At 69.8% G+C, this 228,545-nt stretch carries 197 protein-coding genes, 1 other RNA gene, 2 pseudogenes and 1 riboswitch (1 of these 201 running past the window's edge); of the genes and pseudogenes, 103 read left to right on the top strand and 97 right to left on the bottom strand.

Translation table 11 applies throughout. From position 1 onward, the window contains the following. Positions 1-105: 105 nt before the first annotated feature. The 10 genes from RAB70_RS08445 (at position 106) to RAB70_RS08400 (ending at position 10,555) form a co-directional block, all read left to right on the top strand. The gene (locus RAB70_RS08445; protein WP_265531430.1) at positions 106-702 is read left to right on the top strand and encodes an RNA polymerase sigma factor; all 597 of its coding nucleotides are present in this window, start codon (positions 106-108) and stop codon (positions 700-702) included. Positions 703-805: 103 nt separating this feature from the next. After that, the gene (locus tag RAB70_RS08440; protein WP_148827747.1) at positions 806-1,876 is read left to right on the top strand and encodes a FecR family protein; all 1,071 of its coding nucleotides are present in this window, start codon (positions 806-808) and stop codon (positions 1,874-1,876) included. A gap of 126 nt (positions 1,877-2,002) precedes the next feature. Next, positions 2,003-5,116 carry a TonB-dependent receptor gene (locus tag RAB70_RS08435; protein ID WP_265531429.1) on the top strand — a complete coding sequence of 1,038 codons (3,114 nt, stop codon included), beginning with the start codon at positions 2,003-2,005 and terminating at the stop codon, positions 5,114-5,116. An 85-nt stretch (positions 5,117-5,201) separates the two neighbouring features. Next, the gene (locus tag RAB70_RS08430; RefSeq protein WP_148827748.1) at positions 5,202-5,963 is read left to right on the top strand and encodes a Slam-dependent surface lipoprotein; all 762 of its coding nucleotides are present in this window, start codon (positions 5,202-5,204) and stop codon (positions 5,961-5,963) included. Between the two features lie 189 nt (positions 5,964-6,152). Further along, positions 6,153-7,565: a surface lipoprotein assembly modifier gene (locus RAB70_RS08425; RefSeq protein WP_148827749.1), complete on the top strand. Its 1,413-nt coding sequence runs from the start codon at positions 6,153-6,155 to the stop codon at positions 7,563-7,565. Beyond that, positions 7,562-8,188, top strand: a complete 627-nt coding sequence (locus RAB70_RS08420) for a biliverdin-producing heme oxygenase (RefSeq protein ID WP_148827750.1) — start codon at positions 7,562-7,564, stop codon at positions 8,186-8,188. The genes RAB70_RS08425 and RAB70_RS08420 overlap by 4 nt, the downstream gene beginning before the upstream one ends. A 25-nt stretch (positions 8,189-8,213) precedes the next feature. Then, on the top strand, positions 8,214-8,600 hold the full coding sequence (locus RAB70_RS08415; RefSeq protein WP_226977916.1) for a YbaN family protein: 387 nt from the start codon (positions 8,214-8,216) through the stop codon (positions 8,598-8,600). 109 nt (positions 8,601-8,709) lie between these two features. Continuing rightward, entirely contained in the window at positions 8,710-9,387 is a 678-nt protein-coding gene (gene exbB, locus RAB70_RS08410; RefSeq protein ID WP_148829638.1) for a tonB-system energizer ExbB, read from the top strand. An 8-nt stretch (positions 9,388-9,395) separates the two neighbouring features. Next, entirely contained in the window at positions 9,396-9,821 is a 426-nt protein-coding gene (locus RAB70_RS08405; RefSeq protein ID WP_148829637.1) for a biopolymer transporter ExbD, read from the top strand. Continuing rightward, positions 9,818-10,555: an energy transducer TonB gene (locus RAB70_RS08400; protein WP_148829636.1), complete on the top strand. Its 738-nt coding sequence runs from the start codon at positions 9,818-9,820 to the stop codon at positions 10,553-10,555. Before RAB70_RS08405 ends, RAB70_RS08400 begins: the two co-directional genes overlap by 4 nt. Before the next feature lie 39 nt (positions 10,556-10,594). Here RAB70_RS08400 and RAB70_RS08395 read toward each other — a convergent pair whose 3' ends face one another. Next, complete coding sequence (locus RAB70_RS08395; protein ID WP_043094881.1) at positions 10,595-11,455, bottom strand: YicC/YloC family endoribonuclease; 861 nt, start codon at positions 11,453-11,455, stop codon at positions 10,595-10,597. A gap of 107 nt (positions 11,456-11,562) precedes the next feature. Between RAB70_RS08395 and rph the strand changes: the two genes are divergently transcribed. From rph to pepQ, 7 genes are all read left to right on the top strand, one after another. After that, positions 11,563-12,288, top strand: coding sequence for a ribonuclease PH (rph, locus tag RAB70_RS08390; protein WP_017907632.1), 726 nt, complete (start codon positions 11,563-11,565; stop codon positions 12,286-12,288). Beyond that, positions 12,285-12,674: a VOC family protein gene (locus RAB70_RS08385; RefSeq protein ID WP_148829635.1), complete on the top strand. Its 390-nt coding sequence runs from the start codon at positions 12,285-12,287 to the stop codon at positions 12,672-12,674. Before rph ends, RAB70_RS08385 begins: the two co-directional genes overlap by 4 nt. After that, positions 12,671-13,282: an RdgB/HAM1 family non-canonical purine NTP pyrophosphatase gene (gene rdgB, locus RAB70_RS08380; protein WP_148829634.1), complete on the top strand. Its 612-nt coding sequence runs from the start codon at positions 12,671-12,673 to the stop codon at positions 13,280-13,282. The genes RAB70_RS08385 and rdgB overlap by 4 nt, the downstream gene beginning before the upstream one ends. A 132-nt stretch (positions 13,283-13,414) precedes the next feature. After that, complete coding sequence (gene hemW / locus RAB70_RS08375) at positions 13,415-14,644, top strand: radical SAM family heme chaperone HemW (RefSeq protein ID WP_148829633.1); 1,230 nt, start codon at positions 13,415-13,417, stop codon at positions 14,642-14,644. A gap of 75 nt (positions 14,645-14,719) precedes the next feature. Then, positions 14,720-17,101 carry a DUF1631 domain-containing protein gene (locus RAB70_RS08370; RefSeq protein ID WP_148829632.1) on the top strand — a complete coding sequence of 794 codons (2,382 nt, stop codon included), beginning with the start codon at positions 14,720-14,722 and terminating at the stop codon, positions 17,099-17,101. Beyond that, positions 17,098-17,439 carry a PilZ domain-containing protein gene (locus RAB70_RS08365; RefSeq protein WP_026143711.1) on the top strand — a complete coding sequence of 114 codons (342 nt, stop codon included), beginning with the start codon at positions 17,098-17,100 and terminating at the stop codon, positions 17,437-17,439. The genes RAB70_RS08370 and RAB70_RS08365 overlap by 4 nt, the downstream gene beginning before the upstream one ends. Before the next feature lie 288 nt (positions 17,440-17,727). Next, positions 17,728-19,053, top strand: a complete 1,326-nt coding sequence (pepQ, locus tag RAB70_RS08360; RefSeq protein WP_148829631.1) for a Xaa-Pro dipeptidase — start codon at positions 17,728-17,730, stop codon at positions 19,051-19,053. Positions 19,054-19,066: 13 nt separating this feature from the next. Here pepQ and RAB70_RS08355 read toward each other — a convergent pair whose 3' ends face one another. The 3 genes from RAB70_RS08355 to RAB70_RS08345 form a co-directional block, all read right to left on the bottom strand. After that, a complete protein-coding gene (locus RAB70_RS08355; RefSeq protein ID WP_152239999.1) occupies positions 19,067-20,068 on the bottom strand; it encodes a hypothetical protein in 1,002 nt (333 codons plus the stop codon). Between the two features lie 208 nt (positions 20,069-20,276). Further along, positions 20,277-21,608 carry an aminopeptidase P N-terminal domain-containing protein gene (locus RAB70_RS08350; RefSeq protein ID WP_148829629.1) on the bottom strand — a complete coding sequence of 444 codons (1,332 nt, stop codon included), beginning with the start codon at positions 21,606-21,608 and terminating at the stop codon, positions 20,277-20,279. Beyond that, a complete protein-coding gene (locus tag RAB70_RS08345; protein ID WP_043094872.1) occupies positions 21,608-22,153 on the bottom strand; it encodes a YecA family protein in 546 nt (181 codons plus the stop codon). Before RAB70_RS08345 ends, RAB70_RS08350 begins: the two co-directional genes overlap by 1 nt. A 209-nt stretch (positions 22,154-22,362) precedes the next feature. Between RAB70_RS08345 and RAB70_RS08340 the strand changes: the two genes are divergently transcribed. From RAB70_RS08340 to RAB70_RS08295, 10 genes are all read left to right on the top strand, one after another. Further along, positions 22,363-24,546 carry a bifunctional diguanylate cyclase/phosphodiesterase gene (locus RAB70_RS08340; RefSeq protein WP_192578973.1) on the top strand — a complete coding sequence of 728 codons (2,184 nt, stop codon included), beginning with the start codon at positions 22,363-22,365 and terminating at the stop codon, positions 24,544-24,546. Positions 24,547-24,613: 67 nt separating this feature from the next. Then, the gene (locus tag RAB70_RS08335; protein WP_017910437.1) at positions 24,614-24,835 is read left to right on the top strand and encodes a TIGR02449 family protein; all 222 of its coding nucleotides are present in this window, start codon (positions 24,614-24,616) and stop codon (positions 24,833-24,835) included. Continuing rightward, positions 24,832-25,125, top strand: a complete 294-nt coding sequence (locus tag RAB70_RS08330) for a cell division protein ZapA (RefSeq protein WP_148829627.1) — start codon at positions 24,832-24,834, stop codon at positions 25,123-25,125. The genes RAB70_RS08335 and RAB70_RS08330 overlap by 4 nt, the downstream gene beginning before the upstream one ends. Positions 25,126-25,223: 98 nt before the next feature. Next, positions 25,224-25,408: non-coding RNA, 6S RNA (ssrS, locus tag RAB70_RS08325), on the top strand. Positions 25,409-25,567: 159 nt separating this feature from the next. Beyond that, positions 25,568-26,347, top strand: a complete 780-nt coding sequence (locus RAB70_RS08320) for an acyl-CoA thioesterase II (RefSeq protein ID WP_148829626.1) — start codon at positions 25,568-25,570, stop codon at positions 26,345-26,347. 79 nt (positions 26,348-26,426) lie between these two features. Further along, positions 26,427-27,020 (top strand): 5-formyltetrahydrofolate cyclo-ligase, encoded by a 594-nt coding sequence (locus RAB70_RS08315; RefSeq protein WP_148829625.1) that lies wholly within the window; start codon positions 26,427-26,429, stop codon positions 27,018-27,020. After that, a complete protein-coding gene (locus RAB70_RS08310) occupies positions 27,017-27,487 on the top strand; it encodes an EVE domain-containing protein (RefSeq protein WP_017910441.1) in 471 nt (156 codons plus the stop codon). Before RAB70_RS08315 ends, RAB70_RS08310 begins: the two co-directional genes overlap by 4 nt. 100 nt (positions 27,488-27,587) lie before the next feature. Beyond that, the gene (gene rpiA / locus RAB70_RS08305; RefSeq protein ID WP_148829624.1) at positions 27,588-28,235 is read left to right on the top strand and encodes a ribose-5-phosphate isomerase RpiA; all 648 of its coding nucleotides are present in this window, start codon (positions 27,588-27,590) and stop codon (positions 28,233-28,235) included. Between the two features lie 156 nt (positions 28,236-28,391). Next, positions 28,392-28,844, top strand: a complete 453-nt coding sequence (locus RAB70_RS08300) for a DUF192 domain-containing protein (protein WP_017915858.1) — start codon at positions 28,392-28,394, stop codon at positions 28,842-28,844. A gap of 49 nt (positions 28,845-28,893) precedes the next feature. Continuing rightward, the gene (locus tag RAB70_RS08295; protein WP_408068872.1) at positions 28,894-29,808 is read left to right on the top strand and encodes a SirB1 family protein; all 915 of its coding nucleotides are present in this window, start codon (positions 28,894-28,896) and stop codon (positions 29,806-29,808) included. Positions 29,809-30,078: 270 nt separating this feature from the next. Here the strand turns inward: RAB70_RS08295 and RAB70_RS08290 are convergent, their stop codons facing one another. Beyond that, entirely contained in the window at positions 30,079-30,324 is a 246-nt protein-coding gene (locus RAB70_RS08290) for a rubredoxin (RefSeq protein ID WP_223875626.1), read from the bottom strand. Between the two features lie 14 nt (positions 30,325-30,338). On the opposite strand from RAB70_RS08290, the gene thiE reads away from it, so the two are divergent. Then, positions 30,339-30,962: a thiamine phosphate synthase gene (gene thiE / locus RAB70_RS08285; protein ID WP_148829623.1), complete on the top strand. Its 624-nt coding sequence runs from the start codon at positions 30,339-30,341 to the stop codon at positions 30,960-30,962. An 859-nt stretch (positions 30,963-31,821) separates the two neighbouring features. Further along, on the top strand, positions 31,822-33,114 hold the full coding sequence (gene hemL / locus RAB70_RS08280; RefSeq protein ID WP_148829816.1) for a glutamate-1-semialdehyde 2,1-aminomutase: 1,293 nt from the start codon (positions 31,822-31,824) through the stop codon (positions 33,112-33,114). A 73-nt stretch (positions 33,115-33,187) separates the two neighbouring features. On the opposite strand, the gene azu is transcribed toward hemL, so the two are convergent. Continuing rightward, entirely contained in the window at positions 33,188-33,538 is a 351-nt protein-coding gene (gene azu, locus RAB70_RS08275) for an azurin (RefSeq protein WP_230979342.1), read from the bottom strand. A 320-nt stretch (positions 33,539-33,858) separates the two neighbouring features. On the opposite strand from azu, the gene RAB70_RS08270 reads away from it, so the two are divergent. Continuing rightward, positions 33,859-34,476 (top strand): HAD-IA family hydrolase, encoded by a 618-nt coding sequence (locus RAB70_RS08270; RefSeq protein WP_148829815.1) that lies wholly within the window; start codon positions 33,859-33,861, stop codon positions 34,474-34,476. A gap of 8 nt (positions 34,477-34,484) precedes the next feature. Here the strand turns inward: RAB70_RS08270 and RAB70_RS08265 are convergent, their stop codons facing one another. Further along, a complete protein-coding gene (locus tag RAB70_RS08265) occupies positions 34,485-35,717 on the bottom strand; it encodes an acetylornithine transaminase (RefSeq protein WP_148829814.1) in 1,233 nt (410 codons plus the stop codon). Positions 35,718-36,038: 321 nt separating this feature from the next. Here RAB70_RS08265 and RAB70_RS08260 point away from each other — a divergent pair, with 321 nt between their 5' ends. After that, on the top strand, positions 36,039-36,908 hold the full coding sequence (locus RAB70_RS08260; protein WP_017913432.1) for an ion transporter: 870 nt from the start codon (positions 36,039-36,041) through the stop codon (positions 36,906-36,908). Between the two features lie 4 nt (positions 36,909-36,912). On the opposite strand, the gene RAB70_RS08255 is transcribed toward RAB70_RS08260, so the two are convergent. The 4 genes from RAB70_RS08255 to RAB70_RS08240 all read right to left on the bottom strand — a co-directional run bounded on the left by RAB70_RS08255 (position 36,913) and on the right by RAB70_RS08240 (position 40,418). After that, positions 36,913-37,335, bottom strand: a complete 423-nt coding sequence (locus tag RAB70_RS08255; RefSeq protein ID WP_017910492.1) for a VOC family protein — start codon at positions 37,333-37,335, stop codon at positions 36,913-36,915. 117 nt (positions 37,336-37,452) lie between these two features. Next, on the bottom strand, positions 37,453-38,613 hold the full coding sequence (locus RAB70_RS08250; protein WP_192578983.1) for an ROK family transcriptional regulator: 1,161 nt from the start codon (positions 38,611-38,613) through the stop codon (positions 37,453-37,455). 193 nt (positions 38,614-38,806) lie between these two features. Continuing rightward, a complete protein-coding gene (locus RAB70_RS08245; RefSeq protein WP_148829813.1) occupies positions 38,807-39,622 on the bottom strand; it encodes an NAD(P)-dependent oxidoreductase in 816 nt (271 codons plus the stop codon). Between the two features lie 133 nt (positions 39,623-39,755). Beyond that, the gene (locus RAB70_RS08240) at positions 39,756-40,418 is read right to left on the bottom strand and encodes a serine/threonine-protein kinase (RefSeq protein WP_017915663.1); all 663 of its coding nucleotides are present in this window, start codon (positions 40,416-40,418) and stop codon (positions 39,756-39,758) included. Positions 40,419-40,748: 330 nt separating this feature from the next. Between RAB70_RS08240 and RAB70_RS08235 the strand changes: the two genes are divergently transcribed. Then, positions 40,749-42,761 (top strand): bifunctional DedA family/phosphatase PAP2 family protein, encoded by a 2,013-nt coding sequence (locus RAB70_RS08235; protein WP_148829812.1) that lies wholly within the window; start codon positions 40,749-40,751, stop codon positions 42,759-42,761. A gap of 94 nt (positions 42,762-42,855) precedes the next feature. Here the strand turns inward: RAB70_RS08235 and RAB70_RS08230 are convergent, their stop codons facing one another. From RAB70_RS08230 to mpl, 3 genes are all read right to left on the bottom strand, one after another. Then, on the bottom strand, positions 42,856-43,332 hold the full coding sequence (locus tag RAB70_RS08230) for a protease inhibitor I42 family protein (protein ID WP_148829811.1): 477 nt from the start codon (positions 43,330-43,332) through the stop codon (positions 42,856-42,858). 277 nt (positions 43,333-43,609) lie between these two features. Then, positions 43,610-44,191, bottom strand: coding sequence for an LON peptidase substrate-binding domain-containing protein (locus tag RAB70_RS08225; protein WP_148829810.1), 582 nt, complete (start codon positions 44,189-44,191; stop codon positions 43,610-43,612). Positions 44,192-44,219: 28 nt separating this feature from the next. Next, positions 44,220-45,659: a UDP-N-acetylmuramate:L-alanyl-gamma-D-glutamyl-meso-diaminopimelate ligase gene (gene mpl / locus RAB70_RS08220; RefSeq protein WP_017917491.1), complete on the bottom strand. Its 1,440-nt coding sequence runs from the start codon at positions 45,657-45,659 to the stop codon at positions 44,220-44,222. 651 nt (positions 45,660-46,310) lie between these two features. On the opposite strand from mpl, the gene RAB70_RS08215 reads away from it, so the two are divergent. Next, positions 46,311-47,234: an IS110 family transposase gene (locus RAB70_RS08215; protein ID WP_026143295.1), complete on the top strand. Its 924-nt coding sequence runs from the start codon at positions 46,311-46,313 to the stop codon at positions 47,232-47,234. A gap of 112 nt (positions 47,235-47,346) precedes the next feature. Here the strand turns inward: RAB70_RS08215 and RAB70_RS08210 are convergent, their stop codons facing one another. Next, entirely contained in the window at positions 47,347-47,910 is a 564-nt protein-coding gene (locus RAB70_RS08210) for an adenylate kinase (RefSeq protein WP_026143979.1), read from the bottom strand. A gap of 145 nt (positions 47,911-48,055) precedes the next feature. Between RAB70_RS08210 and RAB70_RS08205 the strand changes: the two genes are divergently transcribed. After that, positions 48,056-49,312 carry a 6-phosphofructokinase gene (locus RAB70_RS08205; RefSeq protein ID WP_148829578.1) on the top strand — a complete coding sequence of 419 codons (1,257 nt, stop codon included), beginning with the start codon at positions 48,056-48,058 and terminating at the stop codon, positions 49,310-49,312. A 37-nt stretch (positions 49,313-49,349) separates the two neighbouring features. Then, entirely contained in the window at positions 49,350-49,766 is a 417-nt protein-coding gene (locus RAB70_RS08200) for a DUF6434 domain-containing protein (RefSeq protein WP_225851690.1), read from the top strand. A gap of 245 nt (positions 49,767-50,011) precedes the next feature. On the opposite strand, the gene RAB70_RS08195 is transcribed toward RAB70_RS08200, so the two are convergent. Continuing rightward, positions 50,012-50,551: a hypothetical protein gene (locus RAB70_RS08195; protein WP_148829579.1), complete on the bottom strand. Its 540-nt coding sequence runs from the start codon at positions 50,549-50,551 to the stop codon at positions 50,012-50,014. Positions 50,552-50,808: 257 nt separating this feature from the next. Here RAB70_RS08195 and RAB70_RS08190 point away from each other — a divergent pair, with 257 nt between their 5' ends. Beyond that, positions 50,809-52,836: a sodium-translocating pyrophosphatase gene (locus RAB70_RS08190; protein ID WP_017910504.1), complete on the top strand. Its 2,028-nt coding sequence runs from the start codon at positions 50,809-50,811 to the stop codon at positions 52,834-52,836. Between the two features lie 56 nt (positions 52,837-52,892). Here the strand turns inward: RAB70_RS08190 and RAB70_RS08185 are convergent, their stop codons facing one another. Continuing rightward, on the bottom strand, positions 52,893-53,381 hold the full coding sequence (locus RAB70_RS08185; RefSeq protein ID WP_148829580.1) for a hypothetical protein: 489 nt from the start codon (positions 53,379-53,381) through the stop codon (positions 52,893-52,895). A gap of 198 nt (positions 53,382-53,579) precedes the next feature. Between RAB70_RS08185 and ppa the strand changes: the two genes are divergently transcribed. The 3 genes from ppa (at position 53,580) to RAB70_RS08170 (ending at position 56,676) form a co-directional block, all read left to right on the top strand. Further along, entirely contained in the window at positions 53,580-54,113 is a 534-nt protein-coding gene (gene ppa / locus RAB70_RS08180) for an inorganic diphosphatase (protein WP_017917485.1), read from the top strand. A gap of 158 nt (positions 54,114-54,271) precedes the next feature. Next, positions 54,272-55,387: an HDOD domain-containing protein gene (locus RAB70_RS08175; RefSeq protein ID WP_148829581.1), complete on the top strand. Its 1,116-nt coding sequence runs from the start codon at positions 54,272-54,274 to the stop codon at positions 55,385-55,387. A gap of 494 nt (positions 55,388-55,881) precedes the next feature. Next, on the top strand, positions 55,882-56,676 hold the full coding sequence (locus tag RAB70_RS08170) for an isocitrate lyase/phosphoenolpyruvate mutase family protein (protein ID WP_148829582.1): 795 nt from the start codon (positions 55,882-55,884) through the stop codon (positions 56,674-56,676). A gap of 247 nt (positions 56,677-56,923) precedes the next feature. Here the strand turns inward: RAB70_RS08170 and RAB70_RS08165 are convergent, their stop codons facing one another. The 6 genes from RAB70_RS08165 to RAB70_RS08140 form a co-directional block, all read right to left on the bottom strand. After that, on the bottom strand, positions 56,924-59,779 hold the full coding sequence (locus RAB70_RS08165; RefSeq protein WP_148829583.1) for a TonB-dependent receptor: 2,856 nt from the start codon (positions 59,777-59,779) through the stop codon (positions 56,924-56,926). A gap of 49 nt (positions 59,780-59,828) precedes the next feature. Next, positions 59,829-60,725 (bottom strand): helix-turn-helix transcriptional regulator, encoded by an 897-nt coding sequence (locus RAB70_RS08160; protein WP_026144680.1) that lies wholly within the window; start codon positions 60,723-60,725, stop codon positions 59,829-59,831. Positions 60,726-60,845: 120 nt separating this feature from the next. After that, the gene (locus RAB70_RS08155; protein ID WP_148829584.1) at positions 60,846-63,161 is read right to left on the bottom strand and encodes a winged helix-turn-helix domain-containing protein; all 2,316 of its coding nucleotides are present in this window, start codon (positions 63,159-63,161) and stop codon (positions 60,846-60,848) included. A 262-nt stretch (positions 63,162-63,423) separates the two neighbouring features. Further along, the gene (locus RAB70_RS08150) at positions 63,424-64,089 is read right to left on the bottom strand and encodes an ion channel (protein ID WP_017910513.1); all 666 of its coding nucleotides are present in this window, start codon (positions 64,087-64,089) and stop codon (positions 63,424-63,426) included. A gap of 153 nt (positions 64,090-64,242) precedes the next feature. Continuing rightward, the gene (thiC, locus tag RAB70_RS08145; protein ID WP_148829585.1) at positions 64,243-66,120 is read right to left on the bottom strand and encodes a phosphomethylpyrimidine synthase ThiC; all 1,878 of its coding nucleotides are present in this window, start codon (positions 66,118-66,120) and stop codon (positions 64,243-64,245) included. A gap of 111 nt (positions 66,121-66,231) precedes the next feature. Next, positions 66,232-66,332: riboswitch (TPP riboswitch) on the bottom strand. Positions 66,333-66,544: 212 nt separating this feature from the next. Then, complete coding sequence (locus tag RAB70_RS08140) at positions 66,545-68,401, bottom strand: methyl-accepting chemotaxis protein (RefSeq protein ID WP_148829588.1); 1,857 nt, start codon at positions 68,399-68,401, stop codon at positions 66,545-66,547. Between the two features lie 367 nt (positions 68,402-68,768). Here RAB70_RS08140 and RAB70_RS08135 point away from each other — a divergent pair, with 367 nt between their 5' ends. Continuing rightward, on the top strand, positions 68,769-70,340 hold the full coding sequence (locus RAB70_RS08135) for a BCCT family transporter (protein WP_148829586.1): 1,572 nt from the start codon (positions 68,769-68,771) through the stop codon (positions 70,338-70,340). A 22-nt stretch (positions 70,341-70,362) separates the two neighbouring features. Here RAB70_RS08135 and ggt read toward each other — a convergent pair whose 3' ends face one another. Next, positions 70,363-72,084, bottom strand: a complete 1,722-nt coding sequence (ggt, locus tag RAB70_RS08130; protein WP_170268113.1) for a gamma-glutamyltransferase — start codon at positions 72,082-72,084, stop codon at positions 70,363-70,365. Positions 72,085-72,574: 490 nt separating this feature from the next. On the opposite strand from ggt, the gene ilvC reads away from it, so the two are divergent. The 9 genes from ilvC (at position 72,575) to leuB (ending at position 81,717) form a co-directional block, all read left to right on the top strand. Beyond that, positions 72,575-73,582, top strand: a complete 1,008-nt coding sequence (gene ilvC / locus RAB70_RS08125; RefSeq protein WP_010343386.1) for a ketol-acid reductoisomerase — start codon at positions 72,575-72,577, stop codon at positions 73,580-73,582. Between the two features lie 42 nt (positions 73,583-73,624). Next, positions 73,625-75,346 (top strand): acetolactate synthase 2 catalytic subunit, encoded by a 1,722-nt coding sequence (gene ilvG / locus RAB70_RS08120; RefSeq protein ID WP_148829587.1) that lies wholly within the window; start codon positions 73,625-73,627, stop codon positions 75,344-75,346. Further along, entirely contained in the window at positions 75,330-75,578 is a 249-nt protein-coding gene (locus tag RAB70_RS08115) for an ACT domain-containing protein (RefSeq protein ID WP_017910519.1), read from the top strand. The genes ilvG and RAB70_RS08115 overlap by 17 nt, the downstream gene beginning before the upstream one ends. Positions 75,579-75,755: 177 nt before the next feature. Continuing rightward, entirely contained in the window at positions 75,756-76,856 is a 1,101-nt protein-coding gene (locus RAB70_RS08110; protein WP_017910520.1) for a threonine dehydratase, read from the top strand. Then, positions 76,853-78,409, top strand: coding sequence for a 2-isopropylmalate synthase (locus RAB70_RS08105; protein WP_026144683.1), 1,557 nt, complete (start codon positions 76,853-76,855; stop codon positions 78,407-78,409). Before RAB70_RS08110 ends, RAB70_RS08105 begins: the two co-directional genes overlap by 4 nt. Before the next feature lie 84 nt (positions 78,410-78,493). Next, positions 78,494-79,909, top strand: a complete 1,416-nt coding sequence (gene leuC / locus RAB70_RS08100) for a 3-isopropylmalate dehydratase large subunit (RefSeq protein WP_017910522.1) — start codon at positions 78,494-78,496, stop codon at positions 79,907-79,909. Beyond that, entirely contained in the window at positions 79,909-80,088 is a 180-nt protein-coding gene (locus RAB70_RS08095) for a hypothetical protein (RefSeq protein ID WP_048492492.1), read from the top strand. Before leuC ends, RAB70_RS08095 begins: the two co-directional genes overlap by 1 nt. Then, complete coding sequence (leuD, locus tag RAB70_RS08090; RefSeq protein WP_148828555.1) at positions 80,088-80,666, top strand: 3-isopropylmalate dehydratase small subunit; 579 nt, start codon at positions 80,088-80,090, stop codon at positions 80,664-80,666. The genes RAB70_RS08095 and leuD overlap by 1 nt, the downstream gene beginning before the upstream one ends. Continuing rightward, positions 80,656-81,717 carry a 3-isopropylmalate dehydrogenase gene (gene leuB, locus RAB70_RS08085; RefSeq protein WP_148828554.1) on the top strand — a complete coding sequence of 354 codons (1,062 nt, stop codon included), beginning with the start codon at positions 80,656-80,658 and terminating at the stop codon, positions 81,715-81,717. The genes leuD and leuB overlap by 11 nt, the downstream gene beginning before the upstream one ends. 178 nt (positions 81,718-81,895) lie before the next feature. Here the strand turns inward: leuB and RAB70_RS08080 are convergent, their stop codons facing one another. The 8 genes from RAB70_RS08080 to RAB70_RS08045 all read right to left on the bottom strand — a co-directional run bounded on the left by RAB70_RS08080 (position 81,896) and on the right by RAB70_RS08045 (position 91,400). Then, complete coding sequence (locus RAB70_RS08080; RefSeq protein ID WP_148828553.1) at positions 81,896-84,901, bottom strand: ligand-binding sensor domain-containing diguanylate cyclase; 3,006 nt, start codon at positions 84,899-84,901, stop codon at positions 81,896-81,898. A 114-nt stretch (positions 84,902-85,015) separates the two neighbouring features. Then, entirely contained in the window at positions 85,016-86,392 is a 1,377-nt protein-coding gene (locus RAB70_RS08075) for an ATP-binding protein (RefSeq protein ID WP_148828557.1), read from the bottom strand. Between the two features lie 17 nt (positions 86,393-86,409). Beyond that, positions 86,410-87,087, bottom strand: a complete 678-nt coding sequence (locus RAB70_RS08070) for a response regulator transcription factor (RefSeq protein WP_010344484.1) — start codon at positions 87,085-87,087, stop codon at positions 86,410-86,412. Positions 87,088-87,108: 21 nt separating this feature from the next. Beyond that, the gene (locus tag RAB70_RS08065) at positions 87,109-87,765 is read right to left on the bottom strand and encodes a tetratricopeptide repeat protein (protein ID WP_148828552.1); all 657 of its coding nucleotides are present in this window, start codon (positions 87,763-87,765) and stop codon (positions 87,109-87,111) included. Next, positions 87,762-88,580, bottom strand: coding sequence for an SDR family oxidoreductase (locus tag RAB70_RS08060; protein WP_017917188.1), 819 nt, complete (start codon positions 88,578-88,580; stop codon positions 87,762-87,764). The genes RAB70_RS08065 and RAB70_RS08060 overlap by 4 nt, the downstream gene beginning before the upstream one ends. Continuing rightward, positions 88,580-89,257 carry a TenA family transcriptional regulator gene (locus tag RAB70_RS08055; protein ID WP_043094824.1) on the bottom strand — a complete coding sequence of 226 codons (678 nt, stop codon included), beginning with the start codon at positions 89,255-89,257 and terminating at the stop codon, positions 88,580-88,582. The genes RAB70_RS08060 and RAB70_RS08055 overlap by 1 nt, the downstream gene beginning before the upstream one ends. After that, the gene (locus tag RAB70_RS08050) at positions 89,254-90,747 is read right to left on the bottom strand and encodes an AMP-binding protein (RefSeq protein WP_148828551.1); all 1,494 of its coding nucleotides are present in this window, start codon (positions 90,745-90,747) and stop codon (positions 89,254-89,256) included. The genes RAB70_RS08055 and RAB70_RS08050 overlap by 4 nt, the downstream gene beginning before the upstream one ends. Next, positions 90,744-91,400: a thermostable hemolysin gene (locus RAB70_RS08045; RefSeq protein WP_043094822.1), complete on the bottom strand. Its 657-nt coding sequence runs from the start codon at positions 91,398-91,400 to the stop codon at positions 90,744-90,746. The genes RAB70_RS08050 and RAB70_RS08045 overlap by 4 nt, the downstream gene beginning before the upstream one ends. A gap of 217 nt (positions 91,401-91,617) precedes the next feature. On the opposite strand from RAB70_RS08045, the gene RAB70_RS08040 reads away from it, so the two are divergent. From RAB70_RS08040 to RAB70_RS08030, 3 genes are all read left to right on the top strand, one after another. Continuing rightward, positions 91,618-92,280, top strand: coding sequence for a TetR/AcrR family transcriptional regulator (locus RAB70_RS08040; protein WP_026143842.1), 663 nt, complete (start codon positions 91,618-91,620; stop codon positions 92,278-92,280). 134 nt (positions 92,281-92,414) lie between these two features. Beyond that, a complete protein-coding gene (locus tag RAB70_RS08035; RefSeq protein WP_010344493.1) occupies positions 92,415-93,074 on the top strand; it encodes a protein-L-isoaspartate O-methyltransferase in 660 nt (219 codons plus the stop codon). 18 nt (positions 93,075-93,092) lie between these two features. Beyond that, the gene (locus RAB70_RS08030) at positions 93,093-94,460 is read left to right on the top strand and encodes a TolC family outer membrane protein (protein WP_017911135.1); all 1,368 of its coding nucleotides are present in this window, start codon (positions 93,093-93,095) and stop codon (positions 94,458-94,460) included. 303 nt (positions 94,461-94,763) lie between these two features. Here the strand turns inward: RAB70_RS08030 and waaA are convergent, their stop codons facing one another. After that, positions 94,764-96,083: a lipid IV(A) 3-deoxy-D-manno-octulosonic acid transferase gene (waaA, locus tag RAB70_RS08025; RefSeq protein WP_148830334.1), complete on the bottom strand. Its 1,320-nt coding sequence runs from the start codon at positions 96,081-96,083 to the stop codon at positions 94,764-94,766. Positions 96,084-96,186: 103 nt separating this feature from the next. Here waaA and RAB70_RS08020 point away from each other — a divergent pair, with 103 nt between their 5' ends. Then, a complete protein-coding gene (locus RAB70_RS08020) occupies positions 96,187-97,128 on the top strand; it encodes an LpxL/LpxP family Kdo(2)-lipid IV(A) lauroyl/palmitoleoyl acyltransferase (protein WP_148828163.1) in 942 nt (313 codons plus the stop codon). A gap of 4 nt (positions 97,129-97,132) precedes the next feature. On the opposite strand, the gene RAB70_RS08015 is transcribed toward RAB70_RS08020, so the two are convergent. Genes RAB70_RS08015 through RAB70_RS08005 form a run of 3 tightly spaced genes read right to left on the bottom strand, consistent with a single transcriptional unit; the run spans position 97,133 to position 99,789 of the window. After that, positions 97,133-98,488 (bottom strand): O-antigen ligase, encoded by a 1,356-nt coding sequence (locus RAB70_RS08015; RefSeq protein ID WP_148828164.1) that lies wholly within the window; start codon positions 98,486-98,488, stop codon positions 97,133-97,135. Continuing rightward, a complete protein-coding gene (locus RAB70_RS08010; protein ID WP_043094811.1) occupies positions 98,469-99,581 on the bottom strand; it encodes a glycosyltransferase in 1,113 nt (370 codons plus the stop codon). Before RAB70_RS08010 ends, RAB70_RS08015 begins: the two co-directional genes overlap by 20 nt. Before the next feature lie 10 nt (positions 99,582-99,591). Then, positions 99,592-99,789 carry a zinc-finger domain-containing protein gene (locus tag RAB70_RS08005; RefSeq protein ID WP_010344507.1) on the bottom strand — a complete coding sequence of 66 codons (198 nt, stop codon included), beginning with the start codon at positions 99,787-99,789 and terminating at the stop codon, positions 99,592-99,594. Between the two features lie 213 nt (positions 99,790-100,002). On the opposite strand from RAB70_RS08005, the gene RAB70_RS08000 reads away from it, so the two are divergent. Beyond that, positions 100,003-100,242 (top strand): helix-turn-helix domain-containing protein, encoded by a 240-nt coding sequence (locus RAB70_RS08000; RefSeq protein WP_039728970.1) that lies wholly within the window; start codon positions 100,003-100,005, stop codon positions 100,240-100,242. Positions 100,243-100,707: 465 nt separating this feature from the next. On the opposite strand, the gene RAB70_RS07995 is transcribed toward RAB70_RS08000, so the two are convergent. Together RAB70_RS07995 and RAB70_RS07990 are read right to left on the bottom strand one after the other, a co-directional pair. Further along, positions 100,708-102,993 carry an NADP-dependent malic enzyme gene (locus RAB70_RS07995; protein WP_017910606.1) on the bottom strand — a complete coding sequence of 762 codons (2,286 nt, stop codon included), beginning with the start codon at positions 102,991-102,993 and terminating at the stop codon, positions 100,708-100,710. Positions 102,994-103,141: 148 nt separating this feature from the next. Next, entirely contained in the window at positions 103,142-104,506 is a 1,365-nt protein-coding gene (locus RAB70_RS07990; RefSeq protein WP_026143958.1) for a dicarboxylate/amino acid:cation symporter, read from the bottom strand. 449 nt (positions 104,507-104,955) lie between these two features. On the opposite strand from RAB70_RS07990, the gene RAB70_RS07985 reads away from it, so the two are divergent. Next, complete coding sequence (locus tag RAB70_RS07985) at positions 104,956-106,128, top strand: OprO/OprP family phosphate-selective porin (protein WP_148828165.1); 1,173 nt, start codon at positions 104,956-104,958, stop codon at positions 106,126-106,128. A 316-nt stretch (positions 106,129-106,444) separates the two neighbouring features. Further along, the gene (locus RAB70_RS07980; protein WP_148828166.1) at positions 106,445-109,090 is read left to right on the top strand and encodes a PAS-domain containing protein; all 2,646 of its coding nucleotides are present in this window, start codon (positions 106,445-106,447) and stop codon (positions 109,088-109,090) included. A gap of 353 nt (positions 109,091-109,443) precedes the next feature. Here the strand turns inward: RAB70_RS07980 and RAB70_RS07975 are convergent, their stop codons facing one another. Both RAB70_RS07975 and RAB70_RS07970 read right to left on the bottom strand, forming a co-directional pair. Beyond that, on the bottom strand, positions 109,444-109,794 hold the full coding sequence (locus tag RAB70_RS07975) for a DUF5713 family protein (protein WP_010344517.1): 351 nt from the start codon (positions 109,792-109,794) through the stop codon (positions 109,444-109,446). A 94-nt stretch (positions 109,795-109,888) separates the two neighbouring features. Continuing rightward, positions 109,889-110,527 (bottom strand): response regulator transcription factor, encoded by a 639-nt coding sequence (locus RAB70_RS07970; RefSeq protein WP_017910914.1) that lies wholly within the window; start codon positions 110,525-110,527, stop codon positions 109,889-109,891. A 280-nt stretch (positions 110,528-110,807) separates the two neighbouring features. Here RAB70_RS07970 and RAB70_RS07965 point away from each other — a divergent pair, with 280 nt between their 5' ends. Further along, positions 110,808-113,942 (top strand): ligand-binding sensor domain-containing diguanylate cyclase, encoded by a 3,135-nt coding sequence (locus RAB70_RS07965; protein ID WP_148828829.1) that lies wholly within the window; start codon positions 110,808-110,810, stop codon positions 113,940-113,942. A 19-nt stretch (positions 113,943-113,961) separates the two neighbouring features. Here RAB70_RS07965 and RAB70_RS07960 read toward each other — a convergent pair whose 3' ends face one another. The 3 genes from RAB70_RS07960 to RAB70_RS07950 are packed head-to-tail and all read right to left on the bottom strand — an operon-like array spanning position 113,962 to position 117,126. After that, positions 113,962-115,044, bottom strand: a complete 1,083-nt coding sequence (locus tag RAB70_RS07960) for an ABC transporter substrate-binding protein (RefSeq protein ID WP_170268109.1) — start codon at positions 115,042-115,044, stop codon at positions 113,962-113,964. Then, a complete protein-coding gene (locus RAB70_RS07955) occupies positions 115,041-116,429 on the bottom strand; it encodes a sensor histidine kinase (protein WP_148828830.1) in 1,389 nt (462 codons plus the stop codon). The genes RAB70_RS07960 and RAB70_RS07955 overlap by 4 nt, the downstream gene beginning before the upstream one ends. After that, on the bottom strand, positions 116,422-117,126 hold the full coding sequence (locus RAB70_RS07950; RefSeq protein WP_017910910.1) for a response regulator transcription factor: 705 nt from the start codon (positions 117,124-117,126) through the stop codon (positions 116,422-116,424). The genes RAB70_RS07955 and RAB70_RS07950 overlap by 8 nt, the downstream gene beginning before the upstream one ends. A 237-nt stretch (positions 117,127-117,363) precedes the next feature. Between RAB70_RS07950 and RAB70_RS07945 the strand changes: the two genes are divergently transcribed. The 5 genes from RAB70_RS07945 to RAB70_RS07925 all read left to right on the top strand — a co-directional run bounded on the left by RAB70_RS07945 (position 117,364) and on the right by RAB70_RS07925 (position 123,667). Next, the gene (locus RAB70_RS07945) at positions 117,364-118,539 is read left to right on the top strand and encodes a porin (RefSeq protein WP_192578935.1); all 1,176 of its coding nucleotides are present in this window, start codon (positions 117,364-117,366) and stop codon (positions 118,537-118,539) included. Positions 118,540-118,670: 131 nt separating this feature from the next. Then, positions 118,671-119,996 carry a CitMHS family transporter gene (locus tag RAB70_RS07940; RefSeq protein WP_148828832.1) on the top strand — a complete coding sequence of 442 codons (1,326 nt, stop codon included), beginning with the start codon at positions 118,671-118,673 and terminating at the stop codon, positions 119,994-119,996. Positions 119,997-120,101: 105 nt separating this feature from the next. Next, positions 120,102-120,842, top strand: a complete 741-nt coding sequence (phbB, locus tag RAB70_RS07935; protein WP_010344527.1) for an acetoacetyl-CoA reductase — start codon at positions 120,102-120,104, stop codon at positions 120,840-120,842. A 252-nt stretch (positions 120,843-121,094) separates the two neighbouring features. Continuing rightward, on the top strand, positions 121,095-122,126 hold the full coding sequence (locus tag RAB70_RS07930) for a LacI family DNA-binding transcriptional regulator (protein ID WP_148828833.1): 1,032 nt from the start codon (positions 121,095-121,097) through the stop codon (positions 122,124-122,126). Positions 122,127-122,308: 182 nt separating this feature from the next. Next, a complete protein-coding gene (locus RAB70_RS07925; RefSeq protein ID WP_148828834.1) occupies positions 122,309-123,667 on the top strand; it encodes a diguanylate cyclase domain-containing protein in 1,359 nt (452 codons plus the stop codon). Positions 123,668-123,751: 84 nt separating this feature from the next. On the opposite strand, the gene RAB70_RS07920 is transcribed toward RAB70_RS07925, so the two are convergent. Beyond that, complete coding sequence (locus tag RAB70_RS07920; RefSeq protein ID WP_148828837.1) at positions 123,752-125,098, bottom strand: MFS transporter; 1,347 nt, start codon at positions 125,096-125,098, stop codon at positions 123,752-123,754. A gap of 299 nt (positions 125,099-125,397) precedes the next feature. Between RAB70_RS07920 and RAB70_RS07915 the strand changes: the two genes are divergently transcribed. The 4 genes from RAB70_RS07915 (at position 125,398) to RAB70_RS07900 (ending at position 131,623) form a co-directional block, all read left to right on the top strand. Beyond that, positions 125,398-127,857: a TonB-dependent receptor domain-containing protein gene (locus RAB70_RS07915; RefSeq protein WP_148828835.1), complete on the top strand. Its 2,460-nt coding sequence runs from the start codon at positions 125,398-125,400 to the stop codon at positions 127,855-127,857. Between the two features lie 47 nt (positions 127,858-127,904). Next, the gene (locus RAB70_RS07910) at positions 127,905-129,824 is read left to right on the top strand and encodes an alpha-amylase family glycosyl hydrolase (protein WP_192578934.1); all 1,920 of its coding nucleotides are present in this window, start codon (positions 127,905-127,907) and stop codon (positions 129,822-129,824) included. 449 nt (positions 129,825-130,273) lie between these two features. Further along, complete coding sequence (locus RAB70_RS07905; protein ID WP_148828836.1) at positions 130,274-131,167, top strand: hypothetical protein; 894 nt, start codon at positions 130,274-130,276, stop codon at positions 131,165-131,167. A gap of 12 nt (positions 131,168-131,179) precedes the next feature. Further along, positions 131,180-131,623, top strand: coding sequence for a hypothetical protein (locus RAB70_RS07900; RefSeq protein ID WP_157836448.1), 444 nt, complete (start codon positions 131,180-131,182; stop codon positions 131,621-131,623). A 51-nt stretch (positions 131,624-131,674) separates the two neighbouring features. Here RAB70_RS07900 and RAB70_RS07895 read toward each other — a convergent pair whose 3' ends face one another. From RAB70_RS07895 to rsgA, 3 genes are all read right to left on the bottom strand, one after another. Then, complete coding sequence (locus RAB70_RS07895) at positions 131,675-132,355, bottom strand: type 1 glutamine amidotransferase domain-containing protein (RefSeq protein ID WP_265531402.1); 681 nt, start codon at positions 132,353-132,355, stop codon at positions 131,675-131,677. Between the two features lie 101 nt (positions 132,356-132,456). Next, positions 132,457-133,701 carry a flavohemoglobin expression-modulating QEGLA motif protein gene (locus RAB70_RS07890; protein ID WP_148830108.1) on the bottom strand — a complete coding sequence of 415 codons (1,245 nt, stop codon included), beginning with the start codon at positions 133,699-133,701 and terminating at the stop codon, positions 132,457-132,459. Between the two features lie 8 nt (positions 133,702-133,709). Next, a complete protein-coding gene (gene rsgA / locus RAB70_RS07885; protein WP_148830109.1) occupies positions 133,710-134,837 on the bottom strand; it encodes a ribosome small subunit-dependent GTPase A in 1,128 nt (375 codons plus the stop codon). A 307-nt stretch (positions 134,838-135,144) separates the two neighbouring features. Between rsgA and RAB70_RS07880 the strand changes: the two genes are divergently transcribed. The 3 genes from RAB70_RS07880 (at position 135,145) to RAB70_RS07870 (ending at position 137,896) form a co-directional block, all read left to right on the top strand. Continuing rightward, positions 135,145-136,422 (top strand): pyridoxal phosphate-dependent aminotransferase, encoded by a 1,278-nt coding sequence (locus RAB70_RS07880; RefSeq protein WP_148830455.1) that lies wholly within the window; start codon positions 135,145-135,147, stop codon positions 136,420-136,422. Positions 136,423-136,525: 103 nt separating this feature from the next. Beyond that, a complete protein-coding gene (locus tag RAB70_RS07875) occupies positions 136,526-137,167 on the top strand; it encodes an SGNH/GDSL hydrolase family protein (protein WP_265531401.1) in 642 nt (213 codons plus the stop codon). A gap of 57 nt (positions 137,168-137,224) precedes the next feature. Further along, positions 137,225-137,896, top strand: coding sequence for a methyltransferase domain-containing protein (locus RAB70_RS07870; RefSeq protein WP_017910897.1), 672 nt, complete (start codon positions 137,225-137,227; stop codon positions 137,894-137,896). Positions 137,897-138,575: 679 nt separating this feature from the next. Here the strand turns inward: RAB70_RS07870 and RAB70_RS07865 are convergent. Next, the gene (locus RAB70_RS07865) at positions 138,576-139,367 is read right to left on the bottom strand and encodes a polysaccharide deacetylase family protein (protein WP_192578996.1); all 792 of its coding nucleotides are present in this window, start codon (positions 139,365-139,367) and stop codon (positions 138,576-138,578) included. Positions 139,368-139,410: 43 nt separating this feature from the next. Here RAB70_RS07865 and grxD point away from each other — a divergent pair, with 43 nt between their 5' ends. Further along, a complete protein-coding gene (grxD, locus tag RAB70_RS07860; protein ID WP_043094779.1) occupies positions 139,411-140,337 on the top strand; it encodes a Grx4 family monothiol glutaredoxin in 927 nt (308 codons plus the stop codon). Positions 140,338-140,569: 232 nt separating this feature from the next. After that, positions 140,570-141,592 carry an IS5 family transposase gene (locus RAB70_RS07855; protein ID WP_267113250.1) on the top strand — a complete coding sequence of 341 codons (1,023 nt, stop codon included), beginning with the start codon at positions 140,570-140,572 and terminating at the stop codon, positions 141,590-141,592. A 357-nt stretch (positions 141,593-141,949) separates the two neighbouring features. Here the strand turns inward: RAB70_RS07855 and RAB70_RS07850 are convergent, their stop codons facing one another. Then, positions 141,950-142,495 (bottom strand): DUF924 family protein, encoded by a 546-nt coding sequence (locus RAB70_RS07850; protein WP_148828307.1) that lies wholly within the window; start codon positions 142,493-142,495, stop codon positions 141,950-141,952. Positions 142,496-142,658: 163 nt separating this feature from the next. Between RAB70_RS07850 and RAB70_RS07845 the strand changes: the two genes are divergently transcribed. From RAB70_RS07845 to RAB70_RS07830, 4 genes are all read left to right on the top strand, one after another. Further along, complete coding sequence (locus RAB70_RS07845; RefSeq protein WP_148828308.1) at positions 142,659-144,059, top strand: amidohydrolase; 1,401 nt, start codon at positions 142,659-142,661, stop codon at positions 144,057-144,059. Continuing rightward, on the top strand, positions 144,056-145,345 hold the full coding sequence (locus RAB70_RS07840) for an amidohydrolase family protein (RefSeq protein WP_148828309.1): 1,290 nt from the start codon (positions 144,056-144,058) through the stop codon (positions 145,343-145,345). The genes RAB70_RS07845 and RAB70_RS07840 overlap by 4 nt, the downstream gene beginning before the upstream one ends. 173 nt (positions 145,346-145,518) lie before the next feature. Then, positions 145,519-147,123, top strand: a complete 1,605-nt coding sequence (locus RAB70_RS07835) for a rhamnogalacturonan lyase B N-terminal domain-containing protein (RefSeq protein WP_148828310.1) — start codon at positions 145,519-145,521, stop codon at positions 147,121-147,123. Between the two features lie 86 nt (positions 147,124-147,209). After that, positions 147,210-147,938: a hypothetical protein gene (locus RAB70_RS07830; protein WP_148828311.1), complete on the top strand. Its 729-nt coding sequence runs from the start codon at positions 147,210-147,212 to the stop codon at positions 147,936-147,938. 34 nt (positions 147,939-147,972) lie between these two features. On the opposite strand, the gene RAB70_RS07825 is transcribed toward RAB70_RS07830, so the two are convergent. Next, entirely contained in the window at positions 147,973-148,806 is an 834-nt protein-coding gene (locus RAB70_RS07825; protein ID WP_026144748.1) for a GH12 family glycosyl hydrolase domain-containing protein, read from the bottom strand. Between the two features lie 317 nt (positions 148,807-149,123). Between RAB70_RS07825 and RAB70_RS07820 the strand changes: the two genes are divergently transcribed. The 3 genes from RAB70_RS07820 to RAB70_RS07810 all read left to right on the top strand — a co-directional run bounded on the left by RAB70_RS07820 (position 149,124) and on the right by RAB70_RS07810 (position 151,162). After that, a complete protein-coding gene (locus RAB70_RS07820; protein ID WP_148828312.1) occupies positions 149,124-149,753 on the top strand; it encodes a 2-hydroxychromene-2-carboxylate isomerase in 630 nt (209 codons plus the stop codon). 47 nt (positions 149,754-149,800) lie between these two features. Beyond that, positions 149,801-150,742 carry a DegV family protein gene (locus tag RAB70_RS07815; RefSeq protein ID WP_148828313.1) on the top strand — a complete coding sequence of 314 codons (942 nt, stop codon included), beginning with the start codon at positions 149,801-149,803 and terminating at the stop codon, positions 150,740-150,742. A gap of 81 nt (positions 150,743-150,823) precedes the next feature. Next, positions 150,824-151,162 carry a hypothetical protein gene (locus RAB70_RS07810; RefSeq protein WP_017913202.1) on the top strand — a complete coding sequence of 113 codons (339 nt, stop codon included), beginning with the start codon at positions 150,824-150,826 and terminating at the stop codon, positions 151,160-151,162. Positions 151,163-151,216: 54 nt separating this feature from the next. Here RAB70_RS07810 and RAB70_RS07805 read toward each other — a convergent pair whose 3' ends face one another. After that, the gene (locus RAB70_RS07805) at positions 151,217-152,128 is read right to left on the bottom strand and encodes a DMT family transporter (RefSeq protein ID WP_148828314.1); all 912 of its coding nucleotides are present in this window, start codon (positions 152,126-152,128) and stop codon (positions 151,217-151,219) included. Further along, the gene (locus RAB70_RS07800) at positions 152,125-152,916 is read right to left on the bottom strand and encodes a PhzF family phenazine biosynthesis protein (RefSeq protein ID WP_148828315.1); all 792 of its coding nucleotides are present in this window, start codon (positions 152,914-152,916) and stop codon (positions 152,125-152,127) included. Before RAB70_RS07800 ends, RAB70_RS07805 begins: the two co-directional genes overlap by 4 nt. Positions 152,917-153,022: 106 nt before the next feature. On the opposite strand from RAB70_RS07800, the gene RAB70_RS07795 reads away from it, so the two are divergent. Beyond that, positions 153,023-154,435 (top strand): PLP-dependent aminotransferase family protein, encoded by a 1,413-nt coding sequence (locus tag RAB70_RS07795; protein ID WP_148828316.1) that lies wholly within the window; start codon positions 153,023-153,025, stop codon positions 154,433-154,435. Positions 154,436-154,664: 229 nt separating this feature from the next. Here RAB70_RS07795 and RAB70_RS07790 read toward each other — a convergent pair whose 3' ends face one another. The 5 genes from RAB70_RS07790 to RAB70_RS07770 all read right to left on the bottom strand — a co-directional run bounded on the left by RAB70_RS07790 (position 154,665) and on the right by RAB70_RS07770 (position 158,120). Continuing rightward, complete coding sequence (locus RAB70_RS07790) at positions 154,665-154,793, bottom strand: hypothetical protein (RefSeq protein WP_017908007.1); 129 nt, start codon at positions 154,791-154,793, stop codon at positions 154,665-154,667. A gap of 337 nt (positions 154,794-155,130) precedes the next feature. Then, positions 155,131-155,961: an S-formylglutathione hydrolase gene (fghA, locus tag RAB70_RS07785; RefSeq protein ID WP_148828317.1), complete on the bottom strand. Its 831-nt coding sequence runs from the start codon at positions 155,959-155,961 to the stop codon at positions 155,131-155,133. A 90-nt stretch (positions 155,962-156,051) separates the two neighbouring features. Beyond that, entirely contained in the window at positions 156,052-156,624 is a 573-nt protein-coding gene (gene gfa / locus RAB70_RS07780; RefSeq protein ID WP_148828318.1) for an S-(hydroxymethyl)glutathione synthase, read from the bottom strand. Between the two features lie 70 nt (positions 156,625-156,694). After that, positions 156,695-157,804, bottom strand: a complete 1,110-nt coding sequence (locus RAB70_RS07775) for an S-(hydroxymethyl)glutathione dehydrogenase/class III alcohol dehydrogenase (RefSeq protein ID WP_017912530.1) — start codon at positions 157,802-157,804, stop codon at positions 156,695-156,697. A 40-nt stretch (positions 157,805-157,844) separates the two neighbouring features. Further along, on the bottom strand, positions 157,845-158,120 hold the full coding sequence (locus tag RAB70_RS07770; protein ID WP_017908003.1) for a metal/formaldehyde-sensitive transcriptional repressor: 276 nt from the start codon (positions 158,118-158,120) through the stop codon (positions 157,845-157,847). A gap of 324 nt (positions 158,121-158,444) precedes the next feature. On the opposite strand from RAB70_RS07770, the gene RAB70_RS07765 reads away from it, so the two are divergent. From RAB70_RS07765 to RAB70_RS21330, 3 genes and pseudogenes are all read left to right on the top strand, one after another. Then, positions 158,445-159,155: a response regulator gene (locus tag RAB70_RS07765; protein ID WP_153750682.1), complete on the top strand. Its 711-nt coding sequence runs from the start codon at positions 158,445-158,447 to the stop codon at positions 159,153-159,155. Next, a pseudogene (locus RAB70_RS21335) lies at positions 159,152-159,479 on the top strand (two-component sensor histidine kinase); the annotation flags it as partial. The gene RAB70_RS07765 and the pseudogene RAB70_RS21335, both read left to right, overlap by 4 nt. Positions 159,480-159,703: 224 nt before the next feature. Further along, positions 159,704-160,663: pseudogene (locus tag RAB70_RS21330) on the top strand (ATP-binding protein); the annotation flags it as partial. Between the two features lie 36 nt (positions 160,664-160,699). Here RAB70_RS21330 and RAB70_RS07755 read toward each other — a convergent pair. The 7 genes from RAB70_RS07755 to RAB70_RS07725 all read right to left on the bottom strand — a co-directional run bounded on the left by RAB70_RS07755 (position 160,700) and on the right by RAB70_RS07725 (position 165,593). Beyond that, positions 160,700-161,083 (bottom strand): YbjQ family protein, encoded by a 384-nt coding sequence (locus tag RAB70_RS07755; RefSeq protein ID WP_017912004.1) that lies wholly within the window; start codon positions 161,081-161,083, stop codon positions 160,700-160,702. Between the two features lie 74 nt (positions 161,084-161,157). After that, positions 161,158-161,430, bottom strand: coding sequence for a hypothetical protein (locus RAB70_RS07750; RefSeq protein ID WP_225851582.1), 273 nt, complete (start codon positions 161,428-161,430; stop codon positions 161,158-161,160). Between the two features lie 199 nt (positions 161,431-161,629). Beyond that, positions 161,630-161,884: a hypothetical protein gene (locus tag RAB70_RS07745; RefSeq protein WP_148828320.1), complete on the bottom strand. Its 255-nt coding sequence runs from the start codon at positions 161,882-161,884 to the stop codon at positions 161,630-161,632. A 131-nt stretch (positions 161,885-162,015) separates the two neighbouring features. After that, positions 162,016-162,711 (bottom strand): hypothetical protein, encoded by a 696-nt coding sequence (locus RAB70_RS07740; RefSeq protein WP_148828321.1) that lies wholly within the window; start codon positions 162,709-162,711, stop codon positions 162,016-162,018. A 4-nt stretch (positions 162,712-162,715) separates the two neighbouring features. Further along, positions 162,716-163,498: a DUF2199 domain-containing protein gene (locus tag RAB70_RS07735; RefSeq protein ID WP_170268206.1), complete on the bottom strand. Its 783-nt coding sequence runs from the start codon at positions 163,496-163,498 to the stop codon at positions 162,716-162,718. A 308-nt stretch (positions 163,499-163,806) separates the two neighbouring features. Then, positions 163,807-164,178 (bottom strand): hypothetical protein, encoded by a 372-nt coding sequence (locus RAB70_RS07730; RefSeq protein ID WP_265531399.1) that lies wholly within the window; start codon positions 164,176-164,178, stop codon positions 163,807-163,809. 50 nt (positions 164,179-164,228) lie between these two features. Beyond that, positions 164,229-165,593, bottom strand: coding sequence for a glutamate--cysteine ligase (locus tag RAB70_RS07725; RefSeq protein ID WP_148828324.1), 1,365 nt, complete (start codon positions 165,591-165,593; stop codon positions 164,229-164,231). Positions 165,594-165,815: 222 nt separating this feature from the next. Between RAB70_RS07725 and RAB70_RS07720 the strand changes: the two genes are divergently transcribed. The 3 genes from RAB70_RS07720 to RAB70_RS07710 all read left to right on the top strand — a co-directional run bounded on the left by RAB70_RS07720 (position 165,816) and on the right by RAB70_RS07710 (position 168,477). Then, positions 165,816-166,511: a VIT family protein gene (locus RAB70_RS07720; protein ID WP_148828325.1), complete on the top strand. Its 696-nt coding sequence runs from the start codon at positions 165,816-165,818 to the stop codon at positions 166,509-166,511. A gap of 36 nt (positions 166,512-166,547) precedes the next feature. Next, the gene (locus RAB70_RS07715; RefSeq protein ID WP_148828326.1) at positions 166,548-167,378 is read left to right on the top strand and encodes a helix-turn-helix transcriptional regulator; all 831 of its coding nucleotides are present in this window, start codon (positions 166,548-166,550) and stop codon (positions 167,376-167,378) included. Positions 167,379-167,484: 106 nt separating this feature from the next. Then, entirely contained in the window at positions 167,485-168,477 is a 993-nt protein-coding gene (locus tag RAB70_RS07710; RefSeq protein ID WP_148828327.1) for an MBL fold metallo-hydrolase, read from the top strand. A gap of 309 nt (positions 168,478-168,786) precedes the next feature. Here the strand turns inward: RAB70_RS07710 and yihA are convergent, their stop codons facing one another. Beyond that, positions 168,787-169,410 carry a ribosome biogenesis GTP-binding protein YihA/YsxC gene (gene yihA, locus RAB70_RS07705; protein ID WP_148828328.1) on the bottom strand — a complete coding sequence of 208 codons (624 nt, stop codon included), beginning with the start codon at positions 169,408-169,410 and terminating at the stop codon, positions 168,787-168,789. 128 nt (positions 169,411-169,538) lie between these two features. On the opposite strand from yihA, the gene RAB70_RS07700 reads away from it, so the two are divergent. The 4 genes from RAB70_RS07700 to RAB70_RS07685 all read left to right on the top strand — a co-directional run bounded on the left by RAB70_RS07700 (position 169,539) and on the right by RAB70_RS07685 (position 172,838). Further along, positions 169,539-170,360 (top strand): c-type cytochrome, encoded by an 822-nt coding sequence (locus RAB70_RS07700; RefSeq protein ID WP_026143360.1) that lies wholly within the window; start codon positions 169,539-169,541, stop codon positions 170,358-170,360. Positions 170,361-170,446: 86 nt separating this feature from the next. Next, positions 170,447-171,088, top strand: a complete 642-nt coding sequence (locus RAB70_RS07695) for a thiol:disulfide interchange protein DsbA/DsbL (protein WP_017910536.1) — start codon at positions 170,447-170,449, stop codon at positions 171,086-171,088. A 105-nt stretch (positions 171,089-171,193) separates the two neighbouring features. Then, complete coding sequence (locus RAB70_RS07690) at positions 171,194-172,045, top strand: thiol:disulfide interchange protein DsbA/DsbL (RefSeq protein ID WP_043094758.1); 852 nt, start codon at positions 171,194-171,196, stop codon at positions 172,043-172,045. A gap of 25 nt (positions 172,046-172,070) precedes the next feature. Beyond that, positions 172,071-172,838 carry an endonuclease/exonuclease/phosphatase family protein gene (locus tag RAB70_RS07685; RefSeq protein ID WP_017908277.1) on the top strand — a complete coding sequence of 256 codons (768 nt, stop codon included), beginning with the start codon at positions 172,071-172,073 and terminating at the stop codon, positions 172,836-172,838. A 110-nt stretch (positions 172,839-172,948) separates the two neighbouring features. On the opposite strand, the gene RAB70_RS07680 is transcribed toward RAB70_RS07685, so the two are convergent. Then, on the bottom strand, positions 172,949-174,106 hold the full coding sequence (locus RAB70_RS07680) for an ROK family transcriptional regulator (protein ID WP_148828332.1): 1,158 nt from the start codon (positions 174,104-174,106) through the stop codon (positions 172,949-172,951). A gap of 103 nt (positions 174,107-174,209) precedes the next feature. Here RAB70_RS07680 and RAB70_RS07675 point away from each other — a divergent pair, with 103 nt between their 5' ends. Then, positions 174,210-176,870 carry a TonB-dependent receptor gene (locus RAB70_RS07675; RefSeq protein WP_408068865.1) on the top strand — a complete coding sequence of 887 codons (2,661 nt, stop codon included), beginning with the start codon at positions 174,210-174,212 and terminating at the stop codon, positions 176,868-176,870. A gap of 10 nt (positions 176,871-176,880) precedes the next feature. Further along, a complete protein-coding gene (locus tag RAB70_RS07670) occupies positions 176,881-177,666 on the top strand; it encodes a DUF1868 domain-containing protein (RefSeq protein ID WP_148828330.1) in 786 nt (261 codons plus the stop codon). Between the two features lie 75 nt (positions 177,667-177,741). Here the strand turns inward: RAB70_RS07670 and RAB70_RS07665 are convergent, their stop codons facing one another. Then, positions 177,742-180,630, bottom strand: coding sequence for a TonB-dependent receptor (locus RAB70_RS07665; RefSeq protein ID WP_017908273.1), 2,889 nt, complete (start codon positions 180,628-180,630; stop codon positions 177,742-177,744). An 855-nt stretch (positions 180,631-181,485) separates the two neighbouring features. On the opposite strand from RAB70_RS07665, the gene RAB70_RS07660 reads away from it, so the two are divergent. Both RAB70_RS07660 and RAB70_RS07655 read left to right on the top strand, forming a co-directional pair. Next, the gene (locus RAB70_RS07660) at positions 181,486-183,453 is read left to right on the top strand and encodes a transglycosylase SLT domain-containing protein (protein WP_148827602.1); all 1,968 of its coding nucleotides are present in this window, start codon (positions 181,486-181,488) and stop codon (positions 183,451-183,453) included. 131 nt (positions 183,454-183,584) lie between these two features. After that, positions 183,585-184,838: a multifunctional CCA addition/repair protein gene (locus RAB70_RS07655; RefSeq protein WP_148827601.1), complete on the top strand. Its 1,254-nt coding sequence runs from the start codon at positions 183,585-183,587 to the stop codon at positions 184,836-184,838. A 16-nt stretch (positions 184,839-184,854) separates the two neighbouring features. On the opposite strand, the gene RAB70_RS07650 is transcribed toward RAB70_RS07655, so the two are convergent. The 6 genes from RAB70_RS07650 to RAB70_RS07625 form a co-directional block, all read right to left on the bottom strand. Continuing rightward, a complete protein-coding gene (locus RAB70_RS07650; RefSeq protein ID WP_148827600.1) occupies positions 184,855-185,727 on the bottom strand; it encodes a hypothetical protein in 873 nt (290 codons plus the stop codon). Positions 185,728-185,806: 79 nt separating this feature from the next. Then, positions 185,807-186,952: an N-acetylglucosamine-6-phosphate deacetylase gene (gene nagA / locus RAB70_RS07645; protein ID WP_148827599.1), complete on the bottom strand. Its 1,146-nt coding sequence runs from the start codon at positions 186,950-186,952 to the stop codon at positions 185,807-185,809. Next, entirely contained in the window at positions 186,952-187,980 is a 1,029-nt protein-coding gene (locus tag RAB70_RS07640; protein WP_043090369.1) for an SIS domain-containing protein, read from the bottom strand. The genes nagA and RAB70_RS07640 overlap by 1 nt, the downstream gene beginning before the upstream one ends. An 8-nt stretch (positions 187,981-187,988) precedes the next feature. Next, positions 187,989-189,056: a LacI family DNA-binding transcriptional regulator gene (locus RAB70_RS07635; protein ID WP_010343153.1), complete on the bottom strand. Its 1,068-nt coding sequence runs from the start codon at positions 189,054-189,056 to the stop codon at positions 187,989-187,991. Positions 189,057-189,093: 37 nt separating this feature from the next. Then, positions 189,094-190,359, bottom strand: a complete 1,266-nt coding sequence (locus RAB70_RS07630; RefSeq protein WP_017908362.1) for a sugar MFS transporter — start codon at positions 190,357-190,359, stop codon at positions 189,094-189,096. 36 nt (positions 190,360-190,395) lie between these two features. Further along, positions 190,396-191,151 (bottom strand): GntR family transcriptional regulator, encoded by a 756-nt coding sequence (locus RAB70_RS07625; protein ID WP_010343151.1) that lies wholly within the window; start codon positions 191,149-191,151, stop codon positions 190,396-190,398. Between the two features lie 742 nt (positions 191,152-191,893). Here RAB70_RS07625 and RAB70_RS07620 point away from each other — a divergent pair. Next, positions 191,894-194,527: a TonB-dependent receptor gene (locus RAB70_RS07620; protein ID WP_148827598.1), complete on the top strand. Its 2,634-nt coding sequence runs from the start codon at positions 191,894-191,896 to the stop codon at positions 194,525-194,527. A 102-nt stretch (positions 194,528-194,629) separates the two neighbouring features. Here RAB70_RS07620 and RAB70_RS07615 read toward each other — a convergent pair whose 3' ends face one another. From RAB70_RS07615 to RAB70_RS07605, 3 genes are all read right to left on the bottom strand, one after another. Continuing rightward, entirely contained in the window at positions 194,630-195,346 is a 717-nt protein-coding gene (locus tag RAB70_RS07615; RefSeq protein WP_148827597.1) for an expansin EXLX1 family cellulose-binding protein, read from the bottom strand. Between the two features lie 154 nt (positions 195,347-195,500). Next, the gene (locus RAB70_RS07610) at positions 195,501-195,896 is read right to left on the bottom strand and encodes a VanZ family protein (protein WP_148827596.1); all 396 of its coding nucleotides are present in this window, start codon (positions 195,894-195,896) and stop codon (positions 195,501-195,503) included. Continuing rightward, positions 195,896-197,080, bottom strand: a complete 1,185-nt coding sequence (locus RAB70_RS07605; RefSeq protein ID WP_148827595.1) for a class I SAM-dependent methyltransferase — start codon at positions 197,078-197,080, stop codon at positions 195,896-195,898. The genes RAB70_RS07610 and RAB70_RS07605 overlap by 1 nt, the downstream gene beginning before the upstream one ends. Positions 197,081-197,134: 54 nt before the next feature. Between RAB70_RS07605 and RAB70_RS07600 the strand changes: the two genes are divergently transcribed. Next, complete coding sequence (locus RAB70_RS07600; protein ID WP_148827594.1) at positions 197,135-197,869, top strand: pteridine reductase; 735 nt, start codon at positions 197,135-197,137, stop codon at positions 197,867-197,869. Between the two features lie 118 nt (positions 197,870-197,987). On the opposite strand, the gene folK is transcribed toward RAB70_RS07600, so the two are convergent. Next, entirely contained in the window at positions 197,988-198,512 is a 525-nt protein-coding gene (folK, locus tag RAB70_RS07595; protein ID WP_148827593.1) for a 2-amino-4-hydroxy-6-hydroxymethyldihydropteridine diphosphokinase, read from the bottom strand. A gap of 96 nt (positions 198,513-198,608) precedes the next feature. On the opposite strand from folK, the gene RAB70_RS07590 reads away from it, so the two are divergent. Then, positions 198,609-199,448 (top strand): proteasome-type protease, encoded by an 840-nt coding sequence (locus tag RAB70_RS07590; RefSeq protein WP_017911734.1) that lies wholly within the window; start codon positions 198,609-198,611, stop codon positions 199,446-199,448. Between the two features lie 290 nt (positions 199,449-199,738). On the opposite strand, the gene RAB70_RS07585 is transcribed toward RAB70_RS07590, so the two are convergent. From RAB70_RS07585 to RAB70_RS07565, 5 genes are all read right to left on the bottom strand, one after another. Beyond that, positions 199,739-201,253, bottom strand: coding sequence for a hybrid sensor histidine kinase/response regulator (locus tag RAB70_RS07585; protein WP_043094740.1), 1,515 nt, complete (start codon positions 201,251-201,253; stop codon positions 199,739-199,741). A gap of 6 nt (positions 201,254-201,259) precedes the next feature. Beyond that, on the bottom strand, positions 201,260-201,700 hold the full coding sequence (locus tag RAB70_RS07580; protein ID WP_010343137.1) for a response regulator: 441 nt from the start codon (positions 201,698-201,700) through the stop codon (positions 201,260-201,262). Further along, a complete protein-coding gene (locus RAB70_RS07575) occupies positions 201,697-203,508 on the bottom strand; it encodes an ATP-binding protein (protein WP_017911733.1) in 1,812 nt (603 codons plus the stop codon). Before RAB70_RS07575 ends, RAB70_RS07580 begins: the two co-directional genes overlap by 4 nt. Before the next feature lie 199 nt (positions 203,509-203,707). After that, positions 203,708-204,052, bottom strand: a complete 345-nt coding sequence (locus RAB70_RS07570; RefSeq protein WP_225851717.1) for a hypothetical protein — start codon at positions 204,050-204,052, stop codon at positions 203,708-203,710. 193 nt (positions 204,053-204,245) lie between these two features. Next, complete coding sequence (locus tag RAB70_RS07565; protein WP_148829916.1) at positions 204,246-204,662, bottom strand: BON domain-containing protein; 417 nt, start codon at positions 204,660-204,662, stop codon at positions 204,246-204,248. A gap of 144 nt (positions 204,663-204,806) precedes the next feature. Between RAB70_RS07565 and RAB70_RS07560 the strand changes: the two genes are divergently transcribed. Continuing rightward, a complete protein-coding gene (locus RAB70_RS07560; RefSeq protein ID WP_148829915.1) occupies positions 204,807-205,847 on the top strand; it encodes an oxidoreductase in 1,041 nt (346 codons plus the stop codon). A gap of 10 nt (positions 205,848-205,857) precedes the next feature. On the opposite strand, the gene gnd is transcribed toward RAB70_RS07560, so the two are convergent. Continuing rightward, a complete protein-coding gene (gene gnd / locus RAB70_RS07555; RefSeq protein ID WP_148829914.1) occupies positions 205,858-206,802 on the bottom strand; it encodes a phosphogluconate dehydrogenase (NAD(+)-dependent, decarboxylating) in 945 nt (314 codons plus the stop codon). A 69-nt stretch (positions 206,803-206,871) separates the two neighbouring features. Further along, positions 206,872-208,182, bottom strand: coding sequence for a hypothetical protein (locus RAB70_RS07550; RefSeq protein WP_148829913.1), 1,311 nt, complete (start codon positions 208,180-208,182; stop codon positions 206,872-206,874). A 184-nt stretch (positions 208,183-208,366) separates the two neighbouring features. Between RAB70_RS07550 and RAB70_RS07545 the strand changes: the two genes are divergently transcribed. After that, on the top strand, positions 208,367-209,257 hold the full coding sequence (locus RAB70_RS07545; RefSeq protein WP_148829912.1) for a TIGR01777 family oxidoreductase: 891 nt from the start codon (positions 208,367-208,369) through the stop codon (positions 209,255-209,257). Between the two features lie 138 nt (positions 209,258-209,395). Here the strand turns inward: RAB70_RS07545 and RAB70_RS07540 are convergent, their stop codons facing one another. From RAB70_RS07540 to RAB70_RS07515, 6 genes are all read right to left on the bottom strand, one after another. Further along, complete coding sequence (locus RAB70_RS07540) at positions 209,396-209,764, bottom strand: glycine zipper 2TM domain-containing protein (protein ID WP_026143726.1); 369 nt, start codon at positions 209,762-209,764, stop codon at positions 209,396-209,398. Positions 209,765-209,895: 131 nt separating this feature from the next. Continuing rightward, the gene (locus tag RAB70_RS07535; RefSeq protein WP_148829911.1) at positions 209,896-210,636 is read right to left on the bottom strand and encodes a DUF2242 domain-containing protein; all 741 of its coding nucleotides are present in this window, start codon (positions 210,634-210,636) and stop codon (positions 209,896-209,898) included. Positions 210,637-210,760: 124 nt separating this feature from the next. Next, positions 210,761-211,810: a DNA methyltransferase gene (locus RAB70_RS07530; protein WP_148829910.1), complete on the bottom strand. Its 1,050-nt coding sequence runs from the start codon at positions 211,808-211,810 to the stop codon at positions 210,761-210,763. Further along, complete coding sequence (locus tag RAB70_RS07525; RefSeq protein WP_148829909.1) at positions 211,803-212,909, bottom strand: hypothetical protein; 1,107 nt, start codon at positions 212,907-212,909, stop codon at positions 211,803-211,805. Before RAB70_RS07525 ends, RAB70_RS07530 begins: the two co-directional genes overlap by 8 nt. A 9-nt stretch (positions 212,910-212,918) precedes the next feature. After that, positions 212,919-214,343 (bottom strand): nicotinate phosphoribosyltransferase, encoded by a 1,425-nt coding sequence (locus RAB70_RS07520; RefSeq protein WP_148830604.1) that lies wholly within the window; start codon positions 214,341-214,343, stop codon positions 212,919-212,921. Positions 214,344-214,404: 61 nt separating this feature from the next. Beyond that, positions 214,405-215,460, bottom strand: a complete 1,056-nt coding sequence (locus RAB70_RS07515) for a bifunctional nicotinamide-nucleotide adenylyltransferase/Nudix hydroxylase (protein ID WP_017909091.1) — start codon at positions 215,458-215,460, stop codon at positions 214,405-214,407. A 286-nt stretch (positions 215,461-215,746) separates the two neighbouring features. Between RAB70_RS07515 and RAB70_RS07510 the strand changes: the two genes are divergently transcribed. Further along, on the top strand, positions 215,747-216,745 hold the full coding sequence (locus RAB70_RS07510; RefSeq protein WP_148829907.1) for a glycosyl hydrolase 53 family protein: 999 nt from the start codon (positions 215,747-215,749) through the stop codon (positions 216,743-216,745). 86 nt (positions 216,746-216,831) lie between these two features. After that, positions 216,832-217,713, top strand: coding sequence for an endonuclease/exonuclease/phosphatase family protein (locus RAB70_RS07505; RefSeq protein ID WP_148829906.1), 882 nt, complete (start codon positions 216,832-216,834; stop codon positions 217,711-217,713). Positions 217,714-218,162: 449 nt separating this feature from the next. Here the strand turns inward: RAB70_RS07505 and RAB70_RS07500 are convergent, their stop codons facing one another. After that, positions 218,163-219,062 carry a LysR substrate-binding domain-containing protein gene (locus tag RAB70_RS07500; RefSeq protein WP_148829905.1) on the bottom strand — a complete coding sequence of 300 codons (900 nt, stop codon included), beginning with the start codon at positions 219,060-219,062 and terminating at the stop codon, positions 218,163-218,165. An 86-nt stretch (positions 219,063-219,148) separates the two neighbouring features. On the opposite strand from RAB70_RS07500, the gene RAB70_RS07495 reads away from it, so the two are divergent. Then, a complete protein-coding gene (locus tag RAB70_RS07495; protein WP_170268210.1) occupies positions 219,149-219,892 on the top strand; it encodes a sulfite exporter TauE/SafE family protein in 744 nt (247 codons plus the stop codon). Between the two features lie 299 nt (positions 219,893-220,191). After that, positions 220,192-220,964, top strand: a protein-coding gene (locus RAB70_RS07490) for an IS5 family transposase (protein WP_148830478.1) whose coding sequence is annotated in 2 segments (ribosomal slippage) — positions 220,192-220,534 and positions 220,534-220,964 — 774 coding nt in all. Because the reading frame shifts where the segments join, the coding sequence is not laid out codon by codon here. Positions 220,965-221,171: 207 nt separating this feature from the next. On the opposite strand, the gene RAB70_RS07485 is transcribed toward RAB70_RS07490, so the two are convergent. The 4 genes from RAB70_RS07485 to RAB70_RS07470 all read right to left on the bottom strand — a co-directional run bounded on the left by RAB70_RS07485 (position 221,172) and on the right by RAB70_RS07470 (position 225,576). Further along, entirely contained in the window at positions 221,172-223,349 is a 2,178-nt protein-coding gene (locus RAB70_RS07485) for a carboxy terminal-processing peptidase (protein WP_148829347.1), read from the bottom strand. Between the two features lie 220 nt (positions 223,350-223,569). Then, on the bottom strand, positions 223,570-224,580 hold the full coding sequence (gene lipA, locus RAB70_RS07480; RefSeq protein ID WP_148829348.1) for a lipoyl synthase: 1,011 nt from the start codon (positions 224,578-224,580) through the stop codon (positions 223,570-223,572). Between the two features lie 22 nt (positions 224,581-224,602). Further along, positions 224,603-225,310: a lipoyl(octanoyl) transferase LipB gene (gene lipB, locus RAB70_RS07475; RefSeq protein ID WP_148829349.1), complete on the bottom strand. Its 708-nt coding sequence runs from the start codon at positions 225,308-225,310 to the stop codon at positions 224,603-224,605. Further along, entirely contained in the window at positions 225,298-225,576 is a 279-nt protein-coding gene (locus RAB70_RS07470) for a YbeD family protein (RefSeq protein WP_017908125.1), read from the bottom strand. Before RAB70_RS07470 ends, lipB begins: the two co-directional genes overlap by 13 nt. 333 nt (positions 225,577-225,909) lie before the next feature. On the opposite strand from RAB70_RS07470, the gene RAB70_RS07465 reads away from it, so the two are divergent. Beyond that, positions 225,910-226,965, top strand: coding sequence for a lipid A deacylase LpxR family protein (locus tag RAB70_RS07465; protein ID WP_148829350.1), 1,056 nt, complete (start codon positions 225,910-225,912; stop codon positions 226,963-226,965). A gap of 168 nt (positions 226,966-227,133) precedes the next feature. Here the strand turns inward: RAB70_RS07465 and RAB70_RS07460 are convergent, their stop codons facing one another. Both RAB70_RS07460 and RAB70_RS07455 read right to left on the bottom strand, forming a co-directional pair. Further along, entirely contained in the window at positions 227,134-228,345 is a 1,212-nt protein-coding gene (locus RAB70_RS07460) for a D-alanyl-D-alanine carboxypeptidase family protein (protein ID WP_148829351.1), read from the bottom strand. 149 nt (positions 228,346-228,494) lie between these two features. Then, positions 228,495-228,545: the 3' portion of a septal ring lytic transglycosylase RlpA family protein gene (locus tag RAB70_RS07455; RefSeq protein ID WP_148829352.1), read on the bottom strand. Its footprint extends 1,437 nt past the window's final position; 51 of the gene's 1,488 nt are visible here — the last part of the coding sequence; its start codon lies off the right edge, out of view; the stop codon is at positions 228,495-228,497.

Genomic DNA, 228,545 nt, shown 5'->3' with positions numbered 1-228,545 from the left:
GCGGCAAGCGCATGATGCACAAGCGATTTCCAAGGGCGACCGGTCTCGGCCGGCGCGCTGCGCGCGCCGGCGCCGACAGGCGGCACAATATCGCTGCAATTGAGAATGACTATCACCCGCACTAGACTGCCGGTCTTCCACACGGTTTCCGGGATGGATGCCATGCCCCTTTCCTCTCCCCCGCCCGGCCCTGCACCGCTGGTGGAGGCGCTGGAACGCCAGTACGAGGAGCTGCAGCGCTACGCCGCGCGCAAGTACGCGGGGGCGGCCGGCGATCTGGTGCACGATGCCTGGATCCGCCTGGCCACGCGCGGCGCCGGCACCGGGGGCGCCGAGGCTGTGCGCGACCCGGGACGCTACCTGCGCACGGTGATCGATAACGTCGCCAACGACCAGGGCCGCGTGACCGCATCGCGCAGCCGCTTCCTTGCCGCCAACGACACCAGCCACGAGGTGCCCAGTCCGGCGCCCTCGCCCTACCAGAGCGCGCTGAGCCGGCAGGAGTACGCCGTGCTGCTGCAGGCGATCCGCGACCTGCCGCCGCAGGCACGGCGCGTCTTCGTGCTGTTCCGCGGCCGCAACATGAGCACCGCGCAGATCGCAGCGCATCTGGACATCTCCCCGCGCACGGTCGAAAAACACATCGCAGTGGCCGTAACCCATTGCCGACGCCGCTTGCGCGAGGCCGGCCGCGAGATTTGACGGCACCGCCGGGGGAACCGGCGCTGTCGACCCGTCGTCCCGTACATAGCCCGGCATCCGTCTGCGCTGATGCCCGACCCATTCCTTGACGGATAGGCAACCGATGACCGCCCATCACTCACCCGATGACAGCCTGCTCGATGACAGCGTGTTCGAACAGGCGGTGCACTGGACCTTGCGCCTGGACCCGGATGCCGATGACGCCACCTGGCGCGCCCATGCCGCGTGGCTGGCGCTGGCGCCGGCGCTGCATGCGCAGGCGATGGCCGAGGCACGCGCGCTGCTCGGCGTGCTGCACGCCCCAGCCGCGGCCATCGGCGACGAACTGGGCATCGACCTCGCCCCGCCCGTCTCTGCCGCTGCCGTCGCGCCGCGCGCGCCGGCATCCCCCCTGCGGCGGCGGCGAACCCGGCGGCCAGTCTACGCCGCGGCCGCCACGCTGGCGCTGGCGATCGGCGGCAGCGCCTGGGTTGGCGGGGGCGGCCTGGACCGACTGCGCAGCGATGCCTTCACCCGGGTCGGCGAGGTGCGCATCGTGCATCTGCGCGACGGCAGCGTGGTCACGCTCAACACCGATAGCGCCATCGCCGTGGGCATGCAGGCGCACCTGCGCTCGGTCCAGCTGTTGCGCGGCGAAGCGTTGCTGCAGGTGACGCACGATCCACGGCGTCCGTTCGTGGTCGACAGCGCCGGCGGCAGCGCCCGGGTGCTCGGCACGCGTTTCGATGTGCGCCTGCAGGGTCGCACCGCCGAGGTCGCCGTGATCGACGGCCGTGTCGCCGTGCGCGCGCCGGACGGCGGCAGCACTGCCGTGCTGCGCGCCGGCCAGCGCGCGCGCCTGAGCGGCGACCGGGTGCATCGGCTCGCGCCGCTCGACCCGCTGGCGGTCGGCGCCTGGCAACGCAGGCAACTGCTGTTCGACGCCACGCCGCTGGCGCAGGTGCTGGAAGAGCTCTCGCGCTACCGACACGACCGCGTCCTGGTGCGCGATGCGCGCCTGCGCGCATTGCCGGTCTCCGGCTCGCTGGACGTCGCCGACCCCGAGCGCGCGCTGCGTACCTTGCTCGACAGCCTCAACCTGGAGGCGCTCGACCTGGGAGTGGTCACCCTCGTGCACCGACGTACGCCGGAGGCGGCCACTGCCGCCGGCGCACAGAGCATGAACTCGAGATAAACAAGACCGGGCAGAGGACAAGACCAGGCCGTCGCGGCTGGGGGATCGGCCGGGACGAGCCCGTCTAAGCAGGAAAGAACGGAATGCGTTTCGTTCTCATCAAATATCTTCCTGCCCAGCGACCGTATGCCCATCCACCGCTCCACCGCCCGCCCCCGTCCCGCGCCGCGTCTCGCCCTGCTCAGCAGTACCCTCACCCTGATGTTGCTCAGCGCCGGAGCCCTGGCCCAAGTGCCGCGCGCGCCCGGCAGCACGGCGGCGTCGGTCCGCCATGCGATCGATCTGGAGGCGCAGCCGCTGCCGCAGGCGTTGCTGAAACTCTCCGCGCAGACCGGCCTGCAGGTGCTGTACGCCGGCCAGATCGCAGATGGAGCGAACGCCCCCGCGGTGAAAGGCGACTACAGCGCCGAACAGGCGCTGCAACGCCTGCTGCAGGGCAGCGGCCTGGTCGCACGGCGCACCGGCACTCGGGCGATGACGCTGGAGCGCGCCGCGGCACCCGCCGGGGCGATCGTCACCGACACGCTGCGCGTGGCCGGCGACGACCGCAGCGCCGGCGGCGACGTCCGCGACCAGCGCGGCCGCGACGCGGTGTACGACCTGGACCTGTCCAGCGCGTACATCGGTCGCACCGAGGTGGAACGCTACAAGGGCGCCACGCCGTCGGATCTGGTCAACGGCGTCGCCGGCGTGTTCAGCGGCGATGCGCGCAACAGCGGCGCGCTGGATCTCAACATCCGCGGCATCCAGGGGCCGGGCCGGGTGCCGGTGAGCATCGACGGTACCGAGCAGGCGCTGACCGTGTGGCGCGGATACAACGGCGCCAGCAATCGCAACTACATCGATCCGCTGCTGATCGGCGGCATCCAGATCCTCAAGGGACCGTCGCTGACCCGCAACGTCGCCACCGGTATCGGTGGCGCGATGGTGATCGACACCCTGGACGTGGACGACGTGCTCGAGACCGGTCAGCGCATCGGCGGCGAAGTGCGTGTGGAAGGCAGCAGCAACGCGGTGGCGCCGCGGCTGCCGCGGCTGCACACCGGCCAGGACTACCGCACGGTGACCGGCTTCCCGCAGAACGCGCCGAACGCACCCTACGAGGATCGCACCCTGCAGGTGCAGCCGCGCCATGGCGGTGGCGGCGACAACGTGTTCTCCGGAGAGGACCTCGCCTACCGTCTGGCGCTGGGCTGGCGCCCCGCCGACTCCGTGGACCTGTTCGCCGCCTACGCCTATCGCGACCGCGGCAACTACTATGCCGGCAGGCACGGCGCCGGCTACTACAGCCGCTCGCGCGGCTCCTCCGCCGACGACTACATCCTGTCAATGGCCAACTACTGGCGGCCCGGCGACGAGGTCGCCAATACCTCCAGCCAGATGGAATCGTGGCTGTTCAAGCTCGGCTGGCGGCCAAGCGAGGCGCAGGCGCTGCAACTGGGCTATCGCGACAGCCTCTCGCACTACGGCGAGGTGATGCCTTCGCGGATCATCGAATCGGCGAACCGCGCTGCGATCCAGTGGCCGCTGAGCCGGGTCGATGCGCAGGCCTGGAACCTGCGCTACACCTGGCACCCGGCCGACAGCCGCTGGCTCGACCTCGACGCCACGCTGTGGCGCACCGACACCGCCAGCGCCACCTACACCGCCGGCGGCTTCCCCAACTATGCGCAAGGGCCTGACAACCCGCTGCTCAGGAACACGGCCCTGGCCAATGCGCGCAACGACCGCACCGGGCTCACCGCGAGCAACCGCGTCCGCCTGGCCGATGGCCTCGATCTGAGCGTCGGCGGCAGCGTGCAGCACGAGCGCCTGCGCTCGGACGACGCCTATTTCGGCGTCAGCGATGGCTGGCGCATGTATCCGCGCGCGGGCCGGCGCCAGGAAAGGCAGGCCTACTTCAACGTGGAATGGCGGCCGCTCGAGCGGCTGGCGCTGAGCGCCGGCGCGCGCTACGCCACGTACTGGGCGTTCGACGACTTCCTGGCCGCGCACGCCGGGCAACTGCGACAGTCGCTGGTCGACGGCTACGAGATCAGCTATCGCACCACCCAGACCTACACCCAGGCCGAGCGCGAGGCGTTGATCGCCGACCAGCTTGCCGGCAATCGCGAACTGCTGGACCTGGAGATCATCACCCAGGAGGAGTACGACGCCATCGCCGCCGACCTGCTGCAGAACGTGCCGACCCAGTACGACGTGCAGCACAAGGCGCCATGGCAGGCCGATGCGCATGGCCGCTACACCAAGGCCGGCAATGCCTGCCTAAACGGATCGCTGGATGCGCTGCCCGGCGCACTCGGGCAGACGTGCCTGGCCAGCCCTGTCGTCAGCACCGGCGACGCCAGGGCGCGCCGCCGCAAGGACCACGGCTGGATGCCGTTCTTCTCGGCGACGCTGGATTTCAGCGATGTCAGCAGGGCGTATCTGCGCTACAGCGAGACCTTGCGCTTCCCCAGCATGTTCGAGAGCACGGTTGCGTTCTCCGCCTCGCTCAATCCCTGGGACCTGAAACCCGAACACGCCCACACCTGGGAACTGGCCTACGTCCAAGACCTGGGCGCGCTGCTCGGCGCGGACACCACCGCCGACGTCAAGCTGGCCTACTACGCCAGCAAGACCCGCGACGTGATCGAACGCGACGCGCAGTTCAAGTTCGACAACATCGACAAGCAGACCATCCGCGGCCTGGAGCTGCAGGGCCGCTACGACGACGGCCGCCTGTTCACCGATCTGGGGGTGAACTACACGCTGAAGAACGAAGTCTGCGACGAGAGCACGGCAGCGCTGCTGTCCAGCAACAACGGCTATGTCATCGGCAGCGGCCGGATCGCGCCGACCTGCGTGGACTACGGCTTCGTCGGCGGCTACCTGCTCACCCAGAGCACGCCGAAGCTGTCGGCGAGTTGGTCGCTGGGCACGCGCCTGTTGCAGCGGCGCCTGGAGCTGGGCAGCCGCCTGACCTACTACCGGCAGTATCGCAATCCGGATCTGGAATGGTTCCGCGAGAACTCAGTGCAAGGCGGCGACGGCCGCCTGGTCTACACCTTCAACGTGCCGTTCTCCTGGGGCACCACGCTGCTGCTGGACGCCTACGCCCGCTATGCGCTGCGCAAGAACCTGAGCATCGAACTGGGCGCGACCAACCTCACCGATCGCTACTACGTCGACCCGGCCACCCGCTCCACGGTGGCCGCCCCCGGACGCACGCTGAAACTCAGCATGACCGGGAGATTCTGATCTCCCGCACGCCGTTCAAGGAGTGTGATTCGAACCGGACACGGACGTCCTTCCTCGTTCCAAACCAACCAGAAGGATCCATCGCATGAACATGAAACGTCCTCACGCCGCACTGCTGGGCCTGGCCATCGCCAGCGTACTGGGCAGCGCGCACGCAGCCCCGTTCCTGGGCAAGTCGAGCAACGAAAGCTACGTCAAGGTCGGCGAATCCACCGTCAACGGCGGCCCGCACCGTGCCGGCCAGGCCGGCATCGCGGTGAACTCGACCGGCCTGGACAAGCCGGTGGACTTCAAGGGGCTCTCGATGTACGGCGGCGTCGGCTCGGTCAAGGTGCTGAACTTCCCGTACAGCGGCGCACCGAGCAGCCACGACAACCTCGGCGTGTTCGCCTTCTCCCAGGTCGGCAGCCAGGACGTGTGGTTCGGCGAGTGGTACTCGCGCAAGGACAACGCCGATGGCCTGAACACGCACACGGTGTACTTCGTCGGCGACAAGCCGGACAGCAGCGTGCCCAGCGCCGGCACCGCCACCTACAGCATGGTCGGCATCAACGACTACAGCGCCGGCAACCAGTTGACCGGCACCTTCACCGCCAACTTCGGCACCGGCCGCCTGACCGGCTCGATCCAGAACAACGCCGGCTTCGCGGTCAACATCGGCACGGCCAGCATCAACAGCAACGCCAGCATCTCCGGCAGCAACGCCGTCGCCCGCCAGTCCGGCAGCGTGGTCGCGGCCAACGGCGCGGTGTCCGGCCAGTTCTACGCCAACCAGGCCGCGCTGGCCGGCATCGCCGACTTTGCCGGGGTGAAGTACGACACCGCCTTCGGCGGCGCCAAGCAGTAATCCGTCTGCGCGGCACGTCCGCGCCTTTCGATCCGTACCCGGGCAGGACCAGCCACGACCATGCCAGTCCTGCTCCGCTTTCGCACCGGTTGCTCGATGCCTTGCATTTCTTCCGCGCGCCGACGGCGCGCACGCACGCTTGTCGCACTGACGGCCTGCCTCGCGTGGCTGGCGGCCGCGCCGTGCGCGATGGCGCAGGCGCAGGACGATACCCGACGCCTGCTCGAACAGCGCGACCAGGGCCAGGCGCTCGAACGCGAACGCGCGCTGGTGCAGGAGCCGGCCACCGACGAGCGACCGAGCATCGTCGTCGACGGCATGTCCTACGTCGTCGCGCCGACCGCCAACGACGTCGGCCGCGCGCTGTACCTGTCGCTTCAGAACAAACAATGGCCGGCCGTGCAGCGGTTCCTCGCCGAATACCTGACCCTGCCCGAGCGCGACCCGCTGCTGGTGCATTACGCGCAGGGCGCGGTGGCGCGCAACCGCGGCCGCTACGGCGACGCCGAGCGGGAGTACCGCGCGCTGCTGACGTTGCAGCCGGACTTCCTGCCCGGGCGTCTGGAACTGGCGCGGGTGCTGTTCGAGGACCAGCAGGACCGCGAGGCCGAACAGGCGTTCGCAGCCATTGCCGCCTCGATCGACGCTGGCGATCCCAGGACCGAGGGTGTGCGCAACACCATCGCCGGCTTCCGCCAGGCCTTGGCCAACCGGCGCGACTGGAACGGCACCTTCGCGCTGGGACCGGCCTGGAGCGACAACGTCAATCGCACCTCGGCCAGTTCCATCTGCCTGCTGCCGCTGGAAGGGCGCTGCTACTTCAGCCGCAGCACGCCCACGGCGATCGTCGCCTTCGGCGCCGACTACGATGCCAGCGCCGAACGGCGCCTGCCGCTGCGCGGTCACCATGGGCTGTACCTGCGCACGCTGCTGTTCGGCCAGAGCTATCGCGACAACGGCGCCTACAACGAACTCACCGCGCTGACCCAGGCCGGTTACAGCTATCGCAGCGGCCGCCACAGCCTGGCGCTGGCGCCCTCGTTCGATTACTACGCGCTGGGCAACCAGGCGCTGTATGGCGCCTGGGGCGTGCATGCGGAATGGAGTTGGAGCCTGTCGCCGCGGTCGCTGGTCAAGCTGGAAGGCGACTGGAAGGACATGCGCTACCGCCGCCGCGCTTACGCCGCCAACTACGACGCGATCGTGCGCGGCGCCTCGGCCACCTATTTCCGCAGCCTGGATGCGCGCTGGACCGTGTTCGCCGGGGTCGACGCCAGCGACACTGCCGCCGTGCAGGACACAGAGGCGTACCTGCAGCGCGGCGTCCGCCTGGGCGGTTCGCGGCAATGGCCGCGAGGCATCGACGCCACCGTGTTCGCCTCCTACCGGCTGCGCGACTACGGCGCCTACAGCGCGGTCCTGCGCGCACGCCGCCACGATGCCGAGCGCACCTACACCCTGGTGCTGCGCGCGCCGCGCCTGGCGGTCGGCGGCTTCGTGCCGCTGCTGACGCTGCGCCACAACCGCGTGCGCAGCAACGTCGACTGGCTGTACGGCTACGAGCGCAACACCATCAACCTGAAACTGGAGCACGCCCTGTGACGCACACGCCGTCGCCACCCGTTATCGCCCCCTCCCCCGCGCCGAGCCGCGCGCAGCGCCTGAAGGCCGCCACCGCGCAGGCGCATACCCGGCTGGACCGGCACATCATGGCCGCGCAACCGTTCGCCTCGCGCGACAACTACGCGCGCTTCCTGCAGGTGCAATACCGGTTCCATTGCGACATGGAGCGCATCTACGCCAACCCGGTGCTGGCCAGCGTGGTGCCGGACCTGGCGCAGCGCCGGCGTCTGCCAGCGCTCGTGGCCGACCTGCACGACCTGGGCGTTGCGCTTCCCGCCGACCACGCCACCGCGCCCGGCGGCGCCGGCCACCCCACCCAGGTCGCTGCGCTGGGCTGGCTGTACGTGGCCGAAGGCTCCAACCTGGGTGCGGCGATCCTGGCCAGGCTGGCGGCGAAACTGGGCCTGCACGCGCAGTTCGGCGCGCGCCATCTGGCCGGGCACGAGGACGGGCGCGCGCAGCACTGGCGCCAGTTCGTCGCCGCGCTCGACCGCCTGGCGCTCGATGCCGGGCAGGAACAGGCGGTGATCGCCGCCGCGCGCAGCGCGTTCGCGCAGGTGCAGGCGTACGTGGACCTGCACCTGCCGGCGACGCCGCGATGAGGCCGATGCCGCCGTGGAGGCGACCGTGCACCTGAGCCGCGCGCTGTGGTGCGGCCTGGGCCTGCTGATGCTGGCATTGGGCCTGATCGGCGCCGTGCTGCCGGTGATGCCCACCACCATTTTCCTGATCCTGGCAGCGTACTGTTTTTCGCGCTCCTCGCCGCGGCTGGACGCCTGGCTGCTGGCGCATCCGCGCTACGGCGCGACGCTGCGCCTGTGGCGCGAGCAGGGCGCCATCACCCGCCGCGGCAAGTGGCTCGCCGCCAGCGGCATGGCGCTGGGCTATCTGCTGTTCTGCTGCGGCGCGCATCCCGGCGCGACGCTGGCGCTCGGCGTCGGCGCGCTGATCGCCGCCAGCGCCGCGTTCGTGCTGACCCGCCCTGCGCCGCGCGATGCACCACCACCGCGCTGAATTCCGTCCCGCCGCGCCGCCCTCCTACCACGCCGCCTCCCAGCCCATGACCGCTATCGCCCCCATCTCCCCCATCGCACCGCGTCCAGCCGACCTCAGCGCCTGGCAGATGTTCCTGCATGCCGACCTGGTGGTGCAGGCGGTGATGATCGGCCTGGTCGTCGCTTCGGTCGCGACGTGGACGGTGCTCCTGGCCAAGCACCGGGAACTGGCGCGCGCCGGCGCGGCGCTGCAGGCCGCGCGCGCGGCGCTGCAGGGTTCGCAGCGGCTGCGCGAGACCGAGGCGCAGCCGGCGTTGGACACGCCTGCCGCCCGCGCGCTGCTGCAGGAAGCGCGCGCTGAACTGCAGCAGTCCAGCGGCCTGCGCGACGCGGCCGGGATCAAGGAACGGCTGGCTTCGCGCCTGGAGCGGGTGGAACTGGACCACGCGCGACAGTGGCGCCAGGGCATCGGGCTGCTTGCCAGCATCGGCGCCACCGCACCGTTCGTCGGCCTGTTCGGCACGGTGTGGGGCATCATGCGCAGCTTCGTCGGCATCGCCCGCGCCAATACCACTACCCTGGCGGTGGTGGCGCCAGGCATCGCCGAAGCGCTGCTGGCGACGGCGCTGGGCCTGGTCGCGGCGATTCCGGCAGTGATGTTCTACAACCAACTCGCGCGGCGCCTGGGCGGGCTGCGCCAGCGCCTGGGCGATCTGTCGGCCGGTGTGCAGCAACTGGTGTCGCGCGACCTGGACCGCCTCCACGCCGACGCGCCGGCAGCGGCCGACGCCGCCGCCACGCGATGAGGCCGGCCATGGCGATCCGCACCGCACGCGACGACGACGACACCCTCGAAGAACAGCACGCGATCAACGTGACGCCGTTGATCGACGTGATGCTGGTGCTGCTGATCGTGTTCATGATCGCCGCACCACTGGCGACGGTGGAGGTACCGGTCGAGCTGCCGGCCAGCGGCGCCGCGGCCGGCGCGCCCGACCGCGACCCGATTCTTCTGACCCTGGGCGCGGACCTGAGCCTGCGCCTGGACGAGCAGCCGATCGCCGCGCAGGCGCTGCGGCCGGCGCTGGACCGACGCAGCGGCGGCGACCGCGACCGCCGCATCTTGCTGCGCGCTGACCGCCGCGTGGCCTACGCCGACCTGATGGGCACGCTGGACGCGCTGCGCGCGGCGGGCTATCTGAAGATCGCCCTGGTCGCGGTGGAGTCGCCGGCGCGATGAACGTGCACCCGCCGGCGCTGCGCCGCTGGCTGCTCAGCCTGGGCCTGGTGCTGGCGGCGCATGCGCTGGTGCTGGCCGTGTTGCTGGCCTGGCCCTCGCGCATGCCGGTGCCGCCGCCCTCCGCGTCGGCACCGGCGCTGCTGCTGGACCTGGCACCGGCGCCGGTCGCGCCGCCGGCCGTGCCCACCGACCTGGCGCCCGGCCCGCCGCAACGCGCGCGCCGCGACGTGGTGCGCACGCAGGTGGCGCGCGCAACGCCGCCCCCCGTGCCGACCGCCCCGGTGCCGGCGCAGGCGCAAGCGAAATCGCCGCCAACGCCGCTGCTCGCGCAACAGGACACGCCGCAGGAGTCGGCCGCCGCGCAGGCCAGCGCGCCACCCGGCATCGTCGCGCCACCTGCGGAGCGTTACGCCGCGCCGCAGTCGCTGGCCGGGACCACGCCACAGGCGCGCGTGACCTGGCAGGCGCAACTGCTGGGCCACCTGCAACGCTACAAACGCTATCCGCGAGCGGCGCAGCGACGCAGGCAGGAAGGCGTGGCGCACGTGGGTTTCGCAGTGGACCACGGCGGCCATGCCGACGACCTGCGCCTGGTCCGCAGCAGCGGCCACGACACGCTGGACGCCGAAGCGCTGGCCACGGTCCGGCGCGCCGAGCCGCTGCCACCACCGCCGGCAGAGATGTCCGGCGATGCGGTGCAGGTGGTGGTGCCGGTGGAGTTCTTCCTGCGCTGAGCGCGATGGTCGTACCCGCGCCGACCGAACCCGCGCTGGTTACTCCAGGTTCTGCACCTGCTCGCGGATCTGGTCGATCAGCACCTTCAGTTCCACCGCGGCGTTGGAGGTGCGGCTGTCCACCGACTTCGAGCCCAGGGTGTTGGCCTCGCGGTTGAACTCCTGCAGCAGGAAGTCCAGGCGCCGGCCGGCCGGTTCGGGCTGGCGCAGGACGCGGCGCAGTTCCTTGATATGGCTGCCGAGCCGGTCCAGTTCCTCGTCCACATCGAGCTTCTGCAGCCACAGCACCAGTTCCTGCTCGGCGCGGCCGGGATCGACCGGATGCGGCAGATCGGCCAGGCGCGCCGCCAGCTTGGCGCGCTGGCCGTCGCGGATGGCGGGGATCAGCGTGCGCACCTCGCCGGCGATGCGTTCCACCGCATCGACGCGCTCGACGATGGCCGCGGCCAGCTTGCCGCCCTCGCGCTCGCGCGCGGCGACGAACTCGGCCAGCACCTCGTCCAGCAGTTCCAGCGCCTGCGCCTGCAGCGCCGCCGGATCGGCCGTCTGCCCCTGCAGCACGCCGGGCAGCTGCAGCAGGTCGACGAACTGCACCTGCATCTGCGGGAAACGCACTCCCAGCCGTTGCGCAAGCACACCCAACTGCTCGACCAGGGCCTCGTTCACCGCCAGGGTCTGCGCTGCCTCCGGCGCGCGCAGGCGCAGCATCAGGTCGAGCTTGCCGCGGCTGATCCGCGCGGCCACGCGTTCGCGCAGTTGCGGCTCCAGCGCGCGCAGTTCCTCCGGCAGGCGCACGCCGACTTCCAGGAAACGGTGGTTGACCGAGCGCAGCTCGCATCCCAGCGTGCCCCAGGGAGTGATGCGCTCGGCGCCGGCATAGGCGGTCATGCTGCGGATCATGCGGTGTTCCGGTGCGGACAGGGGGCGAATGTTAACCTAGCGCCCTTTCCTGCCTCACCGACGCGGTCACAGGCCGCGCACGGCCCCGCCCTTCCCGGAACCCCTGCATGTCCTTCTCCCGTCCCAGCGGCCGCACGGCCGATCAGTTGCGCCCGGTCCGCATCGAACGCGCCTTCACCCGCCATGCCGAAGGCTCGGTCCTGGTCAGCTTCGGCGACACCCGCGTGCTGTGCAACGCCAGCGTCGAGAACCGCGTGCCGGGCTTCCTGCGCGGCAAGGGCGAAGGCTGGGTCACCGCCGAATACGGCATGCTGCCGCGCGCCACCCACTCGCGTTCCGATCGCGAGGCCGCGCGCGGCAAGCAGGGCGGACGCACGCTGGAGATCCAGCGTCTGATCGGCCGCGCGCTGCGCGCCTGCGTCGACCGTACCGCGCTGGGCGAGCGCACCATCACCCTGGACTGCGACGTGCTGCAGGCCGACGGCGGCACCCGCACCGCCGCCATCACCGGCGCCTACGTGGCGCTGGTGGATGCGGTGAACTGGCTGCAGAAGCGCGGCGACCTGAAGAAGCCGGTGGTGCTGGGCGCGGTCGCCGCGGTCTCGGTCGGCGTGTACCGCGGCATGCCGGTGCTGGACCTGGACTACGCCGAGGACAGCGACTGCGACACCGACATGAACGTGGTGATGAACGATGGCGGCGGCTTCATCGAGCTGCAGGGCACCGCCGAGGGCCACGCCTTCCGCCGCGACGAACTGGACGCGCTGCTCGGCCTGGCCGAGCGCGGCATCGGCGAACTGCTGGCGGCACAGCGCGCCGCCCTGGCGCAATGAACCGGCGCCTGACCCTGGTCACCCTGGTGGTGGCCGACTACGACGAGGCCATCGCCTGGTACACCGGCAAGCTGGGCTTCCAGGTGCTGGAGGACGTGGACCAGGGCCACAAGCGCTGGGTCGTGGTCGGGCCCGGCGATGCGCGCGGCGCGGCGCTGCTGCTGGCGCGCGCCAGCGACGACGCGCAGCGCAGCCGCATCGGCGACCAGACCGGCGGCCGCGTCGGCTTCTTCCTGCACACCGACGACTTCCAGCGCGACCATGCGGCGATGCTGGCCGCCGGTGTGGAATTCCTGGAAGTCCCTCGCCACGAACCCTACGCCACGGTCGCGGTGTTCCGCGATCTGTACGGCAACACCTGGGATCTGCTGGAGCCCATCGCATGAAACTGGTCCTGGCCAGCAGCAACGCCGGCAAGCTCGAAGAACTGAAGGCCTTGCTCGACGACGTGGGGGTCGAGTTGATCGCGCAATCCACGCTCGGCGTCAGCGATGCCGACGAGACCGGCCTGACCTTCGTCGAGAACGCGCTGCTCAAGGCGCGCCACGCCGCCCGCGTCACCGGCCTGCCGGCGCTGGCCGACGACTCCGGCATCTGCGTGGACGCGCTGCATGGCGCACCGGGGCTGTACTCGGCGCGTTACGCCGGCGAGCACGGCAATGCGCAGGCCAACATCGACAAGCTGCTGGACGCGCTGCGCGATGTCCCCGATGCGCAGCGCGGCGCGCATTTCTACTGCGTGCTGGTGCTGCTGCGGCATGCCGAGGATCCGCAGCCGCTGCTGGTGGAAGGCCGCTGGCGCGGCCGCATCGCGCATGCGCGTGCCGGCACCGGCGGGCATGGTTACGACCCGGTGTTCCTGGACCCGGACCACGGCCAGACCGCCGCCGAGATGCCGCTGGCGCTGAAGAACCGCATCAGCCACCGCGCCCTCGCCCTGCAGCAGCTTAAGCAGCGCCTGGCGGACCATCTTGCGGCGCATCCCGCCGAGTGACCGCACCGCGCGCAGGCACCGGGCCAGTCAGGACACCGCGGCGCGCGCAGACTGCCCTGCGCCGCTGCGCCAAGCCCTGAACCCTCCGGCGCCCGCACCGCCCGCATCTCCGTTTCCAGATTCCCGCCCGCCATGCCGCACGCCCACGACCATTGCCAGCATCCGCCCGGCACCGCCTGCCCGGATCCGTCCGCGCACGCCGACACCCCGGCGCTGGTGCCGCCACCGCTGTCGCTCTACGTGCACCTGCCCTGGTGCGTGCGCAAATGCCCGTACTGCGATTTCAATTCGCACGCGGCCAAGGGCGCGCTGCCGTTCGACGACTACGTGGACGCGCTGATCCGCGACCTGGATCAGGACCTGCCGCTGGTCTGGGGCCGGGTGGTCAACAGCGTGTTCTTCGGCGGCGGCACGCCCAGCCTGTTCCCGCCCGAGGCGATCGATCGCTTCCTGCAGGCGGCCAGCGCCCGGCTGCGCTTCGCGCCGGGCCTGGAGATCACCCTGGAGACCAACCCCGGTACCGCCGAGCACGGCCGCTTCGACCGCTACCTGGCGGCCGGGGTGAATCGCCTGAGCTTCGGCATCCAGAGCTTCGACGACGCGGCCCTGCAGCGGCTGGGCCGCATCCACGACGGCGCCGAGGCCGAGCGTGCGGTGAAGCTGGCGCAGGACGCCGGCTATGCCAATGTCAACCTGGACCTGATGTACGCGCTGCCGCAGCAGACCCTGGCCGAGGCCGAGCGCGACATCGCGCAGGCGCTGGCGCTGCAGCCGACCCACCTGAGCCACTACCAGCTCACCCTGGAACCGAACACCGTGTTCGCCGCGCGGCCGCCGCAGGGCATCCCCGAGGACGACGACGCCTGGGACATGCAGGAGCGCTGCCAGGCGCTGCTGGCCGAGGCCGGCTTCGCACAGTACGAAGTCAGCGCCTACGCCCGCGCCGGTTACCGCTGCGCGCACAACCTCAACTACTGGACCTTCGGCGACTATCTCGGCATCGGTGCCGGCGCGCACGGCAAGATCAGTTCCGGCGCCGAACAGAACATCCTGCGGCGCTGGAAGCACAAGCATCCACAGGCGTTCCTGGACGCGGCGGGGACGCCGGCGGCGATCGGCGGCGACGAGTGGATCGCGCCGGAGCGGCGCCCGTTCGAGTACATGCTCAACGCCCTGCGCCTCAACGACGGCTTCGCGCTGCGCGACTTCAGCGCCCGCACCGGCCTGCCGCTGCAGGCGATCGCCCCGGCCCTGGCCACCGCGCAGGCCCGCGACTGGCTGCGGGTGGACGCCGGCCACGCCGTGCCGACCGAGCTGGGACGGCGGTTCACCAACGACGTGATCGCCCTGTTCCTGCCCTGAGCCGCGCCGCCCGCCTTGGTTGCAGCGGCGGATCGTGCTACATACCGCGCAGAAAAGTATAACGGCGATCACAGGATGCCCCTGTCTGCGACCATGTCGGCCCCGCCAGCGACGCTTGCCAGCGCCGCCCTGCCGGCGCGCGTGCGCGACATCCTGCTGGCCTTGAACAGCCTGCTGTGGCAGGCCCTGGAACTGCCGCTGCAGGCGACCCTGGACGAGCTGGAGCAGGACCTGCTCGAGCAGGCCGGACGCGCCCGCAATGGCCAGGTGCAACAGGACCTGTTCCAGGAGGCGCAACGCGTGCGCGCGCAGCGCGGGCGCCTGGCGCCGTTCTACCAGGCGCAGCTGGAAGCCGGGCTGGCCGGAATCCGCAGCCCCTTGGCAACGGCCGCTGCGCCGCGAGTAGCCAAGGCAGGTGCCGGGCAGATGCTGACCCTGGTCGCCGATGTGGATATCGACCGCGACATCGTGCTGCACGAGATCGCCCGCCGCGAGGCGATCCGCTGCAATATCCCGCTGCAGTTGCTCGGCCAGCGCTTCGGCGTGCTGGCGGCGCGGCCCGCCTTCGAGATCGAGCAACTGCCGCTGGGACCGCACGCGCTGTGCCGGCTGCTGCGCACCGCCGGCGAAGCGTTGGGCCTTGGCCTGGACACGCAATTGGCGCTGTATCGCGCCTTCGAACGGCAGGTGCTGGCGCGCTACGGCGAGATGGTGGAACGGGCCAATGTCCTGCTGACCCACGCCGGGGTGCTGCCCGGCCTGATCTATCTGCCCTACGTGGCGCGCAGCACCAATGTCGACCCGGGCACGCGGCGCGCGGCGCGCATGCCCGGCGCCGCGGTGCCGCCCGCTGCCGGCAGCGGCCCCCGCGGGAACGCCAGCGCTCCTGGTCAAGCCGCACCCGCCATGGGCGTGCCGCCGGGGCCTGCCGCGACGGCACCGCTGCCGCCAGCGGGCGCGGCAGCCGGCGCCGCGGAATCGGCCGCCAGCGGCCCGGACCTGGCCACCCTGCGCCAGTTGCTGACCGCGGCGCGCGCCAAGGCCGTGCCCGCCGCGGCGGCGCCCACGACTGAGACCGCCGGTGCCGCCGCGCTTCCGGCGCGGCCGGCGAGCGCCGCCGGTGCGGCCCCGGTGCCGACCGCCAGCCTGTTGGAGGCCCTCGGCGAACTGCAGGCGCAGCCGCCGGCCCACAGCACCCTGGGCGGGCTGCGCGGACGCCGCCACCTGCGCGACGTGCAGACCGCCTTGTTGCAGGCGCTGCGCGCCACCCACGGCGCGCAGGCGACCCTGGCAGCACAGCAGGCCGACACCTTCGACCTGCTCGGCCTGCTGTACGGCGAGATCGAGCGCGAGGTACGCCCCGACGCGCCGGCCGCGGCGCTGCTGGAACGCCTGCAGGTGCCGCTGGTGCGCGCCGCGCTGCAGGATCCGGCGTTCTTCGCGCGCAGCCGGCACCCGGCGCGGGAACTGCTCAATGCCGTCGCCGAATCCGGCGCCACCTGGCTGGGCGAAGAGGACAGCGATCCGACGCTGCTGCTCAAGCTCAACCAGGCCGTGGACCGCGTGATCGAGGAGTACGAAGGCGACGAGACCGTCTTCGAGCAGGCCCACCAGGAGATCCAGGCGCAGCAGCGCAGCCTGGCGCACAAGGCCGAGATCGCCGAGCGCCGGCACGTCGAGGCCGCGCGCGGCAAGGAACGGCTGGAGCTGGCCAAGCAGACCGCGACCGCCACCCTGGAGGCGCTGTGCAGCGCCCAGCAACCGCCGGGTTTCGTGCAGACCCTGCTGCAGCAGGCCTGGTCCGACGTGCTGGTGCTGACCCTGCTGCGTCAGGGCGAGGACTCGGAGACCTGGCGCGAGCGCATCGGCCTGGCCGAGCGCATCGCCGAGGTCACCTGCCGCAGCGAGGGCGCCTCCGATGCCGCCCTGGCCGAGCGCGTGGGCCAGGCGCTGCTGCAGGTGGGCTACCACCAGCAGGAAGCCGAGGCCATCGCCCGCCGCCTGTCCACGCCCGGCGGCACCGACGCCACCACCTCGCGCACCGAACTCAGCGTGCGGCTGAAGGCGCGCACCCGCCTCGGCGAGCAGGGCGAGGACGGCGAGCGCCCCTCGCTGCCGCCGCGCAACGAGGCCGAACAAGCCGCGTATGCGCGGTTGCGCACGCTGCCGTTCGGCACCTGGTTCGAATTCGTCGTCAACCAGCAAGGCGACCTGAAGCGGCAACGCCTGTCCTGGTACAGCCCGATCACCGAGCGCGCGTTGTTCGTCAACCAGCGCGGGCAGAAGGCCGCCGAACACACGCTCGACGGATTGGCGCGGCTGCTGGCGCAGGGACAGGCGCGCATCGTCAGCGAGGACCGCGCCCGCCTGATCGACCGCGCCTGGCAGGCCGCGGTGCGCGCGCTGCGCACCCTGGCCGGCGTTCCCGCCGCCGACGACGCCATGGAGGGCGCATGAGCGCAGACGCTCGCCGATCGCCGCGCCTCCAGGTTCCGGACATGGTGCCGGTGCTGGACCTGATGGAAGACGCCGTGGTCGGCCGCCTCGGCAACGTCTCCGAACACGGCATGCTGCTGCTCGCCTCGGCACCGCTGCACGAGGACGCGCTGTACCAGTTGCGCTTCGCGATACCGCACGCCGACCGCGACGTGCAGATCGATATCGGCGCGCACCTGTTGTGGAGCGAACCCTCGCACGCACCGGGCCAGGCCTGGGCCGGCTTCCGCTTCCTGACCATTTCCCCCGCGCATCGTGACCTGTTGCGGCAGTGGATCAACGCTGCGACCGGCGGCTAGCGGCATCAACCTCGCAGGTGTGGCTACTGGTCCCTGTGACGGGATCAGCCGCGACCGGCATTCCCGGGAACGCCTCGGTCGCGGCCGAAGCCGCTCCTGCGGCGGCCATCCGCGACCGTTGCGCGATCGGCCGCAAAGAGTCTCCGGCGGATCGACAAAGCCCCGCGTCGCCGGCGTAGCTTCGGCATCGCACGCCATGCATAGGCCGTCCGTGCACGTCCACACGCCTGCACCGTTTCCGGCACACTTGGCGCCCCCGTTTCCGCATCGCCGAACGAGTCCGCCGCCATGCCCCAGCACGATCCAAGCGCCCTGTATCCCGACCACCTGCGCACCCTGACCCGACGCGCCGACGAAGCGCTGGCGCGCGGTGGCTTCGACCACCTGGTGGTCCCGAGCGGCACCCTGCACTACCAGGTGTTCGACGATCGCGACTATCCGTTCGCGGTGAACCCGCAGTTCAAGGCCTGGCTGCCGCTGACGCGGGTGCCGCACAGTTGGCTGGTGTACACGCCGGGGCGCCGTCCGCAGGTGATCTTCCACCAGCCGCGCGACTACTGGCACGTGGTGCCGGATGCGCCCAGCGGCTGGTGGGTGGACCACTGCGACATCCATCTGATCCGCGCCCCGGACGAGGCGCTGGCGCTGCTGCCGGATGCCGCGCGCAGCGCGATCCTCGGCGAGCCGCAGAGCGCGCTGGGCGCCTACGTGCCGAACAACCCGCCGGCGGTGCTGGACTACCTGGAATACCACCGCGCCTACAAGACGCCGTACGAGCTGGCACTGATGCGCCAGGCGCAGCACTCGGCGGTGCGCGGCCATCGCGCCGCCGAGGCCGCGTTCCGCGACGGCCGCAGCGAGTTCGAGATCCACATGGCCTACTGCGCCGCGGTCGGCCAGGACGCGAACGAACTGCCGTACGGCAACATCGTGGCGTTGAACGAACACGGCGCCGTGCTGCACTACACCGAACTGCAGCGGCAGGCGCCGACGCCGCTACGCAGCTTCCTGATCGACGCCGGCGCCTCGGCACACGGCTACGCCAGCGACATCACCCGCACCTACGCATCCGATCGCGACAGCGAGTTCCAGGCGCTGATCGACGCGGTGGACGCCGCGCAGCAGCGCATGGGCCAGCACGTGCGCGCCGGCGTCGACTACCGGCAACTGCACCTGGACGCGCACCTGGCGCTGATGGGCGTGCTGAAGGACGTCGGCGTGCTCACCGTGTCGCCGGAAACCGCGGTGGCCACCGGCGTCAGCGCCGCATTCTTCCCGCACGGCCTGGGCCACCCGATCGGCCTGCAGGTGCACGACGTCGCCGGTTTCGCCGCCAGCGACCGCGGCGGCCGCATCGAACGCCCCGACGGCCATCCCTACCTGCGCATGACCCGCACCCTGGAACCGGGCATGGTGGTGACGATCGAGCCGGGCCTGTACTTCATCGACATGCTGCTCGACGACCTCAAGCAGGCCGGCCATGGCGGCAGCGTCGACTGGTCGCGCGTGGAGCAATTCAAGCCCTACGGCGGCATCCGCATCGAGGACGAAGTGGTGTGCACCGAGGACGCACCCGAGAACCTGACGCGGCCGGTGTTTGCGGCGGCGGCCTGAGCCGCCACCTCGATCACTTGCCGGTCAACGCGTACGGGCCGCGATTGAAGCTCATCGGGATCAGGTCGTAGCGGCGCTGCCCGGCGGCGGCCGGATACGGCGCGGTCTTGAAATCGCGTGCCAGCGCTTCGAGTCCACGTGCCGCGTTCGGCGAAGGCAGCGCCTCCAGCACCAGGGCGGACTCGGGACGTCCGCCCTGCGGATCGCCGCGCATCAGGAACAGGCTCAACGCCGGCGTGACCGGCAGGTCCATCGGGCTGTCCAGCACGGTCTTGCGTCGTTGATTCTCGGCACGCGCAGTCAGCCCGCCAGCCTCCTCGCCATCCTGCGCCTGCAGCGCATCGAGCTGCGCGAACAGCATCCGGTCCAGGACCCGGCCCCACTGCACGCGGAACGCGTTGAACCAGGCCAGGCCGATCGCGTCGCGGTCGCCGCTCGGCATCGCCGCATAGCAGCGCTCCAGGAGGTAGGCATGGTAGGCGGTATCGCGATTGCGCTGGCTGGGCCGCACACGGCGGCCTTCGATCTCGCGCGCCCGCGTGGTGAACTCGCGGTCCAGCGCCACCCAGCCCTGCGCCCATTGCAGCGCCGGCTTGGCATTGCCGGCGGACAACTCCAGCTCGGCCAGCGACGCCAACGCGAGCAGCGGGCAGCGCGGCATGCCCAGGCAGCGCTCCAGCCAGTAGCGGGCCGTGTCCAGGTCGCGCGGCACCAGATGCGCCGGATGCGCCTCGCCATTGCGGTAGAGCACGCCCAACACGTACGCCGAGGCGCCATCGCCCTTACCCGCCAGCGCGACGACCTGCGCCAGCATCTGCGCGCGGGCCTCCGGCGCAGCGCGCAGCGACAGCAACGTCTCTAGATCGTCCAGCGCCAGCGTGGGCACCGCAGCAGGCACAGGTGCCTGCGTCGCCGCGGGCGCAGCATCGGCTGGCGCCGCCGGCGCGGCCACTTGCTGCGCGTGCGCCTGCGCTGCGACGGCCACGCACAGTCCTGCCGCCAGCAGGCATCGCATCCACATCTTCATGAATCCCCCTTGTTCAGCCGGTCACTGTGCGCAACCGGCCGCCTGTACGCAAGGGCGCGGCGTCAGGCTGTCGCGGCGGCCTGACGGCCGCCGCCGGGATTGGGGAATCGGGATTGGGGATTCGCAACGGCAAACGCGCCAGGTCTGCTAGCCGACCTTTCCGCGCGCGGCGACCGCTTTTCCCATTCCCGTTTCCCTAGTCCCCATTCCCAGCCATCCACGCCTCGATCTCCTCGGCGCTGCGCGCCAGGGCATCGGTAAGCACGCGATGGCCGTCGTCGGTGATCAGCACGTCGTCCTCGGTGCGGATGCCGATGCCCCGCCACTTCGGGTCCACGTCCTTGTCGTCCGGCGACACGTACAGGCCGGGTTCGATGGTGAACACCATGCCCGGCTCGAGCAGGCGCGATTCGCCGGCCAGCCGGTAGTCGCCGACGTCGTGCACGTCCAGGCCCAGCCAGTGCCCGGTCTTGTGCCGGTAGAAGCGCCGGTAGTCGCCGCTGGCCAGGTTCTGCTCGACGCTGCCCTTGAGCAGGCCCAGCCGCAGCAGGCCTTCGGTCAGGGTCTGCACCGCGGCCAGGTGTCCGGCCTCGTAGGCCACGCCCGGGCGCGCCTGCGCCAGCGCGGCGGCATGCGCGGCACCGACCAGATCGTGCAGCGCGCGTTGTTCGGCGCTGAAGCGGCCGTTGGCCGGGAAGGTGCGGGTGATATCGGCGGCATAACCGCGGTATTCGGCGCCCGCATCGACCAGCACCAGGTCGCCGTCGCGCAGGCGCGCGGCGTTGGCGCGGTAATGCAGCACGCAGGCGTTGTGGCCGCTGCCGACGATGCTGCCGTAGGCCGGCCAGGCGTCGCCGGCGCGGAATTCGCGCTCGATCTCGGCCTGCAGTTGGTATTCGTGCACGCCCGGCCGCGCCAGCCGCATCGCCGCGCGGTGCCCGGCCACGCTCAGGTCCGCAGCGACCTGCATCAGCGCGATCTCGTCGCGCGATTTGAACAGGCGCTGCTCGTGCAGCAGATGGCCGAGCTCCAGGAACTCGTGCGGCGGCTGCGCGCCGTGCCGCACCTGCTCGCGCACGCGCTTGACCCAGCCGATCAGCTTCAGGTCGAAATCGACGTCGCGGCCGAAGTGGTAGTAAACCCGCGAGCGGCCTTCCAGCAGCCCGGGCAGGATCTCGTCGAGGTCGTCGATCGGATAGGCATCGTCCATGCCGTAGCGCTCGACCGCGCCTTCCTGGCCCGCCCGCGGGCCGTCCCAGGCTTCGCGCTCGGGGTCGCGTTCGCGACAGAACAGCAGCGCCTCGCCATGGCGGCGACCGGGCACCAGCACCAGCACCGCGTCCGGCTCGGCGAACCCGCACAGATACCAGAAGTCCGAATCCTGCCGGTACGGGTAGTGCGTGTCGTGGCTGCGCACCCGCTCCGGTGCGCTGGGCAGTACCAGGATGGCCTGCTCGCCGGCCATGTCCATCAAATGACGGCGCCGGCGCACGTACTCGCCGGAGGAAATCCCGGTGAGCCGCTTCATCAGTTCAGGCGCTGCCGGTGGCGCGGGCCGAGCACGCAGTCGCTGTGCAGCAGCAGCACCGCCACGCGCACGAACTCCTCGATCTCGGCCAGCGCGTCCTCGTCCTCGTCGCCGCTGTCGAAATCGTCGGCGCTGGCCTGGGCCAGACGCGCCACGTCCTGCAGCGCTTCCTGCCCTTCCTCGGACAGCGGCGGCGCAGCCCCTGCGGCCAGGCCGAAGCCGCCGAGGAAGCCGCGGCACCAGTCGAACAGCGCGTCGGCGCGCTCGGGCAGCGGCGCGCCGGCATCGGCCAGCACCAGGTCGAAGCCGAAATCGCGGTCGTTCAGTTGCGCAGTCGTGGCCTCGCGCAGGCGGTCCAGCGCATCGCCGGGGCGCGGCGCGGCGAGGCTGGCGTCGGCGAGCACGGCCGCCGGCCATGCCGGCAATTCGGCGCCGCCGCCGGCCAGCCAGCCGCACAGGCCGCCGTGCAGTTCGGCTGCCGACGCAGCCAGGCCAAGCGTCCGGCTGGCATCGGCGATCTGGTCGGCAGTGGGAAGTTCGGTCATGGAGCAAGCCTGTCGGGCGCTGGCCGCGGGCCTGTCGAGGCCTGCGGCGGAATCGGGACTGCGCAGTGTAGCAACCGCGTATGCGCCGCCGCTTGTGGTGGCTTCCGGCACGCGCCTACACTCCACCACCCGTTCTTTGACAGAAGTCACTTTCCGCCATGCCATTGGAGCACGTTGCTGCAGGAGCTGCGGAAAGAACCGGCCTCGCCTTGTTCGGCGAGACCTTGCTGGCCGCATGGCCGCTGATCGCGCTCGCCGCGCTGGCGGCCGGCGGGGTGGCGGCGCTGTTCGCGCTGCGTTCGCGTCGGCGCCTGCGCGAGCAACTGCAACGGCACGCGCAACTGCAGCAGCGCGACCAGCACCTGAAGCTGGCGCTGTGGGCCTCGGGCGAGCACTTCTGGGATTACGACCTGCAACAGCGCAGGTTGCGGCTGATGCGCGCCGACGAGGCCACGCCGCACGCGCAGGACATCGGCCTGGTGATCCGCGAGAACGAGCCGCTGCGGATCCATCCCGACGACGTCCAGCAGGCGCGGCAGGTGCTGCAGGAACACCTGCAGGGCCTGACCGCGATCTACACCGCCGAGTACCGGGTGGACCTGGCCGGCGACGGGGTCTGGCACTGGGCGCGGGTGCGCGGCCGCGTGGTCGACTACGACGCCAGCGGCGCGCCGCGCCGGCTCGCCGGCACCGCACGCGACATCACCTCGCACCGCCAGGCCGACCTGGAACGGCGCATCGCCGCCGAAGTGCTGCGCAGCATGGGCGAGGCGGTCGCCGTGCTCGACGAGGACCGCCGCTTCATCTCGGTCAACCCGGCCTTCACCCGCATCACCGGCTACAGCGAGCGCGAGGTACTGGGCCAGCCGATGGCGCTGATCGACCACGCGCCGGAAACGCCGGCGGCCCCGGTGGCCGACCACGGCCGGCATTGGCGCGGCGAGGCCTGGAAGCGGCGCAAGGACGGCCAGGAAATCCTCTGCCACCTGCGCCGCAATACCGTGGTCGACGCCGATGGCCGCCAGAGCTTCCAGGTGGTGGTGCTGGAAGACATCACCGAGCAGAAGCGCGCCGAACAGGAACTGCGCTATCTGGCCAACTACGACACGCTGACCAGCCTGCCCAACCGCGCGCTGCTGTCCGAACGCCTGGCGCGGGCGATCGTGCGGGCGCGACGCCAGGCCGGCTCGGTCGCGGTGCTGTTCCTGGACCTGGACCGCTTCAAGGACATCAACGATTCGCTCGGCCACGCGGTCGGCGATCGCGTGCTGCGCGCGGTGGCCGAACGCCTGCAGCAGGCGGTGGGACCGCAGCACACGGTGGCGCGCCTGGCCGGCGACGAATTCACCGTGGTGGTCGAGGACATCGTCAGCCAGGGCGAGGCCGAGGCGGTGGCCGCCCGCGTGCTGGCCGCGTTCGAGGCGCCGCTGCGGCTGGACGAACGCCGCGAGGTCGCGGTCTCCACCTCCATCGGCATCTCCCTGTTCCCGCAGCACGCGCTGCTGCCGAGCGAGCTGCTCAAGCACGCCGATACCGCGATGTACCAGGCCAAGGCCGCCGGGCGCCGCAACGCGCAGGTGTACTCGGCGCGCATGGACGAGGCCACCCGTCACCGCGCCACCCTGGCCAGCACGCTGCGCAAGATCCCGCTGGATCAGGAACTGAAGCTGGTCTACCAGCCGCGCTACTCGCTGCGCACGCAGCGGGTGGTCGGCGTGGAAGCGCTGCTGCGCTGGCACAGCGCCGATTTCGGGCCGGTCTCGCCGAGCCAGTTCATCCCGCTGGCCGAGGAGACCGGGCTGATCCTGGAGATCGGCGAATGGGTGCTGCGCCAGGCCTGCGGCGCGCTGCGCGACTGGCGGCGGATGGGGCTGACCGACCTGTGCATGTCGGTGAACGTCTCGGCGATCCAGCTCGAGCGCGGCAACCTGCCGGAACTGATGGCCGGGATCCTCGCCGACACCGGCGTGCCGGCCGCCAACATCGAACTGGAACTGACCGAGAGCGTGGTGATGTCGCAGGTCGGCAAGAACGCCGAACTGCTGCGCGCATGCCGCAAGTTGGGGCTGACCCTGGCCATCGACGACTTCGGCACCGGCTATTCGTCGCTGGCCTACCTGAAGCGGCTGCCGATCAATACCCTGAAGATCGACCAGGAATTCATCGGCGACCTCACCCGCGACCCGGACGACGAGGCGATCACCAGCACCATCATCGCGATGGGCCACTCGCTGGCGCTGAAGGTGGTGGCCGAGGGCGTCGAGGACGCCGGGCAATTGGCGTTCCTGCGCGCGCACGGCTGCGACGAGATCCAGGGCCACCTGGTGGCGCCGGCGCTGGAGCCGGACGCCTGCCTGCGCCTGCTGCAGCAACCGCTGCGGCTGCCTGCCTGAGCGCCGGCCATGGCGCCGCCGCGCGGCGTCTTGACCGCCCCTCGGGCGCATGCCTATCGTGAGCGCCATGGACAGCCCTGACGCCCTCGCCGAGCTTCGCGCCCTTGCCGCACGCGTGGAAACGCTGGTCGAGCGCTGCCAGCGCCTGTCCGACGAGAACCGCAGCCTGCGCCAGCAGCAGGAACACCTGATCGGCGAGCGCTCGCAGTTGCTGACCAAGAACGAACAGGCGCGTTCGCGCGTGGAAGCGATGATCGCCCGGCTGAAGTCCCTGGAGCAGCACACGTGAGCGAGCCGGTCAGCGTCCGCATCCTCGACCGCGAATACACCGTCGGCGTCGAGGCCGAAGAACGCGATGGCCTGCTCGCCGCCGCGCGCCTGCTCGATGCGAAGATGCGCGAGGTGCGCGGCAGCAACCGCATGGCCGCGGTGGACCGCGTCGCCGTGCTCGCGGCGTTGAACCTGGCGCACGAGTTGCAGCAACTGCGCGACGAACAGGAGCAGCGCGAACGCGAGATGGCGCGCACACTGGCCGATCTCAATCGCCGCCTGGACAGCGTGGCCGATACGACGCGCTGATCCGCACGTGGCGCTGCGATCATCAACGTGAATTGCAACGTACCGAAGGACCGACGAACGGACTAGCCAAGCGCGATCGCGGCGCTATACTCCACTTGCGTTCTCTGCTGTGAACGACAGCGTGTGCAAACATTCGCCTTGTCCCTTAATGACGACCACGGGGTGGCGACGGAATCGGGAGTGCAGGTCCGCCTCGTAGCGGGAAGCCCGATGATTCTCCAGCCATCCCACTTGAACCCCGGGTTCAAGGTCGTTTCGCACGCATCGTCACGGCGGAGAATGCAATTTTTCCAGGAAGCGGCGCCGCAAGGCGCCGTTTCCTTTTGTGCGTCCGCAACTTGCGCCTTCACCACGCCGTCGCCGCCGGCGCATTGCAGGTGCCACGCGTTCTCGCGCCGACCGAAACCCGGGATACTGGTCTCCCCATCACGGAGATCCCGGTTTGCCGACGCTCGCCCAGATCCTCGACCGCTTCGACCCCGCCGTGGGATTCGACGTCCCCGCCAGCTGGCGGCAAGGCCGCACCGCCTTCGGCGGCCTGTCCGCGGCGCTGGCGCTGCAGGCCGCGCTGCGCACGGCACCGTCCGCGTTGCCGCCGCTGAAGTCGGCGCACATCGGCTTCATCGGCCCCGCCGACGGCAGCCTGCGCTTCGATGCGCAGGTGCTGCGCCAGGGCAAGTCCGCCACTTCGGTGGGCGTCGATTGCATCGCCGGCGGGCAGGTCGCCCTGCGCGCAGCCTTGCTGTTCGCGCAGCCGCGGCCCAGCCGCATCGCCCATGACTTCCTGCCGGCACGGCCGGCGGTGGTCGGCCCCGATGACGCGACGCCGATCGCCGACAGCGCGGCGACCCCGGCCTTCGTCGCCAACTTCGACATGCGCCTGGCCGGCGGCGCGCTGCCGCTGTCCGCCGCGGCCGATCCGGAGTTGCTGGTCTGGGCGCGCCATCGCGACGCCGGCGGCGTGGACCCAAGCGTGGCCTTGGTCGCGCTGGGCGACTGCCTGCCGCCGGCCGCGATGACCTGCTTCAGCGCACCGGCGCCGGTCAGCTCGATGACCTGGACCCTGGACTTCCCACAGCCGGCCAGCGCCGGGGACTGGTTCCTGCTGCGCTCAGCCAGCCTGCATGCCGAGGACGGCTACTCGCTGCAGGACATGCAGATCTGGGATACGGCCGGGCGGCTGGTGCTGTGGGGCCGGCAGACGGTGGCGCTCTACGCGTGATCGCCGCAGCGGCGCGCGCCTGCTGGTCAGTGCGCGCGCCGGCGCCGACAATAGCGCCCTCTATCGCCACCCCTGCCAGATGACTGCCGACGACCGCGACTCCCTGCGCCAGGACCTGCGCGCGCGCCGCCGCGCGCTCACCGCGCCCGTGCGCCTGGCCGCCGCCGACGCCTTGGCGCAGCGACTGCTGGACCTGCCTTTCGCGCCGCAGCACGGCCATGTCGGCGGCTACTGGGCGATGGACGGGGAGATCGCCCTGCACCGCTGGCAACTGTCGTTGCCGGAGACGGTGCAGTACTGCCTGCCGGTGCTCAGCGGCGACACTCTGCGCTTCGCGCCGTGGCGCCCCGGGCAGCCGCTGCGCGCCAACCGCTATGGCATCCCCGAACCGGACGTCGACCCGGCCACGACCCTGGCGCCGGCGCAGATGGCGCTGGTGGTGACGCCGCTGGTCGGCTTCGACACCGCCGGCGGCCGCCTGGGCATGGGGGGCGGCTGGTATGATCGCAGCTTCGCTTTCCGCCAGCGGCAGGCTCCGCCGCCCTGGCTGGTCGGGGCCGCCTTTAACGCGCAACAGGTCGCGGCCTTGCCGCTGGCGGCCTGGGACGTGGCGCTGGACGCGGTCTGCACCGAATCCCTCACCCTGTCGACCGCGCACGATTCCCCCGCATGACCGCACGCACCCGCTATTGGCTGATGAAGTCCGAACCGGACGCCTTCTCGATCGACGACCTGCAGCGGGTCGGCACCGAACCCTGGAACGGCGTGCGCAACTACCAGGCGCGCAACTTCATGCGCGACGGCATGAAGGTCGGCGACGGCATCCTGTTCTACCACTCCAACTGCAAGGTGCCGGGCATCGTCGGCGTGGCGCGCGTGGCCAGCCAGGCCTATCCCGACGCCACCCAGTTCGACCCGTCCTCCGACTACCACGACCCCAAGGCCACCCAGGAGCAGCCGCGCTGGTACCTGGTGGACGTGGCGTTCGAACGCAAGCTGGCGCGCACCATCGCCCTGGACGAGATCAAGCAGCACGCCGATGCGCTGGGCGAGGGCTTCCCGCTGGTCGCCCGCGGCAACCGTCTGTCGGTGTTCCCGGTCAGCGCCGCGCAGTGGAAGCTGCTGCTTTCGCTCGAATAGCCGGGATTCGGGAGTGGGGATTGGGGATTTACCTCCGTTCCCACCCGTCTGCCGCTTCAACGAATCCCCAATCCCGAATCCCCACTCCCGAGCTCCTCCAATGTCAGAAGCCAAACGTCTTGCCGCCGAGAAAGCCATCGACTACGTCCAGGACGGGATGATCGTCGGCGTCGGCACCGGTTCCACCGTCGCCTATTTCATCGACGCGCTCGGCCGCATCGCCCACCGCATCAAGGGTGCGGTGTCCAGTTCCGAGCAGAGCACCGCGCGCCTGCGCCAGCACGGCATCGAGGTGCTGGAGCTGAACCACACCGGCAACCTGTCGCTGTACGTGGACGGTGCCGACGAGTGCGATCCGAACAAGTGCCTGATCAAGGGCGGCGGCGCCGCGCTGACCCGCGAGAAGATCATCGCCGAGGCCAGCGAGCGCTTCATCTGCATCATCGACCCGAGCAAGCAGGTGCAGACCCTGGGCGCGTTCCCGCTGCCGATCGAGGTGATCCCGATGGCGCGCAGCCTGGTCGCCCGCGAGATCCTGGCGCGCACTGGCGGCCAGCCGGTGTGGCGCGACGGCGTGATCACCGACAACGGCAACGTGGTGCTGGACGTGCACCACCTGTCGATCACCGACCCGGTGGCGCTCGAGCGCGAACTGAACCAGATCCCCGGCGTGGTCTGCGTCGGCCTGTTCGCACGCCGCCCGGCCGACGTGGTGATCGTCGGTGGCGAGCCGCCGCGCGTCTTTTGACGCGCGCTGGCGCGCGCGGGATTGGGGATTAGGGATTCGCAAAGGCAAGGATCTCGGCTTTTACGAATCCCCAATCCCGAATCCCCAATCCCCACTCTTGACGCCACGCGCACCTTGCAACAAGGTGCGCGCTGTCCTCCCTGCCCTGGTCCGCCCATGTCCCTCTTCCGCGCGCTCTGCGTCCTTCTCCTGCTCGCCCTCAGCGGCTGCGCCAGTGCCGGCGGCGACCATTGGGTGGAATTGGGCGGACATCGCTACGACGTGGAACTGGCCCAGAACGATGCGACCCGCGCGCGCGGGCTGATGTTCCGCGACCAGATGGAAACCGACCACGGCATGCTGTTCATCCACGACCGCGAGGAACCGCAGGCGTACTGGATGAAGAACACCAAGATCCCGCTGGACATCCTGTACTTCGACAACCAGCGCAAGCTGGTGGCGCAGCAGCGCGACGTGCCGCCGTGCTCGGCCGGCGACGCCTGCCCGCCCTACCCGAGCAACGCGCCGGCGCGCTACGTGCTCGAACTCAACGCCGGCCAGGCTGAGCAGTTGAAGCTGCAGGACGGCACCGAACTGCGTTTCGGCCCGGGAATTCCGCAGGGCCACTGACCCGTCAACGGTACCGGCGGCGTCGGGAAAAGGCCCCGCGACCACGGCGCTGAACCCGACACCGCTGTCGGGAACGGCCGGACTTGATCGGGCCCGGCTTTGCCGCCAGTCTTGGGCCATGGCCGCCCCATTGACATTGCCGAGCTGGAATACCCTGGCCGCGCTGGATGACGATGCCCTGCCGCTGCTGGCGACCGCACTGCTGATCGCCCGCGACGAGTATCCGGAGCTGGACGCCGCCCATTACGACACCCTGGCGCAGAGTCATGCCGACCACCTGCGGCACGAGGTGGCGATGATCGAGCAGTGGCCGCTGAAGATGGCGGCGATCAATCGCCACCTGTTCGAAGAACTGGGCTATAGCGGCAACCACGACGAGTATTACGACCCGCGCAACAGCTACATGAACCAGGTGTTCGAGCGGCGCCTGGGCAACCCGATCTCGCTGGCGCTGGTGCAGATGGACGTGGCGCGGCGCCTGGACATCCCGCTCGACGGCGTGTCCTTCCCGGGGCATTTCCTGGTGCGCCTGCCGGTGGACGACGGCCTGCTGGTGATGGACCCGTTCAACGGCGGGCGTCCGCTGGCGGTGGAGGAACTGCGCGAGCGCGCGCGACCGCACATGGGCGGCGAAAGCCCGGACGACCGCGCACTGCTGCAGATCCTGGACCCGGCACCGCACCGCGCGATCCTCGCCCGGGTCCTGCGCAACCTGCACGGCCTGTATGCCGAACGCGACGAGTGGGACCGCGCCGCACGCAGCGCCGACCGCGTGCTCAAGCTGATGCCGGACCAGCCCGAAGCCCTGCGCGACCGCGGCATGGCCTACCTGCAGATGGACTACGTCCCCGGCGCACGCCGCGACTTGGGCCGCTATCTGCAATTGAACCCCGAAGCCTCCGACGCCTTGCCGATCCGCGAGCGCCTGGTGGAACTGAGCGCGCGCGCGCAGCGGATGCATTGACGCTGGGAATGGGGAGAGGGGAATCGGGAATGGGAAAAGCGCATGCCCTGAGGCTGAGGTTGCTGACCTGATCAAGCCGTCATGGATAACCGACCGAATCGATCATCGAACGTCGGCGGACATGCGGCTCTCCCGAGTATCGGCCTTGCGATCCGACCACCCGGCCTCGCGATGTCTGCCTGCCAGCCCTGAAACTGGCCGCCGCGTGAAGCCTGCAAGGCACGAGAGTCGCTGTCCCACTCCCGATTCCCCATTCTCCAATCCCAGCCGTCAATCCATCTCCACCATCTCGAAATCGTCCTTGGTCACGCCGCAGTCCGGGCAGGTCCAGGTGTCGGGCACGTCGTCCCAGCGGGTGCCGGGGGCGATGCCTTCTTCCGGCAGGCCGTCGGCCTCGTTGTAGATGAACCCGCAGACGACGCACATCCAGGTGCGATAGGTGGTGGCGCTGGCGTCGCTCATTGGATAATCGCAGGTCACAGTCGGAACGGCATTGTCCCATCGCCGCCGACGCATCGGAAGGCTTGGCCATGAACGCATCCCCGGCGCCGCGCGGCGTGTACCTGATCACCCCCGACGAGGCCGACGGCGCGCGTCTGCTGGCACGGGTGGCGCCGCTGCTGGACCAGGGCGTGACCTGGCTGCAATACCGCAACAAGCGCGCCGACGCGGCGCAACGGCGAGAGCAGGCCGCGGCGCTGCAGGCGCTGTGCGTGCGAGCCGGGGTACCGCTGATCGTCAACGACGACGTCGCCCTGGCACAGGCGGTGGGCGCTGCCGGCGTGCACCTGGGCGAGGACGACGGCGATCTGGCCGCCGCGCGCGCCGCGCTCGGGCCGCAGGCATTGATCGGCGCCTCCTGTTACGACGACCCGGCACTGGCCCGCAACGCCGCGGCGGCTGGCGCCAGCTACGTCGCCTTCGGCGCCTTCTTCCCCACCCGCAGCAAGGTCACCACGCGCCGCGCCACGCCCGACCTGCTGCGCGATGCGGCAGCGCTGGGCCTGCCGCGCGTGGCGATCGGCGGCCTCACGCCGGACAACGCGCGTCCGCTGGTCGCGGCCGGCGCCGATCTGCTGGCGGTGATCAGCGGTGTGTTCGATGCGCCCGATCCGCGCGCGGCGCTGGCCGCGTACCGCGCCTGTTTCGACTGAGGCGCGAGCGCTTCCCTTCTCCCCTCGGGACCATGGCCCCCTTTTCGGGGGAAGGTGCCCCGAAGGGGCGGATGAGGGTGCGAGCGCAGCCTCATGCACCCAAACACCGCGCGTCGCTCCGCGCCGGACCCTCACCCCAACCCCTCTCCCGGTGGGAGAGGGGCTTAACGCTGTTCCTTCTCCCTGCGGGAGAAGGTGCCCCGAAGGGGCGGATGAGGGTACGGGCGCAGCCTCGTGCACCCAAACAGCGCGCGTCGCTCCGCGCCGGACCCTCACCCCAACCCCTCTCCCGACGGGAGAGGGGCTAGCCGCTCCCTTCTCCCATCGGGAGAAGGTGCCCCGAAGGGGTGGATGAGGGTACGGGCGCAGCCTCATGCACCCAAACACCGCGCGTCGCTCCGCGCCGGACCCTCACCCCAACCCCTCTCCCGGGGGGAGAGGGGCTAGCCGCTCCCTTCTCCCGCCGGGAGAAGGTGGCCCGAAGGGCCGGATGAGGGTACGGGCGAAGCCTCATGCACCCAAACATCGCGCGTTGCTGCGCGCCGGACCCTCACCCCAACCCCTCTCCCGGAGGGAGAGGGGCCAGCCGCTCCCTTCTCTCGCCGGGGGAAGGTGCCCCGCAGGGCCGGATGAGGGTACGAGCGCAGCCTCATGCACCCAAACACCGCGCGTCGCTCCGCGCCGGACCCTCACCCCAACCCCTCTCCCGACGGGAGAGGGGCTTGAAGCAAATCCACGGCGCGGCGCCGACCGCGGCGAATCGACGACATGGCGCACACCGGCGGCAGCCGCGACAATAGACGGCCTCGCTCCGCGCCTGGCCGGTCGGCCCGGCCAGCATCGCCAAGGATTTACGCTCATGTCCCATTCCCGCTCGCACGCCCTGTTCGCCCAAGCGCAATCGCTGATTCCAGGCGGCGTCAATTCGCCGGTGCGCGCCTTCAAGTCGGTCGGCGGCGAGCCGTTCTTCGTGCAGCGCGCCGATGGGCCGTACCTGTACGACGTCGACGGCAACCGCTACATCGACTACGTCGGTTCCTGGGGGCCGATGATCGCCGGGCACAATCATCCGGCGGTGCGCGAAGCGGTGCAGCGCGCGATCGGCGACGGGCTGTCGTTCGGCGCGCCGTGCCCGGCCGAGGTGACGATGGCGCAGACCATCACCCGGCTGGTGCCGTCCTGCGAGATGGTGCGCATGGTCAACTCCGGCACCGAAGCCACGCTGTCGGCGGTGCGGCTGGCGCGCGGCGCCACCGGGCGCAACCGCATCGTCAAGTTCGAAGGCTGCTACCACGGCCACGGCGATTCGTTCCTGGTCAAGGCCGGCAGCGGCATGCTGACCCTGGGCGTGCCGACCTCGCCGGGCGTGCCGGCCGGCCTGAGCGAACTTACCGCCACCCTGGCCTACAACGATGCCGAGGATGCCACCGCGCTGTTCGAGGAGATCGGCCACGAGATCGCCGCGGTCATCATCGAGCCCGTGGTCGGCAACGCCAACTGCATCCCGCCGCGTCCGGGCTATCTGCAGCACCTGCGCGACCTGTGCACGCAGCACGGCGCGCTGCTGATCTTCGACGAGGTGATGACCGGGTTCCGCGTCGCCCTGGGCGGCGCGCAGGCGCACTACGGGGTCACGCCGGACCTGACCACCTTCGGCAAGATCATCGGTGGCGGCATGCCGGTGGGCGCCTATGGCGGGCGCGCCGACCTGATGCGGCAGGTGGCGCCGTCCGGGCCGATCTACCAGGCCGGCACGCTCAGCGGCAATCCGGTGGCGATGGCCGCCGGGTTGGCGATGCTGGAACTGATCCAGGAACCGGGCTTCCACCAGCGCCTGGACGCGGCCACCGCGCAGCTATGCGCCGGCCTGGAAGCCGCTGCGGCGGCGGCCGGCGTGGCGGTCACCACCAACCAGGTCGGGGCGATGTTCGGGCTGTTCTTCACCACCGACAAGGTGGAGACCTATGCGCAGGCCACCGCCTGCGACACCGCCGCGTTCAACCGCTTCTTCCACGCGATGCTGGAGCGCGGTGTGTTCCTGGCACCGTCGGCCTACGAGGCCGGCTTCGTCTCCAGTGCGCACGACCAGGACGTGCTGGAGGCCACCCTGGCCGCGGCGCGTGAAGCGTTCGCGGTGGTCGCCGCCGGCTGAGATGCCGGCGCCACGACCCTGGCATGACGACAACGCGCGGCGCCGATGGCCGGCGCCGCGCCGCTGCGCTGGATCAGCCGAATACGAACTTGCCCTTCATCACCGCCCAGTGTCCCGGGAACGAGCAGAAGAAGGTGTAGTCCCCACCCTTGCTCAGCTTGGCGGTGGAGAACTTGACCGTGTCCGACTGCCCGGCGCCGATCACCTTGGTGTGGGCGATGATCCGCGGATCGTTCTTGGGCAGGTAGTTGTCGGCCAGGCTGGAACTGGTGCCGGCATTGGCCACCGCCTGGAAATCCGGGGTCTTGGTCAGCACCCAGTTGTGGCCCATCACCGCGGCGGCGAGCTTGCCGCTGTGCTTGAGCGTCACCGCCACCTCGGTGCAATCGGCCGCGACCTTGATCTGTGTCTGGTCGTAGGACATCTGGTCGGTCCCGGTGATGGTCACCGCGCAGGTCTTGGCCCAGGCGGCAGGTGCGAACGCGAGGCCGGCAAGGACGAGCAGCAGGGATGGAAACTTGGTGTTCAAGGCGGGTTCCTCGGCAAGAAAGACAACACTGCGCCACGGCAGGTCGCGCGCGTGGCGGCGTGCCCCGACTGTCCGCCGGCCCGCGATGGCTTGTCAACGACAAGCGATGGCGCATTGCATCATCGGCACGCGGCGGCGACCCCGCAGAGCGGCGTGAGCTTCGCTGCTCCCGCGCCACGCCAGCCGCCACTCACCCAGTCCTCCTCATGTGCGCAATGACCCGCGCGCGGCCGGCGCTGCTGCTGCTCGATTTCGACGGCGTGCTGGCGCGCTACACGCGTGCCGACCGCATCGCCGCGCTGGCCGCGCACTGCCGCTGCGAGGCCGCACAGGTGCGCGAGGTCCTGTTCGGTTCCGGACTGGAGACCGCCTACGACGGCGGCGAACTCGACACCGCCGCCTACCTGCAGCGATTGAGCGCGGGCCTGGGCGCCGCCGTGGACGCGGATGCGTGGATCGCCGCGCGGGTGGCGGCCAGCCGCGCCGACGCCGGCGTGGTCGCGCAGGTGCTGGCACTGGCCGAGCACGTGGCCATCGGCGTGCTGACCAACAACGGTGCGCTGATGGCGCAGGCGATGCCGCAGATCGTGCCCGCGCTGTTTCCGCTGCTGCACGGGCGCGTGCTGTGCAGCGGCCGCCTGGGCGTGCGCAAGCCGGAGGCGACGGTGTATCGGCACGCGCTGGCGCACTTCGATGTCGCCCCGCGGCAGGCGCTGTTCATCGACGACCTGTTCGTCAACGTGCGCGGCGCCCGCGCGATCGGCATGGCCGCGGAAACCGCCAGCGGCGCGCGCGCCCTGCGCCGCGCGCTGGCGCGGCACGGCCTGGGCTGAGCGCCGGCTCAGCGCGCGGCGAGGTAGGCGCGCAGCGCGCTGCGCAAGCGCGCCAGGCCTTCGCCCAGTTCGGCATCGGTGAGGTTGAGCGCGGGCACGAAGCGCAGCACGTCCGGGCCCGCCTGCAGGGTCAGCAAACCATGCGCGGCGGCGTGGTCGAGGATGGCGCCGGCCTGTCCGGCATGCGCCGGCGCCAGCACCGCACCCAGCATCAGCCCGCGGCCGCGAACCTGCGAGAACAACGCGAACTCGTCGTTGAGCGCCGCCAGGCCGGCGCGCAGCGCCGCCGATTGCCGCGACACGTTGGCGGCGATCGCCGTCGAGGCCAGCTTGCGCAGCGCCACCCGCGCCACCGCCGCGGCCAGCGGGTTGCCGCCGAAGGTGGTGCCGTGCGCACCGAACTGCATGGTCTCGGCCACCTTCGGCCCGGCCAGCAGCGCGCCGATCGGGAAGCCGCCGCCCAGCGCCTTGGCCAGGGTCACGATGTCGGGGACGACCTGGTCCTGCCAGTGCGCGAACAGGGTGCCGGTGCGGCCCATGCCGCACTGGATCTCGTCCAGCACCAGCAGCGCGCCGTGGTGGTCGCACAGCGCCCGCACCTGCGCCAGGAAGCCCGGCGCCGCCGGCATCACCCCGCCCTCGCCCTGCACCGGCTCCAGCATCACCGCGGCCACGTCGCCAGCGGCCATCGCCGTTTCCAGCTGCACGATGTCGTTGAAGTCGACGTAGCGGAAACCGCCGGGCAGCGGCTCGTAGCCCTCCTGGTACTTGGGCTGCGCGGTGGCGGTCACCGCGGCCAGGGTGCGGCCGTGGAAACTGCCGCGGAAGGTGACGATCACCCGCCGCTGCGGCGGACGGCCCTGGGCGCTGGCCCACTTGCGCACCAGCTTGATCGCCGCCTCGTTGGCCTCGGCGCCGGAATTGCACAGGTACGCCTTCTCCGCGAAGCGCGAGGCCACCACCAGTTCCTCGACCAGGCGCAGCGGCGGCTCGCTGTAGAACACGTTGCTGGTGTGCCACAACTTGCCGGCCTGTTCGAGCAGCGCCGCCTGCAGGTCAGGATCGTTGTGGCCGAGCCCGCACACGGCGATGCCGGCGGACAGGTCGATGTAGTCGCGCCCCTCGCTGTCCCACACCCGCGCGCCCTGGCCGCGCTCCAGCACCAGTTGGCGCGGACGGTAGATCGGCAGCGCGTAGCGTTGGCCGAGGGCGATCAGCTCCGCGGCGGAAGAAGCGGTCATCGAGGCAGTCCTGCGGGGAAAGCGCCGATTATAAGACCGCCGGCAGCGCTCGGCCGGGGACTGCCGGCCGCCGCCTGGACCGACGGGGCGGCAGGCTGCTGTGCCACACCGCCGCCGCCCGCGCGCGTGCCGCAGCAACCCCACCACGCCGTTGCTCGACATGCGGGAGGGACTTCAGTCCCGACGCGTCAGCGCGACGGCGTCGGGGCGGAAGCCCCTCCCACAGGGGGCTCTCCAGCAGCCGCGTCGCATCCGATCAGGACGCCGCCTGCCGCGGCGCGCGCGCCCGCGACCGCAAGGCGGCTCGGGTAGCATGGGCGCATGCGATTTTTCCTCGATTCCCCGCTCGCCCCGGCGACCGAGCACGGCTGGCGGCGCCGCTGGTTCGACATCATCTATCGGCACGACACCACGCCTTCGCGCAACTTCGACCTGTTGCTGGTCGCGGCGATCCTGGCCAGCGTCGCGGTGATCCTGGTCGACAGCGTGCCGGCGCTGCACAGCCGTTACGCCGGCGCGCTGTACGTGCTGGAGTGGGGCTTCACCGTGCTGTTCACCGCCGAGTACGCCTTGCGCCTGGCCACGGTACAGCGGCCGCTGCGCTATGCGCTGAGCTTCTGGGGCGTGATCGACCTGTTGTCGATCCTGCCCACCTACATCTCGTTTCTGCTGCCCGGTGCGCAGACCCTGCTGGTGGTGCGCGTGCTGCGGGTGCTGCGGCTGTTCCGCATCCTCAAGCTGACCCGCTATGTCGAGGAAAGCAGCCTGCTGGTCGATGCGTTGTGGCGCAGCCGGCGCAAGGTGTTCGTGTTCCTGTTCACGGTGATCACCCTGGTGGTGATCTTCGGCGCGCTGATGTACGTGGTCGAAGGCCCGGCCAACGGCTTCACCAGCATCCCCACCGCGATGTACTGGGCGGTGGTGACGATGGCCACGGTCGGCTTCGGCGACATCGCCCCGCTCACCCCGCTGGGCCGCGCCATCACCTCGGTGCTGATCCTGATCGGCTACAGCATCATCGCCGTGCCCACCGGCATCTACACCGCCGAACTGGCCAACAGCCTGCGCGATGCCGACCGCAGCCGCGCGCCGGATCGACGCACCTGCGCGCACTGCGGCCTGCACGGCCACGACCGCAACGCCGGCTATTGCCGGGGCTGCGGCCAGGCGTTGCCCGAGACGGTGCCCTGAGCCCTTACCAGACGCCCGTGTTCGGCATCGACGCCCACGGCTCGGCCGGCGCCAGCGCCTCGCCCTTCTGCAGCAGCTCGATCGAGATCAGGTCCGGGCTGCGCACGAAGGCCATGCGCCCGTCGCGCGGCGGACGGTTGATGGTCACGCCGAGCGACTGCAGGTGCGCGCAGAGGGCGTAGATGTCGTCGACCTCGAAGGCCAGGTGGCCGAAGTTGCGGGCGCTGCCGTAGTCCTCGTCCGAGCCCCAGTTGTAGGTCAGTTCGACCTCGGCTTCCGGGTTCTCCGGCGCGCCGAAATACACCAGGGTGAACTTGCCGGCTTCGTTCTCGATGCGGCGGGTTTCGTGCAAGCCCAGGCCTTCGGTGAAGAACGTGCTGGTCTTCTCCAGGTCGTGGACGCGGATCATGGCGTGCAGGTATTTCATCGTGACAACTCCGAGGGTGGGGGATGGGACGCGTGCCGTACCGCGATGGCGCGCGGAAAGGGCGCATAGGGTAGCGCCGGCGGCGTGCAGGCATGGCGACGCCGCGGCGGGACCGGTTCAGCGGAAATAGCAGGCCTTCAACGGCAGCGCCGCCGCGCCCACCGCGCTGGCATCGGCGGTGGCGGCGGCCGGCAGCAGCCGCGGCAACGGCCGCGCCTGGCCGCGGCGCGGCTGGTTGTCGATGCGCACGTGCGGAATCAGCCGCGTCGCCAGCTCGCGCGGCATGCGCCCGCCGAACACCACCGCCTGCGGATCGAAGATCGCCACGATCGCCGACACGATCAGCGACAGGCCCGGCGCCACCCGCGCGATCCAGCGCTCGATCGCCGGCCACGCCGGATCGTAGGCGGCCAGCAGCGCGCGGATGTCGGGCAGCGCGATGCCGTCTTCGGCCAGCAGTTGCCGCAACAGCTCCAGCGTGCCGCGCTCCAGCCCCTGCTGCGGCAGCATGCCGGCGAACTCGCCGGCGTTGCCGTGCGCGCCGCGCAGGCAGGTGCCGTCGATCACCACGCCACCGCCCAGGCCGTAATTGAAGTGCAGATAGGCGAAGTCGCGGTATTGGCGGCCGATGCCGAGCAGGCTCTCGCCCGCCGCCGCCACCGTGCCGTCGTTGTCCACCCACACCGGCAGGCCCAGCGCCTCGGCCAGCCAGTCGCCGATCGACAGCTCGCCCAGCGCGCGCAGCGGCTCGGGCGGATTCATGTGCACGCCGTCCTCGACGAAGAAGCCGGTCATCGCCACCCCCGCGCCCAGGCGCGGGCCGAGCCCGGTGCCAGCGGCCGCGGTCAGCGCCGCGTCGGCCTCGCGCAGTTGCGCCAGCAGCGCGGCCGGCTCGGTCGAGCGCAGCGCATGTTCGGCGGTGCCGCGGATCTGTCCGCTGAAATCCAGCAGTGCCAGCGACAGCGCATCGGTGGCGATCGCGTAGCCGACGGTATGGCCGTAGCCGGGATTGAGCGCGATGCCCGCGCCCGGCTTGCCGCGGCCGGCATGCGCCAGCGAGGCGCCGATCGCGACCAGGCCGCGCTCGGCCAGCGCATCGACCAGGCGCACCGCCGACTGCACGGTCAGCCCGGTGCTGCGGCTGAGATCGGCGCGGGTGGCGGTGCCGGCCAGGCGCAGGCGGTCGAGCATGTGCCGCTCGTTGTCGCTGAGATCGGCATGGATGGCGTGGCGGGACTCGGGAAGGCGCGGCAGGGCGACGGCGACTGGAGCGGGCATGGGCGGCGGTGGCGTGAAGACCCCGGCAGCATAGCCGCGCCACGCGTGGTCATCGCGGCAGCGAACGCGATCGGATGGAACAGAGCGTTTGTGCAACGCGTCGCCGCGCGTAGCCGGCGCGTTGCGATCGCGGCCTCGCAACGCCCGCAACGCGCGGCCGCGGCACACCCGGCACGCACGGCCACGCCGGGTCTCAGTCCAGGAACAGGTCCGGCAGCAGCGGCTGCGACGGATCCAGCGCGTAACCGGACAGGTCGTGCACGCCGGCCTCGGCCAGCACCGCGTCGTCGATCAGGAACTGGCCGTAGAAGCCGGCCGCCGGCCGGGTCAGCACGGCGTGCGCGGCGTCGGCCATGATCTCCGGGCGACGGCCGTTGCCGGCGTCGACGCCGGGAATCATGTTCAGCGCCTCGGTGGCGATCAACGTGCGCGGCCACAGCGCATTGACGGCAACGCCCTGCGGGCCGAACTCGCCGGCCAGGCCGAGGGTGACAAAGCTCATGCCCATCTTCGCCAGCGTGTAGCCGGTATGCGGCGCCCACCACTTCGGGTCCAGCGACGGCGGCGGCGCCAGGGTCAGGATGTGCGGGTTGGCGCTGCGCAGCAGGTGCGGCAGGCAGGCCTGCGCGCACAGGAAGCTGCCGCGCGCATTGACCTGCTGCATCAGGTCGAAGCGCTTCATCGGCGTGTCCAGCGCACCGCGCAGCCAGATCGCGCTGGCGTTGTTGACCAGGATGTCGATGCCGCCGAACGCCTCCACCGTCGCCGCCACCGCCGCACGCACCTGCTCCTCCTCGCGGATGTCGCACTTCAGCGCCAGCGCGCGCCCACCGGCCGCCTCCACCGCCTCCGCGGCGGTGTGGATGGTGCCGGGCAGCTTGGGATTGGGCACCGCCGACTTCGCTGCGATCGCCACATTGGCGCCATCGCGCGCCGCCCGCAGCGCGATCGCCAGCCCGATGCCGCGCGAGGCGCCGGTGATTAGAAGCGTTTTACCTTTGAGGGTCATTGGAGTGGGAATGGAGAATGGGGAACCGGGAATGGGAAAAGCTTAGCGCCTTCTCGCTGCGTGCCCATGAGACCAGACGCGCGCGCGGTCCGCTTTTTCCATTTCCCATTCTCCATTCCCCACTCCCGGCCTTTCAGGGCTTCGGCCCCTGTCCCTCGTTGTCTTCCCACTTGAGCAGGCGCCGGGTGACGAAGCGGTACACCGGCTTGCCGCTGGCGAACCACAGTTCGCGCACCCAGGAATGGCGCTTGAGCAGGCGCCGCTCGACCGGGGTCAGCGCGTGCGCGCAGTACATGCGCTTGTGCTTGAGCAGATGGCGCAGGTCTTCGCGCGCCAGCAGGCGCATCCAGCGCGAACGCGGCGCGCCGCGCACGGCCAGCTGGAAATCGATCAGCGCCGGGCTGCCGTCTTCCAGTACCAGCCAGTTCGCTTCCTTGGCCAGGTCGTTGTGCGCCACCCCGCGCCGGTGCACTTGCTGCAGCAGGCGCCGCGCAGCGCGGAAATAGGCCAGGTCGCCGCGCGGCGGCCGCTGGTACATCGCCGCGCCGTCCAGATAACTGCGATCCAGGAAGGTGCCGTCCCAGCCGCGCAGCTGCGGCGTCGCCGCCATGCCGTTCAGCTGTCGCAAGGCGAGCGCCTCGCGCCGCGCCAGCCACCACGCGGGCAGCCGCAGCCACCACGGCGAGGCGGTGAGGTCGCGGCGGACGAAGCGCGCCTCGCCCTCGCCCAGCAGCAGGATGCGGCCGAAGCTGTCGGCCTTGAGGATCTGGACGGTGCGGGAAGCGGGGGCAGGCATCCGGCCAGTGTAGAGCGTGCGACGCGGTTTAACGGGTCTGCGCGGTCGCCCGCCAGCTCCAGGCAGGCACCTGGTCCGGTGCTGGTCACCTGGGCGTCGTGCCAGGCGCCACCGCACGCCGCGCGTGCGTGACGCCGCCGCCCTGCGAAGCGACGACGTCACGCACCGGCTTCGGCGCGGCGGCGCTGCCATCCCCGGCACGGGACGGCGACAACGACGCGCCCGACGGCAGACCAGGTCTGCCGGGCGGCCCGGTTGCGCAAGGCCGGTCGCCCGACACGGCACCCCGGCGCTAACGGACCGTCATCGTGCTCCCTCTATACTTGCCCGATGAATGCCTCATGGACCGATGCCACGCTGGAGTGGATCGCAGCACACCCCATCCTGGCCGGCGCGGTCATCTTCGCCATCGCGTTCTGCGATGCGGTCATCATCCTCGGCACCCTGGTGCCGGCGCTGCCGCTGCTGTTCGCGATCGGCGTGCTGATCGGCCTGGGCCAGATCTCCGGCCCGTACGCGGTGGTCAGCGCCGCGCTCGGCGCGCTGATCGGCGATGCGCTCAGCTACTGGGTCGGCTATCGCTGGGGCCATCAGCTGCGCAACTACTGGCCGTTCAAGCGCTATCCGCAGTTGCTCGACCGCGGCGAGGCGATGTTCCGCCGCAACGCCTTCAAGAGCATCCTGGTGGCGCGCTACGTCGGCGCCATCCGTCCGTTCGTGCCGGCGGTGGCGGGCATGATGAAGATGCCGCTGCGGCGCTATCTGCTGCCCAGCAGCGTGGCCGCGGTGACCTGGTCGCTGCTGTTCCTGGGACCGGGCTGGCTGCTGGGCCAGGCCTACGACGCGGTGGCCGCGGTCGCCGGGCGCCTGTTCCTGGTGCTGGGCCTGCTGGCGCTGGCGCTGGGCCTGGTGTGGGCCATCGTGCTGTACGGCTACCGCTGGTCGGCCGGGCACATGGACGCACTGCTGGCGCGCGGCCTGGACTGGTCGCGCCGGCACCCGGTGCTGGGCCGCTACTCGATCGCGGTGTTCGACCCGCAGCGCCGCGAATCGGTGCCGCTGGCGATGCTGGCGGTGATGCTGCTGGCGCTGGGCTGGGGCTGGTTCGCGCTGCTGATGGTGGTGGTGGCGCACGGCGAGCCGCTGCGCCTGGACCTGGCCGTGCACGACCTGATGCTGGCCCTGCGCAACCCGCTGGCCGACTATCCGATGACCGCACTGGCCTCGCTCGGCGACTGGCAGGTGCTGCTGCCGCCGACCGCGCTGGGCCTGCTCTACCTGGCCTGGCGCCGACGCTGGATGGCCGCGGCGCACTGGCTGGCGGCGCTGGCGTTCGGCCTGGCCCTGACCAAGCTGCTCGGCACCACCGTGCACGTGGTACGCCCGCCGGCGGCCAGCAGCGGTTTCGGCTTCCCCTCGGTGGCGGTGACCATGGCCACCATCAGCTTCGGCTTCTTCGCGGTGCTGATCGCACGCGAGTTGCCCGGGCGCTCGCGGGTGTGGCCGTACCTGCTGTCCGGCGCGGTGGTGACCCTGATCGGCTTCGCCCGCCTGTACCTGGGCGCGCACTGGCTCAGCGACGTGGTCGGCGGCATGCTGTTCGGCATCTTCTGGCTGCTGGTGCTGGGCATCGCCTACCGCCGCCGCTTCAACCGCGGGTTCTGGATGAAGCCGCTGGCCTGGCTGTTCTACGGCGGCTTCGCGATCGCCGCGCTGTGGTACGCGCCGCGCCAGCTGGAACGCAAGCTGGCCAAGTTCGAACCGCCGCCGCCGCAGGTCACGCAACTGGCGGACGCGGCCTGGTGGCAGCACGACTGGCGCACCCTGCCGTCGCGGCGCAACGAGTTCGACGACGACCAGCGCTGGCCGCTGGATATCCAGGTGGCCGGGCCGCTGGCGCCGCTGCAGCGCCAGCTCGAAGCGGCCGGCTGGCGCGTGCAGCCGCAGGCCGGCTGGCAGCAGGCGCTGCAGTTGCTCGACTACAAGGCCACGCCGGCGCAGGTGCCGGTGCTGCCGGCGACGCTGGACACGCGGGTGGAATCGCTGCTGATGCTGCGCCCCGGCCCCAATCCGGACGAGCTGTACGCGCTGCGCCTGTGGCCGGCGCCGGCGCGCCTGCAGCCGGGTAACGTGCCGCTGTGGCTGGGCAGCGCGCAGAGCCTGCGCTACGAGCGTCACTTCAACCTGATCGGGTTGTGGCGGCCGCTGCGCGGCGCCGATCCGGCGCTCAATGCGGTGACCGAGGCGCTGCACGCGCTGCCCATGCGCAAGGACATGCATCGCCGCAGCGAAATCCCGGTGCTGCTGGTGCGCAGCGAAGGCGAAGCGCCGCCGTCGCCCTGAGCGGCGGCGGCGGTACGCCTCACCCCCTCTCGAACCGATCGGTGCCACACCGGCGCTGCGCCGCTCTGCAGGCGCCGGCGGCGGGCGATGGCGGCTACTTCACCTCGACCCGGATCGAACGCGAGTCGGTGGCGCGATCTTCCCAGTGACGGGAGTAGATGAGATCGATCGTGCCGGCACCGTGATCGGTGGCCTTGAAGGTGTAGGTGACAGTGCTGGGGCAACCCATGCGACCGGTGGCGCAGGCCGTGCCGGGTGCATGCTCGATGTCGAGCAGCGCCAGCGGCGCGGGCAAGCTGCGCAAGGCCCAGGCGCTGCCGGTCGAACCGTTCTCGGACAGGGTGATGGCGAAGAGTTGGCCACGCTGCAGCGCGAACGGCTTCATCGACGGCGCCAGGCAGGTCTTGGGCGACACCTGATCGGCATTGCCGTTGACCAGAGCGATGGAACCGCGCGGGCAGTCGGCCTGGCCCGCTGCGGCAGCGGGCGCGGGGGACGTCTCGGCGGCGATGGCGGGCAGGCTCAGGCCGCCGCCGGCGGACAGCAACAACAGCAGGAAGGAACGCCTCATACGAAGTCCTCGATCGTGCGTGGATAGGACGTCAGGCCGCCAGGGCGGGATGCCGTTGCCGGCGGCCGGGCGCGGCCGCCGATCGCTGCCAAGCGTGGCCCGCGCCTGCTAGCGGCGCGCTGAATGCCGGCTGCGGCGCGCACGTGGCCCGCCTGTGGCATGACCCATCGAGAACAACGCGCGGCGATCGTGGCGATGATGGCGCAGCGCCGCACGGATATTGGCCGCCGCGCTCCACGTCAGGCCAGGACGGCGACACCGCCCTCGCCTGCCTCGCTCAGGGAATCCAGGCCAGCAACTGGTCCAGCCGCGCGTGCGGGTCGTCTTCCTGCAGCAGCGACAGGCGCTGGCGCTCGTCCAGCGGCAGCAGTTCGGCCATGCGCCAGCCGACCCAGGCGGCCTGGTCGAGCTGGCGCGGACCGGCCAGCGGATACACCGCGGCGGCCTGGTCGAGGATGCTGTCGAGTACCGTCGCCAACAGCGCGTGCTGCGGACGCAGTTCGTCGTCGCCATCGGCCTCGCGCCATTCCACGTCGCCGACCACCAGGCCGTTGTCGCGGACCCGGCTGCGCAGCACATGGAAGCGACGCGCGCCGCGCAGGCTCAGCACCAGCACGCCATCGGCGCCGACATCGAAATCGACGATGCGCGCCTCGGTGCCGAACGCCGCCGGCACCGCCGGGGCGCCGGTCTCGCTGCCGTCCAGGATCAGGCAGACGCCGAAGCCGCTGTCGGTTCGCCCGCATTCGCGGACCAGGTCCAGGTAGCGGCGCTCGAACACCCGCAGCTTGATCGAGGCGCTGGGCAGCAACACCGCGTGCAGCGGGAACAGCGGCAGCGTGCTCCGCTGCGCGCTCACGCGCCGGCTCCGCCGTGCACGGCGAACCTCATTGCAGCGCGGCCAGGAAGCGGCGCGGTGCGCCGTCGAAGCCGCCGTTGGACATGAACACCACATGGTCGCCGGCGCGCGCCTGCGCCTGCAGCGCGGCCAGCAGGGCGTCCACGTCGGGCACCGCGCAGGCCTCGCCGCGCACCGCGGCGATCACCTTGCCCGCATCCCAGGCCAACTCCGGCCGCTGCAGGAACACCACCGCGTCGGCGGCTTCCAGCGACGGCGCCAGCGCTTCGGCATGCGCGCCCAGCCGCATCGAATTGCTGCGCGGCTCCATCGCCACCACGATGCGCGCCGCGCCGACCTTCGCGCGCAGGCCTTCGAGCGTGGTGCGGATGGCGGTGGGATGATGGGCGAAGTCGTCGTACACGGTGATGCCCTGCGCCTGGCCGAGCACTTCCAGACGCCGCTTGACGCTGCGGAAGCGCGCCAGCGCCGGCATCACCTGCGCCGGCACCACGCCCACCGCATGGGCGGCGGCCAGCGCGGCCAGCGCGTTCATCACGTTGTGGCGACCGAGCAGCGGCCAGTCCACCTCGCCCAGTTCGCGACCCTGGTGCAGCACCGCGAAGCGGCTGCCATCGGCGGCGATCAGGCGCGCGCTCCAGTCGAAGCCGGGATCGAAGCCGAAGCGCTCCACCGGGGTCCAGCAGCCCATCGCCAGCACCTCGCGCAGGTGCGCGTCCTCGCCATTGACGATCAGCCGCCCGCGGCGCGGCACGGTCCGCACCAGATGGTGGAACTGGCGCTGGATCGCGGCGACGTCGGGGAAGATGTCGGCGTGGTCGTATTCGAGGTTGTTGAGGATCGCCACCAGCGGCCGGTAGTGCACGAACTTGCTGCGCTTGTCGAAGAACGCGGTGTCGTACTCGTCGGCCTCGACCACAAACAGCGGGCGGCCCGCCAGGGCCGGCCCCTGATGTCCTTCTCCCTCCGGGAGAAGGTGGCGCGCAGCGCCGGATGCGGGTTCGGCAGCCGCACGCCCCAGCCGCGCGGACACGCCGAAGTCCTCGGCCACTCCGCCGATCAGAAAGCCCGGCTCGCGCCCGGCGGCCTGCAGCAGCCAGGTCAGGATGCTGGTGGTGGTGGTCTTGCCGTGGGTGCCGGCCACGGCCAGGGTGTCGCGCCCCGGCAGCACCTGTTCGCTCAACCATTGCGCACCCGAGGTGTAGGCGCGCCCGGCGTCGAGCACCGCCTCCACCGCCGCGTTGCCGCGCGACAGCGCGTTGCCGACGATCACCTGGTCGCAGTCCGCGGCGATGTGCTCGGGCAGGTAGCCCTGCTTCAGCGCGATGCCCAGGTGTTCCAGCTGTGTGGACATCGGCGGGTAGATCGCCTGGTCGCTGCCCTCGACCGCATGGCCGAGTTCGCGCGCCAGCGCGGCGACACCGCCCATGAACGTACCGGCGATGCCGAGAATATGGATCTTGCTCATGGCCGGATTGTCGCCGATCCCCCGGCGCACGCAAACCTGCGCAGGTGCGGCCGTTGGCCGTGGCAGGCAGGCCGTGGGACCGATCCGGGGCAATCGTGGCGCGGCGCCGTCAAGTAGGGAATCCCCCACATCCGCTGAGGAAAGTCCCCGATAGGCAAGTCGGGAGCCGACGCCGAGAATGAACGGGCCAGCCTCGACACCCTGTGGTTCTACTCCCCAAGAGACCATCCCCAAGGGAGCTCATGTCGTGGGGCTCTGAGCAAGCCCGTTCGCTGGCACCTTCTTTTACCAAGCCCGGCCTGATGGCAAGCGGCATGCGCGCCCACGGCCGATCACTCGCTGCGCCGCGGCACCGCGGGACATGTCCTTACCGTCGTGGGAGCGGCTTCAGCCGCGATGCGCATTTCCGGTAAAGCCCGTCGCGGCTGAAGCCGCTTGTGTCAAATAAGGGTCTATCGTTGTAGGTGAGAGCGGAGTGCGGCAGGCCGTTTAGCCGCAGTGCCAGCAAGCACGAGTAGGAGTCAGCGCCGCCGCACTCCGGTTCTCCTGCCTGACAAGCCCGAACAGTTGCCCGAGTGACGAGCTCGAACTCCACAAGCATGGGCATCGGCAGGAGCGCTCTCGTCCATGAGTCTACTGCGGAGAACGTCTATGCGGCGCCATGTCGGGATCGATGTATCCAAGGCTGAGCTGGTCATTCATGTCCTGCCGGACGAGCAGGCCTGGACCCAGCCCAATACGCCACAGGGGCAGCGTGCGCTGGCCCAACGTCTGGCTGGGATGGACTGCGAGCGGATCGTGCTGGAAGCCAGTGGCGGCTACGAACATGCCGTGCTGCAGGTGCTCCGAGAGGCGGACCTGCCGGCAGTGCGGATGGCCGCCGATCGTCCGCGCAAGCTCGCCCAGGCCTTGGGCCTGCATGCCAAGACCGATGCCCTGGACGCGCGCCTGCTGGCCATCGCCGCCCAGCACATCCCGACCACCCCCACGCCCGTGGTGCCCGGGCACCAGCAGTCTCTTCGCGAACTGCTGGACCTGCGTGCCACCCTGGTGGGCCAGCGCGATGCCCATCGGCGGCGCTTGGAACACATTACCAGCGCCAAGGCGCAACACCGCTGCCGAGAGGTGATCGCCCTGCTGAACCAGCAGATCCAGACGTTGACGCAGGAGATCGAGCAGCAGGGCAAGACCTGCTCGAGCCTACCCAAGGTGCCTGGGCTCGGGACGATCCTGCGCGCGGTTCTGGCCGCGCGGCTGCCAGAGCTGGGCACGCTGCCGCCACGCAAGCTCGCTGCCTTGGTCGGGCTGGCCCCGTTCAATCACGACAGCGGTTGCTGGAAAGGCCAGCGCCGCATCAAAGGTGGACGTGCCGACGTGCGGCGCGTGCTGTACATGGCCACCTGGGCCAGCATCCGCGCCAAATCCCCCTTGGCCAACACCTACGCACGTCTGCGCGCAGCGGGCAAGCCGGCCAAGGTCGCCATCGTCGCCTGCATGCACAAGTTCCTGCGCTGGCTCAATGCCATCGCGCGCGATCAGGCCCCGTACGCTCCTCCTGTCATCGCAGGTGCATGACAGTTGACTCCTACGGGTGCTGCGCGTCGTGACTGGGAGACGCGCAAGCGTCGGGATGCCGCGCCATCTGCACGTCCGGCGCCCGGTTGCGGGCGCCGGCGTGCGTGCCGCCTCAGCGGCCGATCGCCGCCAGGATGCGGGCGAGTACCTCGTCCAGCGAGCCGACGCCATCCACTCGCGCCAGCGTGCCGCGCTTGTCGTAGAAGCCGATCACCGGCGCGGTCGAATCGGTGTAGACCTGCAGGCGCTTGCGCACCGACTCGGGATTGTCGTCCTCGCGGCCTTCGGCCTTGGCGCGGCCGGCGATGCGCTCGACCAGCAGTTCGTTGGCCACGTCCAGCTGCACCACCGCGTCCAGCGGCTGACCGATCTTGGCCAGCAGTTCGTCCAGCGCGCCGGCCTGGGCCAGGTTGCGCGGGTAGCCGTCGAGGATGAAGCCGTTGCGCACGTCGTCGCGGCCGAGGCGCGATTCGAGCATGCCGAGCAGGATGTCGTCGGAGACCAGGTCACCGCGCGCCATCACTTCCTTGGCCTGCACGCCCAGCGGGGTGCCGGCGGCGACTTCGGCGCGCAGCAGATCGCCGGTGGAGATGTGCGGGATCTGCAGCTTGTCCTTCAGGCGGGCCGCCTGCGTGCCCTTGCCCGATCCGGGCGGTCCCAACAGAACCAATCGCATCAACCTGACTCCTCGAGGAAAGTACCGTGCGCGGCCGGCGGCGTTAGACTCGGGGGCCACGCCTGCGCTGCACCGCAAGAGCCCCAGCTTACCGCATCCAGGCAATGTCCCGGCAATGTCCCCACCCCAGGAGCGAACCCCGACCATGGCCCAAGGCACCCTGCTGTACGCCCAGTCCGGCGGCGTCACCGCCGTCATCAACGCCAGCGCCGCCGCCGTCATCGGCGAAGCGCGGGCGCGCAAGGTCAAGGTGCTGGCCGCGCGCAACGGCATCCTCGGCGCGCTGCGCGAGGATCTGATCGACACCTCCAAGGAGTCGGCGGCGGCGATCGCCGCGCTGGCCCATACGCCCGGCGGCGCGTTCGGCTCGTGCCGCTACAAGCTCAAGTCGCTGGAGGCCGACCGCGCCAAGTACGAGCGCCTGCTGCAGGTGCTGCAGGCGCACGACGTGCGCTACTTCCTCTACAACGGCGGCAACGATTCGGCCGACACCGCGTGGAAGGTGTCGCAGCTGGCGCAGGCGTTCGGCTACCCGCTGCACTGCATCGGCGTGCCCAAGACCATCGACAACGACCTGGCGGTCACCGACACCTGCCCGGGCTTCGGCTCGGCGGCCAAGTACACCGCGGTGTCGGTGCGCGAGGCGGCGCTGGACGTGGCGGCGATGGCCGAAACCTCGACCAAGGTATTTGTCTACGAGGCCATGGGCCGTCATGCCGGCTGGCTGGCCGCCGCCGCCGGACTGGCCGCGCAATCGCCGGACGACGCGCCGCAGATCATCCTGTTCCCCGAACGCGCCTACGACGAGGCCGCCTTCCTGGTGCAGGTGCGCAAGGTTGTGGACAAGGTCGGCTGGTGCGTGGTGGTGGCCAGCGAGGGCATCCAGACCGCCGACGGCCGCTTCGTCGCCGATGCCGGCGGCGGCACCGATGCGTTCGGACACAGCCAGCTCGGCGGCGTGGCGTCCTACCTGGCCGGCAAGGTCAAGGCCGAACTTGGCTACAAGGTGCACTGGACCCTGCCCGACTACCTGCAGCGTTCGGCCCGCCACCTCGCCTCGCGCACCGACTGGGAGCAGGCGCAGGCGGTCGGCAAGGCCGCGGTGCAGTTCGCGCTGAAGGGCATGAACGCGGTGATGCCGGCGATCGTGCGCAGCAGCGATGCGCCGTACCGCTGGAAGATCGAGGCGGCGCCACTGCACAAGGTCGCCAACCACGAGAAGAAGATGCCGGCCGGTTTCCTGCGCAAGGACGGCTTCGGCATCACCGACAAGGCGCGCCGCTATCTGCAGCCGCTGATCCGCGGCGAGGCGCCGCTGCCCTACGGCACGGACGGCCTGCCCAAGTACGTGGCGCTGAAGAACGTGGCGGTGAAGAAGAAGCTGCCGGCCTGGGAGGGCTGACAGCGCGGGCGCACGATCGGCATGACGTCATCGGCGCATGCCGTCGCGCGCGGGATGTCGCCGTTGGCGCCAGCGTCTGCAGGCGCTGCGCCAGACGATCGGGGGACGCGACAGGACGCTGCAGGGATCCTGGCGCATCCACCACGGATGTCGGATTGCCTGCAGCTTCAGAGAAGACGAGGCCACCAGGATGCGCGACACGCACGAAGACCCAAGCAGCGCGTCCGGCCACGTGCGCTTCGATTGGCACAGCGACCCCATCACCCGTGCGACGCCGGTGGACGAGCACTATCGCAACACACAGAACGTGCGCCGCTTCCTCGTGACCATGTGCGGCGACGGCTTCGCGTTCGATCGCGCGTTCATGGCCTGGATCAGGAATGGCGTCGCCAAGACCATGGGCGACGTCGCCGACGAATGGCGGCGACGGCATACCGGCAACGTGCCGACCTGAGGCTCCGCGCGCGCCGCATGCAACGGATCGGCGACGGTCAAGAACTGCGACAGCAACGCAAAGCGCAAAGCCGCCAAGCCTGTCCTGGATCCTGCTTTACGCAGGCATCCAGGGATCGCATGCGCCCCGTGCCTGTGCGGCCTGACGACAGCCACATCACCGTCGCGCATACGTACCGCCGATCGCAGCCGCCCTGCCTGCGCGATGCAGGCGTGACGGCCGAGGCGGCTCGACAATCCTCCCGCTCAGCGGCAGGCCTTGCCTTCCACCGTCATCTGCGCGGTGAACTGCGGCACCTGCGGGACCTTGCCGGCGGCCGCCTGCTGCTTGGCCTCTTCCAGATAGATCCGCGACTGGCCCTGGCCATCGCGCTCGGTGTTCAGCGCCACCGGCTTGCGCCACACCCGCACCACCGCCTGCTGCGACGGACAGGCGGCGCTGGGCACGCGGATCAGATCGTTGAACTTCCAACCGGTGGCCTCGCTGGGCTTGGCCTGGTCGAACTCGACCAGCCTGGCGCGCGGCTGGCAGGTCGGGCTGCTGCGCACCGCGGAGAAGCGGTAGGGCTGCGCCGCATCGCCGGTGTACTCGCCCTCGAAGCGCACGCAGGCCTCGGGGATCTGACGGATGGTATGCACCACGCCCACCGCCTGCGGCGCGCTGGCCGGGCGCTGCAGTTCCGGGGTCGGGTCGGCGGCTGCAGCGGCCAGCGGCGCCAGCGCACACAGGCCGAGGGCCAGGATCGAGGCGCGTGCGCGCAGCCTTGGGGAAATCGTCGATTGCATCGGAGGGCTCCTGGGAGGCGATGCGCCACGCTGCCACGCACAGACTGAACCGCACGCCAAAAGTGAGACGCCCTGCCTGGTCGCTGGCGGCATCACGGAGGCAGGCGCATACTCGCCCACGTTCAGGCCAGATGACATTGCGATACGCACCAGCGGCGCGCGTTGTGGCCGCGGAGTCGTTGCATGCTTCAGCTCCTACGGTGTGATCCCCCGGTATGTCCAGCGCTTGGGCGCCATCCACATCCTTGGGAGGGGTCATGCTGGAACGATATGCGGTCACCGTGGCACTGGCGTGCGCGGCTCTGGCGGTGCTCTACGGCATCGTCTCCACGCGCTGGATCCTGGCGCAGCCCGCCGGCAACGAACGCATGCGGCAGATCGCCGATGCGATCCAGGAAGGCGCCCGCGCCTACCTCAACCGCCAGTACCTGACCATCGCCATCGCCGGCGCGGTCCTGCTGGTGCTGGTCGGGGTGTTCCTGAGCTGGTACACCGCCGGCGGCTTCGCGATCGGCGCGGTGCTGTCCGGGGTCGCCGGCTACATCGGCATGAACCTGTCGGTGCGCGCCAACGTGCGTACCGCCGAAGCGGCGCGGCGCGGGCTGGCGCCGGCGATGGCGGTCGCGTTCCGCGGCGGCGCGATCACCGGGATGTTGGTGGTCGGGCTGGGCCTGATCGGCGTTGCCGGCTACTACGGCCTGCTGCAGTGGCTGGGACACAGCGTGGGCGACAGCCTGCATGCGCTGGTCGGCCTGGCCTTCGGCAGTTCGCTGATCTCGATCTTCGCGCGCCTGGGCGGCGGCATCTTCACCAAGGGCGCCGACGTCGGCGCGGACCTGGTCGGCAAGGTCGAGGCCGGCATTCCCGAGGACGACCCGCGCAACCCGGCGGTGATCGCCGACAACGTCGGCGACAACGTCGGCGACTGCGCCGGCATGGCCGCCGACCTGTTCGAGACCTACGCGGTCACGGTGATCGCGACGATGCTGCTGGGCGGGCTGATGGCCGCCGAGGCCGGGCGCAACGCGGTGCTGTATCCGCTGGTGCTGGGCGGGGTGTCGATCGTCGCCTCGATCGTCGGCACCTTCTTCGTGCGCGTGCGCCCGGGCGGTTCGATCATGGGCGCGCTGTACAAGGGCGTGGTGGTCTCGGCGGTGCTGGCGGCGCTGGCGTTCTGGCCGGTGACCCAGCAACTGATGGGCGACACCGCCGCCGGTGCCGGCAAGCTCTACGGCTGCGCGCTGATCGGGCTGGCGCTGACCGGGCTGATCGTGTGGATCACCGAGTACTACACCGGTACCCAGTACAAGCCGGTGCAGCACGTGGCGCAGGCCTCGACCACCGGCCATGGCACCAACATCATCGCCGGCCTGGGCATCTCGATGAAGTCCACTGCGCTGCCGGTGATCGCGGTGTGCGCCGCCATCTGGGGCGCGTTCGCGCTGTCGGGCCTGTACGGCATCGCCATCGCCGCCACCGCGATGCTGTCGATGGCCGGCATGATCGTGGCGCTGGATGCGTACGGCCCGATCACCGACAACGCCGGCGGCATCGCCGAAATGGCGGAACTGCCGCCGGAGGTGCGTGCGGTCACCGATCCGCTGGATGCAGTCGGCAACACCACCAAGGCCGTGACCAAGGGTTATGCGATCGGCTCGGCGGCCCTGGCGGCGCTGGTGCTGTTCGCCGACTACACCCACAACCTGCGCGCCGCGCACCCCACCGAAACCTTCGCCTTCGATCTATCGGACCACACGGTGATCATCGGCCTGCTGATCGGCGGCCTGATCCCCTACCTGTTCGGCGCGATGGCAATGGAAGCGGTGGGCCGCGCCGCCGGCGCGGTGGTGGAGGAAGTGCGGCGGCAGTTCCGCGAGATCGCCGGCATCATGCAGGGCACCGGCAAGCCGCAGTACGACCGCGCGGTGGACATGCTGACCCGCTCGGCGATCCGCGAGATGATCGTGCCCTCGTTGCTGCCGGTGGCGGTGCCGATCGTGGTCGGCCTGTTGCTGGGCCCGCGCGCGCTCGGCGGCCTGCTGATCGGCACCATCGTCACCGGGCTGTTCGTGGCCATCTCCATGACCACCGGCGGCGGCGCCTGGGACAACGCCAAGAAGTACATCGAGGACGGCCATTTCGGCGGCAAGGGCAGCGAGGCGCACAAGGCCGCGGTCACCGGCGACACCGTCGGCGACCCGTACAAGGACACCGCCGGCCCGGCGATCAATCCGCTGATCAAGATCATCAACATCGTGGCGTTGCTGCTGGTGCCGCTGCTGTAGCCACACGCGCAGCGGGCATCGGCGACATGCCGGCGCCTGCTGCGCGTCCTTTGCCGCTACAGGCAGTCGATCAGGCCGTCGTTGATGCTGTGCTCGCTGTGCGGCAGCGGCGCGAACAGCGGCCGCTCGCCCGACAGCGCCGCATACAGCGCGTGCAGCCGGGTCTGCGGCTGCAGCGGGGTCCGGCAGTGCCATAGCCGCGCATCGACCACGACCCGGCCGGTGTCCGCATCGATACTGGCCTCGCTGGCGCCGAAGCTCCAGATGCACTCCCCGATCACCCCGTCGCGCTGGCGCACCGAGCAGCGATAGCGCAGCGGCCGGTAGTCGCTGTAGTCGCCTTCGCAGAAGGTGTCGCCGCAGAGCTGGTCGAAGTCGTGCGCCAATCGTCGCTCCAGGTCGGCGAACGCCTCCCAGCCCTCGCCCGGGGCGGGATAGTCCATCGCATCCACGTAGGCCGGTTGCGCCTGCTGCGCCTGCGCAGCGCCGCAAGCCAGGACCAGCACCGCCAGCAGCGGCAGCATCGATTGCCGGATTCCGTTCATCGTCTTGCTCCTTGGGTGGGGACAGTGGCCACAGGATCGCCGCCGCCCGATTCCGGCACCATCGGAATGCGCCCCATGCGGGCCGGTATGGAGTCTGAAACCGCTGTAGGAATCCTCCGAACCGCCGTGCGCTGCATTGCAACAGCCAACCGACTAGAATGCCTGCCTCTTTAGAAGCCACTCCACTGGAGCTAGCGCATGGGTCTGGAACTGGTCACCTCCGGCAAGAACCTGCCGGAAGAAATCAACGTCGTCATCGAAATCCCGAAGGATTCCGAGCCGGTCAAGTACGAAGTGGACAAGGCCAGCGGCGCCATCTTCGTCGACCGCATCCTCTCCACCCCCATGCGCTACCCGTGCAACTACGGCTACGTGCCCAATACCCTGTGCGGCGACGGCGACCCGGCCGACGTGCTGGTGGTGCTGCCGCTGCCGCTGGTGCCCGGCTGCGTGGTGCGCTGCCGCCCGGTCGGCGTGCTGAAGATGAGCGACGAGGCCGGCAGCGACGAGAAGATCCTGGCGGTGCCGGTGGCCAAGGTGTTCCAGGGCTATGCGCACATCGAGGACATCACCCAGGTGTCCGGCCACTGGATGGAGCGCATCGGCCACTTCTTCGAGCACTACAAGGACCTGGAGAAGGGCAAGTGGGTCAAGCTCGACGGCTGGGGCAACGCCGAGGAAGCCAAGCGCATCCTGCGCGAGTCCGTGACCCGCTTCGAAGCCGGCGCCTGAGCCGCCGCCACGGCGGGGCGCCGCCGCCCCGCCGTGGCTGATCCGTTTCACGTTTTGCCGTTGCCGGGGCGCCGCCCTTCGGGGTTTGCGGTACATTGCGCCATGGCATCACCGAGCCCGGTCCGTCCGCGATCCGGCTCTTCTTGGGGGACAGTCTCTTGCGCATCCTGTTCGTCGGCGACGAAGCCAGCCTTCCGTCCGAAGTCACTGAATACATTCGCGATCTTGGCGACGACTGGCAGGTCCAGAGTGTTGCCGACGGCAATGCCGCGATCGCCGCGGCGGCCACGGTGCGCCTGGATGCGGTGATCGCCGCGCCGACGCTGCCGGACCTGACCACCGCCACCCTGCTCGGCCAGATCCGCACGCTGAGCCCGGAAACCATCCGCATCGCGCTGATCGAGGCCGAACAGAGCAATCGCGCGCCGCCGGCGCGGATCATCGGCGTGGCCCACCGGTTCCTGCCGCTGCCGCTGTCCCCCGAAATGCTGCTGGAGGCGGTCACCAGCCTGGAGGAACTGCAGGAACTGCTGGGCAACCCGCGCCTGCGTTCCAGCATCGGCCGCATCGAGAAGCTGCCCTCGCCGCCGCATCTGTACCTGAGCCTGATGCACGCGCTGGAGCAGGACGAAGGCAGCAACGCCGCCGACCTGGCCAAGCTAGTCTCGGCCGACCCGGCGATCGCGGCCAAGGTGCTGCAGCTGTGCAATTCGGCGTTCTTCTCCAACGGCCGCACCATTTCCGACCTGCGCACCGCCGTGACCCGGCTGGGCACCGCCACCCTGCGCGACTTGGTCCTGGCCAGCGAAGTGTTCTCGGTGCAGGCGCTGTCCAACACCGAGCGCAACGCGCTGCAGCAGCGCTCGCTGCTGGCGTCCAAGCTGGCCGCGAAGATGCTGCCGGCTTCCAGCGTCGAACTCGGTTCGACCGCGGCGCTGCTGGCCGACATCGGCCTGCTGCTGCCGGGCGTGCGCGACGAGCGCGAGCCGCCCACCGATGCCAACGACACCCGGCCGGGCCACGCCGAAGCCGGTGCCTACCTGCTGGGCCTGTGGGGCCTGCCGATGCCGATCATCGAGGCGGTGGCCTTCCATCGCCAGCCGCAGCGTTCCAGCACCCGCAGCTTCTGGGTCACCGGCGCGGTGCACGTGGCGATGGCGCTGGCCAGCGGCTCGGAGGTCGACGAGGAGTACCTCTCCAAGACCGGCATGCTCAACAAGCTGCCGAGCTGGCGCGAGCATGCCGAGAACCTGATGGGACTGACCTCGGCCTGAGCCCGACCGTGGCGCGCGTCGCCCGCTCGCGAGCGCAGCTCCAGGAGAAGTCGGCGAAGCGGGCGCCCTCGCGCACCGCTTGCTGCACCAGAGCCGGCCAGTCACTGCCCAGCCCGGTGAAGCTTGCGTTGCTCGTACACCTCGGCGATACGCTCGTGCTGCAGGCCCATCGCGCCATGTCCAGCAAGGCCTCGTACACCGAGAGCGGATGCTGCAGGCGTTGCAGCGGCAGCACGACACGCTGGTGCACTCGCGCCAACACGTGTCCGCGGTCTGCCCGGTGGTGGCATGCCCCGTCAATCGCATAGGACAGCTACAAGTGCAGTTGCCTGATGATGCATTCAAGCCGAGCTTGTCCGCTGGCGCGGCCAAGTTGACCTAGTTCAAGCCTTAGGTAAGGTTTCGGTTTGTCGAGGTTGATGTCCGAAAATGGCAAGACACTTAGCGCGGCCGATGCCACATTTCGGCCACTCGCCCGCCTAAGGCAACACGTCATGAGCGCACCCGTTTTTTTCAGGTTTTTAGACCTTCATCGCACCAACACCCCCCTGTTAATCGCCAACGCTTGGGATGCCGTCAGCGCAGCACTCTGGCAACGGGCAGGCGCTCCAGCTATCGGTACCAGCAGTGCGGCTCTGGCCTGGGCTTGCGGCTATGCCGATGGCGGTGCACTACCGCTCGATGCACTATTGCATCAGGTACGCGCCATTGCCCGTGTCTCGTCAGTTCCGGTCAGTATCGATCTGGAGGACGGTTATAGCGACGACCCGCACGCCGTGGCGGAGCTGGCGAAGGAAATCGCGGCCATCGGTGCGGTTGGGATCAATCTGGAAGATGGTGCAGGTACGCCCGAGCTGTTGATGGAGAAGATCCGCATGGCCCGTCAGGCTCTCGGCGACACGCCGCTGTTCATCAACGCACGCACCGACGTTTACTTGCGCGGCCTCGCTTCCGGGCGTGATGCGGTGGACATGGCGATCCATCGCTTGTCTTGCTACCGGGACGCAGGTGCAGACGGCGGCTTCGTGCCAGGCATCACCGATATCAAGGAAATTGCCGAGATCGCGGCAAAGGTCGCGATGCCGCTCAACGTAATGACGGTTCCCGGGCTACCGTCGCTGCTGGCATTGCGCGAGGCCGGTGTGCGTCGGATCAGCGCAGGCCCGGCGCTGTTCCAGCACGCTTTCGGTGCCGGCGTGAACAGTGTCGAAGACTTCCTAGCCGGCAACTTTTCCAGCGTGCCCCGCGCTGGCATCGAGTACGCCAGCCTCAACCGATTGCTTTGGTAGAACGGTAGCCGCCATGGGCACGGCGACACATTGCCCAGGCGGGCCGCCGCGCTCATACCAGAAATCAAAGATGTTCCCCTCAACATCAGGCAAGACGGCGCGGATCTTGAGGAAAACGTAGGCGCCGTCGCGGCTGTCTCGACAACCCCAACCTTATCGGGTTGGCCGTGTGCCTGTCTCCCCTCAGTTGGGTGAACAAAAAAAGACGGGCCTTGCGGCCCGTCTTCGTGTCACGCAAACAGCTCGATCAGAAGCGCTGGGTGTACTTCATGTACACGTAGCGACCGATGTCGAAGCCGCCGTAGTAGGCGAAGCTGCTGTTCGGCGCCGAGTACATCAGCGGGCCGCGGTGGTCGAACACGTTGTTCGCACCGATGGCGATCGTCGCGTCCCACGGCGCCTTCCAGTTGACCTGCAGGTCGTGGAAGGTGTTGGAACCGGTGTGACGCAGCGGATCGGATTCGCCGTTGGCGAAGTGGTCCGGCGCATCGCAGTAGTCCGTGGCCAGCGAGATGCAGCTTTCCTTCATGCCGGAGTAGTAGCGCAGGGTGTAGTTCACACCGAAGTCGCCCATCGTCCAGTTCACGCCCAGGTTGGAGCGCACGCGGAAGATGCCCGGCTCGCCCACGCGACCGATCGTGATGTTGTCGCCCGCGGCGTTCTGGCCGGCTTCGTCGTACTTGCTGACGTAGCTGGTCTGCCAGTCGATCATGATCTTGCCGAACGCCATTTCCGGCAGACGGTAGCGGATGCCCAGATCGTAGCCTTCGGTCTCCATCTGGCCGAGGTTGGCCACGCCGTAGGTCATCGCCGAGATGTGGCCGTCGGCGGCGCGGGTCACGCCGGCGCAGCGCTCGGCATTGCCCAGCACGTAGCAGTCGCGCAGGATGCGGTCGACGCTATCGGCGATGATCATGTCCTTGATCTCGTAGCGGTACCAATCCAGCGAGATGTCCAGACCCTGAACCCAACGCGGGCTCCACACCAGACCGGCGGTCTTGCTGGTGGAGGTTTCCGGACGCAGGTTCGGGTTGGAGCCGCTGATGAACTCGTCCGGGGTCTGGCACGGATAGGTGGTGCACGGCACGTAGCCCTGGCCCAGCTGGGTGTAGCCGACCGGCACGCCGGCCGCGGTGCACGCCGCATTGCCGTTGACGCTGTTCGGCGCGCCCACGCCGCACGGATCGACGTACGACTCGAAGCTGCTGCTCAGGCCACCGTACAGATCGCTGATCGTCGGGGCGCGGAAGCCCTCGGCGTAGGTGCCGCGGACCAGCAGCTCGTCGATCGGCTTCCAGGTGAAGCCGAACTTGGAGTTCACCGTGTCGCCGAAGTTGCTGTAGTCCGAATAGCGGCTGGCCAGGTTCAGGGTCAGCTGCTTGGCGAACGCCATGTCGGCCAGGATCGGCACGTTCAACTCGAGGTAGAACTCGTCCAGATCGTAGTTGCCGGCGGTGGTCTTGGCGCCCAGGCCGGTGCTCTCACCCGACTGCGCGAAGGCGTCCGGCGAGAAGCGGCCTTCTTCCTTGCGGTGCTCGTAGCCGACCGCGATGCCGAGGTCGCCCGCCGGCAGCGTCGCCAGCGTGCCGCTCAGGTTGGCGGTGTAGCTGGTGGTCTTGGTCAGGCCGGTATCGGTGAAGTACGGGAACAGGAACGCCTGGGTGTCCGCATCGGCCAGCGAGCCCGGGCCGGCCACGCCGAACGGCAGCAGCGGGTTCCACGGGCGGCAGGCGCTCAGCGACACCGGCGCGGCGGCGGTGCCGCACTGGGCGACGCCGTTGGCGTTGATGAAGGACGAACCCAGCGCCTGGCGCGCCGCGATCAGGCTCATGTCGCCGTGACCGGTCTTGGTGCTCTCGTTGCGGTTCCACAGCGCACCGACGTCCCAGTCCCAGCTCTTGTCGGCGAACTCGAAGGAGCCGCTGATGGTCGGCGCGAAGCGCGTGGTCTTCAGCTTGCTCTCGGTGGTACGCGGCACTTCCCAGAGGCGGCGGCGGAAGTCGATGTCCTGGCCGATCGGGTTGAACGCGCTGTCGCCGGCCAGCGGGGTGCCGAACGCGGCCGACTGGTACGGATAGCCGGCGATCTGCTGATCGGTGGTGCGCTCGTTGTAGAGCACGTCGGCGTTGAAGACGATCGAGTCGGTCAGGTCGTAGTTGGCATTGGCGAACACCGACTTACGCTCGATGCCGGTCTGCACCATCATCTGCTGGTTGGAGTTGGCGCGCTCGGCCGCCGTCAGCGGGTGGTAGTCGGCCGGATTGTTCGGGTTGCCGCCCTGGTTCAGGGTCTGCCACACCGCCACGTTCGGATCGGAACAGTCCACGGTCAGCGGGTTGCACCAGCTGCCGTTCTGGCTGATCGGGCTCCAGCTGCTCGGGGTGGAGTTCGGACCACGGCTGCCGTCGCGGCTGAACCAACGGTTCTTGGCGAACACCGGATCCTGCTTGGAGTACTCGGCGGTCAGCGCCACGCCACCGCGCTCGCCCTGGGTGCCGATGGTGAAGGAGTACTGCGAGGTCTTGCCGTCGCCTTCGCCGAACTGGCCGAACTCGGCCGAGACTTCGGCGCCGTCGAAGCGCTTGCGGGTGATGATGTTGACCACGCCGGCAATGGCATCGGAACCGTAGATCGACGAGGCGCCGTCCTTCAGCACTTCGATGCGCTCGATCGCCGCCATCGGGACCTGGCTCAGGTCCTGCAGGCCGGAGGTGGTCGCGCCCAGGCGCTTGCCGTTCAGCAGCACCAGGGTGCGCGCGGCACCGAGGTTGCGCAGGTCGACGTAGTAGCCGCCGACGTTTTCGCCGGACGCTAGCGCATCGGCGCGCGAGATCGCCGGGGAACCGGCCGAGGTCAGGTTCTGCAGCACGTCGGCGACCGAGGTGTAGCCCTGGCGCTCCAGCGCCTGGCGGTCCAGGGTCAGGATCGGCTGCTGGGTTTCGACGTCGGCGCTACGGATGCGCGAACCGGTGATTTCGATCCGGTCCAGCGTGGTGGTGGACGAGGCGGCGGCTTCTTGCGCGCCGGCAATCGCCGGCGTCAACGCGATCGCGATGCTGGCGGGCAGCAAGCCCAGCCGCACTGCGGGAGTGCGAAGGTTCATCAATCTCTCCAGGGTAACGTTAGGGGCGTGTTAAGACGCCCTCGGCACGTTACGTTCCGGTGAGCGCGGCTGCTTTGCCGCTGTCGCCTGCAGACTTTGCCGATTCTGGCGGCACGGTGCTGCCATGGCGATATTGCGAGGCGGAGACGCCGAAGCGAGCGCGGAACGCCCGCGCGAAGCTGCAGCAGTTGTCGAATCCGCTGGCGGCAGCCACCTCGCCGATCATCATCGTGGTGTCGCGCAACAGGTCCGCCGCGCGCTCCAGGCGCAGCCGCGCCGACAACGCCTGCGGGCTTTCCTCGTACAGGCTCTGGAACGTCTTGGACAGGTACCAGCCGGAGAAGTTGGTCAGCTCGGCCAGTTCGCTGATCCGCACCACGCGGTCGCGATGGCCGTCCAGATACAGCCGCGCACGCTGCATGCGCCCGAACACCTGGCGCTTGCGCATCCGCGAGCGCCCGGGACAGCGCTGCACGCGGCGCGACAACTCGCCCTGCATGGAGGCCAGGTGCAGCAGCACCGGCCGCATCGCCAACGCATCGCCGGGCCGCGCCGCCGCCTGCCGCCACAGGCGCAAGGCGGTCCGCGTCTCGCGCAGCGACAACTCGCCGCGCCCCGCATACAAGGTCTCGTCGGCCATCCGCCCCAAGGCCTTCAGCGCCTCGCCATCCAGGCTCAGCCCGATGCACAGGCCGTCGCGGTCGGTCTGCAGCATCGGCCGCGAGTCGCGTTCGAAAGCCAGCCACTGGCCGCGGCGCAGGGCGAAACGCCCCTCCTTGGCCTCGATCCAGGCGCTGCCACGCAACTGCAGCCAGACCGTGAAGGCATTCGCCGAGGCCTGCACGCTGGCCAGGCGCGCCGCGCCCAGGCAGGCCGGACCCGCCGGCGCGTCGTCGGCGTCCAGCACCAGTTGTTGTCCATGATCGACCAGGAAAGATTGCCGCATCCGAGCACCTGCTTGACGTAAACCGGCGCGCAGTCTTTGCCGAATGTGGCGGCAGGTCAGGACGTCTTGGCGATAGTTGTCCGAAATCGCCACGACGCCCTTACGAACAACTTACGAAGCCTATTTTTCCTTCCGGATCAGCCAGTTGTGCGAGATGGTCGAGAACCATTCCGGCTGCTCGTGCACGCGCATGAAGCCGATCTCGCTGCCATCCTCGACCGCCAGTGCCACATAGGCGTCGCCACTGCGCGGATCGATGCTGAAGCCGTTGACCGCACTGAAGTGGTCGCGGTCCAGGCACACGCTTGCAGCGAGGCGACCGTCGATCCGCGCCATGCGGCTGGCGCATTCGCCGGTCTGGAACAGGTAATGCACCGCACCCTCGGGGCCCAGCGCCCAGCTGCGGTAGCGCCACAGCGATGGCAGACTGTCGTCCACGACACGCACGCTGGCCAGATCCAGGCTGGCATCAACACGCCACAGGCCGCTGCGCGCGAGCCGGGTGAACAGGATCTCCCCAGTGGCAGGATCGGCACGGACCTGGGAAACATCCGGCAAGGTCGCCAAGGGCCGCCAGGGCACCGCGCGCCGGTCGTACAACTGCAGGCGGGTGCGGCCGTTCTCGCCCAGCAGGACCAGCAGTTGACCGGGTTCGGTGGTGTACAACGCCTGCAGCGGCTCGCCGGCCGGCACTGGCAAGGCCGCCACACTGCCGGATTGCGGCCGGACCTCATAGATCGCCGAATGCCCCTGCGCATCGCGGCCGCTGACCAGCAACGCCTGGCTGTCGGCCGACCACGCCAGCGGCTGCCGGGTCTCCGGCCGCACGCCCTCGATCAGCCGCAACGAGGTCGGCTGGCGCACATCGCCCCACCACAGCGCGTAGCTGCCGTCGCGATCGGAGGTGAAGGCGAGTTGGCGCCCGTCGGGCGCGATGCTCGGCTGGCCGTCGCGGCCGGTGGACGCGAACAGCCGCTGGCGCTCGCGCGGCACATCCGCCGCTCCCGCCCGGATGCGGTACACGGCGAACTGCGGACGCCGGTGCACGAACGCCAGGCTACCGCCGTCGCGCGCCAGCCGCGGCGCCTGCGCATCGCTCAACCCCAGGTCGCGCAGGCGCCGGGTCTGCGTGTCCAGCCGGTACAGCCGGGTCTCGCCATCGACGCGGCGCCCGAACACGATGCCCTGCCCGTCGCGCGCCCAGTCCCAGCCGCGGATTTCGGCGAATTCATGGGTCAACGGCTCGGCGGTGCCGCCGGCCGCCGGCATCCGCCACAGCCCGCCCATCTGCGGATTGCGCACGAAGGCGATCCATTTGCCGTCCGGCGAGTAGCGCGGCGCGTAATCGAAATCGCCGGCGGCGACCGGATAATCCAGCGCCGTCCAGCGCCCGCTGCCCAGATCCAGCACGCGGATGCCGCGCGCCGGCTGACGCCCGTTCATGCTGCCGAACACCAGGCCGCGGCCATCCGGCGTCCAGTCGAAGCTGAGCAATTCGCTGTCGTCGCAGCGCGCGACCTCGCGCGCGGGCGTGCGCCCGTCGGCCTGCACCAGCATCACCCGGCACTGGCGGTCGGCACCGAGTCGGGCGAAGGCGATGTGCGTGCCGTCGGGCGACCAGGCGGGCAGGCGGTCGGAGGCGCCGCGGGCCGGGACGCCCAGCGAGCGCGGGGGCGTACTGCCGGCGGCGCCGCTGGTCGGCTGGATGAGCAGCTGGGTGCCATCGCTGCCGGTGGCGCGTGCGGCATAGGCCACCTGCGCGCCATCCGGAGACAGCGCCGGCTCCAGCTTGAACCCGGACATGGCGGTGATCAGCCGGTACGGCCGCTTGGGGCTGCCCAGCACGCGTTCCTGCTCGGCACTGTCGGCGGGCACGGCCTCGGGGCGTGCGAACCACCACCAGCAAGCCAGCGCCAGCACCAGCATCGCCGCCGCACCGGCGGCGGCGGCGAGCCATGACGGCGCGCGCCGCCGCGCCGCAGGGGCGATGGCCGGAACACGCGCCGCAGCCGTCTCCGTGGCGGCGTCCGTGTCCAGCGATGGAGCCGCCGCCGCGCCCGCCTCGGCCTCGACATCCGGCAAGGCCTGTACCGGTGCCACCAGGCGGTAGCCGGTCTTGGCCAGGGTCTCGATGTACACCGGAGCCTCGCCGCGCACGCCGGCCGCGAACGCCTTGCGCAACTGGGTGATGGCCTGCGTCACCACATCGTTGGTCGGCTGCGTGTCCGGCCAGACCTGCGCCAACAGCGCCTCGCGCTCCACCACCTGACCCGGCTGCCCCAGCAACACCCGCAGCACGCCCATCGCCTTGGGCGTGAGCCGTTGCGGCCGGCGCGCGCGCGGGGCGTGCACCTCGCGCAAGGACAGCAGCACCAGGCAATCGCCCACCTGCATCCGTTGCGGAAGCGTCGGTGTGGCGAACGATGAGGAAACCATGTTGGACAACGAAGAACGCCGTGAGGGAGGTGCCGCGAATGCGGCGGCTGCGCGACCACGCGTGGCCCCGTGACAGAGGCCAACGAGCAAACTCGGCAAAACGAGGCAGCGGATGCCGCCAAGCGCGGCTTGTCACTCAATTCTACTCTAGTCATCGCCGCCGCCAACCGCGACGACGCATTCAGGCTCTCTCTCCGCCGACGAAATTCACATAATCGCTCCATGACTGCGCGCCCCTGGGCGCGCTTTTTTTACGCCACGTTCACGTCTTCATGTGGCGTGTGACGCTGAGCCCAATCAGTCGCGACACCACCAAGGCGATGTACATCACGCCGGCGAACTGTTCGATCATCACCAGCGCGCGGGCGAACGGCTGCACCGGCACGACATCGCTCAGGCCCACGCCCGAGAGCACGCTGAAGCTCAGATACAGCAATTCCATCCAGGTCCGCGGCGAGGCCGCGTCCACGGCCGCGGTGAAGCTGCCCGGCAGCCATTGCTGGCACACCGCGAAGACGAACGCGAAGGCCCAGGCCAGCAGCGTGAAGGTGGCGCCGGCCGCATAGAGCTCGTCGCGAGTGACCACGTGGTCCTGCAGCATGTAGGCGATCAGGCTGCCGGCGGTATAGAAGTACAGCAGGCTTTCCAGCAATTGCGCCCAGGCGGTCATCGCCGGATTGCCGAGCAGCGCCGCGGCGATCGACAGCGCCACCGACGGCAGCGCCAGGCAACAGGCGATCCACAGCGCCGAGGGTCCGCGGTTGACCACCCACAACGCCAGCGCCAGCACCACGATGCCGAAGGCGCCGAACAGCGCGCGCCCGGCCGCGGTGTCCTCCATCCAGGGATACAGCAGCACGCCCAGCAGTTGCACCGCGAGCAACAGCGCGGACGGATGGCGACGCAGCGCGAACGCATAGCGCAGCATGGGACATTCCCTGTGGCGACCAGCGCGCATGATAGACGGGCGTGTGCATGGCGCTGTCGTCACGACCGAAGATGTCGGCCGCACCTGCCGTGCGAGCGCACGGCAGGCTTGGCGTTGGACCGGCGCGTGCGCACACGTGCAGACCTCGACAGCTCACTCGGCGCGGTACACCTGCGCGCCAGCCGCCAGGAACTGCGCCGACTTCTCGGCCATGCCGGCCTGCAGCGCCGCTTCCGCGTCGACCCCGTGCTCGGCGGCGTAGTCGCGCACGTCCTGGGTGATCTTCATCGAGCAGAAGTGCGGTCCGCACATCGAACAGAAATGCGCCAGCTTGTGCGCGCCCTTGGGCAGGGTCTCGTCGTGGAACTCGCGCGCCTTCTCCGGATCCAGGCCGAGATGGAACTGGTCGTCCCAGCGGAACTCGAAGCGCGCCTTGGACAAGGCGTTGTCGCGCACCTGCGCGCCGGGATGGCCCTTGGCCAGGTCCGCGGCGTGCGCGGCGATCTTGTAGGCCATGATGCCGTCGCGCACGTCGGCACGGTTGGGCAGGCCCAGATGCTCCTTGGGTGTGACGTAGCACAGCATCGCGGTGCCGAACCAGCCGATCATCGCCGCGCCGATCGCCGAGGTGATGTGGTCGTAGCCGGGCGCGATGTCGGTGGTCAGCGGCCCCAGCGTGTAGAACGGCGCCTCGCCGCACTCGCGCAGCTGCTTGTCCATGTTCTCCTTGATCAATTGCATCGGCACGTGGCCGGGGCCCTCGATCATGGTCTGCACGTCGTGCTTCCAGGCGAGCCTGGTCAGTTCGCCCAGCGTTTCCAGTTCGCCGAACTGGGCGGCGTCGTTGGCGTCGGCGATGCAACCCGGGCGCAAGCCGTCGCCCAGCGAAAAGGCCACGTCGTAGGCCTTCATGATCTCGCAAATGTCCTCGAAGTGGGTGTAGAGGAAGTTCTCGCGATGATGCGCCAGGCACCACTTGGCCAGGATCGAGCCGCCGCGCGAGACGATGCCGGTGACGCGCTTGGCGGTCAGCGGGACGTAGCGCAGCAGCACGCCGGCATGGATGGTGAAGTAGTCCACGCCCTGTTCGGCCTGCTCGATCAGGGTGTCGCGGAAGATTTCCCAGGTCAGTTCCTCGGCGCGGCCATCCACCTTCTCCAGCGCCTGGTAGATCGGCACGGTGCCGATCGGCACCGGCGAGTTGCGTACGATCCATTCGCGGGTCTCGTGGATGTGCTTGCCGGTGGACAGGTCCATCACCGTGTCCCCGCCCCAGCGGATCGCCCACACCAGTTTCTCCACTTCCTCGGCGATGCCGGAGCTGACCGCGCTGTTGCCGATGTTGGCGTTGATCTTGGTCAGGAAGTTGCGGCCGATGATCATCGGCTCGCTTTCCGGATGGTTGATGTTGCACGGCAGGATGGCGCGGCCGCGGGCGATCTCGTCGCGCACGAACTCGGGCGTGATCTGCCGCGGGATGGCGGCGCCGAACGCTTCGCCGGGATGCTGCACGCGCAATTGCGCATCGCGCAGGTCCTGCAGGCGCTGGTTCTCGCGGATCGCCACGAACTCCATTTCCGGGGTGACGATGCCGCGCCGTGCGTAATGCATCTGGGTGACGTTGGCGCCGTCGCGGGCGCGTCGCGGCAGACGCCGTGCCGGGAAGCGCACCGCCTGCAGGCGCGCATCGTCCTCGCGCGCGCGCCCGAACTGCGAACTGAGCCCGGCCAGCGCCACGCTGTCGCCGCGCTCGGCGATCCAGGCGGCGCGCAGCGGCGCCAAGCCGGCGCCGAGATCGATCCGCGCCTGCGGGTCGGTGTACGGCCCGGACGTGTCGTAGACGGTGACCGGGGCATTTTCCTCGCCGCCGAACACGGTGGGCGTGCGGGTCAGCGCGATCTCGCGCATCGGCACCTGCAGATCGGCGCGTGAGCCCGGCACGAAGATCTTGCGCGAACCGGGGATCGGGCGGGTCACCGCCGCGGACAAGGTGTCGGTCTGCTGCTGCAGCGGATTGGGTACGGCGTTCATCGGCGTTCGTCCTGGTTCAAGTGACCCGCAGGGGAAGCGGGACGGGTGCGAGCGGACTCGCATCTCGGACGAAGCGGCGGCGCGGGCCCGCCCCGGACGCGCACGCGCCCGCAGCGGACTTGCGAAGCTTCCCTACGCCGGTATCAACCGGATCAGGTTCGAAGGGACTGTCTCAACCGCGGCCTGCGCCGACGGTACCCCCGCTTCTGCGGCTATTAGACCCGTTTCCGCCGCTCGCCGCCAACCGATGCGACTGAACGCCGGCACAGCCGCCGCGCGCATGTGTCAGCGCCGCCACACGCGGCGGCGCCGGCGACAAACCGCGGCCACGTGGCCGACCTAGCCTGCGCGCACAAGAATCAGAGCTCTCTCTCATCGCCGCCGGCACTGCCGGCGGCATTTTTTTGCCAACGCGCGCGCCGGCTCATTCCAGCATGTAGGCCACGCGCAAGCCGCCCCAGTGGCGCCCGCGGACATGCACCGGCACCGACAGGTCGAACAGGATCTGCCCGGTATCGCGCCGATACACCTGCAGCAGATAGGGCTCGGTGTGGCGGCCGACATTGCGGCCGACCCGGTCGGCGAAGATGCGCTTGCTGCGGTTGCCGACCAGGTCGCGCGCGCGGTCGCCACTGAGCGGCTGGCTGAAGCGCAGATTGTGGGTCGGCACGTAACCGTCGACGTTCGCGCAGATCGCGAACACGATCCACGGATGCGCGGCCAGCAGCGGCTCCTGCAGCGGCGGCAACAGCTCGTCGCACAACGCATCGAATGCGGTGCGGTACTTGGGCGGGTCGATGCCGGGGATCGGCACGTACTCGGTGGAGAACAGCGCCTCCTCGCCGATGCGCCCGCGTATCAGCGCTGCCTCGAAGGCCTGGCCAACGCTGACCACAGCGGCCTGGGCCAGATCGCGCACGCGCGCATGCCGTGGCTGGCGCATCGGATCGGCGGGCAGCCGGAACAGGTTCACGCAGTCGTGCAGGGTGTCGCTGCCCGCGGCCAGGTCGGCGCTGCGCTGCACCACCTGCGCGGCGTGCTGCAGATTGCTGCGGCTGAGCCCGACCACGTGCTCGATGGCACGGTCGATGCCGCCGATCTCTCCGCTCTGCGTGGCGATGCGGCCGGCCACCGCCTCCATCGCCGCACTGGCGCGGCCGAGCAACGCGCCGATGCCGCCCAGCACCTGCTCGGTGCGCTGCGCCGAGGCCGCACTGTCCTGCAGGGCGGCGCCGGTCTCGCCGATGATGCTGCGCACGTCGCGTGCCGCGGTGGCAGCGCGCTCGGCGAGTTGCCGGATTTCGGTGGCGACCACCGCGAAACCGCGCCCGGCCGGGCCGGCATGCACCGCTTCGATGCTGGCGTTGATCGAGAGGATGTTGGTCTGGAATGCGACCGCATCGATCACCTCGATGACCTGGTTGGCGCGTGCCGAACGCCGCGCCACCTCCTGCATCGCCTGGCCGAGGATGCGCGCCGCCTCCACGCCCTGGCGGGCGCTGTCGTCTGCGCTGGCCGCCACCGCGATCACCGCGCGCAGGTCGCGGTCCGTCTCCTGCAGGCTCTGCAACAACTGCCGGGTGGTGCCCAGCACGGTCTGCAGCGCCTCCAGTTGGGTCTGGGACTGCCGCGCCAGTTCGTCGTTCTCGGCGACCACGTGCGGCACGTCGGCGGCGATCTGCAGCGACAGCGCCACCGCCTGGCGGATCGCCTCGGCCAGGTTGCCGAAACCGGCCGACAGGCGCCGCCCCGGCATCGCCTCGGCCTCCTGCGCCGACAGCGGCGTGTGCAGCCCCAGATCCAGATCGCAGCCGGTCAGCCGCTCGCCGACCCGATCGAGCAGCGCCTGCGCCGTCACGCCCTCCTGGATCCGCTGCGCCACCGCCTGTAGCGCCGGGCTGATCGCGCCCTGGGCCTGGCCGGCACCGAGCAGGGCGACGTCGCGCAACAGCGCCGCGGTTTCCGGATGCGGCAGCGACAGCAGCCAGCCCTGGCCACCGCGGTCGCGGTCGCGCTGGTAGCGCACGCGGCGCGTGGGATCGGCTCCTGGCGCCTGCCAACTGCCTTCGCTGTCGACCAGGGCGGACAGCGGCAAGCCCCAGACCGCCTCGCTGGCGGCGCCGAGCAGCGTTTCGGCCGGGACGCCCAGCAGGTCCAGGGCGGCACGGTTGGCGGCACTCACGCGACCGTCGGGCTCCAGCCGCAACAGCGCGATCGGGGCATCCGGCAAACCGGCAATGGGCGCGGCGTCGGCATCGGGACTGCGTGAGAACAAGGCCATCGGCGTCTTCCTCAGTGCTGCGGCCATGGTATCGGCTCCTGCCGCGCCCTCGCAGCGACACACGCTCCAACCGGGATCACCATCATGCAAGGGATGCGCATCGGCAGACCTGCCGACGACACGACCATGACGTCGTCTTCGCGAACATGGGGCCATCGCAACGCCCGACCGCTTCTGGATTTGGCGCCAAACGTTCGATGTGGCGCGACCGTGCAGTGCACCGGCACTGCGATGCGGCAGGCCACACGCCATGGGCGCGACGCGACGCCGGTGCAGACCCGCTGCGTCGTCTCCCCGCCCGTTTGCCGTGGGTCGGTCTGACGGCCGTAGCGCCTCTCATCCGTTCCACGACTGGAGACACGCCCCCATGGTGTTCCGCATTTCCATCGCCTTGGTGGCGCTGCTGGTCCTGATCGCCGGCGTTGCCCCCGGCCCCTTCAATGACGTGGTGCAGACCGCGCTGACCGACGTGATCCGCAGCGCCGGCTGGCTGTACCTGCTGATCGTGTTCCTGACCCTGAGCTTCCTGCTGTACCTGGCGTTCGGTCGCTTCGGCAACCTGCGCATCGGCGGCGAAGACGCCGAGCCGGATTTCTCGCGCGGGAGCTGGCTGTCGATGTTGTTCGCCGCCGGCATGGGCATCGGCCTGGTGTTCTGGGGTGCGGCCGAGCCGATCTCGCATTTCCTCAAACCGCCGGAGGGGCTGGCGCCGGAGAGCATGCAGGCGGCACGCGCGTCGATGCGCTACGCCTTCTTCCACTGGGGCCTGCATCCCTGGGCGATGTATGCGCTGATCGGCCTGGCGATGGCCTGGTTCCAGTACAACCGCAACGGCCGCGGGCTGATCAGCGACATCCTGCAGCCGGTCATCGGCCGTCATCACCGCGGCTGGATCGGGCAGTGCGTGAACATCGCCGCGGTGGTCGCCACCGCGGTCGGCGTGGCGACCACGCTGGGTTTCGGCACCATCCAGATCGCCGCCGGCGTGCAGCGCGTGTTCGGGGTGCACGCCGGGGTGCCGTTGCAGTTGACGGTGATCGGCGTGGCCTTCGTGCTGTACATGCTGTCCACCAGCACCGGTGTGGAACGCGGCATCAAGTGGCTGTCCAACATCAACCTGGCGCTGGCGGCACTGCTGCTGGCCGCGGTGCTGGTGCTCGGCCCCACCGGCTTCATCTTCGACACCTTCACCACCACGCTGGGCGCCTACCTCAATCAGCTGGTGACGATGAGCCTGCGCATGTCGCCGTTCTCCGGCGACCGCTGGGTCGCCGACTGGACCATCTTCTACTGGGCCTGGTGGATCGCCTGGGCGCCGTTCGTCGGCGCGTTCATCGCCCGCGTCTCGCGCGGCCGCAGCGTGCGCGAATTCGTCGTCGGCGTGGTGCTGGCGCCGACCCTGCTCGGCTTCCTGTGGTTCTCGGTGTTCGGTGGCACCGCGCTGTGGTCGCAGCTGTTCGGCCACGTGGACATGCTGCAGGCGCTGCACAACGGCTACGAGACGGTGCTGTTCACCCTGTTCGACAGCCTGCCGGGGTCGCTGCTGCTGTCGAGCGTGGCGTTGTTGCTGCTGATGATCTTCTTCGTCAGTTCCGCCGATTCGGCGGTGCTGGTGCTGGCCAGCATGTCCACCGACGAGGCCGGCGACCCGCCGCTGGCGCGCAAGCTGGTGTGGGGCGTGGCGGTGGCGCTGATCGCCGCGGTGCTGTTGCTGGCCGGCGGCCTGGATGCGCTGCAGGGCGTGATCACCATCGCGGCGCTGCCGTTCGCCTTGCTGATGGTGCTGGTGATCGTGTCGCTGTACCGCGTGCTCGATGCCGAGTCCAACCGCCAACGCCGCCAGGCGCAACGCGCCCGGCACATGATCGAGGCCTGGATCGCGCGCGAACAGGCGGCGCGGGACGACGCAGACGCGGCGGCGCCCCGCGCACAGGAATGAACGCCCCCGCGCGCGGCCGGCCTCAGTAACCGGCGGCCTGCCCGTCCTTGCGGCTTTCCGAAGCGCCGTAGTACACGCCGCTGTCCGGATCGCGCGCGATCGCCTGGTAACCGCCGTACGGCCCGTCGGCGAAGATCACCCGATGACCCTTGCGCATCAGTTCGCGGATGGTGTCGTAGGCGAAGCCGGTTTCCAGGTTCAGCTCGCCGCCGTCGCGCATCGCCGTGGCCTGCCCGGTCGGCTCGGTGGAGCCGTCGTGCTGGATCCGCGGCGCGTCGCCGGCCTCCTGCAGGTTCATGTGGAAATCGATCAGGTTCATCAGGATCTGCACGTGGCCCTGCGGCTGCATCGCCCCGCCCATCACCCCGAAGCTCAGCCACGGCTTGCCGTCCTTGGTCACGAACGCGGGGATGATGGTCTGGAACGGACGCTTGCCCGGCGCGTAGCCGTTGGGATGGTCCTTCTGCAGCACGAACATCTCGCCGCGGTCCTGCAGGATGAAGCCCAGCCCCGGCGGCGCCATGCCGCTGCCCATGCCGCGGTAGTTGGACTGGATCAGCGACACCATCATGCCATCGGCATCGGCGACGGTCAGGTAGATGGTGTCGCCCTCTTCCAGCTGCTTCGGCGTGCCCGGCTGCACTTCCTTCAGCGCGCGGTCCATCGAGATCAGCGCGCGCCGCTGCGCGGCGTAGTCCTTGGAGATCAGCCGCGCCAGCGGCGCCGGCTGGAACGCCGGGTCGGCGTAGAAGCGCGCACGATCGGCGAAGGCCAGCTTCTTCGCTTCGGTGAACAGGTGCACGTGCTCGGCCGAGCCGAACGGGATCCTGGAGAAGTCGTAACCCTCCAGGATGTTGAGCATCTGCAGCGCGGCGATGCCCTGGCTGTTGGGCGGCAGTTCCCACACGTCGTAGCCGCGGTAGTTGGTGGACACCGGCTCGACCCATTCGCCGTGGTGGCTGGCCAGATCCTCGTAGCGCAGGAAGCCGCCGTTGGCCTTGAAGTAGGCATCGATGGTGCGCGCGATCGGGCCCTTGTAGAACGCGTCGCGGCCGCCGTCGGCGATCTGCTGCAGGGTGTTGGCCAGGTTCGGGTTCTTCCACAGCTCGCCCTTGCGCGGGGCGTGGCCGTCGATGGTGAACTGCTCCTTGAAGCCTGGGTACTGCGACAGCCGCGGCACCGAGCGATCCCAGTAGTAGGCGATGGTCTCGGCCACCGGATGGCCGTCGCGGGCGTAGCGGATCGCCGGCGCCAGGTTCTGCGCCATCGTCCTGCGCCCGAAACGTTCGTGCAGCGCGAACCAACCGTCGACCGCACCGGGCACCGAGACCGGCAGCGGACCGGTGGCCGGGATCTCCTTCAACCCGCGGCGCTGGAACTCGGCCAGGGTCAGCGCCTTCGGCGAACGGCCGGAGCCGTTGTAGCCGTACAGCTTCTGCGTCTTCGGATCCCAGACGATGGCGAACAGGTCGCCACCGACGCCGTTGCCGGTCGGCTCCATCAGCCCCAGCGCGGCATTGGCGGCGATCGCCGCATCCACCGCCGAGCCGCCCTCACGCATGGTCTCCAGTGCGATCTGCGTGGCCAGCGGTTGCGAGGTGGCGGCCATGGCGTGCGGGGCGATCACTTCCGAGCGGGTCGCGAACGGCTGGCCGGTGATGCGGTCGGCGGCCTGCGCCGGCACCGACGTCGCCAGTGCCAGCGCGAGCGCCAGGCGCGCCAGGGAAGGAAGCGAAACGGACATGCGCGGCTCTCCGGAGAACAGGGGACGCCCACCGTACCCGAGTGCGGCGGGTGCCGCCGCGCAGGCGCTCACATCGCGCCATCGCAAAGGCCGGATTTCCGCGCAATTGGCGCCATTCGCCGCCTGCGCCACCTCCGTTTCATGCGTAACCATGCAGTGCTGGCGCGGCTTTCGGCACATTCGCCCGCGGAGGCCCGCAACACAGTTGACAGTCGCGCAAAGCCCATGGTTATCTCGCTGCATGTTGCAACGCCACACCCGCCCGAAGTCGACCCGCCAGCCCGCCGCGTTGCGCGCGGACGCTGCTGCGTCGCTCCTCGTACTCGTGCTTATTACCTCGCCCACAAGTGCGGGACGAACCGGCGTGTAAGCGACAAGCAGCCAGGATTCGATCAGACCCCGCACCGGCAACGGCGCGGGGTTTTTCGTTTCAGTGACCACGAATGCAAGACCCCTCTCCACTCCAACACCGTTCAAGGACATCCGCACAATGACCAGTTCCGCCCAGCCCACCACCAAGATCGCCATCGTCGGTTACGGCAGCCAGGGCCGCGCGCACGCGCTGAACCTGCGCGAGTCCGGCTTCGACGTCACCATCGGCCTGCGTGCCGGCGGCCCGACCGAAGCCAAGGCGCAGGCCGACGGCTTCGTGGTGAAGAGCCCCGCCGAGGCGGTCAAGGACGCCGACCTGGTCGCGGTGCTGACCCCGGACATGGTGCAGAAGAAGCTTTACGAAGAAGTGCTGGCGCCGAACATGAAGCAGGGCGCGTGCCTGCTGTTCGCGCACGGCCTGAACGTGCACTTCGACATGATCAAGCCGCGCGCCGACCTGGACGTGGTGCTGGTCGCGCCGAAGGGCCCGGGCGCGCTGGTGCGGCGCGAGTACGAGATCGGCCGCGGCGTGCCGTGCATCTGGGCGGTGTACCAGGACAAGAGCGGCAAGGCCGAGCAGTTCGCGCTGGAGTACGCCGCCGGCCTGGGCGGCGCGCGCGCCAACCTGATCAAGACCACCTTCAAGGAAGAGACCGAGACCGATCTGTTCGGCGAGCAGGCGGTGCTGTGCGGCGGCGCCTCGTCGCTGGTGCAGGCCGGCTTCGAAGTGCTGGTGGAAGCCGGCTACCAGCCGGAAATCGCCTACTACGAAGTGCTGCACGAACTGAAGCTGATCGTCGACCTGTTCTACGAAGGCGGCATCACCCGCATGCTCGAGTTCGTCTCCGAGACCGCGCAGTACGGCGACTACGTCAGCGGCCCGCGGGTGATCGACGCGGCGACCAAGGAGCGCATGCGCGACGTGCTGACCGACATCCAGAACGGCACCTTCACCAAGAACTGGGTGGCCGAATACGACGCCGGCCTGCCGAACTACAAGAAGTTCAAGCAGGCCGATCTGGACCACCCCATCGAAACGGTCGGCAAGCAGCTGCGCGCCAAGATGGTGTGGCTCAACGGCGACGCCGCTGCCGCACCGGCCGCCGGCGGCACCAAGGCCGCGTAATCCGCGGCTCCCCACCCGCTTCCACCGAAAGGTCGCCACCGTATGAACTCCTCCGCTCACGGCACGCCCCGCAACGGCGCGCGCTGGCTGACGCAGGCCCTGGAAGCCGAAGGCGTGGACACGCTGTTCGGCTATCCGGGCGGCACCATCATGCCGTTCTACGACGCGCTGGTAGACAGCCAGCTCAAGCACATCCTGGTCCGCCACGAACAGGGCGCGGCGCTGGCCGCCAACGGCTACGCCCGCGCCAGCGGACGGGTCGGCGTGTGCGTCGCCACGTCCGGCCCGGGCGCGTCCAACCTGGTCACCGGCATCGCCGATGCGATGCTCGACTCGGTGCCGATGATCTGCCTGACCGGGCAGGTCGCCACGCCGCTGCTGGGCACCGACGCGTTCCAGGAACTGGACGTGTTCGGGCTGACCCTGCCGATCGTCAAGCACAGCTTCCTGGTGCGGCACGTGGACGACCTGCCGCAGGTGCTGCGCGACGCGTTCCGCATCGCCCGCGAAGGGCGGCCGGGGCCGGTGCTGATCGACCTGCCCAAGGACGTGCAGCTGGCCGATGCCGCGCATCTGCCGGCGCACGTGCCGGCGGCGGTGCCGACCCCGCCGGCGCCGCAGGACGCGGTGCTGGCCGAGGCGCTGGCGGCGATCGCCGGCGCCGAGAAGCCGGTGATCTACGGCGGCGGCGGCATCGCCCTGGGCGATGCGGTGGACGCGTTCCGCGCGTTCGTCGACGCCACCCGCATCCCCACCGTGCTGACCCTGCGCGGGCTGGGCGCATTGCCGCACGCGCACCCGCATTACCTGGGCATGCTCGGCATGCACGGCACCCGCGCCGCCAACATGGCGGTGCAGGAGTCGGACCTGCTGATCGTGGTCGGCGCGCGCTTCGACGACCGTGCCACCGGCAAGCTGGCCGAGTTCGCGCCGTTCGCACGGGTCATCCACCTGGACGCCGACGCCTGCGAGATCTCCAAGCTGCGCCAAGCCGACATCGCCGTGCCCGGCGACGTGGCGCAGGCGCTGCGTGCGCTGTCCGCGGCGACCAGCACCTGCGAGGCCTGGCACGCCCGCTGCGTCGGCCATCGCGAGAAGTTCGGCGCGCGCTACGACGCGCCCGGGCAGGACATCTATGCGCCCGGCCTGCTGAAGCGGCTGAGCGAACTGGCCCCGGCCGACACCGTGATCGCCTGCGACGTCGGCCAGCACCAGATGTGGGTCGCCCAGCACTGCCGCTTCAACCACCCGCGCAACCACCTGACCAGCGGCGCGCTGGGCACCATGGGCTTCGGCCTGCCGGCGGCGATGGGCGCGCAGTTCGCCTGCCCGGACCGCACCGTGGTGCTGGTCAGCGGCGACGGCAGCTTCATGATGAACGTGCAGGAGCTGGTCACCATCGCCCGCTGCAAGCTGCCGGTGAAGATCGTGCTGCTGGACAACAGCTCGCTGGGCATGGTGCGGCAGTGGCAGGAACTGTTCTTCGCCGAGCGCTACAGCGAGATCGACCTCTCGGACAACCCGGATTTCGCCGCGCTGGCGCAGGTGTTCGGCATCCCGGCCAAGCGCATCACCGCGCGCGGCCAGGTCGACGACGCACTGGCCGAGCTGCTGGCGCAGCCGGGCCCGGCGCTGCTGCACGTGGCCATCGACGCGCGCGCCAACGTGTGGCCGCTGGTGCCGCCGAATACCGCCAACAGCACCATGCTGGAAAGCAATCCCGCTGCCCAGCGCCAGGAGACGACACATGCGTTACCAGCTTGACCTGGTGCTGAAACCGATCGACGGCGCCCTGCTGCGCGCGATCGGCATGGCCGAACGCCGCGGCTTCGCGCCGATCTCGATCAGCGGCGCACCGGTGGCCGAGGACGCCGGCCGCTGGCACCTGCAACTGGTGGTGGACGGCAACCGCCCCGGCGAGACCCTGCGCCTGCAGATGGAGAAGGTCTACGACTGCGAATCGGTGCGCGTGACCGCGCTGGATGGGGTGGTATGAGGCGGTCGGGACCCGGGGCGCGGGACTCGGGACCGGTGGCGGTCGCCGCGGGCGTCGGGCGCAGCGCGAGACGCGCGAAAGCCAGGACTGCGCGGAGGTGTCTTCTTCCATGGAGGTCGCTTCTCCGGGAACCCGCTGTTCCCGGGTCCCGGGTCCCGGGCCGCGGGTCCCGAGCGCATGTCTAACATCCCCGCCCCGCAGGAGCCGGACGTAGGCCACGTCGCCGTCAGCGTGGCCGACGTGCTGGCCGCGCAGGCGCGGCTGCGCCGCTATCTGCCGCCGACGCCGGTGCATTACGCCGAGCGCTTCGGCGTCTGGCTGAAACTGGAAAACCTGCAGCGCACCGGTTCCTACAAGGTCCGCGGCGCGCTCAATGCGTTGCTGGCCGGGCTGGAACGCGGCGACGAGCGCGCGGTGATCTGCGCCTCCGCCGGCAACCACGCGCAAGGCGTGGCCTGGGCCGCGCACCGCCTGGGCGTGCAGGCGATCACGGTGATGCCGCATGGCGCGCCGCAGACCAAGATCGCCGGCGTCGCGCACTGGGGCGCCACGGTGCGCCAGCACGGCAACAGCTACGACGAGGCCTTCGCCTTCGCCCGCGAGCTGGCCGAACAGAACGGCTACCGCTTCCTGTCCGCCTTCGACGACCCGGACGTGATCGCCGGCCAGGGCACCGTCGGCATCGAACTGGCCGCGCACGCCCCGGACGTGGTGATCGTGCCGATCGGCGGCGGCGGCCTGGCCTCCGGCGTGGCCCTGGCGCTGCGCTCGCAGGGCGTGCGCGTGGTCGGCGCCCAGGTCGAAGGCGTGGACTCGATGGCGCGGGCGATCCGCGGCGACGTCCGCGCCGTGGATCCGGTGCCCACCCTGGCCGACGGCGTCAAGGTTAAAATCCCCGGGTTCATCACCCGCCGGCTGTGCGCCAGCCTGCTCGACGACGTGGTGATCGTGCGCGAGGCGGAACTGCGCGAAACGCTGGTCCGCCTGGCGCTGGAGGAGCACGTCATCGCCGAGGGCGCCGGCGCGCTGGCCCTGGCGGCCGGGCGCCGCGTCGCCGGCAAGCGCAAATGCGCGGTGGTGTCCGGCGGCAACATCGACGCCGGCGTGCTGGCGACGCTGCTGTCGGAGGTGCGCCCGCGCCCGCCGCGCAAGCCGCGCCGCCGCAGCGCCGAGCGACTTCGTAGCCAACGTCCCGCCCCGCCCGCTCCTGCCCGCATCGCCGCGTCCCCGCATCCCCATCCGCAAGCCACCGCCGCCGTAGAGGAACCCATCTGGTGAACACTTCCGTTTCTTCCCAGACCCCCCGCATCCGCATTTTCGACACCACCCTGCGCGACGGCGAGCAATCCCCCGGCTGCAGCATGACCCCGCCGCAGAAGCTGGTGATGGCGCGCGCCCTGGCCGAGCTGGGCGTGGACATCATCGAGACCGGCTTCCCGGCCAGCTCGCAGTCCGACCGCGAGGCGATGGCGCTGATCGGCCGCGAAGTGCGCGGCCCGACCCTGGCGGTGCTGTCGCGCTGCCTGGCCGCCGACATCGAGACCTCGGCGCGGGCGCTGGAAGCGGCGGCCAATCCGCGCCTGCACGTCTTCCTGTCGACCAGCCCGCTGCACCGCGAGCACAAGCTGCGCATGACCCGCGAGCAGGTGCTGGAGTCTGTGCGCAAGCACGTGGCGCTGGCGCGCCAGTACGTGGACGACGTGGAGTTCTCGGCCGAGGACGCCACCCGCACCGAAGAGGATTTCCTGGCCGAGGTCGCCAGCGTGGCGATCGCCGCCGGCGCCACCACCATCAACCTGCCCGACACGGTCGGCTTCACCACCCCCGAAGAGATCCGCGGCATGTTCGCGCGGATCATCGCCAGCGTCCCCGGCGCCGACCGCGTGGTGTTCAGCGCGCACTGCCACAACGACCTGGGCCTGGCCGTGGCCAACTCGCTGGCCGCGGTGGAAGGCGGCGCGCGGCAGGTGGAATGCGCCATCAACGGCATCGGCGAGCGCGCCGGCAACTGCGCGCTGGAAGAGATCGCGATGGCGCTGAAGGTGCGCAACGCGTTCTACGAACTGGACACCGCGATCCACACCCCGCGCATCGTCGCCACCTCGCAGTTGCTGCAGCGCCTGGTCGGCATGCCGGTGCAGCGCAACAAGGCGATCGTCGGCGGCAACGCCTTCGCCCACGAGTCGGGCATCCACCAGCACGGCATGCTGCGCCACCGCGGCACCTACGAGATCATGCGCCCGGAAGACGTGGGCTGGGAGTCCTCGCAGATGGTGCTGGGCCGCCACAGCGGCCGCGCCGCGGTCGAGCAGCGCCTGCGTGCGCTCGGCTACGTGCTCGACGAGGCCGAACTGAACATCGCCTTCGACGCGTTCAAGGCGCTGTGCGAGCAGCAGCGCGTGGTCAACGACGCCGACCTGCAGGCGATGATGCAGGACGCGCCGGAGAGCCAGGGCTACCGCCTGTCGTCGATGACCGTCAGCGACCGTGGCCAGCGCGCCAGCGCGCAGGTCGAGCTGTCCGATCCGGACGGCCAGCGGGTCAGCGAGCGCGCCGAGGGCGACGGCCCGGTGGACGCCCTGTTCGCCGCGCTGTCGGCCGCCACCGGCGTGCAACTGGTGCTGGACAGCTACCAGGTACACAGCGTCGGCATCGGTGCCGACGCGCGCGGCGAGGCCAATCTCAGCGTGCGCCACGGCGAGGTCGAGTACGACGGCACCGGCACCAGCCGCGACATCATCGAGGCCAGCGCGCTGGCCTGGCTGGACGTGGCCAACCGTGTGCTGCGCCAGCGCCAGGGCGCGCCGGCCGCGGCCGACGCGCTGGCCTGAGCGGCCACAGCGCGGTCATCGTCCTCGTGCACGCTCGCCTTCGCTTCCTTTCCCCGCCCAGCTTTCCTGCCAGGTAGTTCCGCAATGTCCGCCACTCCCCGCACCCTGTACGACAAGCTGTGGGACGCGCACGTCGTCGTCCCCGAAAGCGCCGCCGCCCCGGCGGTGCTGTACATCGACCTGCACCTGATCCACGAAGTGACCTCGCCGCAGGCCTTCACCGAACTCAAGACGCGCGGCCTGGCGCCGCGCCGGCCCGACCGCACCAAGGCGACGATGGACCATTCCACGCCGACCCTGCCGCGCGGCGCCGACGGCAAGCTGCCGTACTACACGCCTGCCTCCGAGGCGCAGGTGGACATGCTCGCGCGCAACTGCGCCGACTACGGCATCGAACTGTTCGACATGGGCTCGGACAATCGCGGCATCGTCCACGTGATCGCACCGGAACAGGGCTTCACCCAGCCCGGCATGACCATCGTCTGCGGCGACAGCCACACCTCCACGCATGGCGCGTTCGGCGCGCTGGCGTTCGGCATCGGCACCAGCGAGGTCGGCCACGTGCTGGCCACCCAGTGCCTGCTGCAACGCAAGGCCAGGACCATGGCGATCACCGTCGACGGGCCGCTGGCGCCGGGCGTCGGCGCCAAGGACGTGATCCTGCACATCATCGGCGTGATCGGGGTCAACGGCGGCACCGGCCACGTACTGGAATACCGCGGCTCCACCATCGAAGCGATGGACATGGAGCAGCGCATGACCCTGTGCAACATGTCGATCGAGGCCGGCGCGCGCGCCGGCATGGTCGCGCCGGACCAGGTCACCTTCGACTGGGTCGCCAACACCCCGCGCGGCCCCAAGGGCGCCGACTTCGACGCCGCCGTGCAGCGCTGGTCGCAGCTGCGCAGCGATCCCGGCGCGCGCTTCGACGCCGAGGTGCGCATCGACGCGCGCGACATCCGCCCGACCCTGACCTGGGGCACCCACCCCGGCACCGCGATCGCGGTGGACGTGCCGATCCCGGCCGCGCAGGATCCGGCGGCGCAGAAGGGCCTGCACTACATGCACCTGGAAGCCGGGCACGCGCTGATCGGCACGCCGGTGGACGTGGTGTTCGTCGGCTCCTGCACCAACGGCCGGCTCAGCGACATGCGCGAAGTGGCGCAGGTGCTGCGCGGCCGCAAGGTGGCGCCGCACGTGCGCATGCTGGTGGTGCCGGGCTCGGAAATCGTCAAGCGCCAGGCCGAGGCCGAGGGCATCCACGAGGTGGTGCGCGCGGCCGGTGCGGAATGGCGCGAATCCGGCTGCTCGATGTGCATCGCCATGAACGGCGACCTGGTGGCGCCGGGGCAGTTGGCGGTGAGCACCAGCAACCGCAATTTCGAGGGCCGCCAGGGCCCGGGTTCGCGCACCCTGCTGGCCTCGCCGCTGACCGCGGCCTGGGCCGCGGTGAACGGCCAGGTCAGCGATCCGCGTGCGCTGTTCGCGGAGGTCGCGTGATGGCGCCGCACATCGCCGCGTTCGCGGCCACGCTGACCTTCGTCGCCACCACCACCCGCGCCTTCGCGCACCGCCACCAGCCGCTGCTGCCGCCGCACGTGCCGCCCGCGGCGCTGCCGCCGGTGGCCGACGCCGCGGCGCCCGCCCCCGACTCCGTCGCTTCCCAGGAGACCCCGTGATGGCCGGCTTCGCCACCCTCACCTCGCGCAGCGTGGTGCTGCGCCAGACCAACATCGACACCGACCAGATCATCCCGGCGCGGTTCCTGTCCACCACCGAGCGCGCCGGCCTCGGCCGCCACGCCTTCAACGACTGGCGCTGGCAGGCCGACGGCACGCCGAACCCGGAGTTCGCCTTCAACCAGGCGCACAATGCCGGCCGCCAGATCCTGCTGGCCGGGCGCAACTTCGGCTGCGGCTCCTCGCGCGAGCATGCGCCGTGGGCGCTGACCGACCTGGGCCTGCGCGCCATCGTCAGCAGCGAGATCGCCGACATCTTCCGCAACAACAGCCTCAAGAACGGCCTGCTGCCGATCGTGCTGGCCGAGGACGACGTGCAGACGCTGATGCAACGCCCGGACGACGCACTGACCGTGGACGTGGCCGCGCGCGAGCTGCGCACGCCCGACGGCCGCGTCTACGCCTTCCCGCTCGATGCGTTCTCGCAGACCTGCCTGCTCGAAGGCGTGGACGAGATGGGTTACCTGTTGCTGCGCCAACCCGACATCGAACGCTACGAGGCCACCCATGCACGCTGACATCGTCGTCCTGCCCGGCGACGGCATCGGTCCGGAAGTCGCCGCCGCCGCGGTCGCGGTGCTGCGCGCCGTCGCCGCGCGCCACGGCCACGACTTCCAGTTCCACGAACACGACATCGGCGGCATCGCCATCGACCGCCACGGCGAGCCGCTGCCGGCGGCGACGCTGACCGCCTGCCAGGGCGCCGACGCGGTGCTGCTGGGCGCGGTCGGCGGGCCGAAGTGGTCCGACCCCAACGCCAAGGTGCGCCCCGAACAGGGCCTGCTGGCGATCCGCCGCGGCCTGGGCCTGTTCGCCAACCTGCGCCCGGTCAAGCCGCACAAGGCGGCGCTGGACGCCTCGCCGATCAAGCCGCACCTGCTGCAGGGCGTGGACATCGTGGTGGTGCGCGAACTGACCGGCGGCATCTACTTCGGCGACAAGACCCGCAGCGCCAGCGGCGCCAGCGACCTGTGCCGCTACACCGTCGCGGAAATCGAACGGGTGCTGCGCAGCGCGTTCCGTCTGGCCCGGCAGCGCCGCCACCACGTGGTCTCGGTGGACAAGGCCAACGTGCTGGAAACCTCGCGACTGTGGCGCGACGTCGCCGCCCGCATCGGCCGCGAGGAATTCCCGGACGTGCGCCTGGAACACCAGTTGGTCGATTCGATGGCCATGCACCTGCTGGCCAAGCCGCGCGAGTACGACGTGATCGTTACCGAGAACATGTTCGGCGACATCCTCACCGACGAAGCCTCGATGCTGGCCGGCTCGCTGGGCCTGCTGCCGTCGGCCTCGCTGGGCGACGGCCGCATCGGCCTGTACGAGCCGATCCACGGGTCGGCGCCGGACATCGCCGGCAAGGGCATCGCCAACCCCTACGCGACCATCCTCAGCGCGGCGCTGCTGCTGCGCCACTCGCTGGGCCTGGAAGCCGAGGCGGCGGCGATCGAGCAGGCGGTGGATGCCGCGCTCGACGCGCAGGCGTTCACCGCCGATCTCGCCGCGCCCGGCCAGGGCATCTCCACCGACGCCGCCACGCAGGCGGTGCTGCAGCGCCTGCAGGCCTGATCCGCGGCGGCGCACCCGCGCCGGCCGTCTCCCGCCCGCCGCAGCGATGCGGCGGTGCGCAACGCCCCACTGCAACGCCCCACGCGCTTCGCGGCGCCTGCCTGGCGCCTGCGCGCGCTTCCCAGGCAAGCTGCGTCGCCGCGCCACCGACGCGCTGCGTCCGGGTTGCGGCAGCGGCCTAGCCGACCACCCGATCGCGGCCTTCGCGCTTGGCCTGGTACAGGTGCTTGTCGGCCTTCACCAGCAGGTCGCGGCGGGTGCGCAGGGCCGGCGACAGGCAGGCGAAACCGATGCTGGCGGTGAAGCGCACCGCGCGACCGTCGTCGGCGTACAGCACCAGGTCGGCCACGCGCAGGCGCAGCGCGTCCAGGCGCGCGCGCGCCGCCTCCTGGTCCAGGCCGGGCAGCACCAGCAGGAATTCCTCGCCGCCATGGCGCGCAGCGAACGCCTGCTCGCCGAGGCTGTCGCGCAGCGCCTCGCCGACCCGGCGCAGCACCTCGTCGCCGATCTCGTGGCCGTAGGCGTCGTTGATCTTCTTGAAGTGGTCGATGTCCAGCAGCGCCACGCACAACGGCGTGCGCGCGCTCAGCGCCCGCTCCAGCGCCGTGTTGAGATAGGGATCGCCGGTGCGCCGGTTGGGCAGGCCGGTCAGCGCATCGTGCCCGGCCTGGTAGGCGAGCTTGCGCACCAGGTCCTCGCGTTCGAGGTTGGCCAGCTTCAACGCCAGGTTCTTGGCCTTCAGCTCGTGGGTGCGCTCGGCGATGATGGTGTTGAGCCGGCGCTGGCGGCGCCGGTAGCGATAGCTGCGGCCGCGGTACCACCACAGGATCAGACCGGTCGCGCACAGCGCCGCCAGCACCACGAACGGCCAGCGCTCCCAGAACGGCGGCACCAGCTGCAGTTGCAGCGAGGCGCTGCCGATGCGTTCGCTGCGCGACCAGTCCAGCGGGCTGGTCATCGCCTGCACGTCCAGGCGATAGCTGCCCGACGGCAGGTTGGTATAGACGGCTTCCTCGTTGCTGCCGGCATCGACCCACTGCCGGTCGAATCCCTGCAGGCGGTAGCGGTAGCGCACCTTGTCCGGCGAGCGGAAGCTCAGCCCGGCATAGCCGACCGCGAGCCGGGCGACACCGCCGTGCAGGCGGTACTCGCCACGCAGCGGCTGCGCCACGCCATCCACCTGCACATGCGAGATCACCAGCGGCGGCGCACGCACGTTGCGCCGGCTCGGCAGGGCCGGATCGATCAGCGCCAGCCCGGCCGAGGTCGGGATCAGCAGCACACCGTTGCGGCTGCGCCAGCCGGCCGGTGCGCTGCTGCCGTTGCCCTGCCCGCCGGGCATGCCGTCGCTGCGGTCGACCACGTCCACCGCCAGGGTGCTGCGCTGGCCCGCGTCCAGCTCCGCCAGCCGCGCACGCGCGATGCGCAGCACGCCGCGGTTGCTGTTCGCCCACAGATTGCCGTTGCCGTCGTCGAGCAGCCGGAACAGCTTGTCGCGCGGCAGACCGACGCTATGGTCGTAGATGCGCCACTGCCCGCCGCGCAGCCGCAGCAGGCCGCGGTCGCTGGCGACCCACAGGGTGCCGTCGGCATCTTCGAGGAAGTCGAAGGCGTTCTGCGCCGGGAAGCCCTGCCCGCTTGGCCGCGCCTGCAGCGTGCCGTTGCCCGCGAGCGTGGCGACGCCCTGATTGGTGCCGATCCACAGCACGCCGGCGCGGTCGCGGTACAGCGCCTGCACCTGTCGCCCGGGCAGGCCGTCGGCGCTGCCGTAGGCCCGCGTGCGATCGCCCTTGCGGTACAGCAGCCCCTCGTTGCCGCCGATCCACAGGCCGCCGTCGGCATCGGCCAGCAGCGCGCGCACCATGGTCCGCGGCACGCCCGCGGCCACGCCCAGGCGTTGCCGGATCGTGCCGTCGGCCGACAGCAGCAGCACGCCCTGGTCGTAAGTGCCCACCCACATGCCGCCGTCGCGGGCGGCGGCCAGCGCCAGCACCGATGGATCGCGGCCCGGCCGCTCGCTCAGCCGTACCGCGCGGATGCGGCCGCCCTCCCAGCGGTCCACGCCGGCGGCATGGCCGATCCAGATCGTGCCATCGGCGTTCTGCTCGACCACGCGTACGTAGTCGCTGCCGAGCCCGTCCTGGCGGGTCAGGCCGCCGGCGTCGCCCTTGGCGACACGGAACAGCCCGTCGGTGCTGCCGGCCCACACCAGGCCCTCGTGGTCCTCGATCAACGCGGGGCTGACCACGCCGGAGATCGACAGGACTTCGTCGCTGGCGCCGTTGGCGGTGCGCCGCAACAGTTGCCCACTGGACAGGCTCATCCATAGCTGGCCGTCCTGGTCCTGCAGCGCGGCATCGACGCGCTGGCCGCGCCGCAGCCATTGCAGCTCGTCGTTGCCGCCGAGCCAGAACACGCCCTCGTCGCTGGCCACCAGCAGGCCGCCGTGACGGTCGGGGGTCAGCCGCCGGATCGAGGCGGTGCGCATCGCCGCCGTGCCCCAGCGTTGCGCCTGCGTGCCGTGCGCGGTCAGGCGGAACAGCCCCTGCGAGGTGCCCACCAGCACCGCATCGCGGTAGCGCAGCAGCGCAGCGATGCGGGTCCGGCGCAGCCCCGCGGCGGTGCCGACATCGACCAGGCGGCCGTCGGCCTCGATCCGGAACAGGCCGTCCTCGCTGCCCACCCACAGCGCGCCGTCGGCATCGCGCAGCATCGCGGTGACCCGCAGGCGCTGCGCGCGCGCATCGCCCAGATGCTCCCAGCGCCCGGCGGCGTAGCGGAACACGCCGTCGTAGGCGGTGCCGACCAGCATGCCGCCATCGGTTTCGGCGAGCAGTGCGAACACGCCCGACAACTCCATGCCCGGGGTGTTCTGGCGATCGAAGACGGTGAAGGCGCGGCCGTCGAAGCGGGCCACGCCTTCCCAGGTTCCCACCCAGATCATGCCGTCGCGGTCCTGGGCCAGCGCGTGCACCAGGTTGTGCGGCAGCCCCTCTTCCATGGTCCAGCGCGCGATCACCGGGCGATCGAGCACCGCGCGCTCGGTCAGCGGCGCGGCCGGTTCGGCGCGCGCGGCGGCACTGGCGCAGCACAGCGCCAGCAGCAGGCATATCACCACGCCCAGGCGGCGACACAGCGCTAGCGCGCCGTCGCGACTATCGTGACGCCGATCCCCCTGTTCCATCCCTTTCCGAATCACACCTGCAACGGCGCGCGGGTACCCCCTGTGGGCAGATGGCTAATCTATCACTGCCTGTTCGGCGCCGATGTCAGGGTGTTCCTGACGCCCAGGCCTGGCTCACGGGGGGAGCGGCAGGGTCACGCAGACGCGCAGGCCGCCCAGGGTCGGCGAGGCGTCCAGGGTCACCTCGCCGCCGTGCGCGGTCACCACCTCACGCACGATCGCCAGGCCCAGGCCGCTGCCTTCCACGCCACTGCCCAGCTCGCGGTGGAAGCGCGCGAACACCCGCTCGCGCGCCTCGGCCGGGATGCCGGGGCCGGAATCCTCGACGCTGAAGCAGACGCCGTCACGGCCAGCGCACAGCGCCACCTCGACCTGGCCCTGCGGCGGCGCATAGCGCAGCGCGTTGTCGATCAGGTTGCGCACCAGCGCCGACAGCGCCGCCTCGTTGGCCGGCAGCCGTGCCGGGTCGTTGCGGCGCAGGTGCAGGTGCTGGCCGCGGCGCGCGGCCTGGTCGCGCGCCTCCTCCACCTGCAACGCCACCAGCGCGTCCAGCGCCAGCGGCGACAGCGCCGCGGCGGCAGCGCCCGGCTCGACCCGGCTCAGGGTCAGCAACTGTGCGACCAGCCGCTCCACCCGGCGCACGCTGGCGTCCAGGTGCCGCTGCGATTCGCTGCGCTCGTCGGCGTCGCGGGCCTGGCGCAGGTTGTCGGCGTGCACCTTCAGCGCGGCGATGGGGGTGCGCAGTTCGTGCGCGGCATCGGCGATGAAGCGGCGTTCGCGCTCCAGCGCGGTCTGCAGGCGCCGCATCAGCCCGTTGACCGCGGCGACCAGGCCGAGGATCTCGCGCGGCACGCCCTGCAGCGGCAGCGGTTCCAGCCGCTGCGGGTCGCGCTCGCCGATCGCCTGCGAGACCCGGCTCAGGGCGCCGCTGGCCCAGCTCACCAGCAGCCACACCAGCACCACCAGCACCGGCAGGGCCAGCAGCAACGGCAGGGCCGTGCCCAGCGCGATGTCCTCGGCCAGTTCCTCGCGGATATCGGCCTGTTCGCCGGTCTGGAACCAGCGCCCGCCCGGCGAGCGCAGGCTGAAGGTGCGCCAGCGGTCGCCGTCCAGGGTGACGTCGGCGAAGCCGGCGCGCAGCGGCGCCAGCTGCCGGGTCGGCCCGCTGTCCGAGCGCAGCAGCAGATGGCCATTGCGGTCGCGCACCTGGAACGCGAGTTTGCTTTCGTAGGCGTGCCCGGTGCGGAACGCCAGCGCCTCGCCCACGCCCTGCGCCTGGCCATGCCAGCCGCGGATCACGATGGCGTCGCCGGCCGGACCCAGCCGCGACAGATCGTCCAGCGGCTCGTCGACCAGGCTCAGCAACACGCGCGAGGACTGCACCAGCTTGGCATCGAACATCTCGCCGGCCTCCTGCAGGCCGGCGCGGTAGCTCAACAGCGCGGTCAGCGCGAACACCGGCACCACCACGCCGAGCAGGCCGCCCAGCAAGCGTCGCCGCATCGAACTCATGGCGCCGCCGTCGCGGCCTGGGTGTCGAGCGCGTAGCCGACCCCGCGCACGGTGCGGATCAGCGCCGGATCGAGCTTGCGCCGCAACTGGTGCACGTGCACGTCCACTGCGTTGCTGGCCACATCCTCGTCCCAGCCGTACAGCCGCTGCTGGATCGAATCGCGGGCGATGGCGCGGCCGTGGCGCTCGGCCAGCAGCCACAGCAGGGCGAACTCGCGCCGGGTCAGGTCCAGGGCACGGCCGCGCCAGCGCACCGCCAGGCGCTCCGGGTCCAGGTGCAGCGCGCCGATCTCCAACTGCGGCGTGGCGCGGCCGGCGCTGCGCCGCAGCAGCGCACGCGTGCGCGCCAGCAGTTCGGTGGTGTCGAAGGGCTTGCCCAGGTAATCGTCGGCGCCCACGTCCAGGCCCAGCGCACGGTCGGCCGGCCGCTCACGCGCGCTGAGCACCAGGATCGGCACGTCGGCACCGAGCTGGCGGGTGCGCCGGATCACCTCCAGCCCGTCCATCCGCGGCAGCCCCAGGTCCAGCAGCACCAGGTCGATCTCGCCATCGCCGATCGCGGCCAGCGCGGCGGCACCGTCCTGCACCCAGTCCACCGAATAGGCGGCGCGGCGCAGGGCGGTGCGGATGCCCTCTCCCAGCGACAGATCGTCTTCCACCAGCAGGATGCGCATGACCGCAGTGTGGGCGGCCGCTCAGCGGCTGGCAAGACGCGTTTCGACCTCGTGCAGCGCCGCCTGGATCTGCTGGCGGCGGCCGTGGTCGGCCACCTCGCGGCCGGGCCGCGGCGGCGCCGCCAGGGCCTTGCGCAGCGCCGCCGCGGCGCCGCTCCAGTCCTTCTGCGCGCGCAGGAAATCGCCGTAGAAGTAATTGGCGTCGATGCCGTCCGGGTCGTACTGCAGGCCCTGCTGCAGCAGCGCGCGCGCCTTGGCGTCGTCGCCGAAGCCCACCGGCCAGCCCGGCACCTGGTAGTACAGCGCGCCCAGGCTGGTGCAGCCGGCGCCGTTCAGGGCGGCCGGGTCCAGCGCCAGCGCCTGCTCGAAATCGCTGCGGGCGCGCTTGACCAGGCCCAGCGCACCGAGGCCGCCGCGCTCGCCGGCTTCGCTGGACAGCACGATGCCCTCCCAGATCAGCGCCGCCGGATCGCGCGGCGCCGCCTGGCGGGCGGCGGCCGCCTGCGCGGCCAGGCTGGCATAGGCCTGCAGGCGCTGCGGCTTCGGCGTCTGGTAGGCGACCTGGGCCCACTGGTCGCGCACCGCGACCACTGCCGGCGTCAGCGGCGCGGCGGCGACGGCCGCCCCCAGCGGCGACAGCGCAAGCAACAACGACAGCGCACGCAGACGGACGTTCATCGGGCATCTCCAAATCGGGAAGGAGCGCGCGCGGCATGCCGGCGCACCACGGGCAACTGCGCTTTCAAACTGCGGTCCACCAGCCCCGGCAAGGCGCCGTTGAGGCGGGCGAAGAGCTTTTCCGGCCAGCCGATCTGCAGGCGCCGATCGCCGCGTTCGATCGCCTGGCGCAGCGCGCGCGCCACCCGCTCGGGCGTATCCGCGCCGACCTTCAACTCCTGGTTCATCGCATCCACCTGCGCGGTGTTGAACGCGGTGCGGGTGGCGCGCGGCGCCAGGTACTGGAAACGCACATGGCTGTCGGCGTACTCGCGCGCCAGCGCCTCGAACAGCCCGCGCAGGCCGAACTTGCTGGCGCTGTAGCCGGCGAAACCGGGAAAGCCCAGGCTGCCGAAGGTGGAGCCCACCGCCACCACCGTGGCCTGCGGCTGCGCCTGCAGCAACGGCAGCAGCGCGCGCACCAGCAACATCGGCGCCATCAGGTTGGTGTCGAGCAATTGCCGCAGATCCTGCTCGGACTGCTCGGCGAACAGGCCGAAGCCGCTCTGCGCATGCGCGATCAGCAGCAGCGAGGGACGGATCGGCAAGGCCCCAGCGGCGGCGAGCAACTGCGCGCGCCCGGCCGGCGTGGACAGGTCCAGCGGCAGCGGCAGCACCCGTCCCTGCGGATGCCGGCCGGCGACCTGCGCCAGGCGCACCGGGTCGCGGCCGACCGCCAGCACGCACGCGCCGGCGGCCACCAGTTCGTCGCACAGGGCGGCGCCGATGCCGCCGCTGGCGCCGGTGAGAATCACACTGCGTCCGTTGAGATCCATCATGCGGCCTCCGCCATGGGCAGCGCCGGCTGTGCGCGCAGGCTGCGGAAAATGTCGCCGTACAGGCCGTAGAAGCGCTTGGCCGCATGCACCACGGCGCGCTGGTCGTCGGCATCGTCGAGCCGGTCCATCAGGCCTTCGAAGAAGCCGGCATGCTCGATGTCCAGGTCGCCGTGCGAGCGCAGGTAGCTGAAGGCGTTGCGCGGCAGACCCAGCGAGGTCTCGATGCTCTCGGCCGCGCGCGTGGCCAGCGCCACGCTGGTGCCTTCCAGCACCAGCACCATGCCGAAGAAGCCGACCGGATTGCCGCGGGCGATGGTGTCGTAGGCGTAGGCCACCATCAGTTCGGTCGCCGCCGATGGCATCGAGGCGGCGGCGGCGGCGCGGTCGGCGCCGCAGGCGGCCAGGTCGTCGAGGATCCACTCCTGGTGGCCCAGTTCTTCCTCGATGTACTCGGCCACCGCGCTGCGCAGCCATTCCAGCCGTGCCGGCAGGCGCGCGCCGCAGGCCATCAGCAGGGGCACGGTATGGCGCACGTGGTGATAGGCCTGGCCGAGGAAGGCGACGTAGTCGGCGCCGGCGATCTGCCCGGCCAGGGCAGTCTGGATGATCGGGATGGCGATCAGGTCGGCGCGTTCGGCCTGGGTCTCGGCGAGCAGCCGGGCATGGAAACTCATTGGAAGGCTCCTGGGGCGGGATCGGGTTCGAGTTCGGCATAGCGCTGCGCCACGGCGTCGGCGTAGCGCTGCAGGATGGCGTCGCGGCGCGGGCGGCCGTTGCCGGTGAGCAGACCGTCGGCGGCGCTGAACGGCGCGGCGGCGCGCACGAAGCCGGCGACGCGGGCGTAATCGGGCAGGCCGGCATTGACCTCGGCCAGCGCGCCGTGCAGCGCGGCGTCGTCTTCGCCGGCGCGGCGCGGCCACAGCACCGCCAGGTTGTGCGCACGCGCCTCGCCGCACACCACCGCTTGGGCGATCAGCGGATGCTGCAGCAGTTCGCTTTCCACCCACTCCGGCGAGACGTTGCGGCCGAACGCGGTGATGAACACATGCTTGCGGCGGCCGGTGATGTGCACGAAGCCGTCGGCATCGACATGGCCCAGGTCGCCGGTGGCGATCGGCCCCGGTGCCGGGCCGGGCGCGCCCAGGTAGCCCAGGCAGCGCACGCCCTCGACCTGCAGTTCGCCATCGACCACCTGCACCCGCGCATGCGGCAGCGGCCGTCCGACGCTGCCCAGGCGCTGCGCCTCGGGCCGGTTCAAGGCCACGACCGAGGCGCACTCGGTCAGGCCGTAGCCTTCGAACACCGGCAACTGCAGCGCCGCCGCACGGCGCAGCAGCCCCGGGCCGACGCGGCCACCGCCGACCGCCAGGTAGCGCAACGAGGCGGGCAGCGGCACGCCGCGCTCGGCGGCCATGACCAGCCCCAGTAGCAACTGCGGCACCAGGATCACGCTGTGCGGCTGGTAGCGGTGCAGGCAGGCGATCAGGGTCGGGATGTCCAGGCCGGCAGCGCCGCTGTAGCCGATCTCGGCCAGCGACGGCAGCGCGATCTGCGCGCCGGACAGCAGCGGCGCGTACAGGCCGCCGACGTTCTCCAGCAGCGTCGACAGCGGCATCAGGCACAGGTGCCGGCGCGGCGCCAGCGCCGAGGCGGCGTCGGCCAGCGAGCCGGCGACCTGCAGCAACGCGTCGGCGCTCAGGCACACGCCCTTCGGCTGGCCGGTGGTGCCGGAGGTGTAGGTGATGCAGCCGGTGTCCGCAGGCAGCGCCACCGGCGCCTGCACCAGGCGCCGGCCTGCCAGTCCCGGCTCCGGCAGGCGCAGCGCCTCGCCGTCGAGGTCGGCCAGCGCCGGACCCGGCGCCGCGATCAGCCCCTGCGCGCCGCTGCTGGCCAGGGCGTACTGCACCTGCGCCGGGCTGAAGAAAGTCGGCAGCGGCACGTGCACGCCGCCACCCAGGCGGATCGCCAGGTCCAGCAGCAGCCACTCGGGGCCGTTGTCCAGGCGGCTGGCGACGCAATGCACCCCATGTCCCTGCAGCGCATCGGCCAGGCGCTGTGCGCGCTCGAGCAGATCGCGCTCGCGCAGCGCCCCATCGGCGTAAAGCACGCGCGCGTCGTCGCCGCGCAAGCCGGCCAGCAGGTCGGCGACGCCGGGCGTGCTCACGGCGCCCCCGCCAGGCAGGCGCGGAACGTGGGCAGCACGCCGTGGCGGGGTTCCGCCTCGCGCTGCAGGAAGGCGTGCCCGGCGGCGATGTCGCCGAACATCAGCCGCGGCTGCGCCGCGTAGTAGTCGCCCCAGTCGCTGGGATCGTCGCGCAGGTCCTGGCCGCGCGCCTCGCCCAGCTCCACAGTGGCCAGGTGCAGGCGGTCGAAGGCGTTGCGTAGTTGCCGGGTCGCCACGAACAACACCCAGCGCAGGCCCGCACCATGCAGGGTGCAGGTCAACGCGCGGATCATCGCCCGCGCGTCGCCGGCGTGCTCGGCGGCGAAATTGCCCACCTCCACCAACTCCGTGCGCACCACCCGCCGCGGCATCCGCTCGGCGATCGCCAGCTCGGCCGGCTGCGCCAGGTACTGCTCGACGAACAGCGGACCCTCGCTGGCGCAGCGCAGCCCCAGCGCGGCCTGCAGGCGACCGTCGGCGCCGTGGTAGGCGAGCAGGTGCGGAAGAAAGCCGCGCAGGACCGCGCCGTAGCGCTCGCGGTAGACCCGGGCGATGAAGGCTTCCACCTGCGCGCGATCGGGATGCAGGGCATCGACCAGCACAGGATCGGCGAAGCGGAAACCGGAAGCAGCGGAGAGGGGGACGATGGCCATGGCGGCATCGTCGGGGCAGTCGATTAGGCGACCATGAGCCCGATGTTAGGCAAATGTAAGCCGCGCATAAGCAAAGCATTGGACGCCGCGGCCCTGCCGCCCGTGCCCGCCGGCGCACTGCGCAGCCCGGCTGCCCCGCCCGCCGAACGCAGCGTCACAATAATGAACCAGCGGGTCTAGTATAAATATCGAACCGACTGGTCTAGTATTGCCACCCATGGTCAGCAAATCGTCCGCCGCCTCCGCCAAATCCTCCTCGCGTCCCGCCGGGCCCGGTCGCCCCAAGGACATGGGCAAACGCGCCGCGATCCTGGAAGCGGCACGGGAAATGTTCACCGAACTGGGCTTCGGCGGGGTCAGCATGGACGGCATCGCCGCCCGCGCCGGCGTCTCCAAGCTCACCGTCTACAGCCACTACGGCGACAAGGAAACCCTGTTCGCCGAGGCGGTGCGCGCGCAATGCCAGGCGCTGCTGCCCGACGACCTGTTCGGGCACGCCCTGAAAGGACCGCTGCGCACCCAGTTGCTGGACATCGGCCAGGCCTTCTTCGCCATGATCAGCAGCGAGGCGGCGATGGCCACCCACCGCATGATGCTGACCCCGGGCACCGGCGACGACCACGTCCGCGAGATGTTCTGGAATGCCGGTCCCAAGCGCACCCAGCAGCACCTGGCGCAACTGCTGCAGGCCCACGTCGCCGCCGGCGCGCTGGACATCGCCGACCTCGACCTGGCCGCCTCGCAGTTCTTCTGCCTGGTCAAGGGCGAGCTGTACTCGCTGATGATGTGCGGGCTGTGCCGCGACGCCAGCCAGGAGCGGATCCGCGCCCATGTCGAGGCCAGCATCGACTTCTTCCTGCGTGCCTATGCGGCGCGCTAGCCCGGCCGTGGGGCTGTCCGCGACGGCCGATGACTTCCGGCACTGCGCGCCGGACCGTCCGGCGGCGATGCTGCGGCATACGCCCGGCCTCCGTGCCGGCTAAAATGCCCGGCCCTCCGCGTTGGATGCCCGAAATGACGATCGACTACTCCCAAGCCCGCGAAAAGATGGTGGAACAGCAGGTCCGTCCCTGGGACGTGCTGGACCTGCGCGTGCTCGACGTGCTGTCGCGGCTGCCGCGCGAGACCTTCGTGCCGCCGGCCCACCGCGCCGTGGCCTACGCCGACCTGGAGATTCCGCTGGGCCACGGCCAGTTCATGATGAAGCCGGTCATCGAAGGCCGCATGCTGCAGGCCCTGGACCTGCAGCCGGGCGAGGACGTGCTGGAGATCGGCACCGGCAGCGGCTTCGTCAGCGCCTGCCTGGGCGAGCTCGGCCGCGAAGTGGTCAGCCTGGAGATCGAGCCGGCCCTGGCCGCCGCTGCGCGCGCCAACCTGGACGCCGCCGGCCTGGGCAGCAACGTCCGCATCGAGACCGCCGACGCCTTCGCTTGGAACAGCGAGCGCCGCTTCGACGTGGTCTGCGTCACCGCCGCGGTCACCGAGATCCCGGCGCAGTTCCTGGCCTGGCTGCGCCCCGGCGGCCGCCTGTTCGCGATCCGCGGCCGCGCGCCGGTCATGGAAGCGGTGCTGGTGCATGCCGAAGCGGGCGCGCCGCGCACGGAATCGCTGTTCGAAACCGACCTGGCGTACTACCTGCGAGGCGCAGCGCCAGTCCCCCAGTTCACATTCTGATCCATCAAGGAAGCCGCAATGATCCGCCGATCCCTCGTCCTGGCGCTGGCCGCCGCGCTGTTTCCGTTGGCCGCCAACGCCACGGACCTGCTGCAAGTCTACGAAATGGCCCGCAACAGCGACCCGCAGTTGGCCTCCGCGGAATCGACCCGGCTGTACGACAAGGAAGGCGAAGTGCAGGCGCGCGCCGCCCTGCTGCCGCAGATCAACGGCAGCGCGTCGCTGCAGCGCAACCATAGCGAAGTCGAGCGCGGCGGCGGCGAACTGGCCGGCACCGGCAAGAGCCGCAGCTACGCCGTGCAGGGCCAGCAGACCCTGGTCAACTTCGCCCAGTTCTCCAACCTGCGCGCGCAGAAGGCGCGCAGCCTGGCTGCCGACTACACTCTGGATTCGGCCAACGACGACCTGATCGTGCGCACCTCGGCGGCCTACTTCAACGTGCTGGTGGCGATCGAATCGCTGGTCGCCGCCGAGACCAACGAAGCCGCCGCCAAGAAGCAGTTCGACTATGCCGACAAGCGCCTGGAAGTGGGCCTGGCGCCGATCACCGACGTGCACGAAGCCCGCGCCGAGTACGACCAGGCCCGCGCCGACACGATCAATGCGCGCAACTCGCTGCAGGACCTGTACCAGGCGCTGACCCAGATCACCGGCCAGCCGGTGCGCGACCTGCGCGGCCTGCCGGAGGATTTCCGTCCGCAGCTGCCGGCCACCGGCGGCGACATCGACAGCCTGATCGCCTCGGCGCTGGACAAGAACCCGTCGCTGCGGTCCTACCAGTACCAGGTGCAGGCGGCCGAGGCCAGCGTCTCGGCGGCACGCGCCGGGCACCTGCCGACGCTGAGCCTGTCGGCCAGCGCCGGCCGCGACGCGAACTGGGGCAACAGCGTCTCCGGCAGCGGCAGCACCCCGCGCGCCGACAGCAACACCATCGGCCTGACCTTGAACATCCCGATCTTCGCCGGCGGCGCCACCCAGTCCGGCGTGCGCCAGGCGCTGGCGCAGCGCGACATCGCCCAGGACACCTACGAACTGCAGAAGCGCGCGCTCGACCGCAACACCCGCAACGCCTACCAGACGGTGGTGGCCGGGATCAGCGAGATCGAGGCGCGGCGCCTGGCGGTGGTCTCGGCGCAGGCCGCGTTCGATGCCTCGCAGGTCGGCCTGGAAGTGGGCACCCGCACCGTGCTGGACGTGGTGCAGAACCAGCGCACCCTGTACCAGGCGCAGCTGGCCTACGCGCAGGCGCGCTACAACTTCCTGCAGAACCGTCTGCTGCTGAGCCAGGCGCTCGGCTCGCTGGACGTGGCCGAGGTGCAGTCGATCAACGCGCTGCTGACCCAGAGCGCCGAGTCCAAGCTCAACTCCGCCAACAGCACGCAGTAAGCGCACGCACACGCGCTTGCCGCCGAAACGGCGGGCCTTCGGGTCCGCCGTTTTTGTTTATGGAGGCGTTGGGCGAATGGCGGCAGCCTCCTGTGGGAGGGACTTCAAGTCCCGACGCGCTGCGCGATGGGAGGAGAGGGATGGCGAGTGCCATGCGTCGCGACTTGCAGGGCATCTCGAGTAACGACGCATGTCATTCGCAGGAGCCGCAGGAGCGGCTTCAGCCGCGACGGGACTTCCCATGAACAGCCCGTCATGGCGATACCCGCTGCGACGGATATGCCCGCGCGCCTCTACGACGCGTCAGTCCTCCACGCCCGCATCGCCCGCCAACGGCGGCAGGTGCGGCGCGATCAACTGCAGGGTCCGCTGCAGCGCGCCGCGGCCGTTGGCGACCAGCGCGCAGCCGGCCTCGGCCATGCGCGTGCGCGCCTCGGCATCGCCCAGCAGGGACTGCAGCGCCGCGCACACGGCGCCGGCATCCTCGCAGATGGCCACTGCACCGGCCTCGCGCATGCGCCGCGAGATTTCGGAGAAGTTGTGCAGGTGCGGGCCGGTCACCGACGGCGTGCCGACCGCCGCCGGCTCCAGCAGGTTGTGCCCGCCGATCGGCTGCAGGCTGCCGCCGACGAAGGCCACCTGGGCACACGCATAGAACCCCATCAGCTCGCCCAGCGTATCGATCACGAACACCGCATCCTCGGCGCTCGGCCACTGCTGCTGGCGGCGCGTGGCCACGCGCCAGCCCTGGTCGCGCACCAGCGCCTCGACCTTGGCGAAGCGCTCCGGATGCCGCGGCGCCCACAGCAGCAGCAGGTCCGGCCACTGCCGGCGCAACTGCCGGTGCATCTCGATCACCGCCGCTTCCTCGCCGTCGTGGGTGCTGGCGGCGATCCACACCGGACGCGTCGCCGGCACGCGCTCGCGGAACGCGGCGACGACCTCCGGCAAGTGCGCAGGCGCGGCGATGTCGAACTTCAGGTTGCCCAACGCGCGCACCTGCTCGGCACGCGCGCCCAGCGCGACGAAGCGCTCGGCATCCTCCTGCGACTGCGCCGCCACGCAGGTGACGGTGCGCAGCGCGCGCCCGATCAACGGCCGCAGCAGCCGGTAGCCGCGCAACGAACGCGCCGACAGCCGCGCATTGAGCACGTACACGGGAATGCCGCGGTCGCGGCAGCCGAACAGCATGTTCGGCCACAGCTCGGTTTCCAGGATCAGCGCCAGGCTGGGGCGGAAGTGCTGCAGGAACCGGCCAACGCTGCCGGGCACGTCGTAGGGCAGATACACATGATCGAGCGCGTCTCCCCACAGCGCGCGCACCCGCTCCGAACCGGTCGGGGTGATGGTGGTGATCACCCAGCGGATGTCCGGGCGCTGCGCGCGCAGCGCATTGACCACCGGCGCGGCGACGTTGACCTCGCCCACCGAGACCGCATGCAGCCACACCCGCGGCCGCCCGCGCGCCTGCGAATACGAGGCGTAGCGCTCGTCCCAGCGCTGGAAGTACTGGCGCACGCGAAAACCGCGCCAGACCAGGTGATAGACGGTGACCGGCAGCAGCAGATAGAGCACGGCCGAGTACAGGCCGCGCAGCAGCCGCTCGATGAAATCGTTGCGCATCCGGACAGCATAGCCGGTTGCAAGCAGGCGGCGGCAGACGATCGCCACGCGCGCCGCAGCGCACGCCGACGCGGTCGTGCGCGCGCCCGGCTAAACTTGGCGCATGTCTGCCGCCCCCACTCCGCCCGCGTCCGCTACCCAGGCCGCACCGCCGCCACGCTCGCCCCGCCACTGGCCCACCTGGCTGCTGCTCGGCCTGGCGGTGATCGCCGCGCGCCTGCCTTGGCTGTTGCAGCGCGCCCTGGGTCGCGGCATCGGCTGGCTGGCGCTGCACCTGGCCGGCACCCGCCGCCACGCCGCCGAGGTGAACCTGAAGCTGTGCTTCCCGGAGCAGAGCGATGCCTGGCGCGAACGCCTGCTGCGCGACAGCTTCGATGCGCTGGGCGTGGGCGTGTTCGAGTTCGCCCGCGCCTGGTGGGGCGGCATCGGCGCGATCCGCCGGCGCACCCGCATCGAGGGGCTGGAGCACCTGCAGGCCTTGCAGGCGCAGGGCCGCGGCGTGCTGCTGGTGTCGGGCCACTTCATGACCCTGGAGATCTGCGGCCGGCTGCTGTGCCAGTACGTGCCGCTGGCCGGCATGTACCGGCGCCACCGCAATCCGGTGTTCGAATGGGCGGTCAAGCGCGGCCGCCTGCGCTACGCCACCGCGATGTTCGCCAACGAGGACCTGCGCGGCAGCGTGCGCCATCTCAAGCGCGGCGGTTTCCTGTGGTACGCGCCGGACCAGGACATGCGCGGCAAGGACACGGTGTTCGTGCCGTTCTTCGGCATGCCCGCGGCCACCATCACCGCCACCCACCAGCTGGCGCGGCTGACCGGCTGCGCGGTGGTGCCGTACTTCCACCGCCGCGAAGGCGCCGACTACGTGCTGCGCATCGCGCCGCCGCTGCAGGACTTCCCGTCGGAGGACATGGTCGCCGACACCGCGCGGGTCAACGCCGCCATCGAGGCGATGGTGCGCGAAGCGCCGGCGCAGTATCTGTGGATCCACCGCCGCTTCAAGCGCCAGCCCGGCGGCCGCAGCGACTTCTACGAGCGCGGCTGAGCGCTCACCCAGGCGTCGCGGCGTCGGCGCGCTCGCCCGGTTCGGGGTCGTTCGCCAGCAGGGCGCCGGCGTACAGGCCGATCAGCAGCATGGTCAGCCCGCCCCAGAACGACGAATAGAACGCCAGGTGGGTATTGAACGGGAACACCGTGATCAGCAGTGCCTGCATCGCCGGCCGTGCGCGTTCGCGCGCCTGCACCGACGCGTAGCGCCACGCGCGCCACGCCTGCGCGGCACCGGCCAGCCACAGCAGCAGGCCGATCACGCCGGTCTCGGCGAGCACCTCGAGCACGATCTGGTGGGCATGGAAGGCCGGCTCGCGCCCCCATTCCCCGGCATGGCCCGGATCCGGATCGCACCCGACGTAGGCCTCGCGGAAGCCGCGCACGCCGACGCCGTTGATCGGGTGCTGGCGGATCATGCACCAAGCCGCGCTCCAGATCTGCGCACGCCCGGTCAGCGCCGCGTTGAGGTCGGCCGGATGCCCGCTGAGCGCGCGCGCGGTGCGCTCGAAGCGGTCGTGGACCTGCGGCGACACCACGCCCAGCACCCCCGCCACCAGCAGCGCGGCCACGCCCAGTGCCAGCAGCTTGCGCGCACCGAGCAGGCGCCAGCCCGACAGCACCAGCAGCACCGCGAAGGTGATCCACGACGCGCGCGATCCCGCCAGCACCAGCACCACGCCGACCGCCCCTGCCGCGATCAGCCAGCCCCAGGCACCGCCGCGGCGCGCAGCCAGCCACAGCAGGAACGGCGAGACACTGGCCAGCACCTGGCCGAACTTCAGGTTGCACGGGCCGAACACGCCGCTGAGGCGATCGGCCAGGGCGATCTCCTGCGGCGTGCACAGGCCGTGGTGGCTGATCGCCCACTTCAGCTGGTCCAGCGACCAGAACAGCGGGCTGGTGCCGCACAACGCCTGCGCCAGCGCATCCACGGTCCAGATCGCGGCGATCACCGCCAGGCCGTTGAAGGTGGTGCGGCGACCGCGCGGCGTCGCCACCGCCATCGCCACCAGCCACAGGAACGGCAGGAAGCGCAGGTCCACCGCCGATTCGCGCAGCGCCAGCGGCACGTCCACCGCGCCCAGCGCCGACAGCGGCTGCGGCAGCCAGTAGGTGAGGAACAGCAGCGTGGTCAGCGCCCAGGCCGGGCCGCTGAGCAGGCGCGCGCCGCCGCGGAAGCGGCTGTGCAGCAGACGCGCCAGGGTGACCAGGGCGCCCAGCGCCAGCACCCCGGCGGCCAGGCCGGGCGCCGGCCACAGCGCGACGAACACCAGCACCCAGACCGGCGCCCAGCGTTCGCGGACTTCGGGCAAGGCAGAAGCGGACAGGGAACCGTCAGGGCCGGAGTTCGTCATAGATCGCCAGAGTGCTGCGCTGCATCGCCTGCAGCGTATAGGGAAGCGTCGCCGGCGGCGCCGGCGGTTGTGCCAGCAGTGCGCGCGCGGCCGCCAGCAGGGCCACGGCGTCGAAGGTCGCCACTGCGCCGGCGGGCTGCAGCTGCGCCAGCAATTCGCCGACCCCGCCATGCGCCCAGCCCAGCACCGGCCGCCCGACCGCCAGCGCCTCGACCACGGTGCGACCGAAGGCCTCGGGCTTGCGCGACAGCTGCAGCACCAGGTCGCTGGCGGCGTAGGCGTCGGCGATGCGTGCGGTCGGCGGCGTGAACGCCACCGCGTCGGCCACGCCGAGGGTCGCCGCCTCGGCTTCCAGTTCGCGGATGTAGGCCTCGCGCCCGGCCTCGCGCGCGCCCGGCAGCCACAGCCGCGCGTCGCGTCCCTCGCCGCGCAGCGCCGCCAGCAGGCGCAGCGCGTCGGCGTGGCCCTTCAGGCGGGTGCCGCGCCCCGGCAGCAACAGCAGCGGCCCATCCCCGGCCAACGCCGGCGCCTGGCTGACGGCCCACGCCCGCGCCTGCGCATCGGGCCAGGGACGGCGCGGGAACTGCGCCGGATCGATACCGCGCGGCACCACCCGCAGGCGCGCCGGGTCGGTCTGCGGATAGTGCTGCAGCACGTAGTCGCGCACGGTCTCGGACACGCAGATGACCCGCTCGCCGCGGGTCATCACCGCGCTGTAGCGGCTCGGCGAGTTGAGCCCGTGCACGGTGGTGACCAGGCGCGGACGCTGTGCCGCCGGCATGCCCTGCAGCGCGCGCCAGCCCAGCCAGGCCGGCAGCCGCGAGCGCGCGTGCACGATGTCGGCGCGCTCGCGCGCGAACAGGCGCCGCAGCGCCGGCACGTGGCGCAGGGTCAGCAAGGATTTGCGGCCGATGTCCAGGGCGATGTGTTCGGCACCGGTGGCGGCCAGCGCCGGCAGCAGCCGGCCGCCGGCCGACACGACCACGGCGCGATGCCCGGCCTCGACCAGGGCCTGGGCGATTTCCAGGGTGGACCGCTCGACGCCGCCGGACTCCAGCGCCGGCAGCAGCTGCACCACGGTCAGGCGGTGCATCGAATCCGGATCAGTCGACCAGCACGAAGACCGCGCCGCAGTAAGGGCACTTGGCTTCCAGGCCCGGCTCGTCCTCGATCGGCAGATAAACCCGCGGATGCGAGTTCCACAGCGCCATTTCCGGGGTCGGGCAGCTCAGCGGCAGGTCGGCGCGGCGCACCTCGTAGCGCGTCTGGGCATTGGCGGGCGCGGTGGCGGTATGGCTCATGGCGGTGGGGACACGGCAAAAAGGGACAGGCGATTCTAGCAGTCCATCCCGGGCCAGGCGCGGGTCTCGGAGGCCGCGGCGGCAGCGATCGCCGGCCGTCCTTTCACGCGCCTTTCCGCTTCGCTTGATACGGAACCAACGCACCACTATGCTGACATCACGCGGCGCCGACATGCCGCTATGAGGTGTCTCGTGGATATAGGTGTGCGTTTGATGCAGGCGCGGCGAAATGCCGGTTTCACACTGCGCGAGCTTGCCGCCTTGCTGGGCGTGGCGCATAGCACCCTGGGTCATTGGGAGAACAACCGTTCGGTCCCCAATGCCCGGCATTTGCTGAAGATCGCCGAACTTACCGGCGTCGATGCGTATGTGCTGCTGACCGGCAAGCCGTCCAAGCTGAACCAGACCGACAGCGACAGCCTGCCGTTGCCGGTGGGCAAGCGCATGGCCTGAGCGCGGCGCGGCGCCACTGGCGCCGTCCCCGTGCCCGGCTCGACCCCGCGCAGCCCAGGTGCCGGCTGCGCGTGAAGACGCGACTCGCACCGCGACACTTGCTGTCGCTCCGATATGAAACCGCTTCCAGCCCCGCCCTTTCGCTGATCTCGCCGCAATCCGGCGCAGCGGTTGCGGCACTCTTGCCGCTGCAGCGCCACTCCCTCACTGCCCCTGGCGCAACCGCGGCCGCCTTCCCTGCCACTCATTCCATCTGCGGCGACATCGCGCGCTCAGGCACGGCCTCGCGCACGACTCGCACCTGAGGCGAGCGCAGCGCGCGAGCGGATCTCCTGAAGACATGAGGGTGGCAGCCGTGCTGCCAGCTGTGCCGTGTACGCACGCCCGAAGCGCCGGTGCAGCACGTGCAGCCGCACCGGCACCGCAGTCATGCGGGCCGATGCGGGCTGGAAGCCGCGTGGCGGCTTACTTTTCCGCTTCGAGCTGCTTGCGGATCTGCGCGTCGACCGCGGCGATCGCGGTCATGTTCATCACCCGGCGCGAAGTGGCGCTGGTGGTGAGGATGTGCACCGCCTTGGAAATACCCATCAGGATCGGGCCGATCGCCACGCCGTCGGTGAACACGCGCACCAGGTTGTAGGCGATGTTGGCCGCTTCCAGGTTCGGCAGCACGAACAGGTTGGCGCGGCCCTTCAGCGTGCTGTTGGGCATGATCTGCTTGCGCAGCGCCTCGTCCCACGCGGTATCGCCCTGCATCTCGCCGTCGATGTTGAGCTCGGGCTTGCGCTTGAGCAGCGCCTCGCGCACCTGGCGCATCTTCAGCGCGTCGCGCGAATCGTGGCTGCCGAAGTTGGAATGCGACAGCAGCGCGATGTTCGGCTCGATGCCGAACAGCTTCAGGCGATAGGCGGCCTGCAGCGTGGCTTCGACGATCTGCTCCACGCTGGGATCTTCCTGCACGTGGGTGTCGACGAAGAAGAACGCGCCCTGCTGGTTGATCACACCGGTCATCGCCGAGGTCGAACTGACCCGCGGCTCCAGCGGAATCACGCTGCGCGCGTAGCCGAGCTTCTTGTGGAAGCGGCCGACCACGCCGGTGAGCAGCGCATCGGCTTCGCCGCGCGCGACCATCACCGCGGCGATCAGCGTCGGCCGCGAGCGCATCAGTTCCTTGGCCGCGGTGACGGTGACGCCGCGGCGCTCGGTGAGCGCGTGGTAGTACTGCCAGTAGTCGTTGAAGCGCGGATCGTCGTGGATGTTGGTGATCTCGAAATCCACGCCGGCGGTGATGCGCAGGCCCAGGCGCTGGATGCGCGCCTCGATCACGTCGGGACGGCCGATCAGGATCGGGAACGCCAGGCCCTCGTCGATCACGCTCTGCACCGCGCGCAGCACCACTTCCTCTTCGCCCTCGGCATAGACCACGCGCTGCTTGTCGGCGCGGGCGCGGTCGTACACCGGCTTCATCATCAGGCTGGTGCGGTAGACGAACTGGCTGAGCTTGTCGCGGTAGGCGGCCATGTCGGCGATCGGCCGCGTGGCCACGCCCGAATCCATCGCCGCCTGCGCCACCGCCGAAGACAGCTCGACCAGCAGGCGCGGATCCAGCGGCCGCGGGATCAGGTAGTCGGGACCGAAGCTCGGCGTCTCGCCGCCGTAGGCCGCGCCGAGGTCGGAGGCCTCGCGCCGCGCCATCGCCGCGATCGCCTTGACGCAGGCGATCTTCATTTCCTCGTTGATGCCGGTGGCGCCGACGTCGATGGCGCCACGGAACAGGTAGGGGAAGCACAGCACGTTGTTGATCTGGTTCGGATAGTCCGAACGGCCGGTGCCGATGATCGCGTCCGGACGCACCGCCTTGGCGGCCTCCGGCGTGATCTCCGGATTCGGATTGGCCAGGGCGAAGATCACCGGCTGCGGCGCCATCGTCGCCACCATCTCCGGCTTGAGGATGCCGGCGGCCGACAGGCCGAGGAAGATGTCCGCGCCCTCGACGATCTCGGCCAGGGTGCGCTTGTCGGTATCGCGGGCGTAGCGCGCCTTGTCCGGATCCAGGTCGGTGCGGCCGGTGTGGATCACGCCGTCGCGGTCCAGGGCCAGGATGTTCTCCGGCTTCAGGCCCAGCGAGACCAGCATGTTGACGCAGGAGATGCCGGCCGCGCCCATGCCGGTGGTGGCCAGCTTGACCTCTTCGATCTTCTTGCCGGTGACCACCAGCGCATTGAGCACGGCCGCGCCGACGATGATCGCGGTGCCGTGCTGGTCGTCGTGGAACACCGGGATGTTCATGCGCTCGCGCAGCTTGCGCTCGACGATGAAGCACTCCGGCGCCTTGATGTCTTCCAGGTTGATGCCACCGAAGGTCGGCTCGAGGCTGGCGATGATGTCGACCAGCTTGTCCGGGTCGTTCTCGTTGATCTCGATGTCGAACACGTCGATGCCGGCGAACTTCTGGAACAGCACGCCCTTGCCTTCCATCACCGGCTTGGATGCCAGCGGGCCGATGTTGCCCAGGCCCAGCACCGCGGTGCCGTTGCTGATCACCGCCACCAGGTTGCCACGCGCGGTCAGTTCGCTGGCCTGTTTCGGATCGGCGACGATGGCCTCGCAGGCGAAGGCGACGCCCGGCGAATAGGCCAGCGAGAGATCGCGCTGGGTCAGCATGGGCTTGGTCGCGGAGACCTTGATCTTGCCCGGCGGCTGCTGGCGGTGATAGTCGAGGGCGGCCTGTTTGAAATCGTCGTTTGACATCGAGGGCTTCTTTTGTCGAAAGGCGCGGAGGGCCGGAATTCTACCCCCAGCCGCAGGAGCGGTCCTGTCTGGCGGCTGTCGCCACGGCGTTGGGGGCAGGAAAAAAGCAACGCACCGGCAAGGCCGGCGCGTCGTGTGGTGCAAGGGATCAGCGCGTGGCGAGCGGTTCGGCCGCCACCGCCGGCAGCGGCACGGCCTCGCCATCCAGCGCCAGGCGCAGACGGTCGCGATCCAGCGCATTCTCCCAGCGCGAGACCACCACGGTGGCTACCGCATTGCCCATGAAGTTGGTCAGCGAGCGGCACTCGCTCATGAAGCGGTCCACGCCCAGGATCAACGCCATGCCGGCCACCGGCACTTCCGGCACCACCGCCAGCGTCGCCGCCAGGGTGATGAAGCCGGCACCGGTCACGCCGGCCGCGCCCTTGGAGCTGAGCATCGCCACCAGCAGCAGCGTGATCTGATGGCCCAGAGTGAGTTCGGTGTTGGTGGCCTGCGCGATGAACAGCGCCGCGAGCGTCATGTAGATGTTGGTGCCGTCGAGGTTGAACGAGTAACCGGTGGGCACCACCAGGCCGACCACCGACTTCTCGCACCCGGCGCGCTCCATCTTCTCCATCAGCGACGGCAGCGCCGATTCGGACGAGGACGTGCCCAGCACCAGCAACAGTTCCGTCTTGAGGTAGCGGATCAGCTTGAAGATCGAGAAGCCGCACAGATAGGCGACGGCGCCGAGGATCACCACCACGAACAGCAGCGAGGTGACGTAAAACGAACCGACCAGCCAGGCCAACTGCACCAGCGAGTGCAGGCCGTGCTCGCCGATGGTGTAGGCGATCGCGCCCAGCGCGCCGATCGGCGCGGCCTTCATCAGGATGTGCACCAGCTTGAACACCGGCGCGATCAACGCCTCCAGGAAGTTCAGGACCGGCTTGCCGCGCTCGCCGACCATGGCCAGCGACACGCCGAACAGCACGGCGACGAACAGCACCTGCAGCACGTTGGTCCCGACCAGCTTGCCGTTGACCACCTGGTCGCCGGTGAACGCGCCGAGCAGCGAGTTGGGGATGATGTCCATCAGGAAGCCGACCAGGGTCAGGTCGTGCGACTTCTGCACGTAGCTGGCGACCTTGCTCTGGTCCAGCGTGGCCAGGTTGACGTCCATGCCCGCGCCGGGCTGCACCACGTGCGCGACGATCATGCCCACCACCAGCGCCAGGGTGGAGAAGAACAGGAAGTACACCATCGCCTTGCCGAACACCCGTCCCACCGTCTTCAGGTGCGTCATGCCGGCGATGCCGGTGACGATGGTCAGGAAGATCACCGGCGCGATGATCATCTTCACCAGCTTGATGAAGGCATCGGCCAGCGGCTTGAGCTGCGTGGCGAACTGCGGCTCCAGATGGCCGAGTACAGCACCGATGACGATGGCCACCAGCACCTGGACGTAGGTATGCCGGTAGAACGGCACCGGCCGCGGCGCAGGGCTGGCCGGGGAAGTTGAGATATGCATCGAAGGCGCTCCGGGACGGTCCGCCCACCCGACGCGGGTCGCGGAATGCTGCCTTTGTACGCGTCGCCAGCGTCTAAGCAGATAACCTATTGGTACTAGGCCCGGCACCGCGCCGTGTCGACGCGGTTACAGTGGCGCGGCAGGCTCACGGAAGGGCTGACGCAACGCCGCACGCAGACGCCGCCCCTCGCGGCCGATGGCGGCGTGGCCGCCATCGCAGCGCACGTCTTCAGGGGGAGACGGCGTCGCAGGACTGCAACATCGCCGTAAAGAACGGCCGGGCGCGTCCGCTATTGCATGCAGGGGGCATCGCGTCCGGCACCGTGTCCGCATCGCAGCGGCCTCGCCGTTCGCGTGCGGTCCACCGCCGCACTGCCCGCGCCATGCATGGCACCACCAGCCCGGCCGGGGACTGCCGCGCCTTCATTCCTTACCGAGACGACTCCATCATGCGCCACACTCTCCTCTTCGCTGCGCTGGGCCTGACCGCCGCCGCTCCCGCCGTCGCCGCCAACGGTTTCGACGACTGGCCGACCAAGGTCGCCTTCAACGACGGCACCGAACTGGCCGTGACCGGCAACTACGCCTACGACTGGAACAACTTCTCCAACGACGACGGTCGCCTGGAGGACGACAACGCGTTCCGGCGCAAGGAGTTCGGCGCCACGTTGAAGAAGAAGGGCGTGTACGACGCGATGGTGTACTTCGACTTCCAGTCCAAGCTGTGGCTGGACGTGTTCTTCCGCTTCGAGACCAAGGCCCTGTTCGGCGCCGACTACGGCAAGGTGCGCCTGGGCTACATCAAGGTGCCGGTGGGCCTGGAAGGCGTGACCAGCTCGCGCGCGGACAGCTTCATGGAAGTGGCGCTGCCGGTGCAGGCCATCTACCAGGGCCGCCGTACCGGCGTGGAGTGGACCTTCGAGCGTCCGCAATACCTGCTGCAGGCCGGCGCCTACGGCGGCAAGGACCTGCAGGGCGACAACCCCGGCACCACCCAGGCGGTGCGCGGCGTGTGGACCCCGTTCAAGGCCGACGGCGACGTGCTGCACCTGGGCCTGGCGTATTCGCAGGAGAATCCGCGCGGCTACCACAACGGCCTGGACGTGAGCTTCAGCCCACGCGCGCGCTTCCGTGCGCGTCCGGAAGCCGGCCTGACCGACGTGCGCCTGATCGATTCGGGCACGCTGGTCGACGTCGACCAGGTGCGCCGCACCGGCCTGGAGGCGATCTGGATCAAGGGACCGTTCTCGATGCAGGGCGAGGCGCTGCGCGCCGACGTGACCCGCGACAACGGCCGCCCCGACTACACCGCCGACGGCCAGTACGTGTTCGCCAGCTACGTGCTGACCGGCGAATCGCGGCCGTACAGCGCCGGCAACGTCGGCAACATCAAGCCGGCCAACGCCTACGGCGCGGTCGAGCTGCTGGCGCGCTACAGCCGCCTGGACCTGGACGACGGCACGGTGCTCGGCGGCCACCAGCACGACTGGACCTTCGGCGCCAACTGGTACCTGACCAGCCACTTCAAGTTCCAGGTCAACTACGTGCGCGCCGATGCCGAACGCGCCGGCGTGCACGTCAAGCCGAACTCGCTGGACGTCCGCGCCCAGGTCCAGTTCTGAGCCAGTGCACGCCGGCCGATCCGAGGCGATCGGCCGGCGTGCACCCCGCTGCGCCAGCCGCAAAGGCTGCGCAGCGAACCGCAGGAGGGGCCTCGGCGATGCCAAGGCCCCTTGAGTGATGCGGCCTCGGCGCCCACAGCGTGTTCGCGGCACATCCGCAAGACGACACCGGCGACGTTCCCTGATGCGATCGCCGTTGCACCTGCCGGCGGTTTCGGCTCGTTGGCGCTCCGCGACGCCAGCCATCTGCGCCGCATGCCGCAAACGGCAACGCACCCTCTAAGCTGATGCGGTCCCGGTCGCCGCGTTCTTCCGCATGCCCTCGCTCCTGCGCCATCGTCGCCTGATCCTGCTGCTGGTCGTCATCGTCGGCGGCATGGTGCTGGCGATGCTGTCGGCGCAACACGTCGCCGAACAGCGCGCGCTGCGCGCCGAGAGCGTGCAACTGCGGCAACAGCTGGAGCTGTATGCGCAGACCCTGCAGCAGCGCATCGACCGCTACCGTACCCTGCCGCAGGTGCTGGCGCTGGATCCGGAACTGCGCGACGCCCTGACCCATCCGCTGGACGCGGCCACCCAGCAGCAGTTGAACCTGAAGCTGGAGCGCGCCAACGACGTCACCCGCTCCTCAACCCTGACCCTGATCGATGCCAACGGCGTGGCCCTGGCCGCCAGCAACTGGCGCCTGGCCAGCAGCAACGTCGGCGCCGACTACAGCTTCCGTCCGTACGTGAAGCAGGCATTGGCGCAGGGCAAGGGCCGCTTCTACGGCATCGGCATGACCACCGGCGTGCCCGGCTACTTCCTCTCGCAGGCGATCCTCGACGCACGCGGGCGCCCGCTCGGGGTGATCGTGATCAAGATCGAACTGGCTGCACTGGAGCACGAATGGCTGCGCGTGCCCGACGTAGTGCTGGTCAGCGACAGCCATGGCGTGGTGTTCCTGTCCAGCCGCGACGTCTGGCGCTATCGCCAGTTGCAACCGCTCAGCGCGCACGAGCGCGACGAATTGCTGGCCACCCGCCAGTACGCGCAGCAGACGCTGCTGCCGGCGCGACGGCGGGTCTTGGAGACGCTGGACGACGGCGGCCAGGTGATGCGCATCGACATGCCGGCGCAGCCGGCGCCGCTGCTGTGGCAGAGCATGGCGCTGCCGGAGGGCGGCTGGCGCCTGCACCTGCTGCACGACGTCGGCGGCAGCCGCGCGGCCGGCCGCGCCGCCGCGCTGGCCGCGGCCGGGATCTGGCTGGCGCTGTCGTTCCTGGGCCTGCTGTTCCAGCAGCGCCAGCGCCTGGCACGGCTGCGCCAGCGCAGCCGGCGCGAACTGGAGGCGTTGCTGCAGCAGCATGCGCAGGAGCTGCGCACCGCCCAGGACGGTATCGTGCAGGCCGCGCAGCAGGCCGACACCGGCCTCAGCCGCAGCCTGGAGCACCTGCCACAGGGCGTGGTGATCATCGATGCGCAACTGCGCCTGGTGGCGTGGAATTCACGCTATCTGGAGATCTTCCGCTTCCCGCCGGAACTGATCCGGGTGGGGCGCCCGATCGAGGATGTGTTCCGCTACAACGCACGCCGCGGCCTGCTCGGCCCCGGCCCGGTGGAAGCGGCGATCCAGCGCCGCCTGGATCACCTGCGCAGCGGTCGTCCGCACATGCGCGAGAGCGAGAAGGACGACGGCACGGTGCTGGAGATCCGCGGCAATCCGCTGCCCGACGGCGGCTTCGTGACCAGCTACGCCGACATCACCAGCTACAAGAACGCCGCACGCGAGCTGCGCTCGCTGGCCGACGCGCTGGAGCATCGCGTCGCTGAGCGCACCCACGACCTGGCCGAGGCCAAGCGCGAGGCCGAGAACGCCAACCGCTACAAGACCCGCTTCGTGGCCTCGGCGGTGCACGACCTGCTGCAGCCGCTCAACGCCGCGCGCATGTTCGTCTCGGCGCTGCGCGGCAAGCTGCACGAGGCCGATGCGCGGCAGATCGCCGACCATGTCGACAACGCGCTGGCGGCGCAGGACGCGATCCTCAACAGCCTGCTGGACATCTCGCGACTGGAAGCGGGCACGTTGAAGACGCAGGTGCAGGACCTGGCGCTGGACCCGCTGCTGCAGACCCTGGCACGCGAGTTCGGCATCGTCGCCGAAGGCCGTGGGCTGCGCCTGGACTACATATCGACCCGCGCCACCGTGCGCAGCGACGCGACCCTGCTACGGCGCATCCTGCAGAACTTCCTGTCCAACGCGGTGCGCTACACCCCGCGCGGACGGGTGCTGCTGGGTTGCCGGCGCGACGGTGCGCAGTTGCGCATCGAAGTGCACGATCAGGGACCGGGTATTCCCGACGCCCTGCAGCAGGAGATCTTCGAAGAATTCCGCCGGCTTGGCGACGGCGTCGCCAACGACCGCGGCGCCGGCCTCGGCCTGGCGATCGTGGAGCGCATCGGCCGCCTGCTCGGCCACCGTATCGGCCTGCGCTCGCAGTTGGGCCGCGGCAGCGTGTTCTCGGTGACCGTGCCGCTGGGCGATGCCGCTGCGGCGCAACGCCAGGTGCCGGCGGCGATGGCCAGCGACAACGGCGACGACCCGATCCTGCATGGCTGCCGGGTCTGGTGCATCGACGACGACCCGCGCGTCTGCGAGGCCAGCCGGACTCTGCTGACGCGCTGGGCCTGCCAGGTGGAACTGGCCGCCGGCCCGGACCAGGCGCTGGCCGCAGCGCAGCCGGCACAGGCGCCGGAACTGGTATTGCTGGACGTGCGCATGGGCGACTGCCACGGCCCGACCCTGTTCGCGCAGCTGTGCGCACGCTGGCAGGCCGAGCCGCGGGTGATCCTGGTCACCGCCGAAGCCGATCCGGCGCTGCGCACCCTGGCACAGGACCGCGGCTGGGGCTTCCTGGCCAAACCGGTCCGCGCGCCAGCCCTGCGCGCACTGATGACGCAGATGTTGCTGCGGCGTGGGTGAGGCTTTCGCTTGGGTTTGGTTTGGTTTTGGGTTTGGGGAGTTTGGATCTCTAGCTGCCGTACCCTCATCCGCCCCTGCGGGGCACCTTCTCCCGAAGGGAGAAGGGAAGGGCTAGCCCCTCTCCCCTCGGGAGAGGGGTTGGGGTGAGGGTCCGGGGCGCGCAGCGCGGCCCAAGATCTCATGCGCCGGTAGCAAACGGCCCTCGCCGCTGCCTGACGACGGAGAAAACTCTAGCCGCCGTACCCTCATCCGCCTCTGCGGGGCACCTTCTCCCGAAGGGAGAAGGGAAGCGCTTAGCCCCTCTCCCGCCGGGAGAGGGGTTGGGGTGAGGGTACGGGCGCGCAGCGATGCCTCTACCACTCGCGCGGGGCGATCAGCTCTTCGACGTCGGCGTCTTCGAAACCATAGGCCTTGGCGATGTGCAGGAAATCCACGCCGATGTTCTCGCTTGCGGCGGTCTCGATCTCGCTGTCGTGGGCCTCGAACTCCAACGCCAGCTTGTTGAACTCTTCGGTGGCGGCATGGGTGAGCCGGTACAGCGCCGGCAGGTCTGCCGGTGCCTGCGCCTCGATCGCCTCGCACAACCGCAGCAGGATCTTCTGTCCCTTGCCGACCAGCGACGGGGGGAAGTAGTCGTCGTCCAGCATCTCCTGCAGGAACGGATAGTGGGCGGTCTGCTCGTTGCGGAGGGTCGTGGTGGGCATGGTCCGGTGGTCTCCGCCCGCGGGGGGCGCGGGCATCGGCGCATAGCATCGCGTATCCGGGCGCCGCAGAAAACGCCCCCCGCCGGCGCCCGGTTCAGGCCTCGCCTTCCGGCTCCAGCGCCTTCACCAGCACCGCGGCCTGGGTGCGGCTGTGGCATTCGAGCTTCTTCAGGATCGCGGTCACGTGGACCTTGACGGTGTTCTCGGCCAGGCCCAGTTCGTAGGCGATCTGCTTGTTGAGCAGGCCGTCGGCCAGGCACAACAGCACCCGGAACTGCTGCGGGGTCAGTTGCGCCAGGCGCGCCGCCAGCTGCGCGTCGGCCTCCGACCGCGCCGCGGTCAGCGGTGGGAACCAGGTGCCGCCGTCGAGCACCGCCGCCACCGCAATGCCGATGGTCTCGGCCGGCGAGGACTTGGGAATGAAGCCGGCCGCGCCGAACTGCTGCGCGCGGCGGATCACCCGCGGATGGTCGTTGGAGGAAATCACCACCACCGGCACGTCCGGGCGCTCGCCGCGCACGTGCAGCAGGGCCGAGAAGCCGCGCGCGCCGGGCATGGCCAGGTCCAGCAGGATCAGATCGGCATCGGCCTGCGCGGCCAGCGCGGCGTCCAGGGTGCCAGCGCTGGCCGCCTCCACCACCAGGGCGCGCGGCAAGGCCTGGCGCAGCGCGTGCAGCACGGCGGCGCGGAACAGCGGGTGGTCGTCGGCGACCAGGATCGTCGGGGCATCCATGGGCGTGAAGGCGGCTGGCATGACGCTGCAACGCGGCGTCGGGTGGGCGCGGACAACGCGCAGGACCCGCAGTGTACGTGCGTGGCCGTTGGATGCCGAGTGCGCGGGGTCCGATCGGGCGGCGGCGGGTTGGTCGAGACCGGCATGGCGGATGCGTGCGGCGGAACGCGCGGGACCTTGCGCACGGCACCGCCACGCCGCGCGTGGCCCTCCGCAGCGCGCAGCAAGGCGTCCTCGGCCGCGCATTCAAGGCCGGCCCCACCATGGCCGATAACACGGCGTGACCGTCTCGTTCTCCAATCTGCTGGGCCGCCTGCCGCTGGCCGCGTCCTGCCTCATCGTGTGCCTGGCGCTTGCGCCGGACGCGTCCGCGGCCGTCACCGCAAGCGACGACGAGCTGCCCAGCAGCCTGGAGCACTTCGGCCTGGACGAGGGCCTGTCGCAGCTGTCGATCAACGCCCTGCAGAGCGACGACCAGGGCTTCCTGTGGGTCGGCACGCAGGAAGGCCTGAACCGCTTCGACGGGCATCTGTTCCGCGCCTACCGGCGCGAACTCGGCAGCGACAGCCGGCAGAGCCTGCTCAGCAGCAGCATCGACAGCATCGGCTTCGAGCCGCGCGGCACCCGCCTGTGGCTGGGCACCAACGACGCCGGCCTGGAAGTGATCGAGCTGGCCACCTGGCAACACCACCGTCTCGACGCGAAGCAGGGCCTGTCGCACAACCGCGTCACCCAGATCCTGATCGATCCGCAGGGCGGCGCATGGCTGGGCACCGAACGCGGCATGGACCGGGTCGAGGCCGACCTGCAGCGGGCGCGCCCGCTGGGCGGCGATGCGCCGGTGGTGGGCCTGACCTGGATGCCGGACGGCAAGCAACCGGTGGCACTGGACCGGCAATGCCGGCTGTGGAGGCTGGGCCGCGACGCGCGCGAGGAACTGCCGGCACCGCGCGGCATCGACGAATGCGTGGGCCTGCAGTCCGGCCCGGAAGGGCTGTGGCTGGCCTCGGCGAGCGGCGGCCTGTTCCAGCTCGATGCGCAGGGCGCGGTGCTGGCGCACTGGACGCCAGCGCAGTTGGCCACCGGCGGCAGCGACCTCAGCGCGCTGATCCGGCTGCACGACGGCCGCGTGCTGGTCGGCACCACCAATGCCACGGTGACGCAACTGGACAGCGCGCAGCACGCGCCGCAGCGGCTGAGCTTCGACATGCCGCCCAACAGCGCCATCATCCGTTTCTACCAGGCACCCGACGGCACCTGGTGGATCGGCACCTACACCGGCGGGCTGTACCGGGTGCGTCCGTTGTCGGCGGTGATCCGCAACGACGAGGAGCGCGTCAGCGACACCCATGCGTGGCCCAGCAGCAGCGTGCGCAGCATCTGGCGCGACGGCGAGCGCATGCTGATCGGCACCGACCAGGGCCTGCTGCTGCGCGACAGCAGCCGTGCCGCCTGGCAACTGGTGCCCGGGCTGGCCAGCCAGGCGATCCGCAGCATCGCCGCCGACCGCGACGGCTGGTGGCTGGGCACGCGCCAGGGGCTGTGGCGCCTGGACCGCAACGGCACAGTGCGGCGCCTGGGTGGGCTGGCCGACGAGCACGTCAACGATCTGCTGCTGGAAGGCGACACGCTATGGGTGGCCACCCGCCGCGGCCTGACCCGCGTGGTCGATGGGCGCGTGCGCAACGATCCGCGCTGGGCACCCCTGAACGGGCACACCCTGACCCGGGTCTACCGCGACAGCGAAGACACGCTGTGGATCGGCTGCAACGACTGTGGCGTGTGGCGCATGCGCAGCGGCCGTCCCGCCGAGCCCTACCGCCCGCGCGGCAGCACCCTGTACCCGTCGGTGTGGTCGCTGTACGAACACGACGGCGTGCTGTGGGTGGGCACCTTCTCCGGCGGGCTGTACCGCATCGACCTCAAGCGCGACGTGGCGCTGCGCTACAGCGACCGCGAGGGGCTCAGCAGCAACGTCATCTACACGATCCTGCCGGATCCGCAGGGGCGGCTGTGGCTGAGCACCAACAACGGCCTGAGCGTGCTGGATCCGCGCACGCGCATCGTGCAGAGCCTGGGCCGCCGCGACGGCCTGCAGAACCAGGAGTACAACAGCGGCCGCGGCTACCGCGACGCGCACGGCCTGCTGTATTTCGGCGGCACCCAGGGCGTGGACGTGATCGATCCCACGCGCCTGCCGCTGCGCAGCCCGCAGGCGCGCGCAGTACTCACCGACCTGCGCATCCTCAATGCCGGCGAGGACCGCGACGGCAGCGAGAACCAGACCGAGAGCGACGTGGTCTACGCGCAGCGCATCGCCCTGGACCATCGCGACAACGTGTTCACCATCGGCATGACCGCGATCGACTTCGCCGCCCCGGGCACCGCACGCCTGCGCTACCGCGTCGATGGGCTGCAGAAGGGCTGGGTATACCCGCAGACCGCGCACAGCGACTTCTCGGTCAGCCACCTGCCACCGGACCGCTACACGCTGGTGGTGGAAGCGGCCGGGCGCGACGGCCAGTTCGGTGGCGCGCGGCGGCTGCAGATCGAGGTGCTGCCGCCGCCGTGGCGGCATCCGCTGGCCTACGCCGGCTACGTCGTGCTGGGCCTGGCGCTGCTCGGCCTGGCGCTGCAGCGGGTGCGGCACACGGTCAACCGCGAGCGCGACATGGTGGAACTGCTCAACCTGACCGTGGCCGAGCGCACCCGCCAGCTCGAACGCGCCAACCAGCAGTTGCTGCAGAGCAATGCGCGCCTGCAGGCGGCCACGCGCCTGGATCCGCTGACCCAGGTCGCCAACCGCCGCGAGCTGCAGGACTGGCTGGCGCGCGAATGCCCGGCCCTGCTGGCGGCGCTGGACGAAGGCAGCAGCGCCGATGCGCTGTACTTCTTCATGATCGACGTGGACAACTTCAAGCGCATCAACGACGACTACGGCCACCAGGCCGGCGACGCCGCGCTGGTGCACTGCGCCGATCGCCTGCGCGGACTGTGCGGCGAACGCGACCTGCTGGTGCGCTGGGGCGGCGAGGAGTTCCTGCTGGTCACCCGCCTGCCGCGCGAAGACGTCGCCAGCGACCTGGCCGAACGCCTGCGTGCGGCGGTGGCGACGCAGCGCTTCGCGCTGGCCGAGCGCGAACTGACCCTGACCTGCTCCATCGGCTTCGCCCCGTGGCCGTTCGTCGCCGCGTGGCCGGCGCTGGGCGACTGGGAACAGAGCGTGGGCCTGGCCGACCGCTGCCTCTACGCCGCCAAGGGCGCCGGCAAGGACGCCTGGGTGGGACTGGCCCCGGGCGCGGCGCCGGACCGGCCGCGCCTGCACGCGCTGCTGGCCGGCGGCGCACCGGAAGAACTTGGCGACAGCGTACGCGTGCTGTGCTCGCCCGGGCGCCAGCCGCACTTCGCGCGCTGAGCGACGCCGGCGCGGCGGCTCAGCGCGGCGGCGCCTGCTGCATGCTGCTGCGCCAGGCGTCCAGGAACTGCCGTCGCTTCAGCGCATCCAGATACACCAGCAGCCCCGGGCCCAGCGCGATCGGACGGAACGCCGATGCGGCGGCCGGCCCACCCTGCGCCGCCACGCCTGGCTGCGGCAGGATCGGCTGCAGCCGCGCCTCGCGCGACAGCCCCTGCTGCCCGCGCGGCGACAGCAGGTAATCCAGGAAACGGCGCGCCTCGGCCGCGTGTGGGCTGTCGCGCGGGATCACCGCGGTGCGCAGCGCGACCAGGGTGTAGTCCTCCGGCTGCACGATCGCCAGCGGCGCGCCGGCATCGATGCGCGCCTGCGCGTACGAACCCAGCACGTTGTAGGCCAGCAGCAGGTCGCCGCGGGCGACCTTGTCCAGCAGCACGCCGGTGCGTTCTTCCAGCACCACCTGGTTGTCGCCCATCGCCGCCAGCAACGCGCCGGCCATGCTGCCGAGCTGGCTGTCCTGGGTCGCGAACAGGTAGCCCACGCCGCTGCGCTCCACGTCGTAGGTGCCGATACGCCCACGCAGCGGCGAGCCCGGCGCGCGCAGCAGTTCCAGCAGCCGGCGGCGGGTGCGCGGCACCTGCGCGGCCGGCAGCCGCGCGGTGTTGTAGACGATCGCCACCGGCTCGTAGCTGATGCCGAAGACCTCGTGCCGCCACTGTGCCCACGCCGGCAGCGCCTCGGTCTGCGGCGAGCGGTGCGCCAGTGCGTGACCGTCGTTCACCAGCTTGGTCTGCAGATCCATGCTGGCGCTGATCAGCAGATCGGCGCAGCGCGGGCCAGGGCCTGGATGCAGGTAGCGCCGGTAGATATCGCCGGCGATCACGTCCTGGTACACCACCTCGGTGTGCGGATGCAGGCGTTGGTAGTCACCGATCACCGCGGCGAATACCTCGATGTCGGTCGAACCCTGGATGCACAGTTGTGCGGTGGCCGCGCCCTGCGCCGGAAAGCGGCGCACGTCGCCGGGCGCGGCCAGCGCGGCATTGGCAAGCAGCGCGGTCAGCAGCAGCGGCAGACCGCGCAGCAGCGCGGGCAGGCTCATGGATGCAACCTCGGCAGGTGCAGGCTGGCGATCAGGCCGCCGCCCACGCGATTGGACAGGTCGATGCGCCCGCCATGGGCCTCGACCACGCGCTTGACGATCGCCAGGCCCAGCCCGGCGCCGCCGGCGGCCGTACCCTCGCCGCGCACGAAGCGCTCGAACACGCGCTCGGCCTCGGCTGCGGCGATGCCCGGACCGTGGTCGGCCACGGTCACCACGCAATCGCGTGCGCTGCAGGTCAGCGCCACCTGCAGCGGGCCATCGCCGCCGTACTTGCAGGCATTGTCGATCAGATTCTTGATCGCCTCGCGCAACAGCAGCGCATCGCCGCGCACCAGCGCCGGTTCGCTGGCCACGGCCAGTTGCACGCGTGGCCGCGGCGCGGCCTGCGGCACGGCCTCGTGCAGCGCCTGGTGCAACACCTCGGCCAGGTCCACGCTGGCGTAGCGCTGCAGGTTGGAACGGTGGATCACGCTGGCGTCGCTGAGCAACTGGTTGAGCAGGCGGCTCATGTGCGTGGCATTGCGCTCGATCGCCTCCAGGCTGCGACGCATCTCGTGCGGGTCGTCCTCGTCCAGCGCCAGTTGCGCCTGCGCACGCAGCGCCGCCAGCGGCGTGCGCATCTGGTGCGCGGCCTCGGCCATGAACGCGCGCAGGGTCTCGTTGCTGCCGGCCAGGCGCGCCATGAAGCGGTTCAGCGCCGCCACCATCTGCTGCATCTCCTGCGGCGCCGTCGCGGCCACCGGCTTCAGTTCGGACGGTTCGCGCCGCGACAGTTCGCGCTCCAGCGTGCGCAGCGGCCGCAGCGCACGCGATACACCCAGCCATACCAGCGCCAAGGCCAGCAGCGACAACAGCGCGATCGCCACCAGCGCATGCAGCACCACGTCCTGCGCCAGCGCCTCGCGGGCGCGCCGGGTCTGCCCCACCTGCACCCACACCTGGTCCTGCGCCGCCGCCGAGGACACCCGCCGCGACACTACCGCGAAGCGCACCGGCTCGCCGCTGTAGACCGCATCGAACAAGCGCGGCGGCGCGCTGGCGCGCGGCAGCGACGGCGCCGCCGGCAGGTCGTCGTAGCCGGTGATGGTGCGCCCGCGCGCATCGAACACGCGGTAGAACACCCGGTCCTCCGGCGCCATCGCCAGCAGGTCCAGCGCGGCATAGGGCAGGTCCACCTGCCACTGGCCGCCGGCCAGCGCCACCGAATCGACGATGGACAGCGCCGAGGACACCAGCAGATGGTCGTAGGAACGGTTGGCGGCACGCTGGCCGTAGTCGCGGGCGACGAAGAACAGCGCCACCGCGCCGAGCAGCGACAGCGCGCCCAGGTAACGCAGCAGCGTGCGCCGGATCGATGGCGCCGGCGGCGCGGCCTCAGCCATCGCCGTCCGCTGCCGCCGGATCCGGCGGCGACGCGGCCGCCTCCAGCTTGTAGCCGACGCCGCGCACGGTGACGATGCGCAGCGGCGCGTCGGCCAGCTTCTTGCGCAGGCGCCCGACGTACAGTTCGATCGCATTCGGCCCGGCCTCGTCGTCGAAGCCGAACAGGCCGTTGCCGATCTCGTCCTTGCCCACCACCTGGCCGAGCCGGCCAATCAGGATCTCCAGCAGCCGATACTCGCGGTTGGGCAGTTCGATCGGCGTGCCGTCCAGGCTGACGCTGTGCGCGGCGTTGTCGAAGGCGAAACCGCCGAGCTGCACCACCTCGCTGGCCTGGCCGCGATTGCGCCGCAGCAACACCCGGCAGCGCGCCTCGAACTCGCGAAAGTCGAACGGCTTGCCCAGGTAATCGTCGGCGCCCACGTCCAGCGCCTGCACCCGATCCTCGATGCCGTCGCGCGCGGTCAGCATCAGCACCGGCGTGGTATCGCCGCGCTCGCGCAGCCCGGCCAGCACGCGCAGCCCGTCCAGTCCGGGCAGGCCGATATCCAGCACCACCAGATCGAAACGCTGGTAGCGCAGCACCCCGGCCGCACTCAAGCCATCGCGCTGCCAATCCACCGCATGCCCGCTGCGGCGCATGCGCCGCACGATCGCATCGGCGAGATCGGCGTTGTCTTCTACCAGGAGCAGGCGCATTGGAGGCTGGGAATGGTGAATCGGGAATGGGGAATGGAAACAGCAACGGCAGAAGCCTAGCGCATCCAGGAACGTGCTTTTTCGATTCCCCATTCTCGATTCCCGATTCCCCACCGCCGACAGGTCGTTGACAGCTACGTCCGACTAGGCTGCGTCCATGCCGGTCCGCGGCCGTTGCGGACGGACCGATCCAATCGCTGCGACACGCACCTGGGAGGGGACGTGGAACTGAAGACTCTGACATGGGGCAGCGCCTGCGCGTTGCTGTGCCTGGCCGGATCGGTGCACGCCGCCACCGACGACGACGGCCCGGTGACCGCCGAACTCGGCGGGCGCCTGCATTGGGATTTCGCCCACTTCGACAACGACAATCGCGGCACGCCCAATCCCGACGATACCGAGATCCGCCGCTTGTGGCTGGACGTGTCGGGCAAGGTCTTCGGCTTCGGCTACAAGGTCGAAGGCGACTTCGCCGGGCTGCAGGACGACTTCAACGGCAAGGGCATCGAGGCCAAGGACGTCTACATCACCCGTAAATTCGATGCCGGCACGCTCACCGTTGGCCAGTTCAAGCAGTACTTCACCCTCGACGACCGCACCGGTTCCAACTTCGGCCAGTTCCTGGAGCGCAGCGGTGCTGGCAGCACGCTGGCGCCGCTATACCGCAAGGCGGTGTCGTGGCAGGCCGCGGGCACCGACTACACCTGGGCCGCCAGCGTCTACAGCCTGCAGAGCATCGACGTCTCCAACGTCCGCGGCCATGCGTTCGGCGGCCGCGGCACCTGGGCGCCGGGCGCGCGCGACGGCGACGTGCTGCACCTGGGCCTGTCGCTGGCGCACGAGCACTACGACCATCCCGGTGCCGGCGGCGCGCCGGCGCTGAGCATCCGCCCGCGCCCGGCCGGGCACCTGTCCGACGACAGCCGCGTCACCCTGGCGCGCTTCGCCGACGGCCGCGACACCGACGTGGACAAGTGGTCGCTGGAATACGCGCAGGTGCGCGGGCCGCTGTCGTGGCAGGGCGAGTTCAGCGGCGGGTTGTTCGACGACGGCGCGCAGCGTGCCGACGTGATGGCGGCTTACGGCTTCGTCAGTTGGTTCGCCACCGGCGAATCGCGCCGCTACGACAGCAAGACCGGGCGTTTCACCCGCATCAGGCAGGTCAATCACAACTACGGGGCCTTCGAGCTGGCGCTGCGCTACGACCGCATGTGGGGCGCGCAGCACCGCGACGGACAGCCCGATCTGCTCGATGCCTCCACCGCCTCGTGGACGCTGGCCGGCAACTGGTACCTCAAGCCGAACCTGCGGCTGATGCTCAACCTGATCGACAGCCGCAACCGCGATCACCTGGCCGGCGTGACGCTGGACCACACGCGGGCGATTACGGGGCGCTTCCAGTATGACTTTTGAGTGCCGGGATTGGGGAATGGGGATTCGGGATTCGCAACGGCGGGATCGTGCGATGTGACGTCTGGTCGGCCTCTTTTCGGATCCCTGATGCGGGGTCCATCTTCTTTCATGCACTGCCCTGAGGAACTTCCATGCTGACCGCGCTCGGTTTCGGAATGGTCATTACCTTCATGTACCTGATCATGAGCAAGCGGCTGTCGCCGCTGGTCGCGCTGATCATCGTGCCGATCGTGTTCGCACTGGCCGGCGGCTTCGGCACCGGCATCAACGAGATGATGTTGGAGGGGATCAAGAAGATCGCGCCCACCGGCGTCATGCTGATGTTCGCGATCCTGTACTTCGGGGTGATGATCGACGCCGGCCTGTTCGATCCGCTGGTGCGGCGCATCCTGCGCCTGGTCAAGGGCGACCCGATGAAGATCGTGGTCGGCACCGCGGTGCTGGCGCTGCTGATCTCGCTCGACGGCGACGGCTCCACCACCTACATGATCACCGTCTCGGCGATGCTGCCGCTGTACCGGCGGCTGGGCATGAACGCGCTGAACATGACCTGCGTGACCATCCTCGCCGGCGGGGTGATGAACCTGACGCCGTGGGGCGGCCCGACCGCACGCGCGGCCACCGCGCTGCACGTGGACCCGGCCGACGTGTTCGTGCCGCTGGTGCCGGCGATGGCGCTGGCGATCGTCGGCATCCTGCTGCTGGCCTGGTACCTGGGCATGAAGGAACGCCGCCGCCTCGGCGTGGTGACGCTGCCCGGCGATGCCTGGATGGACGGCAGCGTGGCCGACGACGGCGAGGCGCTGCCCACCGTGGAGGATGCCGAGGACATCAAGCGGCCGCGGCTGCTGTGGGTGAACCTGGCGTTGACCCTGGCGCTGATGGCGGCGCTGGTGATCGGCGTGCTGCCGATGCCGGTGCTGTTCATGATCGGCTTCGCCCTGGCGCTGCTGATCAACTACCCGAACCTGGCCGAGCAGCGCCGCCGCCTGGTCAACCATGCCGGCAACGTGCTGTCGGTGGTGTCGCTGATCTTCGCCGCCGGCGTGTTCACCGGCATCCTCTCCAACACCGGCATGGTCGAGGCGATGTCGCGCAGCTTCCTGGCGGTGATCCCCGACGCATGGGGGCCGTACCTGGCGGTGATCACCGCACTGGCGAGCATGCCCTTCACCTTCTTCATGTCCAACGACGCCTTCTACTTCGGCGTGCTGCCGATCCTGTCCGACGCCGCCAGCCACTACGGCATCACCCCGGTGGAAATGGCCCGCGCCTCGCTGGCCGGGCAGCCGGTGCACCTGCTCAGCCCACTGGTGCCGTCCACCTACCTGCTGGTCGGCCTGGCCAAGGTCGACTTCGCCGACCACCAGCGCTTCACCCTGAAATGGGCGGTGCTGGTGTCGTTGGTGTTGATGGGTGGCAGCTTGTTGTTCGCACTGTATCCGTTGGCCGCTTGAGTGCTGCCGGGAATGGGGAATCGAGAATCGGGAATCGCAACAGCGCCTCGCTTCTCACCATTCCCGATTCCCAATTCTCGATTCCCAACTCCGAAGGAGTTCAACGTGACCCTCAGAATCGCCTACGTCACCAGCGGCATGGGCAGCATCGGCACCGCGATCTGCCAGAAGCTGGCGCGCAACGGCCATACCGTGGTCGCCGGCTGCGGGCCGGACTCGCCGCGCAAGTCGGCGTGGCTGCGCGAGCAGCGCGAGCTCGGCTTCGATTTCATCGCCTCCGAGGGCAATGCCACCGACTGGGATTCGACGGTGGCGGCGTTCGCCAAGGTCAAGGCCGAGGTCGGCGAGATCGACGTGCTGGTCAACAACGCCGGCGGCAGCCGCGACATGCTGTTCCGGCAGATGGGCCGCGAGGACTGGCAGGCGGTGATCGCCAGCAACCTGCATGCGCTGTTCAACATCACCAAGCAGGTGGTGGACGGCATGACCGCGCGCGGTTGGGGCCGCATCGTCAACATCGGCGCGGTCAGCGCGCAGAAGGGCCAGATCGGGCAGATCAACTACGCCACCGCCAAGGCGGCGATGCAGGGCTTCAGCCGCGCGCTGGCGCAGGAAGTGGCCTCGCGCGGGGTCACCGTCAACACGGTGTCGCCCGGCTACATCGCCAGCGCGGCGATCAGCGGCTTCCCCCCGGACGTGCTCGATCGCCTGGCCAGTTCGGTGCCGCTGCGCCGGCTCGGCAAGCCCGAGGAAGTGGCGGCGCTGTGCGCCTGGCTGGCCTCGGACGAGGCCGCCTACGTCACCGGCGCCGACTACGCGGTCAACGGCGGCCTGCACATGGCCTAGCGCCTCGCCTGCCCCGCATGGCGCCACGGTTGCGCGTGCATGCAGCGGAGACGCGGGACGTGGACCTGCGCTCGACCGCGACGGATGCGCCCGCGCGCAGCCGCCGGATTCGGCAGGCAGGCACGCCGCGGCATACGCGAACAGGCATGCAGCGCGCCACCGCCGCGGCGATGCAGCCGCGGCGTGCAAAGCGCCGCGACGCCCGCCTGGCATACACTGCCGGTTCCGCTTCGTCCGTCGCGCCCGCTCCGCATGTCCGACAAACCCGAACCCGGCGCGCCCGCCGCGCGCCTGCAGATGGCCGACATCGCGCGCATGGCCGGCGTCTCCGAATCCACGGTGTCGCGTGCGCTGGCCGACAACCCGGTGGTCGCCGAACGTACCCGCGCCTACATCAAGCAGCTGGCCCGCGACGCCGGCTACCGGGTCGATCCGGTCGCGCGCAGCCTGCGTTCGCGGCGCTCCAACATCGTCTGCGTGGCGGTGCCGCTGATGCACGCGCACGAGCAGCCGCTGTCGGACCCGTTCATGATGACCATGCTGGCGCTGCTGGCCGACGCGCTGACCGCGCGCGGCTACAGCATGCTGCTGTCCAAGCTGAACCAGCACCAGGACCACTGGGTCGAGGACCTGGCGCGCAACAGCCGTGCCGACGGCGTCATCATGCTCGGCCAGAGCCACGAGCACGCCTCGCTAGACGCCGCCGCGCGCGGCGGCCTGCCGATGCTGGTGTGGGGCAGCCGCATCGACGGCCAGGCCTATGCCAGCGTGGGCAGCGACAACCTGCGCGGCGGCGAACTGGCCACCGCGCACCTGATCGAACATGGCCGCCGGCGCATCGCCTTCCTCGGCGACGAGCAGTTGCCGGAAGTGGCGCCGCGCTTCGCCGGCTACCGGCGCATGCTCGACGCGCACGGCCTGGCGTTCGACCCGAGGCTGCACGCGCGCAGCCACTTCCTCAGCGAAGACGCCTACCGCCTGACCCGGGCGATGCTGAAGAAGACCGACCCGCCGGATGCGGTGTTTGCCGCCTCCGACGTGATCGCCCTGGGCGCGATTCGCGCCCTGATCGACGCCGGCCACCGCGTGCCGCAGGACATCGCCCTGGTCGGCTTCGACGACATCCCCTTGGCCGCCTACAGCCAGCCACCGCTGACCACCGTGCGCCAGGACCTGGCCCAGGCCGCCACCCTGCTGGTGGACGGCGTGCTGAACCTGATCGCCGGCACGCCGGTGCAATCGGTGGAACTGCCGGTCAGCCTGGTGGTGCGGGAATCGGCGTGAGGCAGGGATAGGGCCGTCGAGAACGCGGCAAGGACGCGCGCCAGGGCCGGCTGATGCCGAGCGCGTCGTCCAGCGCCCCCGAACTCCGGTTGCTGCGCCTCCTGGCGCCCTCCCCCGCGATGCCAGCGCAAATCGCGGCATCGCGGCACAATGGGTCACCAGGCTCCGACGACTCGTGCCGCATGCAACGCATTTCGCCCCTGAACATCGTGGACCTGCTGCTCGATGCGGTCTGCATCGTCGAACCGGACAGCACCATCGTGTTCGTCAGCCCCGCCTTCGAGCGCATCTTCGGCTATACGCCGCAGGAGGTGACAGGCAAGCGCATGCTCGAGATGGTGCATCCCGACGACCTGCCGGCCACCCGCGCGCAGGCCGACAGCATCACCGAGGGCGCGCTGCAGCTCCACTTCGAGAACCGCTACATCCGCAAGGACGGGCGCATCGCGCACATTCGCTGGACCGCGCGCTGGGTCGCCGACTACAGCATGCGCCTGGCCGTGGCGCACGACATCACCGAACGCAAGTCGACCGAGGCGCTGCAGGCGGCGCTCTACGGCATTTCGGAGGCGGCCCATACCGAGCAGACGCTGGAGTCGCTGTGCAGCCGCATCCACCAGATCATCGGCGAACTGCTGCCTGCCACCAATTTTTCCGTGGCGCTGTACGACGCGTCGTCGCAGACGCTGCGCTTTCCCTACCATGCCGATGAGCACCATGCCGCACCGCCCTGCCTGCTGCTGGCCGAGGCGCCGCTGCATGCCGAGGTGATCCGCACCGGCTGCACGCTCCTGCGCGCACCCTACGCCCCCATCACGCCGGCATCAGGTGGACTGGAGCAGTCCGCGCTCGCACCGCAGCCCCATTCGTGGCTGGGCGTTCCGCTGCAGACACCGAAGGGCGTTCTCGGCCTGCTGGTGCTGCTCGGCTACTCCGAACAGTCCCGCTACACCGACAAGGACCAGGCGCTGCTGCAGTTCGTGTCCACCCAGGTGGCAGCCGCCGTCGAGCGCAAGCAGACGCTGGAACGCCTGCAGCACATGGCCCAGTACGACCATCTGACCCAGCTCCCCAATCGCCAGCTGTTCCTGGACCGGCTCGAGACCGCCCTGGCGCAGGCCCGGCGCGCGCGCAGGCGGCTGTCGCTATTGTTCATCGACCTGGATCGCTTCAAGGACGTGAACGACACCCTCGGCCATGCGGTCGGCGATCTGCTGCTGCAGCGCGTGGCCGGGCGCCTGCTCGACTGCGTCCGCACATCGGACACGGTCGCCCGGCTGGGCGGGGACGAATTCGTGGTGCTGATCGAAGGCGGCCACTCGGCCGACCATGCCACGGCAACGGCCAACAGGATCCTGGCCGTCTTCGGCGAGGCGTTCGACCTGGACGGCCACCACCTGCACGTGTTGCCCAGCATCGGCGTGGCGTTCTACCCCGATCACGGCGACGACGCCCACAGCCTGCTGGTGCACGCCGATGGGGCGATGTACCGCGCGAAGAAGGCCGGTGGCAATCGGATCGGCGTGGCGTCCATGGCATGAGCGACACGTCGCCAGGCCAGCGGCGTTCGTGCAACGGGCTGGACCGCGCCGTGCGAGATCGGAGATCGCCGCTGCGGCGGCGCTTCAGTGCGCCGCGCCGCGCTTTTCCGATTCCCCATTCGCGGTTCCCCATTCCCGACGCTTCACCAACAACATCGCCACCGCGGCTGCCAGCATCAGCGCGCCGGCCAGGCGAATGACGTTGCGTGGGTCGCCCTGCAGCAGGCGGTCGTAGTACAGCGGCAGGGTCACGATCTGGATCAGCATCGGCAGCACGATGAACAGGTTGAACAGGCCCATGTACACGCCGGTGCGCTCGGGCGGGATGCTGTTGGCCAGCATCAGGTAGGGATTGCCCATCATGCTGGCCCAGGCCAGGCCGATGCCGAGCATCGGCAGCAGCAACAGCCAGCGGTCGTGGATCGACGGCAGCACGCACATGCCGACGCCGGCGGCGACCAGGCAGGCGGCGTGGGTGGCCTTGGGGCCGAACCGCCGCGCCACCGGCACCATCGCGAACGCGGCCAGGAAGGCGACGAAGTTGTAGAAGCCGCCGATCTGCCCGTTGACCAGGCCGGCCTCGCGGAAGCCGTGCGAATCGGCCGCGGTGGTGCCGAACAGCGTGGTCGACAGCGACAGCACGATGTACTGCCAGTAGCAGAACATCGCATACCACTGGAACAGCATCACCGGCGCCATCTGCCGCATCGTCGGCGGCATCTGCCGCACCGCATCGACGATCTCGCGCAACGTCGCCAGCGGCCCGGACGCGGCGCTGCGCAAGCGCTGCAGCTCCGCCGCCGGCAGCACCGGCTCGCGCACGCTGCGCGCGGTGAGCAGGATCGAGGCGGCGGAGAAGCCCGCACCGATCGCGAACGCGGCGATGGTGACGTAGGGAATGTGGTGGGCGTTGGCCGCGTCCTGGTTCATGCCCAGCCACACCAGCAACGGCGGGGTGACATAGGCCAGGGTCTGGCCGAGGCCGGTGAACGCGCTCTGGGTCAGGTAGCCCAGCGGCCGCTGCGGCGGCGCCAGCACGTCGCTGACCAGCGCGCGGTACGGCTCCATCGCCACGTTGTTGGCCGCATCCAGCATCCACAGCAGCGCCACCGCCATCCACAGCGCCACGCTGAAGGGCATGGTCAGCAGGCACAGGCTGCACACCAGCGCGCCCACCACCATGTACGGCATGCGCCGGCCCCAGCGCGTCACCGTGCGGTCGCTGAGCACGCCGACCACCGGTTGCAGCACCAGCCCGGTGATGGGGCCGGCCAGCCACAGGTACGGCAGGTTGGCGTGGTCGGCGCCCAGGTAGTTGTAGATCGGGCTCATGTTGCTCTGCTGCAGCCCGAAGCTGTACTGCACGCCGAAGAAACCGGCGTTGAGCGCCAGCACGCGCGAGAGCGGAAGCAGGGGACGATCGGAACGCATGAGCATCGGCATCGGCCTGGGCGGGTCGGGCACGCGGGAGGCGTGCCGCAGCGGCGGAGCGGAGTGTCGCCGCGCCTGCAATCGTTTGTAACGCTGCGCCGCACCATGCAGAATGCCTCGATCTCTCATCGATAAGGTTGGCGCAAGCGCCATTGGTGGATTTGCTGCACTGCAAATTGCAATCGATTGCGGACGACCTTATCTGTACGCCGCCGCACCCACCGTCCGCGCCGCGCCCTGCCCGTTCCGGCAGCGGCGCGCCGCCACCCACTGCACCACTCGCTTCGGGAGAGACAGCGATGCATCACCCTTCGATCCGCCTGCAGACCCTGGCCCTGGCCGTCGCCGCGGCGCTGTCCGCACCGGCTGCGCTCGCGCAACAGGCCACACCCGCCGCTGCCGACGCCCCGGCGGCGCAGGGCGACGTGGTCAGTCTGGACTCGGTCTTCGTCACCGGCACCGCCACGCCCAAGAGCAAGCTCAAGTCCAGCGTCTCGGTCAGCACGGTCGGCGCCGAGGCGATCGAACAGTCGGCACCGCGCAGCACCGCCGAGATCTTCCGCAACATTCCCGGCATCCGCTCCGAATCCAGCGGCGGCGAAGGCAACGCCAACATCGCCGTGCGCGGCCTGCCGGTCGCCTCCGGCGGCGCCAAGTTCCTGCAGTTGCAGGAAGACGGGCTGCCGGTGCTGGAGTTCGGCGACATCGCCTTCGGCAACGCCGACATCTTCCTGCGCGCGGACTACAGCCTGGAGCGCATCGAAGCGATTCGCGGCGGCTCGGCCTCCACCTTCGCCAGCAACTCGCCCGGCGGCATCATCAACTTCATCAGCAAGACCGGCGACACCGCCGGCGGCAGCGTCGGCCTCACCCGCGGCCTGGGCGGCTACGACAACACCCGCCTGGACTTCGACTACGGCGCACCGTTCGCCGAGCACTGGCAGTTCAACGTCGGCGGTTTCTACCGCCGCGGCGACGGCGTGCGCGACGCCGGCTACACCACCGACAAGGGCGGCCAGCTCAAGGCCAACCTGACCCGGCTGTTCGACAACGGTTACGTGCGCGTTTACGCCAAGTACCTCAACGACCGCGCAGCCGGCTACCTGCCGGTACCCACGCGGGTCAGCGGCAGCGACGGGTCGCCGCACTTCGGCAGCATCGACGGTTTCGATCCCGGCACCGGCACGCTGTACAGCCCGTACTTCCGCAGCAGCGCCACCCTCGATGGCGGCAACAAGCCCTCGCGAGTGGAACTGGGCGACGGCATGCATCCGCTGTCGCGCGCGTTCGGTGCCGAGGCGCAGTTCGACATCGGCGGCGGCTGGACCCTGACCGACAAGTTCCGCATCGCCGATACCTCCGGCCGCTTCGTTTCGCCGTTCCCCGCGCAGGTCGCCGATGCCGGCGCGCTGGCGGCGAGCATCGGCGGCGCCGGTGCCGGCCTGCGCTACGTCGACGGCCCGAACGCCGGCCAGGCCTACACCGGCCTGGCACTGCGCACGCATCTGTTCAACGTGCACCTCAACGACCTGGGCAACGCGGTCAACGACCTCAGCCTGGCGCGCGACTTCGGCAGCGGCGACGGCGGCAACCTCAACCTCAAGGCCGGCTGGTACACCTCGCGGCAGACCATCGACGTGGACTGGACCTGGAACTCCTACGTGCAGTCGCTGGGGCACCGCCCGCGGCTGCTGGACGTGGTCGCCGCCGACGGCAGCCTGCGCTCGCAGGACGGCCTGTACGCCTACGGCGTGCCGTACTGGGGGCTGGACAACACCCGCCACTACGACGTGCGTTACGACATCAACGCGCCGTACCTGGCGCTGAGCTGGGACCAGGGTCCGCTGAGCGTGGACGGCAGCCTGCGCTACGACATGGGCCGCGCCCGCGGCAGCACCAACGGCGGCGTGCTGGCCAGCAATGTCGACGTGAACGGCGACGGCGTGATCGAGGCGCCGGAGCAACGCGTGGCGACCATCGACTACGCCAACCCCAAGCCGGTGCGCTACGACTGGAACTACCTGTCGTATTCGTTCGGCGGCAATTACATGCTCAACGACGACCTGGCCGCGTTCGCGCGCTACAGCCGCGGCGCCCGCGCCAACGCCGACCGCCTGCTGTTCGGCGTGGTCCGCGACGACGGCTCGGTGTCCTCCAACGAAGCGGTGAACGTGGTCAAGCAACTGGAAGGCGGCCTGAAGTGGCGCAGCGGCGGGCTGAGCCTGTTCGCCACCGCCTTCGCCGCGCGCACCCAGGAGCAGAATTACGAAGCCACCACCCAGCGCTTCTTCGACCGCACCTACAAGGCGCACGGCCTGGAACTGGAAGCCGCGTACCGCACCGGCGGCTTCACCCTCAACGGCGGCCTGACCTGGACCGACGCCACCATCGACAAGGACCAGATCACCCCGGCCAACGCCGGAAACACCCCGCGTCGGCAGGCGCGCTTCGTCTGGCAGCTGACGCCGAGCTACCGCGGCGAGCGCTACCAGGTCGGGGTCAACGCGATCGGCACCAGTTCGGCCTACACCCAGGACAGCAACCAGCTGAAGATGCCCGGCTACACCCAGGTCAACCTGTTCGGCGACTACCGCATCACCGATGCGCTGACCGTCTCGCTCAACGTCAACAACCTGTTCAACACCTTTGGTCTGACCGAAGCGGAGGAAGCGTCGATCGCCGACGCGGCTTCCGGCGTGATCCGCGCGCGCTCGATCCCGGGCCGCACTTCCAGCATCAGCCTGCGCTACGACTTCTGACGAGGACCGCACATCCGCGCCCCACCGGGGGCGCGGCCAAGCCCCCCATGACCGCACCCGCTCCTTTCGCACTGTCCGCGCTCGCCCACACCCTGTGGCAGGCGCATCTGCATCCGGCTACCGCCGACGCGCTGCTGCCACGCCTGCAGCGCCACGGCGAACGCCTGCTCGCCCCATTGCATGCGCTGTACGCTGCGCATCCGGCCTTCGCGCAGTGGTTGCCGCAGTGGCTGACGCAATTGGCGGCCACCGCCAACGCGCGGCCGTCGGCGCTGCGCCAGCTCGATGCCGAGCGCGCGCCCGACTGGTTCGCCACCCCGGCGATGCTCGGCTACAGCGCCTATGTCGACCGCTTCGCCGGGACCTTGCATGGCGTCGGCGAACGCGTGCCCTACCTGCAGGAACTGGGTGTTCGCTACCTGCACCTGCTGCCGTTCCTGCGCGCCCGCGCCGGCGACAACGATGGCGGCTTCGCGGTCAGCGACTACGGCCAGGTCGAACCGCGGCTCGGCGACACCGACGATCTGGCGGCGCTGACCGCGCGGCTGCGTGCGGCCGGGATCAGCCTGTGCGCCGACTTCGTGCTCAACCACACCGCCGACGACCATCCCTGGGCGCTGGCGGCCAAGCGTGGCGATGCGCGGCATCTGGACTATTACCACCACTTCCGCGACCGCGACGCGCCGGATGCCTACGAGCGCACCCTGGGCCAGGTGTTCCCGCACACCGCCCCGGGCAACTTCACCTGGGTGCAGGACGCCGACGCCTGGTTGTGGACCACGTTCTACCCCTACCAATGGGATCTGGACTGGAGCAATCCGGCGGTGTTCGGCGAGATGGCGTTGGCGCTGCTGCGCCTGGCCAACCTGGGCGTGGAAGTGTTCCGCCTGGATTCCACCGCCTACCTGTGGAAGCGTCCCGGCACCGACTGCATGAACCAGCCGGAGGCCCACACCATCCTGCAGGCGCTGCGCGCACTCACCGACATCCTGGCCCCGGCGGTGCTGCTGAAGGCCGAGGCGATCGTGCCGATGGCGCAGTTGCCACCGTATTTCGGCGAAGGCGCCGCGCGCGGCCACGAATGCCACCTGGCCTACCACAGCACGCTGATGGCAGCCGGGTGGGTGGCCCTGGCCGAGCAGCGCGGCAACATCGTGCAAGCGGCGATCGCGCAGACGCCCGCGCTGCCGCCAGCCTGTGGCTGGCTCAGCTACGTGCGCTGCCACGACGATATCGGCTGGAACGTGCTGCAGCGCGAGGCCGCCGGTGGCGATGGCGTCGCCCCGTTCGCGCTGGCGCGCATCGCCCAGTTCTACGCCGGCGACACAGCGGACAGCTACGCGCGTGGCGAAGCCTTCCAGAGCAGCGGCGATGGCGTGCACGGCAGCAACGGCATGAGCGCGGCACTGACCGGCATCACGGCAGCGCTGGCCACCGATGATGCCGATGCGCTGGAACTGGGCGTGCGCCGCCTGCTGTTGCTGTACGCGGTGGCGCTGGCGATGCCGGGCATCCCACTGCTGTACATGGGCGACGAACTGGCCCTGGGCAACGACGAGGCCTACCGCAACGACCCGCTGCGCCAGCACGAAGGCCGTTGGCTGCACCGCCCGGACATGGACTGGGCACGCGCGGCGCAACGCCACGACACAGACAGCCTGCCCGGCCAGGTCTACACCCGCCTGCGCGGGTTGATCGCCGCGCGTGCCGCCACTGCGGCACTGGCCGCCGACCAGCCGTTGCGTGCCGTGCCGCTGGGCGATCCCGCCCTGCTCGGTTTGGCGCGCGGCGAGGCGTTCGTGGCGGTGTACAACTTCAGTGCGGAGCCGGTTGCGGTGGATGTCGCCGCAACCTTGGGCGACGGCAACTGGCAGGCAATCGCCGATGGCGGCAGCGATCCGGCGGCGCTGGCGAAATGGAACGGCATCCTGCCCGCCTACGACCTGCGTTGGTGGCGACGCAGCTGATCCGAAAACAGCGGCAGCCGCCTGCAGGCGCCACTGCTGCATACCCGTGCACGCTTCTGAGTGCGTGCAGTCGGGACTGAAGCTCCTCCCACAGGTGCGCTGCCTGGCTGCACGCGGTGGCACATCTATGCCTCCCAGGAGCGGCCTCAGCCGCGACAGGCTTTCCCACTCCCGCTTGTCGCGGCTGAAGCCGCTCTACGGATGCGGAGAAAGGTGCCCTGCACGGCTGGTGCAGTGGAATGGCACCCTGCACGCGTGCGGCCTGCGTTGGTGGCGGCGCGGATGAACAATAATCGCGGAGGAATAAGCGCATTAGCAGCATCAAGATACATGGCGCTATGGGGCCATGCGTTGAAGGGCCATACCACAACTGTTACATTCGGCTGTCAGTCAGCGAGAGAGCGCCTTGACGTCATGGATTGGTACAAAGCATGAGATGCAAGCATTGGATGCTGATCTGCGGAATTGTGGCTGCCGTTTCACTTGGATTGGCATGGACAGAAGTTCGCCACAAGCATCCACCGCAGAACGATGCCGCATACCTTCATAGCAATGAACCTGACGAAGAAGAGCGCTCCAGCGGCGCGAGCCCAGCGGCGCAAGCAAGCAAACGGGGAAATGGTACGCAGGAACATCGCTCCGCATCGAACGATGCCCTTCAAACTTTCCTGGATCTGAAAGCCCGTGCGAACCGAGGCGAAGCAGATGCGCAGCGTGATCTCGCAGAAGCTTATGGCCGATGCATTGCGGTCAACATCGACCCTCAGAAATTCCTAGCTACTTACTCGGCAATCGCAGCGCGTTCCACGTCGCATGCAAATGCCCAAGGCATCTTGTTGGTAGCACGCTCCTACGCAGAAGAATGCGCGGTCGTCGACAATGGCGCTGCCATTCCTGTCGATGCGCGGAATCTATGGCTCGAGCAGGCGGCAAAAGGTGGCGACCTTGCAGCGCAAGCCAGGCTTCAAATGGCCTCAACAGCTCGTCTGCAAGGAGAAGACTTGCGGCAATTCGTGGAGAAGGTCAGCAAATCAGGCGACCCATTGGCCACATTCGAACTGGGCCAACTGCTTGCAGGCAATTCCGACAATACCTCACTCGGACGATATAGCGAAGTCGCTACTGGCCCTACCTCAGGCTATGCGTGGAGCATCGCAGCATGTCAGATGGGACTGAATTGCGGCACCAACTCCGACATCATGAAATCCCTTTGCCTCAACACCGGAGGCTGCTCCAGCCCCAACTTCGAATCTTTCGTTCGCACCAACCTGATCAGCCCAAGCGATGCGAGCCTGCTCGACAGAAAGATCAAGGAAATCAGGAAGATTTTATCTAAGCCCTAAGGAAACTTATTCATGGAAAGAAGGTCATTGAAAAATCGCCTCATGATGCTTTGCCTGTTGGCGATATCGTTTGCAGCAATTGCAAAGACCGTCAGCATCGATGCCGCCTCTGGAGTTTTCCAGAACGTGGCGGCAGCACAAGGCGTTGGATCCGGGGACATGGCCGAACTACGCATTGCGGCGTTGACTGCATTAACCGGAATGTATCGCTCCACATATGGTCTTGCGAGTATTTCTGTGGGCGATGTCGTTGCGGTGACGTATCAGGATGGCAGCAAGGAAAAGGGCCAAGTTGTCTGTCTCTCAGGATCCGTTTGTGTCGTGCCCTTACCTGGCACACAAACTGGACCTGGTAGCGGAGCTGGAACTGGCGGCGGCGGGGGTGGTGGCGGAGGTGGTGGCGGCTGGGTTCCGCCTCCGAATGAATGCCCGAAATGCTCAGTGACTGTGGGCTGATCTAAACGGCCATGGCATGTCGTTGCGACCATGCCGTGGCGCCAGAAGGACTCAGGTACTCAACATTCCCAACAATGCCTCGGCCGCCGCCTCGGACGAGGCCGGGTTCTGCCCGGTGACCAGGCGGCCGTCCTCGACCACGTGCACGCCCCAGTCGGCGACCTTGCTGTACTGGCCGCCCAGGCGCTGCAGTTCGTCCTCGACCAGGAACGGCACCACGTCGGTCAGGCCCACCGCGGCTTCCTCGCTGTTGGTGAAGCCGGTGACGCGACGGCCCTTCACCAGCGGCGAGCCATCGGCCGCCGTCACCCGGCGCAGCACGCCCGGCGCATGGCAGACGAAGCCGATCGGCTTGTCGGCGCGTGCGAACGCTTCGATCAGGGCGATGGAATCGCGGTCCTCGGCCAGGTCCCAGAGCGGGCCGTGGCCGCCCGGGTAGAACAGCGCGTCGTAGTCGTCCACGCGCACCGATGCCAGCGGATGCGTGCTCGCCAGTTGCTGCTGCGCCGCCGGGTCGCCCTTGAAGCGGCGAGTCGCTTCGGTCTGCGCGTCCGGCGCATCGCTCTTCGGGTCCAGCGGCGGTTGCCCGCCCTTGGGCGAAGCCAGGGTCAGTTCGGCACCGGCATCCTTGAACGTGTAGTACGGCGCGGCAAATTCTTCCAGCCAGAAGCCGGTCTTGTGGCCGGTGTCGCCAAGCTGGTCGTGCGACGTCAGCACCATCAGGATCTTCATGCGGATCTCCTTGTGAGGGGAAGCGGCCATGCGGAGGCAGGCCGGGCGCCGCAGTATCGGCAGCCGCACATTCGCGGCGGGTGAGCGCCGCGTGGCGCCGTTCAGTCCACCTGATCCATGCGGATGCGGTTGGCGAACAGCGAGAACGCCAGCATGCCGGCCAGGCCGCTGGCGCGCGCGACCCACGTCGGCAACCAGCGCGGCGGCGCCAGCACGCCGGACTCGAACAGCGGCGCGAACGCGGCCACGTCCTCCAGCGCCATCTTGCCGGCGAACAGCCAGCGGCACAGCGGCAGCCGGTCGCGCTGCAGCGCCTGGCGGAAGAAGGTGTGCACCGACACCAGCCCGCGCAGGTACACGGTGTCCTTGGTGAACGCGGCACCGCCGGTGGTCGGCACGCCGCGGAACACGCGCTGTGCCGAGGAGAAACTCTCCGCAGGCGATTGCCCGGCCGCATCGAAGTAGCGGAACACCTCGATGAAATCGGCGCCGTCGCGGGCCAGTGCGATCGCCTCGATGCGCAGGCTGATCCGCTTCATCCGCTCGATGTCGATGCTGCCGGTGATCTGCTCGGCGAAGGTCGCCAGGCCTTCCTGGGTGGCGGTGGTGCGCGGCGAGGACAGCGCCAGGCTCGGCAGCTGCGCCTGTTGCCGGCCGTTGAGCGCGGTCAGCGAATGCACCAGCGCCTCGTGGTGGAACAGTTGCGCGCGGTCGTAATCGCTGAAGTGCGCGCCGGAGCGCAGGCGGATGCGCTGCGCGCCGGCGGCGGCCTTGGCCAGCAGGTCCGGATCCAGTTCCACCGTGATCACCCGCGCGCCGAAGAATTCGTCCAGATCGCGCTGCAACAGCAGGCGCAACGCGGTGGCCGACACCGGCACCTGCTCCTCGGCCGAGAACAACTCGCGGTCCAGCTCCTGGGCGATGCGGATGAAATGGCCGGCGGCCTCGCGGGTGGTGGGCCCGTGGCCGGGCATCGGGTCGTCCGGCACGCCGAACAACTGCGCCGAATACGTGCCCACTGCCGGCGTGCCGAGCGCTTCGAGCAGGGCGGCGGCCAGATCCCAGCTGTGCACCGAGGCCTGCAGGTAGGCGCCGAGCGGATGTGCCGGATCGGCGGCCTCGGCGATCGCCGCCAGCTCGCGGCGGGTGTCGGCGAAATCCAGCCTTGGGTAGTCCACTTGCGGCAGCTGCGGCTGCCCGCGCGCCACGCTTTCCAGGAACGGCGCCTGCAGCGCCACCGGCCAACTGGCCAGGGCCAGCAGGCGGATGCCGCGCACCGCCTTGACCAGCCGCGCGTCGAGCGCGGCGTGGTGGCGGATCTCGGCGGGCAGCGCGCGCTTGGCCACGGCCGGCGTCAGCGGCGCAGGGTACGCGGTGGCGGACGCTTGCCGCCAGGTTTGCCACCACTTGGCTTGCTACCGCCGGGCTTGCCGCCGCGGCCGGCGGCCGCGTTCTGCGCCTGGCGCTGCGCCAGCTTGCCGGCGGCGCCGGCGACCTCGTCGCGCAGCTTCAGGTAATTGGCCAAGCGCGCCTCCTCGATCTCGCCGCGCTCGATCGCCGCCTGCACCGCACAGCCCGGTTCGGCCTGGTGCGCGCAGTCGTTGAAGCGGCACTGCGCGGCCAGCGCCTCGATGTCGGCGAAGCCGCCCTCGGCCAGGTCTTCCTCGCCGGTGGGCTTGAGTTCGCGCATGCCCGGCGTGTCGATCAGGCAGGCGCCGGACGGCAGCGGCAGCAGCGCGCGATGGGTGGTGGTGTGGCGGCCGCGCGAGTCGGTGGCGCGCACCGCCGCGGTGCGCATCTTCTGCACGCCGAGCAAGGTGTTGGTCAGGGTGGACTTGCCGGCACCGGACGAGCCGACCAGCACCGCGGTCTGCCCCGGCCCCAGCCACGGCCGCAGCGCGTCGACACTGTCGGCCTGGCGGGCGTTGACCGTGAGCAGCGGGATCGCCTGCGCCGCCAGTTCCTCCAGCACCGCCAGCGCGTCGGCGGCGTACTCGGTGAGGTCGGCCTTGGTCAGCACCACCACCGGCGCCGCACCGCCGCCGCCCACCAGCAGCAGATAGCGCTCGATCCGGCGCGGATTGAAGTCCGCATCCAGGCCGCAGACGATGAACACCGTATCGATGTTGGCCGCGATCACCTGCTGGTGATAGTGCTCGCCAGCGGCGCCGCGCTTGATCGCGGTGCGCCGCGGCAGCAAGGCGACGATGCGCGTGTCCTCCAGCAACACCCAGTCGCCGACCGCGGCGCGCTCGTGGCTGGGAAAGCGCGGCCGCTGCCAGTCCGGCAGCGATTCGACCTTGAATCCGGTGTCCACCGCATCGGCGACCACGTAGCCGGTGCGGTGCTGCTCCACCACCCGCGCCGGCCGCGCCTGCGGATGCGCGTCGAACAGCGCGCGCCAGGCCGGCTCCTCGGGCATTCCGGGCCAGGGCCAGCCGATGGGGCGCAACGCGTCGAAGTCGATCGGGGAGGAGGTCATGGGCGAATTCTAGAGGGTGCGCCGCGCCCAAAGGTGAGCGCAGGGCGGCCACTGGGACACGCGCAGGGCGGCGCCTTGCGTGGTTGGCCCGCGCCGCAGGCGGCGCCCCGGGAGCCGCCAGCAGCGGCGCATGACCCGCGCGACAGGTGTATGGCCGCCACACGGGTCAGCCACGGGGCCTCGTCCAATGCAGCGCCTAACGTGGCGGCCGGGCGCCGTAGACGGCCCGCCACCACGGCGCCCTCCGCCCCGCCGCGGTGTCACATTTCCGCTACCATGCAGGTCCCACGCCCCACCGGCCAATGCGATGCCCACCCTGCCGATCAAGCCGCTCGCGATCCGCGAACGCCTGTCCGAAGTCCGCTACGAGATCCGCGGCGAACTGGCACGGCGAGCCCGCGAGCTGGAGGCCCAGGGGCGCAAACTGATCAAGCTCAACATCGGCAATCCCGGCGCGTTCGGCTTCCGTGCCCCGGAACATCTGCAGCGCGCGATCGCCGACGACATGGGCCGCACCGATCCCTATACCCACCAGCAGGGCCTGCCGGAGGCGCGCGAGGCGATCGCCGCGGCCTACGCCCGGCGCCAGCATCCGGATGCGCACCCGGACCGCATCTTCGTCGGCAACGGCGTCAGCGAGCTGATCGACCTGTCGCTGCGTGCGCTGCTCAACCCCGGCGACGAAGTGCTGGTGCCCTCGCCCGACTACCCGCTGTGGTCGGCCGCCACCATCCTCAACGACGGCCGCCCGGTGTACTACCGCTGCGCGCCGGAGAACGGCTTCCAGCCCGACCCGGTGGAGATCGAGACGCTGGTGTCCTCGCGCACCCGCGCCATCGTGCTGATCAACCCGAACAACCCCAGCGGCGCCAGCTACTCGCGGGCGCTGCTGGAGAAGATCGTCGCCATCGCGGTCAAGCACAACCTGCTGCTGATGGTCGACGAGATCTACGACCAGGTGCTGTACGACGAGGCGGAGTTCGTGTCGGTGGCACCGCTGGCCGGCGCGCATCCGTGCATCAGCTTCGGCGGCCTGAGCAAGGTGCACCGCGCCTGTGGCTGGCGCGTGGGCTGGGCGCTGCTGTCGGGCGACGCCGAGCGCGTCGGCGATTTCCGCAACGCCATGGACCTGCTCGGCGCGCTGCGCCTGTGCGCCAACGTCCCCGGCCAGTTCGCCATCGATGCCGCGGTCAACGGCCCAGACACGATCTCGCCGCTGTGCGCTCCGGGTGGACGCCTGTACGAAACGCGCCGCGCGGTGCTCGAGGCCTGCGCGGCCAGCGAGCACCTGTCGCTGGTGCAGCCGGCCGGCGCGCTGTACGCGTTCCCGGCGGTGGTCGGCGCCGCCGCGCGCGGGTTCGACGACCACGCGTTCGCCCTGGAACTGATGGAACAGGAAGGCGTGCTGGTGGTGCCCGGCTCCAGCTTCAACGTGCCCTACCGGCACCACTTCCGCGTCACCCTGCTGCCGGAAGCGGCGACGATGCGCGAGGTGTTCGCGCGCATCGACCGCGTGCTGGCACGCCGCGCCGAGGATGCGACCAAGGTGGTGCCGCTGAAGCCGCGGGCGGCTGTGGGGCGGTGAGTGGGGAATGGGGAATGGGGAATGGGGAATGGGGAATGGCAAAGCGTGCGCCGTTCCTGCGAGTGCGCGTCCCGGTGATGGGGCTGCCACTGGCGCCGCGTAGATGAGCCAGGCGCGTTTCGCCGCTGTCCAGCACACACCGCTGCGCTACCTGGCGCTGGGCGATTCCTACACGATCGGCGAACGCGTTGACGCCGACGGACGCTGGCCGATGCAACTGGCCGCGGCGTTGCGCCGCGACGGCATCGCGCTGGCCGATCCGCAGATCGTGGCTACCACCGGCTGGACCACCGACGAACTGGACGCCGGCATCGACACGGCCGCGCCGCAGGGACCGTTCGACCTGGTGACGCTGCTGATCGGCGTCAACAACCAGTACCGCGGCTACCCGCTCGCCGACTACCGCGCGCAGTTCGACGCGCTGCTGCAGCGTGCGATCGGTTTCGCCGACGCGCGGCCGCAGCGGGTGCTGGCGGTGTCGATCCCGGACTGGGGCGTGACCGCGTTCGCGCAGCCGCCCGCCCACGATCCGGCGCGCATCGCCGCGCAGATCGACGCCTTCAACGCCGCCGCGCAGGCCTGCTGCGCCGCGCGCGCGGTGCGCTTCGTCGACATCACCGGCTGCAGCCGCGATGGCGGCGGCGATCCGTCGATGCTGGCCGCGGACGGGCTGCATCCGTCGGCGGCGATGTATGCGCGCTGGACCGCGCGGCTGTTGCCGGCGGCACGCGATGCGTTAGCCTAGCTGGCGTACGCCCGCTGCCAAGGACCGACATTGCGCGACGCCAGCACCACCCAGCCCATGACCCGCCCGCAGGCCCTGGCCATCGCCCGCGCCTTCCTGCCAACGCATCCGCTGGGCAACCGCTACGACTACTACTACACGCGCACCAAGCTGCGCACCGATCCGCTCTACCCCGGCGTGCTCGCCGCGCTGCGCGGCACCGACGCGCCGGTGCTGGACCTGGGTTGCGGGCTGGGCCTGCTCGCGCATGCGCTGCGCGCCGACGGCCAGCGCCAGCGCTACCACGGCGTGGACATCGACGCGGCCAAGATCCGCCGCGCCGGCGCCATCGCCGCCCGCAACGGGCTGCAGGACACGCATTTCGCGGTGGTCGACCTGGGCCAGTCCTGGCCCGAGCACCACGGCAGCGTCGCGATCCTGGACGTGCTGCAGTACCTGGACCGCGACATGCAGTCCAACCTGATCCGCAGCGTGGCGCGCATGCTCACGCCCGGCGCCAAACTGGTGATTCGCAGCGGCCTGGGCGATGCCAGCGGCCGCGGCCGCACCAGCCGCATCACCGACGTGCTCGCGCACCTGGCCGGCTGGATGCAGGAGTTGCCCAAGGCCTACCCCACCCGCGACAGCCTGCAGGCCCAGCTCGACGCCGCCGGCCTGCGCGCGAGCTTCGCGCCGCTGTACGGCAACACGCCGTTCAACAACTGGCTGATCGTGGCGGAGCCGCGTTGACGTCGCAGCTGTCGCGAGAACTCCGGGTCTGCACGACCTTCTCGCCGATCGTGGCCCAGCGCGCGCGACAGCGAGCGCCCTCCGCGTCGGCGCGTTCCCCGCTGCAAGCTGCCATGCCGCCGCACAGCGGCATGGAGATGGCCTCCATGCACTGAAGGCTGCAATGCGCGAAAGACGGCCTCTGGCGGTTCCTGGCGGACGGTTTTCAGGTGTGCGATAGTCCGCCCGACCAGCCACGGACTCGGCAGAGGGACACATGGATGTTGCGCCACTACTGGCAACATTGCGAGGAATAGCTGCGGCTATTCGCTCACCGTCGCGGCGCCAGACCGCGGACGTGCGACGCATCTTCGCGGACCGCACCGAGATGCACCAGTACTTCGACGCGCAGCACGCGGCAGGCTATGACTGCTTCGTCACTCGCCTGCGAGACGGCTGGGAGGTGCGCAGTTACAAGCGCACCAGATGAAAGCGCAGCCAGGCCTTGCGCCATGCTGCCTGCACTACATCTGCACACGCCGGATGGTCATGCCTTCGCCGCATGCGCCGACTACTCCGTGCAGCGAGCGACAGATACCCCTGGGGAGCCTGTCGGCAGCCCCCCGTGCATGGACATGGCCGCCGCAGCGTATGCGCATCGGCACCACGCCACAGCGCAAGCGGGGAAGCGCGTCCAGCCTCAGGTCGGGCAGATCGTCTCCAGCCCGCGCGCCTGCAACGCCTGCAACACCCCCTCCACGATCGCCGGATTGTGCCCGTGCGCCGCGCCCTCGTGCAGCAGCACGATGGCGCCGGGGCGCAGATCGCGGGCGATGCGCGCGACGGTGATCGCGGGGTCGCAGCGCACGCCGTCGAAGCCGCGCGCGCTCCAGGCCACCCGGGTCAGGCCATGCCGGCGCAGCGGTGCGGCGACGAAGGGATTGGTCATGCCCACCACCGAGCGGTACCAGCGCGGTGCGGTACCGGCGATCGCGGCCAGGGTCTGCTGCGCCTGGCCGATTTCCTGCGCCATACGCCGTGGCCCCAGCGCCCAGAACCACGCCTGCGGATGGTGCTGGCTGTGGTTGCCGATGCCGTGGCCGCGGCGCAGGATCTCGCGTACCAGTTGCGGGCGCGCGGCGGCACGGGCACCGACCAGGAAGAACGTGGCCTTGGCCTGGTGGCGGTCGAGCAGGTCCAGGATCGCCACGGTGTCGTCGGAGGGGCCGTCGTCGATGGTCAGCCACACCCGCGGCGCGCTGCCGGGCAGGCGATCCAGCACCGGCGCGTACAGCCGCGCCCGCGGCAGGAACACCGGCAACACCAGCGCCGCGTGCGACAGCAGCAGCGCCGGCAGGCCGACTGGCCAGCCATACGCCCACCACAGCGCCGCCACCAGCGCCTGCGAGGCCAGCGCCCAGGGCAGCCAGCGGTACGGGTGGCGCGGGATGCGATGCAGCGTTTCCGGAACTGTCATGCCCCATGATGCCATGCGGCGTAGAATGACCGGTCCGACTCTGCGACGACTGCCTGCCATGTCCCTCGACCCCGCCCTGCGCTCCCGTATTGAAACGCTGCTCAGCTCCAACCGCGTCGTGCTGTTCATGAAAGGCCAGCCGAGCATGCCGCAGTGCGGGTTCTCCGCCAAGGCGGTGGGCGCGCTGAACGAGCTGGGCGTCGACTTCGCCCACGTCAACGTGCTGGCCGACCAGGACATCCGCGAGGGCATCAAGGTCTACGGCGACTGGCCGACCATCCCGCAGCTGTACGTGGACGGCGAGCTGATCGGCGGCAGCGACATCATCCTGCAGATGGCCGGCAGCGGCGAGCTGAGCGAACTGCTCGGCGTGGCCGCGCCGGACCGCACGCCACCGTCGATCACCATCACCGACGCCGCCGCCGAGATGCTGCGCGGCGCGCTGGCCGACGCCCCGGGCGCGAGCCTGGCGCTGGCGATCGACGCGCAGTTCCAGCCGAACTTCCAGCTGGCGCCGACCGATCCCAACGCCATCGCTGCCGAGTCCAACGGCCTGCGCGTGCAGTTCGACCTGGGCAGCGCGCGCCGCGCCGACGGCATCACCATCGACTGGGTGGACGACATCCGCGGCCGCGGCCTGGCCATCGACAATCCCAATGCGCCCAAGCCGGTGCAGGACCTCAGCCCGCGCGACGCCGACGACCAGGTACGCGCCGGTGGCCTGCTCCTGGTGGACGTGCGTCCGCCGGAAGAGCGCGCGGTGGCGGCGGTCAACGTGCCGTTCCGCACCCTCGACGGCGAGCAGCGCGCGCAACTGGAAGCGCTGCCGAAGGACACCGCGCTCGCCTTCCTGTGCCACCGCGGCGGCCGCAGCGCGCAGGCGGCCGAGCACTTCCGTTCGCTGGGCTTCACGAAGGTGCACAACGTGGTCGGCGGCATCGACGCCTGGACCGACCAGGTGGACGGAAGCGTGCCGAAGTACTGAGTCAGGCACCTCGTGGGTTGCGTCCCGTGCGGACGTGCCGAAAGGGCGATCGAGCGATCGCCCTTTTTTGTGCCCGCGCGCCGCGATCGGCACAGGGGCGCAAACACGTAGGAGCTTGGCGTGCTGGGGGCAACATGAACTCCGGCGACCTCCTGTGGGAGGGACTTCAGGGCACCTCTAAAAACCCCGCCTTTGGCATCATTGGTCTGGAGAACACGCCGAGGACGCCACGATGATCAGCCTGTTTGCCGGCCACGAACGCGAAGCCAAGCGGCAGCAGATCGGCGATCCTCTGGCTCTGCTGTCACGGCATATCGACTTTGCCGGGATTGCTCACGCCGTAGACGCGAAGCTGTGCTTGGGTACTGGCAAGCGCGGTGGCCGTCCGGCATGGCCGACGCAGGTGATGATCAAGCTGCTGCTGTTGCAGCAGTTGTACAACCTCTCCGACGATGCGCTGGAGTACCAGGTGCTGGATCGGCGCAGCTTCCAGCAATTCCTCGGACTGGAACACAGCGGCAAGGTGCCCGACGCCAAGACGATCTGGGTGTGGCGCGAACGGCTCAAGACCAAGGATCTGATGGGCGACATCAGCGCGGCGATCGGTGAGCAATTGCAACGTGCCGGGTTCATTGCCCGCGGCGGTCAGATCATCGACGCCAGCATCGTCAGCGCTCCGATCCAGCGCAACACGCGCGAAGAGAACGCGCAGATCAAGCAGGGCGATGACGTCGGCCAGGACTGGAGCGATGCCAAGCGTGCGCAGAAGGATATGCAGGCACGTTGGACCAGGAAGCATGGGGTGGCGTTCTACGGCTACAAGCTGCACGCCAGCACGGATCGTCGCTGGGGCTTCATCCGCCGCTACGACGTGAGCGCGGCCAACGTGCACGACAGCCGTCACTTCGAGCAGGTGCTGGACCCGGACAACACCGGCCGCACGGTATGGGCCGATAGCGGGTATGCCGATGCAGCGCGGGAAGCAGACCTGAAAAGGCGTGGTTACCGCCCCGCGATCCAACATCAAGGGCATGCGCGCAAGCCCTTGAGCGAGGCAGCAAAGCGCCGGAACCGTCGAATTGCCAAGGATCGGGTGTTCGGCGAGCACCCGTTTGCGCGCTTGGCCCAACAAGGCGGCAAGTTCGTACGCTGCATCGGCTTGGCGCGGGCAAAGGTGGTGATCGGGCTGAAGGTCGCCAGCCATAACGTGATGCGGCTGGCACGGCTACAGGAGCGGGCCATGGTGCCAGCGTGATCGGCTGAGGTAGCCCAGCGGCCACCTCAGCCTCCCAACCACCACGATCAGGCGCCGCTCTGGTGCCGTTGCGACAGATGCTACTCCTGGCTCCAGGTCGTGGTAGGTTGTTCGAGGTGCCCTTCAGTCCCGACTGCAATGAGGTCGAATACGCCCGATGGCTTCGCTCATCGCGGCTGAAGCCGCTCCCACAAGAAGCGCATTCCTTGTCTCCAGTGCGCGTACCAGGCGAATGCTGGCGGCCGCGCCAGCAGCCTGATGTCGCCCTGTGGGAGGGACTTCAGTCCCGACTGCAATGACATCCGATGCGCCACTTGCTTCGCTGCCATGACGCAGCGAACGCGCAGGCCCCCTCCCTCACCCGGCAAACCCACCCGCATCCAGGAACGCCTGCTCTTCGGCTGTGGTCGTGCGCCCCAGGGCCACATTGCGGTGCGGGAAACGACCGAAACGCTGGATCACGTCTTCGTGCACCACCGCCCACTGCAGCGACTCCGCATCGCCGAGCGCGCTGAACAGCTCCACCGCCTGGCGCTGCCGCGCCGCGTCCTCGGCATGCGTGTAGGGCAGATAGAAGAACATCCGCAGTTCCGCGTCAGTCTCCTGGTCGAACCCTGCCGCCAGCGCCTGGTCGGCATAGCGGCACGCAAGGCCGTCGGTGGCGAAGGCGTGCGCGCTGCCGCGGAACACGTTGCGCGGCACCTGGTCGAGCAACAGCAGCAGCGCCAACGCGCCTTCGGCGTCGGTCAGCCAGTCGCTGCGTTCGCCGCGCGCGGCGGCGTGATGCGCCTCCAGCAGGTGCTGGCGGACATTGGCGTCGAAGGAGTCGTTGGCGGCGAACCAGCGTTCGCGGCCGGCACTGCGCCAGAAATCCACGACGGCGCGCGCAGGGGTGTCGGTCATTGCGGTGTCCATGGGCGAGAATCGCGCTGCATAACAGGTTCCGCGTCGCGATTCGGTGCAGCAAGGCATGCCGATGCCGCACCCGCACTTGGCAAGCGCGCCGGCTCGGGCTAGCGTGCGGGCACGGCCGCAAGGGCCGGATTCATCTTCCGGGGAAAATTCGATGCGTCATCTGTTGCTCGCCTGCCTGGGCGTGGCGTTGTGCGGCCCGGCCGCCGCGGCCTCGCGTTTCGTCGACGATCCCTATCCCAGCACCTATCGCGCGCTGGCGTCGGTGCCGGTGCTGATCGAACACGCCACCGTGCTCACCGGCACCGGCGAGCGCCTGGACGATGCCGACGTGCTGCTGCAGGACGGCCGCGTGCAGGCGGTCGGCCGCGCGCTGGCCGCGCCGGCCAACGCCACCCGCATCGACGGCCACGGCAAGTGGGTGACGCCCGGCATCATCGACGTGCACTCGCACCTGGGCGTGTATCCCAGCCCGGGCGTCAGCGCGCACAGCGACGGCAACGAGGCGACCGCACCGGTGACCCCGAACGTGTGGGCCGAGCATTCGATCTGGCCGCAGGATCCCGGCTTCGGCACCGCGCTGGCCGGCGGCGTCACCGCGCTGCAGGTGCTGCCCGGCTCGGCCAATCTGGTCGGCGGCCGCGGCGTCACGTTGAAGAACGTGCCGGCCACCACCTACCAGGCGATGAAGTTCCCGGGCGCGCCGTGGGGCCTGAAGATGGCCTGCGGCGAGAACCCCAAGCGGGTCTACGGCGAGAAGGGCGGCCCGTCCACGCGCATGGGCAACGTCGCCGGCTACCGCGCCGCCTTCATCGACGCCAGCGAATACCTGCGCAAGAACGCGCCGAAGCAGAAGAGCCCGCCCAAGCGCCACTGGTGGAGCCGCGGCGCCGGCGACAACGACAGCAGCGGCGACAGCGGCGGCAAGCGCGACCTCAAGCTGGATACGCTGGCCGGCGCCATCAACGGCGACATCCGCGTGCACATCCACTGCTACCGCGCCGACGAGATGACCACCATGCTCGACCTGGCCAAGGAGTTCGGCTTCAAGATCGCCGCCTTCCACCACGGTGTGGAGGCCTACAAGATCGCCGACCGCCTGGCCCAGGAAAATGTCTGCGGCGCGCTGTGGGCGGACTGGTGGGGCTTCAAGATGGAGGCCTTCGACGGCATCCAGGAGAACATCGCCCTGGTCGACCGCCCCGCCAACGGCTGCGCGATCGTGCACTCGGATTCGGAGGAAGGCATCCAGCGGCTCAACCAGGAAGCGGCCAAGGCGATGGCCGCCGGCCGCCGCGCCGGCATCGACATCCCGCCCGAACGCGCGATCCGCTGGCTGACCAGCAACCCGGCCAAGGCGCTGGGCATCGACAAGCAGACCGGTTCGCTGGAGCCGGGCAAGATGGCCGACGTGGTGCTGTGGAACGGCAACCCCTTCAGCTCCTACGCCCTGGCTGACAAGGTCTACATCGACGGCGCGCAGGTCTACGACCGCACCGACCGCCGCCTGCAACCGACCTCCGACTTCATGCTCGGCCAGGAGGCTGCCCGATGAGCCGCGTCCTACCCTCGCCCCACCGCCTGGCGCAGCGCCTGGCCCTGGCCGCCTGCCTGCTGCTGGGCAGCGCGCCCGGGTTCGCCCAGGACGTGCTGATCCGCGGCGCCACCGTGCACACCGCCAGCGCCCGCGGCACCCTCGCCAATGCCGACGTACTGGTCCAGGGCGGCGTGATCCGCGCGGTCGGCCCCGGCCTGAGCGCGCCGGCCGGCGTCGCCGTGGTCGAGGCCAAGGGCCGGCCGCTGACCCCGGCGCTGTTCGGCGGCATCACCGAGATCGGCATCGAGGAGGTCTCCGGCGAGGCCTCCACCGTCGACAGCACGCTGACCCTGCCGCACGACCAGCCGATGCGCCCGGAGTTCGACGTGACCCTGGCCTACAACCCCGAATCGGTGCTGATCCCGGTCGCACGGGTGGAAGGCATCGGCTTCACCGCGCTCGGCGCCAACACCGGCGGCGCCTTCGTCGCCGGCCAGGGCGCGGTGATGCGCCTGGACGGCGGCGCCGACCCGATCGGCCCGCGCGCGCTGTACCTGCACCTGGGCAGCGATGCGCTGGAGCTGAGCGGCAAATCGCGCGCGGCGCAGTGGATGCTGCTCGACCAACTGGTTGCCGAAGCGCGCGGGCGCATGCCCGCCGACTCGCCGCATGCGCTGCTGACCCCGGCCGGACGCGCGGTGCTGGCGCGCTACCTCGCCGGCCAGGGCCGCATCGTGGTGACGGTGAACCGCGCGGCCGACATCCGCCAGCTGCTGCGTTGGGCACAGCGCGAGAAGGTGCGCATCGCCATCGCCGGCGGCGACGAGGCCTGGAAGCTGGCGCCGGAACTGGCGAAGGCGCAGGTGCCGGTGTTCGTCAACGCGCTGGACGACCTGCCGGCCAGCTTCGACCAGATCGGTGCCACCCTGGAGAACGCCGCGCGCCTCGACGCCGCCGGCGTGGCGGTGAGCTTCACTCAGGGCGGCGACGGCGCGCACAACGCGCGCAAGCAGCGGCAACTGGCCGGCAACGCGGTCGCACACGGGCTGCCGTGGGACGCCGCCCTGGCCGGCCTGACCCGGGTTCCGGCCGAGGCCTTCGGCGTGGGCGACCGCCTGGGCAGCATCGCCCCGGGCAAGCTCGCCGACCTGGTGCTGTGGGAAGGCGACCCGCTGGACGTGGCGCACTACGCCGAGCAGGTCTGGCTGGGCGGCCGCGCCATCCCGATGCGCTCGCGGCAGACCGAACTGCGCGACCGCTACATGCAGCAAAGCGGCGCACTGCCGAAGGCGTACACGCACTAAACCGCGTCGAGCACACCGGGACGGCATCGCACTGACGATGCCGTCCCGCCGGTGGCGACGCCCCGCAATGCGCACCTGAGCGCTGCCCCACCGCCGCGCGGAAACGGCATCGCGTCCGCGTCCGCGTCCGCGCGCAGTAGGCTGTGCGCCTCGCTGCCGTCGCCCGCGCCGCCATGCCCTGCTTGCTTCGCCTGCTGCTGTGCTGCCTCGCCCTGTACGCCGCTGCACCCGCGCTGGCAGACGCAGCCGATTTCGGCGTCGCCAGGGTCGGCGAGCGCTTCGTCGTCGACAGCGGCGCCGATCTGCAGTTCAGCGTGGACGCGCGCACCGGCGACGTGGTCTCCCTGCGCTACCGCGGCGTCGAACTGGAGAGTCCGGAAGCCAAGCACTCGCAGATCGCCTCGGGCCTGGGCAGCGCCCGCGTCGCCGCACGCACTGTCGGCGACACCATCGTGGTCTCGGCCAGCGCCGGCGACCTGGTGCAGTACTACATGGCGCGCAAGGGTCGCGACGCGCTCTACATGGCCACCTGCGCGCCGACTCTGCTGCCGGTCGGCGAACTGCGCTTCATCGCCCGCCTCGACGCAACCAAGCTGCCCGACGCCGAGCGCGAGCCGGATTCCAACATCGGCACCGCGATCGAAGGCAAGGACGTATTCCTGCTGCCGGACGGCCGCACCAGCTCCAAGTTCTACTCGGCACGGCGCGCGATCGACGACAGCGTGCATGGCGTCAGCGGTCCCGGCCTCGCGGTGCGGATGTGGATGGGCGATCGCGAGCACAGCGCGGGCGGGCCGTTCTTCAAGGACATCGCCACGCAGCGGACCGCGCGCACCCACGAGCTGTACAACTACATGTTCTCCAACCACACCCAGACCGAGCCGTACCGCGGCGGCCTGCACGGGGTGTACGTGCTGCAGTTCAGCCGCGGCAGCGCGGCAGCGCAGGTGCCGCCGGACCTGCGCTTCATCGACGCGTCGCTGGGCTTGCAAGGCTTCCTGGGCGCCACGGAGCGCGGTGCGGTGACCGGCCAGGTCTCCGGCATCGCCGCGGGGCAACCCGCGGTGGTCGCCCTGCGCAACGCGCAGGCACAGTACTGGACCAGGGCCGATGCCGACGGCCGCTTCCGCATCGCCGGCATCCGCCCCGGCGCGTACCGTATCGCGCTGTACCAGAACGAGCTGGAGGTGGCCCACGACACCGTGCAGATCGCAGCCGCAGCCACCGCGCAGGCCGCCCTGCATGCGGTCCCGCTGCCCGGCCAGGTGATCTGGCAGATCGGCGATCCCGATGGCACGCCGGCCGGTTTCCGCAACGCCGCGTTGCTGGCGCGCGCGCATCCCTCCGACCGGCGCATGGCGCCATGGGGACCGCTGACCTATCGCGTGGGCCACGACTCTCTCGACGCATTCCCCGCAGCGCAATGGCGCGGCGTCAACACGCCCACGCGCATCGCCTTCGTGCTCGGGCCGGACCAGGTCCACGCCTACCGCCTGCGGCTGTTCGTCCCCCTGACCCAGGCCGGCGGCCGTCCGCAGCTGCGGGTGAACGATCGCTGGAGCGGACCCGTGCCGCCGCGGCCGGAGCAGCCGGACAGCCGCGGCATCACCCGCGGCACCTACCGCGGCAACAACGACGTCTATCTGTTCGACATTCCGGCCAGCGCGCTGCAGGCCGGCCTCAACACGCTGGACATCGACGTCGCCTCGGGCTCGCCGGACAACGGGTTCCTCGGCCCGGGCATCGTCTTCGACAGCGTGCAATGGCTCGCGCCGTGAGGCGCTGCGGGCAGACGCGCCACACGCGCCGGCGAGGACGTCGCCACGCTGCTACGCTGCGCCCCTGGCCCGACGGAGACATCCCGATGCGCGGTTCGCTGTCCCTCCAGCGCCTGCTGCCGCTGGCGCTGCTGGCCCTCGCCTGCGGCGCCGGCGCCGCGCCGCCCACACCCGGCGTCTATCTCGCCGATGGCGGCGACCGCCTCGACGTGGCGCGCGACGCCGACGGTCTGGGCTTCTCGCTCGACGTCACCGGCGCCAACGGCCATACCTGTGCGCTGGACGGCACGCTGCAGGGCGAACTCGGCTTCACCCGCGCGCACGACGACGATCCCGCGTCGCTGTGCCGCACCCGCCTGCACGCCGAGGGCGACGCCATCCGGGTCGAGGCGCTCACCCCCGACACCTGCCGCGACTACTGCGGCGCACGCGCCTGGTTCGAAGGCGACTACCGACGCGCCGCGCCGGCCTGCGTGCCCGAGGCGGCGGAGGCCACCCGCGCGCGCTTCCTGCGCCAGTACCAGGCCAAGGACTACGCCAATGCCGAACGCACTCTGGCCGCGCTGCTGGACGGCTGCGGCAAGACCCTGTTCTGGCTGGACGCCGCGCAGGTCCGCACCGATCTGGCGCTGACCCAGTATCACCTGGGCGACCGCGCCGGTTGCCTGCGCACGCTGGCACCGGTGCTGGAACGCGCCGGCAGCGGTGCCGAGGACGTGCGCAACAGCCTGCCGCCCAGCGATGCCGACGGGTTCCTGCCGATCGCCCGCGCCGCCTGGCACAACACGGCACTGTGCAAGGCGCCGCCGCGCTGAGCCAGGCAGGAACGGCGGCGCCCGTGCGGTGCCGTCAGTTGGCGCCGATATTGGCCTGGATCCAGGCCCAGCCGTTGCCGCGCACCACCTCGAAACCGGCCTCGACCACGTGCAGGTACATCGCGTTGCTGAAGCGTCCGTCCTGCGCGCGATGGGTATGCAGCCAGCTCAGGAACGGTTTGATGTCGATGTTGAGATTGCCGTTGCTCGGCAGAGTCGGCTGGCCGGCGGTGTTGTGCGGAATGAAGGTGTAGACGTAGTAGCCGGCGGCGCTGTTCATGCCTTCCCACAGATCGAAGGTGTAGCCGCCGGCGCTGATGACATTGCTGGCGGTGAGCGTGCCGATCGGATACGAGTTGTGGCCGCCCCAGATCATCACTTCGGCCTGCGGGATCGCGCTGGAGGACACCGTGCTGTCCCAGCGGAAGAACAGGTCGTAGGCGAAGTCGCCGGCCAGGTTGCTGCCGCCGGACGAGTACGCGAAGGTCGCCGGCAAGGACCGCAGCGCCGAGACCTGCCGCGGGAAGGTGCGGTCGGCAGTGGGATTGAAGCCGTAGTGCGAGCCGCGCAGGATCGCCGGATAGCCGTACAGGCTGGCGTTGGGGAAATTGAAGGTCACGGTCATACTCGGCGTGCTGCCGCTGTGGAACGTGCCCTGGATGACGTTGTTGGGGTCGTTGAAGTTGTTCACCCAGGCGTACTGGTTGCCGTACACCTGGTACGGCCCGGCCAGCGCCATCGGCGCGATGGCGAGCAGGGCGGTGGCGAACAACGCGCGCAGGGTCCGCGCCCAGCCGCGCGGCGACCTGACGACCGTGGCGGGAAGGCGCGGCGAAGCAGCGGCGGAAACGGAAGCGGAAGCGTGCATGGCGGTCTCTCCTGAGCGTGCAGGGGCAGCGAATCTACTGCCGCGGCGGACGCTAGCAAGGTGCGCGTACCACGAGCTATGACAAGACCCTCGCATGCCATGCGCCAGCGCAATAGCGCTACCGCGATCCAGGCCACGGCCGCGCGGCGCTTCACAGATATCGCGTGCCAGCGAGATTTCCGCCACGGCATCGTCTACGCATTGCGGTCGCCGGGCGAACGGTCGGCGGCGACATCTCGCACTGCAGCATGCCGATGTACGCAGTCGCGGCGCGCGCGAGGTCGCGCTAAGCTGATCGGTCATTGCGGAGAAGCACGATGACGTTGCGCTGGTATTTCGATTTCATCTCGCCGTTTTCCTATCTGCACTGGCAGCAGGTGAAAGCGCTGCCGGAGTTCTCGCGGATCCAGCCGGTGCCGATCGTGTTCGGCGCGGTGCTGGCGCAGCTGCAGACGCGCGGGCCGGCCGAGGTGCCGCACAAGCGCGAGTTCACCTATCGCTTCGTGCAGTGGCAGGCGCAGCAGCAAGGCGTGCCGCTGCGCTTCCCACCGGCACATCCGTTCAACCCGCTGACGGCGCTGCGCCTGTGCATCGCCGCCGGCACCACGCCGCAGGCCATCGATGCGCTCTTCGACTGGCTGTGGCGCGATGGCCACGCGGGCGACGCCGCCGCGGCCCTGGCGCCGGTCGGCCAGGCATTGGGGATCGCCGACGTGGCCGCGGCCACCGCCGATGCGCAGGTCAAGGCGCAACTGCGCGCCAACACCGAACAGGCGCTGGCGGCCGGCGTGTTCGGCGTGCCGACCCTGCAGATCGACGACACCCTGCTGTGGGGCAACGACGCGCACCCGCTGATGCGCGCGGTGCTGGCCGACCCGCAACTGCTGCAGCGCGGCGACATGGCGCGCCTGAGCGCGCTGCCGGTCGCGGTGCAGCGCAACGCCTGAGCGGTCGCCATGTCCATCGATCTCCCCAATCACTGGAGCTTCAGCGGATGCGCATCGGCATCGTCGTAGATTCCGCCTGCGATCTGCCGCAGGACTACATCGCCCAGCACGACCTGGTGGTGTTGCCGATCAGCGTGCGCCTCGGCGGCACCGTCCTGGCCGATCGCCGCGACGAAGCGGCGACGCTGGAGTTCCTGCACGCACAGGTCAGCGCGCACGGCGCCGAAGCCGAGACCGTGCCGTACAGCGTGGCGCAGATCCGCGAGCTGTTCCTGAGCCGGCTGGTCATCGACTACGACCACGTGTTCTGCCTGACCATCGCCAAGACCCGCAGCCCGATCCACGAGCACGCGCAGCAGGCCGGCTTCGCCATCCTCAACGACTACAAGCCGATCCGTCAGGCAGCCGGCCACGCCTCGCCGTTCGCGCTGCGCGTGATCGACACCGGGAACCTGTTCGCCGCACAGGCGGTGATCGCGGTCGAGGCGGTGCGGTTGCGTGCCGACGGTGCCGGCGTGCAGGCCATCCGCGAGCGGCTGGAGACGCTGACCGAGCACACCCATGGCTACATGATCGCGCGCGACCTGTACTACCTGCGCAGCCGCGCGCGCAGCAAGGGCGACCGCAGCGTCGGCCTGCTCAGCGCCGCGCTCGGTTCGGCCCTGGACATCAAGCCGGTGCTGCACTGCCACCGTGGCGAGACCGCGCCGGTGGCCAAGCTCAAGGGCTTCGACCACGCCGTGCAGACCCTGTTCGGCCTGGCCGCCAAGCGCGTGGCCGCCGGGTTGATGACGCCCACGCTGTGCCTGAGCTATGGCGGCGAGCTGGCGGAACTGCGCGCCCTGCCCGGCTACGCGGCGCTGCGCCAGGCCTGCGACGGCCACGGTGTGGAGCTGCAGGAAAGCGTGATGAGCCTGACCGGCATGGTCAACGTCGGCAAGGGTGCGCTGGTGCTGGGCTTCGCCGGGGAGGCGCTGCACTTCGGCTGATCGCCCGCTGGCCGCGTCGACGGCGGGTCGCCGCCGGCTCTGCTAGGCTGCGCCGCTTCGTACCGCCCACAAGAGATGCCCATGGCCGTGACCTACTCGATCAGCCTGCCCGATCCCGCCCGTGCCCGCGGCAGCAACCCGTCGCTGAGCTTCTCCGCGCACGGCGCCGACGCCTTCGCCGAACAGCTGCAGGCCGCCCTCAGCGACCCGGCCTGGTTCGAGCGCTGGCGCGCCATGCAGCCGGAGCCGGACGAGGTCGATCCGGCGCTGGGCGTGACCGATCCGGCAGCACGGGTGACCGGCCGCCAGGACGATCTGCGCATCGACCTGTCCGCGACCACCAGCATCCCCGGCGACATCCTCAAGCAGCGCCTGCGCCTGCTCGCCGGCAGCGGCTGGGAACTGCGCGACGTGCGCTGAGCCGAACGGCACGGCCGCCGCGCTGCGGTGGCCGATGCGTCTGCTGCGCCGCTGCTAGGACGCCACCACCGCCCGGCGTGGCCAGGACCAGCGCAGATTGACCGCCAGCGTGCCCAGCACGATCAGCGCCAGGCCCAGCCACTGCACCGGCACCAGCCGGTGGCCGTACAGCAGGTAGTCCAGCAGCAGCGTCACCAGCGGGTAGACGAAGGCCACGACTGCGATCGCCGCCACGTGCAGGTGCCGGTAGGCGCTGTAGAACAGCACATACACCACGCCGCTGTGGATCACCCCCAGGCCGACCAGCCAGAACCAGTGGCGGCCGGGGTGCAGCGCGGCGCCGCTGGAGAAGCCGGCCAGCATCGCCGCACCGACCCAGCACTGCACGGTCACCACCGCCAGCGGCCGCTCGCGGCTGATCCGCCGCGACATCAGCAACGACGCGCCGCACAGCAGCGCGCCCAGCAGGGTCAACGCGATCCCGCCCAGGTAGCCGCGGTCGGCGCTGGACCACAGCCGCAGCGGGTCCGCCGAACAGGCCACGCCGACGAAGGCCAGCAGGGTCCAGCCCAGGTCGGAACGGCGGCTGCGCTCGCCCTGCAGCAACGCCGCCAGGATCAGCATGACGAACGGGAACACGTGGTAGACCATGGTCGCCACGCCGATCGACGAACGCGCCATGCCGGCGAACAGCGCCACCCAGTTGAGCACCAGCAACACCCCGCTGAGCGCCGCGTCGCGCAACAGCGCGCGCTCGCGCCACAGGCCGCGCAACTGCCCGCCGAGCAGGCCGCACCCGGTCAGGAACAGCGCGCCGAACAGGCAGCGGTAGAACACCGCGGTCACCGGATCCTGGCCGCTCTCGTGCACGAACACGCCGACCGAGCCGATCAGCACCTCGGCCAGCAGCAACTGCCACAGTGCCCGCCGTGACGCGCCCGCAGGCGCTGCGTGCACCGCGCTCATAACGCGATCGTCCCGTGCAGGTACTGCACCGCCGCGCCACGCACCTGCACGTGGTCCGGCAGCACCCGGCAGTCCAGTTCGCCGCCGCGCGCAGACGCCTGCCACGCACGCAGGTCGTACTTGCCCAGGCGCTGCGCCCACAGCGGCGCCAGCGCGGCATGGATCGAGCCGGTCACCGGATCCTCGGCGCCACCGTTGGCCGGCCAGAAATAACGCGAGACGAAATCGTGCTCGCGGCCGGGCGCGGTGACCGCGACATCGCGCGGTGCCAGCGCCAGCATCCGCGCCAGGTCCGGCACCACCGCGCGCACCTGGGCTTCATCCGCGTACACGGCGATGTAGGCCTGGTCGTTGCGGTATGCCGCCTGCGGCGCGATCGACAACGCCTGCGCGAGCGCCTGCGGCACCGCCGCCAACGCGGTCGGCGCCTGGTTCGGAAAGCGCAGGACGAAGCGCCCGTCGGCCTCGCGATCCACCGCCAGTTCGCCGACCGCCGCGGCGCGGAACCGCAACGGCAGTGGCGCCAGGCCCTGGGTGGCGACGACGAAGGCGCTGGCCAGCGTCGCATGGCCGCAGAACCCCACTTCGCGCAGCGGCGAGAACCAACGGATCGCGAACGCGCCATCGGCCTCGCGCACGAAGAACGCGGTCTCCGACAGATTGTTCTCGCTGGCGATGGCCTGCATCAGCGCCTCCGGCAACCACGCCTGCAGCGGCACCACCGCGGCCGGGTTGCCGCGGAACCGCACCGTGGTGAACGCATCGACGATGAACAGCGGCAGTTGCACGCGCGGCCTCGGGAATGGGGAAGGACAGGGCCAGTGTGCGCCGGGGTGGGCGACCAGCACAGAGTCAGATACGCTGCAAATCGACCGATACAGATGAGGCCGCCGCATGCGCCTGTACGAAGCCCTCGCCAGCCAGCTGCGCGAACAGATCGCGCAGGGCACGCTGCGTGCCGGCGAGCGCCTGCCGTCGATCCGGCAACTGGCCGCCGGCCACGGCATCAGCGCCGCCACCGCGGTGCAGGCCTGCCTGCAACTGGAACGCGAAGGCCGGGTGCAGGCGCGCCCGCGCTCCGGCTACTTCGTGCGCGCCGCGGCGACGACGCCACCGACCAGCGCAAGCGCCGCAACCCGCCGGCGCGCCCCGGGCGCAGTCGCCAATCCCGCGCTGCAAGGCGTGCTGGACATGCTCGCGCGCTCGGATCTGGTGCCACTGCACACCGCCACGCCGGCGGCGGCGCTGCTGCCCGGCGCGCACCTGGCCAGCGCGCTGGCGCGGCAGTTGCGCCGCCAGCGCAGCGCCGCGCTGGACTACGCACCGCCGCAGGGCCACGCCGCGCTGCGCCGGCAGATCGCGCAGCGCTACGCGCACTGCGCCACGGTCGTTGCCGCCGACGAGGTGGTGGTGACCGCCGGCGCGATGGAGGCGATCAGCCTGGGGCTGCGCACGCTCACCGCCCCTGGCGACGTGGTGCTGGTCGAGACCCCGACCTACCACGGCATCCTGCAGGCGGTGGCGGCGCTGCGCCTGAAGGTGCTGGAGGTCCCGAACCGGCCCGGCCAGGGCATCGACGCCGCACGCCTGGACGCACTGCTGCAGCGCACGCCGGCGCGCGCCGCGGTGCTGGTGCCGAACTTCAACAACCCGCTGGGCAGCCTCACCCCCGATGCCGCCAAGCGCGCCGTGCTGGACAGTTGCGCGCGCCACGGCACGGTGGTGATCGAGGACGACATCTACGGCGAACTCGACTGGTCGGGGCAGCGCCCACGGCCGCTGCGCCATTTCGACATCCACGGCAACGTGATCACCTGCGGCGCCTTCTCCAAGGTGCTGGCGCCCGGCCTGCGCGTGGGCTGGCTGCTCGGCGGCGCCTGGACCGATGCGCTGGTGCGCGCCAAGTACTTCTCCACCATCGGCGGCGCCAGCCTGCCGCAACTGGCCCTGGCCGACTACCTGCAGCGGCACGACCTGGAACGCCACCTGCGCAAGCTGCGCCGCACCCTGGCCGACAACGGCCAGCGCCTGCGCGAGGCGGTGCTGCGGCACTGGCCGGCCGGTACCCGTATCGGCGACCCGGCCGGCGGCCTGTCGCTGTGGCTGCAACTGGCCGACGCCGGCAGCGGCCAGGCGCTGTTCGAGGCCGCTCTCGCCGCCGGCATCGGCACCTCGCCCGGGCACCTGTTCTCCAGCCGCGGCGACTACGCCGACCACCTGCGGCTGAGCTGCGGCCAGCCGTGGAGCGAGACGCTGGAAGATGCAATGCGGCGGCTGGGCAAACTGGCCGCGCGACTGCCGCGCTAGCGCCGCGTCCGGCGCCGCACCGCGGTCCCGATGCGAAGTTCGCTACCAGCGCTTGCTCGCACCGCGCCTGCAAGGCGCCCTGGGCCGCCTCCGAGCGACGCCGTGCATGCAACTCCACATGCACGTCGGCCCATCACGGCGATCGCCCCCCCCCATGCGACACGACCGCAACGGCCGCATCCGGCGCAACGGCGTGACCGCGATCGACGATAGCCAGTCGCGGCGTGCGCTACGGCGTTGCCGCGCCGATCGCCAGCGCCACGCAGGCGCCGACCAGGGTGCAGGCGAGCATCGCCACGGGGCTGAGCGGACTGCGCCAGCGCGGCCAGGGGAGCAGCAGGATGCGACGGCAAGACATGGCGCGGCTCCGATCCAGGGACGTGGCGAGGGCGAACCCTGCGGAATCTAGCCAGCGCCGGTCTCAGCAGGCGCGAACGCGATCGCACAACCGCAGGTCGGGCGGTGCGGCACCCGTGTTTGTTTACGAGACCGGCCACGTCGCGGTCGTCGCGGTCACCGGCCTGTCATGGGCGCGGCAGGCAAGCAGCTGCCTGCGTCACTCGAGTGCAGTCGCGCCTGCACCGAAAAGCACTGCCAGGGACGACAGCGGAGAAGGCTGGTTATGCGACCGGCCGCGCAACGCACGGCCCCCTGCCCGGCGGCCCGCGTCGCGCGCGGCCGCCGGCAAACCGCGCTCAGTCCTGCAGGGCGCGCGCGTGGAAGGCGATGTGCTCGCCGATGAAGCTGCCGATGAAGTAGTAGCTGTGGTCGTAGCCGGGCTGCACGCGCAGGGTCAGCGGATAGCCGGCGGCGTCGGCGGCGGCCTGCAACAGCTGCGGGCGCAACTGCTTGTCGAGGAACTCGTCGCCGCCGCCCTGGTCGACCAGCAGCGGCAGGCGCTCGCTGGCGCTGCCGATCAGCACGCTGGCGTCGTAGGCCTGCCACTGCGCGCGGTCCTCGCCCAGGTAGGCGGTGAAGGCCTTCTCGCCCCACGGCACCTGCGTGGGCGCCACGATCGGCGAGAACGCCGACACGCTGCGGTAGCGGCCGGGATTCTTCAGCGCGATCACCAGGGCGCCGTGGCCGCCCATCGAATGCCCGCTGATCGCGCGGCGGCCGTTGTGCGGGAACTGCGCCTCGATCAGCGCCGGCAGTTCCTGCACCACGTAGTCGTACATGCGGTAGTGCGCGTCCCACGGCGCCTGGGTGGCGTTGACGTAGAAGCCGGCGCCCTTGCCCAGGTCGTAACCCTCGGCGTCGGCGACGCTCTCGCCGCGCGGGCTGGTGTCGGGCGCGACCAGGATCACGCCATGCTCGGCCGCATAGCGCTGCGCACCGGCCTTGGTGATGAAGTTCTGCTCGGTGCAGGTCAGGCCGCTGAGCCAGTACAGCACCGGCAGCGTGGTGTGCTCGGCCTGCGGCGGCAGGTACACGGCCACCTGCATGGGGCAGCCGAGCACGGCCGAGTCGTGGCGATAGACGTCCTGCCAGCCGCCGCAGCAGGCGTGGTGTTCGATACGTTCCATGGGCAGTTCCGGGAAGAGGGCCTGCGGCCGCGACCGGCCGCAGGCGGGGTGCCGCGACGCATCGACCGGCGACGCGCGCGACAGCGGGCTTCAGTGCAGCACGCCGTTCTTGCGCGCCACGTGGGTGGAGATCGCGTCCATCAGCGGCGGCGACAGGCAGTCGTACGGTTCCAGCTTCAGTTCGCGCAGGCGGTTGCGCACCCCGTCCATCGCCTCCGGACGCGTGCCGCTCTCGATGATCGACGACACGAAGGCGGCGAAGCCCGGCGCCGACCAGCCCTGCTGCGGCGACAGTTCCGTATGCACGAAATCCAGGCCGTAGAACGGATGCTCGGTGTTCTCGATGCGGCCGTACATGTGCACGCCGCAACCGGTGCAGGCGTGACGGCGGATGGTCGCGCTCTCGTCCACCACCTTCAGCTTCTCTTCGTGCGCCGTCACCTTGACCTTGTCGCGCGACACCACCGCCACCACCGAGAAGGTCGCGCCCTTCGGCTTCCAGCACTTGGTACAGCCGCAGGCGTGGTTGTGCGCGGTCTGCGCGCCCACTTCCACCACCACCTTGTCGCTGGCGCAATGGCATTCCAGGGTACCGCCCTGGAAATGCTCCGCGCCGGCACGCACGCCGGCATCCACCGACGGATGAATCGTCACAGTACTCATCTTGCCCCCTCCCGGGTTCGTTGCGTCGCTGCAATGCGCGGAAACGGCCGCGCGCCGGACTGACCTGCGGTCAGAAGTGGATGACGGTGCGGATCGACTTGCCCTCGTGCATCAGGTGGAAGGCTTCGTTGATCTCGTCCAGCGGCAGGGTGTGGGTGATGAACGGATCGAGGTCGATCTCGCCGTGCATCGCCTGCTCCACCATGCCCGGCAACTGGGTGCGGCCCTTGACCCCGCCGAAGGCGCTGCCGCGCCAGACGCGGCCGGTGACCAGCTGGAACGGGCGCGTGCTGATTTCCTGGCCGGCGCCGGCCACGCCGATGATGACGCTCTCGCCCCAGCCCTTGTGGCAGCACTCCAGCGCCGAGCGCATCACGTGCACGTTGCCGATGCACTCGAAACTGAAGTCCACGCCGCCGTCGGTCAGCTCGACGATGACTTCCTGGATCGGCTTGCTGTAGTCCTTCGGGTTGATGCAGTCGGTGGCGCCCATGCTGCGCGCCAGCTCGAACTTGCCCGGATTGGTGTCGATGGCCAGGATGCGCCCGGCCTTGGCCTGCACCGCGCCCTGGATCACCGCCAGGCCGATGCCGCCGAGGCCGAACACCGCGACGCTGTCGCCCTCCTTCACCTTGGCCGTGTTGTGCACCGCACCGATGCCGGTGGTGACGCCGCAGCCGAGCAGGCACACCTTCTCCAGCGGCGCCTCGGGGTTGACCACGGCCAGCGAGATCTCCGGCACCACCGTGTACTCGCTGAAGGTGCTGCAGCCCATGTAGTGGTAGATCGGCTGGCCGTTGTAGGAGAAGCGGGTGGTGCCGTCGGGCATCAGGCCCTTGCCCTGGGTGGCGCGCACCGCCTGACACAGATTGGTCTTGCCGGACAGGCAGAACTTGCACTTGCGGCACTCGGCCGTGTACAGCGGGATCACGTGGTCGCCGACCTTGACGCTGGTCACGCCCTCGCCCACCGCCTCGACGATGCCGCCGCCCTCATGGCCGAGCACCGCCGGGAAAATGCCTTCCGGATCGTCGCCGGACAGCGTGAACGCGTCGGTATGGCACACGCCGGTATGGGTGATGCGCACCAGCACTTCGCCCTGGCGCGGCGGTTCGACATCGATCTCCACGATCTGCAGCGGTTTGCCTGCTTCGAAAGCGACGGCGGCTCGGGACTTCATGCGATTTCTCCTGGCTGACGGAATGGGCGTGGGGTGGGGATCATTTGAGGTAGGAGCGGACCAGCATGGCCATCTCGCGCACGCGCGCGGCGCGCTGCGCATCGGAGGTGGCGGCATGGCCGAATTCATCGCGGACATGCGCCTGCATCACTTCCGACATCAGGCCGTTGACCGCGCCGCGGATGGCGGCGATTTGCTGCAGCACAGCAGCGCAGTCCGTCCCCTCCTCCAGCGCGCGTTCCAACGCCTCGGTCTGGCCGCGCAGGCGGCGGATACGGGCGAGGACGCGCTTCTTTTCGTGCGGGGCGTGCGGCATGTGGCGGGGACTCGGGAACTATACTGGGGGATAGTATTCCTGCCATCGGAAAAAGAAAACGCCCGCGCCGCTACTCCACCCATCCTGGCCGACCCGGGCGCGGCCGGACGCCCCGCCGCGCGGGTGCCGGCGCATGGCAATGCGTGTCGGCCCAGGACACGAAACCGCCATGTTGGCGCCGCCGGTGCTGCCTATGATGGCCATGCGTTCATGCGCGGGCCCCGGTGCCGGTGGCCACGTCCCTGCCCGCCCCCAGTTCCAGGCAGCCGCGGCCACGTCTAGACTGGGCGAATCCCCGTGTGGCCGCCCTTCAAGATCGTGGACATGAAATCCTTCATTCTGGTCGTCGACGACGATCCGGATCTGCGCCGACTCATCAGCGAGTTCCTGAGCGACCACGGCTATCAGGTGGACACCGCCGAGACCGTGGCGGAGATGCGCCTGCGGATGGCCGAGCGCCAGCCGGACCTGGTGATCCTGGACGTGATGATGCCCGGCGAGGACGGCCTCAGCGCCGCCCGCCAGCTCGCCAGCGAGCGCGGCGCGCCGGCGGTGATCATGCTCAGCGCGCTGGGCAGCGACACCGACCGCATCATCGGCCTGGAGGTCGGCGCCGACGACTACCTGGCCAAGCCGTGCAATCCGCGCGAGCTGCTGGCGCGGGTGCGCGCCCTGCTGCGGCGCAGCCAGGCGGCGACGCTGCCGCCGGAAGCGCGCGGCAACGTCTACGAGTTCGCCGGCTGGCGGCTGGACGTGATCCGCCGCGACCTGCGCGATCCCACCGGCATCTTCATCAATCTCTCCGACGGCGAGTTCGCGCTGCTGCGCACCTTCGTCGAGCACCCGCAGCGCGTGCTCAGCCGCGACCAGCTGCTCGACTACGCGCGCGGCCGCGATACCGAGGTCTACGACCGCGCCATCGACAGCCAGATCAGCCGCCTGCGCCGCAAGATCAACGAGCGCGTGCAGACCGAACTGATCCGTACCGTGCGCAACGAGGGCTACATGCTGCTGCCGAGCGTCGCCCGCCTGTGAGCGGGCCCACGCGCGCCCGCCGCGGCGTGCCGATCTTCGCCCGCGCCTTCCTGCTGCTGGTGGTGGCGCTGCTCACCGCGCAGCTGATCGGCATCGCCCTGGTGCTGCGCACGCCGGTCTACGAGATGCCGGTGCATCCGCCGGAAGTGATCGCCCTGCTCAGCACGCGCATGCCGGCCGGCACCCAGACCCTCAAGGTGCAGGACACCGCCCATGCGCCGCTGCCGGCGCGCGACCAGGTGCGCGACCGCAACGTGGAACGGCTGATGGCGCACTGGCTGGAAGTGGCGCCGGACCAGGTGCGCTTCTACCGCAACAGCGACGGCCGCCTGGAACGCCTGCGCCTGCGCCTGGGCGAACGCCCGCCGCCGCCACCGCATGCCATGGCCGCCGACGACGACGTCCCCGCACCCGCGGAGGTGGCGCCCCCAGCCACCGCGCAGCAACCGCCGCCGCTGGAGCCGCCGCCCGCGCCGGGCGAGGCACCGCGCAATGGCGCCTTCGGCGCGACCATGCGCGCCGTGGGGTGGCGCGAACGCGGCTTCGCACCGGCGGTACCGCTGCTGGACGGTTTCACCGCGGCCCTGCGCCAGCCCGACGGGCACTGGCGCAGCGTGATGTCGCCGCCGCGGCGGTTCTCCAACGAATTCAAGACCCAGGTGGTGATGCTGTTCCTGGTCGGCATGCTGGCGATGCTGCCGCTGGCCTGGTGGTTCTCGCGCGCACTGTCGGCGCCGATCCGGCGCTTCGCCGAGGCGGCCGACCAGCTCGGCCGCAATCCCGATGCGCAGCCGCTGCGGCGCAGCGGCCCCAGCGAGATCGTGCAGGCGGCCGATTCGTTCAACGCGATGCAGGCGCGCCTGAACCGGCTGATCAACGAGCGCACGCACATGGTCGCGGCGATCGCCCACGACCTGCGCACGCCGTTGGCGCGACTGGCGTTCCGCCTGGAGACCCTGCAACCGCCGCTGCGCGAGAAGACCATGGCCGACATCGACGAGATGAAGGCGATGATCTCAGCGGCGCTGGACTTCATCCACAACGACAGCCGCCGCGGCACCCGCTCGCCGCTGGATTTCCGCCTGCTGGTGGAAAGCGTCGTGGACGACGCCAGCGACACCGGCGCGGACGTGGTGCTGCTGCTCGGCGACGCCATCACCCTCGACGGCGATCCGCTGTCGCTGCGGCGCATGGTGATGAACCTGGTGGAGAACGCGCTGAAGTACGGCAAGCGTGCGCGCCTGCAACTGCGTCACGAGGCCGGCGAATGCGTGCTGTGGATCGACGACGACGGCCCCGGCATCGATCCCGCACAGCGCGAGAAGCTGTTCCTGCCGTTCTTCCGCGGCGAGAACTCGCGCAACCGCGACACCGGCGGCATCGGCCTGGGCCTGTCGGTGGCGCACAGCATCGTGCTGGCGCATGGCGGCCAGATCGCCCTGGACAACCGCCCAGAGGGCGGCCTGCGGGTCAGCGTGCGGCTGCCGTGCCAGGCGGTCGGTGGCTGAGCCGGGCGCGCCGCGTTCCGCCGTACGCCGATCGACTCAGCGCTGGTTCGGCTCGACGACCACGGCCGTGCCATAGCACAGCACTTCGGTCAGGCCGGCCATCAGCTCGGTGGCGTCGTAGCGCACCGCGACGATGGCGTTGCCGCCCATCTGCCGCGCGTGCTGCAGCATGTCCCGATAGGTCTCCAGGCGCGCCTGCTCGCACAGCTCGGTATAGATGGTGATGTTGCCGCCGAACAGCGTCTGCAGCCCGCCGAGGAAATTGCCGACGATGGAGCGCGAGCGCACGGTGATGCCGCGCACGATGCCCAGATTGCGCACGATCCGGTGGCCGGGAAGTTCCAGCGCGGTGGTCACCATCGCATCGTTCAGTGGCGAGACCGCCGCACGCGGCGGCGAGGAATTGTACGGATCGGTCATCGGTGTCCCCTGCTGGCGTGGCCCGTGGCTCCGCGGACCGCGGACCCGGCGCGCACGCACCGAGGCCGGCAGTGTTAGCACCGCATGAAGAACCACGCAATCGCCAGCACCAGGCCGCCACCCCATAGCAGCAGCATCGCCACGACGCCGGCCAGCACGACCGCCACCCGTCGCCATCGGCGCAGCCCGCGCGAACGCCGCACCACGTGCACGCACAGCCAGCCGCCCAGCACCACGCCGCTGGCGACCACCGCCCATCCGAGCAGATCGATGAGCGGATCCTTGGGACCAACGTCGGCGGGGCATTGGCTGGTCGCATGCGCGGATGCCATGCAGCCGAGCAACACGCTCAGAACACCGGCCCTGCCGCCACGATGGCACCGAGAACCGCTGCGCGCTGCAAGACAGGCGGCAAGGCGACTGCGAACGATGCGAAGTGCGCGCATTGCAAAGCGACTCGACGAGCGACAGCGCATCGCGCATGTCTGGTCGTGAAGTCTCTGGCCGAGCGTAGAAGGCAACACTCTCATATAGCCGACACGGTCATCACGGCACATGCTCATAGCGCCCCGTACGCCGCCAATCGGGCAACACATGTCGATACCAATAGAGCATTTTCGACCAGTTTGAAGTCTCCAAGACCAGCAGTGCACCCCACGCGCCACTGCGTTCGCCCACATAGCGATCCTTCCAATGCAGGATCGGAATGATGAACAGCCAGAGCAGGAGCGGCACCACCAGCAGCCCTCCGACAGCGACAATCACCTCGCGCTCTGCGCTCCAGCCAGCGACGATGAGCACGCTTCCCAATCCAGCGGCGACCGCGAATCGCCTTAGCCATCGCCATTTCGATTCGAACCAGTCCGCACGCACCATGGAGTCCCCCTTATTTGCCTGAAGCACCATTGACTGCAAAACCCGAAAACTGCAGATCAACGCATCGGTGGCGCGCCGCTGCTGCCCATCGTCGGCAATGAACGCCGAAACTCTGCAGCGACAGGCCGTGAAAGCAAGCGCGCGATGATCCAGCCATGCAGGGCGACGAAAGCCACAGCAAAGACCGCGCCGATCGCCGACATGGCCCACAGCATCGGCTGCATGTCCGGCGCGCCGTGCATCTGCGCAACAGCGAGCTGCTTCTGCATGAAGGCGATCATCTGCACCTGCACGACCGCGCCGCCCAGGTTCCACGCGATCACCAGCAACATGGCCGCGATGAAACACCACCGCGCCCAACTCATCCGTCGCAGAAGCCCGATCGAACTCGCCAGGGTCCACACTGAAAACAGCGCAGTTCCAAGAAACAACCAACGAAAGTTGGAAAAAATGAAGGCAATCGTCGGCGGCATGCCTGGCGGAAGCCTCTGCACCGCATCGGCAAACTGCACGTGATCGAACATGACGAACACAACGAAGACCTGCATGGTGCCGACCACTGTGCCGAAACCCGAGAGTGCGATGAAGATCCAAGCCAGGATCGTGACAAAGCTGGATCGCGGCTGCGCTTGGTGCATGACGTCCCCCCTGAAGACGAATGCGGCATTGTCGCCTGCCCCGTGGCCGCCGTCATCACCATTCAGGCGCGTCAATGGAAGACGCGGGGCCGCAAACCAGGCCAGCCGATGCAAAGCGCTATCGACGTTGCGCCATCCGCATGCGCCGGAGCAGCAGGAGCCGTTTGCCCGACCGCACCGATATCAACAAGGTGGCAAGCATTCCCAATGCGATGAACAACACCGCGCCTGAAGCTGGTCCAAGCGCGAGCAGAATGCCGCAATAGACGAAAAGAGACACAAAGCCGAAGAAGCCTGCGGCATTCTTGTAGAAGTGCCAAGACGTGATCGCGGCACTTTCCGGATTGCGAGACACCAAACGCCCTGCGCCTTCCCCAGTTGGTGCGACCTCCCAAGAAGAAGCCTGCTGAGCGACGTCCATACGTCGAGAGCCCTTGAAATGCCCGCACAACTCCAGCATCCGGTGGTGCTGCGCCTCATTGATGCCATTTCGCTGATCCACGGCAAGCACATGGTCTGCGGATGATGGAAAGACAAACGTGGGACGGCTCGCCGGATCCTGGAACTCGATCGAAACAAGCAGCCCCACGGTATCGTTCACACCGGGAATGGCATTGGCGAGCGCTCCCGAAAACACCCTACCTTGCGCCGACGCGTCATTGAAGCTGTTCACATATAAGTCGTGATCCTGCTTCGACACCTCGGCCCAAAGCCCCCAGGCAAATGCGTCTTCCCGATACAGAAACGGAATTTCCAGGACGCCCCGAATAAAGAATCTCCGCTCGTCCAGCGTGCACAGATCGGCGTTGGAACGGACACGGCGGTAGGCGTCCAGATAGGACAGCGCGAAGACCTCATCCGGCAATCCAAAGCCCCGATCCGTCGGCAACCCCTGATGCACCTCCCCACAACTCGTGCACACAACCTCATGTCCCGCCATAGCTCCCCCCAGGGACCGCTAGAAAAACTTCAGTTCCTAGTATCCGCCCTGCAAGAATGCATTGGAATGCACCGATCTCCAGCCCTCTCGGCGATGCACCAGGCCACTGAGCAGTCCAAAGTCACCCGCTTCACGCCAACCAACGCTAAACGAAGACGCTATAGCAAAAGCGGGCTTCCCGCCGCCATCCATTCCTGCAACGACGCCGCAAGCGGCGCGCGGCTGCCCGGCCTGGGGCGTGCCCAGGGCGCGGATGGGCGGCTAGGTGTCTAGCGCGAAGGCCATAGCCGTCGCCACCATGGCGGCGTTTGCGGCGCTATGGCACCCGCACGTCGCTGCGCCACAGCCTCGGCATGACGCGACAGCAGCAGCGGCAGTGCGGTCGCCCGCCAGAACACCAGGCTGACGTATCCCGAGGACATGCCGCCATGGCTGAGGCGCGGCACGAAGACCGACTCGACGGATGCGTCGTCCAGCGCCGTGCCGACCAGGCGCGCGAAGGTGTCGGCGAGCAGCGCCTCGCACTGCGTGGCCGTCGCCGGCAACGGCACGCCGGCCAGGGTCGACGCCATCTCTTCCCACAGATACGGATCGCCACGGCCGCCCCATCTGCTCGGCTCGTCCTGGAACAGGCCCGCCATGTCACCGATCGCGGTCATCGTTCTGCTGGCCTGCGGGCGGGCCGCTGCACTCAGTACGCGAACTCGCGGAACACGTGGTCGATGTCGCCCTGCCAGGCGCCGTGGTACAGCGCCAGCTTGCGCTCGGCCGCGGTCTCGCCGCCATGCAGGATTTCCACCAGCGGTTCGAGGAAGCGCGATTCGTCCTGGCCGTCGCGGTTCAGGCGCGCGCGCCGGCGCAGGCCGGACAGGGCGATCTTCACCGCCTCGGCAGCCAGGTCCTGCACGGTGCCGTTGCGGAACGGCAGCTTCAGCGCCTGCTTCGGCACCCCGTCGCGCAGCGCGTGGCGTTCGACCAGGCTGAAATCCTTGACCAGGTCCCAGGCCGCGCCCAGCGCCGCATCGTCGTACAGCAGGCCGACCCAGAACGCCGACAGCGCGCACAGCCGGCCCCACGGACCGGCGTCGGCGCCGCGCATTTCCAGGTACTTCTTCAGGCGCACTTCCGGGAAAGCGGTGGTCATGTGGTCGGACCAGTCGCGCAGCGTCGGCAACGCACCGGGCAACGCCGGCAACTTGCCCTGCAGGAAATCGCGGAAGCTCTGCCCGCTGGCGTCGATGTAGGTGCCATCGCGGTAGGAGAAGTACATCGGCACGTCGAGCAGGTAATCGACGTAGCGCTCGTAGCCGAAGCCGTCCTCGAACACGAAGTCGAGCATGCCGGTGCGGTCGGCGTCGGTGTCGGTCCAGATATGCGAGCGGTAGCTGAGGTAGCCGTTGGGCTTGCCCTCGGCGAACGGCGAGTCGGCGAACAGCGCGGTGGCGATCGGCTGCAGCGCCAGCGACACGCGGAACTTCCTGATCATGTCCGCTTCGCTGGCGTAATCCAGGTTGACCTGCACCGTGCAGGTGCGGGTCATCATGTCCAGGCCGAGCGAACCGACCTTGGGCATGTACGCCTGCATGATCTTGTAGCGGCCCTTGGGCATCCATGGCATCTCGTCGCGGCGCCACTTCGGCTGGAAGCCCATGCCGAGGAAGCCCAGGCCCAGTTCGTCGGCGACCTGCTTGACCTCGTTGAGGTGGCTGCCCACTTCGACGCAGGTGTCGTGGATGGTCGGCAGCGGCGCGCCGGACAGTTCCAACTGGCCGGCCGGCTCCAGCGTCACCGAGGCGCCATCGCGCAGCAGGGCGATGGTGTGCCCGGCTTCGCGCACCGGCTCCCAGCCGAAGCGGGTCAGGCCCAGCAGCAAGGCCTCGATGCCGCGCTCGCCGTCGAAGGTCGGCGGCCGCAGGTCGTCCAGCCGGAAGCCGAACTTCTCGTGCTCGGTGCCGATGCGCCACTGCGCTTCGGGTTTTTCTCCGGAGGCAAGCACCTCGACCAGTTCGGCGCGGTCGGTGATCGGCGTCTCGGCAACGTGGCTGGGGCTCGACAAGGGCAGGACTCGCACGGCGGGTGAGGCGATGTGGGGACCATCCCCTGCCATCGCAAGGCCCGCACTATAGCGTGCCGGGGGCGGGGCCCGCGTCGCTACCGGCGGCACTGCAGCATTCCATGGCCGCGCCACTGACGGCGTCGAGAGTGAGACGCAGCAAGCGTTCGCGGCGCCGGCTCGGCTAGGCTGCGGTCTCCTTCCCGCTCCGCCGCAGGCAGCGCCATGCGCCCGACCCACTCCGAACGCCATCGCACCGACCGCGCCGGCTGGCTGCGCGCGGCCGTGCTCGGCGCCAACGACGGCATCCTGTCCGTGGCCGGCCTGGTGGTCGGCGTCGCCAGCAGCGGCGCGTCGGCGGCCACGGTGCTGACCACCGGCATCGCCGGCCTGGTCGCCGGCGCGATGTCGATGGCCGCCGGCGAATACGTGTCGGTGCAATCGCAGGCCGACACCGAGCGCGCCGACCTGGCGCTGGAACGCCGCGAGCTGCACGAGGACCCGCAGAGCGAACTGGACGAACTCACCGCGATCTATCGCCAGCGCGGGCTGGACCCCGGCCTGGCCCGCCAGGTCGCCGAGCAGTTGACCGCGCACGATGCGCTGGGCGCGCACGCGCGCGACGAACTCGGCATCACCGAGAGCCTGCGTGCGCGTCCGCTGCAGGCGGCGGCCGCATCGGCGGCGGCGTTCTGTACCGGCGCGGCGCTGCCGATCGTGGCCGCCTGGCTGGCGCCGGACGGCCGGCAACTGTGGGTGACCGGCGCGGCGACCCTGATCGGCCTGTCGCTGACCGGCGCGCTGGCCGCGCGTGCCGGCGGCGCCTCGGGCCTGCGCGGCGCGGTGCGGGTGGTGTTCTGGGGCGCGGCGGCGATGCTCGCCAGCGGCGCGATCGGCCGTGTGTTCGGCGTGCATGTCTGAGCGGACGCGACCGCCGCTGCGCTAGCATCACCGGCCATGGCCGACACGACTTCCCCCGACGCTTTGCTGCTGGCGCGCCTGGCCAGCCTGGCCGACTGCACGCAGGCTGAGGGCTACGCCTGCATCACCGCGCGCCGCGAACACGGCGCGCGCTCGGTGGAGATCCCGCAGCCGCACCTGGCGATCCTGCTGCAGGGACGCAAGCAGGTGCGCACCGCGACACAGGCCCTGGACTTCGTACCGGGCGACCTGTTCCTGGTGACGCGGCGCTGCCGCATCGATGTGGTCAACATCCCGGATCCGCACAGCGGCCTGTACCTGAGCGTGCTGGTGCCGCTGTGCGAGGAAGCGCTGAGCGCCGCCCGATTGCTGTGGAACGAGCCTCTGCCCGCCGCCGGCGCGGAACTGGCGCGTCTGCGCGCCGAGGAGTTCGGCAGCACCCTGCTGCAATGGCGGCAGGCGCTGCAGGACGGCCGCTACACCGAGGCGCGGCTGGCGCTGGCGACCCTGGTGCTGGCGCTGTGCCGGCGCGGCCACGGTGGCCTGCTGCTGCCGCCGGCGCCGAGCGTGGCCGCGCAGGTGCGCGATCTGATCGCCGCGCAGCCACAACGCAACTGGCGTTCGCGCGACATCGAGGAGCGCCTGGGCTTCAGCGGCGCGACCCTGCGTCGGCACCTGGCCGGCGAACGCACGTCGTTGCGCGAACTGCTCACCGATGCGCGCCTGGCGCACGCGATGCAACTGCTGTACACCACGCGCTGGCCATTGAAGACGGTCGCCGCGCACGCCGGTTACCGCTCGGTGCGCAGCTTCAGCCAACGCTTCCAGCAGCGCTATGGCCTGGATCCTGCCAGCATCGGCAACTGAGCCACGTCGGCATTGAGCGCCGCGCGCAGCGGAATGAGCGAATCGCGCAGCGGGACCGTCGCAGCATTCTGGTACCGCGGCGCCTGCCGCATTGCCAGGAAATCCCATGTCCGTGTTCCCGTTGCGCGCGCTGTGCGCACTGGCCATGAGCGCCAGCGCGGCGCTGACGCTGCCATCACCCGCTCATGCCGCCGCGCCGGCCAGCGCCCAGACGCAGGTGCCCGGCGTCTATCGCCAGGCGATCGGCCGCTTGCGGGTCACCGCCCTGTTCGACGGCACCGTGGCGCTGTCGCGCGCGGAACTGGCGAACATTCCGCCGCAGGCGATCGCACGCCTGCTCGACCACCGCTATGTGCCGGAGAACGACAAGGGCCTGCAGACCGCGGTCAACGCTTATCTGATCCAGGACGGCACGCACCTCACCCTGGTCGATACCGGTACCGCGACCTGTTTCGGCCCTGGCCTCGGCCAGGTGCTGGCCAACCTGCGCGCGGCCGGCTATGCGCCAGAGCAGGTCGACGACGTGCTGCTGACCCACGCCCATCCCGATCACCTGTGCGGCCTGCTGGACGCACAGGGCCAGCCCGCCTATCCCAAGGCGACGGTGTGGCTGAGCGCCGCCGACGCGGCGTACTGGCTGGACCCGGCCAGCGAGGCCGGGGCGCCGCAGGCACTGCGCTTCGCCTTCCCGCTGGCGCGGGCGGCGGTGGCGCCGTACCAGGCCGCGCAGCGGCTGCGCCGTTTCCGTCCCGGCGATGCGCTGCCCGGCGGCGCGGTGGCGCTGGATACCCACGGACACACGCCCGGGCACGTGTCGTACCGCTTCGACGGTGGTGCGGGGCAGCAACTGCTGGTGTGGGGCGATCTGGTGCACTACCACGCGGTGCAGTTCGCGCAGCCGCAGGCGTCGTTCGAGGCCGACAGCGACCGCGCCGCGGCGATCGCCGCGCGCAAGCGCATGCTGGCGCAGGCCGCGGACCACGGCTGGTGGGTAGCCGGCGCGCATCTGCCGTTCCCGGGACTGGGCCACGTGCGTCGCGAGGGCGAGGCATTCGCCTGGGTGCCGGCGGAGTTCTCGCCGTTGCCGGCGGCGCCTTGATTGGCCCGTACCCTCATCCGGCCCTGCGGGCCACCTTCCCCCGAAAAGGGGGCCATGGTCCCGGAGGGAGAAGGAAGAGGCCAAAGCCCCTCTCCCATCGGGAGAGGGGTTGGGGTGAGGGTCCGGCGCGAAGCGTCCCGCGGAGTTCGAGTGCACGAGGCTGCGCCCGTACCCTCATCCGCCCCTTCGGGGCACCTTCTCCCGATGGGAGAAGGAACAGCGGCTAGCCCCTCTCCCATCGGGAGAGGGGTTGGGGTGAGGGTCCGGCGCGAAGCGTCTCGCGGAGCTTGGGCGCCAGCGCCGCCGCGCTCACTCCGCGGCAGTCGGCTCCGTGTCCAACCCCAGCCAGCCGCCGACGATGCCACGCAACTCGTCCACGCCCTGGCGGCTCTCGCCGGAAAATGCCTGCACGCTGACAGTATCGCCGAACGCGCTAGCCAGCTCCTTGCGTACCTGCTGCAGCACCTGCCCCTGCTGGCCGCGGCCGAGCTTGTCGGCCTTGGTCAGCAGCGCGTGTGCGGGCAGCCCGCGCTGGGCGGCGTAGCCCAGCATCTGCCGGTCGTAGTCCTTCAGCGGATGGCGGATGTCCATCACCACCACCAGCCCGCGCAGGGCCTCGCGCGTGCGGAAATAGGTGTCGATGAACTTCTGCCAGTGCGCCTGCAGTTCCTGCGGCACCTTGGCGTAGCCGTAACCGGGCAGGTCCACCAGGTAGCGCTCGGGCTGGACCTGGAAGAACACCAGCTGCTGGGTACGGCCGGGCGTCTTGGACACGCGGGCCAGGGCGTTCTGCCGGGTCAGCGCGTTCAGCGCGCTGGACTTGCCGGCGTTGGAGCGGCCGGCGAACGCCACTTCCCAGCCGCCGTCGTCCGGCAACTGGCGGGCATTGTGGGCGGACAACAGATAGTGGGCACGTTCGAGGATCAGCGACATCCCTCTAGGATCGCACGTCCAGAGCCCCGGGCGGGCTTCGTTGACCGCCGGGCCGCCGCATGCCGATAATCGCGCGAGTGCGGTCGCCGTCCGGCAGCCGCGGGGTCGGGTCATACGGAGCTTCAGCAATGCGCCACGCTCGCGTTCTTGCCTTTGCCGGTCTAGCGGTTTCTGTCGCCGCCGCGGTCGCGTTCGCGCAGACCTCGGTGGTTCCCATTCCCGACCACGCGCCGGTGCGCACCACGCCGTTGGAGGGCGACATCGGCAAGGCCGCCTGGGGCGACCCCAAGGCCGGCCAGGCCAAGGCGGCGGCCTGCGCCGCCTGCCATGGCGCGGACGGCAACCCCGCGATCGCCATGTATCCGCGCATCGCCGGCCAGGTGGAGCGCTACAGCGCGCGGCAGATGGCGCTGATTGCCCACGGCGAGCGCACCAGCGGCGCGGTCGCGGCGATGGTGCCGTTCGTGCAGCCGCTGAGCGCGCAGGACATGCGCGACATCGGCGCCTACTTCGCCACGCAGAAGGCCGGCGCCGGCATCGCCGACGACGCGGTGATCGCCGACGGTCCCTACGCGGGCATGAAGTTCTACGAGGTCGGCCAGCAGCTGTATCGCGGCGGCGACGCGACCCGCGGCATTCCCGCGTGCATGGCGTGCCACGGCCCGGCCGGCGCCGGCAACCCGGGTCCGGCCTATCCGCATCTGGGCGGCCAGCACGCCGATTACGTGGCGCGGCGCCTGCAGGAATACCAGGCCGGCACCACCCAGGAGCGCGATCCGACGATGTTCAAGATCATGGCGCAGGTGGCCAAGCCGCTGACCGACCAGGAGATCAAGGCGCTGGGCAGCTACCTGCAGGGCCTGCACGACCGCGCCGACGACGCGGCCGCCGCGCAGGCGGCACCGGCCGCGGCGACGCCACAGCAGCCGGCACCCGCGCAACAATCCTGACCGCGCGCCGCCGCGGCGGCGCCGGCCCGTTTCCCCTTCGCGCCGGTCCCGACGACCGGCGTTCGTTTTTTGCCATTGGAGATCGCATGAACCGTCTGCCCCGCCTGCTGTTGTGCCTGCTCGCCCTGTTGCCGTTGAGCGCCTGCGCGCAACCCAAGTCCGCCACCGCGGTGGAAGGGGAGGACTACACGCTGATCGCCAATCCCAAGCCGTTCGCGCCGCTGGCCGGCAAGATCGAGGTGGTGGAAGTGTTCGGCTATACCTGCCCGCATTGCGCGCACTTCGAGCCGCTGCTGGAAGAATGGGCCGGCAAGCAGGCCAAGGACGTGCGCCTGACCCTGGTGCCGGCGGCGTTCGGCGGCTACTGGGACAACTTCGCCAGCGCCTTCTATGCCGCGCAGCAGTTGGGCGTGCAGAGCCGCAGCCACCGCGCCATGTTCGAGGCCATCCACGACAAGCGCAGCGTGCCGGTGCAGAACGTGGCGCCGGAGGAACTGGCCACGTTCTACGCCGGCTTCGGGGTCAAGCCGCAGGCCTTCATCGCCGCCTACCAGAGCCCGCAGGTCGCCGCGCAGGTGAAGGCCGCGCGCGATTTCGCCGTGCGCGCCGACATCTCCGGCACCCCGGCACTGATCGTCAACGGCAAGTACCTGGTCAAGGGCAAGAACTTCGAGGACATGCTGCGTATCGCCGACGCGTTGATCGCCCGCGAGCGCGCAGGCAAGTAATCGGCGTACGGCGCTTCATCCGCGCCATGGCATCATGACGGGGTGGCCGGACCGCGCTTGCGGCGCGTCCGGCATTTGTCCCCCATCCTGCTGGAGATGTCGCCGATGAAGACCCGCTTCGCCCTGACCCTGATGGCCCTGCTGCCGATCCTGGTGGCATGCAAGGCCCAGGACGGCACTGCCGACGCCGTCGCCCCTGCCTCCGGCACCGCTGCCGCCCCGGCTGCCGCGCCCGCCGCCGGCAACGATGCCGCCGCTGCGCCCGCCGAGACGCCGGCCGCGCCCGCGGCCACCACCGCCGATGCCGCTGCACAGCCTGCCGCCACGGAAGGCGACAACGCCGCGGCCAAGCCGGTCGCCGCCAAGACCCCGAACGGTCCGGAGCCGGTCGCCGGCACCGACTACGTCGACATCGCCGGCGGCCAGCCGTTCCAGCCGACCAACGGCAAGATCGAGGTGGCCGAGATCTTCGGCTACGTCTGCCCGGCCTGCGCGCGCTTCCAGCCGCTGATCGGCCCGTGGAAGGCCGGCCTGCCGTCGGACGTGCGCTTCGTCTATGTGCCGGCGATGTTCGGCGGCACCTGGGACGACTACGCCCGCGCGTTCTACGCCGCCGAGGCGCTGGGCGTGCAGGAGAAGACCCACGAGGCGCTGTACAAGGCGATTCACGTCGACGAGACCCTGAAGGGCGAGCGTGGCCGCGACTCGGTGCAGGACATCGCCAACTTCTACGCCAAGTACGGCGTGGACCCGAAGCAGTTCGCCGACACCATGGGCAGCTTCGCGGTGGCCACCAAGACCAACCGCGCCAAGCAGTTCGCCACCCGCAGCGGCATCACCGGCACGCCGTCGCTGATCATCAACGGCAAGTACCTGGTCAAGGGCAAGAGCTACGACGACATGCTGCGCGTGGCCGATCACCTGATCGCGCGCGAGCGCGCGGCGATGGCCAAGTAAGCCGTCCGCCCCGGGCCGCACCGCCGTGACCGCTCCCGCCACCCGCACTCTGCGCGTGCTGACCGCCAACATCCAGGCCGGTTCCAGCACGCGCCGCTACAGCGACTACGTGACCCGCAGCTGGTCGCACGCGCTGCCGGCCGGGCGCAAGCGCAGCAGCCTGGACGCGATCGCGCAGCTGGCCAGCGACCACGACATCGTCGGCCTGCAGGAGGCCGACCCCGGCAGCCTGCGCTCGGGCTTCACCAACCAGACCCACTACCTGGCCGAGCGCGCCGGCTTCAACTACTGGAGCCACCAGCCGAACCGACGCGTGGGCGGCGTGGCCTCCAGCGCCAACGGTCTGCTCAGCCGGCTGGAGCCGGTGGAAGTGCAGGACCACGCCCTGCCCGGCCGGCTCGGCGGGCGCGGCGTGCTGCTGGCCAAGTTCGGCAACGGCGCCGAAGGCCTGGCGGTGGCGGTGGCGCACCTGTCGCTGGGCGCCAACTCGCGTGCGGCGCAGTTGGCCTTCATCGCCGAGTTGCTGTCCGATCATCCCAACGTGGTGCTGATGGGCGACTTCAACTGCGTCGCCGACCGCCCGGAAATGCAGTTGCTCTACAAACGCACCCGGCTGCAACCGCCGGGCTGCGTGGTGCCGACCTTCCCGAGCTGGCGCCCGCAGCGCGCCATCGACCACATCCTGGTCAGCGACGGCCTGCGCTGCAACGAACAGCGCGCAGTGCCCGCCGCCTTCTCCGACCACCTCGCGGTGGCCACCGAGATCGACGTGCCGCAGCACGTGTTGCGCTGAGGCGCCATCGCGCCACAGTCCGCTCGGCGGCGCGAAACCGTCAGCAGCGGCAGCGCGCCTGCCAAGCCCAACCCGAAGGGTCACGGTTGCGCGGGGATGGATGACACGCCCTAGAACAGCGTCTCCTTGAACGGCAGCATCGCCGCGCCCAGTACCGTGGCATGCGCTTGGACTTCGCCGACCAGCAGTGTGGGATACGGCGAGGCGATGCCACGCCGCGGGGCCGACTCGAACGCAATGCGGGCGATCAGCCTTCGCGCAAGATCGGCAGGCAGGCGCGCACCGAACACGATCGCCGGCGGATCGATCAGCGCAATGGTCGCCGCCACCGCCAGCGTCACCGTCGATTGCACGGCATCCAGCCAAGCGTCGATCTGCGGCCACGCCGGGTCGTACTGCTGCAGCATCGCATGCAGGTCCGGCAGCGCGTGACCGTCGGCGACCAGCGCCTCGCGCAGGCTCTCCAGCGTCGGCCGTGCCATGCCGGTGATGGCCGAAATACGGCCCAGTTCGCCAGCATTGCCATGCGCGCCGCGGCACACGCCGCCGTCGGCGATCACGCCCGCGGCGAATCCGTCGCCGATGTACAGATAGACCAGGTCCGGCGTTCGACGGCCGATCCCATACACCGCCTCTGCCAGAGCCGCGCAATGGGCGTCGTTGTCCATCCAGACCGGCAACTGCAGGCAATCGGCGACGAATCGGTCCAGTTCGACCTCCACCCAGTCCGATGCCAGCGACAGCGGCGGGTTGACGCGCGCGCCCTCGCCGATGCGCGGTCCGGTCATGCTCAGACCAACGCCGAACAGCTGTTGTCGGTCCACAGCAGCAGCCTGTAGCAGTTCCTCCACCATCGCCGGCAACTGCCGACGCACGTCAGCCAACGTGAGCGGGAATGCAGTGAACTGACGCATCCCACGGATCTGCCCGGCGAAGTCGATCAACAGCACCGCGATGCCATCGACCGTCAACGAGACGCCGACGCTGTACGCGTAATCCGGCACCAAACGCACCAGGCGACTCGGCTGGCCGCGCCCGCGACGCGGCGATGGCCCCAGTTGCAGCAGGCCATGCGCGACCAACGGATCGAGGATGCCCTTTGTCCCCGGCACGCTGAGTCCAATGGCGCGGGGCAGATCGGCACGCTCGACCTGTCCCGCGCGGCGGACCAAGTCCAGCAGCATGCGCTCGCTGGTCCCAGCGACGTTGCCGTCGCTGCGGCGGCGGTACTGCGGACGGACAGCGGCGTTGGCGAAGAAGCCGGACACGCGAAGCGACAGCGGGGGCGTTGTCATATTTCTTTTAATTAACCAACTTAATTTAATGCATCTTCGGCCACCACTCTGGGGCCGCCCAAGACTGGATCGTGCCATGCGTCTGCTGCCGCCTCATCCCCTTTGCGTCTTCCGCTCGCCCGACGCCTCCTCTCCGTCCGTTCTGTCACTGGCACTTCGCCTGGCGCTGACCGGCGTCCTGCCGTTGGCATCGCCGGCGTATGCCGATGCGCTGCAGGCCGACGAGGATGCGAAGACCATGGATGCAGTGCAGGTCCGCACCTCGTTCCAATCGCAGAACACGCGCGCCATCGCCACCAAGCAGGGGGCTTCCACCATCGTGGATTCGATCGCCGCCGACAGCATCGGGCAGTTGCCGGACTTCAACGTCGGCGACGCGCTGCGCCGGGTCGCCGGCGTGAGCACGGTGGAGTACCAGGGCGAACCGCGCTATGTGACCGTGCGCGGCCTCAACGGCAACTACAACAGCATGTTGATCGACGGCTTCGCGTTCGCCAGCAACGATATCGGCAGCCGCCAGGCGCTGATGGACGTGCTGCCGGCCAATTTCGTCGATCGCATCGACGTGGTGAAATCGCTGTTGCCGGAAAACGACGGCGGCGCGATCGGAGGCGTCACCGATCTGGTCACCGAAAGCGGCTTCGAGCGGCCCGATGGATTGCTCACCGCCGCGGCCAAGGGGGGCGTCAACCTCATGGGACAGCGCTACGGCGGGCGCACGCCGGCCGGCGAAAGCGAACTGAAGTGGAGCAAACGCTTCGGTGGCAACGACGAATTCGCGTTCCTGGGCGCGGCCAGCATCTGGCGCCGCGTGATCTCGGTACCGCAGGAGGAAAACGGAAGCGGCCTGAACTGGTACAACGCCGACGGTACGCGCTCCGCCTTGGCCTATGGCGGCGTCGGCAACGCGGTGCCCAGCGAGCGGCGTTGGTACAACTACGACAACACCCGCGAGCGCCGCGGACTGACCATGCGCCTGGATTGGCAACCGGATGGCCCGCTCAGCGGCCATCTCGCCGGCTATCGCTTCCGTCAGCGCGAGACCTCCGACCGCGACGCCGAGGTCGCGCAGGTGCAGAGCAGCGCGCGCCTGGTTCGCACCGGCGCCGACAGCGGAACCCTGGACAATCTCAATCAGCTTGTCGAACTGGGCCAATTGCGCTGGAAACGCGGACTGACCGGGCTCAACGGCGAACTGCTGGCCGAACTGCCGGCGCAGTGGCGCGGCTCACTGCGCGCCAGCACCTCGCGCGCCACGGTGGATAACCCGCAGACCTGGGACCGTTTCCAACAAAACCGCTTGGGCTACGCGTTCGACTGGAGCGACAGCCTGCCTGCGTTCACTGCACTCAACCCGGCGCTGGCCGACGACCCGACGCGCTACGCCAACCTCTATCACCAGCAGGAACGCACCCGCTACGCCGAGCGGGTCAGCGATCTGCAATTGGAATTGCGCCGCAACATGGACGAGGACAGTCGTGGATTGGGCGTGGCATGGGGCCTGCGACAGGTGCGTACGCACATGCGCACGTCCTTCCAGCGCACCACCTGGAGCGGGCTGCCCTACACCCTGGCGGACGTGCTGGGCGAATCGACCTGCGGGCTGGGCTGCAATACGCCGATGCTGACCATCGATCCGGCACTTGCCGACGCACGCTGTGATGCCGTCGCCAACCAGGCACGTGGCGTGGTGGACACCGCCGCGCAGAACAGCGGCAGCTACGCCGTGGACGAACAGGTGCGCGCCGGCTTCGTCCAGGCGCAATGGCGGGGCGAGCGCTGGCGCCTGGCCGGCGGAGTGCGCTTGGAACAGACCCGTTTCGGCAGCGACGGACTGCAACTGAGCGGATCGACATGGAGCCCGGTCAGTGCCGTGCGCCGCTATCGCAACTGGTTGCCGTCGCTCGCCGGCCAGTGGCAGACCAGCGCCAACGGCACCCTGCGCTTCGGCGTCTCGCGCTCGATCGGGCGCCCGCGCCTGGACCAGATGGCGCTGAACGGCGGCGTGCTGACACTCAGCAGCACGCCGCCCACGCTCAACCAGGGCAACCCGGACCTGCAACCGCGTCGCGCACTGAATCTGGATCTCGGCCACGACTGGACCTTCGACGATGGCGCCAGCCTGCTGTCGATCGCGCTGTTCCACAAGACCATCCACGATGAAATCTTCCGCTACGGCCAGCTGCAGTCCCTCGACGGCCAGCAGGTGCTGGTCACGCAGCCCCGCAACGTGGACCGGCCCGTGCGGCTACGCGGCCTCGAACTGAGCGCGATCAAGGAACTCGGGCCCTGGCTGCCCGCGCTGAACGGCCTGTCGGTGAGCACCAATGTCACGCTGCTGGACGTGGACTACCCGGTGGTGCTGGGCGACGGCAGCCGTACGACGCTGTCGGTGCTGCCGCAGCAGCCCAAGCAGCTGTGGAATCTGGCGCTCAACTATGCGCGGGGTCCGCTGAGCGCCTCGCTGGCCTGGAACCATACCGGTGTGTTGTGGGACGACCGTTACCCCAACTACACCAACCAGTTGGAGTTCTATCGCAACCGCTACCAGCAGGCGTTGGACCGCGTCGACCTGAAGCTGGGCTGGCAGGTATCGCCCTCCGTCGCGCTGAGCCTGGACGTGCTGAACCTGACCGGACAGGGCTACGAGTACCGCATCGGCCGCCAGCAGGAATACGTGCAATCGGCCTGGAAGATGGCGCCGACCGTGATGGTCGGCCTCAATGTCAAACTCTGAGGCAAACCGCATGTCATCGTTTTTCGATACCAGCATCAGCCGTCGCCAGTTGCTGGCCGCGGCCGGCGCGACGGTCGTGGCTTCGGCACTGCCGGCGCAGACCATCTCGCCACAGCCGCCGGATGTGGGACGCAAGTTCCTCCGCTCACGGCGCCCGCTGCCGTTCCCCGGCAATACGTTCCTGGGCCATCTGCAACAGCAGGGCGATGGCTACCAGAGCTTCGACCGCGTGCTGGACATCTATCGCGAATTCTCCGAGCACCGCTTCGCCGACAAGTTCGCCTTGCTGCCACCGAGCAGCTATCACGTGACATTGCTGGGTGGAGTCAACGAGATCGACCGCGCTGGTGGGCCATGGCCCAGCGACATGGCGCGCGACGTACCGCTGAGCGACATCCATGCGACGTTCCTGGCACGGCTGCAGCAGCGCGACGTCGCGCCACTGGGCGCGTGCCGGTTCCTGATCGATCCTGCGGCAGCGAAGACCGGCCGCAACGACAATCTGCTGATCCCGTTGCGGCCCGCGGACGCAGCGACCGCGCTGCGGCTGGACGCCGCCCGCCGCGGCCTGATGGCACTCATTCGCCTGCAGCGCCCGGACTACGTCGACTACCGGTTCCACATCTCGTTGGCCTATCTGTGCGACACGCTCGATGAGGTCGAACATGCCGCCTATCGGAAGACGGTACACGACTGGCTGGCGCGGCTCGCCGCGGCCGGACCGATCACCGTGCCGCGCTTCCACTTCTGCACCCTTCAGGACATGTACGCGTTTCGGACGCTGCAAGAGGTGTGAGGCGCCCAGGCGACGGACGACATCGGCATGCGAAACGCGCGGCGCGGGATACGCGCCGCAACGTCCGTCACACCGCTAGAACTTCAGATCCGCCCGCACATACAGGTAACGCCCACCGGGAATGCCGTAGGTGGAGGCGTCGTAGCCGTTGAGCGAGCACGACAGGCAGATCGGCGGGTCCTTGTCGAAGACGTTGTTGACGCCGCCGCTGAGGGTCAGGCCCTTGAGCCAGTCGAAGCGGTAGCCCACCTGCAGGTCGTGGTAGGTGATCGCGTCCAGCGTGTTGGTGCCGGCCACCGGGTTGCTGCACACCGGGAACGCGACCGCGTCGCCGCATTGCTCGGTCAGCTCGGAGATGTGCCGCAGCGTCCACGACGCATTCCAGCGGCCGCGCGACCAGTCCAGGCTCAGGTTGCTGGTCCACTCGGGAATCGAGCTGTCCACCACCTCCACGCCCGGGCGCTGCGGCTGCACCTGGCCGGCCGCGCCGGTGGCGACGTAGCGGGTGACGAAGGTGTTCTGCCAGCCGATCTTGAAGCGGCCCGCCGCGGTCTCCGGCGAGTTCCAGAACAGGTCCACGTCCCAGCCGTCGGTCTTGATCGAGCCGAGGTTGGTCAGCCGGTTGTTGAAGCCGTTGATGCCGCCGGTGGAGGCGCGGGTGATGCCGTTGCAATAGGTCGGCGACAGCGTGTCCACGCACAGGTCGAGCTGGGTCTGCGCGTTGATCGCCTGGATCGCGCCGTCGATGTCGTGGCGGTAGAAGGTCACCTCCACGTCGAAGCGGTCCGACCACGGCACGTTGCTGGCGAACCACGGGCTCCACACGAAGCCCGCGCTGAAGCTGCGCGCCTTCTCCGGCTCCAGCGCGCGGTTGCCGCCGGTGGTCACCGAGATCTGCGAGTTGGCCTGCTGGTAGCCGGCCGGCACGCCGAGCGTGGCGCAGTTGCTGGCGCTGCCGCGCGGCGCGGTGCCGCCCAGGCCGATCGAGCAGGGATCAGACAGGGTCAGGTCGGCGCGCGCGGCCGAGCCGTACAGTTCGCCGATGCTGGGCGCGCGGAAGCCTTCGGCATAGCTGGCGCGCAGCACGAAGTCCGGCGCCACCTGCCAGCGCAGACCGTACTTCGGGGTGAACTTGCCGCCGAAGGTGGAGTAGTCGGAATAACGGCCGGCCAAGCTGAGGTCCAGTTTGTCGCCCAGCGGCGAGTCGGCGAAGATCGGCACGCTCAGTTCGAGGTAGGCCTCCTTGACGTCGTAGCTGCCCTGCGTCGGCAGCGACGGCACGCCGTTGTAGTGGCCGATCACGGTCAGCGGATCGGGGCGGTAGAAGCCCTCGTACTTGCGGTATTCCACGCCGGTGGCGAAGGACACCGCGCCGGCCGGCAGCCGGAACAGGTCGCTGCTGAGGTTGGCGGTGAACTGCGTCAGTTCGTTCTGGCTGCGATCGTGCACCACCGGCTGGATCCAGCGCAGCATGTCCGGGGTGATGCTGCCGGCGCCGCCGAAGATGTTCAGCGGCACGCAGCCGGCCACCGCCGCGCACGCCGCCGGATCGCCCAGCGCTAGGTTGATGTTGTAGATGTTGTAGCTGCCGTAGTTGGTCTGCTCGGCCTTGTTCTTGCTGTAGGCGCCGTTGACGTCCCAGAACCAGGTGCGGTCGGCGCCCTCGAAGCTGCCGATGAAGCCGGTGCCGACATACTGGGTGTCCACGCGCTGCTCGAACACGCGCGCGCCGCCTTCCACCGGGCGGCGCCCGATCATGATCAGGTTGCTGCCCGAATCCAGCGCGAAGCCGAACGGGTTGTACGGGTTGGCGGCGGAGATGACGATGTTGTCGGCCAGCGGATTGCCGGTACCGGCGTCGGGGCCGAGAAAGATCGGTTCCGGCGCGGCCTGGTTGGTCGACTCGCGGCGGTTGCCGAGCAGCTTCAGGTACCACTGCACGTCGTCGTTGAAGAAGAAGCGGAACTGGCCGAACACGCCCTTGCGCTCGGACGGGGTCAGCAGCAGGTTGGACGCGGCGAAGTTGTAGCGGTCGGCAGTGGTGAAGCAGTGGTAGTCGTCGCTGCGGGTGCAGCCGCCGGTGCCGTCGTAACGCGGCGTGCGCGCGCCGCTGTTGGGTGTCAGGTTCTGCTCGGCGCCGGTGTTGGGGTCGACGAAGATGAAACGCCCGTCCGGCGTGGCCGAGCTGCCGAAGCTCAGGCCGGTGCCGGGAATCGGATACAGCGACTGCGCGCGGTCGCGCGCGTAGATCGGATCCTGCTTGGTGTAGCTGGCGCCGAGGAACAGGCTGGTGCGCTCGGTGCTGTGGCCCCAGGCCAGGTCCACGCCCTTGCTGGCGCCGTCGCCCTTGTCGTATTCGCCGTAATTCAGGGTGACCTGCCCGCCTTCGAAATTGCGCCGGGTGATGATGTTGACCACGCCGGCGATGGCATCGGAGCCGTACAGCGAGGAGGCGCCGTCTTCCAGCACCTCGACGCGCTCGACGATGGCCAGCGGGATGGTGTTGAGATCGGTGGCCGCGCCCACGCCCGAGGCCGAGGACTCGTTGACCCAGCGCATGCCGTCGACCAGCACCAGCACGCGCTTGGCGCCGAGATGGCGCAGGTCGACCTGCGCCGAACCCGCGCCGACGCCGCTGCCGTCCGGCGGGAAGCCGAAATTGCCGGAGGAGTTGAACTTGGCGTTCAAGGCCGAGCCGGAGGCGGTGAGCTCCTGCAGCACATCGCCGATGGAGGTCAGGCCGGTCCGTTCGATGTCGGCGCGGCTCAGGGTCTGCACCGGCACCTGGCCCTCGACTTCGGCGCGGCGGATGCGGGTGCCGGTGACCTGCACGCTGTCCAGCGTGGTGGCCGTGCCGGGAGCGGCCGGGGGCGTCTGTTGCTGGGCGCCGGCGATGGCGGGGACGCCGCCGAGCAGGACCAGGGATACCGCGAAGACCAAAGGATGGCGGTGCAGGAAATTCATCCGTCTCTCTCTCCAGAAAGGATGTGGGTCGGCCGCTGCGACCCCCTGCACCGCGACGGCATGGAATTCTTTGTAAACAAATCGTAAACGCCGTGCAAGCGTCCGGCAGGCAAAGCGCGGGCTATCGCGACGACTGGTCGATCTGGTAGACACGAGGGGTGCGAGGCGTGGTCAAACGGCGACCTGCCTAAGCCCCTCTCCCACCGGGAGAGGGGTTGGGGTGAGGGTAAGGAGCGCGAAGCGCCCGCACCGATCTTGCGATCAGAGGCTTCGCCCGTACCCTCTTCCGCCCCTACGGGGCACCTTCCCCCGAAAAGGGGGCCATGGTCCCAATGGGAGAAGGGAGAAGCCGAGCCCTCTCCCACCGGGAGAGGGGTTGGGGTGAGGGTACGGAGCGCGAAGCGCCCGAGCGATCTGGCGATCAGAGGCTTCGCCCGTACCCTCTTCCGCCCCTACGGGGCACCTTCCCCCGAAAAGGGGGCCATGATCCCGATGGGAGAAGGGAAAAGCCAAAGCCCCTCTCCCGCCGGGAGAGGGGTTGGGGTGAGGGTACGGCGCGAAGCGACTCGCGGACTTCAGACGTACGAAGCCGCACCTGCACCTCATCCGCCCATGCCGGGGCACCGGACGGCCCGGCGCGCGATGCCGATCTGCAAACGCTGCGGGGCACGGCACTCACACGACGTGCCATCGCTCCACCGATCGCCACGATGACCCCAATACACCCAGCGCACTCACCGGCCCGCCTGGACGAACGCGGCTCCCCATCGCCGCAGCCACGCCGGCCCAAGCGACGACAGCGCCACCATCGCCAGTTGAAACGGCGATTCATCCGCGTTCGGTATAGTCCCGCGCATGATCCTGCGCACGTCTCTCCTGCTGTTCGCCGCCGCGTTGTGCGGCCCTGTTCCCGCCCTCGCCCAGTCCCTGGATGCCCAGCGCCCGGCGATCCGCTCGGCGATCGACGATGCCGAGCAGGGCCGGTTCGATCCGGTCCGCGCGGCCGCGTTCAAGCAGCATCCGCTGTACGGCTGGCTGGAGTACGCCAACCTGCGCCGCAACATCGACAAGGTGTCCGATGCGCAGGCGCAGGACTTCCTCAAGCGCTACGCCGGGCAGCCGGTGGCCGAGAGCTTCCGTGCGCTGTGGCTGCCGGCGCTGGCGCGGCGCGAGGACTGGCCGGCGCTGCTGGCGAACTGGAAACCCACTGAGAACCTGGGCCTGCGCTGCGCCCAGCTCAATGCGCGCCAGGCCACCGGCCGCGCCGACGCGCAGTGGGTGGACGAAGCGCAGGCGCTGTGGCGCAACGCCGGCAAGTCGCTGCCCGACGCCTGCGATCCGGTGTTCGCAGTCCTGCAGGCGCGCGGCGGCATGACCGATGCGCTGCGCTGGGCGCGCGTGGAAGCGGCCGCCGACGCACAGCAGCCGGCGGTGATGCGCGCCGCCGCACGCGGCCTGCCCGCGGCCGACCTGGCCCTGGCCAACGACTACGCGGCGTTCCTGGACGCGGTGCACACCCGTGCGCTGACCTGGCCCAAGACCGAGCGCAGCCGCAAGGTGGCGGTGGACGGGCTGGCGAAGCTGGCCAAGACCGATCCGGACGCTGCCGAACGACAACTGCCGCAGTTCGTCCAGGCACTGCAGTTCAGCGAGGCGCAGCGCGGTGCGGTGCTGTATCAGATCGCGCTGTGGACGGTGGCCTCGTACGGGCCGGAGTCGGCGCGCCGGCTCAACGCGGTGCCCGAGTCCGCCTACGACGAACGCCTGCACGAGTGGCGCGCGCGCGAGGCGATGGCGCGCGGCGACTGGCCGGCGGCATTGGCCGCGATCCGCAAGATGCCGCCGGCGCAGCGCAACGATTCGCGCTGGCAGTACTTCGAGGCGCGGCTGGCGGAGAAGACCGGCAATGCCAGCGAGGCGCAGCGGCTGTACCGCGCGGCGGCCAGCTCCGCCACCTTCCACGGTTTCCTGGCCGCCGACCGGCTCAAGCAGCCGTACGCGCTGTGCCCGTGGGAACCGAACGACAGCGCGCAGGCGCAGGCGGCGGTGGCACGCGATCCGTCGCTGGTCCGCGCGCTGGAGCTGTTCAAGATCGACCGCGCCGGCTGGGCCGTGGCCGAGTGGAACGATGCGCTGAGCCGTTTCGACGACACCCAGCGACGCATGGCAGTGGAAGTGGCCAGCGCCAACGGCTGGTTCGACCGCGCGGTGTTCGGGCTGGGCAAGCGCCCGGAGGAGCAGCGCCTGTACACGCTGCGCTTCCCGTTGCACCACGCCGACACCATCCGCCGCGAAGCCGGCAAGAACGCGATCGACCCGGCCTGGGTCGCCGCCGAAATCCGCGCCGAGAGCGTGTTCAACCCCAACGCGCGCTCGCCGGCCAATGCGATGGGCCTGATGCAGGTGGTACCGGCCACCGGCGCCAGCGTTGCCCGCAACCTTGGCCTGGCCGGCTACGGCGGCGCCGCCAGCCTGTACGACCCGGACACCAACATCGCCATCGGCACCGCCTACCTGCGCCAGTTGCTCAACACCTACGGCCTGCCCTACCTGACCATCGCCGCCTACAACGCCGGCCCCGGCCCGGCCGCACGCTGGCAGAGCCAGCGCCCGGGCCACGATGCCGACTTCTGGATCGAGACGGTCAGCTACAAGGAAACCCGCGAGTACGTGGCGCGCATCCTGGCCTTCAGCGTGATCTACGACTGGCGCCTCAACGGCGACGCCCTGCCGGTCACCGAGCGCATGCTCGGCAAGCTGGACGCGCCGCGGAAGAAGTTTGTGTGTACGGCCGCCGATGCGGCCGCTGGGAATCGGGAATAGGGAATGGGGAATCGCAACGGCGCACCGCGCGCAACCGCGCCGAACATTGGGTCAACACGCCAGCGCGACATCAGGCGAAGGGAATCTGCTTTTACCATTCCCGATTCCCGACTCCCCATTCCCAGCACCCAATGAACATCTACCTCGTCGGCGGCGCCGTCCGCGACGCCCTGCTCGGTCAACCGCCCGGCGACCGCGACTGGGTGGTGGTTGGCGCCAGCGCGCAGCAGATGCTGGAGCTGGGCTACAAGCAGGTGGGCCGCGATTTTCCGGTGTTCCTGCATCCGCGCAGCGGCGAGGAATACGCGTTGGCGCGCACCGAGCGCAAGGCCGGGCGCGGCTATCACGGCTTCGAGGTGCAGGCCGACCCGTCGGTGACGCTGGAAGAGGATCTGCAGCGGCGCGACTTCACCATCAACGCCATCGCCCGCGACGAGGCCGATGGGCGTCTGGTCGATCCGTATGGCGGCGCGCGCGATCTCGAGCAGCGGGTGCTGCGCCACGTCGGCCCGGCCTTCGCCGAGGATCCGCTGCGGGTGCTGCGCGCGGCGCGGTTCATGGCGCGGCTGGCGCCGCTGGGATTCGTCGTCGCGCCCGAGACCATGGAGCTGATGCGCACGATGGCCGCCGGCGGCGAACTGGAAACGCTGGTGCCCGAACGTGTCTGGCAGGAACTGCGGCGCAGCCTGGCCTCGGCGCAGCCCTCGGCGTTCCTGCGCACGCTGCGCGAGGCCGACGCGCTGCGCTGGGTGCTGCCGGAGCTGGACGCACTGTACGGGGTGCCGCAACGCGCCGAGTACCACCCCGAGATCGACACCGGGCGCCACCAGGAACTGGTCAGCGACATGGCCGCGCGGCTGGCGCCGGGCGACGCACTGATCGGCTTCGCCGCGCTGACCCACGACCTGGGCAAGGCGCTGACACCGCCGGAGGAATGGCCGCGCCACCTGATGCACGAGCAACGCGGCCTGGCGCCGCTGCGCGCGCTGAGCGAACGTCTGAAGGTGCCGCAGGAGCACCGGCAACTGGCCGAGATCGCCTGCCGCGAGCATCTGAACGTGCATCGCCTGGCCGAATTGCGCGACCGCACCGTGCACGAACTGCTGCAGCGCTGCGACGGCTTCCGCAAGCCCGAGCGCATCGCGCAACTGGCAACGGTGTGCGAGGCCGACAAGCGCGGCCGCCTCGGCAGCGAGGACGCCGATTACCCGCAGGGCCGCACGCTGCAGCGCCTGCATGCGGCGGCGCTGGCGGTGAACGCGCGCGACCTGGCGGCGCAGGGCCTGAGCGGCCCGCAGATCGGCGAGGCGCTGGCCAAGGCACGGATCGCGGCGATCGCCGCGGCGCGGCCGTCGGCAACGCGGTCGGGAGAGCACGCGGGCTAGTGTTCTGCTGCCACCATCAAGGTTCGTGCGCCCGCAGCTCGCGGAATCCCGAATCGATCGCGGACGGGTCGGCGAACTCCACCCGCAGGCCCTTGGCGGCAAGCGCGAGTACCTCAGCGTCATCGACGGCGGTGCCGCTCAAGCGCGCGATCAGCGGACCCAGCACCGCGGTGGCGAACGCGCGGGACAACGCTGCGCGACACGCCAGATCGGAGACATCCGCGGGGATGGCGCTGGCCGCCGCCAGGCGCTTCTCGAAATCTCGCGAGGGCTCGAAGAAGGTGGCGACCAACATGCCGACCCCAGGTTGCCCGACCGCCATCAGGCCATAGGGGGCGAACATGTACATGGCACGCCCATTTTCCTCGGGCAGGCCCATCTCGCTGGCCCCGAACAGATGCGCGATCACGAGCCGACCGCTCTGCCATGGCAACCGCACGAGGCTTCCTTCCCTGACATAGGCGCCGTTCTTCCACGCCGCGAAACCGGCACGAAACGCCTTCAGGAGCGCGCCGGCGACATGCGGGTTGAACCCGGCAGGTGCGGCCGGATGCCGGGAATTTTCGGCAAATCGCCGGTGCAGCAACATCATTCCCACCGACAGCTTCATCAACCACAGATGCGCTTCATCGTCCGCGACCGCGGACCAGTCCTCCGACAGGCGCTGTTCCAGCCGTCCGAACTGGGCGTTGGCCTGGGGATCGGCAGGCGCCTTGAAATCGCAGAGCCTGGCGAAGCTGCCGGCATCGCCGAGCAACACCCGGCCCGCAGCTTGATGGCGTTGCGCCAGCCAGCGCGGAATCACATGCTCGCCGGCGCCTGACACCGAGATCCCGGTGAAGAGGCAGGCCGCGTCCATCGGCTCGTCGAGATAGCGGCTCGGTTCCATGCATCACCGCCTGCGTTGTCAGCGACCACCACTGTACAACGCGCACGGCAGCACGCGCGCGCAGCCGGAGCGCCGCCGCCTACTCCATCGCGCCCGCGATCCAGGTATGCCGGACCTGCAACGCATCGTCCAGCAGCACCAGGTCGGCCTGGTAGCCGGGCGCGATGTGGCCGTAGCGGTGGTCCAGGCCCACGCACTGCGCCGGGTACAGCGAGGCCATGCGCGCGGCTTCTTCCAGCGGCACGCCCAGCCACTGCACGCTGTTGCGCACCGCGCTGGCCATGTCCAGCGCCGAGCCGGCCAGGGCGCCGGCGGCGTTGCGTACCACGCCGTCGATGGCGGTGATGGTTTCGCCGTACAGGTCGAACGCGGGGCTGTCGGCGCCGACCATCGGCATCGCATCGGTGACCAGAAACACGGTGCCGCGCGGCTTGGCCGCCAGCGCCACGCGCAGGCTGGCCGGATGCACGTGCACACCGTCGACGATCACCCCGCACCAGGCGTTGCGGTCTTCGAGTGCGGCGCCGACCACGCCGGGATCGCGTCCCTGCAGCGGGGTCATGGCGTTGTACAGATGGGTGAAGCCACAGATGCCGGCGTCCAGCCCGGCACGGGTCTCTTCGTAGCTGGCGGCGGTGTGGCCGGCGAACACGCGCGCGCCGGCCGCGGCGAGGCTGCGGATGCTGGCCGCCGGCACGCGTTCCGGTGCCAGGGTGATCAGGGTGACGCCGTTGTCCAGCGAGGTGGCCATGGCCAGTTCGTCGGCGTCGGGCACGCGGAACTTGTCGGCATTGTGGGTGCCCTTGCGCGCCGGCGCCAGGTACGGCCCTTCCAGGTGGATGCCGAGCACGCCCGGCACGCCGTCGGCGATGGCCTGGCGCGTGGCGGCGATCGCCGCGCGCATCACCTCCACGTCGTCGCTGATCAGCGTCGGCAGGTAGCCGGTGGTGCCGTAGCGGCGATGGCCCTGGCCGATGCGGCGCAGCGCCTCGACGTCGGTGCGGTTGTTGAACAGCACCCCGCCGCCGCCGTTGACCTGCAGGTCGATGAAGCCCGGCAGCAGGCTGCCGCCGCCCAGGTCATGCTGCACCGGCGCTGCCGCCACGCGCGGGTCGGCGTCGTCGAGCAGGGCGAGGATGCGCCCGCCCTCCAGCAGCACGCTGACGCCGTCGAGGAACCCGTCCTCGCCGAGCACGCGCGCATTGCGCAGCGCCACCGTGGTCATCAGACGGTCTCCGTCACTTTGTTCAGATGCGGCGGCAGGTCCGGGTTGTAGCCGCGGCGCAGCGCCAGGGCGTTGATCGCACGGTAGAAGCTCTGGATCGCCAGCAGCGGCGCGCACGCCGGGTGCGGCGCGGCGACCAGCGGCAGGTCGCCGCCGGCACTGGCCAGCCACACCTGCGCGCCGCGGCCGCGGAACTCCTCGGCCAGGCGCCGGGTGCCCTCGCCGGCTTCGTCCGGCTGGTCGAATGCCAGCACCGGGAAACCCGGGCCGACCAGGGCCATCGGACCGTGCTTCACTTCCGCCGAGCTGTAGGCCTCGGCGTGCAGGCCGCAGGTCTCCTTGAACTTCAGCGCCGCTTCCTGCGCCGCCGCCAGGCCCAGGCCGCGGTCGAGCACGAACAGGTTGTGCGCCTCGACCAGGCCGTCGGTCAGCGAGCGCCAGTCGGCCTGCCAGGCCGCACGCAGCGCCTGCGGCAATTCCTGCAGTGCGCCCAGCAGCGCCGGGTCGTTCTTCCAGTGCGCGCCGAGCTGCAGGATCGCCGCCAGCGAGGCCAAGTAGCTCTTGGTCGCGGCCACGCTCTTCTCCGGGCCGGCGCCGAGCGGGATCACCGTGTCGGCCAGCTGCGCCAGCGGCGAATCCTCGACGTTGACCAGGGCCACCACGCGCGCGCCGGCGTCCTTGGCCGCCTGCGCGTTGCGCAGCAGGTCCGGGCTCTTGCCCGACTGCGAGATCACCAGGTACAGCGCGCCGCGCAACTGCAGCGGCGCTTCGTACACCGAGCCCACCGACGGCGAGGCCGAGGCGGTGACCACGCCGAGCTGGGTCTCGAACAGGTACTTGGCGTAGGTGGCGGCGTGATCGGAGCTGCCGCGCGCACAGGTCACCACGAACGGCGGCGGGTCGGCGCGCAGCGACGCGGCGAGCGCGCTCACGGTGGCGTGGTTGCGTTCGAACTGCGCGGCGACGACCGCGGCGGCTTCCGCGGCTTCGCGGAACATCAGGGTTTCGGTTTCGGAGGGCAGCGCCATGGGCAGGATCACGTGGGGTCTGGGGAGGAGGAACGGCGGGAATGCGGCTGCATGGGCGCGGTCGAGCCGCGCACCACCAGTTGCGGCACGAAGCCCTGGTTGTGCACCGGCGCCGGATGGTCTTCGTAGGCATCGCTGCGCAGTTGGCTGATCAGCAGCCGCGCGGCGTGGCGGGCGATGTCTTCGGTGGCCTGCTTGGCGGTGGTCAGCGGCGGCCACGACTGGCGCGAGAACGGGCTGTCCTCGAAGCCGGCGATGGACAGGTCGTAGGGCACGTTCATGCCCGCCGACTTGGCCGCGGCCAGCACGCCGGCGGCGATCTCGTCGTTGGAGCCGAAGATCGCGGTCGGTGGTTCGCGCAGGGCCAGCAGCCGGCGGGCGCCGCGGAAGCCGTCGTCGAAGGTGTAGTCGCCAGGGATCACCAGGTGCTTGTCCAGGGTGATGCCGTAGTCCTTCAGCGCCGCCTCGTAGCCGGCATAGCGCTCGCCGCTGGATCGGTGCGAGGTGCCGCCCCACAGGAAGCCGATGCGCTGGTGGCCAAGCTGGATCAGGTGTTCGGTGATCTCGTAGGCGGCGTCGCGGTCGTCGACGTAGACGCAGGGGCCGTCCTGCGGATCCTCGGTGGCGGCGATGATGCGCACGGTCTTGATCCCGCGCGCGGCCAGCGCCGCGACCAGGTCGGCACGCTCGGACATCGGCGCGGTCAGCACCAGCCCGGCCAGGCGCGAGCGCTGGGTCCACTCGGCCAGTTCCTCGGCGAGCATCGGCGCAGTGGAATCGCAGGGGTGGATCTGCAGGCCGAAGCCAGTCTCGCGGCAGGCGGCGAGCACGCCGTTCTGCACGCCGATGATGTGGTACGGGTTGGGGTTGTCGTACACCAGCCCGATCACGAACGGGGTGCCGCTGCGCAGGTTGCGCGCCGACGGATCCGGCTCGTAGTCGAGTTCGGCGATGGCGTGCAGCACGCGCGAGCGCGTGGCCTGCATCACCGACGGTTCGTTGTTGATGACCCGCGAAACGGTCTTCAGCGACACCCGCGCCCGTTCGGCGACGTCTTTGATGGTGGGTCTGCGCATTGGATAGGTTTGCCGAGTTGGAGAAAAGCGCGTCAGCTCACCGCGCGCCCTGGCCGACGCGGTGACCGCGCAGCGCGAAGAACAGGATGTAGAGGTAGCAGGCGATCATCAGGCCGGCGAAGACCACCTGGAAATCGAAGGACTCCTTCAGATGGGCGAACAGCTGCGGTACCGCGGCGCCGCCCACGATGCCCATGATCAACAGCGCTGCGCCCTTTTCGGTGAACTTGCCCAGCCCCTTGATGGCCAGCGGGAAGATGGCCGGCCACATGATGGCGTTGGCGAATCCGAGCGCCGCCACGAACGCCACCGAGACATAGCCGCCGGTCACCATCGCGCACAGCGAAAACACGATGCCGAGGCAGGCCGAAATGGACAGGTACTTTTCCTGGGAGATGTACTTCGGGATCAGCACCAGGCCGAGCAGGTAGCCGGCCAGCATGCAGGCCAGGGTGCCGATGGTGAAATATTTCGCGTAGTCGAGCGAGAGGCCGAGGCTGTTGCCGTAGATGCCGATCGCATCGCCGGCCATCACCTCGGCGCCGACGTACACGAAGATGCACAACGCGCCCAGCCACACGTGCGGAAACGCGAAGATGCTGTCGCGGCTGCGCTCGTCGGAGGCCGACGCGTTCGCCGTCTCGGGGCTGATCTCGGGCAAGGGCGAAAACAGGATGGCGACGGAAAGCACGGCCAGGATGCCGGCGATCGCCATGTAAGGGCCGTGGATGCGGCCAGCGAATTCCTGCAACAGCAGCTCCTTCTGCGCCGGCAGCACCTGTTCGATCTGCGTCGAAAAATCCTCCATGCCGTGCAGGACCACCTTCGCCAGTCCATAGGTGGCCAGCGCGCCCGCCACCTTGTTGCAGATGCCCATCAGCGCGATACGGCGCGCCGCGCCGTCGATCGGCCCGAGAATGCTGATGTACGGATTGACCGCGGTCTGCAGCAAGGCCAGGCCGCCGCCGATGATGAAGATGCCGCTCACCGCGCCCACGTAGGAACGGGCATTGGTGAACTGGCCGAAGATCGCGGCGCCGATCGCCATGATCAGCAGGCTCAGCGCCAGGCCCTTCTTCATCCCGGTCAGCTTCAGGATGAGCGAAGAAGGCAATGCCAGGCAGAAGTAGGAAATGTAGAACGCACTCGGGATGAGGAACGCGAAGGTGTCGCTGACATTGAAGGCGACCTTGGCGAACAGGATCAACGGCCCGTTGATCCAGGTAAAGAAGCCCATGATGAAGAACAACAGGCCGACGATGGCGATGGAGGCGTAGGGACTGGCGGGCCGTGCGGTGGTCATGGGCGGCGTGCTCCGGGAGGGCGCGGGGATCGGCGGTCAGCGTCGCAGTTCGGCGACGAAGTCGTAGTAGTCGTTATGGCAGTAGGTGTCGGTCAGTTCGATCGCGCTGCCGTCGCGGGTGTAGCCGACCCGCACCACGTGCAGGATCGCCTCGCCTTCCTTCATGCCGAGATGGCCGGCCAGCCGCGCCGGCAGGTTGATGGCGCGGAAGTATTGCAGCGCCCGCACCACCGGGGTGCCGCGCTCGTCCAGGTAGCTGTAGAGCGAATCGGCAATGGCGTGCGGATCGGGCACCACGTGCTGCGGCAGCACCGCCTTCTCGTAGGCCATCACCCGGCCGTCGGCGCTGCGCAGGCGGGTCAGCGCCGCGACGACCGTGTCCGGGGACAGGCCAAGGCGCAGGATCTCCTCGCCATGCGCCGGGCGCGTGCGCCGCTCCAGCCAGCGCGTGCCCGGCTCCAGGCCCTTCATGCGCAGGGTTTCGCTGAAGCTGGCCAGGCCGCTGAGCTGGTGCTGGATGTGCGAGGTGACGAAAGTGCCGGCGCCCTGCCGGCGCGACACCAGGCCTTGTTCGACCAGCGCATCCACGGCCTGACGCAGCGTGACCCGCGACACCTGCAGGTACTCGCACAGCTGCCGTTCGGCCGGCAACGCCTCGCCCGGCTTCCACTGCCCGCCCTTGATCGCCTCCACCAGCTTGCTGGCCAGTTGCAGGTACAGCGGCGTCGGCGCGTCCGGGTCCACGGCCAGCGCATGCAGGCGTGGATCGGCCTGCGGCTTGGGCTTGGTCATGGCGAGCTCTCCAGTCCGCATGGATTCATTATGTCCAATATAGTACCAATCGACGGGCCGTGCACGTCGCGCCACAGCACGCGGCGCAGGCCCAGATCGACAGCGCTGCCCGACCACGGCAACAGCGCAGTGGCGTGTCACCCCGAAATTCGCGGCGGCGAGTCGCCCAGGCCCCCTGGCCTCGGGCCGCGCCCTGCGCGCAGCGAGCGGCCGATTCCCGCCAGCGCTGGCGCCCATGTCCAGACGGCGGTCATGGCCGATGCCGATGGATCATGTGCCGGTATCCGCCCTTCGACAAGCTTGGGTGCACCGCCGCAAACCGCATCGTTGTCACCGGCGGGCACGAATTTGTCTACAAGCCACAAGACCAATCGCGGCGATGCCTGGCAGAGGTCTGAACCACCGCCCCCTGCGACAGCCCGGATCGCGGCAAATCCAGGGAAATCGGCCCAAGTCATCGACGTGAAGGCCGGTACGCGACCCGACAGGCCGCGGCGCAATTCCAGACACCACGGCCCGGTTTTGCCCCGCCACCGGGGCCACCCCGCCGCGGCATCGCGTTGACATCGTTGTCACCGGACCGTAAAGGTTCTGCACGCTTCGCAACGAATTCGGCACAAACACGGCGTCCGCGGCCCCAGGGGAATCGGCATCGGTCCGCGCCGCCAGGCAGCACGCAACTCCGTCCCGCACCGTCGGCCACGCCGACGGTGCCCATCCATGAATGATGAGGAGAGACATCATGCGTCACCGCCCGTCCGTCCTGTCGGCCGCCATCGCCGCCAGCGTCCTCGCCTTCGCCGCGCAGGCGCAGCAAGCCGATTCCGCCGCCACCGATCTGGACGCGGTCCAGGTGGTCGGCATCCGCGCCAGCCTGGAGAAGTCGCTGGACACCAAGCGCAACAACGTCACCGTGTCCGAGGCGATCACCGCCGAGGACATCGGCAAGTTCCCCAGCACCAACGTTGCCGAGGCGTTCGCGCAGATTCCCGGCGTCACCATCGACCGCCGCTTCGGCCAGGGCGAGCGAGTCAGCATCGACGGCACCGATCCCAGCCTCAACCTGTCGTTCCTGGACGGCCACCCGGTGGCGCAGGCGATCTGGCTGTACGGCGAGCAGCCCAACCGCGGCTTCGACTACACCCTGCTGTCGCCGCAGATCCTGGGCCGCGCGGAGATCGTCAAGTCCACCGAGGCGCGGCTGACCGAAGGCAGCCTCGGCGGCACCGTGCTGATGCATACCCGCCAGCCGCTGGACCTGAAGGCCAACGAGATCGCCGGCTCGGTCGGCTACAGCTACAGCCAGCAGGCCAGCGAGGGCAAGCCGAACGCCTCGCTGCTGTACAGCTGGAAGAATCCGCAGGAGACCTTCGGCGTCGCGGTGTCCGCGCAGCACTACGAGGAACGCGTGGACCGCCAGGGCCTGGAGGTGTTCGGCTACGCCAAGGCCGGCAGCTTCGCCAATGCCGCCGGCGTGCCGGCCGATGCGGACGTGCCCAACTCGATCAACGCCGCCTGGTTCCAGCAGGACCGCAAGCGCGACAGCGCAGTGGTGAATCTGCAGCTCAAGCCCAGCGACGCGCTGGAGTTCAACCTCAGCGGCCTGTACATCAAGGAAGACTTCGACAACTACAACCAGTCGATGTACAGCTTCCTCACCTGGAACCCGGGCACCGTGGCCGCGGTCGACGCACTGGGCGACGTGCGCAACGGCGTGGTCAACAGCGGCCATTCCAGCGCCAACGCCAATGCGGGCGGCGGCACGGTGATCTACGACAACAACGTGCGCCAGTCGCAGGTGACCACCAAGGGCCTGGACCTGCGCGGCGCCTACCGCGGCGAACGCTGGACCTTGCGCGGCCAGGTCGGCCAGAGCAAGTCCGACAACGACCACCTGGCGCAGTACTTCATCGAGCCGTTCTACAACGGCGGCTTCCGCTGGGATCTGGACCGCGGCATCCGCTTCGACGATCCCACCGCCGCGCGCAACCCGGCCAACTGGGGCTCGGCCGGTGGCTGGATCGGCAACAACGGCGTGTTTTCCACCCAGAGCAAGGACCGCTACGGCCAGCTCGATCTGGACCTGCAGTTCGACGGCGTGTTCAACCAGTTGCTGGTCGGCGTGCGCCAGGGCAAGCACGACGAGGACTTCGCGCTCAACGTGTACGGCGGCGTCACCCCGGCCACCCTGGCCGACATCGGCACCATCGGCCTGACCGACATCCGCGGGTTCTATCCCGACCACGGCCAGCACGTGCAGGCCGGGCGCGGCAACGTGATCGACTGGATCCGCAACAGCCCGGTCGACTACGCCAATCCGGACCCGTCCAGCTACCTCAACAACACCTGGGCGCTGCAGCAGACCAACAACGCCGGCTACGTGCAGCTGAACTTCTCCAACGCCGGCCTGCGCGGCAACCTGGGCCTGCGCTACATGCGCTCCAAGACCGAAGGCAGCGGCTTCGTCTACAGCGGCACACCGACCCTGCAGGATCTGGACAGCAAGTGGCAGACCCGCACGCAGACCGAACACTTCCTGCTGCCGTCGCTGAACCTGGCCTACGATACCGAGAACGACTGGGTGTTCCGCTTCGGCGCCGGCAAGGTGATCGCCTGGGCGCCGTACAACCAGATGGTCAACAACACCTTCCTCAACGACACCACGCTCACCGGCAGCGGCGGCAATGCCGCGCTGTCGCCCTACGAATCGTGGAACTTCAACCTCTCGGCCGAGTACTACTTCGCGCCGCAGGCGGTGGTGGCGTGGTCGGTCTTCTACAAGAAGATCGACAACTACATCGACACCTCGGCCACCATCGAGCGCCAGTACAACGCGATCCGCGACACCTCGCCGCAGACCTGGGCGCAGATGCTCGGCAGCAACGGCTGCACCGCCGACGGCTACTGCGACTACAGCATCCAGCGCCCGCGCAACGCCGGCACCGGCAAGGTCAAGGGCTTCACCCTGGCCTACCAGCAGCCGTTCGGCGACAGCGGCTTCGGCCTGTCGGCCAACTACACCTATGCCAGCGGCGAGAACAACAGCGGCAACCCGCTGCCCTACCAGTCGCGCAACAGCGTCGCCTTCAGCCCCTACTACGAGAAGGGACCGTGGAACGCGCGGATCAGCCTGAACTGGCGCGACAGCTACCTGGCCGGCGGCTACGTCGCCGGCGCCGCGCCGGCCAGCGTCGACGCCTACACCGACCTGGGTGCGAGCGTGGGCTATGCGTTCAACGCGCAGTGGTCGCTGCAACTGGACGCACAGAACCTGCTGGACGAGGAATACCTGCAGTACCTGGGCGACAAGGACCACCCGGTCGGGCGCTACCACAACGGCCGCCGCTACATGGCGACGCTGCACTTCAAGTTCTGAGCGTGAGGCTTCACCTGCGCTGCGGCATCATCGCCGCGGCGCAGGCGCGCGCAAGTGGACGCAACGCCGGCGCGCGACCGCCGGCGCATGCACGGGCACGCTTCAGCGCGGGAACTGCACGTGTCCGTCGGCGAAGTACACGCCCTTGTCGCCCTGACTGGGCAGCGCGCCGAGGGTGTCGGTGACCACCTGGCCGCGGATGTCGGTGAGGCGGATCTCCAGCAGTTGCGCGCCCATCTGCTCGCCGACGAAATGGTTGTACGCGGTCTTCGGCAGGCTGACCCAGTCGCCGTTCTTCCTGTATTCGAACTTCACCACCGGATAGCGGTGGTTGCGCACCTGGATCGCCGCCCAGTATTGCGAGCTGCCCTCCTTGATCCGGTACACCACGTTGCCGGTGACCGGTGCGGCCACCACCTGCCAGCGGATCGGGATGCGCCCGGCGCTGGTGTCGCCGATCGCGGCGAAGGCATTGGGCGACAGGTCCAGCCCGCAGTCGGCGCCCTCCGGATACAGGTCGGTGACGTACACGGTGACCGTACCGCGCGGTCCCTGCACCTGCAGGTAGGCACCGGCCAGTGCCGCCTGGACGCCACCATAGTTGAGCTGCGTCGGGTTCAGCGCGGCGATCGTGGCGGTCGGGTCGATGGGATCCAGCAGCAGCGCGCCGCCGGAATAGCCGGAACTGGTGTAGGTGGCGGTGCCGCTGCAGACATCGTTCCAGGCAGCGTTGGCGGGTGCGGCGGCACTGATGGCCAGGCACAGCGCGGCGAACAGGCCGGCGCCGCGCGCGGCACGGGGGGAGTAGCGTGCTTGCATGCGTGTTCTCCTGCACAGGCGCGCGGAGTCGCCGCGCGGCGACCGGACACCTGCCCGGCGCCGGCACTCTAGGCCGCGGTACGCGTGCCGCGCCTTGCGCGCGGCCTGGGATTCCACAACTTGGCCGACGCCGTAGACCGCGCGGTCACGTCGCTCAACGGCGGCTGCCGCGCTCCAGCCGCCACAGCAGATCGCGCCAAGGCGTGGCCGCGGTGGCCATGCCGGCCGCCACGCCCAGGGCGTCGGCCAGGGCATCCAGCGGATCGGCCGAGCGCGTGGTGGTCCAGGCGCCCTGCGCGAATTCGATGCCCACGCCCAGCGCCAGCAGACCCAGCGCGGCCCAGGTCCAGGCGCGCGGCCCGGCATACACTTGCACGGCCGCGGCGGCCAGCACCAGGTAGGCGATGAAGTGCTCGACCTTGTCGGTGTCGGGCAGGTCAGACAACTGCGGCGGGTGCGGCATCAGGCACACGTAGATCAGCACCGCGATGCCCAGCCACCACAGCCCCAGCCACAGCCAGGGCCAGCGGAAGTCGCGCACTGCCGCCATCACAGCCGCCAGGTCAGGTCGCCGGACAGGAACGCCGGCGCCAGCGACACGTCGCGCTCGAAGCCCATCACCTGGAAACGCTCGCCCATCTCGCTGGGCAGGGTCAGCTGCTTCACCTGCTGACGCAGGCGCAGTTGCGCGGCTGCGTCGCTGCGCGCCTCGGCCTCGGCCAGCAGCGCGTCCAGGCCGTTGCCGAGCAGGAAGCTGGCCTGATTGCAGTAACCGGCCAGGTCGAAGCCCGCCCCGGTGCCGGCCTCGGCCAGCGCGGTGAAGTCCACCGACGCGGTCAGGTCCTGCAGGCCCGGCCAGCGGTACGGATCGGCATGCGTGCGATGCCGGTAGAAAGCACGCAAGGTGCCGTCGTCGCGCTCGGGCAGATAGAACTCGCGGCGCGGATAGCCGTAGTCCACGAACAGCATCGCGCCGCTGCGCAGGCCGCCGGCCACCGCCTGGATCCAGTACGGCAACTGCGGCAGCAATTCGGAACGGTAGCCGTCGGCGAACGGCGCCTGCAGATAGCGTTCGATGTGCCGCACCGCCGCCGCCAGCAGCGGATCGGCCGGCTGTTCGCCGCGGCGGAAGCGGCCCTCGCCATCCAGCGTCACGGTTTCCTCGAACACCTCGCCGTCGCGCAGCGCGAAGCGCGGCGTCGGCAGGGCGTCGATCACCTCGTTGGCGAACAGCACGCCGTTCCAGTCGTCGTCGAACGGCCGGTCCAGCCATTCCACCAACTCGAACACCGGCGGGATCAGCGCGCGCGCCAGGCGCTCGCGTTGCCGTTCGCGCAGATCGGCGCTGGGCTCCAGGATCGCATAGCGCTCGGGCAGCGCATCCAGCGCCAGCAGGCGCTTGAGCATGACCTCGGCGAACGCGCCGCTGCCGCCCCCCACTTCCAGCATGCGCGCCTGCGGCCCGAGTTGCTGCAGCACCGGCGCCAACGCATTGGACACGGTGGCGGCGAACAGCGGTCCCAGTTCCGGCGCGGTGACGAAATCGCCCTCTTCGCCGAACTTGCTGCTGCCGGCGCTGTAGTAGCCCAGGCCGGGCGCGTACAGCGCCAGCTCCATGAAGCGCGAGAACGGAATGGCCCCGCCAGCGGCGGCGATCTCGGCGCGCAGATGTGCGGCCAGGCGCTCGCTGTGGGCCAGCGCGGTGGCATCGGGCAAAGGAAGGTCGGTGGGCATGCGCTGCGCGATTGCGTGGACAATGCACAGCATAGCCGAGCATGGAACCCGTACATGACCCAGACCAAAGTCGCCCTGATCACCGGCAGCGCGCGGCGCATCGGCGCCGGCATCGCCCGGCGCCTGCACGCGGCCGGCTATGACGTGGCCCTGCATGCGCACACCTCGCAGGCCGAGCTGCAGGCGCTGGCACAGGAACTGGAATCCCTGCGCGCCGGCAGCACACTGACCCTGCACGCCGACCTGCGCGACACCGCGCAGCTACCCGACCTGGTGGCGCAGTGCGTGGCGCGCTTCGGCCGCCTCGACGCACTGGTCAACAACGCCTCCAACTTCTATCCCACGCCGTTGCACGAGGCCACACCGGCACAATGGGACGACCTGTTCGCGGTCAACGCGCGCGCGCCGCTGTTCCTGGCGCAGGCCGCCGCCTCGCAACTGCGCCAGCACGGCGGCGCGATCGTCAACCTCACCGACCTGCACGCGGAAACGCCGCTGCGCGCGCATCCGCTGTACAGCGCAGCCAAGGCCGCCCTGGCGATGCTGACCCGCTCGCTGGCGCTGGAACTGGCGCCGCAGGTCCGCGTCAACGCCATCGCCCCCGGCGCGATCCTGTGGCCCGACGCCGGCAAGGACGCCGCCGCGCAGCAGGCCCTGCTGGCACGCACCCCGCTGGCACGCACCGGCCAGGTCGAGGAAATCGCCGACACCGTGCGCTGGCTGCTCGACGACGCCAGCTTCGTCACCGGGCAGACCGTGCGGGTGGATGGCGGACGCGGGCTGACTTGAAGGCTGGGAACCGGGAATAGGGAATGGGGAATCGACAAGCGCGCCCTCTTTCCCGCCATTGCTGAGCGCTACGCCAGGCCGCGCCATGACAGCGCGACGATCGGCCCGGCGCCCAGCTCTACCGATTCCCCAATCCCGATTCCCCATTCCCGGCTTCATCAACCAACTCGACCACTTCGAACACCTTCCCATGCTCCGCATGCGCCTGCCATAGCGTGCCCAGGGTTTGGCCGCTGACCGGGTCGACGAAGTCGGCGGCGATGTCCGCCAGCGGCTTGAGCACGAAGGCGTGGCGCAGCTCGGGCCGCGGGATGCGCAGGTGGCCGGGGCCTTCGACGATGCGGTCGCCGTAGAACACCACGTCGATGTCCAGGGTGCGGTCGCTGAAGCGCGGGCCGCTGCGGTCGCGCCCGTGCGCGTCCTCCAGCGCATGCAGCCAGTCGTCCAGCGGCGCCAGCTCCCAGTCGGTCTGCAGCGCCACTGCGTTGTTCAGGAAGGCCGGCCCGTCGAAACCGACCGCCGCGGTGCGATAGGTCGGCGACACCGCGACCGCACCGAACTGCCGGCGCAGCGCCGCGATCGCCGCGGCCAGGTGGTGATGCGGGCGCAGGTTGCTGCCCAGGCTCAGAAGCACGGTGGTCATGCGCTATTCGCGCATGCCGCGACCGCGAGCGTCAACGGCTAGCCAAGCCCGAGCCGCCCCCATAGAATCGGGACGTACCCGGTTTTCGGCAGCGCCATGACATATTGCGTCGGCATCGAAGTGGACGAAGGCCTGGTCTTCGCCGCTGACACCCGCACCAACGCCTCGCTGGACGACGTCCGCGTCCACCGCAAGCTGCATGTGTTCGAGTATCCGGGCCAGGCGGTGTTCGCGCTGATGTCGGCCGGCAACCTGGCGACCACGCAGCTGACCCTTTCGCGCCTGCAGCGCGACGCCGACGATCCGGACGCGCCGCGCAGCCTGCGCACCTTCCGGCACCTGTTCGAGGTCGCCGAATACGTCGGCGACGTGCTGGCCTCCAGCCAGGTCAAGCTGTCCGAGCAATCGCAGCACAGCGGCATCAACGTGCAGTCGACGCTGATCCTGGGCGGGCAGATCGCCGGCGAACGGCCCGGGCTGTACATGATCTATCCGCTCGGCAACGCCATCGCCACCTCGCCGGAAACGCCGTACCTGCAGATCGGCGAATCCAAGTACGGCAAGCCGATCCTGGACCGCATCATCCGCTCGGAGATGCAACTGGAAGACGCCGCGCGCACCGCCCTGGTGTCGCTGGACTCGACCATCCGTTCCAACCTGTCGGTGGGCATGCCGATCGATGTGGCGCTGATCCGCCGCAACGACCTGCGGGTGACCGAGCGCATGCGCCTGGAAGCCGACACCCCCCTGTACGCCGAGATCCACGACACCTGGTCGCGCAAGCTGGAGAACGCCGTGCGCACCCTGCCGCGCTTCCCCTGGGAACCGGCCCTGTCCGCCGACCACGACACCGAATCGCGCGACGCCCTGCCGCCCCTGCCCCCCCGCCGCTCCCCCGCCCGCCGCGACCCGGAAGACCAGTCGGCGCAGCAGTGAAAGGCCGGGATTGGGGAATTGGGAATGGGGAATCGGAACAGCCGGATCGCGGAGCTTGCGCTGAGACATGATGGCCGCTGAGGCGTCAATCCGTTGCCCTTGCGTTCCAAGCTGCACTTATCGGATCCGGTGAGCCTTGCCTCTCTCGGTGACTCCAGATAAACGAGTCACGTCATCGCGCAGCTGGCGCTGGAGATACGGTCGCCATGCAGCAATGAGCATCTGCTTTGGCTTTGGCTTTGGCTTTTGCCTTTCCCATTCCCGATTCCCCCATCCCCATTCCCAGCACCTCAGCCGCTTTCGAGGGCATGCGCCACAGCCCGGAACACGCGCTGCATTTCCAGCGGCTTGCGCAGGACGTGCACGGCGATGTCGGCGGGGAAGTGGTCGCGCTCCAGGGTGGTGCCGGTGTCCTCGAGGACGATCGCCGGGCCCTGGTAGCCCAGGTCCTGCAGCGCCAGCAGCAGGCGTACCGCCGACAGCAGGATGATGTCGCTGTCGACGATCACCAGGTCCGGCAGGCCGTGTTCCTCGACGTCGCGCAGCGCGGCGGCGCCATCGGACGCCAACTGCGGACGGTAGCCCTGGCTGGACAGCGCATTGCCGAGCAGCGACAGGCGCGTGGCCTCGCCGTCGACGAGGAGCACGCGCTGGCCCTTGCCCATCGGCAGCGACGGCTCCGGCTCGAACGACGGCACCGGCGCGCGCAGCGGGATCAGCAATTCGAAGCAGGTGCCCTGGCCCGGCGTGCTGTCCACGCCGATCCGGCCACCGTAGCTCTCGACGATGCGCTTGCACGAGATCAGGCCCAGGCCGGTGCCGTCCGGCTTGGTGGTGAAGAAGGGACTGAACAGCCGCGCCTGGGTCTCCGCATCCATGCCCATGCCGCTGTCGCGGACCAGGATGCGCACCTGCTCGCTGCCGTCGGCACCGATCGCCGGCGCCGCCGAGAAGCTCAGCTGGCCGCCGTCGGGCATGGCCTGGATGGCGTTGAGGCCGAGGTTGAGCAGGCACTGCTGCAGTTCGGTGTAGTTGGCTTCGATCGACAGCGCCGGATCGGCCACGTCCGCCTGCAGCGTCACCCGCTCCGGCAGGCTGCTCTTGAGCAGCATCTGCACCGCCTGGAACAGCTCGGCGATGCGCACCGGCTCGCTGGGCGTGCGCGAGCCGCGCACGAACGACAGCATCGACTCGGCCATCTCGTGGCCGCGCCGGCCGCACTCGGCGATGACGTCGGCCAGGTGCCGCAGTTGCGGATCGTCGCTGCGACCGACGATCAGTTCCGGCACGATCAGCAGCGGCTGCAGGATGTTGCGCAGGTCGTGGCTGAGGCCGGCGGCGAGCAGGGCCAGGCTCTCCAGCCGCTGCGCGCGCATCAGTTCGCGCTCCACCCGCTGCCGCTCGCGCTCGGTGCGGGCCTCGCGGATCGCGCGCGCCACCGCCGACGGCAGGCGGGTCGGGTTGTGCTTGATGATGTAGTCGTTGGCGCCGTCGCGCAGCGCCTCCACCGCGGTCTCCTCGCCGATGGTGCCGGAGACGAAGATGAAGGGCACCGCATTGCCGTCCTCGCGCACCACCCGCAGCGCCTCGTGCCCGGAGAACCCGGGCATGCTCAGGTCCGACAGCACGATGTCCGGGGCGAACTCGCCCAGCGCCTCGCGCAGGGTCGGCTCGCTTTCCACGCGGCGGAAGGTCGCCTCCAGGCCGGCGTCCAGCAACTGGTCGGACAGCAGCTCGGCATCCTCCGGCGAATCCTCGACCATGAGGATCCGGATCGGGCCAAGCCTGGGGCCGGTGGTGGGCATGCGCGCTTACTCTTTGTCCGGCGCCTGGTTGATCAGCGCCCAGAAGGTGCCCAGGGTCTTCACCGCGGTGAAGAACTGGTCCACGTCCACCGGCTTGACCACGTACGCGTTCACGCCCAGGTCCCAGCTGCGGGCCAGGTCGCTTTCCTCGCGCGAGGACGACAGGATCACCACCGGCAGGCGCTTGAGCGACTCCTCGCTGCGCACCAGTTTGAGCACTTCCAGGCCGTCCATGCGCGGCATCTTGATGTCCAGCAGCAGCACCGCCGGCAGGCCTTCCTCGCGGTCGGCATAGGCGCCGCGGCGCAGCAGGTAGTCCATCGCTTCCACGCCGTCCTCGACGTGCACGATGGGATTGGCCAGACGCGCGTCGCGCAACGCATCCACCGCCATTTCGGCATCGGCGGGGCTGTCTTCGGCAAGCAGGATGGTGCGGATGGCGGTCATGCGATGAACTCGGTAGTGGGCGCTTCGGGCGCCGGGGGCAAGACGAAATGGAAGGTGGCGCCCTGGTCGGGGGCGGACTCGGCCCAGATATGGCCGCCATGGCGGGTCAGCACGCGGCGCACGCTGGCTAGGCCGATGCCGGTGCCGGAATACTCGCTGGCCTTGTGCAGGCGCTGGAACACGCCGAACAGCTTGGCCGCATAGGTCATGTCGAAGCCTGCGCCATTGTCGCGCACGCTGAAGTGATGGCTGCCGTCCGGCTGCACCTGGTAGCCGACCTCGATCTGCGCGACCTCGCGCTTGGCGCTGTACTTGACCGCATTGCCGAGCAGGTTCAGCCACAGCTGGCGCATCATGTTTTCGTCGGCGACCAGAATCGGCAACGGCGCGATGCTCCATTCGATGCGATGCCCGCTGTCGCCATGGTCGGACTGGTAGTTGGCGTCGAGCACCGAACGCGTCTCCGCCACCAGCGACTGCATGTCCACCGCCTGCAGGCGCAGCGCACTGCGGCCCAGGCGCGAGTACACCAGCAGGTCGTCGATCAGCGAGGCCATGCGCCGCGCCGAGGTGCCGATCACCTCCAGGTAGTGGCGGCTCTTCTCGTCGGCGCCATCGCCCAGATGGCGAACCAGCTTGTCGGCGAAGCCGGCGACATGGCGCAGCGGCGCGCGCAGGTCGTGCGAGACCGAGTAGCTGAACGCCTCCAGTTCGCGATTGACTTCGGACACCTGCTCGATCTTGCCCTCCAGCTGCCGGTTCAGTTCCTGGATGCGCTGTTGCGCGGTTTTCTGCAGGGTGATGTCGCTGACCGTCATCAAGACCACTTCGTCCTCGCTGTCCGGCAGCGGCATGCGCCGCGCATTCAGCAGCATGGTCCTTGGTACGCCGTCCGCGCCAAGTTGTTCGTGCTCGAAATCCCACAATTCGCGTCCGCGCAGCAGCACGTCGGCCAAGCGCTGCACGATCACCGGATCCTGCCAGACGCCGTCGCCGACGTCGGCGAGCAGCTTCGGCGGATCCGCCAGGTCCATGCCGTACAGTTCGGCGAAGGCGGTGTTGTGCATCAGCATGCGCTGGCCGTTGTCGAGCAGCACGATCGGCTCGCGCACGGTCTGCAGCACCGCCGCGGCGCGGCCGTTGGCGCGCAGCATGTGGCGCTCGGCGTCCAGGCGCCGGCCGATCTGCCGTTGCAACAGCCAGATCACCAGGCCCAGCAACAACAGCTGCACCACCAGCGAGGTCCAGCTCATCATCGAGGCGAGCATGCGGCGCTGCTCGGCGTCGGCGGTCCGCTCGCTCAGCAGTTCGTCCTCGCGCCGCTGCAGCTCGGCGATCAGGCCGCGCACTGGATTGTCGGAGGTCATGTCCTGGATCAGCGCGCGGATCCGCTCCGGATCGCGGGTCTGCGCGATCCGCTCGGCGATCAGGCCGCGTCGCTCCAGCGTGCTCTGCAGGCGGCCGACGCGGATCTGCTGGTCCGGGTTGTCGCGGGTCAACTCGGCCAGGTGCGCCAGCGTCGGCTGCATCGAGTTGCGCGCCTGCTGCAGGCGCGCGGTCAGGATCGGCGACTGCACGCCGTGCGACATCGCCATCGCCGCCGACTCCATGTCGCGCATGTCCGCTTCCATCGCGTTCAAGGTGGCGGTCACTTCCTGGCTGTGGCCGACCCAGTCCGCCGCACGCAGGGTGCTGGCATTCATCTGCCGCAGCAGCAGCGAGGGCAGGATGACGATCAGGACGACGGCCAGCGCCAGCAACGGCAGCCGCCAGCGGTCCCAAGCATCGTGTTTGGCGATGGTCTGCATAGCTGGTGCGTCAAAAGAAGGAACGGCTGCGGCCATCGCGGGCGCGCATTGTCGCCCATCTTCCCCGGCAGCAGATGAATTGTTCAGCGGAAGCGCGACACCCCGATCGCGGTACCTGCAAGGACTCTATCCCAGGCCGCGCGCACGACGACACGGGCGGCCTGCGGCCACCCGCGGGAGTGCCACGCGCGCGCCGCGCTCAGGGCCGGCGCGCCGGGGGCGGAATGGAACCGGCGGTGGCGCCGATCAGGGTCCAGGCCGGCATGCCGGCGCGGACCAGCAGGAAATCGGCGTGGCTGCGCAGGCGCCGGCGCTCGGATTGGCTAAGGCCCTGATCCAGTTCCTGCATCAGCGCGGAGAACGCCGGCCAGAACCCGGTGTCATCGTGAAACGTGGTCAACAGCATGCTCAACTGCGCTTCCAGCCGGCGCACCGCCGGCAGCAGCAGTGACGGCTGCGCGCCATGGCCGGACAACGCGGCGCCCAGCGCCTCGGCAGCCGCGGCCGCGTGCCCCGCAGCCGGGTGGGGTTGGGTCTCCAACATCGCGCGTGATCCGTTGACGAACATGAAGGCATGATGTCTGAGCGGGTGTCAATGCGACGCGAAATGCGATTTCCGTCGCGAATTTGCCCCCCCCCCCCCCAAAAAAAACGCACCCCGCAGGGTGCGTCGCAGACCGGCTGTCGCGGGTGGGGCGCCTCGTCGCATCCCCACCCGCGGCGGCGGATCGCAATGCTTACTTCTTGGCGGCGGCGCTGACCTTCAGGTCGGCCGCATCCACCTTCTTGACCCCGTCGATCTTCTTGGCGACCGCCACGGCCTTGTCCTTCTCGGCCTTGGTCGCGACCGCGCCGGACAGCTTGACCGTCCCGTTGACGGTGTCGACCTTGATCTCGGTGCCCGACACGTTCTTGGTGGCCAGCAGATCGGCCTTCACCTTGGTGGTGATCCAGGTGTCGGTGACCGGCTCCTTGGAGTCGTGGCGAGTCGTGTCATGGGCCATGGTGTCGTGCTGCATCGTGTCCTGCTGGCCCATGGTGCCGTGGTCCTTGGCACTGGTGGCCTGGCCGGCTGCGAACGCCTGGCCCGCGCCCAACGCGAAACCGGCCACCAGGGTGGCGCCAAGCAGGGTGCGTGCATTGATCGTCTTCATCGTGTCTTCCTCCGCTGAATGTGCGCGCAGTCTCCGCCAGGCCGTCGTACAGGCGGCGTGACCGAAGAATCGCCGCAGCGTGAATGCGCAATCCGCCCACGCAGCCCAGGCGATACTGGCGTCCCGCCGCTGCTGCCTGCGCCCATGTCCGACTTCAATCTCGCCCTGCTCGGCTTCGGCTACGTGGGCCGCACCTTCCATGCGCCGCTGATCGCACACACGCCCGGCCTGCACCTGCACACCGTGGTCTCGCGCCAGGCCGAGGCCGTGAACGCGGCCTGGCCGCAGGCGCATGTGGTTGCCGAGGCCGCACAGGCCTTCGCCGATCCGCGGATCGACGCGGTGGTGATCGCCACGCCCAATCAGACCCACGCACCGCTGGCGCTGGCCGCCCTGGCCCAGGGCAAGCACGTGCTGGTGGACAAGCCGTTCACCCTCGACGTGGCCGAAGCGCAGCAGGTGCTGGCCCAGGCCCAGCGCGTCGGCCGCATCGTCAGCGTGTTCCAGAACCGGCGCTGGGACGGCGACTTCCTGGGCGTGCGCGCCCTGCTGGAGGCGGGCACGCTGGGCGAGATCGCCGAGTTCCATTCGCACTTCGACCGCCACCGTCCGCAGGTCGGCGACCGCTGGCGCGAGCACGCACTCCCCGGCTCTGGGCTGTGGTTCGATCTGGGGCCGCATCTGCTCGATCAGGCCCTGCAACTGTTCGGGCCGCCGCAATCGCTGCAGGCCGACCTGGCGCTGCAGCGCCCCGGCGCGCAGACCGTGGATTACGTGCATGCGGTGCTGCGCTATCCGCGGCTGCGGGTGGTGCTGCATGCCGGCTCGCTGGTCGCCGCCAACGGCCTGCGCTTCGCGCTCCACGGCAGCGGCGGCAGCTACGTCAAGCACGGCCTGGATACGCAGGAAGCGCAATTGCGCGCGGGCGTCGCGCCGGGCGCGCCCGGCTGGGGCGAGGATCCCCTGCCCGGCCAATTGCGCCTGGTCGGCGCCGACGGCACGCACGCCGTCCAGACTCTGCCCGCGCCGCGTGGCGATTACCGCGACTGCTATGCGGCCTTTCACGAGGCGATCGCAGGTCGCGCGCCTGCGCCGGTGGATGCGGCGCAGGCGCTGGCGGTAATGCGGCTGCTGGAGGCAGGCGTGCGCAGCGCCGCCTCCGGCTGCAGCGTCACGCTGGACTGAGCGCCCGGCCTCAGGCCGGGCGCGTACCGCCCGGCGCGGGCGCGTCGCCGCCCTCGTGCTTGATCGCATGGCCGCCGAACTGATTGCGCATCGCCGCCAGCAACTTGTCGGCGAACGAATCGTCGTCGCGCGAGCGCAGCCGCTCCAGCAGCGAGAGGGTGATCACCGGCGCCGGCACGTCCAGGTCGATCGCCTCGGCCACGGTCCAGCGGCCCTCGCCGGAGTCCTGGACGAACGGCGCGATGCCGGCCAGGGTCGGATTCTCGCCCAGCGCATCGGCGCACAGGTCCAGCAGCCACGAACGCACCACGCTGCCCTGGCGCCAGACCTCGGCCACCTGGTGCAGATCCAGTGCGAATTCCTGCTTGCGCCCCATCAGCGCGAAGCCCTCGGCATAGGCCTGCATCATCCCGTACTCGATGCCGTTGTGGACCATCTTGGTGAAGTGGCCGGCGCCGCTGGGGCCGACATGTCCCCAGCCGGCATCGGCGGCCGGCGCCAGGGTCGCGAACACGTCGTGCAGGCGCTGCACCGCGGCGGTATCGCCACCGATCATCAGGCTGTAGCCCTCGCGCAGGCCCCACACGCCGCCGCTGGTGCCGCAGTCGACATAGGCGATGCCGTGCGCGGCGAGTTCGCCGGCGCGGCGCATCGAATCCTTGTAGTAGGAATTGCCGCCGTCGATCACCACGTCGCCCTTGCCGAGCAACGGCAGCAACGCGGCCAGGGTGTCATCGACGACCTTGCCGGCCGGCACCATCAGCCACACCGCGCGCGGTGCCGGCAGCGCCGCGATCAGCGCGGCCATGCTGTCGACCGCGTCGACCCCGCGCTGCTGCGCCGCGCTGCGCGCGGCCTCGCCCAGGTCGAAACCGACCACGCGATGCCCGCCGCGCACCAGCCGCTCGGCCATGTTGGCGCCCATCCGGCCCAAGCCTACAAGTCCCAGTTCCATGCGTCGTTCCCGGTTCGAAAAAAGGAGGGTTAGGGTCTCACGAAGCGGCGATGCCGACGTGACGCGCAGCTAAGGCGCCGATGCGGCGGCAGGTGCCGGCGGCGGCGTTTGCGCACAGTCGTGCAGTTGCAGGTCGCGCCAGCGCTGGTACAGCGTGGTGTGCAGGTTGTGCAGGGTCAGCTCGATCGCGAACGGCGTGCGCGGATTGCGATCCAGCAGCCGCACCACGTGATACCCGATCGGCTTGACGCCCTTGGGATGCACGTAGACCGCGAAGCCACGGTAGAACGGATCGTCGAGCAAGGCGTCGAGTTGCGCGAGCACCGCCTGCTGCGCCGGATCGAGGCGTGCGCGCAGCGCCGGGTCGCGCTCATACAGCAGGCGCTCGAAGCGTTCGCGGCCCGGGCCGCGCAGCGCCCGCGCCAGCTCCCAGATGCGGCGGTTCTGGGCGTCGTAGTAAGCGAAGCCGCCGTGCGCACGCAATGCCGTAGCGGCCTCGGCGCTGACCGCGGCGACCACGAAGTTCTCGGCCTGGTTGTTGATGTCGTCCAGGTAGCGGCGCTCGAACACGTGCACGATGTAGCCAGGCGCACCTAGGAAGGCGGCGCGGCCGCGCTGCGCGGTCCTGGCCGCCTTGCCGTCGGCGAAGAACTGGCCGGCATGCGCGCCGAGCAGGATGCTGTCGGTGTCGTGCAGGGTCAGGAAGGTGCCGATCGACAGCTCGTCGGCGCTGAACGCACGATCGAACGCCGCGTCGCCATACAGTTCGCGCTGTGTGGCCAGTTGCGCGATCTGCCGGCCGACACCGCATTCCGAACGCACATGGCCGCTGTAGAACGCCTCGATCGCCTGCGCATTGCTGCCTGCCGGGCGATAGCCGCGGCCGAAGCTGCGGAAGCGCTCCCAGCCTTGTGCGTGCGCGCCGCGCAGGCCGAAGCCGATCCAGCCCAGTTGCAGCGCCGAGAAGCGATAGCCGGGATTGTCCTGCAGGCGTGCGACCGCGCGCGTGGTGGCCGCCCCAAGTTGCAGGAAGTAGCCGCACTGCGTGGCCGGCGTGTCCAGCAAGGCACGCAAGGCCTGCTGCCGTTGCGCGTCGTTCCAGGCCGCGGGCAAGGCCGCCTGCAGATCGCCGTGCGCCTGCGCCTCGGCCAGCGAACCGCGTTCGCAGGGTGCGCCGGCGGCGATCTGCGGCTGCGCCGCGCTGGTCGTGCCGATGCGCCAACCGAGCCGCTCCAGCAGTGCGGCCAGGCAAGCCGCGCTGGCCTGGTCGGCCGGCGCCGGTGCGGCCGTGGCCGCGGCACTGGCCAGCAGCGCGGCCAGCAGCAGCCCGACGCCGCGGCGAAGCCGCGGCGGGCAAGCGAACCTCGATGGTCGGATCATGGAGCGGACATCACGAACAGGAGCTTCCGTTGGCCACGTGGCGGCGGCGCCCGCGCAGCGTGCCGCCTCACCCGTGCAGGCGTCGCGAAACCCACCGCCGCGGCACCGACACCCCCGGCGTTCACTCTTCCGCCATGCCCGGCGCACCTACACTGCGGCTCCCTTGGCGCAAGCGATCCCCTGCATGCACGTGCTCGTTACCGGAGGCACCGGATTCATCGGCCGCGCGCTGTGCCCGGCCCTGCTCGACGCCGGGCACCGGGTCAGCGTGCTGACCCGCGACCCCGCACGCGCGGCGCGCCTGTTGCCGGTGGTGCAGGTGCTGGACGATCTGCAGCGCGCCGCACCGGCCGATGCGGTGATCAATCTCGCCGGCGAACCGCTGACCGAAGGCCGCTGGAGCGCCACCCGCAAGCGTCGCTTCCGCACCTCGCGCATCGGCACCACCCGCGCCCTGCTCGACTGGATGAGCGGACTCGACGCCGCGCAGCGCCCAGGCTGCCTGATCTCCGGCTCGGCGATCGGCTACTACGGCGACCGCGGCGACGAGGTCCTGGACGAAACCAGCACGCCGGGCGACGACTTTGCCGCCCAGCTCTGCCGCGACTGGGAAGCCGAAGCGTTACGCGCGCAGGACCTGGGCGTGCGCACCAGCCTGGTCCGCACCGGCGTGGTGCTGGGCCGCGACGGCGGCGCGCTGGCGCGGATGCTGCTGCCCTTCCGCTTCGGCATGGGCGGGCGCATGGGCGATGGCCGCCAGTGGATGAGCTGGATCCACCGTGACGATCAGGTCGGGTTGCTGCTGTGGCTGCTGCAGCAAGGCGGCGAAGGCGCCTACGACGCCACCGCACCGGCGCCGGCGACCAATGCCACGTTCGCGCAGCAACTCGCCGCCACCCTGCATCGTCCGGCGCTGCTGCCGATGCCGGCGGCGGCATTACGCCTCGGCTTCGGCGAGATGGCCGAGCTGTTGCTGGGCAGCCAGCGCGTGCTGCCGACACGTGCGCAACGCGAGGGTTATGTGTTCCGGTATCCGCAGTTGGACGCGGCACTGCGCGATCTGCTCGCCGATTGAGCCGCCGCGGCGCCGAATCGCGCAACGTCGCAACCGGCACCGCAAAAAAACGCCCCGGCGGAGGCCTCCGCCGGGGCGTGCTGCATCAGGTTGCCGGGTCGGCGTCAGGCACCGACCAACACGATGCGGTCGCGCGACTCAATAACGCTTGCAGACGGTCTCGACCACGCGATTGCCATTGGCCTGCTGACGCTGGCCCTGGATGTAGCGGCCGGTAGCGCCGCCGGCGACCGCGCCACCAACGGTGGCCAGCTTGCGGCCATCGCCCTTGCCGATCTGATTGCCCAGCAGGCCGCCGATCGCCGCACCCGCCAGGGTGCCGCCGATGCGGTCGGGATCGGTGCTGTTCTTGCGCACCGCGACCTTCTTGCAGTGCACACGGGTGCCGTCGCTGAAGCGGCGGCCGGCGTCCTCGGGACCGTAGTGACGCTGCGCCTCGGCCAGCGGCGCGGCGGCCGTGGCGATGGCGAGGACGGAAAGACACAAGGCGGATTTGAGAGTGTTCATGCTGATTGCTCCTGGGTGGCGGAGCCGATGCACAAGCACCGCGCTCTCGACGGGCGCCACCTTCTCACCGGCTTCGCGAATGGTTCGTGAAGCGAAATCGGCCGCATTCAGCTTGTGTAGCAACGCCTGAATCAGTCGGCGCCGCCGGGCTCGCCGCTCGGAGGCGCGGTCGCGACGGGCGGCTGCGCCGCAGTGGCGGCCGCGGGTGCCGGCGGCGGCGTGGGCGCTGCGGCGGGCGGCGGAGTCGGCACCGTCGACGCTGCAGGTACAGGTGCGGGCGCTGCCGGCGCCGGCGCCGGCGCCGTCACCGCCGCGGACGGATGCGCAGACGGCTCCGGTGCCGGCTTGCTCTTGGGCAGGTATTCGCTCATCAGCTGGAAGAAGCGCTTGTAGAAGTCGCCGTCCTGCACCGTGCTGCTGGCCACCCGCACCATCGAATCGTCGCTGCTGCCGATCGGCAGGGACACCGAGCCGAGCACGCCGACGCCGACGCTGGCCGAGGTCGGGCTCTTCTTCAGCGCATAGCGGTCCTGCAAGGCACTGACGAACACCCAGGATTCGTCCTGCCCATGCGCGACGCAGGACACGCGCAGTTCCAGTTGCTCATGCAACTCGTCGCTGGGCTGGAAGTTCTTGGTGCCTTCCACCGCATCGGCGGTGGCCTTGGAGACCACGTAGCCCTGGCTCAGCAGCGCGCGCCGCGCCGATTCGCAGGCCTGCGCCGGCTGCACCGGGTAGTTGCGCGAATAGGTGTTGTCGGAATTGAAGGTCTCTTTCACCAGGCCGTCCTGCTTGCGCGCGAAACAGCCGCTCAGGCCGATCGCGATCAGCGCGAGCGCGGGAATGGCGAGAACCTTGGAGGGAGCGGACATAGGCCGTTGACCGGAGAGAGGGAACCGCGGCAAAGGATAGCCGCAAGCGCGTGGGCGCGGCCTTGACGCCACCGCGGCCGCTCATCCCGCGGTTAGCGAGATGGGCAGGCTGGCCGCCACCGCGTCAGGCGGCGGCGGGTTCCAGCGCCAGGTCCACGCGCAGCAGGCCGCCGTGGCGATCGCGACGTTCGGCGCGCAGGTAATGATGGGCGTCGAGCAGTGCCAGGGTCGGCGGCACCGCCAGCGGCTCGCCCCACAGGCTAAGCAGGAAGCCACGCGCGCGCAGCCAGTCGAGCAGCCGCAGCAGCCCGCCCGGGTCGCGCGGCAGCAACAGATCGACGTCGCCGGGCAGGCGCGGCGCCGCCGCCGGATCCGCCAGCCAGCGCGGATAGCTGCCGTACAGCGCAAAGACGAAACCGTCGGCGTGCAGCGCCTCCAGCAACTGCGCCGTACCCGCCAGGTCGATGCGCTGGCGTCGGTGCTGGAAGATCAGCGCGTACTCGTGGCTGCGGTCGCTGCGGGTGTCGCCGGGCGCCAGCGGCTGCGCGGTCTCGCGTGGGTAGCACAACACGCGCTCTGGACAGGGCGCGAACAGGCTGCCCAGGATCCGCGCCAGGTCCCAGGCCTGCGGCACCGTGGCCTCGCCAAGCTGGACGTTCTCCACCATCGCGATGCAGAAGCCGTCCTCGCGCAGGTGGCGGCGGACTCCATGGAACACCGCGCGCAGGCCGTGCAGGTAGGCGGCGTAGTCGGCACTGGCGTAGAGCTGGTCGGGCCCCGCCGCAGCCGGCCAGGCACAGCCGAAGTACGGCACGTTGGTCAGGCACAGGTCCACCGGCGCGGATGGCGCGTAGTGCGGCAAGCCGCCGTCCAGCACCTCGGCGTGCAGCCCGAGCCGCTGCAGCCGTTCGCGCGCCAGCGCCGCGCGCGCCGCGTCGATCTCCAGGCCGATGCCGTGGCGCCCTTCCAGTTCCGCCGCGAGCAAGGTGCTGCCGAAGCCGCAGAACGGATCCAGCACGCGCTCACCCGGCGCGCTGAAGTGGCGCACGAACGGACGCATCTGCCCGACCCAGCCGCAGTCGCGCGCGCCCAGCGGATCGCGCTGGCGCAGGTCCTCCGGCAGCCGATGTTGCGGCGGATCCGGCTGCGGCGTCCACCAGCTGCGGCTATCCATGCGACGCCCGCCACAGCAGATCGCGGTCCGGCTGCCAGCCGGCGCACAGCCGGCCGTCGGCGAAGAACACCAGCTTGTAGATGTCACCGCTGTCGTGGCGCGCGTGCATCGCCCCGTAGTCGGAGGTCTCGAACACCACCTCCATGCCGTCGGCGGTGGCCAGGCGCAGGTTCCAGAAGTAGTAGCCCTCGGTGATCTGCAGCGGCTGCAATTCGCGCCACCACGGCGCGGCCATGCAGGCGCCGAGCACCTGCTCCACCGCGACCCGCGCCTGCGTCAGATAGCGTGCGGTGCCGCCATCGCGGTAGCCGTCGCCGAGCCGGGAGAATTCGCGGAAGATCACCGTGCGCGCCCCGCAGGCGCGCGCCCAGTCCAGGTAGGCCGCGACGCCGTCGGCATCGGCGATGCCGCCGTGCTGCAGGATGCACACCAGGCGCAACGGCAGCGCTTCGGCGATGCGTTGCGCAGTGGCGACGAACACCTCCGCATCGGCGATCGCCTCGCCGGGGCGGAAACGCATGATCGCATCGTTCTGCGCCTGCTGCGGATGGTGCCGCGACAGCTCGATCCACGACAGACCGAAGCACTGCAACGCCTGCAGCAAGACCTCGCCGTGGCCGCGGGCGAAACCAGCGCCGTTGCTGTACAGCACCCGCTGTTCGACCAGCAGGCCCTCGCGCTCGGCCGCACCCAGGGTCTGCAGCAACTCCACGAACCAGTGTTCGTCGTCGGTCATCTCCAGCCCCGACAGCGAATGCGACAGCGGCAGTCCGCGCAACTGCGCCAATGCCTGACGCAGTTGCGCGAAGTAGTCCGGCGGCGGCCGCAGGCTGGCCGCGGCGGTGCCGCCGGCCTGCGGCCGCAGGGTCTCCGAGCAGAAACGGCAGCGCGCCGAACATGGCCGCACCGACGCGTAAGGGGTGAAGGTCACCGGCTGCGCGACGCGGTAGTCGCGTGCGCCGATGCGCTGCTGGCGCCAGCGCGACGCATCGGCAACGGCCGGCACCCGCCATTCCAGGTGCGGGGTGCTGGCGCGCAGCGCGGCGAACAGCGGCGAGCCGCCGCTCAACGGCGGCTGACTCGACTGGGACGCATGCATGACCGCCTCCTACAGGCGCGCCGCGTTCGCGCGCTCGCGCACCTCGGCGAAGGTCCAGTCGTGCAGCAGGCGGCCGTTCTCCCACACGGTGACCATCGCATCGTCGTAGCCGGCCGGACCGGCCACCGCCTCGGCAGAGACGGCATCGGCCGCCACCGGCCCGGTGCGGTAGCTGCCGTACTCGCGGTGCCGCAGCAGGCGCATGCGCCCGCGCTTGCTGAGCTTGCCCTTGTCGGTGACCGGATCCTTGTACACGTCGATCCAGCGGCCATCGACGCGCGCGGCCGAGCACTTCAACGCGAACTTCTGGGTATCGCGGTCGAGCCGTTGCAGCAACGCGCCGCCCATGCCGAAGGCCAGATTGTCGGCGGCGTAGCCGGCACTGGTGATGCGCTCCAGGATCGCGCGGATGCTGGTCGGGTTGACCCCGTCGCCCTGGATCACCCGCACGTGGTTGAGCACCTTGTAGCCCTTGCCGTTGACGCTATGGCCGAAGGCCTCGTCGAGCAGTTCCAGGCACTGGTGCACCACCGCCACCGGATCGCCGGAGTCCGGGCGGATCACCACGGTAGCGCCGGAGGCGATCACCTCCTCGCGCAGCGTGGTGCCCCAGTGCTCGCGGATCGCGTGGAAGATGTCGTAGCTGTCCGACACCACCGCGACCACGCCGCCGGGCTTGCCGAACTGCTTGAGCATGTTGCGGTACGCATCGACCTCGCGCTCGCGGCCCCAACTGGTGATGGTGCTGTGCTCGGCGGCGGGGATCGAATAGCCGGCCATCGGCTCGTGGTAGTGCGCGCGCGCCAGCAACAGCCCGGACACGGTGTCGGTGCCGAGGAAGTTGACCAGGTGCGCCGCGCCGCCGATCGCCGCCGATTCCAGGCTGGACACACCGCGCGCGCCGAAGTCGTGCAGCTTGAACGGCAACTGCCCGTCCGGATCGTCGCTGGTGCGCTCCAGGAACTGGCGCAGGGTCTGCTTGGCGTGCCAGCTCACCGTGGCCACGGTCACCGGATACCAGATGCGCAGCAGCAGCGTCTCCAGGTACGAAGGCACCCAGTAGGCCTGCGCGTCGGTGGACTCGATGGTCATCAGCGCATTGTGGGTCGGCACCACACTGCCCTCGGGCACGGCGCGGATGCGGATCGGCAACTGGCCGCCGAGGCGGTCGACGATGTCGCGCCAGCCCGCTTCGTTGAACGGCTCGCCGTGCGCGGCGAACAGGTCGCGCGCCTCGTCGATGTCGGCATGGGTGACGGGGCGGCCCAGCGCCTCCTTGAGGATCGACTGCAGACCGAAGAACACGGTGCGGTCGTAGACGCCGCCGCGCGATTCCACGTAGAAGAACGTGGCGTCGGTGCCGGGCGGGTACTGCAGCCAGTGGCTGGCCTTGTAGCTGTCGGTGTTGAGCAGCAGGTTGTTCAGGCATTGCATGACGGAAGCTCCTTCGCGTCTGGGAAAGCCGGCGGTCTGTCCGCCGGCCGGGAAGGCCGCGTCAGCCGCGGCCGAGGAAGAATTCGAGCAGGTGCAGATGGTCTTCGAACAGTTTCGGACCCATGCCCAGCACTTCGCTGACCGGCACCCAGCGCGCCTTGTCGGCGTCGTCGCCGCCGCGCACCTCGGGCAGTTCGCCGAACACGAACTCGAAGTGGAAGGCGTGGGTGATGGTGCGCCCGCGCAGGCTGCGCTCGGGGTGGTCGAACACGTGGCGGTTCTTCAGCGAGCCCTTGAGCACCGGCACCGGAATCTTCAGCCGGGTCTCCTCGCGCAGTTCGCGCAGGCAGGCGTCGAGGATGCTCTCGTGCTGGCCGACGAAGCCGCCGGGCAGCGCCCACAGGCCCTTGCCCGGCGCCGCGCGGCGGCGCACCAGCAGCACGTGCCCGGAATGCACCACTACCGCATCGGCGGTGACGAAGGTCGGCGGATACGGCGCCTCCTTCCAGGCGGCGCGGTACTGCTCGATGAACTGGTACTCGGCGAGCAGTTCGGCATACGAGGGCGAGTTCTTGCGGAACGCCTCGAGCATGTCGAACACCGGCGTCGGCACGTTGCCGCGCAGCATCAGCAGCGCGCCGTGGAAATCGATGCTGCCGGCCTCGAACAGGTAACGGCGCAGCTCGGTCGCCGACAGCGTCTCGGTGTGCTGCACGTCGACCAGCGGCCACTGCGGGAATTCGCGCAGGTAATAGCTGCTGGCGTCCTTGTCCATGCCGATCAGGCCGATCCGCGCCTCGGCGCTGCCGCCGTCGCTGCGCACCGCCTCGGCCACCGTGGACTGCACCGCGGCGATCCACTGGCTTTCGTTGTACAGATGGTCGCGCAACGGCCGCAGGATCAAGCGCTCGCCGGCGCCTTCCAGCGCGGCCTGGATCATCACGCTGCGCTCAGCAACGGTCCAGGGATTGCGGATGGTACGAGGGGTCTCGGCCGAGCCGATCAGGAAGATGAGTTTCTGACCACGTGCGAGGGCGTGGCGGGCAACGGCGGCGTGGCCGTTGTGGAAGGGCTCGAAGCGCCCGATGAACACCAGATAGTCGAACTCCATGAGCATCCCTCACGGTTGGGTGGATCGCCGCGGGTCTGTCCCTTGGCGTGAGCGGAATGCTACGCCGATGCCGCATCGCGTCAAGTGACGTACCGCGCAGATTCATCGGCCATCCAGACAGCGCTTGCGGACGTCGCGACAGCACCGCTGCAGTGCAGCGCGCGTCGCCGTGACGATCGCGCTAGCCTCGTGCGCGCCGCGGCCGCGGGGGGACGGCCCGGCACGTCGCTGCGCCCACTCCTCGGGGCCGCATGACGCCCCCCTTCCCTCCTCCCATCATCGCGAGAATCGCATGAACCGATCGAGCAAGCGCGTGTCCGCCTGGCTGCTGGTGTTGTTGCTCGCCTGTCTGTGTGCGCCGGCCATGGCGCAGACCTTCGCCAAGGGTGCCGATGTCAGTTGGATCGATCAGCAGGAGAGCAGCGGTCGCGTATTCCGCAACGCCTCCGGCGCCACCACCGATTTCTTCGCGCTGCTCAAGGGCACCGGGGTCAACGCGATCCGGCTGCGCGTGTGGGTCAATCCGCAGGGCGGCTGGAACGACGGTGCCGACACGTTGAACATGGCCAAGCGCGCGAAGGCGCAGGGCATGCGCATCATGATCGACTTCCACTACAGCGACAGCTGGGCCGATCCCGGCAAGCAGACCAAGCCGGCGGCTTGGAACAACCACGACTTCGCGACCCTGGTGAAGGACGTGTATGCGCACACCAGCGGCATCCTGTCCTATCTCAAGTCCAACGGCATCGACGTGAGCTGGGTGCAGGTGGGCAACGAGATCAACAGCGGCATGCTGTGGCCGGACGGCAAGACGCCCAACTTCGGCAACCTCGCGCAACTGATCAACAGCGGCTACAACGCCAGCAAGTTGGTCTATCCCAACGCCAAGGTGATCGTGCACCTGGCCAACGGCCACGACAACGCGACCTTCCGCTGGTTCTTCGACAGCCTCAAGTCGGCCGGCGGCAAGTGGGACGTGATCGGCATGTCGCACTACCCGTCCCCCAATGCCTGGCAGAGCGCCAACACCCAGATCGCCAGCAACATGCAGGACATGGTGGCGCGCTACGGGTCGGACGTGATCGTCAGCGAGGTCGGCATGGACTGGCAGCAGGCCGCGACCACCCGCGCGATGTTGGCCGATCTGCTGAGCAAGACCCGCGCACTCGGCAGCCGCGGCCTGGGCGTGTTCTATTGGGAACCCGACGCGTATCCGGGCTGGCAGGGCTACACGATGGGCGCGGTCGACAACAACGGGAAACTGACCCAGGCGCTGTCGGCGTTCAACTGAGCACCTCGCGGCAGGCGCGCCACGCGGTGGTCACCGACACCACCGCCGTGCCACCATCGCGTGCTCCGCTCCTGTCGAGATCTGCCATGTCGCTGTCGCTGTCGTCCGCGCGCAAGCTCGCGCTTCCTCTGCTGCTGGTGCTGAGCGCGTGCATCGCGCCAGCGCAGGCGCGCACGCCCGCAACGCCCGCCGCGCCGGCCCCGCTCAAGGTGATGAGCTTCAACGTCCGCGTGCCGGTCGATACCGACGGCGACAAGCGCTGGGACGTGCGCCGCAGCGCGATGGCCGCGCTGATCCGCGCGCAGCACCCGGATGTGTTCGGCACCCAGGAACTGGTCCAACGCCAGGCCGACTACCTGGCCGCGCAGTTGCCGGAGTACCGCTGGTTCGGCCCCAGCCGCGACGGCAAGGACGACGGCGAACGCATGGGCGTGTTCTACGACAGCCACGCGCTGAAGCTGGTGGACTCGGGACACTTCTGGCTGTCGGACACGCCGGAGGTGATGGGCAGCATCAGCTGGGGCCATCCGCTGCCGCGCATGGTCAACTGGGGCCTGTTCGAGCGCATCGGCGATGGCCGCCGCTTCTACCTGTTCGACACCCATCTGCCCTATCGCGACGAGGACGAAGCGGCGCGCGCCAAGGGCGCGGCGCTGATCGTGTCGCGGCTGAAGGCGCTGCCGGCGGACGTGCCGGTGGTGCTGACCGGCGACTTCAACACGGTGCCGGACTCGCCGACCTACCGCACCCTCACCGCCAGCCTGGCCGATGCGCGCACGCAGGTGGCGCAACCGCAGGGCCCGGAAGCGACCTTCCACGATTTCACCGGCCATCCCGACCGGCGCATCGACTGGATCCTCTCGCGCGGGTTGAAGGCCACCGACTACGCCACGCTCGACGCGCGGCCGCAGGGTCACTGGCCGTCCGACCATTTCCCGGTGATCGCCACGTTCGCCTGGCCGCAGTGAGGCGCGCGGGCCTGCGGTATGGACCGCAGGCCCGCGAACGGGAGCGGTTCCTATCTGTTCGGTATCAGCCGCGACGCGCATGACGCCAAAGGCCTTGGCGTGGCTGACCAAGGCCACATCGAGCGCTGCAAGACAGGCAACACCTCCGGCAGGGCCAACGCAGAAGCGCGCGATCCGCTCAGTTCTTCCGTCGCAATCTCGCACCGAAAAGCATCCGGCTCCGGTAGCAGTCGGGACTGAAGTCCCTCCCACAGCAAGCAACTGCGCTGACAGAGGGCCGTGCGTCCGCAGGAGCAACTTCAGCCGCGACACGCGTCACCGGGGAACAGCCGTCGCAAGCGATCCCGAACAGCGTAACAAGGCCCGCGCCCGCCAGTTAACGCTGCCTCGCTGCACCATTGCGCAAGCGCATCGTCAGAGGCGTCAGTCGTGCGCCAGCCGACGGATCCTCAGGCCGCCGGCGCCGCATGTGCACACAGCCAATCCAGGACCTGCTGCACTGGCGGCGACGGCACCGGTGTCGGTCGCCAGACGATCGACAACTGGCGCAGCGCCCACGGCTCCTGCAGCGGTACCGCGACCAACTGCGCGCGCACGCTGACCCGCTCCAGCGCCGCCTGCGGCAGGATCGCCACGCCGGCGCCGCGCGCCAGCATGCGGCACAGCGGTTCGATGCCGTGCACCTGCGCGCGGATGCGCAACTGGCCACCGGCACGCGTGGCATGGATCCGCAGATGCTGCTGCAGTGCGCTGTCCTCGGCCAGGCCGAGCAACTGCGCCTGCCATACCTCCGAGAACCGCAACTGCGGCGCCTGCGCCAGCGGATGCGTGGCCGCGGCCACCAGCACCAGCCGATCCTGCCGAAACGGGCACGCTTGCAGGCCCTGCAGATCGGCGTGATCGGCGATCACCGCCAGGTCGGCGCGTTGCTCGCGCAGCGCATCGGCCGCGGCGACGCTGCCCTGCTCGCGCAGCGCCAGATCGATGCGCGGGTGCGCCACCAGGAACTCGGCCAGCAGTTCCGGTAACCATTCCGACAGCGCCGCGGTATTGGCCAGCAGGCGCACGCTGGTCGGGTGGCCGCCGGCATACTCGCCCAGTTCGCTGCGCATCGCCTCGGCCTGCCGCAGCAACTGCCGCGCGTGCCGCAGCAGCGCGGTGCCGGCCGCGGTGAGGCCGACGCCGCGCGGGCCGCGCGCGAACAGCGCGACGCCAAGCTGCGTCTCCAACGCGCGGATGCGTGCACTGGCCGCGGCCAGCGACAATGCCGCGCGATCGGCACCGGCGGTGATGCTGCCGGCCTCGGCCACCGCCAGGAACAGCCGCAGATCGGTGAAATCCAGGTGCATCGATGCTCCCGCCTTCGTCGTTGCCGAAGTCTGCCTGAAGCATTCGCGCATTGTCCGGCTGCCGCGGCGCGCCGATGCTGGATGCCATGGACACCCTCGCATCGCACATGCTGCCGATCGCCCTGGTCTTCCTGCTCGCCGGCGGCGTCAAGGGCGTGGCCGGCATGGGCCTGCCGACGGTGGCGATGGGCCTGCTGGGACTCTGGCTGACGCCGACCGAGGCCGCGGCGCTGCTGGCGCTACCGTCGCTACTGACCAACCTGCAACAAGCCTGGGGCGCAGGCACCGGCGCGCTGCTGCGGCGACTGTGGCCGCTGCTGGCGTGCATCGTCGCCGGCACCTGGGGCAGCGCCGGCGTCCTCGCCGACGCGGACCCGCGGCTGACGCGCGCCGGTCTGGGCGCGTTGTTGGCGCTGTATGCCCTGCTTGGGCTGAGTCAGTGGCAGGCACGCCTGTCGCCCTCGCAGGCGCGCTGGGCTGGGCCACCCGTGGGCCTGGCGACCGGATTGCTGACCGGCGCCACCGGTGTGTTCGTGTTGCCGGTGCTGCCCTATCTGGTGGCGCTGGATCTGCCGCGGGAGGCGCTGATGCGCGCGCTCGGCAGTTGCTTCGCCGCGGCCACGCTTGCGCTGGCCGCAGCCCTCGTCGCGCACGGGGCATTCCCCACCCAGGCGCTGGGTCCGTCGTTGCTGGCGCTGCTGCCCACTGCCGTGGGCATGTGGCTGGGCACGCGGCTGCGCCAACGCATCTCCGCCAGCGCGTTCCGCCGCGTGTTCCTCCTGACCTTGCTGGCACTGGGCCTGCACCAGGTGTGGCAGGCGCTGGGCTAGGGCGTGTCATCAATCCCCGAGCATGCCGCGCCGCAATTGCGCGCGCCTGTGGCAAGGAAGAGCGAGGAAGTGGACGTCCGTCCACGCCCGAGCGATGACGCGGCCATGGGCGCGCGCAATCGCGGCCCTTCGGATTGGGCCTGGCAGGCGCGCGGCCGGCGCCGCGCGGCTTGACCTGACGGCCAGTCAGGCGCTGCGCCACGCAACGCCGGCCGCGCGCCTGCCAGACCCAACGCGGCATACTCGGGAATTGATGACACGCCCTAGGCTGTATCGACATTCAGCGGTATTTTTTGGGGATGTCGAAGACCATCACGTCGCGGCCCAGCCGCTATGAATTGACCCAGAGCCAATGGGAGCGGATCGAAGACTTGCTTCCAGGCAAAGCCAGTGACCCGGGCCGCACAGCAGCGGACAACCGGACTTTCGTCAATGGCGTGCTGTGGGTGTTGCGCTCCGGCGCACGCTGGAGTGATCTGCCGCCGCGCTACGGGGCCTACAAAAGCGTGCACAAACGCTTTACCCGTTGGGCCGCCAAGGGCGTCTGGGAGCGGATTTTCCAGAGCCTGACTCGGGCTCGAGACAACGAGTACCTGATGATCGATAGCAGCATCGTCCGGGCGCATGCACAAGCGGCGACCGGAAAAGGGGGGCTTCGGACTCGGCTCTGGGGCGCTCCCGAGGAGGCCTGAGCACAAAGATCCACTTGGCCGTGGACAGCCAGGGCCGGCCGGTGCGGGTCGTGCTGACAGGTGGGCAGCGTAACGACATCACGCAAGCGCGCGCCTTGTTGGCCGGGTTCAAGCCGAAATATGTGCTAGCCGACAAGGGTTATGACAGTCGGGAACTGGTGGCGTTGATCAGGTCACGAGGCGCCAAGGCGGTGATCCCTCCACGCAGTTGCCAGCGGCCGCGCCGCTACGACAAAGCACGCTACCGGTTACGCAATCGCATCGAACGTTGCTTCGCCAAGCTCAAACAGTTCCGCCGTATCGCCACGCGCTTCGATCGCAAGCCAACTCATTTCTTGGCTTTCCTGTATCTGGCCTCTATCCCAATGTGGCTGAAATGAATGTCGATACAGCCTAGGGCCGCGTCGTCGCGACGACGCGGGATGTGGGAGCAACCTGATCGCGAAATTACCCTCCTACCGGGCAAGCAGAATCCGCTTGCGCGTGGCGGAACAGATTGCGAGAGATGGCCTGACGCCGCTCCCACAAAAAAAAACGCGCCACCGCTGAGCGATGGCGCGTTGGCTTTTGCGACGCTAGAGCGCGGCTCAGTCGGCCCAGCGCCCCGGGCCGGTGGACTGCGGCAGCACCTGCACCGACAGCGGGCGGTCCTTCTCCAGCAGGTTGACCGCATCGCTCAGGATCGAGGCCGATTCGCGCAGCAGCGGATCCGGGCGCTTGTCGACCAGCTTCTCGCGCGCGGCGTCCTTGACGATGTCGCGCTCGTTGCCGGTCAGGCCGTCGTCGCTGCTGTCGTCGGCCAGCGGATCCAGCGGCAGGCCGAGCTGCTTGCGGATCTCCTGGCGCTGCTTACGCTGCGCGTCCTGCTTCTCACGCTCGGCGCGGCGCTCGGCCTCGTTGAGCACCACGTACTTCTTCGCCGCCTCGGTGCGGAACTGGCGCACGTCCTCTTCCCACCACTGGAATTCCTTGTCGTTGGCGATGCGCGTGGTGTGCAGCGCCTCCAGCTTGGGCAGCAGCGGCGCGAAATTGCCGTACTGGGTGTGCGGCACCGCGGCGATGCGGCTCCACGGCAGCGCGTTGTCGTAGGTGCTTTCGCCGAACTCGGTGGCATCGACGCTGGCCGGGAAGGCGATGTCCGGCACCACGCCCTTGTGCTGGGTGCTGCTGCCGCTGACGCGGAAGAACTGGGCGATGGTCAGCTTGACCTGGCCGAAGCGGTCGGTCTCGTTGGCCGGCCAGCGGTCCAGGTCGACGATGTTCTGCACCGTGCCCTTGCCGAAGCTGGTCTCGCCGATGATCAGGCCGCGGCCGTAGTCCTGGATGGCGCCGGCGAAGATCTCCGAGGCCGAGGCCGAACCGCGGTTGATCAGCACCGCCAGCGGGCCGTCCCAGGCCACGGCCGGGTTCTGGTCGCTGTTGACGGTGACGCGGCCGCCGGATTCGCGCACCTGCACCACCGGGCCCTGCTCGATGAACAGGCCGGTCAGCTCGATCGCCTCGTCCAGCGAACCGCCGCCGTTGTTGCGCAGGTCCAGCACCACGCCATCGACCTTGTCGGTCTTGAACCCGGCCAGCAGCTTGGCCACGTCGCGGGTCGCCGAGGCATAGTCCTTGGCGTTGCGGCGGCGGCCTTCGAAATCCTGATAGAACGCCGGCAGCTTGATCACGCCGATGCGCCGCGCCGGCTCGCCGTCCTTGGCCGGCAGCTCGATGGTCTCGCCCTTGGCGGCCTGTTCGGCCAGGCGCACCTTCTGCCGGGTCAGCAGCACCTGGCGATGCTTGCCGTCCACACCGGCCTCGGCCGGGACGTACTCCAGGCGCACCTGGGTGTCCTTGTCGCCGCGGATCTTGGCGACCACGTCGTCGATGCGCCAGCCGATCACGTCCTCGACCGGACCGCTCTTGCCCTGGCCGACGCCGACGATGCGGTCGCCCGGCTTGAGCGTGCCGTCCAGCGCGGCGGGACCGCCCGGGATCACCTCGCGGATCACCACCAGGTCGTCCTGCTTCTGCAGCTGCGCGCCGATGCCTTCCAGCGACAGCGACATCTGCTGGTTGAAGTTCTCGGCGGTGCGCGGGGTGAAGTAGTCGGTGTGCGGATCGACCGTGTTGGTGTAGGCGTTCATGAAGAACTGGAACACGTCCTCGCTCTTCAGTTCCTTCACCGAGTCATCGAGGTTGGCGTAGCGCTTGTCCAGGGTCTTGCGGATGTCCTCCGGCTTCTTGCCGGCGAGCTTGAGCCGCAGCCAGTCGTTCATCACCGACTTGCGCCACAGCGCATCCAGTTCCTGGTCGTCCTTGGCCCACGGCGCATTCTTGCGGTCGTACTCGAACTTCTCGTCGCCGTCGAAGTTGAAGTCCTGCTTGAGCAGCTTGCGCGCGTAGGCGATGCGCTCGTCCACCCGCTGCCGGTACACGGCGAAGATCTGGAACGCCGGTTCCAGTTGGCCGGAGGCGATGTTGGCGCTAAGGTTGTTCTGGAAGCTGGCGAACTTGTCGACGTCGGCCTGGGTGAAGAACTGCTTGCTGCCGTCCAGGGTCTCCAGATACTTCTTGAAGACCTCCTTCGAGGTCGCCTCGTCGAGGGCGCGCGGCCGGTAGGCGTAGCGGCTGTCGGAGAGCAGGCCGTACACCAGCTTGGCGGTGGTGGCCTGGTCGGCGGTGGCAGCGGCCGGCAGGGCAGGCGCGTCGGTACGGGCGAACAGCGCCAGCGGTGCGGTCAGCGCAAACGCCAGCAGGAAGGCGGAAGCTTTGAATTTCATCTGGGGACTCTCGGCACCAGGCCGTCAGGGGGGCAGCACATCGCGTGAGACAACACGACAGTGACGCAAGTTGCAGGCCGTGTCACCTGTTCATGAAGCAGACTAGCTGCCGGCTTGCGCAGAAATGTGAACGCTGCCGGTGCGAGCCGCGCGGACGGTCGCTTTGCGGCGACGAACGTGCGTCGTCGCCGCGGCCATGCGCAATGCGCGCGCAGGACGATCAGGCGGCGACGCCGGCGCCGGCCGCCTGGCGATCGGCGTGATAGGACGAACGCACCATCGGCCCGGAGGCGACGTGGCTGAAGCCCAGCGCGTTGCCGTACTCCTCCAGCGCCTTGTATTCGTCCGGCGTCCAGTAGCGCATCACCGGGTGGTGATGGGCGGTCGGCTGCAGGTACTGGCCGATGGTGACCATGTCCACGTCGTGCGCGCGCAGGTCGCGCAGGGTCGCCTGCACCTGCTCCAGGGTCTCGCCCAGGCCGAGCATGATGCCGGACTTGGTGGCGATGGTCGGATGCTGCGCCTTGAACTTCTTCAGCAGGGTCAGCGACCACTGGTAGTCGGCGCCGGGACGCACGTTCGGGTACAGGTCCGGCACGGTCTCGATGTTGTGGTTGAACACGTCCGGCGGATTGGTCGCCAGGATCTCCAGCGCGCGGTCCATGCGGCCCTTGCCGCGGAAGTCCGGGGTCAGGATCTCGATGCGGGTGGTCGGCGCGGCGACGCGGATCGCACCGATGCAGTCGGCGAAATGCTGGGCACCGCCATCGCGCAGGTCGTCGCGGTCGACGCTGGTCACCACCACGTACTTCAGGCCCATGTCGGCCACGGTCTGCGCCAGGCTGGCCGGCTCGCCGGCGTCCGGCGGCTTGGGCCGGCCGTGCGCGACATCGCAGAACGAACAGCGGCGGGTGCAGACCTCGCCGAGGATCATGAAGGTGGCGGTGCCGTGGCCGAAGCATTCGTGGATGTTCGGGCAGCTGGCCTCTTCGCAGACGGTGACCAGGCGGTTCTCGCGCAGCTTGGCCTTGAGGTTCTGCACCGCATTGCCGGAGGGAATGCGCACGCGGATCCACGACGGTTTGCGCAGCACCGGCGCGTCGGCGAACTGCACCGGCGAGCGCGCGATCTTGTCGCCGCCCAACTGCTTGACGCCGGTCTGCAGCGGCGCGGGCGCGCTGTCGCCGGAAAGGACCTGCAAGGGAATGGAGCGTGCGCTGGGCTGGGTCATGGCGTGGTCGGCGGGCAGGCGGTCAGGCCGCGTGCGTGAGCGAAAGATCGGGCAAGGCGTCGAGCGGCTGCAGGGTCAGCCCGAACTGGCGCGCCAGTTGGGCCAGCAGGACCGGAGTGACCGCCTGCATGCCGGAGGGACCGCCCAAGTCTAGCACCGCGGTCACCTGCAGGCCCTGGTAGCCGCAGGGATTGATCCGGTGGAACGGCTCCAGGTCCATCGCCACGTTGAACGACAGGCCGTGGAAGGTGCAGCCGCGGCGCACGCGGATGCCGAGCGCGGCGACCTTGGCGCCGCCGACGTAGACGCCCGGCGCGCCGTCGCGGCGTTCGCCGAGGATGTTCCATTCGTCGAGGGTGTCGATGATCGCCTGCTCGATCCGGCACACGTAGTCGCGCACGCCGATGTGCAGCCGGCGCAGATCCAGCAGCGGGTACACCACCAGCTGGCCGGGGCCGTGATAGGTGACCTGGCCGCCGCGATCGACCTGCAGCACCGAGATGTCGCCCGGTGCCAGCACGTGTTCCGGCTTGCCGGCCTGGCCGAGGGTGAACACCGGCTCGTGTTCGACCACCCACAGTTCGTCGGGGGTGGCCTCGTCGCGCGCGTCGGTGAAGCGCTGCATCGCCCGCCACACCGGCTCGTAGGGCTGGCGGCCGAGCTGGCGGACGCCGCACGGCGGCAGCCTCAGTGCCGGCGCCACTGGCGCGTCCCCGGCTACAGCGTCCACTTCACTTCCGGGTGTTCGCGCAGCGCCTGATGCGCGGCGTCGTACTGGGCGCGGTCCACGGCACGGAAGGCGATGCGCACCGACACGTACTTGCCGTTGGACGAATGCTTCCAGCTGACGCGCTCCTCCATCACCTCCACGCCGGCCGCGGCGAGCAGGCGCGGCAGTTCGGCCTCCAGGCCGGTGTTGGCGGTGCCCATGGCGCTGAGTTCGAACACGCCGGGGAACTGGAAACCGTGATCGGGGTTATCGGAAGTGATGTCCATGTCCGCATTATCGGGCCGGCGCCGGGCAAACCCAAGGCCGGGCCGAGGTGGACGACAGCAACCCGGGCCTGCCGGCCGCATGCCAGGCACCGGTCTGGCGCGGCCACGCTGCCTCGGCATGCGACTACCTGCACGGGTCATTGCGCACCATCGCCTTCACGCGACAAGAGGGCGAATGGGACAGACAAACCCAAACGGACGAATTTGTCCGATACGGCACTTTTGCCTATCCTTCACTGCACGGGCTGCGTTCATGGTCCGGGATGTCGCCGGCATCGACTGCCTGCAGGCGGACATCGCCGCTCACGCCTTTTCCGACCAGAGACGCCGCCCATGCCGTCGCCCCGCCCGCTTGTCCCGCTGGCCATCGCCCTGGCCTTCGCCTCGGCCCCGGTCGCCGCCACCACGCAATGCCCACACGACACCCTGGAAGCGACCGCGCCCACGGTCAACGTCCGCGTCGATAACGACCTGTTCGGCGGCGCCGGCCAGGACCAGGGCTATACCAATGGGTTCGGCCTGATCATCGTCTCGCCGAACCTGCGCGACTACACCGACGACCCCTGCCTGCCGCGGCTGGCGCGGGCGGCGAACCGTGGTCTGACCTGGCTGCAGCCGAACAGCGACTTCACCCAGCGCAACATGACCTTCGCGGTCGGGCAAGCGCTGTTCACCCCCACCGACAAGACCCGCCGCGACCTGATCGAGGACGACCGCCCCTACGCCGGCCTGTTGCTGATGAACATCGGCTACAACGCGCGCAACGACGACCGCCTGCGTACCACCCAACTCACCCTGGGCCTGATCGGCCCGTCGGCGCAGGGCAAGCAGGTGCAGGATGCGGTGCACGCCCTGCTCGGCGACGCCAAGTTCCAGGGCTGGGACAACCAGTTGCACGACGAACCGGTGTTCCGCGTGCTGCACGAACGCCTGCGCCGCTGGTCCGGCGACGGCAGCCGCGACGGCTGGGGGTGGGACGCGATCAGCCACTGGGGCGGCGCGCTGGGTACGCTGGACACCCACGCCAATGCCGGCATGGAACTGCGCCTGGGCTGGAAGCTGCCGGACGATTTCGGTAGTTCGCCGCTGCGTCCCGCCGGCGAGAACGTCGCCCCGCCGGCCGACAGCGTCGGCAGCGGCTGGTCGGCGCATCTGTTCGTGACCAGCGATGGACGCTGGGTCTTGCGCGACATCACCCTGGACGGCAACACCTTCCGCGACAGCCACAGCGTGAAGAAGCGCCCCTTCGTCGGCGACGCCGGCATCGGCCTGGCGGTGATGCGCGGCAAATGGAAGTTCGCCCTCGCCCGCTACTGGCGCACCCGCGAGTTCGACCTGCAGCGGCAGACGCCGGTGTTCGGGAGCTTTACGGTGAGTCGGAAGCTTTGAGGCTGTGAGGCTGTGAGGCTGGGAATGGGGAGTGGGGAATGGGGAATGGCAAAAGCGGGCTTCCCATCCGCCAACCAATCCTCCAGGTCGCGGGACAACCGCGTTACCCATTCCCGATTCCCCATTCCCAAGAAAAAAGCCGGCGTCAGCCGGCTTTTTTCAAACAAATCATTCGGATTCCCACCACATCCAGAAGCTGTCCCACAGGCGCTTGAAGAAACCGGCCTCGTCGACCGCCTTGAGCGCCACCAGCGGGGCCTGCGCCACCACCTTGCCGTCCAGGCTCACCTTGACCATGCCGATCTGCTGGCCCTGCTTGATCGGCGCCTCGAGGGTCTTGGGCACTTCGATCGCCGGCTTCAGTTCGTTGTAGCGGCCACGCGGCACGCTGACCAGCAGCGGCTGCGCCACGCCCAGCAGCACCTGCTTCTCGGTGCCCTTCCACACGCGCTGCTGCGCGACCTGCTTGCCCGGCTCGTACAGGCTGTGGGTCTCGAAGAAGCGAAAGCCCCAGTTCAGCAGCGCCAGGCTGTCCTCGGCACGCTGCTTCTCGGAGCTGTCGCCCATCACCACCGCGATCAGGCGCTGGTCGCCGCGCTTGGCCGAGCTGAGCAGGCAGTAGCCGGCCTCGGAGGTGTGGCCGGTCTTGATGCCGTCCACGCTCGGGTCGCGCCACAGCAGCAGGTTGCGGTTCGGCTGGGTGATGTCGCCGACGCGGAATTCCTTGATCTTGTTGTACGCGTAGGTTTCCGGATAGTCGCGCACCATCGCCCGGCCCAGCAGCGCCAGATCGTAGGCGGTGGTGTAGTGGCCTTCGGCCGACAGGCCGTGGGCGTTGACGAAGTGCGAGCCGGTCATGCCGATCTTCTTCGCGTACTCGTTCATCAGCGACGCGAAGGCTTCCTCGCTGCCGGCGGTATGTTCGGCCAGCGCGATCGCCGCGTCGTTGCCGGACTGGATCGCCATGCCCTTTTCCATGTCTTCCAGGCGCGCGGTCTTGTTGACCGGGAAGCCGCTGTAGCTGCCGTCGGTGCCGGCGCCGCCCTCGCGCCAAGCGCGCTCGCTGAGCATGACCTGGTCGTCGCGGGTGATCTTGCCCAGCTTCAATTCGGCCGCGATCACGTACGAGGTCATCACCTTGGTGATGCTGGCCGGGGCCACGCGTTCGTGTTCGTTCTCGCCGGCCAGCACCTGGCCGGTGGCGTAATCCATCAGCACCCAGGACTTGGAGACGGCCGGCTTGGGCGCGGGCGGGATCGCCACGGTGGCCGGAGCGGCGGCAGCGGCGGCCGGCGGCGCGGGAACCGGGCCGGGCGTCTGCGCGGAAACCAGGCCGACGGCGAACGTGGCCACGGCAGCGACGGCGAAGCGGAATTTCATCTAAAACGACTCCTGGCGGGCCCGAAGGCCGATGGAAAACGCGACATTGTAGGCCGAGCCGGCGCCCGGGCAGGCGCGGCGCGGGCACGCGCGCGAACCGGCGTTAAGCCATCGGCGCGCCGACCGCCCGCCGTGGCGGGCACGCCGCCTCAATCCTTGACGATCTGCGGCCGGCCGAAGCCGAGGCCGGCGATGCGCGT

It is taken from the genome of Xanthomonas sontii, assembly GCF_040529055.1.
Lineage (GTDB): Bacteria > Pseudomonadota > Gammaproteobacteria > Xanthomonadales > Xanthomonadaceae > Xanthomonas_A > Xanthomonas_A sontii.
This window is presented reverse-complemented; position numbering and strand designations above follow the sequence as displayed.

Bases quoted from the DNA above. Each gene is read 5' to 3' on its own strand.
- RAB70_RS07825 (WP_026144748.1), bottom strand. From the start codon at position 148,806: ATGCACGCTTCCGCTTCCGTTTCCGCCGCTGCTTCGCCGCGCCTTCCC.
- RAB70_RS08310 (WP_017910441.1), top strand. From the start codon at position 27,017: ATGACCGCACGCACCCGCTATTGGCTGATGAAGTCCGAACCGGACGCC.
- RAB70_RS07960 (WP_170268109.1), bottom strand. From the start codon at position 115,044: ATGAGCCTGCCCGCGCTGCTGCGCGGTCTGCCGCTGCTGCTGACCGCG.
- RAB70_RS07830 (WP_148828311.1), top strand. From the start codon at position 147,210: ATGCGCGGTTCGCTGTCCCTCCAGCGCCTGCTGCCGCTGGCGCTGCTG.
- RAB70_RS07905 (WP_148828836.1), top strand. From the start codon at position 130,274: ATGCTGATCTGCGGAATTGTGGCTGCCGTTTCACTTGGATTGGCATGG.
- RAB70_RS07575 (WP_017911733.1), bottom strand. From the start codon at position 203,508: ATGCAGACCATCGCCAAACACGATGCTTGGGACCGCTGGCGGCTGCCG.
- RAB70_RS07655 (WP_148827601.1), top strand. From the start codon at position 183,585: ATGAACATCTACCTCGTCGGCGGCGCCGTCCGCGACGCCCTGCTCGGT.
- RAB70_RS08210 (WP_026143979.1), bottom strand. From the start codon at position 47,910: ATGCGATTGGTTCTGTTGGGACCGCCCGGATCGGGCAAGGGCACGCAG.
- RAB70_RS07990 (WP_026143958.1), bottom strand. From the start codon at position 104,506: ATGCATATCTCAACTTCCCCGGCCAGCCCTGCGCCGCGGCCGGTGCCG.
- RAB70_RS07955 (WP_148828830.1), bottom strand. From the start codon at position 116,429: ATGGCTGAGGCCGCGCCGCCGGCGCCATCGATCCGGCGCACGCTGCTG.
- leuC (WP_017910522.1), top strand. From the start codon at position 78,494: ATGTCCGCCACTCCCCGCACCCTGTACGACAAGCTGTGGGACGCGCAC.
- RAB70_RS08110 (WP_017910520.1), top strand. From the start codon at position 75,756: ATGTCTAACATCCCCGCCCCGCAGGAGCCGGACGTAGGCCACGTCGCC.
- RAB70_RS08230 (WP_148829811.1), bottom strand. From the start codon at position 43,332: ATGAGGCGTTCCTTCCTGCTGTTGTTGCTGTCCGCCGGCGGCGGCCTG.
- gnd (WP_148829914.1), bottom strand. From the start codon at position 206,802: ATGGAACTGGGACTTGTAGGCTTGGGCCGGATGGGCGCCAACATGGCC.
- ilvC (WP_010343386.1), top strand. From the start codon at position 72,575: ATGACCAGTTCCGCCCAGCCCACCACCAAGATCGCCATCGTCGGTTAC.
- RAB70_RS07755 (WP_017912004.1), bottom strand. From the start codon at position 161,083: ATGACCGATCCGTACAATTCCTCGCCGCCGCGTGCGGCGGTCTCGCCA.
- RAB70_RS07695 (WP_017910536.1), top strand. From the start codon at position 170,447: ATGAACCGTCTGCCCCGCCTGCTGTTGTGCCTGCTCGCCCTGTTGCCG.
- RAB70_RS07520 (WP_148830604.1), bottom strand. From the start codon at position 214,343: ATGCAATGCCTGAACAACCTGCTGCTCAACACCGACAGCTACAAGGCC.
- RAB70_RS07545 (WP_148829912.1), top strand. From the start codon at position 208,367: ATGCACGTGCTCGTTACCGGAGGCACCGGATTCATCGGCCGCGCGCTG.
- RAB70_RS07810 (WP_017913202.1), top strand. From the start codon at position 150,824: ATGGCCGTGACCTACTCGATCAGCCTGCCCGATCCCGCCCGTGCCCGC.
- RAB70_RS08240 (WP_017915663.1), bottom strand. From the start codon at position 40,418: ATGCCTGCCCCCGCTTCCCGCACCGTCCAGATCCTCAAGGCCGACAGC.
- gfa (WP_148828318.1), bottom strand. From the start codon at position 156,624: ATGAGTACTGTGACGATTCATCCGTCGGTGGATGCCGGCGTGCGTGCC.
- RAB70_RS08345 (WP_043094872.1), bottom strand. From the start codon at position 22,153: ATGACCGAACTTCCCACTGCCGACCAGATCGCCGATGCCAGCCGGACG.
- RAB70_RS07775 (WP_017912530.1), bottom strand. From the start codon at position 157,804: ATGAAGTCCCGAGCCGCCGTCGCTTTCGAAGCAGGCAAACCGCTGCAG.
- RAB70_RS08040 (WP_026143842.1), top strand. From the start codon at position 91,618: ATGGTCAGCAAATCGTCCGCCGCCTCCGCCAAATCCTCCTCGCGTCCC.
- RAB70_RS08205 (WP_148829578.1), top strand. From the start codon at position 48,056: ATGGCCCAAGGCACCCTGCTGTACGCCCAGTCCGGCGGCGTCACCGCC.
- RAB70_RS07515 (WP_017909091.1), bottom strand. From the start codon at position 215,460: ATGCTCATGGAGTTCGACTATCTGGTGTTCATCGGGCGCTTCGAGCCC.
- RAB70_RS07560 (WP_148829915.1), top strand. From the start codon at position 204,807: ATGTCCGACTTCAATCTCGCCCTGCTCGGCTTCGGCTACGTGGGCCGC.
- RAB70_RS07985 (WP_148828165.1), top strand. From the start codon at position 104,956: ATGCGCCACACTCTCCTCTTCGCTGCGCTGGGCCTGACCGCCGCCGCT.
- ggt (WP_170268113.1), bottom strand. From the start codon at position 72,084: ATGTCCGTTTCGCTTCCTTCCCTGGCGCGCCTGGCGCTCGCGCTGGCA.
- RAB70_RS07665 (WP_017908273.1), bottom strand. From the start codon at position 180,630: ATGAATTTCCTGCACCGCCATCCTTTGGTCTTCGCGGTATCCCTGGTC.
- RAB70_RS08005 (WP_010344507.1), bottom strand. From the start codon at position 99,789: ATGAGCCATACCGCCACCGCGCCCGCCAATGCCCAGACGCGCTACGAG.
- pepQ (WP_148829631.1), top strand. From the start codon at position 17,728: ATGCCCCAGCACGATCCAAGCGCCCTGTATCCCGACCACCTGCGCACC.
- RAB70_RS07700 (WP_026143360.1), top strand. From the start codon at position 169,539: ATGCGCCACGCTCGCGTTCTTGCCTTTGCCGGTCTAGCGGTTTCTGTC.
- RAB70_RS07895 (WP_265531402.1), bottom strand. From the start codon at position 132,355: ATGAAGATCCTGATGGTGCTGACGTCGCACGACCAGCTTGGCGACACC.
- ilvG (WP_148829587.1), top strand. From the start codon at position 73,625: ATGAACTCCTCCGCTCACGGCACGCCCCGCAACGGCGCGCGCTGGCTG.
- RAB70_RS07635 (WP_010343153.1), bottom strand. From the start codon at position 189,056: ATGCGCAGACCCACCATCAAAGACGTCGCCGAACGGGCGCGGGTGTCG.
- RAB70_RS08350 (WP_148829629.1), bottom strand. From the start codon at position 21,608: ATGAAGCGGCTCACCGGGATTTCCTCCGGCGAGTACGTGCGCCGGCGC.
- RAB70_RS07565 (WP_148829916.1), bottom strand. From the start codon at position 204,662: ATGAAGACGATCAATGCACGCACCCTGCTTGGCGCCACCCTGGTGGCC.
- RAB70_RS08060 (WP_017917188.1), bottom strand. From the start codon at position 88,580: ATGGATCTCAACGGACGCAGTGTGATTCTCACCGGCGCCAGCGGCGGC.
- RAB70_RS08335 (WP_017910437.1), top strand. From the start codon at position 24,614: ATGGACAGCCCTGACGCCCTCGCCGAGCTTCGCGCCCTTGCCGCACGC.
- RAB70_RS07615 (WP_148827597.1), bottom strand. From the start codon at position 195,346: ATGCAAGCACGCTACTCCCCCCGTGCCGCGCGCGGCGCCGGCCTGTTC.
- RAB70_RS07925 (WP_148828834.1), top strand. From the start codon at position 122,309: ATGCAACGCATTTCGCCCCTGAACATCGTGGACCTGCTGCTCGATGCG.
- RAB70_RS07585 (WP_043094740.1), bottom strand. From the start codon at position 201,253: ATGCCCACCACCGGCCCCAGGCTTGGCCCGATCCGGATCCTCATGGTC.
- rph (WP_017907632.1), top strand. From the start codon at position 11,563: ATGTCCTTCTCCCGTCCCAGCGGCCGCACGGCCGATCAGTTGCGCCCG.
- RAB70_RS08115 (WP_017910519.1), top strand. From the start codon at position 75,330: ATGCGTTACCAGCTTGACCTGGTGCTGAAACCGATCGACGGCGCCCTG.
- RAB70_RS07530 (WP_148829910.1), bottom strand. From the start codon at position 211,810: ATGGATAGCCGCAGCTGGTGGACGCCGCAGCCGGATCCGCCGCAACAT.
- RAB70_RS08160 (WP_026144680.1), bottom strand. From the start codon at position 60,725: ATGCGGCAATCTTTCCTGGTCGATCATGGACAACAACTGGTGCTGGAC.
- RAB70_RS08185 (WP_148829580.1), bottom strand. From the start codon at position 53,381: ATGAACGGAATCCGGCAATCGATGCTGCCGCTGCTGGCGGTGCTGGTC.
- RAB70_RS08365 (WP_026143711.1), top strand. From the start codon at position 17,098: ATGAGCGCAGACGCTCGCCGATCGCCGCGCCTCCAGGTTCCGGACATG.
- RAB70_RS07795 (WP_148828316.1), top strand. From the start codon at position 153,023: ATGCGCCTGTACGAAGCCCTCGCCAGCCAGCTGCGCGAACAGATCGCG.
- RAB70_RS07570 (WP_225851717.1), bottom strand. From the start codon at position 204,052: ATGTTGGAGACCCAACCCCACCCGGCTGCGGGGCACGCGGCCGCGGCT.
- RAB70_RS07875 (WP_265531401.1), top strand. From the start codon at position 136,526: ATGAGCCAGGCGCGTTTCGCCGCTGTCCAGCACACACCGCTGCGCTAC.
- RAB70_RS08270 (WP_148829815.1), top strand. From the start codon at position 33,859: ATGACCCGCGCGCGGCCGGCGCTGCTGCTGCTCGATTTCGACGGCGTG.
- RAB70_RS08200 (WP_225851690.1), top strand. From the start codon at position 49,350: ATGCCGTCGCGCGCGGGATGTCGCCGTTGGCGCCAGCGTCTGCAGGCG.
- rdgB (WP_148829634.1), top strand. From the start codon at position 12,671: ATGAAACTGGTCCTGGCCAGCAGCAACGCCGGCAAGCTCGAAGAACTG.
- RAB70_RS08055 (WP_043094824.1), bottom strand. From the start codon at position 89,257: ATGAGTTTCCATGCCCGGCTGCTCGCCGAGACCCAGGCCGAACGCGCC.
- RAB70_RS08260 (WP_017913432.1), top strand. From the start codon at position 36,039: ATGCGATTTTTCCTCGATTCCCCGCTCGCCCCGGCGACCGAGCACGGC.
- RAB70_RS08385 (WP_148829635.1), top strand. From the start codon at position 12,285: ATGAACCGGCGCCTGACCCTGGTCACCCTGGTGGTGGCCGACTACGAC.
- RAB70_RS08215 (WP_026143295.1), top strand. From the start codon at position 46,311: ATGCGGCGCCATGTCGGGATCGATGTATCCAAGGCTGAGCTGGTCATT.
- RAB70_RS07690 (WP_043094758.1), top strand. From the start codon at position 171,194: ATGAAGACCCGCTTCGCCCTGACCCTGATGGCCCTGCTGCCGATCCTG.
- RAB70_RS07670 (WP_148828330.1), top strand. From the start codon at position 176,881: ATGTCATCGTTTTTCGATACCAGCATCAGCCGTCGCCAGTTGCTGGCC.
- RAB70_RS08015 (WP_148828164.1), bottom strand. From the start codon at position 98,488: ATGACGAACTCCGGCCCTGACGGTTCCCTGTCCGCTTCTGCCTTGCCC.
- RAB70_RS08035 (WP_010344493.1), top strand. From the start codon at position 92,415: ATGACGATCGACTACTCCCAAGCCCGCGAAAAGATGGTGGAACAGCAG.
- RAB70_RS07920 (WP_148828837.1), bottom strand. From the start codon at position 125,098: ATGCGTTCCGATCGTCCCCTGCTTCCGCTCTCGCGCGTGCTGGCGCTC.
- RAB70_RS08165 (WP_148829583.1), bottom strand. From the start codon at position 59,779: ATGAACCTTCGCACTCCCGCAGTGCGGCTGGGCTTGCTGCCCGCCAGC.
- RAB70_RS07640 (WP_043090369.1), bottom strand. From the start codon at position 187,980: ATGGCGCTGCCCTCCGAAACCGAAACCCTGATGTTCCGCGAAGCCGCG.
- RAB70_RS08020 (WP_148828163.1), top strand. From the start codon at position 96,187: ATGTCTGCCGCCCCCACTCCGCCCGCGTCCGCTACCCAGGCCGCACCG.
- rsgA (WP_148830109.1), bottom strand. From the start codon at position 134,837: ATGACCTCCTCCCCGATCGACTTCGACGCGTTGCGCCCCATCGGCTGG.
- RAB70_RS08425 (WP_148827749.1), top strand. From the start codon at position 6,153: ATGGCGCAGGCGCAGGACGATACCCGACGCCTGCTCGAACAGCGCGAC.
- RAB70_RS08150 (WP_017910513.1), bottom strand. From the start codon at position 64,089: ATGCTGCGCTATGCGTTCGCGCTGCGTCGCCATCCGTCCGCGCTGTTG.
- RAB70_RS07930 (WP_148828833.1), top strand. From the start codon at position 121,095: ATGTCCGACAAACCCGAACCCGGCGCGCCCGCCGCGCGCCTGCAGATG.
- grxD (WP_043094779.1), top strand. From the start codon at position 139,411: ATGTCCCTCGACCCCGCCCTGCGCTCCCGTATTGAAACGCTGCTCAGC.
- RAB70_RS07465 (WP_148829350.1), top strand. From the start codon at position 225,910: ATGCCGTCGCCCCGCCCGCTTGTCCCGCTGGCCATCGCCCTGGCCTTC.
- RAB70_RS07840 (WP_148828309.1), top strand. From the start codon at position 144,056: ATGAGCCGCGTCCTACCCTCGCCCCACCGCCTGGCGCAGCGCCTGGCC.
- RAB70_RS08155 (WP_148829584.1), bottom strand. From the start codon at position 63,161: ATGGTTTCCTCATCGTTCGCCACACCGACGCTTCCGCAACGGATGCAG.
- RAB70_RS08250 (WP_192578983.1), bottom strand. From the start codon at position 38,613: ATGCCCGCTCCAGTCGCCGTCGCCCTGCCGCGCCTTCCCGAGTCCCGC.
- hemW (WP_148829633.1), top strand. From the start codon at position 13,415: ATGCCGCACGCCCACGACCATTGCCAGCATCCGCCCGGCACCGCCTGC.
- RAB70_RS07600 (WP_148827594.1), top strand. From the start codon at position 197,135: ATGACCCAGACCAAAGTCGCCCTGATCACCGGCAGCGCGCGGCGCATC.
- RAB70_RS08065 (WP_148828552.1), bottom strand. From the start codon at position 87,765: ATGAACGTCCGTCTGCGTGCGCTGTCGTTGTTGCTTGCGCTGTCGCCG.
- RAB70_RS08080 (WP_148828553.1), bottom strand. From the start codon at position 84,901: ATGGAACAGGGGGATCGGCGTCACGATAGTCGCGACGGCGCGCTAGCG.
- nagA (WP_148827599.1), bottom strand. From the start codon at position 186,952: ATGACCACGGTGGCGCTGCGCAATGCGCGCGTGCTCGGCGAGGACGGG.
- thiE (WP_148829623.1), top strand. From the start codon at position 30,339: ATGAACGCATCCCCGGCGCCGCGCGGCGTGTACCTGATCACCCCCGAC.
- exbB (WP_148829638.1), top strand. From the start codon at position 8,710: ATGTTCCTGCATGCCGACCTGGTGGTGCAGGCGGTGATGATCGGCCTG.
- RAB70_RS07975 (WP_010344517.1), bottom strand. From the start codon at position 109,794: ATGCCCACCACGACCCTCCGCAACGAGCAGACCGCCCACTATCCGTTC.
- RAB70_RS07870 (WP_017910897.1), top strand. From the start codon at position 137,225: ATGACCCGCCCGCAGGCCCTGGCCATCGCCCGCGCCTTCCTGCCAACG.
- RAB70_RS08405 (WP_148829637.1), top strand. From the start codon at position 9,396: ATGGCGATCCGCACCGCACGCGACGACGACGACACCCTCGAAGAACAG.
- RAB70_RS07950 (WP_017910910.1), bottom strand. From the start codon at position 117,126: ATGCGCCTGCTCCTGGTAGAAGACAACGCCGATCTCGCCGATGCGATC.
- RAB70_RS07980 (WP_148828166.1), top strand. From the start codon at position 106,445: ATGCCCTCGCTCCTGCGCCATCGTCGCCTGATCCTGCTGCTGGTCGTC.
- ppa (WP_017917485.1), top strand. From the start codon at position 53,580: ATGGGTCTGGAACTGGTCACCTCCGGCAAGAACCTGCCGGAAGAAATC.
- lipA (WP_148829348.1), bottom strand. From the start codon at position 224,580: ATGACCCAGCCCAGCGCACGCTCCATTCCCTTGCAGGTCCTTTCCGGC.
- RAB70_RS07770 (WP_017908003.1), bottom strand. From the start codon at position 158,120: ATGCCGCACGCCCCGCACGAAAAGAAGCGCGTCCTCGCCCGTATCCGC.
- RAB70_RS07510 (WP_148829907.1), top strand. From the start codon at position 215,747: ATGAACCGATCGAGCAAGCGCGTGTCCGCCTGGCTGCTGGTGTTGTTG.
- RAB70_RS07835 (WP_148828310.1), top strand. From the start codon at position 145,519: ATGCCCTGCTTGCTTCGCCTGCTGCTGTGCTGCCTCGCCCTGTACGCC.
- RAB70_RS07915 (WP_148828835.1), top strand. From the start codon at position 125,398: ATGCATCACCCTTCGATCCGCCTGCAGACCCTGGCCCTGGCCGTCGCC.
- RAB70_RS07620 (WP_148827598.1), top strand. From the start codon at position 191,894: ATGCGTCACCGCCCGTCCGTCCTGTCGGCCGCCATCGCCGCCAGCGTC.
- leuB (WP_148828554.1), top strand. From the start codon at position 80,656: ATGCACGCTGACATCGTCGTCCTGCCCGGCGACGGCATCGGTCCGGAA.
- RAB70_RS08355 (WP_152239999.1), bottom strand. From the start codon at position 20,068: ATGCGATGCCTGCTGGCGGCAGGACTGTGCGTGGCCGTCGCAGCGCAG.
- RAB70_RS08045 (WP_043094822.1), bottom strand. From the start codon at position 91,400: ATGGCCATCGTCCCCCTCTCCGCTGCTTCCGGTTTCCGCTTCGCCGAT.
- RAB70_RS08190 (WP_017910504.1), top strand. From the start codon at position 50,809: ATGCTGGAACGATATGCGGTCACCGTGGCACTGGCGTGCGCGGCTCTG.
- RAB70_RS07710 (WP_148828327.1), top strand. From the start codon at position 167,485: ATGTCCGTGTTCCCGTTGCGCGCGCTGTGCGCACTGGCCATGAGCGCC.
- RAB70_RS08255 (WP_017910492.1), bottom strand. From the start codon at position 37,335: ATGAAATACCTGCACGCCATGATCCGCGTCCACGACCTGGAGAAGACC.
- RAB70_RS08030 (WP_017911135.1), top strand. From the start codon at position 93,093: ATGATCCGCCGATCCCTCGTCCTGGCGCTGGCCGCCGCGCTGTTTCCG.
- RAB70_RS08400 (WP_148829636.1), top strand. From the start codon at position 9,818: ATGAACGTGCACCCGCCGGCGCTGCGCCGCTGGCTGCTCAGCCTGGGC.
- fghA (WP_148828317.1), bottom strand. From the start codon at position 155,961: ATGGAACGTATCGAACACCACGCCTGCTGCGGCGGCTGGCAGGACGTC.
- RAB70_RS08095 (WP_048492492.1), top strand. From the start codon at position 79,909: ATGGCGCCGCACATCGCCGCGTTCGCGGCCACGCTGACCTTCGTCGCC.
- RAB70_RS07730 (WP_265531399.1), bottom strand. From the start codon at position 164,178: ATGGCGGGCCTGTTCCAGGACGAGCCGAGCAGATGGGGCGGCCGTGGC.
- RAB70_RS08140 (WP_148829588.1), bottom strand. From the start codon at position 68,401: ATGGCCTTGTTCTCACGCAGTCCCGATGCCGACGCCGCGCCCATTGCC.
- RAB70_RS07940 (WP_148828832.1), top strand. From the start codon at position 118,671: ATGCTGACCGCGCTCGGTTTCGGAATGGTCATTACCTTCATGTACCTG.
- RAB70_RS07625 (WP_010343151.1), bottom strand. From the start codon at position 191,151: ATGACCAAGCCCAAGCCGCAGGCCGATCCACGCCTGCATGCGCTGGCC.
- RAB70_RS08435 (WP_265531429.1), top strand. From the start codon at position 2,003: ATGCCCATCCACCGCTCCACCGCCCGCCCCCGTCCCGCGCCGCGTCTC.
- RAB70_RS07675 (WP_408068865.1), top strand. From the start codon at position 174,210: ATGCGTCTGCTGCCGCCTCATCCCCTTTGCGTCTTCCGCTCGCCCGAC.
- RAB70_RS08010 (WP_043094811.1), bottom strand. From the start codon at position 99,581: ATGCACCGCCTGACCGTGGTGCAGCTGCTGCCGGCGCTGGAGTCCGGC.
- RAB70_RS07845 (WP_148828308.1), top strand. From the start codon at position 142,659: ATGCGTCATCTGTTGCTCGCCTGCCTGGGCGTGGCGTTGTGCGGCCCG.
- RAB70_RS07815 (WP_148828313.1), top strand. From the start codon at position 149,801: ATGCGCATCGGCATCGTCGTAGATTCCGCCTGCGATCTGCCGCAGGAC.
- RAB70_RS07580 (WP_010343137.1), bottom strand. From the start codon at position 201,700: ATGACCGCCATCCGCACCATCCTGCTTGCCGAAGACAGCCCCGCCGAT.
- RAB70_RS08265 (WP_148829814.1), bottom strand. From the start codon at position 35,717: ATGACCGCTTCTTCCGCCGCGGAGCTGATCGCCCTCGGCCAACGCTAC.
- hemL (WP_148829816.1), top strand. From the start codon at position 31,822: ATGTCCCATTCCCGCTCGCACGCCCTGTTCGCCCAAGCGCAATCGCTG.
- RAB70_RS07790 (WP_017908007.1), bottom strand. From the start codon at position 154,793: ATGTCTTGCCGTCGCATCCTGCTGCTCCCCTGGCCGCGCTGGCGCAGT.
- RAB70_RS07720 (WP_148828325.1), top strand. From the start codon at position 165,816: ATGCGCCCGACCCACTCCGAACGCCATCGCACCGACCGCGCCGGCTGG.
- leuD (WP_148828555.1), top strand. From the start codon at position 80,088: ATGGCCGGCTTCGCCACCCTCACCTCGCGCAGCGTGGTGCTGCGCCAG.
- RAB70_RS08195 (WP_148829579.1), bottom strand. From the start codon at position 50,551: ATGCAATCGACGATTTCCCCAAGGCTGCGCGCACGCGCCTCGATCCTG.
- RAB70_RS07660 (WP_148827602.1), top strand. From the start codon at position 181,486: ATGATCCTGCGCACGTCTCTCCTGCTGTTCGCCGCCGCGTTGTGCGGC.
- RAB70_RS07900 (WP_157836448.1), top strand. From the start codon at position 131,180: ATGGAAAGAAGGTCATTGAAAAATCGCCTCATGATGCTTTGCCTGTTG.
- RAB70_RS08445 (WP_265531430.1), top strand. From the start codon at position 106: ATGACTATCACCCGCACTAGACTGCCGGTCTTCCACACGGTTTCCGGG.
- rpiA (WP_148829624.1), top strand. From the start codon at position 27,588: ATGTCAGAAGCCAAACGTCTTGCCGCCGAGAAAGCCATCGACTACGTC.
- RAB70_RS07535 (WP_148829911.1), bottom strand. From the start codon at position 210,636: ATGTCCGCTCCCTCCAAGGTTCTCGCCATTCCCGCGCTCGCGCTGATC.
- RAB70_RS07460 (WP_148829351.1), bottom strand. From the start codon at position 228,345: ATGAAATTCCGCTTCGCCGTCGCTGCCGTGGCCACGTTCGCCGTCGGC.
- RAB70_RS08245 (WP_148829813.1), bottom strand. From the start codon at position 39,622: ATGACCCTCAAAGGTAAAACGCTTCTAATCACCGGCGCCTCGCGCGGC.
- azu (WP_230979342.1), bottom strand. From the start codon at position 33,538: ATGTCCTACGACCAGACACAGATCAAGGTCGCGGCCGATTGCACCGAG.
- RAB70_RS07865 (WP_192578996.1), bottom strand. From the start codon at position 139,367: ATGGCATCATGGGGCATGACAGTTCCGGAAACGCTGCATCGCATCCCG.
- RAB70_RS08135 (WP_148829586.1), top strand. From the start codon at position 68,769: ATGGTGTTCCGCATTTCCATCGCCTTGGTGGCGCTGCTGGTCCTGATC.
- RAB70_RS08315 (WP_148829625.1), top strand. From the start codon at position 26,427: ATGACTGCCGACGACCGCGACTCCCTGCGCCAGGACCTGCGCGCGCGC.
- RAB70_RS07500 (WP_148829905.1), bottom strand. From the start codon at position 219,062: ATGCACCTGGATTTCACCGATCTGCGGCTGTTCCTGGCGGTGGCCGAG.
- RAB70_RS08440 (WP_148827747.1), top strand. From the start codon at position 806: ATGACCGCCCATCACTCACCCGATGACAGCCTGCTCGATGACAGCGTG.
- RAB70_RS08300 (WP_017915858.1), top strand. From the start codon at position 28,392: ATGTCCCTCTTCCGCGCGCTCTGCGTCCTTCTCCTGCTCGCCCTCAGC.
- RAB70_RS08370 (WP_148829632.1), top strand. From the start codon at position 14,720: ATGCCCCTGTCTGCGACCATGTCGGCCCCGCCAGCGACGCTTGCCAGC.
- RAB70_RS07855 (WP_267113250.1), top strand. From the start codon at position 140,570: ATGATCAGCCTGTTTGCCGGCCACGAACGCGAAGCCAAGCGGCAGCAG.
- RAB70_RS08070 (WP_010344484.1), bottom strand. From the start codon at position 87,087: ATGCGCATCCTGCTGGTGGAAGACGATCTGTCGCTGGGAGAGGGCATC.
- RAB70_RS07970 (WP_017910914.1), bottom strand. From the start codon at position 110,527: ATGGATGCCCCGACGATCCTGGTCGCCGACGACCACCCGCTGTTCCGC.
- RAB70_RS07820 (WP_148828312.1), top strand. From the start codon at position 149,124: ATGACGTTGCGCTGGTATTTCGATTTCATCTCGCCGTTTTCCTATCTG.
- RAB70_RS07765 (WP_153750682.1), top strand. From the start codon at position 158,445: ATGAAATCCTTCATTCTGGTCGTCGACGACGATCCGGATCTGCGCCGA.
- RAB70_RS07850 (WP_148828307.1), bottom strand. From the start codon at position 142,495: ATGACCGACACCCCTGCGCGCGCCGTCGTGGATTTCTGGCGCAGTGCC.
- RAB70_RS07880 (WP_148830455.1), top strand. From the start codon at position 135,145: ATGCCCACCCTGCCGATCAAGCCGCTCGCGATCCGCGAACGCCTGTCC.
- RAB70_RS07540 (WP_026143726.1), bottom strand. From the start codon at position 209,764: ATGAACACTCTCAAATCCGCCTTGTGTCTTTCCGTCCTCGCCATCGCC.
- RAB70_RS07610 (WP_148827596.1), bottom strand. From the start codon at position 195,896: ATGGCGGCAGTGCGCGACTTCCGCTGGCCCTGGCTGTGGCTGGGGCTG.
- RAB70_RS07495 (WP_170268210.1), top strand. From the start codon at position 219,149: ATGGACACCCTCGCATCGCACATGCTGCCGATCGCCCTGGTCTTCCTG.
- RAB70_RS07650 (WP_148827600.1), bottom strand. From the start codon at position 185,727: ATGGAACCGAGCCGCTATCTCGACGAGCCGATGGACGCGGCCTGCCTC.
- RAB70_RS07550 (WP_148829913.1), bottom strand. From the start codon at position 208,182: ATGATCCGACCATCGAGGTTCGCTTGCCCGCCGCGGCTTCGCCGCGGC.
- RAB70_RS07805 (WP_148828314.1), bottom strand. From the start codon at position 152,128: ATGAGCGCGGTGCACGCAGCGCCTGCGGGCGCGTCACGGCGGGCACTG.
- RAB70_RS07485 (WP_148829347.1), bottom strand. From the start codon at position 223,349: ATGAAATTCAAAGCTTCCGCCTTCCTGCTGGCGTTTGCGCTGACCGCA.
- RAB70_RS07590 (WP_017911734.1), top strand. From the start codon at position 198,609: ATGACATATTGCGTCGGCATCGAAGTGGACGAAGGCCTGGTCTTCGCC.
- RAB70_RS07505 (WP_148829906.1), top strand. From the start codon at position 216,832: ATGTCGCTGTCGCTGTCGTCCGCGCGCAAGCTCGCGCTTCCTCTGCTG.
- yihA (WP_148828328.1), bottom strand. From the start codon at position 169,410: ATGTCGCTGATCCTCGAACGTGCCCACTATCTGTTGTCCGCCCACAAT.
- folK (WP_148827593.1), bottom strand. From the start codon at position 198,512: ATGACCACCGTGCTTCTGAGCCTGGGCAGCAACCTGCGCCCGCATCAC.
- RAB70_RS07605 (WP_148827595.1), bottom strand. From the start codon at position 197,080: ATGCCCACCGACCTTCCTTTGCCCGATGCCACCGCGCTGGCCCACAGC.
- RAB70_RS07630 (WP_017908362.1), bottom strand. From the start codon at position 190,359: ATGACCACCGCACGGCCCGCCAGTCCCTACGCCTCCATCGCCATCGTC.
- RAB70_RS08290 (WP_223875626.1), bottom strand. From the start codon at position 30,324: ATGCGTCGGCGGCGATGGGACAATGCCGTTCCGACTGTGACCTGCGAT.
- thiC (WP_148829585.1), bottom strand. From the start codon at position 66,120: ATGAACGCCGTACCCAATCCGCTGCAGCAGCAGACCGACACCTTGTCC.
- mpl (WP_017917491.1), bottom strand. From the start codon at position 45,659: ATGAGCAAGATCCATATTCTCGGCATCGCCGGTACGTTCATGGGCGGT.
- RAB70_RS07910 (WP_192578934.1), top strand. From the start codon at position 127,905: ATGACCGCACCCGCTCCTTTCGCACTGTCCGCGCTCGCCCACACCCTG.
- RAB70_RS08170 (WP_148829582.1), top strand. From the start codon at position 55,882: ATGAGCGCACCCGTTTTTTTCAGGTTTTTAGACCTTCATCGCACCAAC.
- RAB70_RS08395 (WP_043094881.1), bottom strand. From the start codon at position 11,455: ATGATCCGCAGCATGACCGCCTATGCCGGCGCCGAGCGCATCACTCCC.
- RAB70_RS08430 (WP_148827748.1), top strand. From the start codon at position 5,202: ATGAACATGAAACGTCCTCACGCCGCACTGCTGGGCCTGGCCATCGCC.
- waaA (WP_148830334.1), bottom strand. From the start codon at position 96,083: ATGCGCAACGATTTCATCGAGCGGCTGCTGCGCGGCCTGTACTCGGCC.
- RAB70_RS08235 (WP_148829812.1), top strand. From the start codon at position 40,749: ATGAATGCCTCATGGACCGATGCCACGCTGGAGTGGATCGCAGCACAC.
- RAB70_RS07525 (WP_148829909.1), bottom strand. From the start codon at position 212,909: ATGCATGCGTCCCAGTCGAGTCAGCCGCCGTTGAGCGGCGGCTCGCCG.
- RAB70_RS07715 (WP_148828326.1), top strand. From the start codon at position 166,548: ATGGCCGACACGACTTCCCCCGACGCTTTGCTGCTGGCGCGCCTGGCC.
- RAB70_RS07470 (WP_017908125.1), bottom strand. From the start codon at position 225,576: ATGGACATCACTTCCGATAACCCCGATCACGGTTTCCAGTTCCCCGGC.
- RAB70_RS08000 (WP_039728970.1), top strand. From the start codon at position 100,003: ATGCAGGCGCGGCGAAATGCCGGTTTCACACTGCGCGAGCTTGCCGCC.
- RAB70_RS07995 (WP_017910606.1), bottom strand. From the start codon at position 102,993: ATGTCAAACGACGATTTCAAACAGGCCGCCCTCGACTATCACCGCCAG.